This window comes from Nocardioides daeguensis, from assembly GCF_019192965.1.
Lineage (GTDB): Bacteria > Actinomycetota > Actinomycetes > Propionibacteriales > Nocardioidaceae > Nocardioides > Nocardioides daeguensis.
Map to the genome: position 1 here is coordinate 1 of NZ_JAHTKU010000011.1, position 230,686 is coordinate 230,686.

General features: G+C 72.4%; 204 protein-coding genes, 2 tRNA genes, 4 pseudogenes and 1 riboswitch (1 of these 211 cut by a window edge). Of the genes and pseudogenes, 148 read left to right on the forward strand and 62 right to left on the reverse strand.

The features are described 5' to 3' along the window. Positions 1–128: 128 nt before the first annotated feature. A complete protein-coding gene (gene cofC / locus KU893_RS09395; RefSeq protein WP_218234099.1) occupies positions 129–773 on the reverse strand; it encodes a 2-phospho-L-lactate guanylyltransferase in 645 nt (214 codons plus the stop codon). Positions 774–844: 71 nt separating this feature from the next. Between cofC and KU893_RS09400 the strand changes: the two genes are divergently transcribed. Both KU893_RS09400 and KU893_RS09405 read left to right on the forward strand, forming a co-directional pair. Further along, positions 845–1,597, forward strand: a complete 753-nt coding sequence (locus KU893_RS09400; RefSeq protein WP_218234100.1) for a lysophospholipid acyltransferase family protein — start codon at positions 845–847, stop codon at positions 1,595–1,597. Further along, positions 1,597–2,601, forward strand: a complete 1,005-nt coding sequence (locus KU893_RS09405) for an NAD(P)H-dependent glycerol-3-phosphate dehydrogenase (protein ID WP_218234101.1) — start codon at positions 1,597–1,599, stop codon at positions 2,599–2,601. Before KU893_RS09400 ends, KU893_RS09405 begins: the two co-directional genes overlap by 1 nt. Before the next feature lie 159 nt (positions 2,602–2,760). Here the strand turns inward: KU893_RS09405 and KU893_RS09410 are convergent, their stop codons facing one another. After that, complete coding sequence (locus KU893_RS09410; RefSeq protein ID WP_218234102.1) at positions 2,761–3,855, reverse strand: trans-sulfuration enzyme family protein; 1,095 nt, start codon at positions 3,853–3,855, stop codon at positions 2,761–2,763. Positions 3,856–3,879: 24 nt separating this feature from the next. Here KU893_RS09410 and KU893_RS09415 point away from each other — a divergent pair, with 24 nt between their 5' ends. Then, a complete protein-coding gene (locus KU893_RS09415; protein WP_218234103.1) occupies positions 3,880–5,022 on the forward strand; it encodes a D-alanine--D-alanine ligase family protein in 1,143 nt (380 codons plus the stop codon). A gap of 45 nt (positions 5,023–5,067) precedes the next feature. Here KU893_RS09415 and KU893_RS09420 read toward each other — a convergent pair whose 3' ends face one another. Further along, positions 5,068–5,562 (reverse strand): DUF3515 family protein, encoded by a 495-nt coding sequence (locus KU893_RS09420; protein WP_218234104.1) that lies wholly within the window; start codon positions 5,560–5,562, stop codon positions 5,068–5,070. Position 5,563: 1 nt separating this feature from the next. After that, a complete protein-coding gene (locus KU893_RS09425; protein ID WP_179724814.1) occupies positions 5,564–5,800 on the reverse strand; it encodes an Lrp/AsnC family transcriptional regulator in 237 nt (78 codons plus the stop codon). Positions 5,801–5,916: 116 nt separating this feature from the next. On the opposite strand from KU893_RS09425, the gene KU893_RS09430 reads away from it, so the two are divergent. Further along, positions 5,917–6,888, forward strand: a complete 972-nt coding sequence (locus KU893_RS09430) for a thiamine-phosphate kinase (protein ID WP_218234105.1) — start codon at positions 5,917–5,919, stop codon at positions 6,886–6,888. A gap of 108 nt (positions 6,889–6,996) precedes the next feature. Here the strand turns inward: KU893_RS09430 and rpmB are convergent, their stop codons facing one another. Further along, positions 6,997–7,182, reverse strand: a complete 186-nt coding sequence (rpmB, locus tag KU893_RS09435; protein WP_179724818.1) for a 50S ribosomal protein L28 — start codon at positions 7,180–7,182, stop codon at positions 6,997–6,999. Positions 7,183–7,339: 157 nt separating this feature from the next. On the opposite strand from rpmB, the gene KU893_RS09440 reads away from it, so the two are divergent. From KU893_RS09440 to mutM, 8 genes are all read left to right on the forward strand, one after another. Then, positions 7,340–9,067, forward strand: coding sequence for a DAK2 domain-containing protein (locus KU893_RS09440; protein WP_218234106.1), 1,728 nt, complete (start codon positions 7,340–7,342; stop codon positions 9,065–9,067). 10 nt (positions 9,068–9,077) lie between these two features. Continuing rightward, positions 9,078–11,327: an ATP-dependent DNA helicase RecG gene (locus KU893_RS09445; protein WP_218234107.1), complete on the forward strand. Its 2,250-nt coding sequence runs from the start codon at positions 9,078–9,080 to the stop codon at positions 11,325–11,327. A gap of 50 nt (positions 11,328–11,377) precedes the next feature. Further along, the gene (gene rsmD / locus KU893_RS09450; RefSeq protein ID WP_218234108.1) at positions 11,378–11,971 is read left to right on the forward strand and encodes a 16S rRNA (guanine(966)-N(2))-methyltransferase RsmD; all 594 of its coding nucleotides are present in this window, start codon (positions 11,378–11,380) and stop codon (positions 11,969–11,971) included. Then, positions 11,968–12,450, forward strand: coding sequence for a pantetheine-phosphate adenylyltransferase (gene coaD, locus KU893_RS09455; RefSeq protein ID WP_218234109.1), 483 nt, complete (start codon positions 11,968–11,970; stop codon positions 12,448–12,450). Before rsmD ends, coaD begins: the two co-directional genes overlap by 4 nt. A gap of 114 nt (positions 12,451–12,564) precedes the next feature. Then, entirely contained in the window at positions 12,565–13,104 is a 540-nt protein-coding gene (locus tag KU893_RS09460) for a YceD family protein (RefSeq protein WP_257441630.1), read from the forward strand. A gap of 42 nt (positions 13,105–13,146) precedes the next feature. Further along, complete coding sequence (gene rpmF / locus KU893_RS09465; protein ID WP_038680298.1) at positions 13,147–13,332, forward strand: 50S ribosomal protein L32; 186 nt, start codon at positions 13,147–13,149, stop codon at positions 13,330–13,332. A gap of 113 nt (positions 13,333–13,445) precedes the next feature. Next, entirely contained in the window at positions 13,446–14,099 is a 654-nt protein-coding gene (gene rnc, locus KU893_RS09470; RefSeq protein ID WP_246592387.1) for a ribonuclease III, read from the forward strand. Positions 14,100–14,118: 19 nt separating this feature from the next. Then, positions 14,119–14,985, forward strand: a complete 867-nt coding sequence (mutM, locus tag KU893_RS09475; RefSeq protein WP_218234110.1) for a bifunctional DNA-formamidopyrimidine glycosylase/DNA-(apurinic or apyrimidinic site) lyase — start codon at positions 14,119–14,121, stop codon at positions 14,983–14,985. On the opposite strand, the gene KU893_RS09480 is transcribed toward mutM, so the two are convergent. After that, a complete protein-coding gene (locus tag KU893_RS09480; RefSeq protein ID WP_218234111.1) occupies positions 14,915–16,222 on the reverse strand; it encodes a hypothetical protein in 1,308 nt (435 codons plus the stop codon). The two genes, mutM and KU893_RS09480, sit on opposite strands and share 71 nt — an antisense overlap. Beyond that, the gene (locus KU893_RS09485; protein WP_218234112.1) at positions 16,219–16,866 is read right to left on the reverse strand and encodes an RNA polymerase sigma factor; all 648 of its coding nucleotides are present in this window, start codon (positions 16,864–16,866) and stop codon (positions 16,219–16,221) included. The genes KU893_RS09480 and KU893_RS09485 overlap by 4 nt, the downstream gene beginning before the upstream one ends. Before the next feature lie 146 nt (positions 16,867–17,012). Between KU893_RS09485 and KU893_RS23205 the strand changes: the two genes are divergently transcribed. The 31 genes and pseudogenes from KU893_RS23205 (at position 17,013) to KU893_RS09635 (ending at position 48,547) form a co-directional block, all read left to right on the forward strand. After that, positions 17,013–17,942, forward strand: coding sequence for a calcium-binding protein (locus KU893_RS23205; RefSeq protein WP_218234113.1), 930 nt, complete (start codon positions 17,013–17,015; stop codon positions 17,940–17,942). A 221-nt stretch (positions 17,943–18,163) separates the two neighbouring features. Next, the gene (locus tag KU893_RS09495; protein WP_218234114.1) at positions 18,164–18,358 is read left to right on the forward strand and encodes a hypothetical protein; all 195 of its coding nucleotides are present in this window, start codon (positions 18,164–18,166) and stop codon (positions 18,356–18,358) included. Between the two features lie 238 nt (positions 18,359–18,596). After that, the gene (locus KU893_RS09500) at positions 18,597–19,883 is read left to right on the forward strand and encodes an MFS transporter (RefSeq protein WP_218234115.1); all 1,287 of its coding nucleotides are present in this window, start codon (positions 18,597–18,599) and stop codon (positions 19,881–19,883) included. A gap of 60 nt (positions 19,884–19,943) precedes the next feature. Next, entirely contained in the window at positions 19,944–23,525 is a 3,582-nt protein-coding gene (gene smc, locus KU893_RS09505) for a chromosome segregation protein SMC (RefSeq protein WP_218234116.1), read from the forward strand. Next, positions 23,522–23,995 (forward strand): acyl-CoA thioesterase, encoded by a 474-nt coding sequence (locus KU893_RS09510; RefSeq protein WP_218234117.1) that lies wholly within the window; start codon positions 23,522–23,524, stop codon positions 23,993–23,995. The genes smc and KU893_RS09510 overlap by 4 nt, the downstream gene beginning before the upstream one ends. A gap of 103 nt (positions 23,996–24,098) precedes the next feature. Continuing rightward, positions 24,099–24,287: a hypothetical protein gene (locus tag KU893_RS09515; protein WP_218234118.1), complete on the forward strand. Its 189-nt coding sequence runs from the start codon at positions 24,099–24,101 to the stop codon at positions 24,285–24,287. A 67-nt stretch (positions 24,288–24,354) separates the two neighbouring features. Beyond that, positions 24,355–25,503: a signal recognition particle-docking protein FtsY gene (gene ftsY / locus KU893_RS09520; RefSeq protein WP_218234119.1), complete on the forward strand. Its 1,149-nt coding sequence runs from the start codon at positions 24,355–24,357 to the stop codon at positions 25,501–25,503. A 156-nt stretch (positions 25,504–25,659) separates the two neighbouring features. Further along, on the forward strand, positions 25,660–27,000 hold the full coding sequence (locus tag KU893_RS09525; protein WP_218234120.1) for an ammonium transporter: 1,341 nt from the start codon (positions 25,660–25,662) through the stop codon (positions 26,998–27,000). Beyond that, complete coding sequence (locus tag KU893_RS09530; protein WP_141799615.1) at positions 26,997–27,335, forward strand: P-II family nitrogen regulator; 339 nt, start codon at positions 26,997–26,999, stop codon at positions 27,333–27,335. The genes KU893_RS09525 and KU893_RS09530 overlap by 4 nt, the downstream gene beginning before the upstream one ends. 159 nt (positions 27,336–27,494) lie before the next feature. Further along, positions 27,495–28,793 carry an ammonium transporter gene (locus KU893_RS09535; protein WP_257441631.1) on the forward strand — a complete coding sequence of 433 codons (1,299 nt, stop codon included), beginning with the start codon at positions 27,495–27,497 and terminating at the stop codon, positions 28,791–28,793. Further along, positions 28,790–31,015, forward strand: a complete 2,226-nt coding sequence (locus KU893_RS09540; protein WP_218234121.1) for a [protein-PII] uridylyltransferase — start codon at positions 28,790–28,792, stop codon at positions 31,013–31,015. The genes KU893_RS09535 and KU893_RS09540 overlap by 4 nt, the downstream gene beginning before the upstream one ends. A gap of 241 nt (positions 31,016–31,256) precedes the next feature. Beyond that, positions 31,257–32,834: a signal recognition particle protein gene (ffh, locus tag KU893_RS09545; protein WP_218234122.1), complete on the forward strand. Its 1,578-nt coding sequence runs from the start codon at positions 31,257–31,259 to the stop codon at positions 32,832–32,834. A gap of 61 nt (positions 32,835–32,895) precedes the next feature. Next, positions 32,896–33,288: an NYN domain-containing protein gene (locus tag KU893_RS09550; protein ID WP_218234123.1), complete on the forward strand. Its 393-nt coding sequence runs from the start codon at positions 32,896–32,898 to the stop codon at positions 33,286–33,288. An 85-nt stretch (positions 33,289–33,373) separates the two neighbouring features. Beyond that, positions 33,374–34,456: an amidohydrolase family protein gene (locus tag KU893_RS09555; RefSeq protein ID WP_218234124.1), complete on the forward strand. Its 1,083-nt coding sequence runs from the start codon at positions 33,374–33,376 to the stop codon at positions 34,454–34,456. A 198-nt stretch (positions 34,457–34,654) separates the two neighbouring features. Beyond that, entirely contained in the window at positions 34,655–35,140 is a 486-nt protein-coding gene (gene rpsP / locus KU893_RS09560) for a 30S ribosomal protein S16 (protein WP_218234125.1), read from the forward strand. Positions 35,141–35,144: 4 nt separating this feature from the next. Next, positions 35,145–35,384, forward strand: coding sequence for an RNA-binding protein (locus tag KU893_RS09565; RefSeq protein ID WP_218234126.1), 240 nt, complete (start codon positions 35,145–35,147; stop codon positions 35,382–35,384). An 83-nt stretch (positions 35,385–35,467) separates the two neighbouring features. Continuing rightward, on the forward strand, positions 35,468–36,040 hold the full coding sequence (rimM, locus tag KU893_RS09570; protein ID WP_218234127.1) for a ribosome maturation factor RimM: 573 nt from the start codon (positions 35,468–35,470) through the stop codon (positions 36,038–36,040). Beyond that, positions 36,037–36,708: pseudogene (gene trmD / locus KU893_RS22705) on the forward strand (tRNA (guanosine(37)-N1)-methyltransferase TrmD); the annotation flags it as partial. The gene rimM and the pseudogene trmD, both read left to right, overlap by 4 nt. A gap of 117 nt (positions 36,709–36,825) precedes the next feature. Continuing rightward, a complete protein-coding gene (locus KU893_RS22710) occupies positions 36,826–37,188 on the forward strand; it encodes a GNAT family N-acetyltransferase (protein WP_246592415.1) in 363 nt (120 codons plus the stop codon). Positions 37,189–37,339: 151 nt separating this feature from the next. Continuing rightward, complete coding sequence (gene rplS / locus KU893_RS09580) at positions 37,340–37,702, forward strand: 50S ribosomal protein L19 (RefSeq protein WP_218234129.1); 363 nt, start codon at positions 37,340–37,342, stop codon at positions 37,700–37,702. A gap of 92 nt (positions 37,703–37,794) precedes the next feature. After that, complete coding sequence (gene lepB, locus KU893_RS09585; protein WP_257441634.1) at positions 37,795–38,670, forward strand: signal peptidase I; 876 nt, start codon at positions 37,795–37,797, stop codon at positions 38,668–38,670. 12 nt (positions 38,671–38,682) lie between these two features. Then, positions 38,683–39,357 (forward strand): ribonuclease HII, encoded by a 675-nt coding sequence (locus KU893_RS09590; protein WP_218234130.1) that lies wholly within the window; start codon positions 38,683–38,685, stop codon positions 39,355–39,357. A gap of 22 nt (positions 39,358–39,379) precedes the next feature. After that, positions 39,380–39,688 carry a DUF2469 domain-containing protein gene (locus tag KU893_RS09595; RefSeq protein WP_141799600.1) on the forward strand — a complete coding sequence of 103 codons (309 nt, stop codon included), beginning with the start codon at positions 39,380–39,382 and terminating at the stop codon, positions 39,686–39,688. Between the two features lie 126 nt (positions 39,689–39,814). Further along, positions 39,815–41,590 (forward strand): Tad domain-containing protein, encoded by a 1,776-nt coding sequence (locus tag KU893_RS09600; protein WP_218234131.1) that lies wholly within the window; start codon positions 39,815–39,817, stop codon positions 41,588–41,590. A gap of 190 nt (positions 41,591–41,780) precedes the next feature. Further along, positions 41,781–42,227, forward strand: coding sequence for a TadE/TadG family type IV pilus assembly protein (locus KU893_RS09605; RefSeq protein ID WP_218234132.1), 447 nt, complete (start codon positions 41,781–41,783; stop codon positions 42,225–42,227). 7 nt (positions 42,228–42,234) lie between these two features. Beyond that, positions 42,235–43,881, forward strand: coding sequence for a pilus assembly protein TadG-related protein (locus KU893_RS09610; protein ID WP_218234133.1), 1,647 nt, complete (start codon positions 42,235–42,237; stop codon positions 43,879–43,881). Between the two features lie 130 nt (positions 43,882–44,011). Next, entirely contained in the window at positions 44,012–44,377 is a 366-nt protein-coding gene (locus KU893_RS09615; RefSeq protein ID WP_218234134.1) for a YraN family protein, read from the forward strand. Beyond that, entirely contained in the window at positions 44,377–46,011 is a 1,635-nt protein-coding gene (locus KU893_RS09620; RefSeq protein WP_218234135.1) for a YifB family Mg chelatase-like AAA ATPase, read from the forward strand. The genes KU893_RS09615 and KU893_RS09620 overlap by 1 nt, the downstream gene beginning before the upstream one ends. After that, a complete protein-coding gene (gene dprA, locus KU893_RS09625; protein WP_218234136.1) occupies positions 46,008–47,141 on the forward strand; it encodes a DNA-processing protein DprA in 1,134 nt (377 codons plus the stop codon). Before KU893_RS09620 ends, dprA begins: the two co-directional genes overlap by 4 nt. 82 nt (positions 47,142–47,223) lie before the next feature. Beyond that, positions 47,224–48,174, forward strand: coding sequence for a tyrosine recombinase XerC (locus KU893_RS09630; protein ID WP_218234137.1), 951 nt, complete (start codon positions 47,224–47,226; stop codon positions 48,172–48,174). 190 nt (positions 48,175–48,364) lie between these two features. Continuing rightward, the gene (locus KU893_RS09635) at positions 48,365–48,547 is read left to right on the forward strand and encodes a hypothetical protein (protein ID WP_218234138.1); all 183 of its coding nucleotides are present in this window, start codon (positions 48,365–48,367) and stop codon (positions 48,545–48,547) included. A gap of 108 nt (positions 48,548–48,655) precedes the next feature. On the opposite strand, the gene KU893_RS09640 is transcribed toward KU893_RS09635, so the two are convergent. Next, a complete protein-coding gene (locus KU893_RS09640) occupies positions 48,656–49,249 on the reverse strand; it encodes a M23 family metallopeptidase (protein ID WP_218234139.1) in 594 nt (197 codons plus the stop codon). A 307-nt stretch (positions 49,250–49,556) separates the two neighbouring features. Here KU893_RS09640 and rpsB point away from each other — a divergent pair, with 307 nt between their 5' ends. The 8 genes from rpsB to KU893_RS09680 all read left to right on the forward strand — a co-directional run bounded on the left by rpsB (position 49,557) and on the right by KU893_RS09680 (position 56,538). Further along, entirely contained in the window at positions 49,557–50,450 is an 894-nt protein-coding gene (rpsB, locus tag KU893_RS09645) for a 30S ribosomal protein S2 (RefSeq protein WP_218234140.1), read from the forward strand. A 41-nt stretch (positions 50,451–50,491) separates the two neighbouring features. Beyond that, on the forward strand, positions 50,492–51,301 hold the full coding sequence (gene tsf, locus KU893_RS09650) for a translation elongation factor Ts (protein WP_218234141.1): 810 nt from the start codon (positions 50,492–50,494) through the stop codon (positions 51,299–51,301). Positions 51,302–51,490: 189 nt separating this feature from the next. After that, complete coding sequence (locus tag KU893_RS09655; protein ID WP_218234142.1) at positions 51,491–52,690, forward strand: SPFH domain-containing protein; 1,200 nt, start codon at positions 51,491–51,493, stop codon at positions 52,688–52,690. A gap of 1 nt (position 52,691) precedes the next feature. Beyond that, positions 52,692–53,948: a TFIIB-type zinc ribbon-containing protein gene (locus KU893_RS09660; RefSeq protein WP_218234143.1), complete on the forward strand. Its 1,257-nt coding sequence runs from the start codon at positions 52,692–52,694 to the stop codon at positions 53,946–53,948. A 67-nt stretch (positions 53,949–54,015) separates the two neighbouring features. Beyond that, complete coding sequence (locus tag KU893_RS09665; protein ID WP_218234144.1) at positions 54,016–54,300, forward strand: hypothetical protein; 285 nt, start codon at positions 54,016–54,018, stop codon at positions 54,298–54,300. A 34-nt stretch (positions 54,301–54,334) separates the two neighbouring features. Further along, the gene (pyrH, locus tag KU893_RS09670; RefSeq protein WP_218234145.1) at positions 54,335–55,048 is read left to right on the forward strand and encodes a UMP kinase; all 714 of its coding nucleotides are present in this window, start codon (positions 54,335–54,337) and stop codon (positions 55,046–55,048) included. A gap of 27 nt (positions 55,049–55,075) precedes the next feature. Further along, positions 55,076–55,630 (forward strand): ribosome recycling factor, encoded by a 555-nt coding sequence (gene frr, locus KU893_RS09675; RefSeq protein WP_218234358.1) that lies wholly within the window; start codon positions 55,076–55,078, stop codon positions 55,628–55,630. A gap of 20 nt (positions 55,631–55,650) precedes the next feature. Further along, the gene (locus tag KU893_RS09680; protein WP_218234146.1) at positions 55,651–56,538 is read left to right on the forward strand and encodes a phosphatidate cytidylyltransferase; all 888 of its coding nucleotides are present in this window, start codon (positions 55,651–55,653) and stop codon (positions 56,536–56,538) included. Between the two features lies 1 nt (position 56,539). On the opposite strand, the gene KU893_RS09685 is transcribed toward KU893_RS09680, so the two are convergent. Next, positions 56,540–57,667 (reverse strand): hypothetical protein, encoded by a 1,128-nt coding sequence (locus KU893_RS09685; protein ID WP_218234147.1) that lies wholly within the window; start codon positions 57,665–57,667, stop codon positions 56,540–56,542. Then, positions 57,664–58,455 carry a tryptophan 2,3-dioxygenase gene (locus KU893_RS09690; protein ID WP_218234148.1) on the reverse strand — a complete coding sequence of 264 codons (792 nt, stop codon included), beginning with the start codon at positions 58,453–58,455 and terminating at the stop codon, positions 57,664–57,666. Before KU893_RS09690 ends, KU893_RS09685 begins: the two co-directional genes overlap by 4 nt. A 177-nt stretch (positions 58,456–58,632) precedes the next feature. Here KU893_RS09690 and KU893_RS09695 point away from each other — a divergent pair, with 177 nt between their 5' ends. Further along, on the forward strand, positions 58,633–59,004 hold the full coding sequence (locus KU893_RS09695) for a hypothetical protein (RefSeq protein ID WP_218234149.1): 372 nt from the start codon (positions 58,633–58,635) through the stop codon (positions 59,002–59,004). 62 nt (positions 59,005–59,066) lie between these two features. Further along, entirely contained in the window at positions 59,067–60,206 is a 1,140-nt protein-coding gene (rlmN, locus tag KU893_RS09700) for a dual-specificity RNA methyltransferase RlmN (RefSeq protein WP_218234150.1), read from the forward strand. 263 nt (positions 60,207–60,469) lie between these two features. Here rlmN and KU893_RS09705 read toward each other — a convergent pair whose 3' ends face one another. After that, positions 60,470–62,191 (reverse strand): TIGR03767 family metallophosphoesterase, encoded by a 1,722-nt coding sequence (locus KU893_RS09705; protein ID WP_218234151.1) that lies wholly within the window; start codon positions 62,189–62,191, stop codon positions 60,470–60,472. A gap of 151 nt (positions 62,192–62,342) precedes the next feature. Between KU893_RS09705 and KU893_RS09710 the strand changes: the two genes are divergently transcribed. Then, the gene (locus KU893_RS09710; protein WP_246592391.1) at positions 62,343–63,497 is read left to right on the forward strand and encodes a glycosyltransferase family 4 protein; all 1,155 of its coding nucleotides are present in this window, start codon (positions 62,343–62,345) and stop codon (positions 63,495–63,497) included. Here the strand turns inward: KU893_RS09710 and KU893_RS09715 are convergent. Beyond that, the gene (locus KU893_RS09715; RefSeq protein WP_218234152.1) at positions 63,478–64,434 is read right to left on the reverse strand and encodes an LOG family protein; all 957 of its coding nucleotides are present in this window, start codon (positions 64,432–64,434) and stop codon (positions 63,478–63,480) included. The two genes, KU893_RS09710 and KU893_RS09715, sit on opposite strands and share 20 nt — an antisense overlap. Before the next feature lie 130 nt (positions 64,435–64,564). Here KU893_RS09715 and KU893_RS09720 point away from each other — a divergent pair, with 130 nt between their 5' ends. The 4 genes from KU893_RS09720 (at position 64,565) to KU893_RS09735 (ending at position 68,825) form a co-directional block, all read left to right on the forward strand. Then, positions 64,565–65,851, forward strand: coding sequence for an O-acetylhomoserine aminocarboxypropyltransferase/cysteine synthase family protein (locus KU893_RS09720; protein ID WP_218234153.1), 1,287 nt, complete (start codon positions 64,565–64,567; stop codon positions 65,849–65,851). A gap of 22 nt (positions 65,852–65,873) precedes the next feature. Beyond that, a complete protein-coding gene (gene metX / locus KU893_RS09725) occupies positions 65,874–66,968 on the forward strand; it encodes a homoserine O-acetyltransferase MetX (RefSeq protein ID WP_218234154.1) in 1,095 nt (364 codons plus the stop codon). 21 nt (positions 66,969–66,989) lie between these two features. Next, complete coding sequence (locus KU893_RS09730) at positions 66,990–68,033, forward strand: maleylacetate reductase (RefSeq protein WP_218234155.1); 1,044 nt, start codon at positions 66,990–66,992, stop codon at positions 68,031–68,033. A gap of 162 nt (positions 68,034–68,195) precedes the next feature. Next, positions 68,196–68,825: a TetR/AcrR family transcriptional regulator gene (locus KU893_RS09735; protein ID WP_218234156.1), complete on the forward strand. Its 630-nt coding sequence runs from the start codon at positions 68,196–68,198 to the stop codon at positions 68,823–68,825. Between the two features lie 147 nt (positions 68,826–68,972). Here KU893_RS09735 and KU893_RS09740 read toward each other — a convergent pair whose 3' ends face one another. Further along, entirely contained in the window at positions 68,973–69,860 is an 888-nt protein-coding gene (locus KU893_RS09740) for a serine protein kinase RIO (RefSeq protein WP_218234157.1), read from the reverse strand. Positions 69,861–70,041: 181 nt separating this feature from the next. On the opposite strand from KU893_RS09740, the gene KU893_RS09745 reads away from it, so the two are divergent. The 5 genes from KU893_RS09745 (at position 70,042) to KU893_RS09765 (ending at position 74,157) form a co-directional block, all read left to right on the forward strand. Next, on the forward strand, positions 70,042–71,517 hold the full coding sequence (locus tag KU893_RS09745; RefSeq protein ID WP_218234158.1) for a M1 family metallopeptidase: 1,476 nt from the start codon (positions 70,042–70,044) through the stop codon (positions 71,515–71,517). A 108-nt stretch (positions 71,518–71,625) separates the two neighbouring features. After that, complete coding sequence (locus KU893_RS09750; protein ID WP_218234159.1) at positions 71,626–71,796, forward strand: hypothetical protein; 171 nt, start codon at positions 71,626–71,628, stop codon at positions 71,794–71,796. Between the two features lie 16 nt (positions 71,797–71,812). Next, positions 71,813–72,355: a PH domain-containing protein gene (locus KU893_RS09755; protein WP_218234160.1), complete on the forward strand. Its 543-nt coding sequence runs from the start codon at positions 71,813–71,815 to the stop codon at positions 72,353–72,355. A 75-nt stretch (positions 72,356–72,430) separates the two neighbouring features. After that, a complete protein-coding gene (locus tag KU893_RS09760) occupies positions 72,431–73,399 on the forward strand; it encodes a co-chaperone YbbN (protein WP_218234161.1) in 969 nt (322 codons plus the stop codon). A 14-nt stretch (positions 73,400–73,413) separates the two neighbouring features. Then, positions 73,414–74,157, forward strand: a complete 744-nt coding sequence (locus tag KU893_RS09765; RefSeq protein ID WP_218234162.1) for an EI24 domain-containing protein — start codon at positions 73,414–73,416, stop codon at positions 74,155–74,157. Here the strand turns inward: KU893_RS09765 and KU893_RS09770 are convergent. Further along, positions 74,144–75,043, reverse strand: coding sequence for a LysR family transcriptional regulator (locus KU893_RS09770; RefSeq protein WP_218234163.1), 900 nt, complete (start codon positions 75,041–75,043; stop codon positions 74,144–74,146). The two genes, KU893_RS09765 and KU893_RS09770, sit on opposite strands and share 14 nt — an antisense overlap. Before the next feature lie 73 nt (positions 75,044–75,116). On the opposite strand from KU893_RS09770, the gene KU893_RS09775 reads away from it, so the two are divergent. Continuing rightward, positions 75,117–76,097, forward strand: a complete 981-nt coding sequence (locus tag KU893_RS09775; protein WP_257441635.1) for an EamA family transporter — start codon at positions 75,117–75,119, stop codon at positions 76,095–76,097. On the opposite strand, the gene KU893_RS09780 is transcribed toward KU893_RS09775, so the two are convergent. Continuing rightward, positions 76,021–76,803, reverse strand: coding sequence for an NUDIX domain-containing protein (locus KU893_RS09780; protein WP_218234165.1), 783 nt, complete (start codon positions 76,801–76,803; stop codon positions 76,021–76,023). The genes KU893_RS09775 and KU893_RS09780 overlap by 77 nt on opposite strands. Before the next feature lie 4 nt (positions 76,804–76,807). Continuing rightward, positions 76,808–78,688 carry a 1,4-alpha-glucan branching protein GlgB gene (gene glgB / locus KU893_RS09785; RefSeq protein ID WP_372449688.1) on the reverse strand — a complete coding sequence of 627 codons (1,881 nt, stop codon included), beginning with the start codon at positions 78,686–78,688 and terminating at the stop codon, positions 76,808–76,810. 92 nt (positions 78,689–78,780) lie between these two features. On the opposite strand from glgB, the gene KU893_RS09790 reads away from it, so the two are divergent. Continuing rightward, positions 78,781–80,034, forward strand: a complete 1,254-nt coding sequence (locus tag KU893_RS09790; protein WP_218234167.1) for a multidrug effflux MFS transporter — start codon at positions 78,781–78,783, stop codon at positions 80,032–80,034. A gap of 239 nt (positions 80,035–80,273) precedes the next feature. On the opposite strand, the gene KU893_RS09795 is transcribed toward KU893_RS09790, so the two are convergent. Next, a complete protein-coding gene (locus KU893_RS09795) occupies positions 80,274–80,792 on the reverse strand; it encodes a pyridoxamine 5'-phosphate oxidase family protein (protein WP_218234168.1) in 519 nt (172 codons plus the stop codon). A 39-nt stretch (positions 80,793–80,831) separates the two neighbouring features. Between KU893_RS09795 and KU893_RS09800 the strand changes: the two are divergent. After that, positions 80,832–81,521 (forward strand): annotated as a pseudogene (locus tag KU893_RS09800) (N-acetylmuramoyl-L-alanine amidase family protein); the annotation flags it as partial. On the opposite strand, the gene KU893_RS23565 reads toward KU893_RS09800, so the two are convergent. From KU893_RS23565 to KU893_RS09820, 4 genes are read right to left on the reverse strand one after another with little or no spacing between them, the layout of a single operon-like run. Continuing rightward, the gene (locus tag KU893_RS23565; protein ID WP_308167217.1) at positions 81,454–82,929 is read right to left on the reverse strand and encodes a maltokinase N-terminal cap-like domain-containing protein; all 1,476 of its coding nucleotides are present in this window, start codon (positions 82,927–82,929) and stop codon (positions 81,454–81,456) included. The pseudogene KU893_RS09800 and the gene KU893_RS23565 overlap by 68 nt on opposite strands. Beyond that, on the reverse strand, positions 82,926–84,623 hold the full coding sequence (gene treS / locus KU893_RS09810; protein ID WP_218234169.1) for a maltose alpha-D-glucosyltransferase: 1,698 nt from the start codon (positions 84,621–84,623) through the stop codon (positions 82,926–82,928). The genes KU893_RS23565 and treS overlap by 4 nt, the downstream gene beginning before the upstream one ends. Beyond that, entirely contained in the window at positions 84,620–86,647 is a 2,028-nt protein-coding gene (locus tag KU893_RS09815; protein WP_218234170.1) for an alpha-1,4-glucan--maltose-1-phosphate maltosyltransferase, read from the reverse strand. The genes treS and KU893_RS09815 overlap by 4 nt, the downstream gene beginning before the upstream one ends. A gap of 34 nt (positions 86,648–86,681) precedes the next feature. Next, the gene (locus KU893_RS09820; RefSeq protein ID WP_218234171.1) at positions 86,682–87,920 is read right to left on the reverse strand and encodes a molybdopterin molybdotransferase MoeA; all 1,239 of its coding nucleotides are present in this window, start codon (positions 87,918–87,920) and stop codon (positions 86,682–86,684) included. A 455-nt stretch (positions 87,921–88,375) separates the two neighbouring features. On the opposite strand from KU893_RS09820, the gene glgP reads away from it, so the two are divergent. Beyond that, entirely contained in the window at positions 88,376–90,961 is a 2,586-nt protein-coding gene (glgP, locus tag KU893_RS09825) for an alpha-glucan family phosphorylase (RefSeq protein ID WP_218234172.1), read from the forward strand. Positions 90,962–91,256: 295 nt separating this feature from the next. Here the strand turns inward: glgP and glgX are convergent, their stop codons facing one another. Next, positions 91,257–93,365, reverse strand: coding sequence for a glycogen debranching protein GlgX (gene glgX, locus KU893_RS09830; protein WP_218234173.1), 2,109 nt, complete (start codon positions 93,363–93,365; stop codon positions 91,257–91,259). A gap of 142 nt (positions 93,366–93,507) precedes the next feature. Here glgX and KU893_RS09835 point away from each other — a divergent pair, with 142 nt between their 5' ends. The 13 genes from KU893_RS09835 to KU893_RS09895 all read left to right on the forward strand — a co-directional run bounded on the left by KU893_RS09835 (position 93,508) and on the right by KU893_RS09895 (position 103,683). Continuing rightward, positions 93,508–94,293 (forward strand): enoyl-CoA hydratase/isomerase family protein, encoded by a 786-nt coding sequence (locus KU893_RS09835; protein ID WP_218234174.1) that lies wholly within the window; start codon positions 93,508–93,510, stop codon positions 94,291–94,293. A gap of 5 nt (positions 94,294–94,298) precedes the next feature. Continuing rightward, positions 94,299–94,685, forward strand: a complete 387-nt coding sequence (locus KU893_RS09840) for a hypothetical protein (RefSeq protein WP_246592393.1) — start codon at positions 94,299–94,301, stop codon at positions 94,683–94,685. Positions 94,686–94,867: 182 nt separating this feature from the next. Next, positions 94,868–95,641 (forward strand): electron transfer flavoprotein subunit beta/FixA family protein, encoded by a 774-nt coding sequence (locus KU893_RS09845; RefSeq protein WP_425575337.1) that lies wholly within the window; start codon positions 94,868–94,870, stop codon positions 95,639–95,641. Between the two features lie 12 nt (positions 95,642–95,653). After that, complete coding sequence (locus KU893_RS09850) at positions 95,654–96,616, forward strand: electron transfer flavoprotein subunit alpha/FixB family protein (RefSeq protein ID WP_218234176.1); 963 nt, start codon at positions 95,654–95,656, stop codon at positions 96,614–96,616. A 279-nt stretch (positions 96,617–96,895) separates the two neighbouring features. Beyond that, a complete protein-coding gene (locus tag KU893_RS09855) occupies positions 96,896–98,125 on the forward strand; it encodes a phospholipase D-like domain-containing protein (protein ID WP_218234177.1) in 1,230 nt (409 codons plus the stop codon). Positions 98,126–98,144: 19 nt separating this feature from the next. After that, a complete protein-coding gene (locus KU893_RS09860) occupies positions 98,145–99,416 on the forward strand; it encodes a glutamate-5-semialdehyde dehydrogenase (RefSeq protein ID WP_218234178.1) in 1,272 nt (423 codons plus the stop codon). 842 nt (positions 99,417–100,258) lie between these two features. Next, entirely contained in the window at positions 100,259–100,921 is a 663-nt protein-coding gene (locus tag KU893_RS09865; RefSeq protein ID WP_218234179.1) for a CDP-alcohol phosphatidyltransferase family protein, read from the forward strand. Next, positions 100,918–101,379: a VTT domain-containing protein gene (locus tag KU893_RS09870; protein ID WP_218234180.1), complete on the forward strand. Its 462-nt coding sequence runs from the start codon at positions 100,918–100,920 to the stop codon at positions 101,377–101,379. Before KU893_RS09865 ends, KU893_RS09870 begins: the two co-directional genes overlap by 4 nt. A gap of 42 nt (positions 101,380–101,421) precedes the next feature. Continuing rightward, a complete protein-coding gene (locus KU893_RS09875) occupies positions 101,422–101,586 on the forward strand; it encodes a hypothetical protein (protein ID WP_218234181.1) in 165 nt (54 codons plus the stop codon). Between the two features lie 25 nt (positions 101,587–101,611). Continuing rightward, a complete protein-coding gene (gene nadD, locus KU893_RS09880; RefSeq protein ID WP_257441637.1) occupies positions 101,612–102,298 on the forward strand; it encodes a nicotinate-nucleotide adenylyltransferase in 687 nt (228 codons plus the stop codon). Continuing rightward, the gene (gene rsfS / locus KU893_RS09885) at positions 102,295–102,681 is read left to right on the forward strand and encodes a ribosome silencing factor (protein ID WP_218234182.1); all 387 of its coding nucleotides are present in this window, start codon (positions 102,295–102,297) and stop codon (positions 102,679–102,681) included. Before nadD ends, rsfS begins: the two co-directional genes overlap by 4 nt. Position 102,682: 1 nt before the next feature. Then, on the forward strand, positions 102,683–103,303 hold the full coding sequence (locus KU893_RS09890; protein ID WP_218234183.1) for a histidine phosphatase family protein: 621 nt from the start codon (positions 102,683–102,685) through the stop codon (positions 103,301–103,303). 307 nt (positions 103,304–103,610) lie between these two features. Further along, positions 103,611–103,683, forward strand: a tRNA-Ala gene (locus tag KU893_RS09895). Positions 103,684–104,637: 954 nt separating this feature from the next. Here the strand turns inward: KU893_RS09895 and KU893_RS09900 are convergent. Then, positions 104,638–105,714, reverse strand: coding sequence for a hypothetical protein (locus KU893_RS09900; RefSeq protein ID WP_218234184.1), 1,077 nt, complete (start codon positions 105,712–105,714; stop codon positions 104,638–104,640). Positions 105,715–106,086: 372 nt separating this feature from the next. Between KU893_RS09900 and KU893_RS09905 the strand changes: the two genes are divergently transcribed. From KU893_RS09905 to KU893_RS09910, 3 genes and pseudogenes are all read left to right on the forward strand, one after another. Continuing rightward, positions 106,087–106,434, forward strand: a complete 348-nt coding sequence (locus KU893_RS09905) for a hypothetical protein (protein WP_218234185.1) — start codon at positions 106,087–106,089, stop codon at positions 106,432–106,434. Positions 106,435–106,491: 57 nt separating this feature from the next. Continuing rightward, positions 106,492–106,674, forward strand: a pseudogene (locus KU893_RS23775) (ATP-binding protein); the annotation flags it as partial. A gap of 288 nt (positions 106,675–106,962) precedes the next feature. Then, positions 106,963–109,077 (forward strand): helix-turn-helix transcriptional regulator, encoded by a 2,115-nt coding sequence (locus KU893_RS09910; RefSeq protein WP_257441638.1) that lies wholly within the window; start codon positions 106,963–106,965, stop codon positions 109,075–109,077. 381 nt (positions 109,078–109,458) lie between these two features. Here the strand turns inward: KU893_RS09910 and KU893_RS09915 are convergent, their stop codons facing one another. From KU893_RS09915 to KU893_RS22725, 3 genes are all read right to left on the reverse strand, one after another. Beyond that, positions 109,459–110,037, reverse strand: a complete 579-nt coding sequence (locus KU893_RS09915) for a hypothetical protein (RefSeq protein ID WP_246592396.1) — start codon at positions 110,035–110,037, stop codon at positions 109,459–109,461. 140 nt (positions 110,038–110,177) lie between these two features. Beyond that, entirely contained in the window at positions 110,178–111,821 is a 1,644-nt protein-coding gene (locus KU893_RS09920) for a SulP family inorganic anion transporter (RefSeq protein ID WP_257441639.1), read from the reverse strand. Next, complete coding sequence (locus tag KU893_RS22725) at positions 111,800–112,405, reverse strand: Rv1733c family protein (protein WP_246592397.1); 606 nt, start codon at positions 112,403–112,405, stop codon at positions 111,800–111,802. Before KU893_RS22725 ends, KU893_RS09920 begins: the two co-directional genes overlap by 22 nt. A gap of 168 nt (positions 112,406–112,573) precedes the next feature. Here KU893_RS22725 and KU893_RS09925 point away from each other — a divergent pair, with 168 nt between their 5' ends. Beyond that, complete coding sequence (locus tag KU893_RS09925; RefSeq protein ID WP_218234188.1) at positions 112,574–113,968, forward strand: NAD(P)/FAD-dependent oxidoreductase; 1,395 nt, start codon at positions 112,574–112,576, stop codon at positions 113,966–113,968. Here the strand turns inward: KU893_RS09925 and KU893_RS09930 are convergent. Then, a complete protein-coding gene (locus KU893_RS09930; protein WP_218234189.1) occupies positions 113,955–114,551 on the reverse strand; it encodes a 1-acyl-sn-glycerol-3-phosphate acyltransferase in 597 nt (198 codons plus the stop codon). The two genes, KU893_RS09925 and KU893_RS09930, sit on opposite strands and share 14 nt — an antisense overlap. Positions 114,552–114,639: 88 nt before the next feature. On the opposite strand from KU893_RS09930, the gene KU893_RS09935 reads away from it, so the two are divergent. Next, a complete protein-coding gene (locus KU893_RS09935; protein WP_218234190.1) occupies positions 114,640–115,155 on the forward strand; it encodes a flavin reductase family protein in 516 nt (171 codons plus the stop codon). 45 nt (positions 115,156–115,200) lie between these two features. On the opposite strand, the gene KU893_RS09940 is transcribed toward KU893_RS09935, so the two are convergent. Next, positions 115,201–115,401, reverse strand: a complete 201-nt coding sequence (locus KU893_RS09940) for a hypothetical protein (RefSeq protein WP_218234191.1) — start codon at positions 115,399–115,401, stop codon at positions 115,201–115,203. Between the two features lie 78 nt (positions 115,402–115,479). Between KU893_RS09940 and KU893_RS09945 the strand changes: the two genes are divergently transcribed. The 4 genes from KU893_RS09945 (at position 115,480) to KU893_RS09960 (ending at position 119,004) form a co-directional block, all read left to right on the forward strand. Further along, on the forward strand, positions 115,480–115,923 hold the full coding sequence (locus tag KU893_RS09945; RefSeq protein ID WP_281426676.1) for a Fur family transcriptional regulator: 444 nt from the start codon (positions 115,480–115,482) through the stop codon (positions 115,921–115,923). 10 nt (positions 115,924–115,933) lie between these two features. Then, positions 115,934–118,141, forward strand: a complete 2,208-nt coding sequence (katG, locus tag KU893_RS09950; RefSeq protein ID WP_218234192.1) for a catalase/peroxidase HPI — start codon at positions 115,934–115,936, stop codon at positions 118,139–118,141. Between the two features lie 90 nt (positions 118,142–118,231). Further along, complete coding sequence (locus KU893_RS09955; RefSeq protein WP_246592398.1) at positions 118,232–118,543, forward strand: GNAT family N-acetyltransferase; 312 nt, start codon at positions 118,232–118,234, stop codon at positions 118,541–118,543. Continuing rightward, positions 118,540–119,004, forward strand: coding sequence for a carboxymuconolactone decarboxylase family protein (locus KU893_RS09960; RefSeq protein ID WP_218234194.1), 465 nt, complete (start codon positions 118,540–118,542; stop codon positions 119,002–119,004). The genes KU893_RS09955 and KU893_RS09960 overlap by 4 nt, the downstream gene beginning before the upstream one ends. Before the next feature lie 8 nt (positions 119,005–119,012). Here KU893_RS09960 and KU893_RS09965 read toward each other — a convergent pair whose 3' ends face one another. Then, positions 119,013–119,774: an SDR family NAD(P)-dependent oxidoreductase gene (locus KU893_RS09965; protein WP_218234195.1), complete on the reverse strand. Its 762-nt coding sequence runs from the start codon at positions 119,772–119,774 to the stop codon at positions 119,013–119,015. A gap of 103 nt (positions 119,775–119,877) precedes the next feature. On the opposite strand from KU893_RS09965, the gene leuS reads away from it, so the two are divergent. The 3 genes from leuS to KU893_RS09980 all read left to right on the forward strand — a co-directional run bounded on the left by leuS (position 119,878) and on the right by KU893_RS09980 (position 124,421). Then, positions 119,878–122,364, forward strand: coding sequence for a leucine--tRNA ligase (gene leuS, locus KU893_RS09970; RefSeq protein ID WP_218234196.1), 2,487 nt, complete (start codon positions 119,878–119,880; stop codon positions 122,362–122,364). Positions 122,365–122,425: 61 nt separating this feature from the next. Next, positions 122,426–123,292: a DegV family protein gene (locus KU893_RS09975; RefSeq protein ID WP_218234197.1), complete on the forward strand. Its 867-nt coding sequence runs from the start codon at positions 122,426–122,428 to the stop codon at positions 123,290–123,292. A gap of 136 nt (positions 123,293–123,428) precedes the next feature. After that, a complete protein-coding gene (locus KU893_RS09980; RefSeq protein ID WP_218234198.1) occupies positions 123,429–124,421 on the forward strand; it encodes a ComEA family DNA-binding protein in 993 nt (330 codons plus the stop codon). A gap of 24 nt (positions 124,422–124,445) precedes the next feature. Here KU893_RS09980 and KU893_RS09985 read toward each other — a convergent pair whose 3' ends face one another. Beyond that, on the reverse strand, positions 124,446–125,483 hold the full coding sequence (locus KU893_RS09985; protein WP_218234199.1) for an HPP family protein: 1,038 nt from the start codon (positions 125,481–125,483) through the stop codon (positions 124,446–124,448). Positions 125,484–125,519: 36 nt separating this feature from the next. Here KU893_RS09985 and KU893_RS09990 point away from each other — a divergent pair, with 36 nt between their 5' ends. Further along, the gene (locus tag KU893_RS09990; RefSeq protein WP_218234200.1) at positions 125,520–127,823 is read left to right on the forward strand and encodes a ComEC/Rec2 family competence protein; all 2,304 of its coding nucleotides are present in this window, start codon (positions 125,520–125,522) and stop codon (positions 127,821–127,823) included. A 61-nt stretch (positions 127,824–127,884) separates the two neighbouring features. After that, complete coding sequence (gene holA, locus KU893_RS09995; RefSeq protein ID WP_218234201.1) at positions 127,885–128,856, forward strand: DNA polymerase III subunit delta; 972 nt, start codon at positions 127,885–127,887, stop codon at positions 128,854–128,856. Between the two features lie 203 nt (positions 128,857–129,059). Here holA and rpsT read toward each other — a convergent pair whose 3' ends face one another. From rpsT to KU893_RS10010, 3 genes are all read right to left on the reverse strand, one after another. Then, the gene (gene rpsT / locus KU893_RS10000) at positions 129,060–129,320 is read right to left on the reverse strand and encodes a 30S ribosomal protein S20 (RefSeq protein WP_141799468.1); all 261 of its coding nucleotides are present in this window, start codon (positions 129,318–129,320) and stop codon (positions 129,060–129,062) included. A gap of 290 nt (positions 129,321–129,610) precedes the next feature. Further along, positions 129,611–130,537: a phosphotransferase family protein gene (locus tag KU893_RS10005; protein WP_257441640.1), complete on the reverse strand. Its 927-nt coding sequence runs from the start codon at positions 130,535–130,537 to the stop codon at positions 129,611–129,613. A 34-nt stretch (positions 130,538–130,571) separates the two neighbouring features. After that, complete coding sequence (locus KU893_RS10010; protein ID WP_218234202.1) at positions 130,572–132,161, reverse strand: alkaline phosphatase D family protein; 1,590 nt, start codon at positions 132,159–132,161, stop codon at positions 130,572–130,574. Positions 132,162–132,274: 113 nt separating this feature from the next. On the opposite strand from KU893_RS10010, the gene lepA reads away from it, so the two are divergent. From lepA to KU893_RS10030, 4 genes are all read left to right on the forward strand, one after another. Then, a complete protein-coding gene (gene lepA / locus KU893_RS10015; protein WP_218234203.1) occupies positions 132,275–134,146 on the forward strand; it encodes a translation elongation factor 4 in 1,872 nt (623 codons plus the stop codon). 5 nt (positions 134,147–134,151) lie between these two features. After that, positions 134,152–134,967: an aminoglycoside phosphotransferase family protein gene (locus KU893_RS10020; RefSeq protein ID WP_218234204.1), complete on the forward strand. Its 816-nt coding sequence runs from the start codon at positions 134,152–134,154 to the stop codon at positions 134,965–134,967. A gap of 232 nt (positions 134,968–135,199) precedes the next feature. After that, positions 135,200–135,889: an MOSC domain-containing protein gene (locus KU893_RS10025; RefSeq protein ID WP_218234205.1), complete on the forward strand. Its 690-nt coding sequence runs from the start codon at positions 135,200–135,202 to the stop codon at positions 135,887–135,889. A gap of 47 nt (positions 135,890–135,936) precedes the next feature. Further along, positions 135,937–137,766: an AMP-dependent synthetase/ligase gene (locus KU893_RS10030; protein ID WP_218234206.1), complete on the forward strand. Its 1,830-nt coding sequence runs from the start codon at positions 135,937–135,939 to the stop codon at positions 137,764–137,766. Between the two features lie 28 nt (positions 137,767–137,794). On the opposite strand, the gene KU893_RS10035 is transcribed toward KU893_RS10030, so the two are convergent. After that, positions 137,795–139,486: a hypothetical protein gene (locus tag KU893_RS10035; RefSeq protein ID WP_218234207.1), complete on the reverse strand. Its 1,692-nt coding sequence runs from the start codon at positions 139,484–139,486 to the stop codon at positions 137,795–137,797. 161 nt (positions 139,487–139,647) lie between these two features. Here KU893_RS10035 and KU893_RS10040 point away from each other — a divergent pair, with 161 nt between their 5' ends. The 5 genes from KU893_RS10040 to KU893_RS10060 are packed head-to-tail and all read left to right on the forward strand — an operon-like array spanning position 139,648 to position 144,025. After that, a complete protein-coding gene (locus KU893_RS10040; protein ID WP_218234208.1) occupies positions 139,648–140,520 on the forward strand; it encodes a dioxygenase family protein in 873 nt (290 codons plus the stop codon). 24 nt (positions 140,521–140,544) lie between these two features. Next, a complete protein-coding gene (gene hemW / locus KU893_RS10045) occupies positions 140,545–141,768 on the forward strand; it encodes a radical SAM family heme chaperone HemW (RefSeq protein ID WP_218234209.1) in 1,224 nt (407 codons plus the stop codon). A gap of 33 nt (positions 141,769–141,801) precedes the next feature. Beyond that, positions 141,802–142,254: an FAD synthase family protein gene (locus tag KU893_RS10050; protein WP_218234210.1), complete on the forward strand. Its 453-nt coding sequence runs from the start codon at positions 141,802–141,804 to the stop codon at positions 142,252–142,254. After that, positions 142,251–143,795, forward strand: a complete 1,545-nt coding sequence (locus KU893_RS10055; RefSeq protein WP_218234211.1) for a class I SAM-dependent methyltransferase — start codon at positions 142,251–142,253, stop codon at positions 143,793–143,795. Before KU893_RS10050 ends, KU893_RS10055 begins: the two co-directional genes overlap by 4 nt. Continuing rightward, positions 143,792–144,025: a DUF6752 domain-containing protein gene (locus tag KU893_RS10060; protein ID WP_218234381.1), complete on the forward strand. Its 234-nt coding sequence runs from the start codon at positions 143,792–143,794 to the stop codon at positions 144,023–144,025. Before KU893_RS10055 ends, KU893_RS10060 begins: the two co-directional genes overlap by 4 nt. 72 nt (positions 144,026–144,097) lie before the next feature. Here KU893_RS10060 and KU893_RS10065 read toward each other — a convergent pair whose 3' ends face one another. Together KU893_RS10065 and KU893_RS10070 are read right to left on the reverse strand one after the other, a co-directional pair. After that, entirely contained in the window at positions 144,098–144,940 is an 843-nt protein-coding gene (locus KU893_RS10065) for a DUF3097 domain-containing protein (RefSeq protein WP_257441641.1), read from the reverse strand. Between the two features lie 207 nt (positions 144,941–145,147). Continuing rightward, positions 145,148–145,924 (reverse strand): MBL fold metallo-hydrolase, encoded by a 777-nt coding sequence (locus KU893_RS10070; RefSeq protein ID WP_218234212.1) that lies wholly within the window; start codon positions 145,922–145,924, stop codon positions 145,148–145,150. A 197-nt stretch (positions 145,925–146,121) separates the two neighbouring features. Between KU893_RS10070 and hrcA the strand changes: the two genes are divergently transcribed. From hrcA to KU893_RS10085, 3 genes are read left to right on the forward strand one after another with little or no spacing between them, the layout of a single operon-like run. Then, on the forward strand, positions 146,122–147,153 hold the full coding sequence (hrcA, locus tag KU893_RS10075; RefSeq protein ID WP_218234213.1) for a heat-inducible transcriptional repressor HrcA: 1,032 nt from the start codon (positions 146,122–146,124) through the stop codon (positions 147,151–147,153). An 11-nt stretch (positions 147,154–147,164) separates the two neighbouring features. Then, the gene (gene dnaJ, locus KU893_RS10080) at positions 147,165–148,328 is read left to right on the forward strand and encodes a molecular chaperone DnaJ (RefSeq protein ID WP_218234214.1); all 1,164 of its coding nucleotides are present in this window, start codon (positions 147,165–147,167) and stop codon (positions 148,326–148,328) included. A gap of 18 nt (positions 148,329–148,346) precedes the next feature. Continuing rightward, entirely contained in the window at positions 148,347–149,099 is a 753-nt protein-coding gene (locus tag KU893_RS10085; RefSeq protein WP_218234215.1) for a 16S rRNA (uracil(1498)-N(3))-methyltransferase, read from the forward strand. 65 nt (positions 149,100–149,164) lie between these two features. Here KU893_RS10085 and KU893_RS10090 read toward each other — a convergent pair whose 3' ends face one another. Both KU893_RS10090 and KU893_RS10095 read right to left on the reverse strand, forming a co-directional pair. Beyond that, positions 149,165–150,217, reverse strand: coding sequence for a winged helix DNA-binding domain-containing protein (locus KU893_RS10090; protein WP_218234216.1), 1,053 nt, complete (start codon positions 150,215–150,217; stop codon positions 149,165–149,167). Beyond that, positions 150,214–151,110, reverse strand: coding sequence for a Gmad2 immunoglobulin-like domain-containing protein (locus KU893_RS10095; protein WP_218234217.1), 897 nt, complete (start codon positions 151,108–151,110; stop codon positions 150,214–150,216). Before KU893_RS10095 ends, KU893_RS10090 begins: the two co-directional genes overlap by 4 nt. 80 nt (positions 151,111–151,190) lie before the next feature. On the opposite strand from KU893_RS10095, the gene KU893_RS10100 reads away from it, so the two are divergent. The 4 genes from KU893_RS10100 (at position 151,191) to KU893_RS10115 (ending at position 154,486) form a co-directional block, all read left to right on the forward strand. After that, positions 151,191–151,535: an HIT domain-containing protein gene (locus tag KU893_RS10100; protein WP_257441642.1), complete on the forward strand. Its 345-nt coding sequence runs from the start codon at positions 151,191–151,193 to the stop codon at positions 151,533–151,535. A gap of 127 nt (positions 151,536–151,662) precedes the next feature. Then, entirely contained in the window at positions 151,663–152,727 is a 1,065-nt protein-coding gene (locus tag KU893_RS10105) for a PhoH family protein (RefSeq protein ID WP_218234219.1), read from the forward strand. Beyond that, positions 152,724–153,182 (forward strand): rRNA maturation RNase YbeY, encoded by a 459-nt coding sequence (gene ybeY / locus KU893_RS10110; RefSeq protein WP_203046342.1) that lies wholly within the window; start codon positions 152,724–152,726, stop codon positions 153,180–153,182. Before KU893_RS10105 ends, ybeY begins: the two co-directional genes overlap by 4 nt. Further along, positions 153,179–154,486, forward strand: coding sequence for a hemolysin family protein (locus KU893_RS10115; protein WP_218234220.1), 1,308 nt, complete (start codon positions 153,179–153,181; stop codon positions 154,484–154,486). Before ybeY ends, KU893_RS10115 begins: the two co-directional genes overlap by 4 nt. A gap of 107 nt (positions 154,487–154,593) precedes the next feature. Here the strand turns inward: KU893_RS10115 and KU893_RS10120 are convergent, their stop codons facing one another. Both KU893_RS10120 and KU893_RS10125 read right to left on the reverse strand, forming a co-directional pair. Then, positions 154,594–155,538 carry an MBL fold metallo-hydrolase gene (locus KU893_RS10120; protein WP_218234221.1) on the reverse strand — a complete coding sequence of 315 codons (945 nt, stop codon included), beginning with the start codon at positions 155,536–155,538 and terminating at the stop codon, positions 154,594–154,596. A gap of 1 nt (position 155,539) precedes the next feature. Continuing rightward, a complete protein-coding gene (locus KU893_RS10125) occupies positions 155,540–155,827 on the reverse strand; it encodes a DUF1330 domain-containing protein (RefSeq protein ID WP_218234222.1) in 288 nt (95 codons plus the stop codon). Positions 155,828–155,949: 122 nt separating this feature from the next. On the opposite strand from KU893_RS10125, the gene KU893_RS10130 reads away from it, so the two are divergent. The 11 genes from KU893_RS10130 to era all read left to right on the forward strand — a co-directional run bounded on the left by KU893_RS10130 (position 155,950) and on the right by era (position 169,609). After that, positions 155,950–156,294, forward strand: a complete 345-nt coding sequence (locus tag KU893_RS10130; protein ID WP_246592399.1) for a cytidine deaminase-like protein — start codon at positions 155,950–155,952, stop codon at positions 156,292–156,294. 212 nt (positions 156,295–156,506) lie between these two features. Next, positions 156,507–157,871 (forward strand): FAD-binding oxidoreductase, encoded by a 1,365-nt coding sequence (locus KU893_RS10135; RefSeq protein WP_218234224.1) that lies wholly within the window; start codon positions 156,507–156,509, stop codon positions 157,869–157,871. Next, positions 157,868–159,166, forward strand: coding sequence for an SAM-dependent methyltransferase (locus KU893_RS10140; RefSeq protein WP_218234225.1), 1,299 nt, complete (start codon positions 157,868–157,870; stop codon positions 159,164–159,166). Before KU893_RS10135 ends, KU893_RS10140 begins: the two co-directional genes overlap by 4 nt. Before the next feature lie 148 nt (positions 159,167–159,314). After that, the gene (locus KU893_RS10145) at positions 159,315–164,867 is read left to right on the forward strand and encodes an Ig-like domain-containing protein (RefSeq protein ID WP_218234226.1); all 5,553 of its coding nucleotides are present in this window, start codon (positions 159,315–159,317) and stop codon (positions 164,865–164,867) included. A gap of 34 nt (positions 164,868–164,901) precedes the next feature. Next, a complete protein-coding gene (locus KU893_RS10150) occupies positions 164,902–165,402 on the forward strand; it encodes a phage tail protein (RefSeq protein WP_218234227.1) in 501 nt (166 codons plus the stop codon). 9 nt (positions 165,403–165,411) lie between these two features. Continuing rightward, complete coding sequence (locus KU893_RS10155; RefSeq protein WP_218234228.1) at positions 165,412–165,933, forward strand: phage tail protein; 522 nt, start codon at positions 165,412–165,414, stop codon at positions 165,931–165,933. Between the two features lie 9 nt (positions 165,934–165,942). After that, positions 165,943–166,464 carry a phage tail protein gene (locus KU893_RS10160; RefSeq protein ID WP_218234229.1) on the forward strand — a complete coding sequence of 174 codons (522 nt, stop codon included), beginning with the start codon at positions 165,943–165,945 and terminating at the stop codon, positions 166,462–166,464. 32 nt (positions 166,465–166,496) lie between these two features. Next, positions 166,497–167,279: a GNAT family N-acetyltransferase gene (locus KU893_RS23840; protein WP_218234230.1), complete on the forward strand. Its 783-nt coding sequence runs from the start codon at positions 166,497–166,499 to the stop codon at positions 167,277–167,279. Continuing rightward, positions 167,276–167,701 (forward strand): DUF6916 family protein, encoded by a 426-nt coding sequence (locus KU893_RS10170; RefSeq protein WP_218234231.1) that lies wholly within the window; start codon positions 167,276–167,278, stop codon positions 167,699–167,701. Before KU893_RS23840 ends, KU893_RS10170 begins: the two co-directional genes overlap by 4 nt. A 37-nt stretch (positions 167,702–167,738) precedes the next feature. Then, entirely contained in the window at positions 167,739–168,515 is a 777-nt protein-coding gene (locus KU893_RS10175; protein WP_218234232.1) for a siderophore-interacting protein, read from the forward strand. Further along, a complete protein-coding gene (gene era, locus KU893_RS10180) occupies positions 168,512–169,609 on the forward strand; it encodes a GTPase Era (protein ID WP_218234233.1) in 1,098 nt (365 codons plus the stop codon). Before KU893_RS10175 ends, era begins: the two co-directional genes overlap by 4 nt. 21 nt (positions 169,610–169,630) lie before the next feature. Here era and KU893_RS10185 read toward each other — a convergent pair whose 3' ends face one another. The 4 genes from KU893_RS10185 to KU893_RS10200 are packed head-to-tail and all read right to left on the reverse strand — an operon-like array spanning position 169,631 to position 174,122. Then, positions 169,631–170,473, reverse strand: coding sequence for a septum formation family protein (locus KU893_RS10185; RefSeq protein WP_218234234.1), 843 nt, complete (start codon positions 170,471–170,473; stop codon positions 169,631–169,633). Between the two features lie 4 nt (positions 170,474–170,477). Further along, complete coding sequence (locus KU893_RS10190; protein WP_257441335.1) at positions 170,478–171,281, reverse strand: septum formation family protein; 804 nt, start codon at positions 171,279–171,281, stop codon at positions 170,478–170,480. A gap of 22 nt (positions 171,282–171,303) precedes the next feature. After that, positions 171,304–171,804 carry a flavodoxin family protein gene (locus KU893_RS10195; protein ID WP_218234236.1) on the reverse strand — a complete coding sequence of 167 codons (501 nt, stop codon included), beginning with the start codon at positions 171,802–171,804 and terminating at the stop codon, positions 171,304–171,306. A gap of 29 nt (positions 171,805–171,833) precedes the next feature. After that, positions 171,834–174,122: a catalase gene (locus tag KU893_RS10200; RefSeq protein WP_218234237.1), complete on the reverse strand. Its 2,289-nt coding sequence runs from the start codon at positions 174,120–174,122 to the stop codon at positions 171,834–171,836. A gap of 196 nt (positions 174,123–174,318) precedes the next feature. Between KU893_RS10200 and leuA the strand changes: the two genes are divergently transcribed. The 4 genes from leuA to KU893_RS10220 all read left to right on the forward strand — a co-directional run bounded on the left by leuA (position 174,319) and on the right by KU893_RS10220 (position 178,810). Next, positions 174,319–176,079 carry a 2-isopropylmalate synthase gene (gene leuA / locus KU893_RS10205; RefSeq protein ID WP_246592400.1) on the forward strand — a complete coding sequence of 587 codons (1,761 nt, stop codon included), beginning with the start codon at positions 174,319–174,321 and terminating at the stop codon, positions 176,077–176,079. Positions 176,080–176,084: 5 nt separating this feature from the next. Further along, positions 176,085–176,978, forward strand: a complete 894-nt coding sequence (locus tag KU893_RS10210) for an alpha/beta fold hydrolase (protein ID WP_218234238.1) — start codon at positions 176,085–176,087, stop codon at positions 176,976–176,978. 110 nt (positions 176,979–177,088) lie between these two features. After that, positions 177,089–177,841 carry a DNA repair protein RecO gene (gene recO, locus KU893_RS10215; RefSeq protein ID WP_218234239.1) on the forward strand — a complete coding sequence of 251 codons (753 nt, stop codon included), beginning with the start codon at positions 177,089–177,091 and terminating at the stop codon, positions 177,839–177,841. Between the two features lie 141 nt (positions 177,842–177,982). Further along, positions 177,983–178,810, forward strand: a complete 828-nt coding sequence (locus KU893_RS10220; RefSeq protein WP_257441334.1) for an isoprenyl transferase — start codon at positions 177,983–177,985, stop codon at positions 178,808–178,810. Positions 178,811–178,932: 122 nt separating this feature from the next. Here KU893_RS10220 and KU893_RS10225 read toward each other — a convergent pair whose 3' ends face one another. Genes KU893_RS10225 through KU893_RS10235 form a run of 3 tightly spaced genes read right to left on the reverse strand, consistent with a single transcriptional unit; the run spans position 178,933 to position 181,690 of the window. Beyond that, on the reverse strand, positions 178,933–179,940 hold the full coding sequence (locus KU893_RS10225) for a metal ABC transporter permease (RefSeq protein WP_257441333.1): 1,008 nt from the start codon (positions 179,938–179,940) through the stop codon (positions 178,933–178,935). After that, complete coding sequence (locus KU893_RS10230) at positions 179,937–180,740, reverse strand: metal ABC transporter ATP-binding protein (RefSeq protein WP_218234241.1); 804 nt, start codon at positions 180,738–180,740, stop codon at positions 179,937–179,939. The genes KU893_RS10225 and KU893_RS10230 overlap by 4 nt, the downstream gene beginning before the upstream one ends. After that, positions 180,737–181,690, reverse strand: a complete 954-nt coding sequence (locus KU893_RS10235; protein WP_218234242.1) for a metal ABC transporter substrate-binding protein — start codon at positions 181,688–181,690, stop codon at positions 180,737–180,739. The genes KU893_RS10230 and KU893_RS10235 overlap by 4 nt, the downstream gene beginning before the upstream one ends. Positions 181,691–181,795: 105 nt before the next feature. Between KU893_RS10235 and KU893_RS10240 the strand changes: the two genes are divergently transcribed. From KU893_RS10240 to KU893_RS10265, 6 genes are all read left to right on the forward strand, one after another. Then, positions 181,796–182,110 (forward strand): antibiotic biosynthesis monooxygenase family protein, encoded by a 315-nt coding sequence (locus KU893_RS10240; RefSeq protein ID WP_218234243.1) that lies wholly within the window; start codon positions 181,796–181,798, stop codon positions 182,108–182,110. An 82-nt stretch (positions 182,111–182,192) separates the two neighbouring features. Next, complete coding sequence (locus tag KU893_RS10245) at positions 182,193–183,590, forward strand: glycine--tRNA ligase (RefSeq protein ID WP_218234244.1); 1,398 nt, start codon at positions 182,193–182,195, stop codon at positions 183,588–183,590. Beyond that, positions 183,584–184,330 (forward strand): hypothetical protein, encoded by a 747-nt coding sequence (locus tag KU893_RS10250; RefSeq protein ID WP_218234245.1) that lies wholly within the window; start codon positions 183,584–183,586, stop codon positions 184,328–184,330. The genes KU893_RS10245 and KU893_RS10250 overlap by 7 nt, the downstream gene beginning before the upstream one ends. Positions 184,331–184,383: 53 nt before the next feature. After that, positions 184,384–185,469, forward strand: coding sequence for a tRNA dihydrouridine synthase DusB (gene dusB / locus KU893_RS10255; protein WP_246592450.1), 1,086 nt, complete (start codon positions 184,384–184,386; stop codon positions 185,467–185,469). 140 nt (positions 185,470–185,609) lie between these two features. Beyond that, positions 185,610–186,464 (forward strand): VldE C-terminal domain-containing protein, encoded by an 855-nt coding sequence (locus KU893_RS10260; RefSeq protein WP_218234247.1) that lies wholly within the window; start codon positions 185,610–185,612, stop codon positions 186,462–186,464. 37 nt (positions 186,465–186,501) lie between these two features. Then, a complete protein-coding gene (locus KU893_RS10265) occupies positions 186,502–187,725 on the forward strand; it encodes a deoxyguanosinetriphosphate triphosphohydrolase (RefSeq protein WP_218234248.1) in 1,224 nt (407 codons plus the stop codon). Positions 187,726–187,746: 21 nt separating this feature from the next. Here KU893_RS10265 and KU893_RS10270 read toward each other — a convergent pair whose 3' ends face one another. After that, a complete protein-coding gene (locus KU893_RS10270) occupies positions 187,747–188,934 on the reverse strand; it encodes a PucR family transcriptional regulator (protein WP_218234249.1) in 1,188 nt (395 codons plus the stop codon). A 136-nt stretch (positions 188,935–189,070) separates the two neighbouring features. Between KU893_RS10270 and KU893_RS10275 the strand changes: the two genes are divergently transcribed. Continuing rightward, positions 189,071–190,111, forward strand: a complete 1,041-nt coding sequence (locus KU893_RS10275; protein WP_218234250.1) for an alpha/beta fold hydrolase — start codon at positions 189,071–189,073, stop codon at positions 190,109–190,111. A 274-nt stretch (positions 190,112–190,385) separates the two neighbouring features. Here KU893_RS10275 and aceE read toward each other — a convergent pair whose 3' ends face one another. After that, a complete protein-coding gene (gene aceE, locus KU893_RS10280) occupies positions 190,386–193,202 on the reverse strand; it encodes a pyruvate dehydrogenase (acetyl-transferring), homodimeric type (RefSeq protein WP_372449680.1) in 2,817 nt (938 codons plus the stop codon). Positions 193,203–193,373: 171 nt separating this feature from the next. On the opposite strand from aceE, the gene KU893_RS10285 reads away from it, so the two are divergent. From KU893_RS10285 to KU893_RS10315, 7 genes are all read left to right on the forward strand, one after another. Further along, complete coding sequence (locus tag KU893_RS10285) at positions 193,374–193,811, forward strand: DUF3052 domain-containing protein (RefSeq protein ID WP_425575338.1); 438 nt, start codon at positions 193,374–193,376, stop codon at positions 193,809–193,811. 22 nt (positions 193,812–193,833) lie between these two features. Further along, positions 193,834–195,486 carry an AMP-binding protein gene (locus tag KU893_RS10290; RefSeq protein ID WP_218234252.1) on the forward strand — a complete coding sequence of 551 codons (1,653 nt, stop codon included), beginning with the start codon at positions 193,834–193,836 and terminating at the stop codon, positions 195,484–195,486. An 8-nt stretch (positions 195,487–195,494) separates the two neighbouring features. Next, positions 195,495–195,983, forward strand: a complete 489-nt coding sequence (locus tag KU893_RS10295) for a peroxiredoxin (RefSeq protein ID WP_218234253.1) — start codon at positions 195,495–195,497, stop codon at positions 195,981–195,983. Between the two features lie 218 nt (positions 195,984–196,201). Further along, positions 196,202–196,273 (forward strand) — tRNA-Val (locus KU893_RS10300). A 55-nt stretch (positions 196,274–196,328) separates the two neighbouring features. Continuing rightward, entirely contained in the window at positions 196,329–196,940 is a 612-nt protein-coding gene (locus tag KU893_RS10305) for a hypothetical protein (RefSeq protein ID WP_218234254.1), read from the forward strand. 131 nt (positions 196,941–197,071) lie between these two features. Next, complete coding sequence (locus tag KU893_RS10310; protein WP_218234255.1) at positions 197,072–197,476, forward strand: hypothetical protein; 405 nt, start codon at positions 197,072–197,074, stop codon at positions 197,474–197,476. 3 nt (positions 197,477–197,479) lie between these two features. After that, a complete protein-coding gene (locus KU893_RS10315) occupies positions 197,480–198,358 on the forward strand; it encodes a serine/threonine-protein kinase (RefSeq protein ID WP_218234256.1) in 879 nt (292 codons plus the stop codon). Between the two features lie 19 nt (positions 198,359–198,377). Here the strand turns inward: KU893_RS10315 and KU893_RS10320 are convergent, their stop codons facing one another. From KU893_RS10320 to KU893_RS10330, 3 genes are read right to left on the reverse strand one after another with little or no spacing between them, the layout of a single operon-like run. Next, complete coding sequence (locus KU893_RS10320; RefSeq protein WP_218234257.1) at positions 198,378–199,055, reverse strand: response regulator transcription factor; 678 nt, start codon at positions 199,053–199,055, stop codon at positions 198,378–198,380. After that, complete coding sequence (locus tag KU893_RS10325) at positions 199,040–200,584, reverse strand: sensor histidine kinase (protein ID WP_218234258.1); 1,545 nt, start codon at positions 200,582–200,584, stop codon at positions 199,040–199,042. The genes KU893_RS10320 and KU893_RS10325 overlap by 16 nt, the downstream gene beginning before the upstream one ends. Further along, complete coding sequence (locus KU893_RS10330) at positions 200,574–200,924, reverse strand: hypothetical protein (RefSeq protein WP_218234259.1); 351 nt, start codon at positions 200,922–200,924, stop codon at positions 200,574–200,576. Before KU893_RS10330 ends, KU893_RS10325 begins: the two co-directional genes overlap by 11 nt. Before the next feature lie 171 nt (positions 200,925–201,095). Here KU893_RS10330 and KU893_RS10335 point away from each other — a divergent pair, with 171 nt between their 5' ends. Continuing rightward, positions 201,096–202,649 carry an AMP-binding protein gene (locus KU893_RS10335; RefSeq protein ID WP_218234260.1) on the forward strand — a complete coding sequence of 518 codons (1,554 nt, stop codon included), beginning with the start codon at positions 201,096–201,098 and terminating at the stop codon, positions 202,647–202,649. On the opposite strand, the gene KU893_RS10340 is transcribed toward KU893_RS10335, so the two are convergent. After that, entirely contained in the window at positions 202,628–203,158 is a 531-nt protein-coding gene (locus KU893_RS10340) for a hypothetical protein (RefSeq protein ID WP_218234261.1), read from the reverse strand. The two genes, KU893_RS10335 and KU893_RS10340, sit on opposite strands and share 22 nt — an antisense overlap. Positions 203,159–203,174: 16 nt before the next feature. Further along, a riboswitch (cobalamin riboswitch) is annotated at positions 203,175–203,295 on the forward strand. A gap of 36 nt (positions 203,296–203,331) precedes the next feature. Between KU893_RS10340 and cobN the strand changes: the two genes are divergently transcribed. The 5 genes from cobN to KU893_RS10365 all read left to right on the forward strand — a co-directional run bounded on the left by cobN (position 203,332) and on the right by KU893_RS10365 (position 210,392). Further along, complete coding sequence (gene cobN / locus KU893_RS10345) at positions 203,332–206,952, forward strand: cobaltochelatase subunit CobN (RefSeq protein ID WP_246592401.1); 3,621 nt, start codon at positions 203,332–203,334, stop codon at positions 206,950–206,952. Positions 206,953–207,049: 97 nt separating this feature from the next. After that, complete coding sequence (locus tag KU893_RS10350) at positions 207,050–207,799, forward strand: SAM-dependent methyltransferase (protein WP_257441332.1); 750 nt, start codon at positions 207,050–207,052, stop codon at positions 207,797–207,799. After that, positions 207,786–208,148 carry a hypothetical protein gene (locus KU893_RS10355; RefSeq protein ID WP_218234263.1) on the forward strand — a complete coding sequence of 121 codons (363 nt, stop codon included), beginning with the start codon at positions 207,786–207,788 and terminating at the stop codon, positions 208,146–208,148. The genes KU893_RS10350 and KU893_RS10355 overlap by 14 nt, the downstream gene beginning before the upstream one ends. Positions 208,149–208,272: 124 nt before the next feature. Further along, a complete protein-coding gene (locus KU893_RS10360; protein ID WP_218234264.1) occupies positions 208,273–209,664 on the forward strand; it encodes a cobyric acid synthase in 1,392 nt (463 codons plus the stop codon). Further along, positions 209,661–210,392, forward strand: coding sequence for a cobalt-precorrin-6A reductase (locus KU893_RS10365; protein ID WP_218234265.1), 732 nt, complete (start codon positions 209,661–209,663; stop codon positions 210,390–210,392). The genes KU893_RS10360 and KU893_RS10365 overlap by 4 nt, the downstream gene beginning before the upstream one ends. Positions 210,393–210,431: 39 nt before the next feature. Here the strand turns inward: KU893_RS10365 and KU893_RS10370 are convergent, their stop codons facing one another. Further along, on the reverse strand, positions 210,432–210,869 hold the full coding sequence (locus KU893_RS10370) for a hypothetical protein (protein WP_218234266.1): 438 nt from the start codon (positions 210,867–210,869) through the stop codon (positions 210,432–210,434). Positions 210,870–210,914: 45 nt separating this feature from the next. Then, positions 210,915–211,763 (reverse strand): SDR family oxidoreductase, encoded by an 849-nt coding sequence (locus tag KU893_RS10375; protein ID WP_218234267.1) that lies wholly within the window; start codon positions 211,761–211,763, stop codon positions 210,915–210,917. Between the two features lie 112 nt (positions 211,764–211,875). On the opposite strand from KU893_RS10375, the gene KU893_RS10380 reads away from it, so the two are divergent. Beyond that, positions 211,876–212,283, forward strand: a complete 408-nt coding sequence (locus KU893_RS10380; RefSeq protein ID WP_257441331.1) for a winged helix-turn-helix transcriptional regulator — start codon at positions 211,876–211,878, stop codon at positions 212,281–212,283. On the opposite strand, the gene KU893_RS10385 is transcribed toward KU893_RS10380, so the two are convergent. The 3 genes from KU893_RS10385 to KU893_RS10395 are packed head-to-tail and all read right to left on the reverse strand — an operon-like array spanning position 212,228 to position 214,249. After that, entirely contained in the window at positions 212,228–213,184 is a 957-nt protein-coding gene (locus KU893_RS10385) for a cobalamin biosynthesis protein (RefSeq protein ID WP_218234268.1), read from the reverse strand. The genes KU893_RS10380 and KU893_RS10385 overlap by 56 nt on opposite strands. Beyond that, the gene (locus KU893_RS10390; RefSeq protein WP_218234269.1) at positions 213,181–213,999 is read right to left on the reverse strand and encodes a CbtA family protein; all 819 of its coding nucleotides are present in this window, start codon (positions 213,997–213,999) and stop codon (positions 213,181–213,183) included. The genes KU893_RS10385 and KU893_RS10390 overlap by 4 nt, the downstream gene beginning before the upstream one ends. Before the next feature lie 13 nt (positions 214,000–214,012). After that, the gene (locus KU893_RS10395; protein ID WP_218234270.1) at positions 214,013–214,249 is read right to left on the reverse strand and encodes a CbtB-domain containing protein; all 237 of its coding nucleotides are present in this window, start codon (positions 214,247–214,249) and stop codon (positions 214,013–214,015) included. A gap of 488 nt (positions 214,250–214,737) precedes the next feature. Between KU893_RS10395 and KU893_RS10400 the strand changes: the two genes are divergently transcribed. Together KU893_RS10400 and KU893_RS23210 are read left to right on the forward strand one after the other, a co-directional pair. Continuing rightward, positions 214,738–215,226, forward strand: a complete 489-nt coding sequence (locus KU893_RS10400) for a hypothetical protein (protein WP_218234271.1) — start codon at positions 214,738–214,740, stop codon at positions 215,224–215,226. Beyond that, the gene (locus KU893_RS23210; protein ID WP_218234272.1) at positions 215,226–226,385 is read left to right on the forward strand and encodes a carboxypeptidase regulatory-like domain-containing protein; all 11,160 of its coding nucleotides are present in this window, start codon (positions 215,226–215,228) and stop codon (positions 226,383–226,385) included. Before KU893_RS10400 ends, KU893_RS23210 begins: the two co-directional genes overlap by 1 nt. Here KU893_RS23210 and cobBC read toward each other — a convergent pair. The 4 genes and pseudogenes from cobBC to KU893_RS10430 form a co-directional block, all read right to left on the reverse strand. Beyond that, a pseudogene (gene cobBC / locus KU893_RS22740) lies at positions 226,378–228,844 on the reverse strand (bifunctional hydrogenobyrinic acid a,c-diamide synthase/histidinol phosphate aminotransferase CobBC). The gene KU893_RS23210 and the pseudogene cobBC sit on opposite strands and share 8 nt — an antisense overlap. A 6-nt stretch (positions 228,845–228,850) precedes the next feature. Further along, positions 228,851–229,432 (reverse strand): cob(I)yrinic acid a,c-diamide adenosyltransferase, encoded by a 582-nt coding sequence (gene cobO / locus KU893_RS10420; protein WP_218234275.1) that lies wholly within the window; start codon positions 229,430–229,432, stop codon positions 228,851–228,853. Then, positions 229,425–230,087 (reverse strand): 5,6-dimethylbenzimidazole synthase, encoded by a 663-nt coding sequence (bluB, locus tag KU893_RS10425; RefSeq protein WP_218234276.1) that lies wholly within the window; start codon positions 230,085–230,087, stop codon positions 229,425–229,427. The genes cobO and bluB overlap by 8 nt, the downstream gene beginning before the upstream one ends. Beyond that, positions 230,084–230,686, reverse strand: partial view of a VWA domain-containing protein gene (locus tag KU893_RS10430; RefSeq protein ID WP_246592402.1) — the 3' portion only. 1,371 nt of this gene lie beyond the right edge of the window; the window shows 603 of its 1,974 coding nt (coding positions 1,372–1,974); its start codon lies off the right edge, out of view; the stop codon is at positions 230,084–230,086. The genes bluB and KU893_RS10430 overlap by 4 nt, the downstream gene beginning before the upstream one ends.

Genomic DNA, 230,686 nt, shown 5'->3' on the forward strand with positions numbered 1-230,686 from the left:
CGGCGGCGCAACCAAGGACCGAAGTGGAAGAGCCGGTGCAGGCCGGCAGGTCAGCCACGCCAACGGCCTGGCTCCCACAACGATCTAGTGAAATCACCGATCAAGAATCAACGGCGGTGGATCAGGGGTCAGTGGGGGAGCAGGCCGATCGCCCGCAGTACCGCAGCCGACGACTCGCCGACACCGAGGGCGATGGCGTCCGCCAGGCTGTCGACGTCGTCGACGTCGCGGCGCAGCGTCGGCAGGTCTCCGGCCAGCGCACGTGCGCCGGATCCCGCATGGGCAGCGGCCGATCCCGCGCCGAAGTGTGGGTCGAAGCGGTCGTACGTCGCCGAGTAGAGCGTCGTCCCCGTCCCGTCGGCGTCGCGCACGAAGCAGGGCCCGGCGCCCGAGGCGGCATCGCCCAGCGCAGCAGCGAGGTCGCCGGCCACGAGTGAGGGCAGGTCGGCGCAGAGCGCAACCGGCCGCAGGTCCGGCCGCAGACGGTGCAGGTACGCGGCCGCATGGCGAAGCGCGGCGTTGAGGCCGCCACCCGGATCCGCACACGTGGCCGCACCCCGGGCGCCCAGGGTGGCGGCGAACCCGGCGTCGTCGCTGACCACCAGAACGCCCGCCAGGCCGTCGGTTCGCAGGCAGGCGTCGACGACGTCGGTCGCGAACGCGGCCGCCAGCCGAGCGCGCTCGGCGTCGCGCAGGGTGGAGAGCCGGGACTTGCCGTTTCCCGGGGACTTCACCGGGAGCAGCACGGCGAAGGAGCCCGGACGCGTGAACACCCCTGAATCCTGACAGGCCGGTTGGTCGTGCCCCGGACCGGCAGGCGCACCGACCGGTAACCTGCATTCTCGTGAGCGTGCGGAAGCTGCAGGAGAAGCGGGGTTGGGCCTTCAACATCGCCGTGCCCATCGTCAAGCCCACGCTCCTGGCGACCACCCGCCGCGAGTGGATCGGCGGCGAGAACATCCCGGAGAGCGGCGGCTTCATCATCGCCCTCAACCACATCTCCCACGTCGACCCGTTGACCGCGGCGCACCTCGTCTACGACCACGGCTACAAGCCGCGTTACCTCGCGAAGTCCGGTCTCTTCGACAATGTGGCGCTCGGCTTCTTCCTGCGCGGCGCCGGCCAGATCCCGGTGAAGCGGGACACGAAGGACGCCGTCGGCGCGTACGCCGCCGCGGTCGACGCCGTGCGCAACGGCCAGTGCGTCGTGATCTACCCGGAGGCCACGATCACCCGGGACCCCGACATGTGGCCGATGAAGGGCAAGTCCGGCGCCGCCCGGATCGCCCTCGAGACCGGCTGTCCGGTGATCCCGGTCGGACAGTGGGGCGCCCACGAGATCCTGGCGCCGTACACCAAGCGCCCGCACCTCGTGCCGCGCCACCAGGTGGTGATGCGCGTCGGGCCGCCGGTCGAGCTCGACGACCTGCGGGCCCAGGAGCGGACGAACGAGGTCGTCAACCAGGCGACCGCCCGCATCATGGCCGCGATCACCCACGAGCTCGAGCTGGTGCGCGGTGAGACCGCGCCGGCCGAGCGATACGACATGGCCGTGCACGGCGACCGGTTCAAGAGGAACAAGAAGGCGGCGGGTTGATGGGCAACAAGGTCGCAGTGCTCGGCGCCGGCTCCTGGGGGACGGCGTTCTCGATCGTGCTGGCCGACGCCGGGAACGACGTGTGCGTGTGGGCCCGGCGCGAGGAGGTCGCCGTCTCCATCAACGAGCGCCACGAGAACGTCGACTACCTCTCCGGCATCGAGCTGCCCCGTCGGATCACTGCCACCCACGACGCCGAGAAGGCGCTCGCCGGCGCGGACGTCGTCGTCCTGGCCGTGCCGTCGCAGTCGCTGCGCGAGAACCTGCCGTCCTTCTTGCCGTACGTCGAGAGCGACGCCGTCCTCGTCTCACTGATGAAGGGCGTCGAGCTCGGCACGCTCAAGCGGATGTCGGAGGTGATCGCGGAGGTCGGTGACATCGGTGCCCACCGGATCGCCGTCGTCAGCGGCCCCAACCTGGCTCGAGAGATCGCCCGCCGTGAGCCGGCCGCCTCGGTCGTCGCGTGTGCCGACGAGGACGTCGCCAACATGCTGCAGGGCCGGCTCCACTCGCCGGCGTTCCGCCCCTACACCAGCATCGACGTCCTCGGCTGCGAGTTCGGCGGCGCCTACAAGAACGTCGTCGCGCTCTGCGTCGGCATGGCCGTCGGCCTGGGCTTCGGCGACAACACCACCGCCTCGCTGATCACCCGCGGACTCGCCGAGACCGCCCGCCTCGCCATGCACCTCGGCGCCAACCCGCTCACGCTGATGGGGCTTGCCGGCCTCGGCGACCTCGTCGCCACCTGCTCCTCGCCGCTCTCGCGCAACCGCACCTTCGGCGAGAAGCTCGGCCAGGGCATGACCGTCGAGGAGATCTACGCCTCGACCCGCCAGGTCGCCGAGGGCGCCAAGTCCTGCTCCTCGCTGCGTGTCCTCGCGGGCCGCACCGGCGTCGAGGCGCCCATCGTCGACGCCGTCGACGAGGTCGTGCAGGGTCGCCTCACCACGTCGCAGCTGATGGAGGCGTTCATCAGCCGGGACACGAAGGCCGAGCTGAGCTGAGAGCGCGGCGCTGCATGGATCCCCGGATGTCCGGGGATCCATGCGCTTGTCAGGGGTTGCAACGCCTGACCAGCGCATGAATCGCCTCCCCGCCGTGGCGGCTGGGGCTGGTGTGGCGTGCACGTCCGTGCGGCGGCCGGTCCGCGGCCACCGAACGCCTCAGGCAGAGATCCGGTCGAGCGCCTGCTCCAGGTCCGCCCACAGGTCCTCGACGTCCTCGATGCCGACCGAGAGCCGGACCAGGCCCTCGGGGATGGTCGCCGGCTCCAGCTTCCAGCGGCGCCGCCGCTCGAAGGTCGACTCGACGCCGCCGAGCGAGGTGGTGTGCACCCACAGCGAGGTGGCGCGGACGAGGAAGTCGGCGGCGTCGGCTCCGCCGCTCAGCACGGGCGCGACGATGGCGCCGAAGCCGGGGTAGCGGACCTCCTCGACGGCCGGGTGGTCGGCGAGGCGGCGGGCGAGGTCGGCGGCGTTGGCGGCAGCGCGCTCCAGGCGCACGGGCAGGGTGCGCAGGCCGCGCAGGGCGAGCCAGGTCTCGAACGGCCCCGGTACGGCGCCCGCGAGGTCGCGTCGTCCCTTGAGGGCGCCGTGCACCTCGTCGTCGGCGACGACGATCGCGCCCATGAGGACGTCGCTGTGGCCGGCGATGTACTTCGTGGCCGAGTGCACGACGATGTCGGCGCCCAGCGACAGCGGCTGCTGCAGCAGGGGCGTGGCGAAGGTGTTGTCGACGACGACCCGGATCCCGAGCTCGTGCGCGGCCGCCGTCAGCGCGGGGATGTCGGCGACCTCCAGGGCGGGGTTGGTGGGGGACTCCAGCCAGAGCAGCGCGCAGTCCTCGTCGGCCTGCAGGGCCGCGATCACGGCCTCGGTGTCGGTGGTGTCGACCAGCGTGGCCCGCAGCCGACCGCGGGACTCGGCGTCCGCCAGGGCGGTCAGGGAGCCGTTGTAGGCATGCCGCGGCGCGATCACGCTCCCGCCGTTGCCGACGAGGTCGAGGATCGTGGTGACGGCGGCCATGCCCGACGCGAACGCCAGGGCCCGGCCGCCCTCCAGTTCGCCGAGGGCCTCCTCGAACGCCGACCAGGTGGGGTTGCCGAACCGGCCGTACTCCAGCTCGCCCGTCGCGCCGTACGTCGAGGTCAGCACGACCGGCACGTTCATGGGCTGGTCGGGCCCGTGGGGCGGGCGTCCTGCCGTGACGGCGATCGTGGCGGGACGGAGCGGTCGGGGTGCGGACTCGGGACCGGGCATGTCACAAAGGTAGGGTCATCGGCGATGAACGCTCCTACCGGCCGCCGTGTCCGCGTCGCTGTCGTCTTCGGCGGCCGCTCCAGTGAGCACGCCATCTCGTGCGTCACCGCGGGGAGCGTGCTCCAGGCGATCGACCGCGAGAAGTACGACGTCGTCCCGATCGGCATCGCGACCGACGGTCGCTGGGTGCTGGAGTCCGACGACCCGCAGCGGCACCGGATCACCGGACCGGACCGGCTGCCGTCGGTCGACGGCGACCGCGCCCCGGTCGCGCTCGCGCCCACGAGCGACGGCACCGGCCTGGTGGTCAGTGAGCCCACCAGCGGTTCGGCGACCTCGCGGGCCCTCGCCGCGACCTTGGGTGTCGACGTCGTCTTCCCGCTGCTGCACGGACCGTGGGGCGAGGACGGCACCATCCAGGGACTCTTCGAGATGTCGGACGTGCGCTACGTCGGCTCCGGGGTGCTCGCGTCCGCGGTCAGCATGGACAAGGCGTTCATGAAGGTCGTGCTCAAGGACGCCGGCCTGCCGGTGATGCCGAGCGAGACCGTCACCGCCCGGGAGTGGAAGGCCGACGCAGCGGCCGTGCGCGAGCGGGTCGAGGCCCTCGGCTACCCGCTGTTCGTGAAGCCGGCGCGCGGCGGCTCCAGCATCGGGATCGCCAAGGCCCACCAGCCCGACGAGCTCGACGCGGCCATCGAGGGCGCGCTCGCCCACGACCCGAAGATCCTCGTCGAGGTGTCCGCCGAGGGTGCCCGCGAGATCGAGTGCGGCGTGCTCGAGTCCCTCGACGGGGGCGTCGAGACCAGCCTGCCTGCCGAGATCCGGATCACCGGGGAGCACGAGTTCTACGACTTCGAGGCGAAGTACCTCCCCGAGGAGCACACCGAGCTCGACGTGCCCGCGGTCCTGCCCGATGGTGTCGAGGAGCGGATGCGCGCCATGGCGGCCGCGGCGTTCACGGCGGTCGGCTGCGAGGGCCTGGCCCGCGTCGACTTCTTCCTCCTGCCCGACGGCTCGCTGGTCGTCAACGAGCTCAACACGATGCCGGGCTTCACCCCGCTGTCGATGTTCCCGCAGATGTGGGCCGCCACCGGCCTGGAGTACGGCGCGCTGGTCGACCGGTTGCTCACGCTGGCCCTGCAGCGCGACACCGGTCTGCGCTGAGGCCGCTGCTCCGGGGCCCGATAGCGCCGGAGAGCCTCCCGCGCCTCAGTCGCAGTCGTCGACCAGCGTCAGGTGCTTCGTGACCAGCGGCGCCAGCACGGCCATCGCGGCCGGGCCGGCGTTCGGCCGGTAGCGCGCGGGGATCGTGACCTCGACGCGCGGGGTGTAGCCGGCGGCCGTGATGGTGAGGTCGAGCCCCTGGTCGTCGTACTGCTCCTCGGGGATGTAGTAGCCCACCCCGTTGACGGACTCGCAGGACGCGGTCAGGTCGAAGCCCTTCGGCTTCGCGACACCGCAGCGCACCACGATCGCCGGGTCGCCGTACGCCGCCGCGGGCGCGTCCTCCGGCTCGATGTCGACGCGCTCCTCCTCGGCGAGGGTGCCGGGCAGGTCGGCCGCGAGCGCCGCGCACGCGGCGCGGTCGGCGTCGGAGAGCTCGGGGACGTCGACCTCGACCGGCCCGCCGCACGCGGCGAGGGCGAGCGGCAGCGCGAGGGCGACCGTGAGCGACCGCAGCCGCCCGCGGGCAGTGCGGGACACCTCAGATGTGGACGACGGGGCAGGTGAGGGTCCGGGTGATGCCCTCGAGGTTCTGCACCTTGGAGACCACGAGCTTGCCCAGCTCGTCGACGTTGCGGGCCTCGGCGCGCACGATCACGTCGTAGGGGCCGGTGACGTCCTCCGCCAACGTGACGCCGGCGATCTCGCCGACCTCGCGGGCGACCTCGGCCGCCTTGCCGACATCGGTCTGGATCAGGATGTAGGCCTGCACCGTCATGGTCACGCTCCCGCCGGATTGGTTGGTGGAACGCCTCAACCTACCGCGCCGCCGCCGTCCGGCAGAACTCGCGAGCCGCTCGATCTACCGACGGGTACGTCTGGTGGGATGGGGGCATGGCTGACGCTATCGACGGGAACACCACGCTGGCGGACCTGGGCGAGTTCGGGCTGATCGCCCGGATCGGCGAGCTGGTCGCCGCCACCGCGCCCGGCGAGGACGTGCTCCTGGGACCCGGTGACGACGCCGCCGTGCTGCGGGTCCGCAAGGGACACGTCGTGGTGTCCACCGACGTGCTGGTCGAGGGCCGCCACTTCCGACGTGACTGGGTCGACGCCTACGACGTCGGGCGCCGCGCCGCCGCGCAGAACCTCTCCGACATCAACGCCATGGGCGGCCGGGCGCAGTGGCTCACCGTCGGCCTGGCCGCGCCTGCCGACCTCCCCGCGCAGTGGGCGCTCGACTTCACCCGCGGGTTCGCGGAGGAGTGCGCGCTGGTCGGCGCCGGTCTGGTCGGCGGCGACGTCACGCGCGCCGACCAGCTGGTCATCGCGGTGACCGCCCTCGGCGCCTGCACGGTCTCCCCGGTGCGGCGTTCCGGCGCCGCGCCCGGCGACGTCCTGGCCCTGTGCGGCCGCCAGGGCTGGTCGGCCGGCGGGCTCGCCGTCCTCGGCCGCGGCTTCCGCTCGCCCCGGGTCCTGGTCGAGGCCTACCGCCGCCCCGAGCCGCCGTACGACGCCGGGCCGATCGCCGCCGAGGCCGGCGCCACCGCGATGATCGACGTGTCCGACGGCTTGCTCGCCGAGGCGGGCCACCTCGCCGACGACTCGGGCGTGAGCATCGACGTGGAGACCGCTGCCTTCGAGGTCCCCGAGCCGTTGCTGGCCGTCGGCCAGGCGACCGGTGCCGACCCGCTCCAGTTCATCCTCGGCGGAGGAGAGGACCACCCGCTGCTCGCGACCTTCCCGCCCACGGTCGCCCTGCCCGACGGCTGGACCCGGATCGGCTCGGTCGGCGCCCGTGGCGACCTCCCGGTCACCGTCGACGGCGCGGCGTACGACGGCCCCACGGGCTGGACCCACTTCTGAGGCGCCGGTTCGCGGCGGTTCGCGACGGCGCTCCGACGGCGGGGCACGGCGCCCAAAAACACACCGACCCGCCGCGGAGTGCGGCGGGTCGGTGAGAAGAACGTCAGGTCAGCGGGAGACCTTGCCGGCCTTCAGGCAGCCGGTGCACACGTTCATGCGCTTCGGGGTGCCGTTGACGACGGCGCGGACGCGCTGGATGTTGGGGTTGAAGCGGCGCTTGGTGATCTTGCGCGACCACGGCCGGTTGTTGCCGAACGTCGGCTTCTTGTCGCAGATGTCGCACACGGCGGCCATGGTTGTCACTCCTGGGAGATCGCGGATCAAATCTAAGTTCACGTCAGCCCGCGCGGCCCCGTGGTCCACTCGACCAGGGTGCTTCGGGCAACCGGAAGAGAATAGCCGACCGGGGCGCACCGGCAGAAATCGGCGGGCTTCCTCTAGGGTGACCCCGATGGACGAGCGGACGGCGCCCGGGGAGGGCCGGAGCGGGATTGCGCTCTCGTCCGTGGTCCGTTTCGTCGACATCGCGGTGGACGCCTTGGCGGGTGCCCGCGAGGAGGTCGACGCCCTCAACGTCTACCCGGTGCCCGACGGCGACACCGGAACGAACATGTACCTCACCGTCGTCGCCGCGCGTGACGCGATCCGCACGGCCCTCGGTGAGCACGTCGACCACCCCGACGAGGCCGATGACCTCGACGCGCCGCTCGCCGCGCTGGCCCGCGGCGCGCTGCTCGGTGCCCGCGGCAACTCGGGGGTGATCCTGAGCGAGATGCTCGGCGCCGCCGCGCGGCGGATCGCCGCCGCGCGTCCCGAGGAGCGCAACGCCGTCGTGATGGCCGAGGCGCTCCAGCAGGCGTCGACGGCGAGCTACGCGGCCGTGGGGGATCCGGTCGAGGGGACCATGCTGACCGTCATGCGTGCCGCGGCCGAGGCCGGTACGACGTCCGCCGCCGACCCGGCCGCGCGCAGCAGCGACGTGCTGACCGCGGCCGCCGCCGCCGCGCGGGAGGCCCTGGGGCACACCCCCGAGCAGCTCGAGGTGCTCGCGCAGGCGGGCGTGGTCGATGCCGGCGGGCGGGGGGTGTCGGTGATCCTCGACGCGGCCGAGACCGTGCTGACCGGGCGCCGACCGATCCCGGTGACCGCGCCGCTGGGCAGCCACCTCATCCCGGTGCCCCACGTGGAGCCCGCGGCCGACGAGCTGAGCGCGGACGGCCCGGCGTACGAGGTGATGTACCTCCTCGACACCGACGACGACCGGGCGGCGCAGCTGAGGGAGCGGCTCGGCGGGCTCGGTGACTCGGTCGTGGTGGTCGGCCGTGACGGCCTCTGGAACGTGCACGTCCACACCGACGACGTCGGTGCGGCGATCGAGGTCGGGCTCGAGGTGGGCCGCCCGCACCGGATCCGGATCACCCACTTCGCCGAGCAGATCGCTGCCCAGACCGCCGGGCAGATCGCCGGGCAGGCCGCCGACCACACGCCCGAGCTGCCCGCCCCCCTCGCCGGGCGCCGGGTGGTGGCGGTCGCCGCCGGGCCCGGCCTGGCCGCGCTGTTCGCCGAGGCCGGTGCCGAGGTCGTCCGCGGCGGTCCGGGCCATCGTCCCTCGACCGGCGACCTCCTCGAGGCGATCACCGCCTGCGGTGCCCGCGAGGTGGTCGTGCTCCCCAACGACGAGCCGACCATCCGGGCCGCGCTGGCGGCGGCGAGCACCGCGGAGGCAGACCACGGCAGCCGCGGCCTGCGGGTCGCGGTGATCCCGACCCACACGCAGGTGCAGGGGCTGGCCGCGGTCGCGGTCCACGAGCCCGGCCGCGCCTTCGACCAGGACGTCACCGAGATGACGGCGACCGCCCGCCACGTCCGCCACGGCGCGGTCACGATCGCCGCCCGGCAGGCGATGACGATGGCCGGGCCGTGCGAGCCCGGCGACGCGCTCGGCGTCATCGCCGGCGACTTCGCCGTGGTCGGCGACGACCTCGGGGCGGTCGCGCTCGTCGTCCTCGACCGCCTGCTCGCAGCCGGCGGCGAGCTCGTCACGATCGTGAGCGGCGTCGACGGCGAAGGCCTCGCCGAGCGGGCGACCGCCTGGGTCGAGGAGCTCCACCCCCATGTCGACGTCGTGGTGTACGACGGTGGCCAGGAGCGCTACCCGCTCCTGATGTCCGTCGAATGAAAGCGAGCCCGTGGCGATCACCCTCGACTCCCCGCTGACCGCCGTCCTCGGCGATGCGAAGCCCGCGCAGCGCAAGAAGTTCACCGACGGGCTGGGTCTGCGCACGGTCGGCGACCTGTTGCGCCACTTCCCGCGCCGCTACCTCGAGACCGGGTCGCTGACCCGCGTCTCCCAGCTGCGCATCGGCCAGCTGCTGTGCGTGGTGGGGGAGATCGAAGAGGCGAAGACGATCACCTACACCGACCGTCGCACCGGGCGTGCGTCGTACCGCGTCGAGGCGACCCTGCGCACCGGTGGCCCGAGCCTGCGGATGACCTTCTTCGCCAAGAGCCAGCACATGGCGGCCTGGCACGAGCGTCGGGTCGCCGTGGGCAGCCGTGGCGTGTTCCTGGGCAAGGCCGACCGGTTCCGCGACCAGTGGCAGCTGACCAACCCGCAGCTGAGCATCTTCGGCATGGGGGACGCCGACGACGAGGACAGTGCGGTGCGGGAGGTGCTCGAGTTCGGAGCGCTGTACCCGATCTACCCGTTGACGAAGGGCCTGCAGACCTGGGACGTGGCACGGGCGGTGAAGTTCGCACGGTCCGTGGTCGAGGAGCTCCCCGAGGTGCTGCCTGCCGCCCTGCGCGAGGAGTACGACGTCCTCGACATCGACCGGGCCTACGAGTGGGTGCACCGACCGGAGACCCGCGACCAGGTCGCGCTGGCCCACCACCGGTTCCGGTTCGAGGAGGCGTTGGTCACCCAGCTGGTGCTCGGTCGTCGTCGGCGTGCCCGCCGGGCCGAGGGCGCGACGGCGCGGAGCGGGGGAGCGGGTCGTCTGCTCGCGGCGTTCGACGACCGGCTGCCGTTCGAGCTCACCGCCGGCCAGGCCTCGGTCGGCAGGGAGATCGAGCACGACCTCGCGCAGCCGCACCCGATGAACCGCCTGCTCCAGGGCGAGGTCGGCTCCGGCAAGACCCTCGTCGCGCTGCGCGCGATGCTCCGCGTCGTCGACTCCGGCGGCCAGGCCGCGCTGCTCGCGCCGACCGAGGTGCTCGCCCAGCAGCACTACCGCTCGATCGCCGCGATGCTCGGCGACCTCGGTGAGGGCGGCACCATCTTCGGATCGGGGGAGGGCACCCGGGTCGAGCTGCTCACCGGCTCGATGAACAAGACCCAGCGCACCGGTCCGCTGTCCCGGATCGCCAGCGGCGAGGCGGGGATCGTCATCGGCACCCACGCATTGCTGCAGGACAACGTGTTCTTCGCCGACCTCGGCCTCGTCGTGGTCGACGAGCAGCACCGCTTCGGCGTCGAGCAGCGCGCCGCTCTCACCGACAAGGCCTCCGCGCCGCCGCACCTGCTGGTGATGACCGCGACGCCGATCCCGCGGACCGTCGCGATGACCGTCTTCGGCGACCTCGAGACGTCCACGCTGACCGAGCTGCCCGCCGGTCGGGCGCCGATCCAGACCAATGTCGTCCCCCTGGCCGAGCAGCCGGGCTGGATCGGCAGGGTGTGGGAGCGCGTGCGCGAGGAGGTCGGCAAGGGCCACCAGGTCTACGTCGTCTGCCCGCGCATCTCTGGCGACGAGGCGGAGGCCGGTCAGGTCGACGCCGTCGACCTGACCGACGACGACGCGCCCGTCGAGGAGAGGCCCCGCCCGCCTGCCGCGGCCGTCGAGGAGGTCGTCGGCCGACTGTCCGGGGGGCCGTTGGCGGGCCTGCGCGTCACCGGCCTGCACGGCCGGCTCCCGGCGGACGAGAAGGACGCCACCATGCGGGCCTTCGCCGCGGGCGAGGTCGACGTGCTCGTCTCCACGACGGTGATCGAGGTCGGTGTCGACGTCGCCAACGCCACGGCGATGGTCATCCTCGACGCCGACCGGTTCGGCATCTCCCAGCTCCACCAGCTGCGCGGCCGGGTCGGCCGTGGCGGCCTGCCCGGCCTGTGCCTGCTGGTCAGCCACGCCGAGGCCGAGTCGCCGTCGCGCGAGCGGCTCGACGCCGTCGCGTCCACCACCGACGGCTTCGTGCTGAGCCGGGTCGACCTGGAGATGCGGCGCGAGGGCGACGTCCTCGGCGCCTCGCAGGCCGGTGGCCGCTCCAGCCTCGAGACCCTCCGCGTGCTGCGCGACGAGGACACCATCCTCGCCGCCCGTGAGGCCGCCGAGGGCCTGCTCGACGCCGATCCGCAGCTCGACCGGGTGCCCGAGCTCGGGGTCGCCGTACGCGCCCTCGAGCAGTCGCAGCGGGCCGACTTCGTCGACAAGTCCTGAGCCTCGCTCGCTACGGTGCCCCTCCATGGATCGAGGCTGAGGAACCAGAAATGACCCGCATCATCGCCGGCCGCGCAGGCGGGCGCCGGCTGCAGACTCCCCAGGGCGACCGGACCCGCCCCACGAGCGACCGCGTGCGCGAGGCGCTGTTCTCCGCGCTCGAGGCCTGGGCCGGCTCGCTCCACGACCTGCGCTTCCTCGACCTGTACGCCGGTTCCGGCGCGATCGGCCTCGAGGCCTGGTCCCGTGGGGCCGCCGCCGTCACCCTCGTCGAGGCCGACCGGCGCACCGCCGACCTGATCCGCGCCAACGCCAGTTCGATCGACTGCGACATCGCCGAGGTGGTCGCCCGCTCGGTCGCCGCCGTGCTCGCCGAGCCGGCCCGGGCGCCGTACGATCTGGTGTTCGCCGACCCGCCCTACCCGCTCTCCGACGAGGCCGTCACCACCGACCTCGCCCTGCTCGCCGAGCACGCTTGGCTCGCCGACGGCGCCCTCGTCGTCGTCGAGCGCTCCCGGCGCAGCCCCGAGCCCGCCTGGCCGGCCGGCCTGGAGCCCCTCGCCGGCAAGCGCCGCCTCAAGAAGTACGGCGAGACCAACCTGTGGCTCGCAGAGGCGAGCGCCACCGATAGCCTCGCCCCATGACCCGCGCGGTGTGCCCCGGCTCCTTCGACCCGGTGACGTACGGCCACCTCGACATCTTCCGCCGTACGGCCGGACTGTTCGACGAGCTCGTCGTCGCGACCGGCACCAACCCCTCCAAGTCGCGGCTCTTCGACCCCGAGGAGCGGCTCGAGATGCTTCGCGAGGCGTGTACCGACCTGCCGAACGTCACCGTGATGGGCTTCACCGGCCTGATCGTCGACTTCTGCCGCGAGATCGGCGCCCAGGCCATCGTCAAGGGCCTGCGGGGCGGCAACGACTACGAGTACGAGCTGCCGATGGCGCAGATGAACGCCCACCTCACCGGGATCGAGACGATCTTCGTCCCGACGACCGCCAGCCTGGGCTACGTGTCGTCCAGCCTGGTCAAGGAGGTCGCCTCCCTCGGTGGCGACGTCTCCGAGTTCGTGACCCCCACGGTGCACGAGCGGCTGACCGCGAAGATCGCCGCCCGCCGGTGACCAGCGCGGGGGTGATTTGGTCGCGCTGCCGACGCCCCACTAACATCGACCTGATCTGTTGTGCCCGGACCTGGAAGTGAACCCCTGAACCACCTGGACCCGAGAGCGCCGCTCGTGCTCGACACTCGCGAGCTCGGCCGCCGCCCGGGGTCCCAGCGTCAGGTGTCGCGGACAGTTCCGGCCCCAGCAGATCTGGGTATCGAAGTCCTCTCCGTCCCCGAGGGCGCGCCGGTCGAGCTCGACCTGCGCCTGGAGGCGGTCATGGAAGGCGTGCTCGTCACCGGGACGGCCTCGGCCGTCCTGGAGGGTGAGTGCGTGCGGTGCCTGGAGCCGATCCACGACGACCTCGAGGTGACGTTCCAGGAGTTGTTCGTCTACGACGACATCCGTGACTCCGAGGGAGCAGAAGAGGACGACGAGATCAGCATGCTCCAGGACGACCTGCTCGACCTGGAGACCGTGCTGCGGGACGCGGTGGTGCTCGCACTGCCGTTCCAGCCCTTGTGCCAGGACGACTGTCCCGGGTTGTGCACCGAGTGCGGGGCACGACTGGCGGACGAGCCGGACCACACGCACGAGGCTGCGATCGACCCGCGGTGGGCAGCACTCACGGAGCTGACCAGCGAAACCCAGCAAGACCACCCCACGGACTGAAGAGGCGCTCGACGTGAGCGCACCCGAACCAAGGAGAAGACAGTGGCTGTTCCGAAGCGGAAGATGTCGCGCAGCAACACGCGGCACCGTCGCTCGCAGTGGAAGGCTGTCGCCCCGTCGCTGGTGACCTGCGCCAACCCGGCCTGCGGTGCCAAGCACCTCCCGCACCGCGCCTGCGGCACCTGCGGCCAGTACGGCGCGCGCGCCGAGCGTCGCCAGGTCCTCTGACCAACCCGGTCGATCCAGGCCCGTCGAGTCAGGCCAGCGGCATCACCAACTACGTCGAGCTGCGTCGAGCGCTCGGGGATCCGACACTGGACCCCGAGCTGCTCGAACGCGCCATGACGCACCGCTCCTTCGCCTACGAGAACGGTGGTCTTCCGACCAACGAGAGGCTGGAGTTCCTCGGCGACTCGGTGCTGGGCGTGGTGGTGACCGAGACGCTCTACCTGGCACACCCGGACCTCTCCGAGGGTCGGCTCGCCAAGCTGCGCGCAGCCGTCGTCAACGCCCGGGCGCTCGCCGGGGTCGCCCGTGACATCGGGCTCGGCGCCCACATCAAGCTCGGTCGCGGCGAGGAGGCCACGGGCGGTCGCGACAAGGCCTCGATCCTGTCCGACACGGTCGAGGCCGTCATCGGCGCGATCCACCTCAGCGGCGGCATCGACGTCTCCTCGATCGTCGTGCACCGGCTGTTCGACCCGCTCATCGAGGCGGCCTCCGCCCTCGGGGCGGGCCTCGACTGGAAGACGTCGCTCCAGGAGTTGGCGGCCGACCAGTCGCTCGGCGTGCCCGAGTACGTCATCGAGGACGACGGTCCTGACCACATGAAGACCTTCACCGCGCAGGTCCGGGTCGGCGACAAGCTCTACGGCAACGGCACCGGCCGCTCCAAGAAGGAGGCCGAGCAGGGCGCCGCCGAGACGGCGTACGGCGAGATCGCCGCCGCCCTCGGCCTCGACGCCAACGGCCGCCCGATCGCTTCCGGCAGCTGACCTCCCCGCGAGCAGCCCGATGCCCGAGCTCCCCGAGGTCGAGGTCGTCCGCGCCGGCCTCGAGCGCCACGTCACCGGTGCCACCATCGCCGCGGTCGACGTCCTCCACGACCGCCCCGTGCGGCGCCACCCGTCCGGCGCCTCCGGCTTCGCGGCTGCGCTGACCGGCCGCCGGATCGAGGGCGCCCGGCGCCGCGGCAAGTACCTGTGGCTGCCGCTCGACGACGGGAACGCCGTGCTCGGTCACCTCGGCATGAGCGGCCAGATGCTGGTCCAGCCAGTCGACGCGCCGGCCGAGCGGCACCTGCGGGTGCGGTTCGCGCTCACCGGCACCGACCACGGTCGCGAGCTGCGGTTCGTCGACCAGCGCATGTTCGGTGGCCTGTCGGTCTCGATCGGCGGCGCCGAGCTGCCGCCCGAGATCGCCCACATCGCCCGCGACCCCCTCGACCCCGAGTTCGACGACGACGCCTTCGTCGCCCGGCTGCGCAAGCGCACGTCTGGCGTGAAGCGGCTGCTCCTCGACCAGGGTCTGATCTCCGGGGTCGGCAACATCTACGCCGACGAGTCGCTGTGGCGCGCGCGCGTGCACGGCGAGCGTCCCGGCAACCGCCTCAGCCGCGCCCAGGCGGTCGAGCTGCTCGGCCACGCCCGCGACGTGATGAACGAGGCGTTGGCCCAGGGCGGCACGTCCTTCGACGCGCTCTACGTCAACGTCAACGGCGAGTCGGGCTACTTCGACCGCTCGCTGCACGCCTACGGGCGCGAGGACGAGCCCTGCGACCGCTGCGGTACGGCGATCCGCCGGGTCGCGTTCATGAACCGGTCGTCGTACTACTGCCCGCGCTGCCAGTCGGCTCCGCGGTCGGCGAGGCCGAAGGGGTAGGCGTCCCGGATGCCGGCGGCTCGCCGGGCACCCGGACGGTGATCCACCGCTTGACCGCCGTGTGGGTGGAGGTGCGTAGCACCCGGACCTGCACCCGCACCCGGCCGGTGAGGCCCGACAGGTCGTAGCTCGCGTCGCCGGCCTCGTCGAGGCGGCGGATGCCCAGGCGCACCAGGCTCCCGTCGGCGGTGCGGCGGCTCACGGTGACGGCGTCACCGGGGCTCGCGCCGACGGTGTGCACACCGACGACGGCTCCCGTCGCGCTGAGCGTGAGCAGCGGCTGGACCGCGATCCGGCGGGGGCGCGACAGCAGCACCCGGTCGGGCTCGCCGTCGTCGTCGGTGTCGACCTCGACCCGGACCCGGAACGAGGTGGTCTCGACGAGGGGACCGGTGGCGAAGATGGCGGAGCCGTCCTGCCCGGTCACCGCGGAGGCGGTGGCGGCCCAGGCGAGCGTGCCGTGCCGCTGGAGGAGCCACACCTGAGCGCCCTCGACCGGGAGGCCGTGGTCGCGGACCAGGCCGGTGACGCTCGCGCGAGCGCCCGTGACGACCCGGCGCACGGAGGTCGTGGCGCCGACGCGGCTCGCCGACACCGCGGGCACGCCCGGCGTGGTCGTCGGGGCGCCCGGGCTCGTCGGGCCGGCCGGGCCACCCGTCGACGACGCCGCGCCGGACGGGCTGGCGGAGGTCGAGCCCGTGGCCGTCGTACCGGTGGCGGGAGAGGTGGTGTCCGGTGCGCCCGGGGCGCTCTCGGTGCTGGACGGGGCGTCCTCCCCGGGCCGGGGGGACCCGGCGGCGTCGGAGGAGGGGCGGTCCCCGGGGCGTGCGCTTCCGCCGGGGCTCGCGGCCGGGCCGTCGGGCGGCGTGGCCCGCGGCGTGGGGGCCGGGGGAGTTCGGGGGCGCGCGGGCGGAACGCCGACGCCTCCGAAGGCGTCGTGGGCGAGAACCTGCACGGGGTGCGGAAGGCGCTGCGTGTAGGCGGCCGCGGCCATCCCGCCGGTCAGCGTGACGGTGGCCAGCAGTGCAGCACTGCCGACACCGATCCGGCCGACGACGCGGCCGGTCCGGCCGCCGCGGACGGCGGGGGAGAGCGGCCGCTGCGCGTCGCGGAAGGCGGCGACGAAGCGCGCCTCGCCGGCCAGCTCCTCGGGCGTCCCGGGCGCGCGCAGGGCGCGCACGAGTGGGGAGTCCTCGAACTCCTCCAGGCCGTCGCGTCCCTCGCGGTCCGTGCTCATCTGCTCACCCCCCTTGTCGTGCGGTCCTCATGTGTCCTGGCCAGCTTCTTCAACGCTCGATGGACGCCCACGGCGACGGTGCCGGGCTTCTTCCCGACGATCGCCGCGACCTCGGCCACCGACAGTCCCGCCACGACCCGCAGCATCACCATCTCCGCCTGGGCCGGTGGCAAGGTGGCCACCAGGCGGACGGCCGCCTCGGTGTCGACCCGTTCCAGTGCAGCCGCCTCGGCGCTGGGCGCCGTACCGATGTCGATCACCTCGGCCGTCGGGATGCTCGGGCGTGCGGCCCGGGCTCGGCCGGCGTCGATCGCCCGGTGCCGCCCGAGCGTGAAGACCCACGCACGGAACTCCGCCGGGCCGCCCGTGAACCGGTGCAGGTCGCGGACGACGTGCAGCCAGGTCTCGGCCGCGATGTCGTCGGCCGCGTCCCGCTCGCGCACCCGCAGGTAGCGCAGCAGGGGCGGGTGGAGCAGGCGCCAGACCTCGCTGAACGCGTCCTCGTCCCCGTCGAGGGCCCGTGCCAGCGGCTCGCCGAGAGGATCGACGGAGCGCGGGGGCGCGGGCGGGCTCAGGACGTCTCCTCGCTCGATGGTCAGGGCACGGACGGCAGGAGGTCCCGGGAGGTCGCCGAGCTCGCCCACCGCCATCGATCCTGACACACCATCCTGAGCGTCGCGGGGAGCCGATTCGTTACCGCCCGGTCCGCGCGCCGCCGGTCTGTAATGCCCGGCGCGGTCCATCCGCTGTGGCAGGTGTCATGTTCGACGACAGCCAAGGAGTACGAACCATGCACACGAACCTCCGGCGTACGGCCGGCGCCCTCGCCCTCGTAACGGGCGGCGCCCTGTGCGCCACCACCTTCGTCCCCGGGACGGCGTACGCCGTCGACCCGCCCCTGTGCAACGGCAAGGCGGCGACGATCGTCGGCACCGACAGCGACGACGCGCTCACCGGCACCGCCGGTGACGACGTGGTCTTCCTCGGCAAGGGCAACGACACGTTCGACGGCGGCGCGGGCAACGACACGATCTGCGGCGGCGAGGGCAACGACACCCTCGACGGCGCCGCGGGCGACGACTGGATCGACGCCGGCCTCGGCGACGACAAGGTCAGCGTCCTGGCCGGCCACGACGTCGTCTACGGCAACGACGGCGACGACACCCTCACCGTCAGCGTCCCCGTGTCCGACGTCAAGGGCGGCGCGGGCGACGACATCGCGTACGTGTCGTTCCTGACCAGCACCTTGAAGATGAACGCCGGTGACGACACGGTCGTCTTCGACCGCACCTCGGGCGAGCTGCGCGGCGGCAAGGGCGAGGACGCCTTCCTCGTCGCGACCCCGAAGCCGCCCGCGGGCGAGCCGATGCCGGGCCTCAACACCGCCACCACCTCGCTGCTCAAGGGCGGCTCGGGCGTCGACACCGTCACCTTCGCCCCGCTGACCACCCCGGTCCGGGTCGACGTCGCGGCGGGTAGCGCCACCTGGGAGGGCGTCAACAGCGCCCGGCTGAGGGGCCTCCAGATCTACTTCGGCGGTGCGGGCAACGACACGCTCCTCGGCAGCGACCGCCCCGAGACCATCCGCGGCAAGGCCGGCGACGACGTGATCCGTGGCCGTGGCGGCAACGACACCCTCCGCGGTGGCCCCGGCATCGACGTCGTGTACGGCGGCGCCGGACGCGACAGCTGCACCGGTGAGGTCAAGCACGGCTGCTGACCGGTCGACCAGGTGCTCGGCCCCGAGCACCCCCTGAGCGTGCCGGGAGGGCCCGGGTCTCCGGGCCTTCCCCGTTGCGGTGACCCGCGGCCTTCCCGGCACTCCCCGTCGACCACGCCCGCGTCCGCCCTGGCAGGTTTGACCGGGCCGTCTCGAAGTGGGACTCTTGGAGACGGCCCCCCAACGGGCTGACAACCTGTCGAACCGGAAGGCTCAACTTCATGGCCAAGGCGCTGATCGGTCACCTGAACAGCGACCTCCGCGACCCCCGGATGGCGCTCGAGAACGCTCGACTGCGCAACCGGGTCGCTGAGCTGGAGTCCCTCGTCCTCCGTCTCTCCGAGGAGAACGACAAGCTGATGTCGGCGCGCGCGGCCGAGATCCTGACCGGCGACGCGGAGATGCAGCCGGCCTGACCAGGACTCCGACGACGGCCTCCGTCGTCGCCCAGGTGAAACGAACCACGGACCACCCCCGCCGTCCGGCGCAGGGTGGTCCGAGTGCGTTGTCGCCCGGCAGCCTCGCCCGAGGAACGAGGGCGTGGCGTGGGTCGGGCGAGGTTGAGCGAGCGTCACGACCGGGCCTGCGAGGTCGGGGCAGCGCGTCGAAACCCACTCGCACGACCACCAGCTCGCCCCGTACTGTCCCGTCCTTGTGAACCGGGTGATCGAGGCCGTCGCGCCTGCCCGTCTCGGGCCGGGCTTCCGTCGGCTGATGGTCTCGGCCTGGGTGAGCAACCTCGGCGACGGCATCGCCCTCGCGGCCGGCCCGCTCCTGGTCGCCTCCCAGACCCGGTCGCCGGCACTCGTGTCGCTGGCGATGCTGCTGGTCGGACTGCCGTGGCTGTTGTTCGGCCTGTTCGCCGGCGCGGTCGCCGACCGGGTCGACCGCTTGCGGATGGTGGTCGTCGCCAACCTGCTGCGCGCCGTCGTCCTGGTCGCGCTCTGCGTCACGATCCTCACCGGCGCCGTCAGCATCGCGGTCGCGCTGGGCGCCCTGTTCCTGCTCGGCGCGGCGGAGGTCTTCGCCGACACCGCCTACCGCACCTTCTTGCCGATGCTCGTCGACAAGGCGGACCTCGGCATCGCCAACGCCCGGCTCCAGGCCGGGTTCATCACCCTCAACCAGTTCGCGGGGGCGCCCGTCGGCGCGGCCCTGTTCGCGGTGGGGATGGCGGTGCCGTTCGGGGCCCAGGTCGGCTGCGTACTGCTGGGTGTCGTCCTCGTCGGGCGGATCGCGCTCCCGCCCGGACCGGTGCGCGGCGAGGTGGACACCCATGTGCTGCGCGACATCGCCGACGGCGTGCGCTGGCTGGTGGGCCACCCGCCGGTGCGGACCCTGGCGCTGGTCATCGTCACGTTCAACATCACCTGGGCCGCTGCCTGGTCGGTGCTGGTGCTGTACTCCCTCGACGTCTTGCACATGGGCCCCGTCGGCTACGGCCTGCTCACCACCGCGGCGGCGGCCGGCGGCCTGGTCGGCACCTTCCTCTACGGCTGGCTGGAGCGGCACGTGCCGCTCGCGACGCTGATGCGCGCCTGCCTGACCCTCGAGGTGCTCATGCACCTCGGGTTCGCGCTGACCCGGGTCCCGTGGCTCGCCGTCCTGATCATGTTCGGCTTCGGCGTCTACGCCTTCGCCTGGGGTGCGCTGTCGCAGGCGGTGCGCCAACGGGCGGTCCCCACTGCCTACCAGGGCCGGGTCGGCTCGGTGTACAGCGTCGCGATCTACGGCGGCACCGTGATCGGGAGCGGCGTGGGCGGCCTGGTCGCCGAGCGCGGCGGCATCCTGGCGCCGTTCTGGTTCGCCTTCGTCGGCTCCGGGATCACCCTCGCACTGGTCTGGCGGCAGCTCGGCCACATCGCGCACGCCGACGACGCTCCCGAAGACGTTCCCGGTGACGCTCCCGGGGTGCCGCGATCCGCCGGGCCCGCGGGGTAGCCTGAGGCCTGCCGAGCTTCCCCCGCGTCGGACCACTGCCCGACCCCGAAGGGAGACTGCGTGTATCTGAAGAGCCTGACCCTCAAGGGGTTCAAGTCCTTCGCGTCCGCGACGACCCTCCAGCTCGAACCCGGCATCACCTGCATCGTCGGACCCAACGGCTCCGGCAAGTCCAACGTCGTCGACGCCCTCGCGTGGGTGATGGGCGAGGCGAGCGCCAAGAGCCTGCGCGGCGGCAAGATGGACGACGTCATCTTCGCCGGTACGTCGGGCCGCCCGCCGCTCGGCCGGGCCGAGGTCGTGCTGACCATCGACAACTCCGACGGGGCGTTGCCGATCGACTACTCCGAGGTGACGATCAGCCGGACCATGTTCCGCACCGGCGGCTCGGAGTACGCCATCAACGGCACCACCTGCCGGCTGCTCGACGTGCAGGAGCTGCTCAGCGACTCCGGCATCGGCCGCGAGATGCACGTGATCGTCGGCCAGGGGCAGCTCGACCAGATCCTGCACGCGACCCCCGAGGACCGCCGCGGGTTCATCGAAGAGGCCGCCGGCGTCCTCAAGCACCGCAAGCGCAAGGAGAAGGCGCTGCGGAAGCTGGACTCGACCGAGGGCAACCTCAACAGACTCAACGACCTGCTCAGCGAGATCCGGCGCCAGCTCAAGCCGCTCGGCCGCCAGGCCGAAGTCGCCCGCCGGGCAGCGACCGTCCAGGCCGACGTCCGCGACGCCCGGGCCCGGCTGCTCGCCGACGACCTGGTGACGGCGCGGACCGCGCTCGAGCAGGAGCTCGCCGACGAGAGCGTGCTGCTGGCCCGGCGCGAGGAGGTCGAGACCGGCATCGCCACCGCGCGTGAGCAGGAGGCCGTCCTCGAGGCGGCGCTCCGTGAGGACCTGCCGGCCCTCTCCGCCGCCCAGGAGACGCTGTCGGCGCTGACCGCCCTGCGTGAGCGCTTCCGCGGCACCCAGAGCCTGGCCGCCGAGCGGGTCCGCAACGCCGCGGGCGCGGCGGCCGAGAGCGAGCAGGCCGGTGGTCGGGACCCCGACGAGATCGAGGCCGAGGCCACCCGGCTCGCCGCCCAGGAGGCGGAGATCACCGCCCAGGTCACCGAGCAGCAGACCGCGCTCGAGCAGGCCGTCGCCGCCCGCCGCGGCGCCGAGGAGGCCGCCGCCAACGAGGAGCGGCGCGTCGCCGGGCTGCTCCGGGCCGCCGCCGACCGGCGTGAGGGCCTGGCCCGGCTGCACGGCCAGGTCAACACGCTGCGCTCCCGGGCCCACGCGGCGCAGGAGGAGATCGGTCGCCTCGAGGCCGCCCGGGCCGACGCGCTCGCCCGCGCCGAGCGCTCCCAGCGCGACTTCACCGCCCTCGAGACCCGGGTCGCCGGCCTCGACGCCGGCGAGGAGGGCCTCGACGCCGAGCACGAGGCTGCGGTCGCCTCGCTCGACGACATCGAGGAGCGCCTGGTCAAGGTCCGCGAGGAGGCCCAGCAGGCCGACCGCGAGAAGGCCGGCCTGAGCGCCCGCAAGGAGGCGCTCGAGATCGGCCTGGCCCGCAAGGACGGTGCCGGCGCGCTGCTCGCCGCCTCCGACACCCTCTCCGGACTGCTCGGCTCGGTCGCCGCGCTGGTCACGGTGCGAGGCGGCTACGAGGGCGCCGTCGCCGCCGCGCTGGGTGCGGCCGCCGACGCGGTCGCGGTCGCCGACGCCGACACCGCCGTCGCCGCCATCGACCACCTCAAGAACGACGACCTCGGTCGCGCCGGGCTGTTGCTCGGCGGGGGAGAGGCCGAGACCACGGCCGCCTGGCCGGCGCTCCCGCCCGGGACGTCGTACGCCGTCGACGTGGTCGAGTGCCCGGCCCAGGTCCGGCCCGCGCTCAACCGGCTGCTGCGCAAGGTCGCCGTGGTCGACGACCTCGGCGCCGCCCGCTCGCTGGTGGCCGACCTCGCCGACGTGGTCGCGGTCACCCGCGACGGCGACCTGCTCGGCGCGCACTTCGCCTCGGGCGGCTCCCACGCCACCCAGAGCCTGATCGAGATCCAGGCAGCCGTCGACGAGGCCGCCGAGGCGCTGGTCGGGGCCGTCGCGGCCGCCGAGCGGCTCGGCTTCGACCTCGCCCGGCTCGAGGCCGAGCGCCTCGAGGCCCGCCAGCGGGTCGACGTCGCGCTGGCCCGGCTCCACGAGTCCGACGCCACCCTCGCCGCTGTCGCCGAGGAGCTGGGCCAGCACGGCTCGCTCGCCCGCGCCGCCCGCGCCGAGGCCGAGCGGATGACCGAGGCGATCGCCCAGGCCGAGACGTCCCGAGAGCAGGCCCTGGTCGGCCTCGCCGAGCTCGAGCAGCGCCTCGCGAGCGCCGAGCAGGACACCGACGAGGAGCCGGACACCACCGAGCAGGAGCGCCTCGTCGAGGCCACCCGCGCGGCCCGGCAGAGCGAGATGGAGGCCCGCCTCGCGCTGCGCACCTCCGAGGAGCGCGCCCGCGCCCTGCACGGCCGGGTCGAGGCGATGCGCAAGGCCGCCGAGGCCGAGCGCCAGGCCCGCGCCCGCGCCGCCGAGCGCCGGGCGCGGCTGCTCTCCGAGGGTCGCGCCGGCCAGGCCGTCGCCACCGCCGTGACCTTCGTGCTCGACCGGCTGGAGCGCTCGATCGAGGCGGCCACCGCGCGCCGCCAGTCCGTCGAGGACTCCCGTCGCGGCCGCGAGCAGGAGCTGATGGTGGTGCGGCAGACGCTGCGCGACCTCGGCAAGGAGCACCAGGACCTGGTCAGCTCGGTGCACCGCGACGAGTTGGCCCGCGCCCAGCAGCGGATGCGGATCGAGCAGATCGAGACCAAGGCGCTCGAGGAGCTCGGCCTCGAGCCCGACGCCCTGGTCGCCGACTACGGCCCGGACCAGCCGGTGCCCGTCCTCGAGCCGCCCGCCGAGGGCGAGGCGGCCGCGGCCGAGGGCGAGGACGCGCCCGAGCCCCGGACGGTGCCCTACGTCCGCGAGGAGCAGGTCAAGCGCCTCAAGACCGCGCAGAAGGCGCTCGGCATGCTCGGCCGGGTCAACCCGCTCGCGCTCGAGGAGTTCAGCGCGATGGAGGAGCGCCACCAGTTCCTCTCCGAGCAGCTCGAGGACCTGCGGGCCACCCGCAAGGACCTGCTCGACATCGTCAAGGACGTCGACGCCCGGGTCGAGCAGGTCTTCACCGAGGCGTACGCCGACGTGACCAAGGCCTTCGACCAGACCTTCGCGCGCCTGTTCCCCGGTGGCGAGGGCCGCCTGGTCCTCACCGACCCCTCCGACATGCTCGCCACCGGCGTCGAGGTCGAGGCCCGGCCGCCCGGCAAGAAGGTCAAGCGACTCTCGCTGCTCTCCGGCGGCGAGCGCTCACTGGTCGCGGTCGCCTTCCTGGTCGCCCTGTTCAAGGCCCGGCCCTCGCCGTTCTACATCCTCGACGAGGTCGAGGCCGCGCTCGACGACACCAACCTCGGCCGCCTGCTGGAGATCTACGAGGAGCTGCGCGAGAACTCCCAGCTGCTCGTCATCACCCACCAGAAGCGGACCATGGAGGTCGGCGACGCGCTCTACGGCGTCACCATGCGCGGCGACGGCGTCTCGGCGGTGATCAGCCAGCGGCTGCGGGACGAGTCCGCGTGAGCGAACCGGCCACGGGCACCCCCGACCGCACCCGACCCGACCGGTCGGCGTACCGCGCCTGGCGCACGGCGACGACGCGCTGGTCCGACGACGACGTCTACGGGCACCTCAACAACGCCCGCTACTTCGACCTCATCGACACCGCGGTCAACGCCCACCTGCACGAGGCGACCGGCACCGACATCCGCACACTGCCCGCGATCGGGGTGGTGGCCGAGGTGTCGTGCCGCTATTTCGCCGAGATGGGCTACCCACGCCCGATCGAGCTCGGCCTGGCGGTCGAGCGGCTCGGGACCTCGTCGGTGATCTACCGCGTCGGGCTGTTCCAGGGCGACCCGGAGGGGGAGGGGGCGCTGGCGTCCGCGGAGGGCCGCTTCGTGCACGTCTACGTCGACAACACCGACCCCGCACGTCCCCCGACGCCGATCCCCGAGGTGATCCGGACCGCCGTCGCGCCGCTGGTGGTGTGACCTGTGCCGCCTCTGCGCCGTGGCCCGCGGCGGCGATGCCGTGCCGGTTGGCGCAGGGGTGCAGGATGGAGGGCACAGCGATCCCTACTCGGAGGAGTCGAAGATGCTGTTCGTCGCGCTGGCCGTCGCGCTGAGCCTCGCCGTCTCCGCCGTCGTCGCCCTCTACGTCGCCTACCCGCACCGGGGCGAGCAGATGCCCGTCGTGCCGTGGCTCGGTGACGCGCTCGGTCGTGCGGTCGACTCCGCGCCCGTGCTCGCCGACGACGAGCGGGACCTGCAACGCCTCGGCTGAACCCCCGGCGGGCCTGAGCGGCGCCACCCGATTCTGACTCGGGCGGGCGGCGTGATGGGATGACCGCATGGAGTGGCTCTACCTCGTCATCGGGATCGCCGCCGTCGGCGTCCTCGCGATCGCCGGCCTCGTCACGACCCGGGTCCGGCGTACGCCGCGGGTGCCGGAGGCGCCCGCGGACGTCCTCGCCCCGCCGACCACCCCGGTCGGGACCGAGGCACCCGCTGCCGAGGACGTCGCCGTCGAGGCGGGCGTGGTCGAGGCTCCCGCGGAACCGGCCGCTCCCGCGCTCGAGACCCCGGAGAAGCCGGCCTCGCGCCTGGTCCGGCTGCGCCAGCGGCTTGCCGGCTCCAACGCGCTGGGCCGCGGCCTGCTCGGCCTGCTCAGCCGCGACAAGCTCGACGAGGACACCTGGGAGGCGATCGAGGACCTGCTCCTCGCCGCCGACATCGGCGTCGCGCCCACCCAGGAGCTCGTCGAGAGGCTGCGCACCCGGCTGCGCGTCGAGGGCGGCCAGGCGCCGGACGCGCGTGCCGTGCTCCGCGAGGAGCTGATCAACCTCGTCGACCCGACCATGGACCGCGCGCTCAAGGTGAGCGGTGAGGGCGACGCCCCCGGCGTGGTGCTCGTCGTCGGCGTCAACGGCACCGGCAAGACCACCACGGTCGGCAAGCTGGCCCGGATCCTGGTCGCCGACGACCGGACGGCGCTCCTCGCCGCCGCCGACACCTTCCGCGCCGCCGCGACCGAGCAGCTCGCCACCTGGGGCGAGCGGGTCGGGGTCGAGGTCGTCCGGGGCCCCGAGGCCGGCGACCCGGCCAGCGTCGCGTTCGACGCGGTCAAGCAGGGGGTCGACCGCGGCGTGGACACCGTCGTCGTGGACACCGCGGGCCGGCTGCAGAACAAGCAGGGCCTGATGGACGAGCTCGGCAAGGTCAAGCGGGTCATCGAGAAGCAGGCGCCGGTCACCGAGGTGCTGCTCGTCCTCGACGCCACCACCGGCCAGAACGGCCTGATCCAGGCCAAGGTGTTCTCCGAGGTCGTCGACGTCACCGGCATCGTGCTCACCAAGCTCGACGGCTCCGCGAAGGGCGGCATCGTGATCGCGGTGCAGCGCCAGCTCGGCGTGCCGGTGAAGCTGGTCGGCCTGGGTGAGGGCCCCGACGACCTGGCGCCGTTCGACGCCGCCGCGTTCGTCGACGCGCTGCTCGGCTGAGCCCTCGGCCCGCACCCCGGCGGGTGCCGCCGGCCGCTGTGGTCCGCCTCACGCTGCGGAGGGGTTCATCGGGACGTAACGGCTGTGCGCGACCCGTTACCCGCCCGAAACATCCGGTCGCGTGAGCCGAAACCTCCGCAGCCGAATGTTCGGAGCATGGAAAACGGCTACTACACCTGGATGTTGGTGTCGGCCTCGCTCGTCCTCTTGATGACCGCCCCTGGCTTGGCGCTCTTCTACGGCGGCATGAGCCGGACCAAGTCAGTGCTCAACATGATGATGATGTCCTTCAGCGCCTTGGGCGTGGTGGGCATCGTCTACGCCCTGTGGGGCTGGTCGATGTCGTACAGCACGACGTTCGCCACCTCCAGCGGTGCGACGGGCAAGGAGATCGGCAAGCTCTTCTCGAACCCCTTCACGCAGTTCGGTCTCGAGAGCACGGACCCCGCGAACTACGTCTTCGTCGCCTTCCAGCTGACCTTCGCGGTGATCACCGCGGCGTTGATCAGCGGCGCGGTGGCGGACCGGATGAAGTTCTCCGCGTGGCTGGTGTTCCTGCCGATCTGGGTGACGCTGTCGTACTTCCCCCTCGCGCACATGGTGTGGGGCGGCGGGTTCCTCAGTGGTGTGGAGAACGGTCTCGCCGACCTGGTCTTCCCCGGTGACGGTGGCGCCGAGGTGGCGCCGATCGACTACGCCGGCGGCACGGTCGTCCACATCAACGCCGGTGTCGCGGGCCTGGTCCTCGCGCTCCTGCTCGGCCGGCGCCTCGGCTTCGGCAAGGAGCCGATGAAGCCGCACAACCTGACCCTGACCATGATCGGCGCGGGCCTGCTGTGGTTCGGCTGGTTCGGCTTCAACGTCGGCTCGATCGTCAACCTCGACGCCTACACGACCGAGACCGGCCTGGTCTGGCTCAACACCACGCTGGCCACCTGCGCGGCGATGATGGGCTGGCTGCTCGTGGAGAAGATCCGCGACGGCCACGCGACCTCTCTCGGTGCCGCCTCCGGCGTCGTCGCCGGTCTGGTCGCGATCACCCCGGCCTGCGGCAACCTGGTGCCCTGGAGCTCGATCGTGCTCGGCCTCGTCGCCGGTGGCGTCTGCGCCCTCGCGGTCGGCCTGAAGTACCGCTTCGGGTACGACGACTCTCTCGACGTCGTGGGTGTCCACCTCGTCGGCGGCCTGATCGGTACCGTCGGGGTCGGCTTCCTCGCCTCGAACGAGGGCGGCCTGCTCACCGGTGGTGGCGCCAAGCAGCTCGTCATCCAGGTCCTGGTCGCGGCGTTCGCGATGGTCTGGTCGGCGATCGCGACCCTGGTCGTGGGCCTCGGCATCAAGGCCGTGATGGGCCTGCGGCTCCCGGAGGAGGACGAGGTCGACGGAATCGACTTCGCCGAGCACGGTGAGGCGGCCTACGATCTCACCACCGGCGGCGGCGCTGCTCGCCGTACCTCGCTCCTGAGCACGTCCACCCCTTCGGAGGTAAGCGCATGAAGCTGGTCACCGCGGTCATCAAGCCGCACAAGTGGGAGGACGTCCGGGAGGCGCTCGAGGCCTTCGGCGTCACCGGGATGACGGTCAGCGAGGTCAGCGGCTACGGCCGGCAGAAGGGCCACACCGAGGTCTACCGCGGCGCGGAGTACGACATCGCGCTGGTCCCCAAGATCCGGATCGAGATCGTCGTCGACGACGCCGACGCGGCCGACATCGTCGGGATCATCACCAAGACGGCCCACACCGGCCGGATCGGTGACGGCAAGGTCTGGGTCAGCCCGGTCGAGTCGGTGGTGCGGGTCCGCACCGGCGACACGGACACCGCGGCGCTCTGACTCTCGTTCGCCGCACCCCATACGAATCGGTCCTCTGATCGCTCAGATCACGACCAATACGTATGGGGTGCGGCAACGCTCCGGCCGGCTTCACCGTCGTGTAACCGATGCCGGGAGACGCGTTACACCAGCGAAACAATCGGACCGCACAGTGTCCGAGTGCCCGATCTGCTCCTCCTCACCGCTGCCGCAGCCCCCGCCTCGGCGGCCGGTGACACCGCCTGGCTCCTCGCCGCGGCCGCCCTGGTCCTGCTGATGGCGCCGGGCCTGGCGTTCTTCTACGGCGGCATGGTGCGCTCCAAGAGCGTCCTCAACATGATGATGATGGTCTTCGGAGCCCTCGCCGTGGTCATGGTCGTGTGGGTCGTCGTCGGCTACTCGCTGGCCTTCGGCGACGACCTCGGGGGCGGGCTCATCGGCGACCCGACGCAGTTCCTCGGCTTCCGGGGGATGCTCGAGGCGGATCCCGACGCGTCGTACCCGATCACGTTGTTCGCGGCCTTCCAGGGCCTGTTCGCGGTGATCACCGTCGGCCTGATCGCGGGTGCGATCGCCGACCGCACCCGGTTCGGGACCTGGCTGCTGTTCGCGGCGCTGTGGACGCTGCTGGTCTACGCCCCGGTCGCGCACTGGATCTTCGGCGGCGGCTGGATGATGGGCAAGCTCGGCGCCCTCGACTTCGCCGGCGGTACGGCGGTCGAGATCAACTCCGGTGCCGCCGGACTGGCCGCGGCGCTCGTGCTCGGCCGCCGGGTCGGCTTCGGGCGCGACCCGATGAAGCCGCACAACCTGACCCTGGTCATGGTCGGTGCCGGCCTGCTGTGGTTCGGCTGGTTCGGGTTCAACGCCGGCTCGGCGCTCGCGGCGAACAACACCGCCGCGATCGTCTTCGTCAACACGCTGCTCGCCGGCTGCACCGGCCTGCTGGCCTGGCTCGCGGTCGAGCGCTACCGCGACGGCCACGCCACCTCCTTCGGTGCCGCGTCCGGCGTGGTCGCCGGCCTGGTCGCGATCACCCCGTCCTGCGGCGCGGTCACCCCGATCGGCGCGATGTTGGTCGGTGTCGCGGCCGGCGCGATCTGCGCGCTGGCGGTCGGCCTCAAGTACACCTTCAGGTACGACGACTCGCTCGACGTGGTCGGCGTCCACCTCGTCGGCGGCCTGGTCGGCACGATCGTCATCGGCCTGCTGGCGTCGTCCTCGGTGACCGGCGTCGACGGCCTGTTCTACGGCGGGGGAACGCAGCAGCTCGGCAAGCAGCTGGTTGCGGCCGGCGTCACGCTCGTGTTCTCGTTCAGCATGACCGCGCTGCTGGTGTGGATGCTGGAGCGGACCGTCGGCTTCCGGGTGGAGCCGGAGCACGAGGTCGCCGGCGTCGACCTGGTCATCCACGCCGAGACCGCCTACGACCTGCACCTCGCCACCGGCGGTCCGCGACCGCACTTCGGCCAGGGATGACCGCAGCCGAGCGGGCCGCGCGGACGGAGGCGGCCGACGCCCTGTGCCTGGGGGCGTACGACGCCGCGGCCGGCCCCGACTCCGGGGTCGCCCTGGTGGCGGTCGGCGGCTACGGGCGGGGCGAGCTGGCGCCGTACTCCGACCTCGACGTGGTGCTGGTGGCCGACGAGGGCGTCGACGAGCAGCGGTGGCACGAGCTCGCCAGCCAGGTCTGGTACCCGCTGTGGGACTCCGGCGCCAAGCTCGACCATGCTGTGCGCACCCTGCCGGAGATGCTGTCGGCCGCCGAGGCCGACGTGCGGGTCGCGTCCGGGCTGCTCGACGCGCGACACGTCGCGGGGGACCACAGCATCGCGCTGCGGCTGCGGACCACGACGCTGGCGCTGTGGCGCCGGCAGGCTCGCGAGCGGCTGCCCGAGCTGCGGGAGCTGGTCCGCAGCCGGCACCGCCTGGTCGGCGAGCTGGCCCACCTCTCCTTGCCCGACCTCAAGGAGGCCGAGGGAGGCCTGCGCGACGCGACGGTCCTCAAGAGCCTCACCGCTACCTGGCTGGTCGACGTGCCGGCCGCCGACCTCGAGCGGTGCCGCCAGCAGCTGCTCGACGTGCGCGACCTGCTGCACGCCGCCGCCGGGCGCGGCTCGGACCGGATCGCTCCCGAGCACTGGGAGCCGTTGGCCGAGGGGCTCGGCCTGCCCGACGAGGCGGCCGCGCAGCGCTACGTCCGTGAGCTCGGGCGCCGGGTCACCCACCTGTCGCGGCTGGCCTGGCGCCGCACCGACGACGCGCTCCGCCGTACGCCGGCCGCCCGACCCCGGCGCCCCGAGCTGGAGCGGGTGGCTCCCGGGATCGCGCTCTCGCGCGGCGAGATCGTCCTCCAGGCCGGGGTGAAGCCCGCATCCGACTCGGTCCTGCTGCTCCGGGCAGCGGCCGAGGCGGCCACGCGCGACGTGGTGCTCGCGCCGCCGACCGCGGCGCGGCTGGTCCGGGAGTGCCCGCCGCTGCCCGATCCGTGGCCCGACGAGGCTCGTCAACAGCTGGTGCGGCTGCTCGCCGCCGGTCCCGGCCTGTTGCCGGTCTGGGAGACCCTCGACGAGACCGGTGCGCTCGACCGGATCCTGCCCGAGTGGGAGCGGATCCGGCTGCTCCCGCACGCGTCGGTGATCCACCGGTTCACGGTCGACCGCCACGTCGTCGAGACCTGTGTCGAGGCGGCGGCGCTGATCCGTGACGTGTCGCGCCCCGACGTCCTCGTGGTGGCGGCGCTGCTGCACGACATCGGCAAGGGCGAGCTGACCGAGCACAGCGTCGCCGGAGCGCCGATCGCACGGGCGATCGCGACCCGGATGGGCTTCGGGCCGCGCGAGGTCGACCTGATCGGCCAGCTGGTGCGCTGGCACCTGCTGCTCGCCGACATCGCCACCACGCGCGACCCCGACGACCCCGCCACCATCGACGCGCTCCTCGAGCACGTCGACAGCCTCGACGCGCTGGCCCTGCTGACCGCGCTGAGCGAGGCCGACGCGAAGGCCGTCTCGCCCAAGGCCTGGTCGTCGTGGCGCGCGGGTCTGGTGCTCGACCTGTCCCGGCGGGCGCGGGCCGCGCTGGAGCGAGGCAGCGTGCCACCGGCCTTCACCGCCGAGGAGATCCCGATCCCGGCCGGTGTCGCCGGGGGGGAGGTCTCGATCGTCGTGGAGCCGGTCGCGGACGGCTCGCGGGTCACCGTCGTGGCCCTCGACCGGGTCGGCCTGCTCGCCGACGTGGCCGCGGTGCTCGCGCTGCGCCGGGTCACCGTGCGCGCGGCCCGGCTCTGGTCGCAGGGGGAGCACGGCGTCTCGGTGTGGGACGTCGCCGAGCCCGACCTCGACGCCCGGGCCCTGAACGACCAGCTGGACGCGATCACGTCGCGGCGCGTCGACCCCGCGGCCCGGCTCGCCGCGCGACCCGTCGCAGGCGACCTCGACCCGGCGGTCGTCGTACGGCCGGAGGCGAGCGACCACGCGACGGTGATCGAGATCCGGGCGGCCGACCGCCTCGGGGTGGTGTACCTCGTGAGCGCGGCGCTGGCGGGACTCGACATGACGGTGCGCTCGGCCCACATCTCGACGCTGGGCCCGCAGGCCGTGGACGTCTTCTACGTCCAGGAGGCCGCGGCGGGTGCGTTGTCGGAGACGCGGGCGGCCGAGGCCGTGCGCGTCGTCCGGAAGGCGATCAGCGCCGGCTGACCACGCGGCGCAGCAGTGGGCGCCGCTGCGGAGGACGCGGTTGCCTGCTGCCACGAGCGGCACGCGACCCGTGCCGCCGAACACCGGCCGGGGCCACTCCCGACCACCGCGCTGGGTGGACGGCACGCGCGCAGTACTCTCGGACGTCCACCGCAGACGTCGGGCCCCGCGGGTCCGGCGGTTACGATCGGTGTTCGAAGAACCCACCTCCACCGACGAATCCGACGAGGACGCAACGCTCTTGTTCGCCACACTTTCCGATCGCCTCAATGCGACCTTCAAGAACCTGCGCGGCAAGGGACGGCTCTCCGAGGCCGACATCGACGCGACCGCCCGGGAGATCCGGATCGCCCTGCTCGAGGCCGACGTCGCGCTGCCCGTCGTCAAGGAGTTCGTCGCCGCGGTCAAGGAGCGGGCCCGGGGCGAGGAGGTCAGCGGCGCGCTGAACCCGGCCCAGCAGGTCGTCAAGATCGTCAACGACGAGCTCGTCGAGATCCTCGGCGGCGAGACCCGCCGGCTGCGGTACGCCAAGACCGGCCCGACCGTGATCATGCTTGCCGGCCTCCAGGGTGCCGGCAAGACCACGCTCGCGGCCAAGCTCGCGCTGTACCTCAAGGACCAGGGCAAGACCCCGATCCTGGTGGCCTGCGACCTGCAGCGTCCCAACGCCGTCCAGCAGCTCCAGGTCAACGGCGAGAAGGTCGGCGTCCCCGTCTACGCCCCTGAGCCGGGCAACGGCGTCGGCGACCCGGTCTCCGTCGCGAAGGCGTCGATCGAGGAGGCGAAGCGCAGGCTGCACGACGTCGTCATCGTCGACACCGCGGGCCGCCTCGGCGTCGACGCCGAGATGATGGGCCAGGCCGCGGCGATCCGCGACGCCGTCCAGCCCGACGAGGTCCTCTTCGTCGTCGACGCGATGATCGGTCAGGACGCCCTCGTCACGGCGCAGGCGTTCCTCGACGGCGTCGGGTACGACGGCGTCGTGCTCACCAAGCTCGACGGCGACGCGCGCGGTGGTGCCGCGCTGTCGATCCGTCAGGTCACCGGCAAGCCGGTCATGTTCGCCTCGTCGGGCGAGAAGATGACCGACTTCGACGTCTTCCACCCCGACCGGATGGCCTCGCGCATCCTCGACATGGGCGACGTCCTCACCCTGATCGAGCAGGCCGAGAAGGCGTTCGACCAGGAGGAGGCCCTCAAGGCCGCGGAGAAGCTCACCCAGGGTGACTTCACGCTCGACGACTTCCTCGCGCAGATGCAGCAGCTGAAGAAGCTCGGCTCGATGCAGAAGATCCTCGGGATGCTGCCCGGCATGGGTCAGATCCGCGAGCAGCTCGAGAACTTCGACGAGCGTGAGATCGACCGGGTCGAGGCGATCATCCGCTCGATGACGCCGGCCGAGCGCGCCAACCCCAAGCTGATCGACGGCTCGCGCCGGGCCCGCATCGCCAAGGGCTCGGGCCGCGCCGTCTCCGATGTCAACAACCTCGTCGACCGCTTCTTCGAGGCACGCAAGATGATGATGCAGATGGCCCGTGGTGGCGGCATGCCCGGCATGCCGGGCATGCCCGGGATCCCCGGCATGGGTGGCCCCGGCGGCGGCAAGCGCGCCAGCGCCAAGCAGAAGGCGAAGCAGACCAAGGGCAAGGGTGCACGCCGCTCCGGCAACCCCGCCAAGGCCGCGCAGGACGCTGCCGCGGCAAGGGCGAAGGCCGCCGAGGCCAAGCCGAACCCGTTCGGCATCGGCCAGGACGTCGACTACGAGGCGGCCGCCGAGAACCTGCAGCTTCCGAAGGACTTCTCCAAGTTCCTGCGCTGACCGCGAGCGCAGCGAGCCTGGTCAGGGCAGAGGGAAGAGCGTCCGAGCGAAGCGAGGTCCGATGGCGAGCGCAGCGAGCCAGTCGCCGAAGGCGACCATCATCGTCGACGGCGCCAACGTCGTCGGCGCGCGCCCGGACGGCTGGTGGAAGGACCGCGCCGGCGCGGCCACCCGCCTCCACGAGCAGCTCCTGGTCGCCGACATCGAGTACGACGTCGTCGTCCTCGTGCTCGAGGGCCAGGCCAAGGGCGGGGTCCGCGCGGGCCGGGACGCGCACGTGCGGACCGTGCACGCCCCGAAGGACGGCGACACCACGATCGTGGCCGAAGCCCGCAAGGCCGCCGAGAAGGGCGGCCGGGTCGTGGTCGTCACCGCCGACCGCGCGCTGGACGCCCGCGTCCACGGTGTCGGCGCGACGACGGTCTCGCCGACCTGGCTGTTGGCGCACCTGTGACACCGGCGCCGGCCCCGGGCCGGCGCGGCTCGTGCCTCCTTCGGGGGGTGCAGGCGGGGCAGCCCGCGTTGGTAGCGTCGGCCGCGTGAGTGCGCTGCGGTTCTCCGGTCCTGTCCTGCCCGACGGCGAGGTGCGGGAGGTGTACGTCGTCGACGGCCGGATCACCTACGAGCGCCCGGCCGGCCTGGCCGGGGCCGAGAGCGCCGGCGAGGGCTGGATCGTGCCGGGCCTGGTCGACGCGCACAACCACCTCGGCCTCGAGGACGGGGGAGCGGTCGACGAGGCCGAGATCGAGCGGACCGCCATCGCCGACCGCGACAACGGCGTGCTGCTGACCCGCGACTGCGGCTCCCCGGCCGACACCCGCTGGGTGCACGAGCGGGAGGACCTGCCGCGCCTGATCCGCTGCGGCCGCCACATCGCCCGGACCCGCCGCTACCTGCGCAACTACGGTGTCGAGGTCGAGCCCGACGGCCTCCTCGACACCGTCACCGAGCAGGCGCTCGACGGCGACGGCTGGGTGAAGCTGGTCGGCGACTGGATCTCCCGTGAGGAGGGCGACCTGACGCCGTCCTTCCCGGCCGACGCCGTCACCGCCGCGATCGAGGCGGCCCACGCCCAGGGCGCCAAGGTGACCGCCCACTGCTTCGGCGAGGCCTCCATCAGCCCGCTCCTCGACGCCGGCATCGACTGCATCGAGCACGGCACCGGCCTCACCGCCGCGCACCTCGAGCAGATGGTGGCCCGCGGCGTCGCGCTGGTCCCCACGGTGCTGCAGACCAGCAAGTTCCCCGAGTTCGTCTCGGCGGCGCGCGACAAGTTCCCGACGTACAGCGCGACCATGGAGTCGCTGTACGCCGGGCGCCGCGAGGTCCTGATGAACGCCTACGACGCCGGCGTGGCGCTCTACGTCGGCAGCGACGGCGGCGGCTCGGCCCGCCACGGTGTGCTCCACGAGGAGATCCTCGCGATGGCGGCGATGGGCCTGCCGAACGAGTACGTCCTCGGCGCCGCCTCGTGGCGCGGCCGCTCCTGGCTCGGCTGGAACCCCGGCCTCGACGAGGGCGACCCGGCCGACTTCGTGGTCTACCCGCGCAACCCGGTCGAGGACCTGTCGGTGCTCGCCGAGCCCTCCCGCGTGGTGCTGCGGGGCAAGGTCGTCGCCTGACCCAGGGTGCACGGAGCGGCGGGGGCAGGCCGGATTCGTCCGGGACGTCGGGCGTCTGGCAGACTGTTCGACTGAGTTCTGCGACGTCCGGTCCCTCTCAACCGGTGGTGGCAGAACCCGTCCGAGTCCGGGCGCCGGTGTCCCCACCTGGCGGTCCCTGCCTCACCCCACCACGAGTTCCAAGGAGACACCACAAACGTGGCCGTCAAGATCCGTCTGAAGCGCCTGGGCAAGGTCCGGGTTCCGCAGTACCGCATCGTCATCGTCGACTCGCGCAAGAAGCGCGACGGCGCGGTGATCGAGGAGATCGGCAAGTACCACCCCAAGGAGGACCCGTCGTACATCGACGTCGTCTCCGAGCGGGCCCAGTACTGGCTCGGCGTCGGCGCGCAGCCGTCCGAGGCCGTCGAGGCGATCCTCAAGGTCACCGGTGACTGGCAGAAGTTCAAGGGCATCGACGGCGCCGAGGGCACCCTCAAGGTCAAGGAGCCCAAGCGCGACAAGCTCGAGATCTTCAACGAGGCCCTCAAGGACGCCGCCAACGAGCCCAAGGGCGCCGCGGTGACGGCCAAGAAGACCGAGAAGAAGGCCAAGGCCGAGGAGAAGGTCGAGGAGGCGCCGGCCGAGGCCGCCGCCGACGAGGCCCCCGCCGAGACCCCGGCCGACGAGAACGCCGAGGCCTGAGCCGATGCTGGCTGACGCGCTGGAGCACCTCGTCCGCGGAGTGGTCGACCACCCCGACGACGTCGTCGTGCGCGACAAGCAGCTGCGCCGCGGCGCCGTGCTCGAGGTCCGGGTCCACCCCGACGACCTCGGCAAGGTGATCGGCCGGAGCGGTCGCACCGCGACCGCCTTCCGCACCGTGATCTCCGCGATCGCCGGCAACGGCGGCACCCGGATCGACTTCGTCGACACCGACCGCCGCTGAGCTGAACCGTCCGAACGGGCGTCTCCCCTCCGGGGGAGGCGCCCGTTCGCCGTTCCCGGGCGCGCACCTCTAACCTCGGGGACGTGGAGAGCATCGAGGTCGTCGTGGGCCGGATCGGCAAGCCGCACGGCATCCGGGGCGAGGTGACCGTCGACGTCCGTACGGACGAGCCCGAGCGCCGGTACGCCGACGGGGCGGTGCTCCTGGTCGAGGCGCCCCGCGGCTCGGCGTTCGCCTCGCGCACCCTCACCGTGAGCCGTACCCGCTGGCACCAGGGCGTGCTGCTGGCCAGCTTCGCCGAGCTGCCCGACCGCACGGCGGCGGAGTCGGCTCGCGGTGTGGTCCTGCGCGCCGTCGTACCCGCGGACGAGACGCCGGAGGACCCCGACGAGTTCTACGACCACCAGCTGGTCGGCCTCGCGGCCTACGACCTCGAGGGCGTGCACCTCGGCGAGGTCGTCGGCCTGACCCACGGCGCCCAGGACCTGCTCCGGATCCGGACCCTGGACCGCCGCGAGGCCCTCGTCCCGTTCGTGAGCGCGCTGGTGCCCGAGGTCGACGTCGCCGGCGGCCGCGTCGTGATCGCCGACCGGCCCGGCCTGGTCACCCCGTTCCCCGGCGGCGAGGAGGACGCGGACGGGGGAGCCGAGGCGTGAGGCTCGACTACGTCTCGATCTTCCCCGACTTCTTCACGCCCCTCGAGCTCTCCTTGCCGGGCAAGGCCGCCGACAAGGGCCTGCTCGCGTTCGGCGTCCACGACCTGCGGCAGTGGACCCACGACCGGCACCGCACCGTCGACGACACGCCCTATGGCGGCGGCGCCGGCATGGTGATGAAGCCCGAGCCGTGGGGTGAGGCGTTCGACGAGCTGCTCACCCCCGCCACGACCGTCGTCTTCACCACTCCGTCGGGCGAGCCGTTCGACCAGCGCCTCGCCGAGGAGCTCGCGACCCGCGAGCACCTCGTCTTCGCGTGCGGCCGCTACGAGGGCATCGACCAGCGGGTGATCGACCACGCCCGCGGGGTCGCGGAGGTCCGCGAGGTCAGCCTCGGCGACTATGTCCTCAACGGCGGCGAGGTCGCCGCGCTGGCCATCACCGAGGCCGTGGTCCGGCTGCTGCCGGGGTTCATGGGCAACGCCGCGTCGCTCGTCGAGGAGTCGCACGCGGAGGGCGGTCTGCTGGAGTACCCCGTCTACACCAAACCGCCGGCCTGGCGCGGCCACGAGGTGCCCGCCGTGCTCCGCTCCGGCGACCACGGCAAGGTCGCCGCCTGGCGCCACGAGCAGGCCGTACGACGCACCGCCGAACGTCGTCCCGACCTGCTCGCGCCGTCCGTGCTCGACGACGGCACGCCCATCGTCCGGGCCACTCCCGGCGACGCCGGCGAGCTGCTCACCCTGCAGCGCGCCTGCTGGGTGCAGGAGGCGCTGGCCAACGACATGCTCGACATCCCGGCCCTGCATGAGTCGCTCGACGACGTCCGCGCGTGGCTGGGGGAGTGGGACACCTGGGTCGTGCGCCGTGCCGGCCGGCTGGTCGGCGCCGTCCGCGGGCGTCTCGAGGGCGAGCACACCTGGGACATCGGCCGGATCATGGTCGCGCCCGACCTCCAGGGCAGCGGTCTGGGCCGGGTCCTGCTCGAGCACATCCAGGCGGTCGCGCCGGCCGGGGTGACGTCGTACGTCCTGTTCACGGGGGCGGCCAGCGCCCGCAACCAGCAGATGTACAAGCGGGCCGGGTTCCGGCTGCGCCGGGACCTGGCGTCGCCGCCGGGCGCCGTGGTCCTGACCAAGCGTCGCTGAGCGTCGCTGATTTCCGGCCCCGACCCCGGTGTGGGAGGATCGCTGGTCGGTGTCGCGGACGCTTCTGCCACAGGGGAACCGCCGACCGTGACGCCTGATTCCGAGACCACCACCAACCGCGGCTGACCTGTGTGCACTCGCGAGGAGAATCATGAGCAACCCGAGCCCCGCCCTGGTCACCGACCTCGGCAACGCCGCCAAGCGCGACGACGTCCCCGCCTTCCGTGCCGGCGACACCATCAAGGTCCACGTCAAGGTCATCGAGGGCAGCCGCTCCCGTGTCCAGGTGTTCCAGGGCGTCGTGATCCGCGTCCACGGTTCCGGCATCGGCCGTACCTTCACCGTCCGCAAGGTCTCCTTCGGCGTCGGTGTCGAGCGGACCTTCCCGCTCCACTCGCCGATCTTCGAGTCCATCGAGGTCGTCACCCGCGGTGACGTGCGTCGCGCGAAGCTCTACTACCTGCGCAACCTCACGGGCAAGAAGGCCAAGATCAAGGAGCGTCGCGAGATCTGATCCTCGCTCCGACCGCGTGATCACGAAGGCCCGACCGGCATGGTCGGGCCTTCGTGCTGTCCGGCTGGGAGGTGCTCCTAGACTCCTACCTCGTGACGACCGACGACTCCGCTCCGGACTCCGCCGCCGAGCTTTCCGACCCGAAGGCGGCCGACGGTGCGGGCTCCCGGTCCTCCTCCGCACAGCGCAAGCACCTGCCGGTCTGGCAGGAGAGCATCCTGCTGCTCGCGGTGGCGCTGGGCCTGGCGGTGGTGATCAAGGCGCTGTTCGTGCAGGCCTTCTACATCCCCTCGGAGTCCATGGAGCCGGGTCTGGTCAAGAACGACCGGATCCTGGTCCAGAAGGTCTCCTACTGGTTCGGCCGCACGCCCCAGCGCGGCGACGTCATCGTCTTCGAGGACCCGGGCCAGTGGCTCGGCCCGACCGACAGTCAGGGGCCCACCGGCTTCGCCAACGTGCTCTCCAAGGTCGGGCTCTACCCGACCGGCGGGCACCTCGTGAAGCGCGTCATCGGCACCGAGGGCGACGTCGTCGAGTGCTGCGACGCCGAGGGCCGGATCAAGGTCAACGGCAAGGCGATCGACGAGTCCGACTATCTCGGCGCCCGCGACGGCGCGGCCTGCAACGCCGAGATCAGCGACTGGTTCAGTGAGCGCGAGACCGCCCTGTCCCGCCCGTGCGACTGGGTGATCGGGCCGATCCCCGAGGGCAAGCTGCTCGTCCTCGGCGACAACCGCAACCACTCCGCCGACTCGCGCGCACATCTGTGCAGTCCCGACGAGGACCCCTGCACGGAGAGTCCGTGGGTCGACACCGACCTCGTCGTCGGCAAGGTCTTCACCCTGATCTGGCCCCGCGACCGGTGGCGCTGGATCAGCCGCCCCGAGGTGTTCGAGGGCGTCCCCGACAGTCCGTCGGCCGAGCTGCTGGAGAAGGCGAAGAAGGCCGACGCCGTCCCCGGCACGTAGGGGGCGAGGGGCATGTCCACGCTGCCCAGGGGAGCGACGGTACGCCGCGACGCCGGCCTCTACGGCTACGAGCGGGCGCTGCGTCGCCACGGGTTCGAGCCGGTCGCGGGCGTCGACGAGGCCGGGCGGGGCGCCTGCGCCGGTCCGCTCGTCGCAGGCGCGGCGATCCTGCCCGCCGGCCGGGCCGGGATCATCCCGGGCCTCGCCGACTCCAAGCTGCTGACCGCCGCCGCGCGCGAGCGCTGCTACGACCAGGTCGTGCGCCGGGCGCTCGCGTGGTCCGTCGTGGTGATCTCGCACGACGAGTGCGACCGTCTCGGGATGCACGTCGCCAACGTCGAGGCGCTGCGCCGGGCCGTGGCGAAGCTGGACCTTCCGGCGTCGTACGTGCTGACCGACGGGTTCCCGGTCGACGGGCTCGGCGTCCCCGGCCTCGCGGTCTGGAAGGGCGACCGCGTCGCGGCATGCGTCGCCGCGGCCTCGGTGCTGGCCAAGGTCACCCGGGACCGGATCATGGTCGACCTCGACGAGCAGTGGCCGGCGTACGACTTCAAGACGCACAAGGGCTACATCACCGCCACCCACACCGCGGCGCTGGAGGAGCACGGTCCTTCGCCGGTCCATCGGATGCGGTTCGTCAACGTGCGACGCGCGGCCGGACTCGAGCCGCTGCCCGGCGATCCGTAGCAGCGGGGGCTAGGGTGGTCGCGTGAGTGCCGAGGAGCTCGAGAAGTACGAGACCGAGCAGGAGCTGAACCTCTACCGGGAGTACCGCGACGTCGTCGGCATCTTCAAGTACGTCGTCGAGACCGACCGCCGCTTCTACCTGTGCAACTCGGTCGACGTGAAGGCCCGCTCCGAGGGCGGTGACGTCTTCTTCGAGGTCACCATCGCCGACGCCTGGGTGTGGGACATGTACCGCCCGGCGCGCTTCGCCAAGAACGTCAAGGTGCTCACCTTCAAGGACGTCAACGTCGAGGAGCTCGCGACGTCCGACCTGGAGCTGCCGAAGCCGTAGCCCGGGGCTAGGACCTAGGTCCTGATTACCGTCGTTCCCCTCCATCCGCGACCGTTTCGGCCGTATCCATGGGATGGAGGGTTGAGCAGCGGCCCTCTTGCGTGACAGCGCACGGGGGAGGACGCCATGCGGCTGCAGCCATGGCAGCGGTTCCGGGAGCGGTCGGACGAGCGGGGAGCGGTGACGCTGCTGGCTGCCCTCATGATCGTCGTGCTGATGGTCAGCGGCGCGTTCGCGGTCGACCTGGGCATGACTCGCGTCGCCCGCGCGGACGTCCAGGCGCTGGCTGACGTGGTGGCGCTCGACCTCGCCCGGAACATCGACGGGCGTACCGCGCAGGAGCTCGAGCCCGTCCTCGACGCGGCGCTGGCGGCCAGTGTCGCCCGCAACAAGACCGTGCTGGGCGACGGCGATCCCGACGTCCGCTACGAGCTGGGCACCATGACGGGCGGCCGGTTCGCGCCGGTCACCAGCGCCACCGCGGTCCCCTCGACCGTGGAGGTCGAGGCCCACGCGAGCGTCAGCTACGGCTTCGCACGGGTCTTCAGCTCCGAGGAGCACGGCGACGCGACGCAGACCGCGGACGCTCAGAGCTCCTCGACCGCCTGCTTCAAGCTCGGCACGTTCGTGGCCGCGGTCCGCTCCGGCGACAGCACCGTCCTCGCGCCGCTCGACGACCTGTTCGGGGTCAACCTGGACCTGGTCAGCTACCAGGGGCTCGCGAACGCCGACCTGCGCCTCGAGCAGCTCGCCGCCGTCGCCAGCATCGGCAGCCCCGAGCACCTGCTGACCAGCACCATCACCTACGCGGACCTGCTCCAGGCGATGGCCGAGGCGTTGACCAGGGAGAACAACGGCAGCAACACCGTCGCGCTCCAGGCGCTCGACAAGCTGATCAGCTCCAGTACCACGGCCTCGGTGGGCCTGATCAGGCTCGGCGACGTGCTCCACGTCTCGCCGACCGACGTCGCCGCGCTCCAGGCCGAGCTGAACGTCCTCGACATCATCGGCACCGCACGGCTGGCCGACGGCGACTACTTCCTCGGTGTGCCCAACATCCAGGGCCAGGTGCCCGGGGTCGGCTTCCAGTTCTCCGGGGGCATCTACCTCGTGGCCGCGGCGCGGATGGCCTGTGGCGCGCCGAACACGGTCGACGCCAAGGCCAAGACCGCGCAGCTGGACGGCTCGGTGCACATCGACTTCACGAACCTGCCCTCCCTCAACGTCGCCGGCCTGGGCACCTTGCAGACCCCGAAGGGGGATGGCTCGATCACCGTCGTCGGTGGCGGCGGCGAGGGGCAGCTGATCGCGCCGCCGGCCGTGCACTGCGGGGCCAACACGGTCGCCGACCCCACCACCTTCAGCGTCCGGGTCGCGACCCAGCTGGCGGCGTACAAGATGGCGGCGAACGTCACGATCGCCGCCGACGTGAAGGTCAGCGACCTGCTCGGTCAGGTCGGACTCGGCGCGTTGACGAACCTGCTCGGTGCCCTGCTGCCGCTGAAGGCGACCTTGGAGGTCAAGGTCGCGCTGAACGTCGGCACGCAGAGCTCCCCGCCCGCCACCACCGTCGGCCTGAAGATCCCGCCGAACGACCAGACCCCCGTCAGCACGGGCGGCTCGATGTACCTCGACCCGAGCAGCGTCGTCCCGGCGGTCACGAGCATCACCATCAACGGAAAGGTGCTGGCGCTGGCTGACGGGGCCAACATCGTGAACCTCGTCGTCCAGGCCCTGCTCGACCCGAGCAAGGGCTTCATCGACAAGTCCCTGACGCCGCTGATCAACAACATCAACCAGGAGTTCATCGGTCCCGTCGCCCGGATGATCGGGCTGCGGCTCGCGGGCGCCGACGTCTACGCCGTCAAGGCGCGGTGCGGTGCTCCGCGCCTCGTCGGGTGACCGCACGGCGGGTACCCGGGGGTGACTAGTCCGAAGGGACTAGGCCTCGTCGTTCGTCCGAGCCGAATGCGCCGGGATTCGTTCCCAGGCAGATCAGGCACCACTACTGTGGGCGCAACGCCGCTCGGGGGCGTCATGGGAGCGAGGCGGGGGAGGCCGGCCGATGGGGCGTTGTGTGCTGTGGACAGGTGTGTCGTCGCGCCCTGAACGGGGAGCGGCCGCCGTCGAGTTCGCGCTGATCCTCCCGATCCTGATGCTCATCGTGATGGGCATCATCAACTACGGCGACATGCTGAGCGTGCGCCAGTCGGTGAGCCAGGCGGCGTCCGAGGGCGCGCGCGCCGCCGCCGTCGAGATCGACGCGACCAAGCGCGACGCGGCGGCCGCGTCCGCCCGGGACGCCGCGCTCAAGGCGCAGAACCAGGCGTGCAACGCGAACTGCAAGGTCGTCGTGGACGACTGCGCCGACGCCACCGGCCTGGCGTCGGGCGCCCTGCCGCCGGGGACCAACTCGGCCGCCGACACGGTCGACTGCGTGTGGGTCAAGGTCGAGATCAACTACCGGGGGCTGGTCCCGGGGTTCGGTGTCGTGCTCCCCGACAAGCTGCGGTACACCGCCGTGGCGCGGGTGAGCTGAGGTGCGGGTGCGTCGGCGCACCCGGCGCCCGGACGAGCGCGGCGCGACGTCGGTCCTGGTCGCCGTACTGATGTCCGGGGTGCTGCTGCTGTCCGCCGCCTTCGCTGTGGACCTCGGCCAGCAGCGCGTCGTCCGCCGCGACATGCAGGCCGTCGCGGACGTGGTGGCCCTCGACCTCGCGCGCCAGCTCGACGGGCGCACCAAGCAGCAGCTGACCTCGTCCGGCGTCGTCGCGGATGCGGCGCGGGCCTCGGTCGCCCGCAACGCCAGCTCCTTCGGTGACAAGCCCACCGTGACGTGGCGTCTGGGCACGATCGCCGACGACGGCGCCTTCGTCGAGGTCGCGGACGACAAGGTCCCGACCGCGGTCGAGGTGAGCGCCCATTCCTCCACCGGCCTCGCCTTCGCCCCGGCCGGCGGCGCCGGTAGTCGTGGCGAAGCGACCAGGAGAGCGGTCGCCCGGGCCGATGCGGGCGCGTGCTTCGCCGTCGGCACGTACGCCGCCCGGGTCAGGCTGGGCGACAGCACCATCCTCGGTCCGCTGGTCAAGGCCCTCGGGACCGATGTCGGCCTCACCGTGCTGGACTGGCAGGGCCTGGCCGGAGCCGACATCAAGCTCCTCGACCTCGTCGACACCGATCTCACGGCCGGTGGCTTCGACGAGCTCCTCGGCTCGAACGTGAAGCTCGGCGACCTCTACCTGGCCGCCGCCGACGTGCTGCAGAAGCAGGGCGGCCACGCTGCCCAGGTGGCCGTGCTGCAGCGTCTGGCCACGGTCGCGGCCAAGGACGTGATCATCAAGGTCTCCGACCTCGTCGCGCTCGACTCGACCAACGAGGCGGGGCTGGACGCGGCGGTGAACCTGTTCGACCTGGTCAGCACCGCGGCCTTCGTCGCCAACGGCACCAACGCGATCTCGGTGCCCGACCTGGACGTCAACGTCCTCGGGCTCAGCAAGCTCAACGCCAACGTGAAGATCGGCCAGAAGCCCATCCGCTACTGCGGACGGCCGAGGTCGCCGTCGACGACCGGGCACTCCAACCAGGTCGAGATCAACCTCAAGGGCAACCTGGCGAACCTCGACCTCGGCCTGGTGTCCATCTCGGCGCCGATCACGCTGACCCTCAAGTTGGCGCCGGCCGACGTCCTCCTCGACGCCGTCGCCTGCGTCCCGGGCGAGAAGCGGCTCGACTTCCTCGTCACCAGCGGCCTGGTCAGCCTCGAGATCACCATCGGGGACCCCGCCAACCGCAACAGCCTGTCGGTCAAGGCGCTGCTGGGGCTGCTCCCGCTCGTCGACGGCTACATCCGGCTCTACTCCTCGCCGGCACCGGTGCAGACCGAGGCGAAGTCGCTGAGCGTCGCCGACGAGGACTACGACGGCACCGCTCCGCTCGAGTTCGGGCAGAACTCGCTCGGCGTGCCCTTCCTGAACCAGGACAGCCATCTCAACGTGCTCGGGATCCTGCCGGTCGGTGGCCTGCTCGGAGCGGTCATCACCCCGTTGCTGACCATCGTGGTCAACCCGCTGGTGTCGGTGCTGGACACCGTCCTGCTCACGCCGCTGCTGCGCGCGCTCGGCATCAACGTGGCGGGCGCGGACGTGTACGCCAAGGCGAAGGCCGACTGTGGCATCCCTTCACTCGTCGGCTGAGCGTCACTCCCGCCCCACCCGTCACCGCACAGGCCGTCAGTCGTCCACACCTCGCCCCTGAGGGCGCGGTCGTGCACAGCCCACCTCGCCGCCGGCGCCCTGGGTCGCTCCCGCCGACCACCATCGGCCCATGACGACAGCACAGGCTCGCCGGGCGATCGGCGCCTACGGCGAAGACGTGGCGGCCCGCCACCTGACCGGCCTCGGGATGGTCATCCTCGAGCGCAACTGGCGGTGCTCCGAGGGCGAGGTCGACATCGTGTTGCGCGACGGGGCGACGCTCGTCGTGTGCGAGGTGAAGACCCGTACGTCGCTCGAGGCCGGGACCCCGCACGAGGCGATCACCGACGCCAAGCTCGACCGGCTCCGGCGGCTGGGTGAGCGGTGGGTGCTCGAGCGGGGCATCCGGCCCGACGGCATCCGCGTCGACCTCGTCGCCGTGCTGCGTCCCCCGCGCGGCGCGGCGGTCGTCGACCACGTGCCGGGGTTGTGCTGATGCCGTTCGCCACCGCCTGCTGCGTGGCGCTCAACGGCGCGCTGGGCCACCTGATCGACGTACAGACCGACGTGTCGGCGGGCCAGGCGACGGTGGTCGTCGTCGGTCGGGCCGACCCGGCGCTGCGCGAGGGTGTCGACCGGGTCCGGATGGCGATCCTCAACAGCGATCTCCTCTGGCCGGCCGCCAAGCGCAGCACCTTCCTGCTCTCGCCCGCCGACCTGCGCAAGAGCGGCACCCATTTCGACCTCGCGATGGCCGTGAGCCTGCTCGCTGCCGACGGGCAGCTCGAGCCGGCCCAGGTCGCCGGCACCGTCTTCCTCGGCGAGCTCACCCTCGCCGGCGGACTGCGCCCGGCTCTCGGTGTGCTCCCGATGACCCTTGCTGCCGCCGCGGGCGGCGTCCGCCGGATCTACGTCCCCGAGCCCCAGGCCGCCGAGGCCGCGATGGTGCCCGACATGGAGGTGATCGGGGTGCGCTCGCTCGCCCAGGTGGTGGCCGTCCTGCGCGGCCTCGAACCGCCCGACGCGCCCCCGGTGGCAGCCGCCACCGGGCGACCGCTGATCAGCTGGCGCGGCGACGAGCGGCTCGACGAGGTCGACCTCGCCGACCTCCACGGGCTGGTCGAGGAGAAGTACGCCGTCGAGGTCGCTGCCGCCGGCGGCCATGCCGTGCTGCTCTCGGGGGCCAAGGGCTGCGGCAAGACCAGCCTGGCCGAGCGGATCCCGACGATCCTGCCCGACCTGACGCCCGAGGAGTCGCTCGAGCTGACCGCCCTGTACTCCCTGGCCGGCGTCCTCGACCCGGGGGAGGGGATGGTGCTCCGCCCGCCCTTCGTCGCCCCGCACCACGATGCGAGCAAGGCGAGCGTGATCGGCGGTGGCAGCGGCCGGGTGCAACCGGGCGAGATCAGCCGGGCTCACTGCGGCGTCCTGCTGATGGACGAGTTCCCGCTCTTCCGTGCCGACGTCATCGAGGCGCTGCGCCAGCCGCTCGAGAGCAGGGAGATCACCATCGCCCGGCGTGACGAGTCCGTCACGCTGCCGGCGGGCGGGATGCTCGTGCTCGCCTCCAACCCGTGCCCCTGCGGCGGCTGGACCCGGTCGGCCCGGGCCAACCGCTGCACCTGCGCCGAGACCGTCCGCCGCGCCTACCAGGCGCGCATCTCCGGCCCGATCGCGGACCGGATCGACATCGTCCGCAACGTCCAGCCCGCCTCGCCGTCCAGCCGTGACCCGTTCGTGGCGACGGAAACCTCGCGCGAGGTCCGCGCCCGGATCGCCGCCGCTCGCCAGCGTCAGCACGACCGGTACGCCGGCCGGGGTTGGCGCCTCAACGCCCACGTCCCCGGGCCTCGCCTCAAGGACACCTGGCCGCTCCCGGCGGCCGCACAGCAGCTGATCGACGCCGAGATGCTGGCCGGACGCCTCAGCGCGCGCGGCGCCGTCCGCGTCCAGCGCCTCGCCTGGACCGTGGCTGACCTGCGCTCGGTGCGCTCCGGGCGCGACCTCACCCCCGGCACCGACGAGACCCGGACCGCCCTGCGCCTACGCACCGGGCTCGCCCTCGACCTCGCGATGGTCCGCGCTGTCCCGGACACCCAGCCGGGCTCCGCGACGGAAGGAGCGGCATGAGCGTGACCGACGAGGAGCGCCTCGCCCGCGCCACCATCAGCCTGGTCACCGAGCCGGGCGACGTCCGCTGTCTCGGCCTGACCCGCGAGCTGGGCGGCGTGCAGTTCCTCGAGGTGCTGCGCGACCACGCCGACCTCCGCGCCGAGCTGACCGCGGCGGCCGGGCGGCTGGCCGGGGTGCAGCCCGAACGCATCCTCGAGCGGGCCCACCGCCAGGGCATCCGGTTCGTGGTCCCCGGCGACGACGAGTGGCCGTCCTCGCTCGACGACCTCGGCGGCGCGGGTGCCCTCCAGGCGCGGGGCGAGGTCCCGGTCGGCCTGTGGGTGCGCGGCCCGCTCCGCCTCGACCGGCTGGCGCCCTCGCTCGCCGTCGTCGGCTCCCGCTCCTCCACGACCTACGGCGACCAGCTCGCCGGCGACGTCGCCGCGGTCGTCGGCCGAGCCGGGCGCCCGGTGGTGTCCGGCGCGGCCTACGGCATCGACTACGCCGCGCACCGGGGCGCGCTGAGCGCCGATGCTCCGACGCTCGCCGTCCTGGCCTGCGGTGTCGACCGGGTCTACCCGGAGGCGCACCGCCGCCTCCTCGAACACCTCGCCACCCACCACGCCGTCGTGTCGGAGTCCCCGCCAGGTGCGGCTCCCTTCCGGATCCGGTTCCTCGCCCGCAACCGGCTCATCGCGGCCCTGTCCCGCGGGACGGTCGTCGTCGAGGCGGCCCTGCGCAGCGGCGCCCTCCACACCGCGGCCTGGGCCGACCGCCTCCACCGGGTCGTGATGGGGACGCCCGGCCTCGTCACCAGTGCCGCCTCCGAGGGCGTCCACGAGCTGCTCCGCTCCGGTGGCGCGACGCTCGTCACCCGGGGAGAGGACGTCCTCGAGCTGCTCGGACATTCCGGCGAGCACCTCAGCGAGCCGGCCCGCGGCCCGGAGGGCCCGCGCGACCGGCTCACCGTTCGGGCCCGCCAGGTCCTCGACGCGGTCCCGGCCGCCTCGCCCGCGCCGAGCAGCTCCGTGGCCCTCGTGGCCGGGCTCGGGGTGTCCGAGGTCGACCGGCTGCTCCACGGCCTGGCCGCGGACGGCTTCGTCGAGCGGTACCCCGCCGGCTGGCGACTCGGCGAGCGTGCCCGGTGAGGCGGGCCACCCGGCCGTGCTCGCCCCCTGCCCTGCGGCGCGCCCGCGTCGCCTGCGGTGGCCGGCTGCCTACGATCGGTCGGTGAGCACGAACGCCGGGGCCGACGGGCGCGACGAGGCGCTGCCGGAGGCGTTCGCGCGGACCTTGGGCGACTACGAACGCCACCTGGTGGCCGAACGCGACCTGACCCCGCACAGCGTGCGGGCCTACCTCGGCGACATCGCCGGGCTGCTCGACCACGCCGGGCGACTCGGGCTCCACGACGTCGCGGAGCTCGACCTGCGGACCCTGCGCAGCTGGTTGGCCAAGCAGCAGACCCTCGGCCTGTCCCGGACAACGCTGGCCCGGCGGGCGACGGCCGCGCGCGTGTTCACCGGATGGTTGGCCCGGACCGGTCGGACGCCGAACGACGTCGGTTCCGCTCTCGGCTCGCCCCGCCCGCACCGCACCCTGCCCGACGTCCTCCGGGTCGAGGAGGCCACCCGGCTGATCGGCGCTGCCGCCGAGATCGCCGACGACGGCAGTCCGGTGGGGTTGCGCGACGTCGCCATGCTCGAGCTGCTGTACGCGACCGGGATGCGCGTCGGCGAGCTCTGCGGCCTCGATGTCGACGATGTCGACCGCGACCGCAACGTCGTGCGCGTCTTCGGCAAGGGGCGCAAGGAGCGCACCGTGCCGTTCGGCCAGCCGGCCGCGACCGCCCTCGACCGGTGGCTCGGCCAGGGCCGGTCGGCGCTGGCCCGCCCGGGGTCGGGACCAGCCCTGTTCCTCGGCGCCCGCGGCGGCCGCATCGACCAACGGGCGGTCCGCACCCTGGTGCACCGACGGCTCGCCGACGTCCCGGGCGCGCCCGACCTCGGTCCGCACGGGCTGCGGCACACCGCCGCGACCCACCTCCTCGAGGGCGGGGCCGACCTGCGGTCCGTCCAGGAGCTGCTGGGGCACGCGTCCCTGGCGACCACCCAGCGCTACACCCACGTCACCACCGACCGGCTGCGGCGGGCCTACCAGCAGGCACACCCCAGAGCCTGAGCATCGGCCCGACCCACGGCCCGACCCGGGGAGCGGGCTGGGGAGTGCCGGAGCAAGGCGCGGTGTCCTCGTCGTCACCGGCGAGGGCCATCTGGCACACTCGATCAGCAACGCAGCCGCCGAGGGCAAGTACATCGAGTTCCGTGAGGTCTTCGACCAACCTCACTCACGGGAAGACTGAGAGTTGCCGATGTCGATTCACCTGACGAAGGCCGAGGTCATGGCCCTTGCCGGGATGTGGGTGGCGATCCTCGTCACAGCAACGGCCGTGATCGATACGCCGCCCGTTCGTGCCTGGATGTTCGTCATCGCGGCCTTGGTGACCGCCACGGCGGTCGGTCGCGGGGGCGACGCCAGCCGGAAGCGTCGCTGAGCCCCGAGACGCGCCCACCGCGTCAACGTCGGTGCCCGGGACGCATGCGTCCGGAAGGACTCGGCCAGCGCGGGTCCGGATCGTCGGACGCTCAGCGCTAGACCCACGTCACCACCGACCCGCTGCGGCGGGCCTACCAGCAAGCACACCCCAGGGCCTGAGCAGCGGCCCGACCCACGGCCCGACCCGGGGAACGGGCCGGGACCTCCACAGCGGCAGCAGACGGACCGGGGCGGCTGCGACCAGGCGCAGCGGGTCGAGATAGGTCTCCCCGCGGATCCAGCCCCAGTGCAGGCAGGCGCGTGGGAAGCAGTGGGAGCCGGCCAGCTCGAGCGTCCCGACCACGGCTCCGGCGGCGAGGGTGGTGCCGACGGTGACCGAGGCCGTGACCGGTTCGTAGGTCGTCCGGGTGGTGCCGTGCCCGACGACCACGACGCCGCGCCCGGCGAGCCGCCCGGCGAAGACCACCGTCCCGGCGAGGGCGGTGTGAACCGGCGCTCCGACGTGGCCGGCGAGATCCACGCCCCGGTGCCCGGAGCCGTAGGGAGACTCCGGTGGGTCGAAGGACCGCACGACCTCCGGCACCGGCTGGAGGGGCCACACGCCGACCGGGTCGGGGTCCGCTCGCGCCGCGGACGGCACCAGGAGCAGCGCAAGGAGCAGGGGGAGCAGGAGGGCCAGGCGCGGGCACGGTCGGCGCATGGGACGAGGGTGGGGGAGGGGGCCGACGGGGCGCGGGGAGGGGCAGTGGGGCTGTGGAGGAGGGCTGGGGAGAACGGGGGGTGTGGAGAGTCCAGGTCACGGATTGGTACGACGACCGCCCGACGCCGTAGGCTTGCAGGAACCGGTCCGCCCTGGGCCGGAATTCGCTCGTCCGCAGACCACGACGGCTCCGCTCCGGAGCCGATCGCCCGTGGGCGTCGATCCTCAGTCCGCCAGACCTTCCGGTCGGGCGGTCGGATCGCGTGCAGACGACAGGACCAACTGAAACAAGCACATAGGAGAAATCATGGCTGTCGTGACCATGCGCCAGCTCCTCGAGAGCGGCGTCCACTTCGGACACCAGACCCGTCGTTGGAATCCGAAGATGAAGCGGTTCATCCTCACCGACCGCAACGGCATCTACATCATCGACCTGCAGCAGTCGCTGGCCTACATCGACCGCAGCTACGCCTTCGTCAAGGAGACGGTGGCCAAGGGCGGGACGATCATGTTCATCGGCACCAAGAAGCAGGCGCAGGAGTCGATCGCCGAGCAGGCGACCCGGGTCGGCATGCCCTACGTCAACCAGCGCTGGCTGGGTGGCATGCTCACCAACTTCGCGACCATGAACCAGCGGATCAACCGGCTCAAGGAGCTCGACGACGTCGACTTCGACGACGTGGCCGGCTCGAACCGCACCAAGAAGGAGCTCCTGCAGATGAAGCGGGAGCACACGAAGCTGGAGAAGACCCTGGGCGGCATCCGCGAGATGTCCCGGGTCCCGTCGGCGGTGTGGATCGTCGACACCAACAAGGAGCACCTCGCCGTCGAGGAGGCGCGCAAGCTGCGCATCCCGATCATCGCGATCCTCGACTCCAACTGCGACCCGGACGACGTCGACTTCCCGATCCCGGGCAACGACGACGCCATCCGCGCGGTGGGCCTGCTGACCCGCGTCATCGCGGACGCCGCCGCCGACGGCCTCATGTCCCGCTCGGGTGCCGGCTCGGCCGCCACCCCCGCCGCCGAGGAGCCCCTCGCCGCGTGGGAGCGCGAGCTCCTCGAGGGTGACGCTGCCGCGCCGGCCGCCGCCACGGAGGCGCCCGCCGAGGCCGCCACCGAGGCGCCCGCCGAGGAGGCCCCGGTCGCCGAGGCTGCTGCCGAGGAGACCCCCGCGGCCGACGCTCCGGCCGAGGCCTGAGTCTCTTCCCGTCCACCCCTTCGAGAAACCAACGAGGATCCATGGCATTCACTGCTGCTGACGTCAAGAAGCTCCGCGAGCTGACCAGCGCCGGCATGATGGACTGCAAGAAGGCGCTCGACGAGACCGACGGCGACTTCGACAAGGCCGTCGAGCTGCTCCGCGTCAAGGGTGCCGCCAAGGCGGCCGCCCGCGGCGCCGAGCGTGAGGCCTCGGCCGGCCTGGTGGCCAACGCCGGTGGCGCGCTCGTCGAGCTGAAGTCGGAGACCGACTTCGTCGCGAAGAACGAGGAGTTCATCAAGGCCGCCCAGCAGATCGCCGAGGCGATCGACGCGGGCAAGGCCACCGACACCGAGTCGGCCAAGGCGCTGCCGCTGGGCGACAGCACCGTCGGTGCGGTCGTCGAGGGTCTCGCCATCACCATCGGCGAGAAGATCGAGCTCGGCAACGTCGCGTACTTCGACGGTCCGGTCGCGGTCTACCTGCACAAGCGTGCGGCCGACCTCCCGCCGGCTGTCGGCGTCATCGTCGAGTACGAGGGTGACGAGGCGGCCGCCCGCGGCGCCGCCATGCAGGTGGCGGCCCTCAAGGCCCAGTACCTCACCCGCGACGAGGTCCCCGCCGACATCGTCGAGGCCGAGAAGGACGTCCTGACCAAGAAGACGATCGAGGAGGGCAAGCCGGAGGCTGCCGTCGCGAAGATCGTCGAGGGTCGCCTGGGCGGCTTCTTCAAGGAGCTCGTGCTCCTCGAGCAGGAGTCGGTCTCGGAGTCGAAGAAGACGGTCAAGGCCGTCCTCGACGCCGCCGGCACCACCGTCAAGCGTTTCGCCCGCTTCGAGGTCGGCGCCTGACCTGACGGTCAGGAACCCTGATCGCACCGACGGCCGGGGGGGCCCCGCGGGGGGCCCCCCGCCCGCTGCGTTTTCGGCGGGGCCGCCCGGGGGCCCCGGGTAGGTTGGTGACCCCCGGCCATCGGACATGTGTCGGACCTGCGCGCCCGCACTCACGGGCGCACTTCGGTTCCAGAAGGAGAGCGTCAAGTGGGACTCATCCAGGCTGCAGTCGGTGCGATCGGCGGGACCCTCGCCGACCAGTGGGTCGACTTCTACGGCGTCCCGGACGGCGTCGGCTCGACGGTCGCGGTCTTCCCGGCCGTCGCCAAGGGCCAGAACGCCGGCCGCGGCAGCAACACGCAGGGCTCCGAGGGCGTCATCACCAACGGGTCCAAGATCATCGTGCCCGAGGGCTACGGCCTGGTCCTGATGGAGGACGGCGCCTTCACCGGGTTCGCCGCCGAGCCCGGCGCCTACATCTGGAACTCCGACGACCCGGCCTCGCAGTCGATCTTCACCGGCGGCGGCCTCGTCGACTCGCTCATCAAGCAGAGCTGGGAGCGCTTCAAGTTCGGCGGTCGTCCCTCCGCGCAGCAGTCCGCGATCTTCGTGACGCTCAAGGAGCTGCCCAACAACAAGTTCGGCACCCAGTCGGAGATCTACTGGGACGACGCGTTCCTCAACACCCAGGTCGGCGCGATCACCCGCGGCACCTACACGCTGAAGATCACCGACCCGCTGACCTTCATCCGCAACTTCGTGCCGGCCGAGGTCATCACCGGCCGCCGCACCTTCGACTTCACCGACATGGACAACCCCGCCGGGGAGCAGCTGTTCAACGAGGTCGTCGGCTCGCTCGCGCCGGCGTTCTCGATGTACACCAACGACCCGGCCAAGGGGAACCGGATCTCGCGCCTCCAGCAGGACTCGATCGGATTCGCCCAGTCGCTGTCCGCGGCGGTCGAGCAGAACTACCAGTGGCGCACCGACCGCGGCCTCGAGATCGTCAAGACCGCGATCATCTCGATCGAGTACGACGCCAACACCCGTGAGCTTCTCAAGAACGTCCAGCGGGCCGATGCCCTGTCCGGGTCGCGCGGCAACTCCAACCTCCAGGCGTCGGTGGCGGCCGGCATCGAGGCGGCGGGCGAGAACGCCGGCCCGGGTGGCCTGATCGGGATGGGCATGGCGACCGGTGGCATGGGTCTGGGCGGCCTGCAGCAGCCCGTCGCGCCCGCCGCCCCGGCTCCGGCAGCCCCTGCCGCCCCTGCGGCCCCTGCGGCTCCGGCTGCCCCCGCCGCCGAGGACCCGATGGCGGTCCTCAAGCGTGCCAAGGAGATGCTCGACGCCGGGCTGATCACCCAGGCCGACTACGACGCGGCGAAGGCGAAGGCGCTCGGTCTCTGAGATGACCCAGGAATCCCCGGAGCCGCAGCAGCCCACCTTCGACGGGCCACCCCTGTCGCTGGAGGAGGAGCTGGCCGCGGCCAAGGCCGAGCCCGAGCCCGGCCCCAGCATCGAGACCGTCAACGAGTCGCTCAAGGACGGGCTCAACCGCTGCCCGAGGTGCGGCTCGACCGACGTCCAGCTGCGGGCGTCGACAGGCATGCTCGTGTGCCTGTTCTGCCGCCACGAGTGGCAGGAGGCGCGGGTCGAGGAGGAGTTCGGGCTCGGCGAGGGCATCGACCAGCTCGAGGGCACGGTCATCGCCAGCGGCGCGGGGGACATCGCGGCCGACGCGGCCGACCAGCTCACCTTCAAGTGCGAGGCCTGCGGTGCCGAGGTGGTCGTCGACACGGCCCACGCGCTCAACGCGCGCTGCCACTGGTGCCGGCACACGCTCAACGTCAACCAGCAGATCCCCAACGGCGCCGTCCCCGACGCCGTGCTGCCGTTCCGGCTGACCCAGCAGGAGGCGGTCGCGAAGATCCGCGAGTTCGCCTCCAAGCGCCGGCTCTTCGCGCACAAGCGCTTCAAGAAGGAGTTCGTGCCGGAGAACGTCCTCGGGGTCTACCTGCCCTACCTGGTCATCGACGCCCGAGCGGAGTCGCAGTACTGGGGCAAGGGCGAGATCCAGACCCGGCGGTGGACGGAGAAGCAGGGCGACAACAACGTCACCTACTACGCCGCCGACGTCTACCAGGTGGCCCGGCAGGTGTCGTTCACGGTGGACGACCTGACCGTCGAGGGTTCCTCCGAGCGTGCCCAGATCGGACCGGCGAACACCAACAACATCATCAACACGATCCTGCCGTTCGACACGAAGAACGCGGTCAAGTGGAACGCCAACTACCTGGTCGGCTTCACCAGCGAGAAGCGGGACCTCAACGTGGAGGCGGTCCGCCCCCTCCTCGAGGACCAGCTGCTCTCGATCGGCCGTTCGCAGGTGCGCGCGTCGCTGGGACGGTTCGACCGCGGTGTGCGGTGGGAGCAGGAGAAGCTCGACGTCGGCGGATCGCGCTGGGTGTCGATGTACCTCCCGGTGTGGCTCTACAGCTACCGCCAGGAGAGCAACGGCCTGCTCCACTACATCGCGGTCAACGCCCGCACGGGGGAGACCATGGGCAGCATCCCGGTCTCCCAGCCCAAGCTGCTCCTCGCGGCATTCACGGTCGGCACCTTCCTCGAGGGCATCGCCGGCGCGATCCTGGTGGCGATGGCATGATCCGCCCCACTCGCATCTTCGCCGCTCCGCTTCGCTACTGCGCGAACAGACGATCGGGGACCCCGCAATGACACTCGACCTGATCACGGCGCTCATCCCGCTGGCCTCCGACGACGGTGCGGTCTGGCTGCTCGCGGCCGGACCCGCGGGCGGCGTCGCGACGTACTGGGCCTTCTACCGCTATTACCGCAACACGGACAAGTCCCACCAGTTCGAACGAGACACGATCATCGAGGCGCAGCCCGTCCAGGGCGGTGAGGAGAAGGTCGGCCACATCTCCAGGACGCGCGACTCCGACATCGACGGTGACAACAGCGACAAGTACCGCCAGCGGGTGCAGCGGGTGCAATGAGGAGGTGTCGCGCCGACCCCGGTAAGGTCGCCCCGTGCCCGGTTACAAGCGCGTCCTCCTGAAGCTGTCCGGTGAGGTGTTCGGTGGTGGCAAGGTCGGGATCGACCCCGACGTCGTGCAGGCCATCGCCCACGAGGTGAAGGCCGTCGTGGACGCCGGCGTCCAGATCGCCGTCGTCACCGGCGGTGGCAACTTCTTCCGCGGCGCCGAGCTCCAGACCCGAGGCATGGACCGCGTCCGGGCCGACTACATGGGCATGCTCGGCATCGTCATGAACTGCCTCGCGCTCCAGGACTTCTTGGAGAAGCAGGGCGTCGAGACCCGCGTGCAGACCGCCATCACCATGGGTCAGGTCGCCGAGCCCTACATCCCGCGGCGGGCGATCCGCCACATGGAGAAGGGGCGCGTGGTCATCTTCGGTGCCGGCATGGGCATGCCGTACTTCTCGACCGACACCGTCGCCGTCCAGCGCGCGCTGGAGAGCAAGTGCGACGTCGTGCTGGTCGCGAAGAGCGGTGTCGACGGCGTCTACAGCGCCGACCCGAACCTCGACCCGACCGCCACGAAGTACGACGAGCTGACCTACGACGACGCGATCGCCCAGGGCCTGCGGATCATGGACCAGACGGCCTTCGCCCTGTGCGGCGAGAACAAGCTTCCGATGATCGTCTTCGGCATGGAGCCCGAGGGCAACATCCTGCGGGTCGTGCAGGGTGAGAAGATCGGCACGCGGGTCAGCGCAGGCTGAGCAGAAGGCAACGAAGGAGAACCGGTGATCAACGACACCCTCAACGAGGCCGACCAGAAGATGGGCAAGTCGGTCGACGCGACCCGTGAGGAGTTCGCGGCGATCCGCGCCGGGCGTGCGCACCCGAGCATGTTCAGCAAGATCCTGGTCGACTACTACGGCACCCCGACGCCGCTCCAGCAGCTGGCGTCGTTCGCCTCGCCCGAGGCGCGGATCATCATCGTTTCGCCCTACGACGTGGGCGCGCTCAACAACGTCGAGAAGGCGATCCGGGACTCCGACCTGGGTGTGAACCCGTCCAGCGACGGCAAGCAGCTGCGCTGCGTCTTCCCCGAGCTCACCGAGGAGCGCCGCAAGGAGTTCATCAAGCTCGCCAAGGAGAAGGCCGAGGGCGGCAAGGTCGCCGTGCGCCAGGTGCGGCAGAAGGCCAAGCAGAGCCTGGAGAAGCTCGAGAAGGACGGCGAGGTCGGCAAGGACGACGTCACCGGCGCCGAGAAGCGTCTCGACGGTCTCACCAAGAAGCACACCGACGCGATCGACGAGCTGCTCAAGAACAAGGAAGCCGAGCTGCTCGAGGTCTGACCTCGAACGCGCTCCCACCCATGTCCTCGACGTCGACCCCGTCCTCGAACGGCGCTGCCCCGAAGAAGGACCACGGCCGCGCCGGCCGGGACCTCAAGGCGGCGGTCGGGTCCGCGGTCGTGCTGCTCAGCGCGATCGCGGCCTCGCTGCTGTTCTGGAAGCCGGCATTCATGGTGATCGTCGCGATCGCCGTGGTCGTCGCGGTGTGGGAGCTGCGCAAGGGGCTGCTCGCCAAGGACATCGACCTGCCCGAGCAGCCGCTGATGATCGGCGGCGTCGTGATGGTCGTCGTCGCGTACCTCTGGGGCTCCGCGGCCCTGGTCACGGCGACGGCCGTCAGCGCGCTGGTGATCATGCTGTGGCTGCTGCGCCGCGGCATCGACGGCTACGTCAAGAACGCGACCGCGTCGGTGTTCGCGCTGGTCTACGTGCCCTTCCTGGGCTCGTTCGTCGCGCTGATGCTCGCCGAGGGCGGTCGTGACGGTGGTGGCCTCGACGACCCGGGCGTGAAGGGCATCATCACCTTCATCCTGGTGACGATCGCCTCCGACATCGGCGGGTACGTCGCCGGCGTGCTCTTCGGCAAGCACCCCATGGCGCCGGTCATCTCGCCCAAGAAGTCCTGGGAGGGCTTCGCCGGCTCCACCCTGGCCACCGTCGGCGCCGGGGTGGCGCTCGTGGTCTATCTCCTCGACGGCGAGTGGTGGATCGGTGTCGCGCTCGGCGTGATCGCCGTGGTCATGGCCACCCTCGGCGACCTGTGCGAGTCGGTCATCAAGCGCGACCTCGGCATCAAGGACATGAGCCAGGTCATCCCGGGCCACGGCGGCCTGATGGATCGCCTCGACTCGCTGCTCGCCACGATCGCCCCGATCTGGCTGCTGCTGCACTACGGCATCTTCACCTGAGTCACCGCACCGAGGCCGCGGCCTCTCCGAGCAGTCCCATCGCCTCGGTGAGCTGCTCGTCGGTGAGGTACGGCGCCGGCCCCAGCCGCAGGTGCTGCCCGCGATGGTCCGCGTGCACGCCGCGCTCGGCCAACCCGTCGCGCAGCCGCGCCGCTTGCGGTGAGGCGAGCGCGAGGAAGCCCCCGAACGCCTCGGCCGGGGTGTCCCGGTCACGCGTGACGAGCTCGTCGGGCAGGCCGAGTGCGTCGAACTCACGGGCCAGCAGACCGCGCTGGTGCAGCGAGATCTCGCGCAGCCGCGGGGGAGTCAGGTCCTGCTCGACGAAGAAGTTCAGGACCCGGGCCGCGCGGTAGTGGCTGGTCGGGTCGTACGTCGACCCGGCGAACCGGTCTCCGCCGTGGGCGAACCAGCCGGTGACCACCGGCTCGGCGCCGCGGGCGTGCGGCGGGACCCGCAGGAAGCAGTTGCCCTCACCGAGCTGGAGGTACTTGTAGCCGCCGCCGACGACCCAGGCCTCGGCGAGTCCCGCCGCTCCCACGGACCAGGGCACGACGCCGAGCTGGTGGTAGGCGTCGACGAGCAGCTCGGCGCCGGTGCGCTCGCAGGCCTCGGCCACCGCCGCGAGGCCCGGCACGATCCGGGAGGTCTCGAACAGGACGGACGAGACCACGACGGCGGCGGTGCGGGTGTCGACGAGAGCGGCCACCCGCTCGGCCAGGGTCCCCAGAGGCGCGGTCGGCACCCGCACCAGCTCGATCCCGGCGTCGGCGAGCCGGTCGAGCTGGCGCCGCGCCGAGTCGAACTCGCCGTCGGTGGTGACCACCCGCGGGCGGGACCGCAGGGGGAGGGCGGACAAGAAGCGCACCAGCAGCTCGTGCGCGCTGGCGCCGAGGGCCACCTCGGCGACGGGATCGTCGAGGAGCATCCGTACGCCGGCGCGCAGCCGCTCCGCGCGGACCTCGGCCCGAGCCCACTTGCCCTCCACGGCGAGAGCGGCGTCGTCGTACGCCTCGATCACGCCGTCCCGGGCGACGTCGGGCCAGGCCTGGTGGGAGTGGCCGGTGAGCAGCAGCCGGTCGGCGACGCGGAACCGGGTGTAGTGCTCGGCCAGTTCGGCGGCGGGGCTCACATCTCGCTCCGGATCGCCCACAGGTCGGGGAACAGCGAGCGGGTGACGGTGCCCCACAGATAGCTCGCACCGGAGGAACCACCCGTGCCAGGCTTCGCGCCGATGGTGCGCTCGACCATCTTCACGTGCCGGTAGCGCCACTCCTGGAGTCCCTCGTCGAGGTCGACCAGCCGCTCGGCGACCTGGGCGGCGCCGCCGTCGTCGTCGTAGGCCGCGAGCAGCAGGCGCTGCACCTCGCGCGAGGGCTCCCACGGGGTGGTGAGGTCGCGGTCGAGGGCGGCCGCCGGGACGGCGTAGCCCTGGGTGAGGAGGTAGCGCAGGAACGAGTCGAACACCGACCGGCGTGACATCGCCGCCGAGATCCGGGCCCGGTCGTCGCTGCCCTCGGGGTAGTGCTCGAAGACGCGCGGATCGCGGCGACCGAGGGTGGCCTCGAGCTCGCGGAACTGGGCGGACTGGAAGCCGCTGGACGCGTCGAGGCGGCCGCGGAAGCTGGTGAACTGGCGCGGGGTCATCGTCTCCAGCACGTCGACCTGGGCGACGGTGACCTTGAGGATGCTGCGCACCCGGCCGAGGGTGTGCAGTGCGCGCGGGGTGTCGCCGTCCTCGAGCCGCTGCTGGAGCCCGGTGATCTCGTGCAGCAGCTGCTTGAACCACAGCTCGTAGACCTGGTGGATCACGATGAAGAGGAGCTCGTCGTGCTCGTCGGAGCGCGGGTGTTGCGCGGACAGGACGTCGTGGAGAGCGAGGTAGTCGCTGTAGGTGAGCGACGGGTATGGATCGGTCACCTCCCCACTCTCACAGAGCGGCCGTCCTGGCTGCCACAACGACGCGTCCGGACCGGCGGCTCCCGCTCCGCCCGGGAGGCCGACGACGTCCCCCGGGCGGGCGGCGGCCCGCTTTCGGTCGTGTCGGATCCGGCAGATGCCGGAACCTTCGGGTGCGGCCGCTACGATCGCCCGGACATGAGTGAGGCAGGCAGCGACCGCGTGGGCGGTGAGGTGGAGGCAGCGGACGAGAAGTCCCGGCGCCCCGACTGGTTCCACCGCGGGCACCCTGTGTTCTTCCCGCTCGCCGGGTTCTTCGCCGGCATGGTCGCGGTCATCGTCGTCCCCGGTCTGTACGCCGCCATCGTCAAGTGGGTCGCCGGCTACAAGCGGGCCGAGGAGCTGTTCCCGTTCGTGCTGCTCATGTTCGTCGTGCCGATCGGGTTGCTGGTGCCCCAGCACACCCGCCGGTTCGGGCGCTACATGCTGCTCGGGATGGTCTCCACGGTGGTGGTGGTCGTGAGCGTGGGCGGCGCGGTCGCCTGGTTCCTGCTCAACAAGGACGCCTGAGCCTCCTCCGGCGCCGGCCAGGGGATTGGGTCCCCGCGCTCCCGGGTGGGAGAATCGTCGGGATGTCCGACCAGTTCGACGCGCAGCCGCGCCCGCTTCCCCTCGTCTTCGCCGAACCCCGGGGGCGCAAGAAGCCACCCCGGCACCTGGCGGACCTGACCGAGGCGGAGCGCAAGGACCTGCTGGTCGAGATGGGACTCCCCGGCTTCCGGGCCAAGCAGCTCGGCATGCACTACTTCGGCCGGCTGGTCCACGACCCCGCCGAGATGACCGACCTGCCGGCCGCGCAGCGTGCCGACCTGGTCGGTGCCCTCCTGCCGGACCTGATGGACCCGATCCGGCAGCAGAGCGCGGACAAGGGCAAGACCGTCAAGACGCTGTGGAAGCTCTTCGACGGCTCCCTGGTCGAGTCGGTGCTGATGCGCTACAAGGACCGCGCCACGATCTGCATCTCGAGCCAGGCCGGTTGCGGCATGGCCTGCCCGTTCTGTGCGACCGGACAAGGTGGCCTGCAGCGCAACATGTCGACCGCCGAGATCGTCCACCAGGTCGTCGTCGGCGCCCGAGCCATGGCCAACGGCGACGTCGCCGGCGGACCCGGTCGGCTCTCGAACGTCGTCTTCATGGGGATGGGCGAGCCGCTCGCCAACTACAAGGCGACGCTGGGCGCCGTACGCCGTCTCACCGAGCCGGCGCCGTCCGGGCTCGGCCTGTCGGCGCGCCACGTGACGGTCTCGACCGTCGGTCTCGTGCCCCGGATCAAGCAGCTCGCCGACGAGGGCATCCCCGTCACGCTCGCGCTGTCGCTGCACGCCCCCGACGACGAGCTGCGCAACGACCTGGTGCCGATCAACACGCGCTTCTCCGTCGCAGAGACGGTGGACGCGGCGTACGAGTACTTCGCGAAGACCGGTCGGCGGGTATCGATCGAGTACGCCCTGATGCGCGACATCAACGACCAGGGCTGGCGCGCCGACCTGCTCGCCGACGTGCTGTCCGCCGACGGCCGCGGCACGGGCTGGGTCCACATCAACCCGATCCCGCTCAACGAGGTGAAGGGTTCCCGCTTCACCCGCTCGCGCGAGGAGGACATGGACGAGTTCGTCCGCCGCCTCGAGGCCAAGGGGATCGCGACGACGATGCGCGACACCCGGGGCAGCGAGATCGACGCGGCCTGCGGCCAGCTGGCGGCCGCCGAGTAGCGCCTTGCGGGCTCCTTCTCGGCTTGTAACTAAGTGTTACAGCGCGGATGGGCGTGCAACAGCGCCCGGGTAGGTGTCACAGCACCCTGGCAGCTGCCCGGCCTGCCGGGCCTGCCCGGCAGGCCGGGTCCGATGTCGGTACGGAATCCCCTACCGCTGACGGCGTAGCCCCTGGGAGCGTCTACCTCGGCGTTGTGACACCTACCCGGGTGCTGTGGCAGCGCTTTTTGCGTTGCAACACTTAGTTACAAGCGACCGACCCCTCAGCCCAGCGGGTTGGTGACGAGCAGCTCGACGTTGCGGTCCTCGGCGGTGCCGAGCCCGGCGCCGTGGTCGTGCCAGTCGTTGGCGGCGAGCTCGCGGGCCAGGCCGGCGAGGCGCTCGGCGCTCTCGGTGCCGGCGCCGGCGGAGACGGGGCCGGCGTGGTCGACCATGGTGGTGAAGATCGACAGGGTGCCGTCGCGGTTGTCGGCGACCTCGATGATCCGGGCCTGCTGCGGCCAGTCGATGTGGGAGGCGGTGGTGATCTCCCAGAGGCCACCGCCGCCGGTGCGCGGGCGCGGGGTGATCTTGTTGCGGTGGGTGTGGCCGTTGACCCAGGCGACGACCGACGGCGTCGCGAGGAGGGCGTCGAGGACCTTGGCGCCGGTGACCCGGGTCTCCAGGGACCCGCCGGTGGCGATGAGCGGGTTGCCCATCGTGTCGGAGGTGTGGTGGCTGAAGACGAGCACCACCTTGTCGGAGGACTGCGCGAGCAAGGCGGTGAGCCAGGCGAACTGGGTCTGGTCGAGCGAGCCGTCGGCGTACCCGTTGGGGTTGACGGTGTCGAGCACGATGAAGCGGACCTGGCCCTGGTCGAAGGAGTAGTACGCCGTGCCCTGCTGCCGGTTCGTGCTCGTGAAGCCGTGGCCGAAGGGGGCACCGCCGAGCAGGAAGTGCTGCTCCACGACCTGCTTGCGGGTGAGCAGCCGGCGGTTGAGGTCGGGGGTCACGGCGCGGACGCCGGCATTGGTGACGCCGCTGAGCAGGCCGGTCAGGACGTCGCCGGGGTCCGTGGTGAGGTCCTGGAGCAGCTGGCCCGGGTCGAGGCCGATCGGGGGCGAGATGATCTTGAGCGCGCCGAGGGCGATCAGGTTCAGCTGCAACGTGGACGCGGGGAAGTTGCCCTGGGCGAGTCCGTCGTGGTTGCCGAAGACGGAGTACCAGGGGATGGTCAGGCCCTCCGCGGTGAACGGACGACGGGCGGCGTCGAGCAGCCCGGGGACGACGGGGAAGCCGTACTCCGAGCGGGGGCGGTCGACCGGCTTGCCGAGCGGGTTGCCCTCGGGGTGCCAGTACGCCGCGTCGTACGTCGCCCGGGTGCTGTCGGCCACGCCCTCCCAGGTGCCGAGGTTGCCGGAGTCGACGCGCACCGGGCCGCCGTTGAGGAGGTTGATGTTCCAGCGGACCTCGTTGAGCTGCGAGTTGTCGGAGTTGTCGCCGGTCTGGATCGCGAGCGCGAACGGCTTGCCGGTGACCGGGCCGCTGCCGATCCGGTTGATCGCCTTGACCATCGAGTCGGCGACCTGGCCGGTGAGCATCTCCTGGGGCCGGTACGACGAGGTGAACAGCCCGGTCGAGGGGAGCGGGCTCGGGTCGTCGAGCCGGTCGGTCCACTCCAGGCGCAGTGGAGACTGGGCGTCGACGACGTGGATGTCGCTGAGCTGGACGAAGGAGATCAGCCCCTGGCGGCGGGTCGCGCGGCCGGCGTCGCTGAGCACGCCGAGCGCGGTGCGCGCCTGGTGCGGCTCGCCGGAGGCGGCGATCACGGTGCGGTAGCCGCTCGCGCCGGCAGGGCCGGTCGCGTAGGTCCGGCCGAGGGTGGCGGGCGGGAGCGGGTCCGCCGAGGCGGCGGAGCGGAGCACGCCCGGGAGCGTGGTGGCCGCGGCGGCGAGACCGCCGGCGGCGACGGCGTTGCGGATCAGGTTTCGGCGAGAGATCTCCACGAGGGATGCAACGAGGCGAGGGTGAGCGGGGTCACGTGCCCGCAGCGATCCGCGCCCGCGCGGCGCCGTACGCCTGTCGTTCACGAACGGGTCGCCGGACACTCGCGCAAACCTGCCTTGCCGTTGACGCGCGCTGCCTAGCGTCCCTGCCATGAACGAGCTCATGGGGGAGACGGAGAGCAGGCTCCGCGTCCTGGTGGTCGCCGAGTCCTTCCTCCCGCAGATCAACGGAGTGACCAACTCGGTGCGCCGGGTGCTCGAGCACCTCGCCGCCCAGGGACACCACGCCGAGCTCGTGGCGCCGACCGGCCCGGACACCTACGCCGGCTTCCGGGTCCGTCGCGCCCGCGGCGCCAACCTGCCGTTCTACCCGGACTTCCGGCTCGGCCTGGAGACCCGTCGGCGCCTGCGTCAGCGGATGCTCGAGTTCCGGCCGGATGTCGTCCACATCGCCTCGCCCGCGACACTCGGCTACCAGGCCGCGCGGGCGGCCGCGGAGCTCGGCATCCCGACGGTCGCGATCTACCAGACGGACCTGGTCGGCTTCGCGGAGCGGTACGACGTCCCGGGCGGTGCCCGCGCGGCGGCGGGCCTCACCCGGCGGATCCACCAGCACGTCGACCGCACGCTCGCCCCGTCGACGGCCAGCATCGAGCAGCTCCGGGCGCTCGGCGTCCCCGAGGTGCACCGCTGGGGCCGGGGCGTCGACCTGGTCGCCTTCCACCCGCGGCACCGCGACGAGGCGCTGCGGCAGCGGCTCGCCCCGGACGGTCGCCTCCTCGTCGGGTACGTCGGCCGGCTGGCCGCCGAGAAGGAGCTGGACCTGCTGACGCACCTGGCCGGCGACCCGCGCTACGCGCTCGTGCTCGTGGGTGGCGGGCCCGAGGAGCAGCGCCTGCGCGGGCTGTTCGGTGCCCGCGCGAGCTTCCTCGGCCTGTTGCACGGCGACGAGCTGAGCCGGGCGTACGCCTCGCTCGACCTCTTCGTCCACACCGGCCGCTACGAGACCTACTGCCAGTCGGCGCAGGAGGCGCTCGCCTCCGGTGTGCCGGTGGTCGCTCCCGCCGCCGGTGGCCCGGTCGACGTCGTCGCGCACGGCGCCTCGGGCCTGCTCTACCGGCCCGGGGACGGTGTCGACCTGGCCGCCTGCGTCGACCGGCTCGCCCGAAGTCCCGAGCTGCGGGGCCGGATGGCAGCGACCGCGGTCCGGGCCGTGCAGGAGCGGTCCTGGTACGCGATCAACGAGCAGCTCGTCGCCCACTACCGAGCGGCGGTCGGCGGCGAGATCAGCGCGCGGGCTGCCTGACGAACAGCGCGGCGGCCTCCTCGACCGTGTCGACGAGATGGACGTGTTGCTCCATCGCGCGATCGCGGGCCAGGGCCTGCAGCAGCGGCCAGGCCGGCAGGTCCTCGGTCCAGTACTGCCGGCCGACGAGCACCATCGGCGCGACGGCGTCGTCGCTCGCGTAGTAGTTCTCGCACGCGTCCTGGAAGATCTCCTGGACGGTGCCGCCGGCGCCGGGCAGGAACACGATGCCGGCGTCGCACGCCAGGAGCAGGATCGCCTCGCGCAGCGCGTTGCGGAAGTACTTCGCGATCGCGGTCGCGAACAGGTTCGGCGGCTCGTGGCCGTAGTGCCAGGTCGGCACGCCGAGCGAGGGGCTCGGGTCAGCGGCGAGGGAGAGGGCGTCACGGGCCGCGGCGACCCAGTCGTCGACCGAGGGCTGGAAGGACGGTACGGCGGCCAGCCGGCGCAGCGCCTCGGCCAGCGCCTCCGGGGCGGTCGTCGCCATCCGGCAGCCGAGGTTGGCCGCCTCCATCGCGCCTGGCCCGCCGCCGGTGGCGACGACGTGGTCGCGACCGAGCAGGGCGCCGAGGCGGGCCGCGTCGGCGTACCCGGCGGTGCCGCGGTGGGCGGCGTGCCCGCCCATCACGCCGACCAGGCCGCGGTCGAGCCCGGCGACCCAGGTGCCGAGCGCGTTGTCGATGGCCTGGTCGTGCAGCACCTCGGCCAGTGCCTCGGCGGGCCCCGAGGTCGCGAGCGCCCAGCGGTAGGCCTGGCCGTCGAGGGAGTCGGAGTAGCGCGGGGCGTCGTAGAGCTCGTCGGGGGTGTAGAGGCGGGTGCGGGTGATGTCGAGGGCAGCGACGTGGCTGCCGGCGGCGAGTCTCGCCCCGGCCTCGAGGGCGTGATCGGCGTCGGTGCGGCACTGGACGACGACGCTGCGGGTGCGGGGTCTCCTCACCTCGGCGACGCTACTCCCGCCCCCGGAGGGGTGTCTGATCCGTGGGACGGCCTTTGTGTAGCAACTAACTTGACTTTAATCTTGGTGAGATCCCGCCCCGCTCCGCCGGGGCCGTCGACAGGAGCCCCCGATGACCTACCGTCCCGAGACCCTCGCCGTCCACGCCGGCCAGGAGCAGGCCGACCCCGCCACCAACGCGCGGGCCGTGCCGATCTACCAGACGACCTCGTACGTCTTCAACGACACCGAGCACGCCGCCAACCTGTTCGCGCTGGCGGAGCCGGGCAACATCTACACCCGGATCATGAACCCGACCCAGTCGGTCTTCGAGGACCGGATGACCCAGCTCGAGGGCGGAGTCGGCGCCCTCGCGACGGCCTCCGGGTCGGCCGCGGTCACCTACTCCGTGCTCAACCTGACCTACGCCGGCGACAACATCGTCGCGCTCTCGACGCTGTACGGCGGCACCTACGCGCTGTTCGCGCACACGCTGCCCCAGTTCGGCATCGAGGTCCGCTTCGTCGACCCGGAGAAGCCCGAGGACCTCGCCCGGTACGTCGACGACAAGACCAAGCTGGTCTTCGCCGAGACCGTCGGCAACCCGAAGATCAACGTGGTCGACATCCGCGCCTGGGCCGACGCCGCCCACGCGCAGGGCCTGCCGCTGATCGTCGACAACACCGCGGCGACGCCGTACCTCGCCCGCGTCTTCGACCAGGGCGCCGACGTCGCGGTGCACGCGGCGACCAAGTACATCGGCGGCCACGGGACCTCCATCGGCGGCATCATCGTCGACTCGGGCAACTTCGACTGGGCCGCCCACTCCGAGCGCTTCCCCGGGCTCACCCAGCCCGACGGCGCCTACCACGGTGTGGTGTGGACCGAGGCGGTCGGCAACCTCGCCTACATCATCCGGGCTCGCACGGTGCTGCTGCGCAACACCGGCGCGGCCGTCGCGCCGCTCAACTCGTGGCTCTTCCTCCAGGGCCTGGAGACCCTCCACCTGCGCATGGAGCGGCACAGCGCCAACGCGCTCGCGGTCGCGGAGTTCCTGCAGGGGCACGACGCCGTGTCCTGGGTCAGCTACCCCGGCCTGGCCGACAGCCCCTACAAGGCCGTCGCCGACCGCACCTTCACCGGCAAGGGGTACGGCGGCCTGGTCAGCTTCGGCGTGAAGACCGGCCGCGACGGCGGCAAGCGCTTCGTCGAGGCGCTCGAGCTGTTCAGCCACCTGGCCAACATCGGCGACGCCAAGTCGCTGGCGATCCACAACGCGACCACGACGCACTCGCAGCTGACCCCCGACGAGCTCGACGCGGCCGGCGTGCCCGAGGACATGGTTCGGCTCTCCATCGGCATCGAGAACGTCGAGGACATCATCGCCGACCTCGAGCAGGCGCTCGCGGCATCGAAGTGAGGAGCCGGTAGGTTCCTCGCCCGTGGGCACGATCGGATACGTCGAGACCCAGCGGGTCGTGCTCGCCACCGAGTGCGACCCGCTGGTCCTGACCAGTGGGGCGGTGCTGGAGCACGTCGAGGTCGCCTACGAGACCTACGGCGTGCTCAACGAGGCCCGCGACAACGCCGTCATGGTGTGCCATGCGCTCACCGGTGACGCGCACGCCGCGGGCCTGCACCTGGGGGCGAAGAAGCGCGGCTGGTGGGACAACCTGATCGGCCCCGGCAAGGCCGTGGACACCGACCGGTTCTTCGTCGTCAGCGCCAACCTGCTCGGCGGCTGCTCCGGCACCACCGGGCCGGCCTCGATCGACCCCGCGACCGGACGCGTCCACGGCCCCGACTTCCCGCTGCTGGACATGGCCGACTTCGTCGCCGTGCACCGGCGGCTGCTCGACCACCTCGGCATCGGTCGGTTGCACGCGGCGGTCGGGGGATCGCTGGGCGGCATGCAGGTGCTGGAGTGGGCGCTGGAGGAGCCGGACCGGATCGACCGCGCAGTCGTCGTCGCCGCGAGCTCCCGGCTGACCACCGAGAACATCGCCTTCTCCGCGGTCGCCCGGGCCGCGATCCTGGAGGACCCCGACTTCCACGGCGGCCGGTACGCCGAGCACGGCGTCGCGCCGCGCCACGGGCTCAAGGTCGCCCGGATGATGGCCCACGTCACCTACGTGTCCGGCCAGTCGCTCGCCGAGAAGTTCGGCCACGCCCGGGACACGTCCGGGACCGGGAAGCGGCTGGCCGCCGACTTCGAGGTCGAGCACTACCTCCAGCACCAGGGGGAGAGCTTCCTGCAGCGCTTCGACGCGCTGTCCTACCTCCACCTCACCCGCCCGATGGACTACTTCGACCCCTTCGCCGCCCATCCCGACGTGGTGCCCTCGACCCGGTTCCGGCTGGTCTCCTTCGACTCCGACTGGCGGTTCCCGACCGCCCACTCGCTGCGGATCCGCGACCAGCTGCTCGCCCGCGGCGTCGCCGTGGACCACACCGAGGTGGTCTCGCCGTGGGGACACGACTCGTTCCTGCTCGAGCCGCCCGGCTACCACGACCTGGTGCGCTCCTTCCTCGGCTGAGCCTTCGGGCACACTGGGCCCGTGTTCGTCCATGACGCCCTGCCGATGCGGGTGGTGTTCGGCCCGGGGGCCCTCGACCGCGTGGCCGAGGAGGTCGACCTGCTCGGCCTGCACCGGGTGCTCGTGCTCTCCACGCCCCGGCAGGGTGCGCTCGCCGCACGGGTGACGGCGCTGCTCGGCGAGCGGGCCGCCGGAACCTTCGACGGCGCCCGGATGCACGTCCCGTCGGCCACGGTGGCCGCCGCGGAGGACGTCGCCGCCTCGGTCCGCGCCGACGGGTGCCTCGCCATCGGCGGCGGGTCGACGATCGGGCTGGCCAAGGCACTCTCGCTGCGGCAGGGGCTGCCGTCGGTGGTCGTGCCGACGACCTACGCCGGCTCCGAGATGACCCCGGTCTGGGGCCTGACCGAGGACGGCCGGAAGACCACCGGTCGCGACCCCGTCGTGCTGCCGCGCTCGGTGGTCTACGACCCCGACCTCACCCACGCCCTGCCCGCCGCGGTGTCCGGGCCCAGCGGGCTGAACGCGATCGCCCACGCCGTCGAGGCGCTGTACGCGCCGAACGCGACCCCGGTGATCAGCGCGATGGCCGAGCGCGGGGTCCGCGACCTCGCGGCCGCGCTGCCGCTGGTCGTCGCCGACGGCTCGGACGGCGCCGCACGGAGCCTCGCGCTGGAGGGGGCCTGGCTGTGCGGCGCCTGCCTCGGCGCGACCACGATGGGCCTGCACCACAAGCTGTGCCACGTCCTCGGCGGCATGCTCGACCTCCCGCACGCCGAGACCCATGCGATCGTGCTGCCGCACGTCGCCGCGTTCAACCTGCCGGCCGCGCCCGAGGCCGATGCCGTGCTGCGCCGCGCCCTCGGCACCGACGACGTCCCCGCCGCGCTGCGTGACCTGGCCACCACGCTCGGGGTGCCCGACGGGCTGCGGGCCCTGGGCGTCGCGCACGCGGACCTGGCCCGCGTTGCGGACGAGGTGCTCGCGGCGCCGTACAGCAACCCGGTCGCGGCCACGCGCGCCGACATCGAGGCGATCGTGGAGGCGGCCTGGCGGTCCCGGTGACCGGATCCGGTCGGGACATGCGTGCCCCTGGCCGAGTCTGGTCCGGTACACGCTCGGCGTCGGCGGTAGCCTGCTGGAGCGTTCATGGGTCGACGGATCGGGATGCCGGATGCCGGCGTCCGGTCACCTGAGCGTGACGACCGAGAGCACCAGGAGGGACGCGTGCCGCGAATCGCCGTGGCCCGGCAGCCCGCCGAGCCCACCTCTGCGGAGCAGAAGGACCGCCACCGACGGATCCTGCGCGCCGCCAGCAGGCTCGGGGCCGAGCACGGCATGGAGCGGATGCAGATGAACGACGTGGCCAAGGAGGCCGGCGTCGCGATCGCCACGCTCTACCGCTACTTCCCCTCCAAGACCGACCTCTTCGTCGGCGTCCTGCACAGCCAGATCCAGCGGCTCAGCGACGCCGCCGCTGACCAGGCGCCCCCGGCCGCGCCCGGCCAGCGGGCCGCGGCGGTGGCCGACGTCCTCATCGGCGCCGGCCGCGAGATGCTCGCGCGCCCGCAGCTGGCCACCGCCATGTTGCAGGCCAACAACGCCGCCCAGCTCCAGGGCGGCCGGGAGCTCGCCGAGGCCAACGCGGTCTTCCACCGTGTCCTGCTCCGCGCCCTCGGCGTCGCCGAGCCCGGCGACGAGGACCTCCGGATGGTCCGCATCGTCGAGCAGACCTGGTACGGCGTGCTCGTGTCGGTCCTCCACGGCGTGATCACCCTCGACCAGGCCGACGCCGACATCCGGCTGGCGACGAAGCTGCTCCTCGGCCCCCGGTACGACGACGCGACGGCCTCGTGAGCGGGTGGTCGGCGCCGCCGAAAAGACCGTTTCACCGGCCGGCCGGTGAAACTCACGCTGGGACGAGGAAACTTCCTCGTCCCAGCGTGAGTTTCGTCGTTCAACCCCCGACAGTTTCACCGGCCGGCCGGTGAAACTGTCGCGCCCTCAGAACGCGTGGGCCATCAGGTCGCCGAACAGGTCCTGCGAATCGACCTCGAGCCCTCGCCGCTGGAACCACGTGCACACGTTGGTGCAGTCACGCAGCAGGAAGTCGAAGCCCTGGACGTTGCCGACCAGGTCGACGAGCTGGGGCAGGTCGATGACCACGAGCCGCTCGCCCGCCGCCAGGATGTTGTACGGCGACAGGTCGCCGTGCACCAGCCCGGACCGGACCAGCGTGAGCATGGCCTCCCTCAGCTGCTCGAAGTACGACGCCAGCAGCGCCGGCTCGGGCCGCGTCTGCGCCAGCCGGGGCGCGGTCTGCGTCCCGTCGGCCCCGTCGACGCTGATCCACTCCATCAGGATCTCGGTGCCGTCGATCTGTACCGGGTAGGGGACGGGCAGGCCGAGCGACCAGCAGCGGTTGAGCGCCGACCACTCCGAGTTCGCCCACTCGCCGGCGGCGACCTCGCGGCCGAACGTGCTCTTGCGCTTGAGCGCGCGCTCGTCGCGGGAGCGCTTCATGCTGCGACCCTCGGTGTAGGTGGCCGAGCGGTGGAAGCTGCGGTGGTCGGGGGAGCGGTACCGCTTCGCCGCCATCACGACGCTCTGCTCCGGGTCGTGCGGGTCGGTGCGGTCGAGCAGGAAGACGTCGGCCTCCTTGCCGGTCTTCAAGATGCCGAGGTCGGTGTCGATCGCGCCCTGGGACGTGACGACCCAGTCGGGGCGCGGCTCGGGGCCGCGGGACAGCGGCTCGACGTCGAGCCAGGTGGACCAGCGCTGGCCCGCGTCGAGGTCGTCGTACGCCTCGAACTCGAAGACGAAGCGTGGGTCGATGTCGGAGGTGGTGACGTCGGTGCGGACGTCAGGGGTGGAGGTGTTCTCCTGGTGCAAGGTGGTTCCTCGAGGTCGAGAGGGTGCGGACTGAGGGCAGGCCGACGACAACGATCGACATGTCACGCTCCTCTCGACGGGTCCGCGGGGCGCCGCGGACGGATGGACCCCACTGTGGCGGGCGGGCGCGGGGTGCGGCAACTCATTTATCGCCTCGACCGGCGCCGCGTAGATTGACCGGGTGCGCCGACTCGTAGCCCCCCTGGGCCTCCTGCTCGCCCTCCTGCTGTGCCTGCCCGGCGTGCCTGGGCTCTCCGTCGCGGGCCCCAGTCCCGCCGCGGCGAGCGAGGCGGGCGAGGCGGGCGACGTCGGCGACGGCTCCGCGCAGGGCACCGACCCGTACTGGCCGCTCGACGGCAACGGCGGCACCGACGCGCAGCACTACGACGTCCGGGTGCGCTACGACTTCGCCAGCGGGAAGCTGTGGGGGCGCACCGCGATCGCGATGACGGCGACCGCCGACCTGCGCAGCTTCTCCCTCGACCTGCTCCTGCCGGCCACCGCGGTCCGGGTCGACGGCCGCAAGGCCCGCTTCCGCAGGGCCGGCAAGCACGAGCTGCGGGTGGTGCCGAAGGCGCCGATCGCCGCGGGGACGTCGTTCCGTGTCGTCGTGCGGTACGCCGGGAAGCCGGGTTCGTACCGCTATGCCGGCGAGCGCAACTGGCTCGCCAGCGGTACCGAGGTGGTCGCCATGAACCAGCCGCACATGGCGCCGTGGTGGTTCCCGTCCAACGACCACCCCAGCGACAAGGCGACCTTCGACGTGCGGGTCACCGTGCCGCGGGGCAAGCAGGTGGTCGGCAACGGCGTCCGCGTGGGCCGCAAGGTCCGCGGTGGGCTCGCCACCACCCACTGGCGGATGAGCGACCCGATGGCGACCTACCTGGCGTTCTTCGCCGCGGGGCGCTACGCGATCGACCGGGGCACCACCGCCGCCGGGATCCCGTACTACAACGCGGTCTCGCGCGGCCTCGAGCCGCGACTGCGCAGCTACGTGCGCAACGTGCTGAACCGCACCGGCGCGATCACCGACTGGCTGCAGGCGACGCTCGGCAGCTACCCGTTCGCCACCACCGGCGGCCTGGTCACCGGCCTCGACGTCGGGTTCGCGCTGGAGAACCAGACCCGGCCGACGTACGGCGCCTGGATCTACCCGGGGGTGATCGTGCACGAGCTCGCCCACCAGTGGTTCGGTGACAGCGTCGCCGTCCAGCGCTGGCGCGACATCTGGCTCAACGAGGGCTTCGCGACCTACCTGGAGGCCGCGTACGCCGCCGAGCACGGCGGGCCGGCGGTCCCGGTCTACCTGGAGCGGATGTACGACAAGACCTGCGCTGACCCGACGTCGGCCTTCTGGCGGCTGAACATCGCCGACCCCGGCGCCGCCCGTGTCTTCGACGAGGCGGTCTACGACCGCGGCGCGATGACGCTTGCCGCCCTGCGCAACCGGATCGGCGCCGGCCCGTTCGCGGCGCTGCTGCGCCGGTGGGTCGCCGAGCACCACGACGGCAACGTCACGGTCGAGCAGTTCCAGGCGCTCGCGGAGACGGTCTCCGGTGACAGCGACCTGGACGGCTTCTTCGACACCTGGCTGCGCAGCGGCACCGTCCCGGCGCCGACACCGGCCAACGGCCTGAGGGACGTGACCTGCGGCTGATCCGGGGCGGGGCCGGGCGCGCCTCCCGTGGGACACGTGGTGCCTTTGGTACCAATGGGGGATCTGCGCCTCGGGAGCGCACCTGCACACGGATGGAGAAGCCCGCACATGGACACCAAGAAGCTGATCGCGCTCGTGGTGATCGTGTTCCTCGGGTTCTGGATGTTCACCGACCCGGCCGGCCTCGCGGACACCTCGAAGTCCGCGGCCAGCAGCGGGTGGGACCTGACGACCCAGGCGTTCAGCGGGGTCATCGACTTCGTCGGCGCGATGGACTGACCCGCGCGGCCGCGCCATGGTGCTGTCCTTCGTCTCCGGCGTGGTCACCCGGCTCGGTGACCCGAACATCGGCAAGCACCTGCTGCGCGACGAGGGCGAGGTCGTCGTCGACGAGGTGACCCACCACTGGTTCGCCTACGTCCGCCCGCTGGTCGAGACCGCGCTGGCGCTGGCGCTCCTCGTCGGCAGCTGGTTCGTGTCCGTCCACGTCGCCTGGGCGCTGATCATCGCCGCGGTGGTGCTGATGGTCCGTGCCGGCTGGATGGCGCTCGGCGTCGTCCGCGACCGGTTCGTGGTGACCAACATGCGCGTCTTCCGGGTCCACGGTGTGCTCTCCCAGAGCCTGGCGACCATGCCGTTGAGCCGGATCCTCGACATCTCGGTGCAAAAGCCGCTCCACGGCCGGCTGCTCGGCTTCGGCCACTTCTGCTTCGAGTCCGCGGCCCAGGAGCAGGGCCTGCGTGACATCCGGTACGTCGGTCGCCCCGACGACCGTGACCTCGCCATCCAGCGCGTGGTCCAGCGGGCGGGCCTGCGGGGACCGCGCGTCCCGAACTGAGTCGAGTCGGGTGGGTGAGGGTGACCTATCGACCACTCTCACCCACCCGACTCGGGTGTTCGTAGGATTGCGCCCATGACGCAGCAGCCGTTCTCCCGTCCCGGTGCGATCGACCTGTCCGCGCTGAGGCGCACCCCGCCGGCCGGTGCCGGTGCCGGTGCGGCTGGCGCGCCCGCGGGTGGCGGCGGCGCGGGCGGCGGGTCGACGTCGGCGTACTCCGTCGCGGTGGACGAGGCGAACTTCCAGGCGGTGCTCGAGGCGTCGATGACGGCGCCGGTCGTGCTCGTCTTCTCCTCGCCCTCCCAGTCGCCGGAGAGCGCCCAGCTCGCGCTCGACGTGGCCACCGTCGCCGACGAGTACGACGGCCGGTTCCTCGCCGCGACGATCGACGTCGACGCAGTGCCGCAGATCGCGCAGGCGATGCAGATCCCGCAGGTCCCGCTGATGCTGGTGCTGCTCGACGGTCGTCCGGCGACGCAGCCGATCCCCGGCGCCGCGCCGATCGACGACATCCGCGCGCTGTTCAACCAGCTCGCCCAGCAGCTCACCGCGCAGGGCATCGCCGGGCGCCACCAGCCCAACGCCTTCGGGACCGCGGGCGGCGGGCTCGCCGAGGGCGAGGAGCCGGAGATCGACCCGCGCTACGTCCCCGCGCAGGACGCGCTGGCGGCCGGCGACATCGACGCCGCGGTCGCGGAGTACCAGAAGCTCGTCGACGCCAACCCCGCCGACCACGAGGCCGCGGCCGGGCTGGCGATGGCGAAGGTGCTGCAGCGCACCCAGGGCGTCGACCTCAACGCCGCCCGGGCTGCGGCCGCCGCCCACCCCGACGACGTCGACGCGCAGACCATGGTCGCCGACATGGACATGCTCGGTGGCCACGTCGAGGACGCCTTCGCGCGGCTCGTCGAGCTGGTCCGGCGTACGTCGGGCAAGGAGCGCGACCAGGCCCGCGAGCACCTCGTCGGCCTGTTCGGTGCCGTCGGCAACGACGACCCGCGGGTCCTCAAGGGCCGCCAGGCGCTCGCTTCCGCGCTGTTCTGACGCGGGCTCCTGGCATGGGTTTCGGGCGCGGCGCCGGGTATCTCCTGCGCGGGCTGCGCCTGTGGCGCGAGCGTCCCGCGCTGATGCTGCTGGGCATCGTCCCCGCCGTGATCGTGGCGGCCCTCGTGGCGGCGCTGTTCGTCGTCCTCGTGCTGTACGTCGACGACGTGGTCGGCTGGGCGACGCCGTTCGCCGACGGCTGGGACGAGACGGTCCGTGGCCTGTTCCGTGCCGCGCTCTACGTGCTGGTCCTCGCGGGCGCCGGGATGCTCGCGATCGTCACCTACACCGGCCTGACCCTGGCCGTGGGCGATCCCTTCTACGAGAAGATCTGGAAGGAGGTCGAGCTCTCGCTCGGCGGTGACGTCCCCGACCGGGGGGTCGGCTGGGTCCGCGGCGCGACCGACGGGCTGGCGCTCGTCGTGCTCGGCCTGGCCACGGCGATCGGCGTCTTCCTGATCGGGCTGCTGCCCGTCGTCGGCACGGTGGTCGGCGCCGTGCTCGGGCTCGCCGTCTCCGGCCGGCTGCTCGCCGGCGAGCTCGTCTCCCGACCGCTCGAGGCTCGGGGCATGGACCGCGCCGCCCGGGCGGCGCTGATGCGCCGGCACCGCGGCGCGATGCTCGGCTTCGGCGTGTGCGTCCAGGCCTGCTTCCTGGTGCCCTTCGGCGGCATCCTGGTCATGCCGGCGGCGGTCGCCGGCGCGACCTACCTGGCCCGGGAGGCGCTGGAGCCCGGCGCCGGGCTCAGCCCGCGCTGACCCCGTCGAACGCCGCCAGCACCGCCCGGACCGCCGGCGAGTCGGCCATCGTGCGCCGGTGCAGCGCGTCGATGAGCCGGACCGGCTCGGGATCGGCCACCGGTACGGCGACCAGGTCGGCGCCGAGCGCCGCGCGCCCCATACGGGGGACCAGCGCGACGCCGAGCCCGGCTCGCACCAGGGCGAGGTGGGACTCGAACTCCGCGGAGACGTGGGCGATGCGGGGAGGACGGCCGGTGCCGTCGTACATCCGGGAGAGCCACTGGCGACAGATCGTGCCCTCGGGGGTGGCGATCCAGCCGACGTCGACCAGGTCGTGCGGCGTGACCCGGGTGCGGGTGGCGAGCGGGTCCTCGCGGTGCACGATCAGGTCGGCGACGTCGCCGTGCAGGGGAGTGGCGGCGACGTGGTCGGGGACGGCGAGCGGGACGCCGCCCCAGCGATGCACGATCCCGAGCTCGACCTGACCGCTCGCGACCAGCTCGACGACGTCCCACGGCTCGGCCTCGCGCAGCGTGAGGGTGAGGCCGGGGTGGGCGTCGCGCAGGCTGCGGGCGATCGGTGCCACCAGGCCACGCATGGCGGTGGAGAAGGCGGCGAGCCGGATCCGACCGGCCACGACGCCGGCGCGCTGCTGCAAGGTGGCCTCGAGCTGCTCGAGGTCCGCGAGGACCTGCTCGCCGGCGTCGACGAGGTGCTGGCCGTGGCTGGTCAGCATCACCCCGCGACCGACCCGCTCGAGCAGGGGGACGCCGGTCTGCTTCTCCAGGCGCTTGACCTGCTGGGAGATGGCGCTCGGGGTGTACCCGGTCGCGGTGGCCGCGCCGACCACCGAGCCGTGGGTGGCGACGGCGCGGAGGCCGGCGAGCGCGTCCAGATCGATCATGCAGCAACGCTACATCGTTCGCCGCAGTTCTGTTTGCTGGTGCTTCAACGTCGGGCCCGGGATGCTGGACGACGTGAGCCGCCGTGACCAGTCCCTCGCCGCCCTCGTCGCCGCGATCTGGGGCTTCAACTTCGTCGTCATCGACTGGGGCATGGGCGAGGTGCCGCCGCTGCTGTTCCTCGCCGCCCGTTTCCTCGCCGTCGTCGTCCCGGCGGTCTTCCTGCTCGACCCGCCGCCGGTGCCGTGGCGCACCGTCGCCGCGGTCGGCACCTTCATGTCGCTGGGCCAGTTCGCGTTCCTCTACGTCGCCATGGACGCCGGGATGCCGCCCGGGCTCGCCGGGCTGGTGCTCCAGGCGCAGGTGGTGCTCACCATCGTGCTGGCCGCCGCGGTGCTGCGCGAGCGGCCGACCGGCCCGCAGGTGGCCGGTGTCGTGCTCGGCGTCCTCGGGCTCGTGGTCGTCGGCCTCGGCCGCGGCGGCCACGTCCCCGCGGTGGCCCTGCTGCTGTGCCTGACGGCCGCCCTCATGTGGGCGATCGGCAACGTCGTCTCGCGCGCCTCGGGCGCCACCGGCGGGCTGTCGCTGACCGTGTGGTCCGCGCTCGTCGTACCGGTGCCGCTCGTGCTGCTCTCCCTCGTGGTCGACGGCCCGGCGGCGGTGGTCGACGGGATCGGCGCCTTCGGGTGGCGGGCGGCGGTCTCGACGCTCTACACCGCCGGCCTCGCCTCGCTGGTGGGCTACGGGATCTTCAACACCCTGCTCTCGCGCAACCCGTCGGCCGCGGTGGTGCCGTGGATCCTGCTCGTGCCGCCCGTCGCCATCGGCTCGGCGTGGGCGCTGCTCGACGAGGTGCCCTCGACCGGGGAGCTGGTCGGGGGAGCGGTGCTGGTGCTCGGGGTGGCCGTGTCGGCGCGCCCCATGCGGTTCGGTCGTGGCCAGGCGGAATCGGCGACCAGAACGGATGGGGTGCGGGAGGTCAGCGACCAGACTCCGTGTACGCCGGCCCCGTCCCGGCCAGGCTCGCCAGGGCGGCCCGCACCCGCCGGGCGGTGAAGTCGGCCGCCCGCTCGTCGATCTCGGCGAGGGTGAGGAAGTCGGCCGTCTTGATCTCCCTGGCCTGCGGGACGATCTGTTGCACGATCGACGCCGGGTGCACGCCGCCGTCGAACACCAGGCACAGGGCGTCGTCCCAGCCGCCCCACGGCGGCAGCCAGTCGGTGAGGAGCAGCCGGCCCGCCTCGATGGTGAGGTCGAGCTCCTCCTCGACCTCGCGGGAGACCGCGACCCGGGGCGACTCACCGACCTCGACCACGCCGCCGGGCAGGTCCCAGTCGGCCTTGTAGGTCAGGTTGCACAGGAGCACCCGTGGCTCGGACCCGTCGGCCCCGTCGGAGTCGCGCACCAGCATCTGGCCGATCCCGCGCTTGCGCGGCAGGAAGGAGTTGAGCAGCGCCCGGAACCCGCCCGGCTCGTGCACCGGGACGTCGTCGACCAGCCGCGCGTAGACCACCACGTCGCCCGCCCGGCCCCGCTGGACGCCCTCGCGCCGCAGCCCCGACCAGGTCGCGATCCGCTGCGCCTCCGCGTCGTCGATGGCGACCTTCACCTCGACCCGATCGTGGTCGGTGAGGGCGGCGGCCACCTGGTGGCGCACGACATCGACGGCGGCCTGCCAGCCGCGCTCGGTCAGGTCCGAGGTCCAGGTCAGCCGGGCGATCCCGTCATCGACGGTCCAGTGGCTGATCTCGGGCTCGGACACGGGGTCACCCTACGGGTGAGCGCAACCAGAGCGTGGCGAGAGGGGGCACCACGAGGTCGGCGTACGCCGGGCTGCCGCCGGGCGCGCCCGACTCGAGCGGACCGGCCGCCCGCGCCTGCACCACGCCGAGGTTGCCGACCCCGCTGCCGCCGTACGCCGTGGCGTCGGAGTTGAGCAGCTCGGTCCACTCGCCGGCGACCGGGAGGCCGAGCCGGTAGTCGTGGGGGACGGCGGCGAAGTTGGTGACGCAGACCAGGTCCGGTGAGCCGGCGTCACCGGCGCGGCGTACGAACGAGAAGACGTTGTGGCCGGCGTCCTGCGCGTCGATCCAGGCGAACCCGGCCGGGTCGTTGTCGAGGCGCCACAGCGCGGGCTCCTCGCGGTAGCGGGCGTTGAGGTCGCGCACGAAGTCACGCACGCCGGCGTGGTCGGGCTTCTGCAGCAGCCACCAGTCGAGCTCGCGTGCCTCGGCCCACTCGGTCTCCTGCGCGAGCTCGGTGCCCATCATCACCAGCTGCTTGCCGGGGTGCGCCCACATGTAGGCGAGGTAGGCGCGCAGCGTCGCGAGCTGCTGCCACCGGTCGCCGGGCATCTTGCGCACCAGCGAACCCTTGCCGTGGACCACCTCGTCGTGGCTGAGCGGCAGCACGTAGTTCTCCGAGAACGCATAGACGAGCGAGAACGCCATCTCGCCGTGGTGGTACGAGCGGTGCACCGGGTCGTGCGCGAGGTAGCGCAGGCTGTCGTGCATCCAGCCCATGTTCCACTTGAACCCGAACCCCAGCCCGCCGCCCGACGTCGCCCCCGTCACGCCCGGCCACGCGGTGGACTCCTCGGCGATCGTGACGATCCCCGGCACCCGCTTGTAGGCCGTCGCGTTCAGCTCCTGCAGGAACTGCACGGCCTCGAGGTGCTCGTGACCGCCGTACCGGTTGGGGGTCCACGCGCCGTCCTTGCGGCCGTAGTCGAGGTAGAGCATCGAGGCGACGCCGTCGACCCGCAGGCCGTCGACGTGGAACTCCTCGAGCCAGTACAGCGCGTTGGCGACCAGGAAGTTGCGGACCTCGGGCCGGCCGAAGTCGAAGATGTAGGAGCCCCACTCGGGATGCCAGCCGCGCTGCGGGTCGGGGTGCTCGTAGAGCGGCGTCCCGTCGAAGCGGACCAGCGCCCAGTCGTCGGTCGCGAAGTGGCCGGGCACCCAGTCGAGGATCACCGCGATGCCGGCCTGGTGCAGGGCGTCGACGAGGCGCCGGAAGCCGTCGGGGTCGCCGAACCGGGCGTCGGGGGCGAAGTAGCCGGTCACGTGGTAGCCCCAGGAGCCGCCGAACGGGTGCTGCATGACCGGCATCAGCTCGACGTGGGTGAACCCCAGGTCGGCGAGGTAGCCGGGCAGGTCGGCGGCGAGCTCGTCGTACGACCAGAAGGAGCCGTCGGGGTGGCGCTTCCACGAGCCGAGGTGGAGCTCGTACGTCGCCATCGGCTCGTTGACCGGTTGCCTGGTCGCGCGCGCGGCGAGCCAGGCGTCGTCCTGCCAGGTGTGGGCGCTGGAGAAGACGCGCGACGCCGTCGCCGGCGGGGCCTCCGCGTGGAACGCCATCGGGTCGGCCTTGTGGCGCCAGATGCCGTCGGCGCCCTCGACGACGTACTTGTAGGAGGCGCCGGACCCGACGCCCGGTACGAAGACCTCCCAGAGGCCGGAGCCGATCGTGGTCAGCCGGTGGGCGTTGCCGTCCCAGCCGTTGAAGTCGCCGACGACGCTGACGTTGCGGGCGTTGGGGGCCCAGACGACGAAGCTGGTCCCTGGTTCGGGCTCGGCGCGGACGTGGGCACCGAGGACGTGCCACAGCTGCTCGTGCCGACCCTCGCCGACGAGGTGGAGGTCCATCTCGCCGAGGAAGGACGCTGCGGTTGCGGATGGGGTGCTGCGCTCAGTGGGCGGCATCTCGTTGAGTCTAGCCCGTGGGGAATGATGCGCGGGTGAGCGAACGCATCGGCTGGAGATACACGGTCCTCGTCCCCGCCGTGTTGGCGCTGCTCTCGATGATCGGGCCCTTCAGCATCGACACGCCGTTCCCGGCGTTCCCGGAGATGGGCCGCGACCTCGGCGTCGACACCGGTGCGCTGCAGCTGATCGTCACCGTCTACCTCGGCTCGTTCGCGCTGATGAGCGTCTTCCACGGCCCGCTGTCGGACGCCGTCGGTCGGCGCCCGGTCATGGTCGGCGGGGTCGCGGTCTACGTCCTCGCGTCCCTGGGCTGCATGGTCGCGGGCAGCCTGCCGGTCCTGCTGGCGTTCCGCGCCCTGCAGGGGCTGAGCGCCGGCGGGGCGACGATCGTCAGCCGGACCGTGATCCGCGACCTGTTCGACGGTCCGCAGGCCCAGAAGCTGATGAGCCGGGTCGCGGTCATCTTCGGTCTCGCGCCGGCGATCGGTCCGATCCTCGGCGGCGCGCTGCTCCAGCTCGGCCCGTGGGAGCTGATCTTCGGCTTCCAGGCCGGCCTCGGCGTGCTGCTGATCCTGGCCGTGGTCTTCCTCCTGCCCGAGACACACCCGCGCGAGCGGCGGGTCCCCCTACGGGTCGGCGCCGTCCTCGGCGGCCTGGTCGAGGTCGGCCGGGTCGGCGCCTTCCACCGCCTCGGCTGGGCGACCGCACTGGTCTTCGGCGCCCAGTTCCTCTACATCGGCGGCGCCGCGATCTTCGTCGTCGACGTGCTCGGCGAGGGCGAGCTCGACTTCTGGAAGCTCTTCGTCCCCATGATCGGCTCGATGATGCTCGGCTCCTGGCTCTGCGGTCGCGCCGCCGGGCGGATCTCCGCCCGCCGCCTCGTCTCCTGGGGCTGCACGACGTCCTTCGCCGGCGGTGTGATCGGCGTGGTCGTCGCGGCGCTCGGCGCCGGTGACGAGCTGCCCTGGGCCGTCGTCGGCGTCTCCCTCATCGCCCTCGGCAACGGCGTCACCTACCCGACCCTGCAGCTGATGATGCTCGACCGCTTCCCGCTCCGCCGCGGCGCCGTGGTCTCGCTGGCCACCTTCGTCGCCCTTCTGCTCAACGCCGTGACGGCCGTGGCCGTCGTCCCCGTGATCGGTGGCTCGGGCCTCGGCTTCGCCGTCGCCGCACTGATCGGCGTCGGCGCCGGCCAGCTGTGCTGGAGCTGGCACTGCGCCGTCGAGGACCGGGACTGCGCGGTGTCCGGGGACGTGGGTGAGCGGGAGCCGGTCGAGCTGCTGTAGGCGGCTGCATGGATCCCCGGACGTCCGGGGATCCATGCGCTTGTCAGGGGTTGCAACGCCTGACAGGCGCATGGATTGCGTCTCCGTGGTGACGCCTGGGGCTGGTGGGAGCTCGACGCTGCCGAGGTCGCGCGCCCTGGACGCTCGCGCCGAGCCTGCGCAACCGCTGGAGCGCTGTGCTGCGGGGACCTTCAGGACATGGGTCAGCGCGAGCCGGTCGAGCTGCGGTCGACGCAGAATCAGTCCCCGCGTCGCCAGGTCTGCCGTGGCGCGTAGCCGCCGCGCCGCAGCCAGTGCTCGGTGTACACGATCCGGTCCGGCGTGATCACGGTCAGCGGATCCGAGGGTGGCTCGGACAGCGAGCGCCCGCGCTCGACGTGGTCGGCCTGCCAGCGCACCGCCTCCCAGTAGCCGTCGGCATCGGGGTGATCGCGCTCGAGGGTGCGTGCGGTGCCGAACAGCTGGACGCCGCGGCTGCTGGCCTGGCCGACGAGCGGGGCCACGATCCCGGCCGAGACCCGCGGGTCGCGGGCCAGGTTGCGCGACTTCGGCGACGCGTTCCAGCTGGTGTAGAAGATCTCGAGCCCCAGGCTGAAGAAGCGGACCGGCGTGGCTGCGGGGGAGCCGTCGGCGTTGACGGTGGCGATCACCGCGGTGTTCTGGCTCGAGAGCAGGTTGAGGATCCGTTCCTCGAGCTGGTCGCGGGGGAGCGCGGCGTCGGGGGACGGGCCGGCGAGCCAGGGGTTGGTGACGGGCATGCCCGATCCTCTCGCGGCCGGATGGACCATCATGCGGGTATGGCCCGTCTCGTGGTGCTCGCCGTCCTCGCCGCCCTGCTCACGCCCGCCACTCCAGCACCGGCGCAACCGTCGGCGGCGACCCGCGCCGAGCTGCCGCTCGCCGGACGGGTGGTCGTCATCGACCCGGGCCACCAGCTCGGCAACTCCCGGCACCGCGCCGAGATCAACCAGCCCGTCGACGCCGGCAACGGCCAGCGCAAGCCCTGCAACACCACGGGTACGGCGACCAACGGCGGCTTCCCCGAGGCGACGTTCGTCTGGCGCGTGGCCCGCGCGCTCACCCGGCGGCTGCGCGCGCTCGGCGCCGAGGTCGTGCTCACCCGCACCACCAACAGCCGCGACGACTGGGGCCCGTGCGTCGACGTCCGCGGCCGGCTCGGCAACGCGGGCTTCCGCGGCTGGGACCGGCCGGCCGACCTCAAGCTCAGCATCCACGGCGACGGCTCGCTGAGCGGCGGCCACGGGTTCCACGTCATCGTCGCGGCCAAGCCGGACGGTCGCGCCGCCTCGACGTCCTTCGGCCGCACCGTCCGCGGCGCCCTCCACGACCGCGGATTCCGCGACGCCACCTACACGGCCGGCGGCCGTGGCTTCACCTACCGCTCCGACCTCGCCACGCTCAACCTGTCCGAGGTCCCGACCGCGATGGTCGAGCTCGGCAACATGCGCAGCGCCGCCGACGCCCGGGTGATGGCCTCGGCGAAGGGGCAGCGGAGGTACGCCGCGGCGCTCGCCGCAGCCGTCCGCCGCCACCTGCGCTGAGTCGCGCCACCCCCGCGAGCGGGATCGGCAGCCAGGTGGGGCGGTTGCGCGCCTCGTAGACGCACTCGTAGACCGCCTTGTCGACGACGTAGGCGGTGAGCAGGGCCCGGCCGGTCGGGGAGAGCCCCGCCTCGCCGCAGTACGCCGCCAGGAACGCCTTGCGGTTGCGCCGCGCCCACTCGTCGGCGCGGACGCCGCGCTGGTGCAGCACGTCCGGATCCTCCTCGGGCATCGCCTCCGCGACCGCGTGCGGGGCGTAGTCGAAGGAGCGGAGCATGCCGGCGACGTCGCGCCAGGGGGAGTCGGGGAGCACCCGCTCGGCCAGCGGCTTGGCGGGCTCACCCTCGAAGTCGACCAGCTTCCAGCCGAGCACGGTGCGCAGGGTCTGGCCGAGGTGGAGATCGCCGTGCACCCGCTGGACGGGTACGGCGCCCAGGTCGGCCACCGCCGCGAAGACGCGCTGCGCGGCGGAGGCGTGTTCCGCGAGCTGGGGAACCACCTCGACGGAGGCCGCCAGCCGGGTGCGCATCGCCGCGGCCAGGTCGGCGCCGTCGACGGAGGAGACCGGGAACGACGTCGCCAGCTGCGCGTGCACCTCGGCGAGCGCGGTGCCGAGCCGGGCGGCCTCGCTGGCGAAGTCGCCGCCGACCTCCTCGGCGTGCAGGTCGGCCTCGGCGAACAGGTCACGGACGCTGGCCAGGGCCAGGTCCCAGCCGTCGCTGGCGGTGCGCAGGAACTGTTGGAGCATCCCGAGCTGGAGGTCCTCGACCTCGATCCAGCCGTAGAGCTGGGCGACGTGGGTCGACCCGGCCTCGGTCAGCACCCGGTGGGTGGTGATGTCCGGGTTCTCGCCGGGCGTCACCTTCCGGAACAGCTTGAGCACCGAGTCCTCGCCGAACAGCACCGACGAGTTCGACTGCTCGCCGCTGAACAGGCTGCCGGGCGCGTCGAGGTCGAGGTCGTGCCCCGAGAGTCGCACGAAGCCGGGACGTTCACCGAAGGCCCGCAGCAGGTGCGCCATCGCGGCCCGGTCAGCCGGGGCGTCGTACGCCGGCCGGCCGGTCCCGTCGTCGGGCCAGTGCCCGACCAGGGCGTGCTCCAGACGCTCCTGCGGCTCGTCGTACAGCGCGAGGGGGACCTGGTAGAGCTCACGCTGGTCCTCGGCCTGACCGGAGCCCGTCGACGGGTAGGTGACCTCGACCAGGAGCAGCACCACCTCCGGCGCGGCGCCCAGGCGCAGCAGTTCGCGGGTGCCCGTGACGGTGAACGCGCGCCCCTTGCCGCCGAACCAGCGGCTGCGCTCGAGGAACGGGGCGAGGAACGAGTCGGTCACAGCACCGGCCTTCCGGTCGTCTCCGGATCCGTCAACCGGAACCAGTAGAAGCCGTGCCCGCTCAGCGTCAGGAGATACGGGAGCTCGCCGATCCGGGGGAACGGGACGCCGCCGAGCAGCTCGACCGGGACCCGGCCCTCGAAGCGGCGCAGGTCGAGCTCCACCGGCTGCGGGAAGCGGGAGAGGTTGTTGACGCAGAGGATCACGTCGTCCTCCGCGTGCTCGCGGACGTAGGACAGCACCGTCGGGTTCGAGCCGCCGAGGTCGGCGAACGTGCCGAGCCCGAACGCGTCGTGCTGCCGGCGGATGTGGATCATCCGCCGGGTCCAGTGCAGCAGCGAGGAGGGGTTCTCCAGCTGCGCCTCGACATTGACGCTCTGGTAGCCGTAGACCGGGTCCTGGATCGCTGGCAGGTGCAGCTTGCCGGGGGTGGCCGAGGAGAAGCCGGCGTTGCGGTCGGGGGTCCACTGCATCGGCGTGCGGACGCCGTCGCGGTCACCGAGCCAGATGTTGTCGCCCATCCCGATCTCGTCGCCGTAGTAGAGGACGGGCGAGCCCGGCAGCGAGAGCAGCAGCGCGGTGAACAGCTCGATCTGGTTGGTGTCGTTGTCGAGCAGCGGCGCCAGCCGGCGGCGGATGCCGATGTTGGCCTTCATCCGGGGGTCCTTGGCGTACTCGCCCCACATGTAGTCGCGGTCCTCGTCGGCGACCATCTCCAGGGTCAGCTCGTCGTGGTTGCGCAAGAAGATGCCCCACTGACAGCCGGACGGGATGTCCGGTGTCTGGTCCATGATCTCCGAGATCGGGAAGCGGGACTCGCGCCGCACCGCCATGAAGATGCGAGGCATCACCGGGAAGTGGAAGGCCATGTGGCACTCGTCGCCGCCGACGGCCGGGTCGCCGAAGTACTCGACGACGTCGGTCGGCCACTGGTTGGCCTCGCACAGCAGCACCCGGCCCGGGTAGTTGTCGTCGACGAACCTGCGGACCTTGCGCAGGAACTCGTGGGTCTCGGGGAGGTTCTCGCCGTTGGTCCCCGGTCGCTCGTAGAGGTACGGCACCGCGTCGAGCCGGAACCCGTCGAGGCCCATGTCGAGCCAGAACGCCATCGCCTCCAGCATCGCGTCGTGGACCTTGGGGTTGTCGAAGTTGAGGTCGGGCTGGTGGTGGAAGAACCGGTGCCAGTAGTACTGGCCGCGGGTCTGGTCCCAGGTCCAGTTCGACGGCTCGGTGTCGACGAAGATGATCCGCGCGTCCTGGTAGAGCTCATCGGTGTCGGACCAGACGTAGAAGTCGCCGTACGGGCCGTCGGGGTCGGTGCGCGAGGCCTGGAACCACGGGTGCGCGTCACTGGTGTGGTTCATCACGAAGTCGATGATCACCCGGATCCCGCGCTCGTGCGCGGCGTCGAGGAAGGCGTGGAAGTCCTCGACCGTGCCGCACTCGGGGAGGATGTTCGTGTAGTCGGCGACGTCGTACCCGCCGTCACGCAGCGGCGAGGTGAAGAACGGCGGCACCCACAGGCAGTCGACGCCCAGCCACTGCAGGTAGTCGAGCTTCTCGGTCAGTCCCCGGAAGTCACCCGTGCCGTCGGCGTTGGAGTCGCGGAACGAGCGGACCAGCACCTCGTAGAAGACGGCGGTGCGGAACCACTCGGGCTCCTCGTTGAGGACGATCGACTCGGCCCTGGTCATGAGTGCCCCTTCACGGTCAGGATGTGCGCCGGCTGCGCAGGATCGAGCCGGACGTAGTTGTGCTCGCCCCAGGTCCACGAAGCTCCGGTGAGCTCGTCGTGGACCGTGAACGAGGTCCCGGGCTCGAGGCCGAGCGCGGCGAGGTCGAGGTGGACCATCGACTCGCGGACCTGGTGCGGGTCGAGGCTGAGCACCACGACCACCGTGTCGTTCCCCGCCCGCTTCGACCAGGCCACGACGTGGTCGTCCTCGGCCTGGTGCAGGCGCAGGTTGCGCAGGAGCTGCAGCGCCGGGTGGGCCCGCCGGATCGCGTTGAGCCGGGTGACGTACGACGTCAGGCCGCTGCCGTCCGTCGTGCCGCTGGTGGCGGACGCCCAGTCCCGGACCCGGATCTGGTACTTCTCCGAGTCGAGGTACTCCTCGCTGCCCGGTCTGACCGCGACGTGCTCGCCGAGCTCGTAGCCGGCGTACATGCCCCAGCTGGGCGAGGACATCGCCGCCAGCACGGCGCGGATCCGGAAGGCGGCCGGGCCGCCGTACTGCAGGAACTCGTGGAGGATGTCGGGGGTGTTGACGAAGAAGTTCGGCCGGATCCGGTGCGCCGACTCCTGCGACACCTCGCGCAGGTAGTCCTCGACGTCGACCTTCTCGGTGCGCCAGGTGAAGTACGTGTAGGACTGGTGGAACCCGATCGCTCCGAGGGTCTGCAGCATCGGCGGCTTGGTGAACGCCTCGGCGAGGAAGAGCACGTCGGGGTCGGTACGACGGACCTCGGCCAGCAGCCACTGCCAGAACGCGACCGGCTTGGTGTGGGGGTTGTCGACGCGGAAGATCCGCACGCCGTGGTCCATCCAGTGCCGGACGACGCGCAGCACCTCGGCGGCGATGCCGGCGGGGTCGTTGTCGAAGTTGACCGGGTAGATGTCCTGGTACTTCTTCGGCGGGTTCTCGGCGTAGGCGATCGTCCCGTCGGCACGGGTGGTGAACCACTCCGGGTGCGCGGCGACCCACGGATGGTCGGGTGCGCACTGCAGGGCGAGGTCGAGCGCGACCTCCAGGTCGAGCTCCTTGGCCGCCGCGACGAAGGCGTCGAAGTCCGTGATCGTGCCGAGGTCGGGGTGGACGGCGTCGTGACCGCCGTCCTTGCTGCCGATCGCCCAGGGCGAGCCCTTCCAGTCCGGGGGAGTGGGCTCGCCGTCGGGCAGCACGGTGTTGTTGGGGCCCTTGCGGTTGACCTCGCCGATCGGGTGGATCGGCGGCAGGTAGACGACGTCGAAGCCCATCGCGGCGACCGCGGGAAGCCGCTCGGCGGCCGTGCGGAAGGTGCCGCTGGTGACCTCGCCCGTCGCCGGGTCGTAGGTCGCGCCCTCGGAGCGCGGGAACAGCTCGTACCAGCTGCCGAACAGGGCGCGGGAGCGGTCGACGAAGACCGGGTACGGCCCCTCGACGGTGAGCAGGTCGCGCAGCGGGTGGGCCTCGAGGGTGGTGACCACCTCGGGCGACTCGAGCTGCGCGAGGCGGGCCTCGACCGGCCTCGTGTCGTCGCCGGCCGCGGCGATCGCGGCGCGCACGGTCTTCCCCTCGGCCTTCGTGAGACCGCCGCCGGCGAGAACCCGCTCGAACAGCAGCCGGCCCTCGGCGAACATCAGCTCCACGTCGACCCCGGCGCGGATCTTGATGCCGGCGTCGTGGAACCAGGTGCCGAGCGGGCTCGACCAGGCGTGGATCTCGAAGGACCACGCGCCCTCGGCATCGGCGCTGACCCAGGCCTCGTACCGGTCCACGCTGAACCGGTCGCGCACCGGCAGGGCGTGCATCCGCACCGGCGGTCGTCGTACGCCGTCGGGGCCGACGAGCACCACCTCGGCCCCGAGGCGGTCGTGTCCCTCGCGGAACACGGTCGCCCGCACCGGGAAGGGCTCGCCCAGGCTGGCCTTGACGGGCAGGCGGCCGTTCTCGGGGGGATTGCTGGTTCCGGCCTCGAGGACCGGCGCGACGTCGATCACGGGGATGCGTCCGACCATGACTCGAACCTATCGAGTCCGTGATGGGGTGCGTCTAGCCGGACGTCAGGTCCCACACCTCCACGGCGTCGCCGGCGGCGAGCGGAGCGCCGTCGGCGGGGAGGTCGATGAGCGCGTCGGCGCCGGCGAACCAGCCGAGGAAGCCCGAGCCCGGCGGGCCCCAGGGGGCGACCGTCCCGGTGGTGCGGTCCAGGCGGGCGCGGCGCAGCTGGCGCTTGCCCCTCAGCGGCTGCAGCGGCTCGGTGAGCGTGGCGCGCACGACGGTGCGCTGCGGGCGCGGGTGCCCGAACGCCCGCCGCAGCGCGGGGCGGACGAACACCTCCCACGACGTCAGCGCGCTGACCGGGTTGCCGGGCAGGCAGACGACCGGTGTGTTGTCGACGAGGCCCGAGCCCTGGGGCATCCCGGGCTGCATCGCGACCTTCACGAACTCGACCCCGCGGGGCCCGAGGCCGTCCTTGACCACCTCGTAGGCCCCCGCGCTGACGCCGCCGCTCGTGATGACGAGGTCGATGTCGCCGGCGGCCAGCTCGCCGTCGAGCAGGGCGAGGAAGGTCGGCACGTCGTCCTCGACCCACAGCTTGCGCACCGCGACCCCGCCGGCCTCCTCGACGGCCGCCGCGAGCAGGACGCCGTTGGCGTCGCGGATCTGACCGGAGCCCGGGGCGGGGTCCTCGGCCAGCTCGGAGCCGGTCGAGACGACCAGCACCCGCGGCCGGCGTCGTACGACGACCTCGCGGACGCCGAACGCCGCCAGCACGCCCAGCTGGGCCGGTCCCAGCGTCACGCCCGCGGGGAGGACCTCCTGGCCCTGCGCGACGTCGGAGCCGGCAGTGCGCACGAAGCTGCCCGTGGGTCGAGCCGCACGGATCTCGACCGTCTCGGTGCCGCCGTCGGTCACCTCCACCTCGACCACCGCGTCGGCGCCCCGGGGCACGGCGGCGCCGGTCATGATCCGCCGCACCGTGCCCGGGGCCAGCTCGCCCACCGGTGCCCCGGCGGGGATGTCCTCCCCGACGCTCAACCGGACAGGGGAGTCCGCAGTGGCGGTCGCGACGTCGACCGCGCGGACGGCGTACCCGTCCATCCCGGAGTTGTCGAACGCCGGCAGCGGCTCCGGCGCCGTCACCGGCTCGACGAGGACCCGCCCGCGCGCCTGGTCCAGCGCGACCGTCTCGGTCGGCCACGGCCGGTCCGGTCCGTGGCCCGCGGCGAGGAGGGCGGCGACGTGGCGCTGGTGCTCGGGGACCGGGCGCAGGGGTGCGGTAGTCATCGGCGCCAGCCTAGGGCGCGGTCCGAGGTCGTCGCGTCGCCCGAGCCCGGGCCTTGAGTCCGTCGAGTAGCCCGAGGCGCTAGCCGAGGGCGTATCGAGACGCGGTGACGTGCTGCAGCAAACCGCCCTGCGCGACGAGATGGATCTCGATACGGCGGTCGCAGCGCCTCGCAAGCTCGGCGCTGCGCGCCTACTCGATCTCCCTGCCTGATCCGGTGCGGCGCGAGCGCGCGAGCCCCGCCCCCCCGCCCCGCCCGGGGGCGCGGCGCGCCCCCCCCCCCCCCACCGGGACAGTGAACGACGGGCGAGGCGGCCCCCATGACTCCACCCCGCCCGTCGGTACCACCCCAACGGCCTGGGGCGGGTCCGCGTTACGCGGAACCCCGTGTCGCATCTAACCCCGCGTTCACGGACACGTATTGGATCGTTCAAGTCAGATTGGTTACCGTCGGTCCATGCGTGCGATCCGGAGGTTCACGGTCCGCCCCGTCCTGCCCGACGCGCTCGCCTCGCTGGGCGAGCTCGCGGCCAACCTGCGCTGGTCCTGGCACCCGCCGACCCAGGCGCTGTTCGCCGACATCGATCCCGAGCTGTGGCGCGCCGCCGGGCACGACCCGCTGCGGATGCTCGGCGAGGTCAGCGCGCAGCGGTGGGACGAGCTGGTCGGCGACGAGGACTACGTCCGACGGGTGGGGGAGGTGCGGGCCGACCTGGCGTCGTACCTCGCCGAGGACCGCTGGTACCAGCGCGCCCGGTCGGCCGAGCCCGACCGGACCTGGCCGGCGTCGATCGCCTACTTCTCGCCGGAGTACGGGATCACCGCCGTGCTGCCCCAGTACTCCGGCGGCCTCGGCATCCTCGCCGGTGACCACCTCAAGGCGGCCAGCGACCTGGGTGTGCCGATCGTCGGGGTCGGGCTGCTCTACCGGCACGGCTACTTCAAGCAGGCGCTCTCGCGTGACGGCTGGCAGCAGGAGAGCTACCCGGTCCTCGACCCCGACGAGCTGCCGCTGTCGCTGCTCCACGAGCACGACGGCAGCCGGACGACGATCGCGATCCGGATGCCCGACGGCCCGGACCTGCTCGCGCGGGTGTTCGTGGCCAGTGTCGGCCGGGTGCCGCTGCTGCTGCTCGACACCGACGTCGAGGAGAACCCCGAGGCCTACCGCCTGGTCACCGACCGGCTCTACGGCGGCAACACCGAGCACCGCCTGCGTCAGGAGCTGCTGCTCGGGGTGGGCGGGGTCCGCGCGCTCCGGGCGTACTCCCGGATCACCGGTGCCCCGGCGCCGGAGGTGTTCCACACCAACGAGGGCCACGCCGGGTTCCTCGGCGTGGAGCGGATCCGCGAGCTGAGCGCCGAGAGCGACGTCGACTTCGCCACTGCGCTGGAGGCGGGGCGCGCGTCGACCGTCTTCACCACGCACACCCCGGTTCCGGCGGGCATCGACCGGTTCCCGCGCACCCTCGTCGAGCAGTACCTCGGCGAGCACGGCGCCACCCCGGGCGTGCCCGTCGACCAGGTGCTGGCGCTCGGCGCCGAGGACTACGAGGGCGGCGACCCCGGCGTGTTCAACATGGCGGTCATGGGATTCCGGCTCGCGCAGCGCGCCAACGGCGTCTCCCAGCTGCACGGCCACGTCAGCCGCGGCATGTTCAACGGCCTGTGGCCGGCCTTCGACGAGGCCGAGGTGCCGATCACCTCGATCACCAACGGCGTGCACGCGCCGACCTGGGTCGCGCCCGAGGTCGCCGCGCTCGCCGAGGCGCAGGGCGCCGACTACCACGGTGACGATGCGGCCGCGTTCTGGGCGGCCTTCGACAAGGTGCCTGGCACCGAGGTGTGGCGCACCAAGCGGCTGCTGCGCCAGCGGCTCGTCGACGACGCCCGCCGTCGGTTGCGCAAGTCGTGGGAGAAGCGCGGCGCCTCGCCCGCCGAGCTCGGCTGGATCGACGACGCGCTCGACCCCGACGTGCTGACGATCGGCTTCGCGCGCCGGGTGCCGTCGTACAAGCGGCTGACGCTGATGCTGCGCGACCCCGACCGCCTCAAGGCGCTGCTGCTGCACCCCGAGCGCCCGGTCCAGCTGGTCGTCGCTGGCAAGGCGCACCCCGCCGACGACGGCGGCAAGCGGCTGATCCAGGAGCTGGTCCGCTTCGCCGACGCCGAGGACGTGCGGCACCGGATCGTGTTCCTGCCCAACTACGACATCGCGCTCGCGCAGCCGCTCTACCCGGGCTGCGACGTGTGGCTCAACAACCCGCTGCGCCCCTACGAGGCCTGCGGCACCTCGGGCATGAAGGCGGCGCTCAACGGCGGCCTCAACCTGTCGATCCTCGACGGTTGGTGGGACGAGTGGTACGAGCCGGAGTTCGGCTGGCCGATCCCGTCCGCCGACGGCCTGGAGGACTACTCCGACCAGCGCGACGACCTCGAGGCGGCCGCCCTCTACGACCTGATCGAGAACGAGGTCACGCCGCGGTTCTACGACCACGACCACGAGGGTGTGCCCGCCGGCTGGGTCGAGATGCTGCGCCACACCTGGGCGAACCTCGGTCCCAAGGTGCTGGCCACCCGGATGGTCCGCGACTACGTCGAGCAGCTCTACGCGCCCGCCGCCCACAACGCCCGGGCGCTCGCGGCGGTCGAGAACGGCGCCCGCGACCTCGCCGCCTGGAAGGCCCACGTGCGCGACGCCTGGGACGGCGTCCGCGTCGAGCACGTCGAGGCCGAGGGCATCGGCGACGTCGCCGAGGTCGGCGCCGTGCTCCACGTCCGCTCCTACGTCGCCCTCGGCGACCTGGCGCCGCACGACGTCGAGGTCCAGCTGGTCCACGGCCGGGTCGACGCCGAGGACGACATCGTCGCCGCGTCCGTCGTCCCGCTCCGCCTGGTCGAGTCGTACGACGGCGGCCGGCACCGCTTCGACGGCGACGTCGAGCTCGGCCGCTCCGGCCCGTTCGGCTACACCGTCCGGGTGCTCCCGGCGAACCCGCTGCTCGTCGCGCCCGCCGAGTTGGGGGTCGTCGCCCTCGCCTGACTCCGTCGGTGGCCGAGGTGCGAGGCCGCCCGCGGTCGAGTGCGCTGCCGGTGGTTGAGGTGCGAGGCCGCCCGCGGCCGAGTGCGCTGCCGGTGGTTGAGGTGCGAGGCCGCCCGCGGCCGAGCCTCGAAACCGCCGGACCGACCTCGCGAACCCGCCTGCGGTGGGCTCGTCGGATCGGGTGGTTTCGAGGCTCCTCGCTGGCGCTCGTCGCACCTCAACCACCGGAGTGCTGGGGCTCGTCGCGCCTCAACCACCGGAGGGCTGGCACTGGTCGCGCCTCGACCACCGGATCTCAGGCGTCGCTCTCCTGCATGACCACCACGCTGCGCGCACCGATCGACACCAGCGCGCCGACGGCGACCCGGGTGCCCTCGGGCAGCCCCGGGTCGGTCGAGAGCACGACGGAGCCCGCGTGCACCCAGTCGTTGTCGGGCAGGTGCACCTCGACCGCATCCGGGCCGGCGTGGAACCAGATCAGGAAGGACGTGTCGATCTGCTGCTCGCCACGCGGGCCGGGCTCGCGCAGCGGCCTGCCGGACACGAACATCCCGATCGTGTGCAGCGTGGAGTCGTGCCAGTCCTCGTCGGTCATCTCGCGGCCCGACGGGTGCAGCCAGGCGAGGTCCTTGGGGCCGCCGACGATGGCTGGACGCCCCTCGAACCAGTGCCGCTGGCGCAGCGCGGGGTGCTCGCGGCGCAGCCGCAGGGCGGCCCGCGTCACCTCGTAGACGTCGAGCCACGCGCCGGGCTCGCCGTCGGCGCGCCACTCGAGCCACGAGATCTCGTTGTCCTGGCAGTAGGCGTTGTTGTTGCCGCGCTGGGTGCGGCCGCGCTCGTCGCCGGCGGTGAGCATCGGGACACCGTTGGACAGACACAGGGTGGCCATCAGGTTTGCGGCCTGGCGCCGCCGCAGCGCGACCACGGCAGGGTCCGAGGTCTCGCCCTCGACCCCGTGGTTCCAGGACCGGTTGTTGTCGGTGCCGTCGCGGTTGTCCTCGCCGTTGGCCTCGTTGTGCTTGGCGTCGTAGGACACCAGGTCGCGCACGGTGAACCCGTCGTGGGCGGTCACGAAGTTGACCGAGTTGTACGCCGAGCGGCCGTCGTCGGCGTACAGGTCCGAGGAACCGGCGAGCCGGGTGGCGACGGCGTGGGTGCCGTCGGAGCGGCCGCGCCAGAAGTCGCGGATGGTGTCGCGGTACTGGTCGTTCCACTCCACCCACGGCGGCGGCATCCCGCCGACCAGGTATCCGTCCATCGAGGTGTCCCACGGCTCGGCGATCAGCTTCACGTGCCGCAGCACCGGGTCCTGGCCGATCGCGATCAGGAGCTTGCACGCCATGTCGACCGGGATCCCGTCGGTCCCCGCAGTGCGGGTGAGGGCGGACATCAAGTCGAAGCGGAAGCCGTCGACGTGCATCTCGGTGACCCAGTACCGCAGCGAGTCGAGGATCAGCCGCAGCGCCAGCGGGTCCTCGGTGTTGACCGTGTTGCCGCACCCGGTGACGTCCCAGTAGGTGTCGTCGTACCCGTCGGCCGAGGGCATCCGGCGGTAGAAGCCGCGGTCGTCCAGTCCCCGGAAGGAGTACGTCGGACCGTCGGCCCCGGCCTCGGCGGTGTGGTTGTAGACGACGTCGAGGATCACCTCGAGCCCCGCGGCGTGCAGCGAGCGCACCATCTGCTTGAACTCGGTGACCTGGCCGCCCCGGTCGCCGGAGGAGGAGTACGACGCGTCGGGGGCGAAGTAGCCGATCGGGTTGTAGCCCCAGTAGTTCACCGTCCCGCGCTCCAGCAGCGCCGGCTCCGAGAAGAACTGCTGCACCGGCAACAGCTCGACCGCGGTGACCCCGAGGTCTTGGAGGTACTGGGTCACCACCGGGTGGCCCAGCCCGGCGTAGGTGCCCCTCAGCTCGGGAGGGATCCGGTCGTGCAGCCTCGTGAACCCCTTGACGTGCAGCTCGTAGATCACGGTGTCGCGCCAGCGTCGCCGCATCGGGGCGTCGTCGCCCCAGTCGAACGCCGGGTCCACCACCACGCTCTGCGCGTCGTCCTGGGTGCCGGCGACCGCGAGGCCGTAGGGGTCGAGGAGCAGCGTGTCCGGGTCGAAGCGCAGGCCCTCGTCGGGCTGCCACGGTCCCTCGACCCGGAAGCCGTAGCGCGTGCCGGGCGCGACGTCGGGCACGGCGCCGTGCCAGATGCCCAGGGACTGCTCGGTCAGGGGGAGCCGCCGCTCGCCGGGCTCGCCGGGCTCGTCGTCGTACAGGCACAGCCACACGGCGGTGGCGGCGGGGGAGTGGACGGCGAAGTTGGTCGCCTCCGGCGACCAGGTCGCCCCCAGCGGCCAGTTGCGGCCGGGCCACACCGGTGCATGCTCTCCGAGGGTGCGCCAGAGGCCGAGGGTCACCCGGCCATTGTGCCCGGGCACGGTGACGGCGTGCCCAAAGGGCGGGTTCAGGTGACCGCAGCGGTCCGGGCGCGGCAGAATGCGGCAGGGGACGGGGTCCCCACCTCACCTTGAGGGACCGGTACGTGACGAGAGGGAGCAGATGACTGCGGAGTTCGTGCGCCTGGAGGTTGCCGACGGGGTCGGGACGATCCGGCTCGACCGGGCCAAGGCGATGAACGCGATCAGCATCCAGGTCCAAGACGAGCTGGCGCTCGCCGCGGCCGAGGCCACCGACCGCAGCGACGTCCGCGCGGTGGTCGTGTGGGGCGGCGAGAAGGTCTTCGCCGCCGGCAACGACGTCAAGGAGATGGCCGACATGTCCTACACGGACATGGTCGACCGCGTGCAGAAGCTGCAGGACGCCGTCAACGCGGTGGCGCGGATCCCGAAGCCGGTGGTCGCGGCCGTCAACGGCTACGCCCTCGGTGGCGGCTGCGAGCTCGCGCTGGCCGCCGACGTGCGCTTCGCCGCCGACAATGCGGTGCTCGGCCAGCCCGAGGTCCTGCTCGGCATCATCCCCGGCGCCGGGGGTACCCAGCGGCTGCCCCGGCTCGTCGGCCCCAGCAAGGCCAAGGACCTGCTCTACACCGGTCGCTTCGTGAAGGCCGAGGAGGCGCTCGCGATCGGCCTGGTCGACCGCGTGGTCCCCGCTGCCGACGTGTACGCCGAGGCGGTGGCCTGGGCCTCGAAGTTCGCCACCGCGGCGCCGTACGCGCTGCGGGCGATCAAGGAGACCGTCGACCGCGGCCTCGAGGTCGACATCGAGACCGGCCTGCAGGTCGAGCGGCACAGCTTCGCGGCGATCTTCGCGACCGGCGACAGCCGCACCGGCATGCAGTCGTTCATCGAGAACGGGCCGGGCAAGGCCACCTTCGAGGGGCGGTGACTGCGATGAGCTCCAGCGACGAGCCGAAGACCGCGGCCGGCGAGGCCGCCGGCCGCGATGCCCCGGCACCGCCGGTCAGCCGTTCGCTGAGCGCCGCGCGGATGCGCGACAACGTCGCCCGCGTCGTGTGGATCGTCTGCATGAGCCTCGCCCTGGTGCTCGCCGTCGCGGCGTTCACGTACGCCCTGGAGGCCAACGAGGACAACGGTCTGGTCAAGCTGGTGCGTGACCTCGCCGACGTCTTCGACCTCAGCTTCTTCGACCTCGACAACCCGGTGAAGGCGTTCGAGGGCAAGAACGCCGGGGTCAAGACCGCGTTGTTCAACTACGGCCTCGCCTCGGTGGTCTACCTCGTGATCGGACGGGCGCTCGAGCGCGTCATCCGCCCGTGAGGTCCCTGTGGCGGACGCCACGTGGACCAGGGTCCCGCCGCTGGTGACCGGGCGGTAGCCTGCGAGACGCTGTCCTCAGCGGACCAGAGCTGTTCCCTGCCCGATCACGCGGCAGGGCTCACGTTGCACAGGAAGGGGCCGGTCCGGCCACAACCATGACTCTCTCCAACATTGTCGTTCTTGTGAAGTACGTCCCCGACGCCACGGGTGACCGGAAGTTCGAGGCGGACAACACTGTCGACCGCGTCGGTGTCGACGGTCTCCTCTCCGAGCTCGACGAGTACGCGGTCGAGCAGGCCCTCCAGATCAAGGAGAAGCGCGCCGACGAGGAGATCACCGTCACCGCGCTGACCGTGGGCCCGGCCGAGGCCGAGGCCGCGGTCCGCAAGGCGCTGCAGATGGGTGCCGACAAGGCGGTCCACGTGCAGGACGACGCGATCGCCGGCTCGGACGCCGTCGCGACCTCGCTCGTGCTCGCCAAGGCGATCGAGAAGATCGGTGTCCCGGAGCTCGTCGTCGGCGGCCTCGCGTCCACCGACGGTGGCCTGAGCGTCGTTCCCGCGATGCTCGCCGAGCGCCTCGGCCTGCCGCAGGTCACCCTCGCGGCCGTCGTCGAGACCCAGGGCGACCAGGTCCGCATCAAGCGTGACGGCGACACCGCCACCGAGGTCATCGGCGGCACCCTGCCGCTCGTCCTCTCGGTCACCGACCAGTCGGGCGAGGCGCGCTACCCCTCCTTCAAGGGCATCATGGCCGCGAAGAAGAAGCCGCTGGAGTCGCTCACCCTCGCCGACATCGGCGTGGACGCCTCCGAGGTCGGCCTCGACGCCGCGTGGACGAAGGTCGAGTCCGTGACCGCCCGTCCCGCGCGCACCGCCGGCGAGATCGTCAAGGACGAGGACGGCTCGGGCGCCACGGCGCTGGTCGACTTCCTCGCGTCGAAGAAGTTCATCTGAGGAGCCTGATCCATGTCTGAAGTTCTCGTTCTGGTCGACCACGTCGACGGCGCGGTCCGCAAGCCCACCTACGAGCTGCTCGCGATCGCCAAGCGCATCGGTTCCCCCTCGGCCGTCTTCATCGGCGGTGCCGACAAGGCCGCTGCCGCCGCCGACGCGGTCAAGGCCTACGGCGCCGACAAGGTCTACGTCGTCGACGACGCCGAGATCAAGGGCTACCTCGTGGCCCCCAAGGCCGAGGTGCTCCAGCAGCTCGCCGAGAAGACCTCGCCGGCCGCGATCCTGCTCCCGGCCTCGGCCGAAGGCAAGGAGATCGCCGGCCGCCTCGCGATCAAGCTCTCCTCGGGCCTGATCACCGACGCCGTCGACGTCCAGGTGAACGGTGGCGAGATCGTCACCACCCAGTCGGTCTTCGCCGGCAACTTCACCGTCGACGCCAAGGTCGTCAAGGGCACGCCGATCATCGCGGTCAAGCCCAACGCCGCCGCTCCCGAGGAGGGTGCGGGCGCCGGTGCCGTCGAGCAGTTCGCCGCCGCGATCTCCGACGCTGCCAAGACCGCCCAGATCGTGGCCTCGCAGCCGCGCCAGGCCACCGGTCGTCCCGAGCTCACCGAGGCCGCGATCGTGGTCTCCGGCGGTCGTGGCACCGGCGGTGACTTCACCGCGGTCGAGGGCCTCGCCGACGCGCTCGGTGCCGCGGTCGGCGCCTCGCGTGCCGCGGTCGACTCCGGCTGGAAGCCGCACACCTTCCAGGTCGGCCAGACCGGCAAGGTCGTCTCGCCGCAGCTGTACGTCGCCAACGGCATCTCCGGTGCGATCCAGCACCGCGCCGGCATGCAGACCTCGAAGACCATCGTGGCCGTCAACAAGGACGAGGAGGCCCCGATCTTCGAGCTCGTCGACTTCGGCGTCGTGGGCGACCTCCACACCGTCCTCCCGGCCGCGACCGCGGAGATCGAGAAGCGCAAGGGCTGAGCCGCCCGCTCACCCGGCCGCGGGACGTCGTACTCCGGTACGGCGTCCCGCGCTGCATTTCGCCCGGCCGGCACGTGCGGCGGTGCGCTGTAACACGCTGTCCACCCGACTACCTCGCGGTTCTCAGCGGCGACACGCCGTAGGGAGGCCTACTTCTCGCCGACAACCGCCGACCAGACAGGTGGACAGCGTGTTACATGACGCCGCCGCACCCGCCGCCAGCGCGCCCATCGCCCGCACGGTTTCGTCCATTAAATGCAGTCGTTTAGTGTTCTTCGAGTGAAAAACCTCGCCGCTGCGCTCCTGGTGCTGACCGCCCTGCTGCTCGGACTCGTCGCCCCCGCCCCGGCCGCGCGGGCCGACGACACCTGGCTGCCCACGACGGGGCCGACCTTCAACGACCCGACGGGCGGGTTCAAGGCGCGCACCAAGGTGGTCAGGCGGGTGCACGAGGCGATCCGGCACACCCCGCCCGGCGCCACGATCCGGATCGCGACGTACAACATCGACCGCTCCGACACCGCACGGCTGCTGGTGGCGGCCCACCGGCGCGGCGTCCACGTGCAGATCGTCGTGAACGACAACATCGTCGGCCGGGTGATCCGCGGCCTGCGCAGCCGGTTGGGCGACGACCGCAGGGCGCAGAGCTTCCTCCACGTCTGCACCAGCGCCTGCCGCAACGGCTCGCGCACCGGCAACCTGCACATGAAGGTCTACTCCTTCAGCCAGACCGGCGCCGCGCGCTCGGTCGTGATCAGCAGCTCGAGCAACCTCGGGTACGGCGCCGCGGCCGGCCAGTGGAACGACGCGCTGACCGTCAGCGGCGACGACGCGCTCTTCGCCGCGTGGACCACCGTCTTCGGTCAGCTCAAGCGCGACCGGACGGCGAAGCCACGGCACCTGGAGTACGACGGCGAGACCGTCGGCGCGGACTTCCAGCGGGTCCTGCTCCGGCGGGCGACGGGCGACCCGCAGCTCCAGCGGCTGCGCCGGGTCGACTGCGCCGCCCCGGCCGGGTTCGGCGACGGCCAGGGGCACAGCGTGGTCCGGGTCAACATGTACGCCTGGTACGCCGGCCGCGGGGAGGCGCTGGCCCGCGAGCTGGCCTCGATGCGGGCCGAGGGCTGCGACATCGCGGTCGTCGGCTCGGTGGTGAGCGGGCCGGTGGTCCGGATCCTGCAGAAGGCCGGGATCCCGGTCCGGATCGCCGACTGGGACTGGGGCGAGAAGCTGTCGACCGCCGGCGACGAGATCGTCTTCGGCGCCCGCTGCTACTCGCACCTGAAGTACGTCACGGTCGACGGGACCTTCCGCGGAGCCGGCACCCACGTGGTGTGGACCGGCTCGGAGAACTGGTCGCCGCCCGGCCTGAGCAGCGACGAGGTCACCTTCGAGGTGCACGACCCCGCCGTCGTGGCGGCGTACGACGCCCAGTGGCACAAGATGTTCGCCAGCACCCGGATCACCCACAAGCCCGGCATCCAGCCCAAGAGCCGCCCCTGTGCCTGACGCTCCTATCCTTGGTGTCATGACTGCCGAGGTCGAGGTCCGCCAGGTCGCCCAGCGTGCCAGGGTCGCCAGCCGCTCGCTGGCGTTGGCGACGCGCGCCCAGAAGGACGCCACGCTGCACGCCATGGCCGACGCCCTGCTGGCGCGTGCCGACGAGATCCTCGCCGGCAACGCCGAGGACGTGGCCCGCGCAGAGGCCCCTTCGACAGGCTCAGGACAAGCGCCGCTAGCGGCCAACATCATCGACCGGCTCCGGCTGACCACCGAACGGCTCGAGGGCATGGCCCAGGGCCTGCGCGAGGTCGCCGGCCTGGCCGACCCGGTCGGCGAGGTGGTCCGCGGCAGCCTGCTGGCCAACGGCCTCGAGCTGCGCCAGGTGCGGGTCCCGTTCGGCGTCGTCGGCATGATCTACGAGGCCCGGCCCAACGTGACCGCCGACGCCGCCGGCATCTGCCTCAAGTCCGGCAACGCCGTGCTGCTGCGCGGCAGCTCGTCCGCGCGCTCCAGCAACGCCGCCATCGTCGCGGTGCTCCGCGACGCGATCACCGAGTCCGGCCTCGAGGCGGACGTCGTCCAGCTCGTCCCCGGCGAGACCCATGACAGCGTCAAGGCCCTGATGCGTGCCCGCGGCCAGGTCGACGTGCTGATCCCGCGCGGGGGAGCGGGCCTGATCCAGTCGGTCGTCAACGAGTCCACGGTCCCCGTGATCGAGACCGGCGTCGGCAACTGCCACGTGTACGTCGACCGCGCCGCCGACCTCGACAAGGCGCTGGCCATCGTGCTCAACGCCAAGACCCACCGCACCAGCGTCTGCAACGCCGCCGAGTCGCTGCTCGTGCACGCGGAGGTGGCCGACGCGTTCCTGCCGCGCGTGGTGGCGGCGCTGCAGGGCGAGGGCGTCACCATCCACGGCGACGCCACCTTCGGCGCCCACGACGGGGTCGTCGCGGCCACCGATGACGACTGGGCGACCGAGTATCTCTCGCTCGACATCGCCGCTCGCGTCGTACCGGACCTCGACGGGGCGCTCGAGCACATCCGCACCTGGTCGAGTGGTCACTCCGACGCGATCGTCACCGAGGACCTCGCCGCCTCGCGGCGCTTCGTGGCCGAGGTCGACTCAGCCGCGGTGCTGGTCAACGCCTCGACCCGGTTCACCGACGGCGGCGAGTTCGGCTTCGGCGCCGAGATCGGGATCAGCACCCAGAAGCTGCACGCCCGCGGCCCGATGGGCCTGCCCGAGATGACCTCGACCAAGTACGTCGTCATCGGCGACGGCCACGTCCGCTGACGCCAGGCGCCACAGTCCCCAGCCCATCGCGGCCAGGGCGAGCACCGACACCGCGGTCGACGCCGGCGTGCGGTGCGGCACCTCGCCGAGCACGAGGTGCGCGAAGGCGAGAGTGAGCAGGCAGTTCACGACGTTGAGCACGGGCATCGACGCCGACAGCCGGGCGGCCCGGTAGGCGAGCTGGTTGACCACCACCCCGCCGACGCCGCAGGCCGCGAGCGCGACGTACAGCCGGTCGGCCTCGACCAGCACGGACATCAGCGCGAACAGGATCCCCGAGGCGCTGCCGAGCAGGAACGCCCGCCCGGCCGGCTGCGGCACGCCGCTCGCCACCGCGATCAGCAGCGCCGCCACCGCTGCGCAGGCGCCGACCGCGACGACCAGCTGCCCCGTGTCCACCGGCGTGGCGCTCTCGCGGGCGTCGGTGGCCAGCAGCAGCGCGGCGATCGCGAGCCCCGTGACTCCGACGGCGGCCACCTCGGTCCGTGCGGGGCGGGCCCGGGCCAGGGCCGCCCGGAGCGGTACGGCGAGCACGATGCCCAGGATCGCGATCGGCTGCACCAGTCCGATCGGGCCGTGGTCGAGCGCCAGTACGTGGAAGGTGAATCCCACCGGTCCGAGCACCGCTGCCAGGAGCAGCGCCACCAGTGGTGCACGAGTCGCGGCGAGGTGCTGCGTCGACGTCGACACCGCCGTCGTCAGCGCGCTCGCGAGCGCGAACGCCACGGCCAGCCAGATCACGTAGCGAGGCTACGAGCGCCAGGTGGACGGCCGGTGAATGCCTGCGGGTCGTGGGGGGTCTGGCGTCCGGACGGTTCCGGCAACCGGGTAGGTTTCGCGACATGGCAGGCTCCCCGGACCGGATCTACGCCGACCCGTCGGTCGAGCGACTCTTCACCGGGGCGACCGTCATCACGTTCGTGCGCACCGTCATCACGCTCGCGATCGCGGTGTGGGCGGCGTACGAGGGCAGCCTGACCCTGATCGTGGTCGGCCTGGTCACGTACTGGGTCGGCGACAGCATCGACGGCGAGTGGGCGCGCTGGCGCGACTGCGAGACCCGGATGGGCGCGGTCGTCGACATGATGTGCGACCGGCTCAGCTGCGGCGCGCTGTACGTAGGGCTCGTGTGGCTGCAGCCCGGAGGCTGGATCAGCGACGAGCCGATGACCTGGATCGGCATCCCGATCGGGATCTACCTCTTCGAGTTCATGGTCATCGACATGTACCTGTCGCTGGCCTTCCTCGCCTGGCCGATCCGCAGCCCCAACTACTTCCACGTGATCGACCGCAGGATCTACCTGTGGAACTGGTCGCGGATCGGCAAGGCCGCCAACTCCGGAGCCTTCGCCGTCATCCTGCTCGTCAGCGGCTGGGTCTGGCTCGGCACGCTGATCGCGATCGGGCTGCTCGTCCTCAAGTGCGTCTCGCTGCGCTGGCTGCTCCGGCTCGGCCTGCCGGTGCCGACGCGCGAGGTCAGCCCCGAAGGAGCCCCGGCGGCATGATCCTGTGGCTGACGACGTTCGCCTTCAGCATCGCGTCCGCCCTGCTTCCGTTCCTGCCGATCGAGGTCTACATCCTCGGCGCCGGTGCCACCGAGGCCGGTACGGCGGCCGCGATCTCCCTCGGCATCGCCGCCGGTGCGGGCGCCACCATCGGCAAGATCATCTGGTACGAGCTGGCCCGCCGCGGTGCGGAGTCCGCCTGGGCGCAGAAGAAGCTGTCGCAGCCCAAGGTCAAGGCGTCGTACGAGAAGTGGGTCGCCCGGATGCACGGCAGGCCCTGGTACGCCGCCGGGATCATGTTCGTCGCCGCCTCCGCCGGGGTCCCGCCGCTGCTCGCGATGGCGGCCGTCGGCGGGCTGCTCAAGATGCCGATGTGGGTGTTCGTCCCCACCGTCTTCCTCGGCCGCAGTCTCCGGTTCTCGCTGCTCTTCTTGGGGGTCGACTTCGCGCTGCACTGAGCCGAGGCGAGGATCCGGCCGCCGGTTGGATACGATGCCGCCATGCTCAGCCAGATCAGCCAGGTCGCCCTCCTTGTCGCCCGCGCCGCGGAGGAGCACGGCGAGCCCGCCGTGAACCCGTGGTTCATCGGTGGGGGCGTGCTGACCTTCCTCCTGTTCCTGCTCGTCGGCCTCGTCTGGTTCGGCGGCGGCCGCGACCACAGCTGATCCCGGTCGAGACAGTGGTGGACCGGTGACGGGGGCGCCCCGCCGTACCCGGATCGGGGTGATGGGCGGCACCTTCGACCCCATCCACCACGGTCACCTCGTGGCCGCCTCGGAGGTCCAGGGCTGGTTCGGCCTCGACGAGGTCGTCTTCGTGCCGACCGGTCGGCCCTGGCAGAAGGCCGATCGCCAGGTCGCCCCCGCCGAGCACCGGTACCTGATGACCGTGATCGCCACCGCGGCCAACCCGCGGTTCACGGTCAGCCGGGTCGACATCGACCGGGACGGGCCGACGTACACCATCGACACGCTGCGCGACCTGCGCGCCCTGCGGCCCGAGGCGGACCTCTACTTCATCACGGGCGCCGACGCGCTCACCGAGATCTTCAGCTGGCGCGACGCCGACGAGCTCTTCGAGCTGGCGCACTTCGTCGGCTGCACCCGGCCCGGTTCGGAGATGGACCCGGCCACCCTGGCCCGGATCCCGCACGACCGGGTCACCATGGTCGAGATCCCCGCGCTGGCGATCTCGTCCACCGACTGCCGTGAGCGACAGCGGGCCGGTCAGCCGGTCTGGTACCTCGTTCCCGACGGCGTCGTCCAGTACATCACCAAGCACGGCCTCTACCCGGCCGCCCTCGCCCCGGAGGTCGAGGAGGTTGCCCAGCAGCCCTCACGACATCCCGGAGCCTCCACCGGAACGGAAACACCATGACCGCCACCGACCACGCCGTCCGGCTCGTCCAGGCCGCCGCCCTCGCGGCCGCCGACAAGCTCGCGACCGACCAGCTGGCCTTCGACGTCAGCGAGCAGCTCGCCATCACCGACGCCTTCCTCCTCGCGACCGGTGCCAACGACCGTCAGGTCCGCGCCATCGTCGACGAGATCGAGGACAAGCTCCGCGAGCTGGACGCCAAGCCGATCCGCCGCGAGGGCCACCGCGACGGCCGCTGGGTGCTGCTCGACTACGGCGACGTCGTCATCCACGTCCAGCACGCCGAGGAGCGCGAGTTCTACGCCCTCGAGCGTCTGTGGCGCGACTGCCCGACCATCGACCTCCCCGCCGAGGTCCACGGTCCGACGCCCACCGACGGCTGAGGTGCGCGCCTCGACGCCGGTGACCGGGCGCCGCATCGTCCTGCTCCGCCACGGTCGGACCGCCTGGAACGCCGAGCGCCGGATCCAGGGCCAGCTCGACGTCGAGCTCGACGCCACCGGCGTGGAGCAGGCCCGCGTCGTCGCTCCGCTCATCGCGGCCCTCGAGCCCGTGCTGGTCTGGTCCAGCGACCTGGCCCGCGCCCGGCAGACCGCCGAGATCGTCGCCAAGGAGGCCGGGCTGGTTCCGGCGTACGACGAGCGGCTGCGCGAGTTCCGCCTCGGCGACTACCAGGGCCTGACCCACGCCGAGCTCGACGCCCGCGACCCCGCGGCGTTCGCGCGCTTCCAACGAGGCGAGTGGGACGCCATCCCCGGCGCCGAGGCTCCCCGCGACGTGTCGGCCCGGTTCGCCGCCGTCGTCACCGACCTGGCCGCCACGCTCGCGCCCGGTGAGACCGGTGTCGCCGTGTCCCACGGCGCGGCCACCCGCTCGGGCCTGGTGAGCTTCCTGGGCTGGCCCCTCGAGCTCGCGCACGACCTGCGCGCCCTCGGCAACTGCGGCCGCGTGGTGCTCGAGGAGCGCTCGACGGGGCAGTGGGCGCTGGCCGCGTACAACCTCTGAGCGAGCGCCGGCGAGCGGCCGCGGTGGTTGAGGTGCGAGCGCCAGCGAGCGGTCGCGGTGGTTGAGGTGCGAGCGCCAGCGAGCGGTCGCGGTGGTTGAGGTGCGAGCGCCAGCGAGCGGCCGCGGTGGTTGAGGTGCGAGCGCCAGCGAGCGGCCGCGGTGGTTGAGGTGCGAGCGCCAGCGAGCGGCCGCGGTGGTTGAGGTGCGAGCGCCAGCGAGCCTCGAAACCCACCCCGATTTCACCTTCGCCGGAGGCTGTGGCTAGTATTTCCGTCGTTGCCCCGCCTCCGGGTGGAGCACAGACCCCGGGGGTGTGGCGCAGCTGGTAGCGCACCTGCATGGCATGCAGGGGGTCAGGGGTTCGAGTCCCCTCACCTCCACCGGAGAGAGTCGGCGGTCGACCTGCGGGAACGCGGGGAGGCCGCCGATTCGCATTTGGCCTCGTGACGGCAAGTGCCACGATGTCGACCACGGGCCACGCGTGGTGAGCCTCGTTCCACGCGTGAACGCTCCCGCCCGGCCTGCCTCGCCGCGAGAGTGGCACCCTGCCGAGCGGACCTGCCAGGGAGGTCGAGATCGACGGGTTGCACGGTCGGCACCGGGTCCGCACCTTCCCGTGACGGCCGGTGGCGGGCAGGGGTCAGGACCGTCGCCCGAGGGACCGGTACAGCTGCAGCTCATCACGCAGTCTCGGAGGCAGCGGTGCCCCGGAGCGTGCAACCGCTGCGGCATAGCTCTCCAAGGACGCCAACAAGCGGTCGCGAAGCTGATCAGGGTGCTGCCGGTCTCCACGGCGTCGAGCCTCCACGACGAGCTCTCGTGCCGAGGTCACTTCCGCCAAGCCGGCGGCCAGTGCGGCGCGCTCGTTGCTCTGGCTGCGACGTGCAGGATCCATCATGTCAAGCCCCCGACCGCCTCGCCGACATTCCGCGCGCGATGCACAGGTGCGGCAAGGTCCAGCAGCCACACTAGATGCTCGCGTCCGAGTTCCGTACGTCTGAGTCCGACGCGGCTTCGAGAAGGGCGCGGTCGTCGGATGGCGGCCTGCGTCGTGGTGCTCGCCCGGATCTACGAACCCGTCTCGGTCTCGCCTCTCCCCAGGAGCAGAACGTGCGGCGCGGGCCCTTGTGTTCTTCCTCCTGGCCGCGTCCGGCTTGCAGAGCAGGGCGGCACCACCACCCGAGGCTGGTTGCCGAGTCCCTGGCGGCCCGCCTGCTCGGTGGCCGTCGCATCGCTGGACCCGCGGCCGGGGTGTGGCCCCGGGGGAGAACGCACGCGGCAACGTGGTGCTGGCCGTGCCTCGCCGGCGTCGCAGGCGAGGCATGGCCAACTGGTCACCTGACGGAGAAGACCGCCTTGCCGCCGTGTCCGCTCGTGACACCGATCGCGGTGACCCGCCACTTCCCGCGGGCGGCGCCCTTGAGCCTCAAGTTCGTCTTGATGGATCCAGCCGCGTTGGCGTACACGACCTTGTTGAACGACCGGGCGCCGCGGCCCTTGCCGCCGCGAGCCTTGATGATGACAGCCTCGCCCGGCGCGAAGCCGGCACCGCCGAGCTTGAGCTTCTTGCCCGAGCGGATCTTCTTGGCCGCGACCTTGAGCGTGGCGACGTGGTCGACGGCGCCGCTCTGCGCGTTTGGATGCCAGGTCGAGGGGTCGTTGACGTCGACACCTCCGGCTCCGCCCCCGGCTGGGGAGACGGAGAGCAGTGCGCTGGCGGACCTCGGGCCGTTGGCGACCCGAACCTCGACGGTGCCGGCGAGGCCCGCCGGCACGACCACCGTGCCCTGGACGCTGCCGGAGTCGTCGACCTCGACGGTCCCGACCGCCCTGCCGCCGATGGTGACGCTGGCGGTGGCCCGGGGGTTCGCCGGCGCGGCCGCCAGCAGGTTCATGCCGGTGAAGCCGACGCCCTCACCGACCTGGGCCGTTGTCCGGTCGAGGACGAGCTCGGGGGTCGCGGACAGGTCGTAGACGGCAGTCGTCAGGATCGGTTGCGGGTTGACGACCTGATCGCACTCGTAGGAGTACTCGACGAAGTCTCCGTTGCCGTCCTTGCCGGTGAAGAGCAGCTCGATGCTCTTGACCTTGTGGTGGTAGATGCCGGGGTCCACATAGTCGGTGTCGTACTCCAGGGCCGGGAACACGAGAGCGCTGTCCTTGTCGAAGGACGCCAGGTAGAACTGGTCATAGAGCCGCAGCGGGTTCCAGTGCTCGCTGGTGATCTCCAGGTTCCAGACCGAGACCCATACGTCGGTCATGTCCTCAGGCAGCGTCTGAGCCGGCAACGCCCCGAGCTGTGCGTCGACCGTGATGGTGTCGTGAGCGGCGATGGGTGTCGGCATGGCGAAGGTGAGGGACGGGCTCCACGCCGTTTCGGCGCCGACCTGCGTGTTCGTCGTGTACGGCATGTGCCGCACCTCGCATCCCGAGAAGGCAACAGTCGTGGTGACCTGCGCGGCATCGGCGGCCGGCGAGACGGGGGACAGTGCGGAGGAGAGGCCGAGCGCGAGAAGTGCGCCGCACCGGCTGAGATGACGTGCTGATGGTCTCATGGGCCGCGAGCGTGGCAGCGGCTGGAGCGATGGGCGATAGGTAGGACCTACTCACTGCGGGACAGCAGCCGTCGCGACACCGCCCTCGGGCGGCCACCAGGCCGACCGGGCGACCGACCAGGCTCGGGCACTGGGTAGTTCCTACTCAGTGCAGGGGCTGCCGGGGTCGACCAGGCTCGTGCCATGCCGATGTCACGTCGCTCAGCCCTGCTGCTCCGAAGGACTCCCGTGCGCCCGATCGCGGCGTGTGCCCTCGTCCTGTCCGTCACGGCGCTGGGCGCCTGCGGTGACGGGGCGGCCGATCGGGTCGACGGCGAGGTGGAGAAGGTGACGAGGGACAGGGACGTCGATCTGAAGGGGAACTCGCCGCTTGACGCCATCGGATACGCGATCGTGGCGACACAGAGTTCGAAGTACCGCGACTACGAGATCGACGGCGAGACGGTCCGGCTTCTGGTGCACGACGGGGTCGAGCTCGCTGGGAGCGAATGCCTCATCATCGACGCGGCGACCAGCGCGGACCACCCCGACGCGTTCTTCGTCATCGTTACCGACGGGGAGGAGATCGCCTGCTGATCACCGGCTTGCCGATTCCGGCTCTCTCGCCGCTCGATGCTCGCTACATTGGCGGGCATGGACTGGCCGATCCTCGACCGACCAGCCCTGCTCGATGACGTGCAGCATCACCTCGCGAGGCGGCCGTTCGGAGCAGTGCTCCTCACCGGGCCCTCCGGGGTGGGCAAGACGACCATCGCTCGGTGCGTCGCTGAGCGCCAGCGGGATTCCGGGCTCCGAATCCTCGAGATCGTCGGGATGGCCGAGCTGGGCCACGCCCCCTTGGCGGCGTTCGCGCGGCATAGTGCTGATCTGGGGCTGCGGTCGGACGACTCGGCCCGAGCGCTGATCGCTGCCATCGGAGAGCTCGCGTCGTCGGCACTGCTCGTCGTCGACGACGCCCCGTTGCTCGACCCTGCCTCGGCTGCGGTCGTCTACCAGCTGGTCCGCGTGCTCGGCGTCCCGGCGGTGCTCACGGCGCGTACCGACCACGACCTGGTGGGTCCTGTCGAGCGACTTCTCCACGAGCAGGTCGCAAGCACGATCGAGGTGCCCGCGCTGCTCGGGGCGGAGATCGAACGACTGCTGCGGCTGCGGTTCGGTGCTCCGCCGCGGCCGGACGACGTGGCTCGTCTGACGCGCCAGACGTCCGGGAACGCCCTGCTGCTGCGCGATGTGGTGGTCCGCACGGAACGCTGGGGCGGGGTGCATCGCGTCGAGGCAGGCATCGAACTCGATCCGATCGACATCCCGGCTGACGCTGCTGCCTCCGCGGGTTCCCGGGTGGCCGAGCTCGAACCCGCCCAGCTGTACGTCGTCGCCCGCGCGGCGCTCGGCGCGGGCGCACCTGCTGCCACCGTGCTGGCGGGTCCGGAGCACCGCATCGCCTCGCGGTTGGTCGACGACGGCGTCTTGGCTCGTGAAGGAGACGTGGTCCGGCCGATGCATCCCCTCGTGGGCGAGGCAGCGTTGCGGCGGCTGACCGACGACGAGCACGGTGCTTTGGTCGATGAGGTCGCGGACCGCCTCACCGGCACCGGTGTCGCGGGGCTCCGGTTCGCTGCGCTCGTGCTCCGGACCGCCGCAGGGCGGCCCGTTGCCGGCGACGAGCTCGGCTGGGCAGTCGGACACGCCTACGGGCAGGGTGAGTACCTGGTGGCTGTTGACCTGCACGACCGTCTGCGGGCCGGACTCTGCGACGACGGGCCGAGCGGCTCACGCGCGGCGGCGTGGTTGGTCCAGGGGGCGAGTGCTCTGTCCTGGCTGGGGCGTCTGGAGGCCGCTGACGAAGCCTTCGAGAGAGCCCGCGAACAGATCACCTCGGCCAGCGAGCTGGCGCTGCTCGCGTCGTGCTGGGGTGCACACCTGGCCTACCGGCGTTTCGACGTAGAAGCGGCCTTGGCGACCGCGGCGGAGATCGGCCCGCTGCTCGGCCCGGCGGAAGAGGCGCTGCTCGCTCCTGAGATACGTACCTGGCGCACCCTCGCTGGGCAGATCGCCCGCACCGAGAGCCCGTCCGACGGCCGTCGGACCAGCCAGGCGTCCGGAGCGCCTGCGGTCGCCGTGCGCGGCGCCATCGCCGACGTCATGCTGCACGCCATGGCGGGACGGGCCGACGGCGAGGCGGCCGGAATGCTCGTCGACCTCGAACGCCGGCACGGGGTGCTCGAGCCGCACGCGTCCGCGATGGTCCAGCTGCAGGCCTACTTCACCCTCCTCGGCCGGGGCCGGGGCGAGGACGCGCGGCAGCTCGTCGAGGCTCAGCGCGTCACGTCGAGTGTCGACGCCGCAGGTATCTGGAGCTACACGCTGGCCATCCACCTCATGTACGGCGGTCGCTTGGGCCGTGCCGCGGCCCTGGCCACGCTCGCGGTCGACCAGCTGGGCTGGCGTGACCCGATCGGTCTGATGGGTGCGGCGCGGGCTTTGGAGGCGGTGATCGCGGTCCAGCGCGGCGACGCAGCGGGCGCTCGGTCGAGGCTGGACTCGATCCCGGAGTCGCACCGTGGTGATCCGAAGGCGGCGGTGCTCCTCGCCGAGGCCGAGGCGTTGCTGCTTGTTGCCGCTGGGGAGGTCACGGCCGCCGCAGAGAGACTCGAGCAGGCGGCCGAGCAGGCACACGCCCACGGGTTCAGCCTGGTCGCGGCGATCTCGCTGGGCACCTGTCTGCGCATGGGCGTTCCGGAACGTGCTGGTGCCCTGCTCCGCGAGATGGCCTCAGGCGTCTCGTCAGAGCTCGGCCTCTACCACGCCCTGTGCGATGCCGCCACCGGGCTGGCCGACCGTGACCCAGCCCGGGTCCTGGCCGCTGCCTGCGTGCTGGATGCGGCCGGGATGACCGTCGCCGCGATCGATGTGCTCCGTCAGGCCGAGCCCATGGCACCACCCCGGGGCGCGGGAGAGCTGCGGCGGCGCCTGCAGGAGGCACGCTTCCGGATGCAGGCGACGTGCGAGGCCGTCCCTCTTCACGGACCTGGGCGGGACGGGCTCAGTGACCGCGAGTGGGAGGTCGCCGGCCTCGCGTGTGCTCGGCGGACCAGCCGAGAGATCGCCGCCGAGCTGGGCATCTCGGTGCGTACGGTCGACAACCACCTGCACAACATCTATCGCACGCTCGGCGTCGCCGGGCGGGCCGGCCTGCGTAGTGCCCTGGGCGCCGAGTGAGTACTTGAGGGGCGGTGACGGAACCCGCGAGCCTCGGCGTAGCCACCGGCGAGTGACCCACAGCCCCGGCCTCCGCTCTCGCCGTGGTGTGGTGGCCGGTGGCGGTCATCTTCTCGCTCTCCGGCGTCGGCTGCGGCGTCCTGCGCGCGAATGGTTCCGGCCGGGCCGGCCATGATGGGACGCGGCGCTGTCGGGCGGGCCACGCCTGCCGGTGCAGACCATGCCAAGCCGGCCGAGAAGCAGCAGGCGAGGACGTCAGCGCAGGAAGTCGGGGGTTCGATCCCCCTCGCCTCCATCGAACCATGAGGGCCGGATCCGAGACGGATCCGGCCCTCTGCTTCGTTCGGTCTGCTCGGCTCGCGGTGGTCGAGCGACGCTCGTTCAGCGCAGGACGGGGAAGCGGCGCACCAGCGCCGACTGCGACCACAGGTGGCCCAGACCCCAGGTCGCACCGGCGCCGGTGAGGCCGAGGACGACCATGCTCGCCGCGCCGAGCAGGTGCTCGTCGAGGACCGGGTTGTTCTCCGGGGGCAGGACGACGGTCCACATCAGGACGTACATCACGAACCCGGCCACGGTGCCGGCGCGCATCGCGATGCCGAAGGTGAGGGAGACGCCGATCGCCAGCAGGCCGAGCATGAACGCCCAGTCGATGACGGCGACGCCGCCGAGGTTGTTCCAGAAGTCCTTGAACGGGCCGTCGGCGCCGAACTTCAAGAAGCCCTCCGTGGGGCTGCCGCCGTTGATCCAGGCGGCCGGTCCGAAGCGGTCCAGCGTGCCGTCCTGGGCGTAGCCGGTGTGGTAGCCGAGGGCGAGCAGCTTGTCGAAGAACGCCCAGAGGAAGGTCAGGCCGAAGCCGATCCTGAGGGCTGCCAGCGCGCGGCGCGCTGCGTGGTCGGCAACGGCCGACTCCTCGTCGTGCTCGACGATGTGGTGGAGGTGGGCGGAGATCGTGGCCATGGTCTTTTCCTCTCGTGGTAGTAGCTCGATTCCACCAGTGCCGGGGCGGGCCCAGCAGGGCCGCAGGTCGCCGCAGTGCAGGGCAGAAGGTCCTGCTGGTGTCGGGAGGCGGGTCAGGCGGCCGGGTCACGCGGGATGGGTCAGGCGGGATGGGCGCGCTCGAAGGCCTCGACCGCGGTGGGCAGCGTGGGGAAGACGTGCTCCTCGCCGACGCGCTCGAGGAAGCCGGATGGTTCGAGGAGCTCGTGCAACTCGTGCTTGAGCCTCGCCAGTCCGAGCACGATCCCGCGGTCGGACAGCTCGCGGCGGACCGCCTCGAGGGCACCCAGCGCCGTGAAGTCGATGTCGGTGAAGGCCTCGGCGTTGATCACGAACCAGGCGACCGGATGCTCGGCTTCCGCGACGGCGGCCAGGGCGCGGGTGCGGAAGTCCTCGGCGTTCGCGAAGCACAGGGGCGAGTCGTAGCGGTAGACGACCAGGCCGGGGACCACGCGCACCTCGGGGTAGTCGGCCGTGTCGTGCATCCCGGCCAGCCCGTCGACGTACCCGAGGACGGCGTCGTGGGGGCGCGCGACCCGGCGCAACAGGTCGAGGATGGACAGGGCGATAGCGACCACGATCGCCTCGAGGACGCCGATGACGACCACCGACGCGGTGGTCGCGAGGGCGATGGCGAGCTCCGAGTGCCGGAACCGGTACAGGCGCCGGAACCCGTCGAGGTCCACCAGCCGCACGGCGGCGTACACGACGACGGCGCCGAGCGCCGCGGACGGGAACGCCTCGAGCAGCGGACGGGCGGCGAGCAGCGCGGCGGCAGTGACAGCCAGGGTGAACCAGCCGGCGAAGCGGGTGCGGGCGCCCACCGCCGAGGCGATGGCGGTGCGGCTGCCGCTGCTGCTGACGGGGAAGCCGTGCAGGACCGCGGAGCCGAGGTTGGCCATCCCGAGCCCGATCATCTCGCGGTGCGGGTCGATCCGGTGGTCGCCCCGGTGCGCGAACGCGCGCGCGGTGAGCACGTTGTCGGTGAACCCGACGAACGCGATCCCGAGCGCCGGGACGAGGGCGGCCCGCAGGAGCTCCGGGTCGAGGGAAGGAAGTCCGGGGCTGGGCAGCGCGGCCGGGATCTCGCCCACCAGCGCGACGCCGTGGTCGGGCAGGGAGAGTAGGGCCGAGGCCGCGGTGGCGCCGAGCATGCCCAGCAGTGCCACGGGGGCGTGCGGCCACCGTCGGGAGCCGAGCAGCATGGCGACCAGGGTCAGCGTGCTGAGAGCGAGCGTGGCCGGTTGCACCTCGCCGAGGTGGCGCAGCGTGTTGGCCGCCCGGTGCAGGGTGTCGCCGTCGCCGACGTCGAGGCCACCGAGTCGGCCGAGCTGGGAGACGACCATCGTGACCGCGATGCCGGCCATGTAGCCCACCAGGACCGGCCGCGAGAGGAGCTCGGCCACCACGCTGAGGCGGGTCGCCCAGCCGATCGCGCACATCAGCGCGACGACGAGGGCCAGGGTCGCGGCGAAGCTCGCCGCCTCGTGGTGCGCGACTCCCGCGGCGCCGATGGCGGTGGCCGTCATCAGGGCGGTGCTCGACTCCGGGCCGACCGAGAGCACGGGGGAGGAGCCGACGAGGGCGTAGAGCGCCAGTGCGCCCAGCGCGGCCCAGAGCCCGGTCGCCGGTGGCAGCCCGGCGAGCTCGGCGTACGCCATGACCTGCGGGACGAGGTACGCCGTGACCGTGACACCGGCCAACGCGTCGCCACGCCAACGGCTCAGGGCGTGTGACCGGTCCACGATGCGCCGACGATACGCCACTCCCGCTCCCAGTCGGCCAGGCGGCGGTGCTCCATCCCGGTGCGGACCGCGCCGACGACCGCCGCCACGAGGATCCAGCCCAGGATCAGCGCCAGGAACGCGGTGGTGACCGCGACCAGGACGTCGTCGGTGGGGCTCGCCGGGGCCGGGTGCGCCCGGCCCTCGTCGTCGATCCACACCCGAGCTCGCCCGTCCGCCCCGACGTCTGCGCCTGGGGGCAACACTCCCGAGTGGGCGCGGCCGGCGTCGTCGAGCCAGGCCGCCGAAGTGATCGGGCGGGTGAGCACACCACTCGGTGCGGCCAGGTGGTCGCCGATGACCGTCGCGGTGACGACGTGGAGGCTGTCGCGCTCCTCCGCGGCCCGCTGGACGGCGGTGGCATGGACACTCGTCCCGATCGCGCACGCGACCGGGACGAGCAGCAGCGCGACGACCATCGCGGCCAGCAGCAGGATCGACTCCGCGTGATCGGTCCGCCGACGCAGCGGATTCCGGTCCAGTCCGAGCAGGCGGAGCAGTCGGTGCGTGCGGAACGTCGCCGCGGGGTGGTCGGGGTCGTCCACGATCTGCTCCCTTCGCGCCGGACCTGTCCATCGTCGGACCGGGCCCGACGACGGGAGCAGGGGCCGCAGCCCTGCCTTGCCGGGTCCTTGGACCCTGCCGTCGTCCGGCGGCACGGCTCCTCGGTCGGTGGCGTCGACCGGGGTGCCGCAGCCCCCTAGGCTCCTCGCATGACGCCGGAGTCCGCCGCGAGCGCACGTCGCTCCGGAGGGGTGTCCTACTGGTGGTCCGAGCTCGGCATCCCGGAGCCGCAGGACCCGCTGACCGGGGACGCCGAGGCCGACGTCGTCATCGTCGGCGCGGGCTACACCGGGCTGTGGACGGCGTACTACCTCGCGGAGATCCGCCCGGACCTCGACGTCCGGGTGGTCGAGCAGCGGTTCGCGGGCTACGGGGCGTCGGGCCGCAACGGCGGCTGGCTGTCGGCATCGGTGACCGGTGGGCTCGACGGGTATGCGCGCACCCACCCGCGCGCGGACGTGGCCCGCTTCCAGCTGGCCATGATCGACGCCGTCGACGAGGTGATCCGGGTCGCGGAGCGGCACGCCATCGACGCCGAGGTACGCCGGGGCGGGACCCTGCTGGTCGCCCGGAACGCCGCGCAGGCCGGGCGGGCGCGCCAGGCCGCCGTGAGCGCCGAACGGTGGCCGGAGACCGGCGCGCGGCTGCTGAGCGCCGCCGAGGCGGACGCCCGGATCCGCGTGGCCGGGACCCGGGCGGCCCTCTGGGAGCCGCACTGCGCGCGGATCAACCCGGCGCGGCTGGCCCAGGGCCTGACCCGGGTGGTGCGCGAGCGCGGGGTGCGGATCCACGAGGCCACCACCGTCCGGTCGATCGCCCCCGGCCGCGTCGAGACCGACCGGGGCACGGTCCGGGCCCGGCACGTCATCCGCGCGACCGAGGGCTTCACGGCCGGGCTCGCCGGCGAGCGTCGTACCTGGGTCCCGATGAACTCCTCGATGATCGTCACCGAGCCGCTGCCCGAGGCGACCTGGGCCGGGATCGGTTGGGAGCACCACGACACGCTCGAGGACCTCGCCCACGTCTACTCCTATGCCCAGCGCACCCCGGACGGCCGGATCGCGATCGGTGGGCGCGGCAACCCGTACCGCTTCGGATCGCGCACCGACCTCGACGGCGACATCCCCGACCGCACCGTCCAGCACCTGCGGGCCGTGCTCTGCGCGTGGTTCCCGCAGCTGCGTGAGGTCGAGCTCGCCCACGCGTGGAGCGGTGTGCTCGGCGTGCCCCGCAACTGGCGCGCCACGGTCGCGTACGACGCCGCGAGCGGCCAGGGCTGGGCCGGCGGGTACGTCGGCACCGGGGTCACCGCCACCAACCTGGCCGGACGCACCCTGGCCGACCTGGTGGCGGGGGAGCGGACCGACCGCACCACGCTGCCCTGGGTCGACCAGCGCGCGCGGGCGTGGGAGCCCGAGCCGTTGCGGTGGCTCGGCATCCACGGCCTGTACCGCGCCTACGGACTGGCCGACCGGCTGGAGGCGCGTGGCGGGCGTCGTACGTCGCGCATCGCGACCCTCGCCAACCGGGTCAGCGGTCGGTAGGACCCTCGGCGCTCTCCTCGCGCAACCGCGGCTCGGTGCGGTTCTCCGGCTTGATGCCGAGCTTGTCGGCGTAGAAGGCGCGCACCAGGTCCATGTCGGCGACCACGTCGCCGGTCGGGTGGAAGGTCGGGCCCATGCCGAGCGTGCGGGTCGGGCCGTCGACGAACCCGAGCGTGATGGGGAGGCCGGTCTGCTGGGAGATCCGGTAGAAGCCCGGCTTCCAGTACTCGCCCTTGCTGCGGGTGCCCTCCGGGGCGATGACCAGCTGGAAGGCGTCGTCCCCCTCGGCGGCCTGCAGCAGCGACCGGATGGTCGCGCCGGGGCTGGAGCGGTCGAGCGGGATGCCGCCGGTGCGACGCAACACCCAGCCGACGACGCCCTTGAAGTAGTGGGCGGCGACGAGCACCCGCGGGCGGGCGCCGTTGGCCCAGGCGATCATGAGCATCGCCACCCAGTCCCACTGGGAGGTGTGCGGGGCGCCGACCAGGATCCCGGCCTCGGGAACGTCGCCGACGAGGCGCCACCGCGAGAGCCTGAGCGCGCCGCGGGCGAACGTACGACGGACCCGCATCCTGTGTGCCATGACGCGACGGTAGCGCGTGACCGGCCTCGTGTGACGTCCGCCATCATCGGTGGACCTCAAGTAGCGTTGAGGTTCTAGCCTCTGTTCCGTGACCGGATCGCTCGCAGACCAGCTCAAGGCCGGCTTCCGCCGGCATGCCGCCGGCGTCGCGCTCGTCGTCGGGGACGCCTCGACCGGGCTCGTCGGCGCCACCGTGTCGAGCCTCGCCTCCGTGAGCGTCGACCCACCGCTGCTCTCCTTCTCGCTGGCGCGCACGAGCAGCGTGGGACCGCAGCTGGTCGGCTGCGACGAGCTGTCCGTGTTCGTGCTCGCTGCGACGCAGGTCGAGCTCGCCGCGGCGTACGCAGACCGGGATGCGGAGCGGTTCACCCAGGAGCAGGGCTGGGTGCGTGAGGGCGGCAGATTGCTGCTGCCGGAAGCGGTGACCACCTTTCGCGGTCGCCCCGCCCACGTGATCCCCGCCGGAGGCTCCTGGCTGGTGCTGCTCGAGGTCGACCGGGTCGAGCTCGGGCCGTCGGCTGCGCCGCTGGTCCACCATGACCGCGCCTACCGGGTCCCGGCCGAGCTGCCGCGGAGCCGGGTGCTGCGCGTGGCCGAGGGCTGAGAGGGGCCGAGCGCCGCGCGAGCGCACGCCTCCGGGGAGTGGGGGTCAGGCGTCGCCCGCCGGGCCGCGGTGGCGGTGATCCACGTCGAAGCGGTCGGCGGGGTCAGCAGGCTGGTCGAAGCGCTCGGGGTCGTGGGCGACCTCCTCGTTGCGCCGTCGGTCTGCGACGAAGGCCCACACGAGCCCCAGCACGATGAAGGCGGCGACGACGACGCCGAGGATGAGCCAGGCGGGTGAGATGTCCATGGCGCGTCGGTACCCCGGCGCGTCCCCGGCAGTCCCGACACGCCAGTGCAGAGTCTTGACTCGTTCAAGAAAAGTGGCATGCTGGGTCCCATGACGGCGCCCGACTTCCAGCAGCAGCTGCGGGACGTCGAGCTCCGGGTCACCCGGCCCCGGCTCGCGGTCCTCGAGGCGGTGCACGCGCACCCCCATGCGGACACCGAGTCGATCATCTCCGCGGCACGTTCGCTGCTGCCGGAGGTGTCCCACCAGGCGGTGTACGACTCGCTGCACACGCTGACCCACGCCGGCCTGGTGCGCAGCATCAAGCCGGCCGGGTCGGTCGCTCGTTACGAGACGCGCACCGGCGACAACCACCACCACGTCGTGTGCCGGTCCTGCGGGTCCATCGCCGACGTGGACTGCGCGGTCGGCGACGTGCCGTGCCTGACCGCGTCCGACTCCCACGGATTCGTCATCGACGAAGCCGAGGTCATCTATTGGGGCCTCTGCCCCGAGTGCACATCCGCCCCCAGTCGGTCCTGAAAGGATCCTGATGTCTGACAGCAACCAGCACACCGAGCCCCTCGTGACGGAGGAGCCGCAGGACGCGGAGCAGTCGGCCGGCAAGTGCCCGGTCATGCACGGTCTGACCCACCCGACCCAGGGTTCGCCCAACCAGCAGTGGTGGCCCAACAAGCTCAACCTGAAGGTCCTGGCCAAGAACCCGGCCGTGGCCGACCCCTACGGCAGCGACTTCGACTACAAGTCCGCCTTCCTCGGTCTGGACCTCGCCGCGGTCAAGGCCGACATCGCCGCCACGCTGACCGACTCCAAGGACTTCTGGCCGGCCGACTTCGGCAACTACGGCCCGCTCTACGTCCGGATGGCCTGGCACTCGGCCGGCACCTACCGCGCCCAGGACGGCCGCGGCGGCGGTGGGCACGGCCAGCAGCGCTTCGCCCCGATCAACTCCTGGCCGGACAACGGCAACCTCGACAAGGCCCGCCGCCTGCTGTGGCCGGTCAAGAAGAAGTACGGCCGCGCGCTGTCGTGGGGCGACCTGATGATCCTGGCCGGCAACGTCGCACTCGAGGAGATGGGCTTCCCGACCTTCGGCTTCGGCGGCGGCCGTCCCGACGTCTGGGAGGCCGACGACGACGTCTACTGGGGTCCGGAGTCGGAGTGGCTCGACGACCAGCGCTACACCGGTGAGCGCGACCTCGAGGACCCGCTCGCCGCGGTCCAGATGGGCCTGATCTACGTCAACCCCGAGGGCCCCAACGGCAACCCCGACCCGCTGGCGTCGGCCGTCGACATCAAGGACACCTTCACCCGGATGGGCATGACGGTCGAGGAGACCGTCGCGCTGATCGCCGGTGGCCACACCTTCGGCAAGACCCACGGTGCCGGTGACGCCGCGAACGTCGGTCCGGAGCCCGAGGCCGCCCCGATCGAGGAGCAGGGCCTGGGCTGGCGCTCGTCGTACAAGTCCGGCAAGGGCATCGACGCCATCACCTCCGGTCTCGAGGTCACCTGGACCTACCACCCGACCCGCTGGGACAACGAGTTCTTCCACATCCTCTTCGCCTACGAGTGGGAGCTGTTCACCTCGCCCGCCGGTGCCCACCAGTGGCGTCCGAAGAACAACGGCGGCGCTGACCTGGTGCCCGAGTCGTTCGGCGACGCCAAGCGCGAGCCCCGGATGCTGACCTCGGACCTCGCGCTGCGCGAGGACCCGGAGATGCGGGAGATCTCGCTGCGGTTCAAGGACGACCAGGACGCCTTCACCGACGCCTTCGCCCGCGCCTGGTTCAAGCTGACCCACCGCGACATGGGCCCGAAGTCGCGCTACCTCGGCGCCGAGGTCCCGGCGGAGGACTTCGTCTGGCAGGACCCGATCCCGGCCGGCACGCCGCTGACCGACGCGCAGGTCGCCGACCTCAAGGCCGCGATCGCCGGCGCGGGCCTGTCGGTGTCGCAGCTCGTCTCGACGGCGTGGGCCTCGGCGTCGACGTACCGCAGCTCCGACAAGCGGGGCGGCGCCAACGGTGCCCGGATCGCCCTCGAGCCGCAGAAGTCGTGGGCGATCAACCGTCCGGCCGAGCTGGCCGTCGTGCTCGCGAAACTCCAGGAGATCGCCACCGCGCAGGGTGCCTCGCTCGCGGACACGATCGTCGTCGCCGGTTCGGTGGGCGTCGAGCAGGCGGCCAAGGCCGCCGGTGTCGACGTGACCGTCACGACCACCACCGGTCGCGGCGATGCCACCCAGGAGCAGACCGACATCGAGCTGACCAGCTTCCTCGAGCCCAAGGCCGACGGCTTCCGCAACTACCTCGCGAAGTCGAGCAAGTTCCCGGCCGAGTTCACCCTGGTCGACCGCGCCAACCTGCTCGGCGTCAGCGCCCCGGAGCTCACCGCCCTCGTCGGCGGCCTCCGCGTGCTCGGCACCAACTGGGACGGCTCGGACCTCGGTGTGTTCACCGATACCCCCGGTGTGCTGACGAACGACTTCTTCGTCAACCTGCTGGAGCTCGGCACGACCTGGACCGCGACGGACGACTCGGAGGAGGTCTTCGCGGGCACCACCGCCGACGGCCGCACCTGGACCGGCTCCCGCAACGACCTGGTGTTCGGCTCGAACTCCGAGCTGCGGGCCCTCGCCGAGGTCTACGCCAGCGACGACGCCAAGGAGAAGTTCGTCCACGACTTCGTCGCCGCCTGGACCAAGGTCATGGACGCGGACCGCTGGGACCTGCGCTGAGCGCATGACCCGCTGAGGCGCTGAGCGGAGGCCGCCCCCCCGGGGGGCGGCCTCCGTGGCGTTTTCCGGCGCTACGGCAGGATGTGCGCCATGACCGACGCTCCGGACAACAGCGGCATCGCCTACGTCCACGCCCCCGACAAGCACCGCTACGAGATCCGCGACGGCGAGACCCTCGCCGGGTTCACGCAGTACCGCCTGCCCGACGACGTGCACGTCGACTTCGTCCACACCGAGGTCGACGACGCGTACGGCGGCCGCGGCCTCGCGGGCGAGCTGGTGGCCGCGGCGCTGGCCGACGTCCGCTCGCAGGGCAAGCGGATCATCGCGCACTGCCCCTACGTCGCCCGGTGGCTGACCAAGCACCACGACTACGACGACATCACCGACCCGGCGTCATGAGCCCGGCCGAGCGGCGCCGCAACGTCTACCTCGACAAGTCGCACCCGGCGTCGTACCAGGCCGCGGCGGCGCTCGCCCTCGAGGTCGGGGCGGCGGCGGAGGCGGCCGGGCTCGACCGGGTGCTCGTCGAGCTGGTCAACATGCGGGTCTCCCAGATCAATGGGTGCGCCTACTGCCTCGACCTCCACCGGCGTCGTGCCGTGGAGGCGGGGGAGTCGGAGCGCCGGCTGATCGTGCTCGACGCCTGGGCCGAGACCGGGCTGTTCACCGAGCAGGAGCGGGCCGCACTGCAGCTCGCCGAGTCGATCACCCGCCTGCCCGAGCCCGACGAGCGCAGGTACGCCGAGGACGAGGCCCGGGCCGTGCTCGGGGATGCTGCCTACAGCGCGGTCGCGTGGGTCGCGATCACGATGAACGCCTTCAACCGGATCTCGATCACCAGCCACCACCCGGTGAGGTAGGCCGGCGCTCAGGTGATGGTCAGGCCGCCGTCGACCGCCAGGGTCTGGCCGGTGACGTAGCCGGCCGCGTCGGAGGCGAGGAAGACCACGGTGGCGGCGAGCTCGCGCGGGTCGCCCTTGCGGCCGGCGGGGATCCGCGCCTGCTGCGCCTCGAGGTAGCCGGGCGGGTAGCTGTCGGTCATCTCGGAGGCGAAGAAGCCCGGCGCGATCGCGTTGACCCGGATGCCCTTGCGCCCCGTCCACTGCTGGGCGAGGTCGCGGGTCATCCCGATGACACCGGCCTTCGACGCCGCGTACGCCGCCTGGGGGAGCCCGGCGGTGGTGATGCCGAGCACCGAGGAGATGTTGATGATGCTCGAGCCCGGCTGCATCACGCGGCCGCAGGCCTGCGCCATCCAGTAGCTGCCGTTGAGGTTGATGTCGATCACCTGGGTGAACTGCTCGGGCGTCTCCCGGGTCGCGGGTACGGCGGTGCCGACGCCGGCGTTGTTGACGAGGATGTCGACCCGGCCGAACGCGTCCATCGCGGCGTCGACCAGCGCCTGGCAGGACGCCGGGTCGGCGACGTCGGTCGCGACGCTGAGCGCCCGGCGGCCGGCGGCCTCGACGAGCGCGGCGGTGTCGGCGAGCCGGTCGACGCGACGCGCGCCCATGGCGACGTCCGCGCCTGCCTCGGCCAGCGCCTTGGCGAAGTCGACGCCCAGTCCGGAGCTGGCGCCGGTGACGACGGCGACCTTGCCGTCGAGTCGGAAGAGATCGGTGACGGTCATGACCGCACGGTAGCGGGCCGCGACCCGGGGGCGCGGGGTCGGGCGGGTCCGACCCGGTGAGGCCGTGGCCCGACCGGCGCGCGGCGACGACTATCCTTGGGCCGTGAGTGAAACGGTCGCATCCTCCGAGGTCCGCTACGACGCCCATGCCGTCGAGGAGAAGTGGCTTCCGGTCTGGGAGCGCCTCGATGCCTTCCGCGCCGACGACGCGTCCGTGGTGGCAGGGGAGAAGCCCAAGTTCTACGGGCTGACGATGTTCCCGTACCCGAGCGGTGACCTGCACATGGGCCACGCCGAGGTCATGGCGCTGCACGACGTGCTGTGCCGCTACAAGAAGTTCCGCGGGTTCGAGGTCCTCAACCCGATGGGCTGGGACTCCTTCGGCCTGCCCGCCGAGAACGCCGCGATCAAGAACGACGAGCACCCGGCGACCTACACCTACGCCAACATCGAGACCCAGTTCGCCTCGTTCAAGAAGTACGGCCTGAGCTTCGACTGGTCGCGCCGCCTGCACACCTCGGACCCCGAGTACTACCACTGGACGCAGTGGCTGTTCCTCAAGCTGCGCGAGCAGGGCCTGGCCTACCGGAAGAACTCGCCGGTCAACTGGTGCCCCAACGACCAGACCGTGTTGGCCAACGAGCAGGTGCTGGCCGACGGCACCTGCGAGCGCTGCGGCGCCGAGGTCACCAAGAAGGAGCTGACGCAGTGGTACTTCAAGACCACCGCGTACGCCCAGGAGCTCTACGACTCGCTCGACGACCTGCAGGACACCTGGATCCCCAAGGTCGTCAACGCGCAGCGCAACTGGATCGGCCGCTCCGAGGGCGCCCACGTCACCTTCGACATCGAGGGCCATGACCCGGTCGCCGTGTTCACGACCCGCCCCGACACGCTCTGGGGCGCGACCTTCATGGTCGTCGCCGCCGACGCGAAGCTGGCCGCCGAGCTGGTCTCCGACGAGCAGCGGCAGGCGCTCGAGGACTACCTGGTCGACGTACGCAAGGCCTCCGACATCGACCGGCTGTCGACCGAGCGGCCCAAGACCGGCGTGTTCCTGGGCGTCCACGCGACCAACCCGGTCAACGGCGAGCGCATCCCGGTCTGGGCCTCCGACTACGTGCTGGCCGACTACGGCACCGGCGCGATCATGGCGGTGCCCGCCCACGACCAGCGCGACCTCGACTTCGCGCGCGTGATGGACCTGCCCGTGCGCCGGGTGGTCGACACCGGGGAGGAGAACCCCGAGGAGTCGGGCGTCGCGACCAACGGCAACGGCAGCTACGTCAACTCCGGTCCGCTCGACGGCCTCACGGACAAGACCGAGGGCATCCGCCGGGCCATCGAGCTGCTGGAGGCCGACGGTCACGGCACCGGCACGGTCAACTTCCGGCTGCGTGACTGGCTGCTGTCGCGGCAGCGCTACTGGGGCGCGCCCATCCCGGTCATCCACTGCCCGGTCGACGGCGAGGTCGCGGTCCCCGAGGACCAGCTGCCCGTCGAGCTGCCCGAGCTGCGCGGCGCCGACCTCAAGCCCAAGGGCACCTCGCCGTTGGGTGCGGCGAGCGAGTGGGTCAACGTCAGCTGCCCGACCTGTGGCGGACCCGCGACGCGCGACACCGACACCATGGACACCTTCGTCGACTCGTCATGGTACTTCTTCCGCTACCTCTCGCCCCACGACGGCACGCAGGCCTTCGACCCCGCGCTGGCCAAGGCATGGGGGCCGGTCGACTTCTACCTCGGCGGCTCGGAGCACGCCGTGCTCCACCTGCTCTACGCGCGGTTCTTCACCAAGGCGATGCGCGACATGGGGCTGATCGACTGGGACGAGCCGTTCTCGGCGTACCTGTCGCAGGGCACGGTCATCAACAACGGCCACAAGATGAGCAAGTCGCTCGGCAACGGCGTCGCGCTCGGGGCCCAGCTCGACGAGTACGGCGTCGACGCCGTCCGGCTCACGCTGGTCTTCGCCAGCCCGCCCGAGGACAACATCGACTGGGCCGACGTCTCGCCGGCCGGGTCGGCGAAGTTCCTGCAGCGTGCCTGGCGTCTGGCCGGCGACGTGACCTCGGCCCCCGGTACCGACGCCGCCGGGGGTGACGTCGCGCTGCGCAAGGTCACCCACAAGACGGTGCACGAGGCGGCACAGCTGCTGGACACCTACCGGTTCAACGTGGTGGTGGCGCGCACCATGGAGCTCGTCAACGCGACTCGCAAGGCCATCGACTCGGGCTGCGGCCCCGAGGACCCGGCGGTCCGTGAGGCCGCCGAGACCGTCGCGATCCTGCTGTCCCTGGTCGCGCCGTACACCGCTGAGGAGATGTGGGAGCGGCTCGGTCACCAGCCGTCCGTCGCCCAGGCCGCCTGGCCCACGGTCGACCCGGCGCTGCTGGTCGAGGACGCGGTCACCGCCGTCGTCCAGATCCAGGGCAAGGTCCGCGGCCGGCTGGAGGTCTCGCCCGACATCAGCGAGGCCGACCTCGAGTCGGTGGCCCTCGCCGACCCGGCGGTCGTGAAGGCGATCGACGGCCGCCCGGTCCGCAAGGTGATCGTGCGGGCGCCGAAGCTGGTCAACATCGTCGTCTGAGCACCCTCGCCGCCGTCGGGCGCGGGACGGGGACCCGACGGCTACCGATAGCCTTCAGCGCATGTCGATCGTCGTGGTCACCGACTCCACCTCGACCGTCCCGGCCGAGGTCGCGGAGGCCAGCGGGGTGCACGTCGTCCCGTTGCAGGTGGTCATCGACGACGACGTCTACGACGAGGGCGCCGAGGAGGTCACCCCCGAGCGGCTCGCGGTCGCGCTGAAGGAGAAGCGCGCCGTGAGCACCTCCCGGGCCTCGCCCGCGGTGTTCGCGGACCTGTACGAGCGCCTCGCCGCGGAGGGCGCGACCGAGATCGTCTCGATCCACCTCTCCGCGGAGGTGAGCGGCACCTTCGAGTCGGCCCTCGTCGCGTCCCGGCAGGCGCCGGTCCCGGTCATCTGCGTCGACACCCGGCAGGTCGGCGTCGCGAGCGGGTACGCGGTCGAGTCGGCCCTCGACGTCATCGCCGCCGGCGGTACGGCGGCCGAGGCGGCCGAGGCGGCGCGCGACCGCGCCGCCGGCGCGACCTCCCTGTTCTACGTCAACAACCTCGAGTACCTCCGCCGCGGGGGGCGGGTCGGCGCGGCCGCCGCCGTCTTCGGCGGGGCGCTCGCGGTCAAGCCGCTGCTCGGCATCGTCGACGGCGTGATCTCACCGCAGGCCAAGGTCCGCACCGCCGCCAAGGCGATCGCCCGCCTCGAGGCGCTCGCCGTCGAGGCGGCCGCGGACCGGCGGGTGGAGGTCTGTGTCGCCCACCTGGCGGCCGAGGAGCGGGCCATGGCGATGGCGCAGCGGCTGGCCGAGGAGCTGGGCGAGCAGCTGGTGCCGGCGCGCTCCGGCGAGCCGGTGCGGTGCGTCGAGCTCGGCGGCGTGCTCGGCGCGCATGTCGGCCCGGGCATGCTGGCGATCTGCGTGGCGCCGGTTCTCTGAGCTCTCCAGGTCTCCTGCGTCCCTCTGGTCACGGACGGGTGCGTCGGCCGTCCACAGACGGGTTCTCGACGGTGGTGGTCCCCAGGCGGGTCGGCGCCGGCAGCCGGTGGGCCGGAGGCGGGCCTAGCGTGCCGCCATGTCCGTTCGCCGCTCCGCCGCCCGCCCCGACTCGCCCGGTGCCGACGCCGCGGCGCGCCGCCTCGCGCTGATCGCGGCCGACCTCGGCGTCACCCCCGCCACTGACGCGGATCCCGAGCCCTGGTGGGCCGACCACACCCGGGTCGCCGACGCCCCCGGGCCCGAGCGGGTGGGCCCCGGGGCACCGGCCGCGGTGACCCCGCTCCCGGTCGAGCGGGAGGCGCCGGCACTGCCGGTGCCGGGCCGGCACGCGTCCCGCCGACGACGCCCCCGTCCCGATCCCCGCGACGCCCTCGCTCCGCTCGCCGGCCGGTTGCCCGCCCTCGGCCTGCCGCAGGTCGCGGTCGTCGCGCTCGCGGTGGCCCTCGGGCTCGCCGTCACCACCTGGTGGGTGCTCCGCGACCGCACCGAGCCGCTCGCGCCCGTGTCCGCCGGCGCAGCCGCGCCCCTCGTCGCCACCGCCCCGTCCGCCTCCCTGTCCATCGCCCCGTCCGTCTCCCCGTCCACCTCCCGGCAGCCCACCCCCGGTTCCGCGGACCCGTCGAGCGGCTCGGCCACCGTCACCGTCGACGTCGCGGGGAAGGTGCGCCGTCCGGGGATCGTGGTCCTCAGCGCGGGGGCGAGGGTCACCGACGCCCTCGCGGCCGCCGGCGGCGCCCGCAGGGGCGTCGACCTGACCCCGCTCAACCTGGCCCGGGTGCTCGTCGACGGCGAGCAGATCGTGGTCGGCGCTCGGTCTCCCGGTGGGGCGGTCGCGCCGACCGGGGGGAGCGGTGCGGGCGCGAGTGGGCCGGCCGGGCCGCTGGTCAACCTCAACACCGCTGGTCAGGCCGAGCTGGAGGGCCTGCCCGAGGTGGGGCCGGTCACCGCGCAGTCGATCATCGCCTGGCGCGAGGCCCACGGCGGGTTCACCAGCATCGACGAGCTGCTCGAGGTCGACGGGATCGGGCCCAGGACGCTCGAGCAGATCACCCCGCACGTGACGGTGTGAGTCGCAACGATGTCGACGGACGGGTCAGGTGGCGCCGAGGAGCGCACGGTGCAGCACCGCGATCAGCTCGCCACGGGTGATCATGCCGACGAGCCGCCCCGCGTCGTCGACGACGGGGAGGTTCTTGTAGCCCTCGGCGGTCATGAGCGGCACCAGCTCGGCCACCGGGGTGCCGGCCGCGATCGTGGTGACGTCGGTCCGCATGATCGACTCGACCGGCTCGAGCTCGACGATGTCGCGGGTGAACAGGTCGATGATCGACACCACCCCGACCACCCGCCGCTCGTCGTCGACGACGGGGAGCGTCTTGACCTGGCGCTGGACGAGCAGGGTCCGCGCCCGGTAGATCGACTCGAACGGGTGCACCACGACGACGTCGGTGCTCATGATCCCCGAGACGGGGATCGCGCCCAGGCGCCGGTCGAGGGCGTGGGTCTCGGCGTCCCGCACGATCGAGACGATGTCGGCCGGCAGTACGTCGAGCCGGTCGGCGATCCGGTTCATCGCCTGCTCGACGTCGGGCGTCGTGATGCCGAGGGCGGCGGCCGCGGGGGAGGTGTCCGCCGGCAGGGCGGGCCGGTGCGGGTACCTCCGGCCGGTCAGGTTGTTGACGACGACCGCGACCAGCAGCAGCACCACCGTGTTGACCGCGACCGGCGTGAGCACGAAGAGCGGGCCCTGCTCGGCGATGGCCGGGGTCGCGGTCGCGGCCAGCAGCGCGCAGGCGCCGCCGGGCGGGTGCAGGCAGCCGAGCAGCATCATGGCGCCGATCGCGGTGCCCACGCCGACGGCGGCGGCGAGGAGGACGTCGTCGACGATCCAGTGCGCCGTCAGGCCGATCGCCGTCGAGACCAGGTTGCCGCCGAGAACCGGCCACGGCTGGGCGAGCGGACTGGCCGGCACCGCGAAGAGCAGGACCGCACAGGCGCCCATCGGTGCGACGATGAACGGCAGCAGCTCGGGACCACCCGGGACGGCCCGCGCGGTCGCGCCGGCGACGGCGATCCCGAGCAGCGCGCCGAGCGCGCCGCGGGCGAGCTCGGCGGAGGTGTAGCGGGTCACCTGCCCGACCCTAGGGCAACCCGCCCCGACCTGCGGATGCCCGTGCTGGGTGCCGCGGCCTGGGTCGGCGGCATCACTGCCCGGCAGGGCGGGAACGTCGCGTACGCCGGCCTGCTGGGTCTCGCCGGCCTGCTCTGGGCGACCGCACCCCGACTCCCGCCGGGCCTGGTCCGGCTGCTGCTCGCCGCTCTGCTGGTCGCCGCCGCGGCCGTCACCGGGACCGTGCTGCGCCACGACGCGGTCCGCGGGTCGCCGCTCCACGACCTCGCCGCCGAGCGGGCGACCGCGGACCTGGTCGGCACGGTCGTGTCCGATCCGCGGGTGATCGTGGGGCGGGCCGGTCCGCAGGTCGTGGTCCGGCTGCGGGTGCAGGAGGTGACGTCGCGCGGCCGCCGGTTGCGCACGGGCGGCAGCGTCGTCGTCATCGGCTCCCCGGCCTGGTCGGCCTCGGGGCTGGGCGAGCGGGTGGTGGCCGAGGGCCGGCTCGCGGAGTCCGACGAACCGGGCACGGCAGCGTTGCTCACCGGCGCCCGCGACCCCGTCCGGGTCCGCGGCGCCGACCCGTGGTGGCGGGCCTCCGCCGCGGTCCGTGCCTCGATCCGGCACGCTGTCGCGCACCGGCCGCCCGACCAGGCCGGACTCGTCCCGGCGCTGGTCGATGGTGACGACGCCAGCCTGCCGGACGACCTCGAACGCGACTTCCGGACGACCGGACTGACCCACCTGACCGCGGTGAGCGGCACCAACCTGACCCTGGTCGTCGGCTCGCTGCTGCTGGTCGCCCGGGCTGCGGGGGTGCGCCGCCGCTGGCTCGCGGTGGTCGGCCTGGCCGGGATCGTCGGGTTCGTGCTGCTCGCCCGGACCGAGCCGAGTGTGCTCCGCGCGGCGGTGATGGGCGTCGTCGGCCTGTTCGCCTTCGGCCCCGACGGCCGCCGCCGCGGGCTGCGCGCCCTCGGCGTGGCGGTCGCCGCGCTGGTCCTGGTCCAGCCCGACCTCGCCGTCGCGGCGGGGTTCGCGCTGTCGGTGCTCGCGACCGCCGGGATCGTGCTGCTGGGCCCGCCGCTGGCCACGGCGCTGGCGCGATGGCTGCCGCGCCCGGTGGCCGAGGCGATCGCGGTCCCGACCGCGGCCCAGCTGGCCTGCACGCCCGTGATCGCCGGCCTGTCCGGCGAGGTGAGCCTGGTGGCGATCGGCGCCAACCTGCTCGCGGGGCCGGCGGTCGGCCCGGCCACCGTGCTGGGCCTGGCCGGCGGCCTGGTCGGGCTGGTCTGGCCGTGGGCCGGGCGGCTGTGCGGCACGCTCGCGGGCTGGAGCGTGGGCTGGATCATCGCCGTCGCCGAGCACGCCGCCGCCCTGCCCGGGGCCGCCGTCGGCTGGGGGAGCGGCGCGTTCGCCCTCGGCGGGCTCGTCGTGCTCTGCCTGCTGGCCGGCCTCGTCCTGCCGCGGCTGGTACGCCACCGCGCCGCCGGCGCGGTCCTCGCCGTGCTGCTCCTGCTCGTCGTGCTCGGGGTGCCGGGCCGGCTGTGGTCGGCGGCGTCGGGCGGGTGGCCGCCGCCGGGATGGGTCCTGGTCGCCTGTGACGTCGGCCAGGGCGACGCGCTCGCGCTCGCGGTCGGCAGTGGAGCGGCGATCGTGATCGACGCCGGGCCGGACCCGCGGGCCGTCGACGGGTGCCTCGACCGGCTGGGCGTCGAGCAGGTGCCGCTGGTCGTGATCACCCACTTCCACGCCGACCACGTCGACGGGCTCGAGGGGGTTCTCGACGGACGCAGCGTGGGCGGGATCGAGACGACGCCACTGGCCGACCCGCCGGGCGGGGTGGACCGGGTCCGGCGGGCGGCGCAGGCGGCGGGCGTGCCGGTCGCGCCGGTGTCGTACGGCGGGACGAGGCGGGTGGGCGCTGCCACGCTGCAGGTGCTCCATCCCGACCTGGCCCGGGCCGGCGACGGCCCGGTCGAGGGACCGGGGGACGGCAGCACCGCCAACGACGCTAGCGTGGTGCTGCTGGTCGTGGTGGCCGGAGTACGGCTGCTGCTGACCGGCGACGTCGAGCCTCCTGGCCAGGCCCAGGTGGCCCGGCTGGTGGGCGACCTCGACGTCGACGTGCTCAAGGTGCCCCACCACGGCAGCCGCCACCAGGACCTCGACTGGTTGACCTCGCTGCGTCCGGAGGTGGCGCTGGTGTCGGTGGGCGCCGACAACGACTACGGCCACCCGTCCGCCGCGGTGCTCCGCGGCCTGCAGGGCGCGGGGGCGCGGGTGCTGCGGACCGACCGAGACGGCGACGTGGCCGTGGTCGCGGACGGCTCGGGTGTCGTCCGGACGGTCAGCCGGGAGTGAGGCCCCGTGTTGTCGGCGACGTGCCGCGTGCCGTGTCGGGGGCGTGTGGGAGGGTGGGCGCATGCGGGCCGAGGACGTGCTGGGCCGGGTCATCCTGGTCACCGGCAAGGAGGAGTTCCTCGGTGCCCGGACCGTCGACGACGTCAAGGCGGCGGTGCGCGCCCACGACGCCGAGGCCGAGTTCGCCGACAGCTCGGCGTCCGACCTGACCCTGGCCACGCTGGGGGAGATGGCGGCGCCGTCGCTGTTCTCCGCGGTGCGTTGCGTCGTGGTCCGCGGCCTGGAGAACCTGCCCGACGAGTCGGTCGAGGGCCTGCTGGGGTACGCCGCGGCGCCGGTCGAGGACGTCGCCCTGGTGCTCGTCCACGGCGGCGGCCAGAAGGGCAGCGGCGTGCTCACCAAGCTCCGCAAGCTGAAGACCGTCACCGAGCACAAGTCCGAGGAGCTCAAGGCCTCGGACTACCCGGGCTTCGTGGCCAACGAGGTCCGCCGCCACGGCGCGGGGATCGACCGCGAGGCGGCCGACGTGCTGATCGAGGCGGTCGGCCGCGACCTGCGCTCCCTCGCCGGCGCCGCCCACCAGCTCACCAGCGACTTCCCCGGCGAGCGGATCAGCGAGGACCAGGTCCGCCGCTACTTCGGCGGCCGGGCCGAGGCGAAGTCCTTCGCCGTCGCCGACGCCGCCTTCGCCGGTCGCGACCGGGTCGCGCTGGAGGAGCTGCGCTGGGCCCTCGACGCCGGCACCGCGGCCGTCCTGATCACCTCCGCGTTCGCCGGCAGCGCCCGCGGCCTGGCCCGGCTGGTCAGCGCCCCCCGCGGCATGCGCGACGCCGACCTGGCCCGCGAGGTCGGCGTCCCGCCGTGGAAGCTGCGCTCGCTGCGCGACCAGGCCCGCGGCTGGACCGACGCCGGCCTGGCCCGCGCCATCCGGGCCGTCGCCCACGCCGACGCCGACATCAAGGGCGCGGCCAGCGACTCGTCGTACGCCCTCGAGCGGCTGGTCCTCACCGTGACCTCCCTGCGCCAGCGTTGAGTTGCCACTTTCTCACCGTTGAGTTGCCCCTTCCTCGCCGTCGAGATGCGTTCGCCGGCCGCACCCGACCGCCGTTCCCGACAACTCAACGGTGAGAAAGTGGCAACTCAACGCCACGGGCCGGTGAGAAATCACGAAGGGAGCCCCCGCGAGCGGGGACTCCCTTGACGTGATGGCTCAGGACCGGAGCCAGCAGGGTGGTCTCAGAGAGAGGCGGCCTGCTTCGCGATCGACGACTTGCGGTTCGCGGCCTGGTTCTTGTGGATGACGCCCTTGGAGGCGGCCTTGTCGAGCTTCTTGGTGGCCTCACGGCCGAGCGCGACGGCAGCGTCCTTGTCGCCGGCCTCGGCGGCCTCGCGGAACTTGCGGATCGCGGTCTTCAGGCCGGACTTGACGGCCTTGTTGCGCTCGTGACGCTTCTCGTTCTGCTTGTTGCGCTTGATCTGGCTCTTGATGTTCGCCACGGGTTACTCGCCTCTGTAGTCAGGTGGAATGCTGGTTCTGGTCCGGAGCGCGGCTCGGTCACCGTTTCGGCCCACCCCGACGGCTGTCGGAGGGCGGGCGGCAGGGAACGCGTAGTCGCGACCAGCAAGGCTAACAGTGGGTCGATCCGCCTCCCAAATCGGGCAGACCGGGGCCCGCGCGTGAGCTCTCGCGGCCGGCGTTCCCGCCCGGCGTCCCGTTGATCGTGCCGACCATCTCGTCCGGGCTCCGGGGCGATCGGCCGCGGCTGGGGGCCACGGGGGCCACGAGGTCAGTCCACCCAGCCGCGCCGCTCGGCCAGCCAGTGGTCGACGACGTCGCGCTGCCAGGCCTGTGCCGCACGCAGGTGGGGCGAGGTGGCGGGGACCGGCTGGTCGGCGCTGGCGGCGAAGTAGCCGAGGACCAGCGCCAAGAAGACGTCGATGTGCTCGGCGGGCACGCTGGCGAGCAGCGGGTGGCCGGCGATGTGGGCCTCGACGTCGAGACCGTCGCCGCGCGGTCCGATGAGGAGGAGCAGGGAGTCGAGCCAGCGAGCGCCGACGGTGGGCCAGTTCCAGTCGCACAGCAGGGCCGTGCCGTCGGGACGGAGGAGGATGTTGTCGTCGCGGATGTCGGTGTGCACGAGGGTGTCGCCGGCCACGACCTCGGCGTACCGGTCAGCCAGGGCGCGCAGGTCGGTACGGCGCGGGTGGGCGACCCGGTCCCACAGGGCCGGCCATGACGCGAAGTCGTCGACCGCGCTGTCCAGCGCGATGCCCGGCGCCGGGGTCAGCGCCTCGGCGATGGCGAGCGTCATCGCCGACGCCGCGGCCAGGTCGTCGGCCGACCAGGGGCGGTGCGGTGCGCGGGCCTCGACGTGCTCGGTGGCGAGGAGGAACCAGTCGGCGACGTCGTCGGTCCACAGCAACCTCGGTGCAGGTACGGCGGCCGGCAGCCCGGCGAGCTTGCGGGCCTCCTCGCGGTAGGCATCGGCGAAGACCCGCTGCGCCTTGGTGGAGGCCGCCTTCACGAAGGTGCGGGTCCCGTCCGCGCAGGTCAGCACCGAGGCGAAGCCGGGGGTGAACCCGCTGTCCTGCGAGACCGCGTCCACGACCGGCGAGCCGAGCCGCTGCTCGACGGCGCGCCGGACGAGCGGGGGCAGGTGCACCCAGGAGAGCCGCCGGGCGGTCCGGCCGTGGGGGATGACGGTGGGGAACACGCGGCCCATCATGACCGAGGACCCCGCGACGCGCTCAGCGCGCGGCGGGGTCCAGGGTCCTGGTGTAGATCGCCGCGCCGGCGACGTCGCGCAGGGTCACCGTCAGCTGTCCGGTGTGCCCCTCGACCTCGACCTCACCGAAGAACTGGAAGCCCTGGGCCGGCGAGGCGTTGGCGGTCGGCGGCGCCGCGACGAAGTCGGCGACCGGTCCGAACGTGGCGTCGAGGGCGTTCGGCCCGAAGCCGCCCGCGTTGAGCGGACCGGAGACGAACTCCCAGAACGGGTCGAAGTCCTGGTACGCCGCCCGGTCGGGCGAGTAGTGGTGGGCAGCGGTGTAGTGAACGTCGGCGGTGAGCCACACGTGGTTGCGGATCCCGGCGCGCTGCAGTGCGGTGAGGACCCGCGCGATGTCGATCTCGCGGCCCAGCGGCGCGCCGGGGTCGCCCTGGGCGAGGCCCTCCTGCGCGGCAGCCCCGTCGGGTACGACGAGCCCGAGCGGCAGGTCGTTGGCGATCACCTTCCAGGTGGCCTTCGAGCGCTGCAGCTCGCGGATCAGCCACGCGGTCTGCTCCGCGCCGAGCACGCCGCCGTCGCCGGCTGTCTCGCGGTTGCCGGTGTTGGGGTCCTTGTGGGTGCGCATGTCCAGCACGAACAGGTCGAGGTGGCGGCCGTACCGGATCACCCGGTACACGCGGCCCTCGGTATCGGGGGAGATCGGCGCCACGGGGACGTACTCGTGGAAGGCCTGGTGCGCGCGGGCCGCCAGGACGTCGATCCGCTTCTCGGTGTAGCGCGCGTCCTCGAGGACCTGGCCGGGGAACCAGTTGTTGCGCACCTCGTGGTCGTCCCACTGGGAGACCTGCGCGGTCTCGGCGAGGAAGGCGCGCCAGTTGTCGGCCATCAGGTTGTAGCGGTATTGCCCGCGGTACTCGTCGAGCGTCTCGGCGACCTTGGTCTTCTCCGGGATCACCAGGTTGGTCCAGACCTCGCCGCCGGGCAGCGTCACCGACGCCTGGAGCGGGCCGTCGGCGTACACGTTGTCGCCGCTGCACAAGAAGAAGTCGGCGTTGCGCGACCGCATCGCGTCGGCGATCCGGAAGCCGCCGTACGCCGGGTTGACGCCCCAGCCCTGGCCGGCGATGTCGCCCGACCACAAGAAGCGGACGTCGTCGCGGCGCCCCGGCGCGGTCCGCAGTCGGCCGACGGTCGGGGCACTGGCCGCTCGGTGGTCGCGGAGGTCGACGGCGCGGATCCGGTAGTGGAGGTCGGCGCCCGGCGGCAGGTCGCCGAGGCGCAGCATGCCGGTGAGGTCGGTCTCGGGAGTGACGACGGGGCCGCGGACCGTGCGCGCCTTGCGGAAGGAGGGGTCACGGCTGATCTCGGCGACCAGCCGTGAGGGCCGGTCGGCCTTCGCCCAGAGCACGGCGGAGCCCGGCCGGACGTCGCCGGACTGGACCCCGAGCGGGAGCGCCGGCCGGTCGCCGCGGACGAGGAGGGGGGCAGCGGAGGCGCGACCGGGGAGGCGGCCGGTGACCAGGCCCGTGGTGGCGGCGGTACCGGCGACGAGGGCAGCACCCCGCAGGAGGGCGCGGCGGGAGGCGGGGGCGGGAATGTCCGAGGGCATGGCGCCAGCCCACCGTTCGCGAGCGAACGGCGCGGGGTCGGCCGGGGGAGCCGGGGGTGAACCGCGGACGGCGAATTCCTGAACCCGTCCGGCTTTGGGAGGATGGAGCCACCATGTCTGCCGCCGCCCCGCAGCCGGGTCACACCGACCCCGCGATCATCCGCAACTTCTGCATCATCGCGCACATCGACCACGGCAAGTCGACGCTCGCCGACCGGATGCTGCAGCTCACCGGCGTCGTCGGCGAGCGCGAGGCGAAGGCGCAGTACCTCGACCGGATGGACATCGAGCGCGAGCGCGGCATCACGATCAAGAGCCAGGCCGTCCGGATGCCGTGGACGGTGGCCGCCGACAACGAGGCGGGCGCCGAGCCGGGCACCTACATCCTCAACATGATCGACACCCCGGGCCACGTCGACTTCACCTACGAGGTGTCCCGCTCGCTGCAGGCATGCGAGGCCGCGATCCTGCTGGTCGACGCGGCCCAGGGCATCGAGGCGCAGACGCTGGCGAACCTCTACCTCGCGATGGGCGCCGACCTCCACATCATCCCGGTGCTCAACAAGATCGACCTGCCGAGCGCCAACGTCGAGAAGTACGCCGCCGAGCTGGCCAACCTGGTCGGCTGCGAGCCCGAGGACGTGCTCCTCACCTCGGCCAAGACCGGCGTCGGCGTCGAGGCGCTGCTCAACGAGATCGTGAAGTCGGTCCCGGCGCCGGTCGGCGATGCCGACGCCCCGGCCCGCGCGCTGATCTTCGACTCGGTCTACGACACCTACCGCGGCGTGGTCACCTACGTCCGGGTCTTCGACGGCGAGCTGTCCCACCGCGACAAGATCAAGATGATGTCGACCGGCGCGCTGCACGAGATGCTCGAGGTTGGCGTGATCAGCCCCGAGCCGATGAAGGCCGGCAAGCTGGGCGTCGGCGAGACCGGCTACCTGATCACCGGCGTGAAGGACGTGCGCCAGTCCCGGGTCGGCGACACCGTGACCGTGAGCTCGCGACCCGCCGCCGAGCCGCTCGGCGGCTACGAGCACCCGAACCCGATGGTCTTCGCGGGGCTGTACCCGATCGACGGCGACGACTACCCGACGCTGCGCGACGCGCTCGAGAAGCTGCAGCTCAACGACGCCGCCCTCACCTTCGAGCCGGAGACGTCCGGCGCGCTGGGCTTCGGCTTCCGTTGCGGCTTCCTGGGTCTGCTCCACATGGAGATCACCCGCGAGCGGCTGGAGCGCGAGTTCAACCTCGACCTGATCTCGACCGCGCCCAACGTGGTCTACGAGGTGGTCATGGAGGACGGCACCAAGCTCACGGTCACCAACCCGAGCGAGTACCCCGACGGCAAGATCGCCGAGGTCCGTGAGCCGATCGTCGACGCCACCGTCCTCGCGCCGGCCGACTACATCGGCACGATCATGGAGCTGTGCCAGCAGAAGCGTGGCAACCTGCAGGGCATGGACTACCTGTCCGAGGACCGGGTCGAGATGCGCTACACGCTGCCGATGGGCGAGATCGCCTTCGACTTCTTCGACCAGCTCAAGTCCAAGACCAAGGGCTACGCCTCGCTCAACTACGAGTTCTCCGGCGACCAGGCCTCCGACCTGGTGAAGGTCGACATCCTGCTCCAGGGCGAGCCGGTCGACGCGTTCTCGGCGATCGTCCACAAGGACGCCGCCTACTCCTACGGCGTGATGATGGCCGGCAAGCTCAAGGAGCTCATCCCCCGGCAGCAGTTCGAGGTGCCGATCCAGGCCGCGATCGGCGCCCGGGTGATCGCGCGCGAGAACATCCGCGCCATCCGCAAGGACGTCCTCGCCAAGTGCTACGGCGGTGACATCACCCGCAAGCGCAAGCTGTTGGAGAAGCAGAAGGAAGGCAAGAAGCGGATGAAGATGGTCGGCCGCGTCGAGGTGCCCCAGGAGGCCTTCGTCGCCGCGCTGTCCACCACCGGGCCGGCCGGGGACAAGCCCAAGAAGTAGCGACCGTGCCTGCCGCCACGCCGGCCCTGCTCGAGGAGTGGGGGCTCACGCCCGACGGCGAGGCATGGCGCGGCTCGCGCTCGCTCGTCGTGCCGGTCAGGACGGCCGACGGCACGCCGGCGGCGCTCAAGACCGCGCTGCCCGACGGCGGCTCCGCGCACGAGCACCTCGCCCTCCAGCACTGGCACGGGCGCGGTGCGGTGCGTCTGCTGCGGGCCGATCCCGCCCGGCACGCGCTGCTCCTGGAGCGGTTGCCCGGTCCTGACCTCGCCGAGCACTGGGACGTCGAGGCGTGCGAGGTCGTCGCAGGCCTGTACCGCGACCTGCACCGGCCGGCCTTCCCGCAGCTGCCCCTCCTGTCCCGGTACGCCGGCGAGGTGGCCCGGGCGCTCGCGGACCTGCCGCGCGACGTGCCGCTGCCGCCGCGGCTGGTCGTCCAGGCGCGTCACCTGGCCGAGCGGTTCGCGGCGGACCCCGCGACGGACGGCACGGTGGTGCACACCGACCTCCACTACGGCAACGTGCTCGCGGGCGACCGGGCGCCCTGGCTCGCCATCGCCCCGAAGGCGCTGAGCGGCGACCCGCACTACGAGGTCGCGCCCCTGCTCTGGACGAGGTACGACGAGCTCGCCGGCCGGGTGCGAGACGGCCTCCGCGCCCGCTTCCACGCCGCGGTCGACACCGCAGGGCTCGACGAGCACCGAGCCCGCGACTGGGTGGTCGTCCGAGCGCTGGACCTGGCCCGTCAGCGCCTCGCCGACCGCTCGGGGCCGGCGTTCCTCACGATGTGCGTGTCGATCGCGAAGGCGGTCCAGGACTAGGGCGTGTCTCCCAAGTGAGCGCCGTCGCGAGCGGCGTTTGCGGCCGATCTGGCAAGGCGGCGGAGCGAAGTCGTGCCGGATCGCCCTTCGAGCGACGCCAACGCCGTCAGCCCGGTGCCGGCACCGCGCAGGTCCGGGCAGAGCACGCCGCGGAACCGGGTGGCACCCGAGTGCCCGCGCCAGCCACGAAAACCCGGGGAGCCGAGCCATGCCCCACCGGTAGCCTCGCGCCATGGCGTTCGTGCGGAGCATCAGTGTCGGGCAACCACAGGACAGGGACTGGGCGGGGATCGGCCGCACCTCGATCGACAAGCGCCCCGTGGGCGGCCCGGTCGCCGTCCACGAGCTCGGCGTCGCGGGTGACTCCGTCTCCGACACCCGGCACCACGGTGGCCCCGACCAGGCCGTCTACGCCTACGCCCGCGAGGACCTGGACTTCTGGGAAGCCGAGCTCGGCAGGCCCGTCCGTGACGGCCAGTTCGGCGAGAACCTGACCACCGAGGGCATCGACCTCAACGCGTTGGAGGTCGGGACCCGGCTGCGGATCGGGGAGCCCGGCGTCGGCGTCGTGCTGGAGGCGGTCTACGTCCGCACGCCCTGCAACGACTTCAAGGGCTGGATGGGGGAGAGCGGCTTCGACCCGCGCGCCTGGGTCAAGAGGTTCACCGCCGCGGCCCGGCCCGGCCCCTACCTGCGGGTGCTCGAGACCGGGACGATCGCTCCCGGCGACGCGATCGCCGTGGTCCACCGCCCGGGGCACGGGGTGACGATCAGGGACATGTTCGTGGCGCTCAACACCGACCGCAGCCGGCTCCCGGAGCTGCTGGTCATCGAGGACCTGCTGCCCAAGGTGCGCGCGAAAGCGGAGGAAATAGTCTCGCGGACGGCCCGTCCGCTACCCCCCGCGGAGCCTGTGGCCTAGGTTACTGCCCAGTCACCCCGTCTCGGACGAGCACCACAGGGAGCGTCATGCCCGTCAACCACGACACCGATTTCCTCGAGCACATGCCGACGAACTGCGCGGTGCAGTTCCTCGACCGCGTCGAGAAGAGCGCCGACCGGGAGGCCTTCCGCTTCCCACGGGGTGAGGCAGAGGCATGGGAGTCGGTGACCTGGCGCCAGGCCGGCGATCGGGTACGCCGCCTCGCTGCCGGTCTGCTCTCGCTCGGGCTCGAGCAGGAGGATCGTGTCGCCATCGCCTCGTCCACCCGCTACGAGTGGATCGCGGCCGACCTGGCGGTCATGTGTGCCGGCGGCGCGACCACGACGGTCTACCCGACGACCGGCAGCGACGACACCGCCTACATCATCGGCGACTCCGGCAGCCGGGTGGTCTTCGCCGAGGACGCCGACCAGGTCGCCAAGCTGCAGGAGCATCGCGCCGAGCTGCCCGAGGTCATGAAGGTGGTCGTCTTCGACCCCGCGGTCGCGGACGGCGAGTGGATCATCTCCCTCGACGACCTCGCCGCGCTCGGCGAGGCCCTGCTCGCTGAGCGGCCCACCGCCGTGGACGAGGTCGCCCGCTCCATCGAGCCCGACCACCTGGCCACGCTGATCTACACCTCGGGGACGACCGGTCGGCCCAAGGGGGTGCGCACCCTGCACCGCGGCTGGGTCTTCGAGGGCGAGGCGATCAAGGCCCAGAACATCCTCGACGAGACCGACCTGCAGTTCCTGTGGCTGCCGATGGCGCACGCCTTCGGCAAGGTGCTGCTGTCCACCCAGCTCGCGTGCGGCTTCGCCACGGCGATCGACGGCCGGGTCGACAAGATCGTCGACAACCTCGCGGTCGTGCGGCCGACCTTCATGGGCGCCGCGCCCCGCATCTTCGAGAAGGCGCACGCCCGGATCGTCACCATGCAGTCCGCCGAGGGCGGGCTGAAGGAGAAGATCTTCCTCAAGGCGTTCGAGGTCGGCCGCAAGGTCGACGCGCTGCGCCTCGCCGGCCGGTCCGTGCCGCTGCCGTTGAGGCTCCAGCACGCGCTGTTCGACAAGCTGGTCTTCAGCAAGGTCCGCGAGCGCTTCGGTGGTCGGGTCCGCTTCTTCATCTCCGGGTCGGCCGCGCTCAACGCCGACATCGCCACCTGGTTCCACGCGGCCGGCGTCCTCATCCTCGAGGGCTACGGCATGACGGAGAACTCCGCGGGCGCGACGGTCAACCACCCGGACGCCTACAAGATCGGCACCGTCGGTCAGCCGTTCCCCGGCACCGAGGTCCGCATCGGCGAGGGCGGCGAGGTCCAGCTCAAGGGCCCGCACGTCATGGCCGGCTACCACAACCGTCCGGAGGCGACCGCCGAGGCGATCACCGCCGACGGCTGGCTGCGCACGGGCGACAAGGGCTCGCTCGACGCCGACGGCTTCCTCACCATCACCGGCCGGATCAAGGAGCTCTTCAAGACCTCCGGCGGCAAGTACATCGCGCCGCCGGCGATCGAGGCCAAGTTCAAGGCGATCTGCCCGTACGTCAGCCAGTTCATGGTGTTCGGCGCGGAGCGCAACTTCGTCTCGGCGCTGATCACCCTGGACCCCGACGCGATGGCCGGCTGGGCCGTCGAGAACGGCAAGGAGGGCAAGGACTACACCGCCCTCGTCAACGACGACGCCGTCCAGGCGATGGTCCAGGAGTACGTCGAGGAGCTCAACGCCCAGCTCAACCGCTGGGAGACGATCAAGAAGTGGAAGCTGCTCGACCACGACCTGACGATCGAGTCCGGTGAGCTCACCCCCTCGCTGAAGGTGAAGCGCAACGTGGTCGAGAGCAACAACGCCGACCTGATCGCCTCCTTCTACTCCTGACCTTCGCCTGACGGGCCGGCGGTCCGGGTCACCTGCGCGGGACCCGGACCGTCCGCACCGCCGGCAGGGTTCCGGCGTCCCCGGACCAGCTGACGACGTACGACGTGGCGCGGGCGCGCTGCTTGCGGAGCACGACCACGGCTCGTCCGGACGCGTCCACGGTGGCCGTCGCGAGGACCTTGGTCCCGCGGGTCACCACGACGGTCCCGCTGGACGCGGTCGCGCCGACCTGGACGGCGAGGCGCACCTTCCGCTTGCGCGCCTTGCCGGCCGGCCGGGTCTTCGAGGTCGTGACGACCAGGTCGGCGGTGGCCCGCGCGACCGGTGGGGTGGCGCCGCTCGTCGTGGTCAGCGGCTCGTAGCCGGTGCTGGTCAGCACCACCCGGACCCGGATCGCGCGGCCCGCCTGTGCCGGGCCCAACAGCAGGCTCGGCTGGGTGGCGCCGGGGATCGCGACGTCGTCGGCCAGCCACTGGTAGCCGGCCTCGACGCCCTCGGGCAGGGCCGGGAGGCCCGCGGTGAGGCGCTGTCCGACCACGGGCTGCCCGGTCACGGCTGCGCTGACGTCGAGGTCACGGACCGCGGCGCGGACCGGAGTGCTCGGCTCGGACGCGGGCCACCGGGTCGCGTAGCCGGCCCGTTGCAGGGTCGCCTCCGCCACGAGGCGCTTCCCGGCGTCGGCCGGCTGGATGACGTACGTCGCACCGGTCCCGCGGACCTCTCCGTCGACCTTCCAGCTCCACGCGGTCCCGTACGGCTGCGGGGTCACGTCGATGCTCGCGGTGACGGTGCCGCCGACCACCAGGTCGCCGGTGATGACCGGTGTGGAGTAGGTCGGCGCGTTGAGGCCGACGTAGCTGGCTGCAGAGGTGGTGACGACGTCCGCGTAGCCGGCGCGGGACGAGGTCGCCCGGACCGAGAGCCGGGTGAGGGTGTCGGCTGCGGAGGTCTGGTACGTCGCGCCGGTGGCGCCCGGGATGGGAGTGCCGTCGCGCAGCCACTGGTAGGACACGGAGGTCGCGGCGGGGGTCGTGCGCGGCGGCGTGACCTCGGCGAGGTCGTCGGTCTGGAGGTTGCCGGTGACCCGGGGAGGCTCCTGGACGGTGAAGTCGCCGGTGACCACCTCGTAGGTGGCGGTGGTCGTGCTCGTCCGGCCGGCGCGGTCGGTGGCGGTCACCTCGACGTGGTGGGTGCCCGGCTGCGAGGTGTCGACGGCGGTGCCGCTCGGTGCGGGGCCGGAGCATGACGCGATGCCGGAGACGGCGTCGGCGCAGGTGTAGGTGAGCGCGACGTCGCTGTGCTGGACGACGCGGGCGCCGTCGAGAGGCGCGCTGATCGTCACGGTCGGGGCACCTCGGTCGACGCCGAACCACGCGATCCGGCTGGCCTCGTTGTCCGCGCGGTCGATGGCGGTGACGGTCACCTCGGTGACCCCCTCGGTGCCGAGCGTGATCGTGCCGCCGCTGCGACCGAGCGGCGCGCTGGACTCCTGGGCGCCGGTCAGCTGGTAGTCGGCGGACGACACCGATCCACCCGGGTCGGACACGGCCGCGTTGAGCGTGACGGTGTCCTGGAACCACTGGTTGCCGGCGGGGTCGAACGCGATGAGCGGCGCCTGGAAGTCGTCGCCGGGGTCGATCTCGGCGTGGGCGGGGGCGGTTCCGAGCAGCAGCGCGGCGGCGGTCAGTGCGCCGGCGGCGGTCGGGAGGGTGGCTCGCACAGGGCTCTCCTGGGGGTCGGGACAGGTGCCCCGGTCGGGGACACATGAGGCCTGTGCCGGCGAGGAGGTCGATCGGTTCGCCGACCTGCGGCCGGCGACCTCCTCCGGTCCCGACAGCGAGCCGACAGCAGGCGCACAGGCAGGCTCGCGAGACTCGCGGCATGAGCCACCACCGCCACGCGGCCGACCAGACCGAGAAGACCGAGGAGCACGACCTCGGGCTCGCCCACGACCTGCCGAGGATCATGGCCCGGCGCGGGCTGCTCGGCCTGCTGGGTGGCGTCGGCGCCGCCGCGGCGCTGACCGCCTGCGGTGCCGACGACACGTCCGGTACGACGGGCCGGGGCCAGCCGCCCAACGGCGCGCCGCCCGGCGGCATGGACGGGGACAGCAGCGTCGAGGTCGCCGAGGGGGAGATCCCCGAGGAGACCGCCGGCCCGTACCCGGGCGACGGCAGCAACGGTCCCGACGTGCTGGGCGAGTCGGGTGTCGTGCGCAGCGACATCACCTCGAGCTTCGGCTCCGGCACCGGGGTCGCCGAGGGGATCGCGACGACCGTGAGGCTCAAGGTCTACGACCTCGACGGTGACGAGGTGACCCCGCTGGCCGGGGCCGCGGTCTACCTGTGGCACTGCGACCGCGAGGGCCGCTACTCGATGTACGACGACGAGATCGCCGAGGAGAACTACCTGCGCGGCGTCCAGGCGGCCGACGCCGACGGTGCCATCACCTTCACCACGATCTTCCCGGCCTGCTACGCCGGCCGCTGGCCGCACATGCACTTCGAGGTCTACGAGAGCCTCGACGCCGCCACCGGCGCGGCCGACAAGCTGCGTACCTCCCAGCTGGCGCTGCCCGAGGACGTGTGCCGCGACGTCTACGCGAGCGAGGGCTACGAGCAGAGCGTGCAGAACCTGGCGCAGCTGAGCCTCGAGACCGACGGCGTCTTCAGCGACGGGTACTCCCTCCAGCTCGCCAAGGTCACCGGCTCGGTCGAGGACGGCTACACGGTGAGCCTCAACGTGCCGGTCTGAGGTCCGGGCTGGGAGACTGGCTCCGTGCCGTCCGCCCTCCCCGAAGGTGACCCCGTCCCGACCGACGGGTCGCTCCCGCCCGAGGCGCTGGCCGAGGCCGGCACCCGCCCGTTCGCGTTCTACGTGCACGTCCCGTTCTGTCGGGTGCGCTGCGGCTACTGCGACTTCAACACCTACACCGCCGAGGAGCTCGGCCCCGGCGTCTCGCGGGCGTCGTACGCCGACCAGGTGGTCGCCGAGGTCCGGCTGGCCCGGCGCGTGCTGGGCGAGCGTGACCTGCCGGTCGACACGGTCTTCCTGGGCGGCGGCACCCCGACGCTGCTGCCGCCGGAGGACCTCGGTCGGGTGCTGCGCGCGATCGACGACGAGTTCGGCCTGGCGCCGCACGCCGAGGTGACCACCGAGGCCAACCCCGACTCGGTCGACCTGTCCTCCCTCGAGCGGCTGCGGGAGGCGGGCTACACGCGCGTCTCCTTCGGCGTGCAGTCCGCCGTGCCGCACGTGCTGGCCGTGCTCGACCGCACCCACGACCCGCTGCGGGTCCCCCGCATGGTCGAGGCGGCGCGGGCGGCCGGGTTCGAACAGGTGAGCCTGGACCTGATCTACGGGACGCCGGGGGAGAGCAACGACGACTGGGAGGAGACGCTGGAGGCGGCGCTCGCGTGCGCGCCGGACCACGTGTCGGCGTACTCCCTCATCGTCGAGGACGGCACCGCGCTGGCCCGCCGGGTGCGGCGCGGCGAGCTGCCGATGCCGGACGACGACGACCTGGCGGACAAGTACGTCCAGGCCGACGAGCGGCTCGCCGCGGCCGGGCTCGGCTGGTACGAGGTCTCGAACTGGGCGCGCGACGACGCCGCCCGCTGTCGGCACAACCTCGGCTACTGGGCGGGCGCGGACTGGTGGGGGATCGGCCCGGGTGCCCACTCCCACGTGGGCGGGGTGCGCTGGTGGAACGTCAAGCACCCGGTGGCGTACGCCGGCCGGCTGGCCGAGGGCGTGACGCCCGCCCACGCACGGGAGGTCCTCGACCCGCAGACCCGCCGCGTGGAGCGGGTGCTGCTGGAGGTCCGGCTGCGGACCGGCCTGCCGGTCGACGTCCTCGACGGCCTCGGCGACGGCACGGCGCGAGCCGTGCTGCCGGGCCTGGTCGCCGACGGACTGGTCGAGGACCGGGCCGACCGCGTGGTGCTCACGCTGCGCGGCCGGCTGCTCGCGGACGGGGTCGTGCACCGGCTCCTGGCATGAACTTGTATTAAATATAGTGTTACACTCGACTTTATGAAGAAGTCGGGTGATGTCGTCGGCCCCGTGATCGGGTACGTCCCGGGTGCCTTCGACCTGTTCCACGTCGGGCACCTCAACGCGCTGCGCCAGGCGCGGCAGTGGTGCGACGTGCTGGTGGCCGGCGTCGTCGCCGACGAGGTGTGCGTCGCGACCAAGGGCGTGCTCCCGACCGTCCCGCTCGCCGAGCGGCTCGAGATCGTCGAGGCGATCGGCATCGTCGACGCCGTCTACGCCGAGAACAGCGCCGACAAGACCGACTCGTGGCGCGACGTCGGCTTCCACCGGATCTTCAAGGGCGACGACTGGCAGGGGACCGCCAAGGGGCAGCGGCTCGAGGCGCAGATGGCCGCGCTCGGCGTCGAGGTCACCTACTTCCCCTACACGCTGCAGACCTCCTCCACCGCGCTGCGCAAGGCGCTCGCCCACCGCGGGGCCTCCTCGGCATGACGGTCGCCGTTTCCGACGACGGCCTGCTCGTCCCGCCCGGCGGCGCGCCGCTCGTGGTCGAGATCGACGGTCACTACGTCTGGTCGCTGACCCCGCTGCGCGACGGCCGACCCTCCGGCGGGGGTTTCCTGGTGCCGTGGCCCGGTGTGCTCCGTCCCCACCTCAGCGGTCGGGGCCGGGTCCGGGTGACCGACGCCTCCGGCGCGGCCGTCCTGTACGACGACGAGGTCGGCCTCGGCACCGGAGAGGGCCCGCTCGCCGTCGTCGACCGGGCCGGCCACCGGCTCAGCGTCGACAAGGTCGGCCACCTGGCCCGCTCCTTCGCCGCCACCGACGCGGCCGTCCGCGACGAGATCCTCGCCGGCACCCGCCGCGCGATCGACGACCTGCGCGAGCACGCCGGCGTCGCGGCGTACCTCAACTACGGGGCGCTGCTCGGCGCCGTACGCGAGGGGCGGATGCTCGCGCACGACTCCGACACCGACCTGTGCTACCTGTCGGCCCACACCTCGCCCGCGGACATCGCCACCGAGTCCTACCGGATCACCCGCGCGATGCGGGCCCGCGGCTGGCGGGTGCTGCGGATGTCGGGCGGCGACGTGAAGCTGCTGCTGCCGCTCTCCGACGGCCGGGTCTGCCACATCGACGTGTTCTCCGCCTTCCACGTCGGGGACACCTTCTACCAGTTCGGCAACCGCAGCGGCCGCCTGCCGCGGGAGGCGATCGTGCCGTTCTCGACGATCACCCTGCACGGCCACGCGTTCCCGGCGCCGCGCGACCCCGAGGCGATGCTCGCCTTCCTCTACGGTCCGCACTGGCGCCGCCCGGACCCGTCCTTCAAGTACGCCGACCCACCCGCCGGCGTCCGCCGCCTCGACGGGTGGCTGCGCGGCTTCCGCACCGAGATGGGCCGCTGGACCGAGTTCCACAACGGTCCACGAAGAGCCGCGGTGCCGAAGCAGCCCTCGGCGTTCGCCCAGTGGGTCGCGCCCCAGCTCGGCGCCCTGCCGGTGGCCGACCTCGGCACCGGCACCGGGCGGGACGCGCTCTGGTTCGCCTCGTCGGGGCGCCGGGTCGCGGCGCTCGACTTCTCCCGCGCCAGCATCGGCGTCGTGCGCCGCCGCGCCCGCCACCGCGGCCTCTCCCTCGAGGTGGACCAGCTGATCCTCGGCGAGCTCCGCTCCACCCTGCTGCACGGCACCCGCCTGGCCCGCGACCCCCACCACCTCCACGCCCGCCACCTCGTCGGCTGCCTCGACCCCGCCGCCCTCGACCAGCTCTGGCTGCTCGCCCGGATGGCGCTGCGCCCCGGCGGCGGCCGGCTGTTCCTCGAGTTCGCCGTCGGCGAGCCGGGCCCCGACGACGGCCTGGTCCGTCGTACCCCGGTCGAGGTGGTGCGCCGCGGCATCGAGGCCTCCGGCGGGGTCGTCGAGCGCCTCACCACCGGCCCCGGCGACGACATGTTCGACCTGCCCGACCCGGCCGTGTGCCGGATCCGCGCCGCCTGGCCGGCGCCCGCTGCCCCGAAGGAGACCCGATGACCACCACCGACCTCGCCCACCGCGCCCGCCAGGCCCGGCGCCGGCTCCGCGCGCACGCCGGTCTGCGCGAGCGGGTCCGCGTCCTCGAGGCGGAGGTGCAGGAGAACCGTCAGCTGAACCGGCGCATCGCCGAGCTCACCGACGTCGTCACCGAGCTGCTGATCCCGCTCGAGGCCCGGGACCAGCGACGGGTGGACGAGGTGCTCGCGAGGTTCCGCTCTGGGCTGTGACTGCTGCGGTTTGGTCCCAAACCGCGGCATTTCGGCCCCGATCGTTGCGGTTTGGGACCAAACCGCAACTGGTCAGACCAGCGTGACGAAGTCGATCAGCTCCTCGACCCGCCCCAGCAGCGCCGGGTCGAGGTCCTGGAACCCGCGCACGCCGCCGAGGATGTGCTTCCACGCCCGGGCGATGTCGGCCTGGTCGCGGTGCGGCCAGCCGAGCTGCTGGCAGGTGCCCGTCTTCCAGTCGATGCCCTTGGGGACCTTCGGCCAGGCCGCGAAGCCGAGCCGCTCGGGCTTCACCGCCTGCCAGATGTCGATGAACGGGTGGCCGACGATGAGGACGTCCTTGCCGACCGGTGACTTCATGATGTTCTGCGCGATCCGGCTCTCCTTGGAGCCCGCGACCAGGTGGTCGACCAGGACGCCGACGCGCCGCTGGGGGCCGGGCTTGAAGTCGCGCAGGTGGTCGGCGAGGTCGTCGACGCCGCCGAGGTACTCCACGACGACGCCCTCGATGCGCAGGTCGTCGCCCCACACCTTCTCGACGAGTTCGGCGTCGTGTCGGCCCTCGACGAAGATCCGGCTCGCCCGCGCGACCCGCGCCTTGGCGTCGTGCACGGCGATCGAGCCGCTCGCCGTGCGGGTCGGCTTCACCGGGCCGGCCTTGGTGATCGGCGCGGTCAGGATGACCGGCTTGCCCTCGAGGAGGAATCCGGTGCCGAGGGGGAAGGTACGACGCTTGCCGTGCCGGTCCTCGAGCGTGACGGTGTCCAGGTCGCGGTCGACGGCGACGATCTCGCCGCACCAGTCGGTGGTGACCTCCTCGACCACGAGCCCCGGGTCGGCCGGCGTCTCCACCGCCCGGCCCCGCTTGGGGACCTTCCAGTCACCCGCCAGCACGTCGGTCCCGTAGCGATCCACGACGGACCACCTTAGGCCGAACCGCCGCGACTCCCGGGGCGAACACGCGGCAGCGTCAGGGTTGTGACGGGTCCTTCAGTGCTGCCCGGATCGCCGCGCCACCGCGTCCGGGTGGACCCGGGTCATGACGAGGAGATCGTCGTCCTGCCGGAAGCCGAGCGTGTTGGCCAGCGCGTTGCCGACGCCGAGCACGCTGGACGCGAGAACTCAGGCCAGGGGCAGCTGGCGGCGCGCCCGGGGGACCTGTGCGTAGCCGCGCGGGATCGCGTGGTGCAGGGCCTCGACGGGGAAGGGCCAGGTGGCGGAGCCGAGCGCCTCGGCCTCCGGGACGCCACGGGTGGCGAGGTCGCGGATGGTCTCGGCGACGGCACGCAGGTCGTCGCACTGGTCCTCGACGAAGCGGCGGTCGACCACGCCGCCGTGGCCGGGGACGACGACGGTCGAGGGCGTGGTGAGGCCGAGGACCAGGTCGAGTGTCTGCGGCCAGTCGAGCGGCCACGAGTCGCTGCCCAGGGACGGCGGCGCGGCCTCCTCGACCAGGTCGCCGGCCAGCAGCACGTCGGCGTCGGGCACCCGGACGACGAGGTCGCCCGCGGTGTGGCCGCGGCCGGGATGGACCAGCTCGACCTGGCGGTCGCCGAGGTCGATGACCGAGGCGCTGGAGAAGGTGTGGTCGGCGGGCGGCGCCGCGGGATCGGTGCGGGCGGCCGCCTCCTCGGTCGCGTGGACCGGCGGGTCGTCGTACCGTTCCTTGAAGGCGGCGTTGCCGAGCACGTGGTCGAAGTGGTCGTGGGTGTTGACCACGGCGACGACCGGGCCGGCGCGCAGGTCGCCGATCGCCGCGATCGCGGCGCGGGCCTCCGCGGCCGTGGCGAGGGTGTCGACGACGACCAGGCCGCGCTCGCCCCCCACGACGACCAGGTTGACGTCGTACGACGCAACACGGCGGACCCAGACCCGGTCCGCGACCTCGGTGAACGGCATCGGTCCACCGTAGCGACCGGCCGATCGGGGGCGAGCGCCCTGTCCGCTCCCTGCCGGTCGTGACCGCGAGACGAGGTGGGCGACCTCATGGATCGGCCAGGCGTCGGGAGGGCACGTCCCGTGGGTCCGTGCATTCGAGCGGGTCCGGGCTAGGATTGGCACTCCCGATGGTGGAGTGCCAAGTTCAGGAGGTGGGCATGCAGGAGGAGCGCAGGCTCGCCGTGCTGCGTGCGATCGTCGAGGACTACGTCTCGACGGAGGAGCCCGTCGGCTCCAAGGCGCTCGTCGAGCGCCACCACCTCAACGTCTCGCCGGCCACGATCCGCAACGACATGGCCGCGCTGGAGGACGAGGGCTACCTCCACCAGCCCCACACGAGTGCCGGCCGGGTGCCGACCGACAAGGGCTACCGGCTCTTCGTCGACCGGCTCTCCACGGTCAAGCCGACCACCCAGGCCGAGCGTCGCGCCATCGCGGGCTTCCTCGAGGGCGCGGTCGACCTCGACGACGTCGTGCACCGCTCGGTGCGGCTGCTCGCGCAGCTGACCCGCCAGGTCGCCGTCGTCCAGTACCCCACGCTCTCGCGTTCCACCGTGCGCCACATCGAGGTCGTCGCCCTGACGCCGATGCGTCTGCTGCTGGTGCTCATCCTCAGCTCCGGACGGGTCGAGCAGCGCCTCGTCGAGCTCGACGCCGACATCAGCGACGACGAGCTCGCGACCCTGCGCACCCGGATCAACCTCGCGGCCACCGGCGAGGTCATCGCCGACGCCGCCGCCGCGCTCCACGCGCTGGTCCGCGGCAGCGGCGAGGAGGACGCCCCCATCGCCTCGCCCGCGACCGTCGCCGTCGTCGACACCCTGGTCGAGGCGATGAGCGACCACCGCTCCGACGAGCGCGTCGTCGTCGGCGGTACGGCGAACCTGGCCCGGTTCGGCGACAGCTTCGAGACCTCGGTCCGCCCGCTGCTCGAGGCGCTCGAGGAGCAGGTCGTGCTCCTCAAGCTGCTCGGCGAGGCGACGACCGGCGGCGCGGTGACGGTCCGGATCGGCGCCGAGGGCCCGATCCAGGAGCTCGCCTCGACCAGTGTCGTGGCCACCGGCTACGGCCCCGACGACGCGCTCGCCGCGCTCGGGATCGTCGGCCCCACCCGCATGGACTACCCCGGAACGATGGCGGCGGTGCGCGCCGTGGCGCGCTACGTCTCCCGCATCCTCGACGAGAGCTGAGAAGAAGAGAAGTGAGCCAAGACCCGTACGAGCTGCTGGGCGTCGAGCGTGACGCCGACGCCGACACCATCAAGAAGGCCTACCGCAAGCTCGCCCGCCAGCTGCACCCCGACGTCAACCCCGACCCGGAGAGCCAGGAGCGGTTCAAGCAGGTCACCGCCGCCTACGAGGTCCTGTCCGACCCGCAGAAGCGCGCGGCCTACGACCGCGGCGGCGACCCGTTCGGCGGCGGCTTCGGCGGCCAGGGCGCGGGCTTCTCGTTCACCGACATCATGGACGCGTTCTTCGGCGGCAGTCCCGGTGGTGGGGGCGGCGGCCGCGGCCCGCGGCCGCGGGTGCGCCGCGGCCAGGACGCGCTGATCCGGATCGAGGTCGAGCTGGCCGATGCGGCCTTCGGCGTCTCCCGCGAGCTCAAGGTCGACACCGCCGTGCGCTGCACCACCTGCGACGGCGAGGGCGCCGCCCCCGGCAGCCACCCGGTGCCGTGCGAGACCTGCCGCGGCGCCGGCGAGGTCGCCCACGTCCAGCGCTCCTTCCTCGGCGAGATCCGCACGCTGCGTCCGTGCGCGGCCTGCCGCGGGTTCGGCACCGTTATCCCCGACCCGTGCCGCGAGTGCGCGGGCGACGGCCGGGTCCGCTCGCGCCGTACCCTCACCGTCAAGATCCCCGCCGGCGTCGACAACGGCACCCGGGTCCAGCTCAGCGAGCAGGGCGAGGTCGGCCCCGGCGGCGGCCCCGCCGGCGACCTGTACGTCGAGATCCACGTCGCCCCCCACGAGGTCTTCGAGCGTCACGGCAACGACCTGCACTGCACCGTGTCGGTGCCGATGACCGCCGCCGCGCTCGGGACGACGATCACGCTGCCCACCCTGGAGGCCGACCTCGAGCACGAGGAGGACGCGGGGGTCGAGACCTCCTTCGAGCTGCAGGTCCCGGCCGGCACGCAGTCCGGGCACCAGGTCCTGCTGCGCGGGCGCGGTGTCCCCGGGCTGCGTGGCGGCCGCGGCGACCTCGCGGTCACCGTCGCCGTCGAGACCCCGACCCGGCTCGACCCCCGCCAGGAGGAGCTGCTGCGCGAGCTGGCGGCGATCCGGGGCGAGGAGCAGCCCACCGGCGACGTCCGGCCGGCGCACAAGTCCGTGTTCGGTCGGCTCCGCGACGCGTTCACCCACTGAGCCGCCGGGCCACCGAGCATGACCCTGCCCCAGCACCTGGTGCCGACGCTCGACGGCGTCCGCCCCGGTGACCCCGTGACCGTCGAGGGCGACGAGGCGCACCACGCGGTCGTCGTACGCCGGCTCCGGGTGGGGGAGCGGCTGCTGCTCGCCGACGGGCTGGGCCGGGTCGCGACCGGCGAGGTGAGCGCCACCACCAAGCGTTCGTTCACGGTGGCGGTCACCGACATCGCGGACCACCCCGAGCCGCGGCCCTCGGTCACCGTCGTCCAGGCGCTGCCCAAGGGCGAGCGCGGCGAGCTCGCGGTCGAGGTGCTCACCGAGATCGGCGTCGCGCGGATCGTGCCGTGGGCCGCCGCGCGCAGCGTCGCGGTCTGGAAGGGTGAGCGTGCCACGAAGTCCCACGCGAAGTGGCAGGCCACGGCCCGCGAGGCCGCCAAGCAGGCCCGCCGCGCCTGGCATCCCGAGGTGCTGCCGCTCGCCACGAGCGACGACGTGGCCGACCTGATCGCCTCGGCCGACGTCGCGATCGTGCTGCACGAGGACGCCACCGAGCCCCTCGGCGCCCTCGCCCTGCCGGCCGACGGCCACCTGGTCGTCGTCGTGGGCCCCGAGGGCGGGCTCACCGACGACGAGGTCGCCCGGTTCGTTGCGCACGGCGCGGTCGCCGTACGCCTCGGGGCCGAGGTGCTGCGTACCTCCACCGCCGGCGTCGCCGCCGTCGCCGCCCTGCTCGCGCGCACCCCGCGCTGGGGTGGTCTGACCAGCTGACGATTGGGCACAAACCGCACGTCAGCGGCCCCGAATCGCACGGTTTGGTCCCAAACCGCATCACCTCAGTGGGCCAGCAGGGTCTCCACGCGCGCGATCTCCTCGTCCAGCCCGGCCCGCTCGGTCCGGGTCAGGTCGCGGACCATCTCCACGACCGTGACCCGCCCGTCCTCGACCCGCCACAGACCGGCGAGCCAGCCGTCGACGTAGATCGACAGCGCCTGCGCGCCGTTGGCGCCCATCCACAGCCGGCGGTGCTCCGGTGCGGTGACCCGGTCCCGGCCCGCGTGGGAGAGCCAGACGTTGTCGTAGTTGCCGAGCAGGCGCACTGGCGCCGGTGCGTCCTCGTCGGCGACCGGGGCGCCGGGGACGTCGTAGAGGACCTTGCCGTCCTCGTCCTCGTGGACCTCGAGGTCCGCCATCGCCTTCACGACCGGTCCCAGGCGGGTGATCCCGGACCACGCCGTCATGTCGGCGGCGGTGCTGGGGCCGAACGCCGCCAGGTAGCGACGCACGATCGCGGGCACGTCGGGCTCGGTCAGCGAGAGACCGGTCCATCGCTCCGCGTGGTCGTAGGCGACGGCGGTCGACCCGGTCGGCTTCCAGCAGCCGCGCGGGGGCAGCTGGACGAGCACCTCGGCGATCCGGGCCACCTGCCCGAGCTGGGTGGCGGTGTACGCCGGGAAGCGTTCGGCCAGGGCGGCCCCGAGCCGGCGCTGGGGGAGCGGGCCGTCGGCGAGGACGTCGTGGACCGCCGTCGAGAACGCCGACCGGTCGACCTCGCGCGCCGTCCCGATCGTCTGGCTGACCTTCATCTCCCGCTCGCGCACCGGCGCCGCCCAGACCGGGAGCGTCACGGCATCGGCGGGCAGGTGCAGGTGGACGGTGTCGCGCAGGCTGAGGACCCGCACCAGTGAGCGGTCCTCGATCGCCGCGCTCACCGCGACCGGGTCGAGGTCGGTGAGCCGGGCCGCCAGGGAGAGGTACGGCGACAGCGGCTCCTGGGCCTGCAGCCCGACCAGGTGTCCGATCATGTCGGTCGGGTCCATCGCGACCCGCTCGAGGAGGTGCTGGCGCAGCAGCAGGGTCCGGTTGAGCCGGAGCCGGCTGAACCTCACCGGACCGTGATCCGCTTGGTGTCCTCGGTCGGCCCGCCGCCCTCGCCGCCCGACGGGTCGTCGGTGCGGGCGACGAACGTGTACGTGCCGGCCGGCAGCTCGCTCACGTCGACCTCGCTGGTCCACGGGTAGAGCTTGTCGATCCAGCCCTCGGCGGTGGCGAAGCCGTCGAGGACGACCTTGCCGGAGGAGTCCTGGACCTCCCACGGGACCGTGGCCTCGAACGAGCTGGCCCGTCCGGTCGCGGTGAAGGTGTCCCCGACGGCGGTGCCCTCGGCGGGCTCGGTGACGTTGACGCCGGCGAGCACGTCGAGCTCCGGCTGGGCGGCGGCACCGCTCGGGACGCCGAGGTAGGAGACCTCCTTGCCGTCGAGGTAGAAGTCGACGGGCGCCGCGGTCCGCACCGGTTCCGCGGATCCCTCGGGCAGCGGTGAGCTCTGCACTGTCCACACCAGCTGCTGGACAGCCAGCTCCGCGTCCTTGGCGCTCATCCCGTCGGGCCGCTCGGTCCAGGACGCGTCGGTGAGCTCGACGCTGAAGGAGCCGTCCTCTCCGGTGCCGTCGAAATGGACCTTCGGCAGGAGGCTCCCGGGAGGCACCAGCGTCCGGTAGTCGGGGTCGGCCGGCGCCTGCTGCAGCACCGTGGCGGAATCGCCGACCGCGGGCACGACGTGCACCTCGGCGTACAGGGCGGCGCCGTGAGGCGTGTCGCCGACGAAGTACGCCCAAACGGTCTGTTCCGGGGCAGGTTCCTCGGAGGGCGACGGGGTGGCTGCCGTCGACGGGGCGGGCGACGGCGTTTCCTGCGTGGTGCGCTCGTCGTCGCCGCAGCCGGCCAGCGCGCCCAGGGCGAGGACGGCGCCGACGGCGGAGAGGGTGCGGGGGAGGCTCATGCCACGATCCTCCCCGATGCCGTCGACACTGGATGGAGGGCAGGACGGCCGCGCGTGTCGGTGCGACTAGGGTCGGTCCCGTGACGGATCCCGACTGCCTGTTCTGCAAGATCGTGGCCGGTGACATCCCGGCCGAGGTCGTCCACACCGGCGAGCGAACGGTCGCCTTCCGCGACATCAACCCGCAGGCGCCGCTGCACGTGCTCGTCGTGCCCCGCGACCACGAGCCGAACGCCGCCGCCTCCGCCGACGCCGACGCCTCCATGTTCGCCGAGATCGCCACCACGGCGCGTGCGGTCGCCACCGGGGAGGGGTACGACGACTACCGCCTCGTCTTCAACACCGGCTCCGGCGTCGGGCAGACCGTGTTCCACACCCACTGCCACGTGCTCGCCGGCCGCCCGATGGGCTGGCCGCCGGGCTGAGCCTGCTCCGGCCGACGGCCCGAGCGTTGGTGGGGGTCCGGCAAACGAGTGGGCGCGACACGGCCCTGCCACGTACGATGGTGGGGCCGAACCGTCGTCCCTGAAAGGCCGCCCGTCCCGGGCATCCATGACCGACTCATCCACCTCCGTCACCGCAACCTCCTCGGCTGCTTCCGCCCGCCACACCGTCGTCGTGCCCAACAGCATCGACATGGTGACCCTGTTCGGTCCGGGCGACGAGCACCTCGGCATCATCGAGAGGAAGTTCGGCGTCACCCTCCATGTCCGGGGCAACCGGATCACGCTCAGCGGTGACGTCCTCGAGGTCGAGCTCGCCGAGAAGCTGATCGACGAGCTCGTCGCGATCCTGCGCACCGGCCAGGGCATCACCACCGAGGTCGTCGAGCGCGTCGAGGCGATGCTGCGGGTCCAGACCGCCACCTCCGAGCGGCCCGCCGACATCCTCTCCCTCAACATCCTCAGCAACCGCGGCCGCTCCATCCGGCCCAAGACGCTCAACCAGAAGCGCTACGTCGAGACCATCGACAAGCACACGGTCACCTTCGGCATCGGCCCGGCCGGCACCGGCAAGACCTACCTCGCCATGGCCAAGGCCGTGCAGGCGCTGCAGGCCAAGCAGGTCAACCGGATCATCCTCACCCGCCCGGCGGTCGAGGCGGGCGAGCGGCTCGGCTACCTGCCGGGCACGCTGAGCGAGAAGATCGACCCCTACCTGCGCCCGCTCTACGACGCGCTGCACGACATGCTCGACCCCGAGTCGATCCCCAAGCTGCTCGCGGCCGGCACGATCGAGGTCGCGCCGCTGGCCTACATGCGCGGCCGCTCGCTCAACGACTCCTTCATCATCCTCGACGAGGCGCAGAACACGACGCCCGAGCAGATGAAGATGTTCCTCACCCGGCTCGGGTTCGGCTCCAAGATCGTGGTGACCGGTGACGTCACCCAGGTCGACCTGCCCTCGGGCACCACCTCGGGCCTGCGGATCGTGGAGAAGATCCTCGACGGCGTCGAGGACCTCGCGTTCGTGCGACTGACCAGCCACGACGTCGTGCGCCACCAGCTGGTGGCGCGGATCGTGGCGGCGTACGACGACTTCGACGCCAAGTTGGAATCGCAGAAGGAATCGCAGAAGGTGGCCAGGAAGGCCGTCAAGAAGGGCGAGCAGGAGTGAGCATCGAGATCCTCGACGAGTCCGGCAGCGGGCTCGACGTGAAGCACTTCTCCCAGCTGGCGCGGTTCGTGATGGACCAGATGCGCGTCCACCCGCTCGCCGAGCTGTGCATCAAGGCGGTCGACGAGGACACCATCGCCGAGCTCAACGAGCGGTGGATGGAGAAGGAGGGCCCGACCGACGTGCTGGCCTTCCCCATGGACGAGCTGCGTCCCGGCCTGGTCAACGAGGAGCCCGAGGAGGGCGTCCTCGGTGACCTCGTGCTGTGCCCGGCCGTCGCCGAGCGTCAGGGCGAGGCCGCCGGCCACGGCACCCTCGCCGAGCTCGAGCTGCTGACCACCCACGGGATCTTGCACCTGCTCGGCTACGACCACGCCGAGCCGGAGGAGCACAAGGTGATGTTCGGTCTGCAGGACCAGCTGCTGGCCCAGTGGCGGGCGCAGCCGGCCACATGATCGCCGACAGTCTCTGGCCGCTGGGTGCAGCGGCCGTCCTGGTGGTGCTTGCCGGGCTGTTCGCGGCAGCGGACGCGGCCCTCGCGGGGTTCTCGCGCGCCCGCGCTCAGGAGATGGTGGGCGAGGGAAGGGCCGGCGCCGGGCGTCTCGTCGCCGTCCTCGAGGACGCCCCGCGGCACCTCAACACCGCGCTGCTGCTGCAGCTGCTGTGCGAGATCGCGGCCATCGTCGTCGTCACGCTGTACGTCGACGACCGGCTCGACTCCTCCTGGTGGGCCCGTGCCGGCGTGGCCCTCGCGATCATGCTGGTCGTGTCGTTCGTCGTCGTCGGCGTCGCGCCGCGCACCGTCGGCAGGCAGCACGCCGAGACGGTCGCGTTGTGGTGCGCGTGGCCGCTGTCGGCGCTGACCACGGTGCTCGGCCCGCTCCCGCGGCTGCTCATCCTGGTCGGCAACGCGATCACGCCGGGCCGTGGGTTCCGTGAAGGCCCGTTCCAGACCGAGACCGAGCTGCGCGAGCTGGTCGACATCGCCGAGGCCTCCGAGCTGATCGAGGCCGACGAGCGCAAGATGATCCACTCCGTCTTCGAGCTCGGCGACACCACCGTGCGCGAGGTGATGGTCCCGCGCGGCGACGTGGTCTACATCGAGAGCCACAAGAACCTGCGCCAGACCATGTCGCTGTTCCTGCGCTCGGGCTTCTCCCGGGTGCCCGTCGTGGGGGAGAACCTCGACGACGTCCGCGGCATGGCCTACCTCAAGGACGTCGTGCGCCGCGACTTCGAGGCGCCCGACGTCGAGCTCACCCAGAAGGTCGAGGAGGTCATGCGCCCGGCTGTCTGGGTGCCCGAGTCGAAGCCGGTCGACGACCTGCTGCGCGAGATGCAGCTGCGCCGCCTCCACGTGGCGATCGTCGTCGACGAGTACGGCGGTACCGCCGGCCTGATCACGATCGAGGACCTGCTCGAGGAGATCGTCGGCGAGATCACCGACGAGTACGACGAGGCGGAGATCGAGGTCGAGCACCTCGGCGACGGCGGCGACGACCCGAACGCGAAGGTCCGGGTCTCCTCGCGCTACCCCGTCGACGACCTCGACGAGCTGTTCGGCTTCTCCATCGAGGAGGAGGACGTCGACTCGGTCGGCGGCCTGCTCGCCAAGCACCTGGGCCGGGTCCCGATCCCCGGCTCGGTCGTCGAGGCACACGGCCTGCGCTTCGAGGCCGAGCATGCCGCCGGACGCCGCAACAAGATCGGCACCGTGCTCATCTCCCGGGTTCTCGACGAGGACCCCGAGGACGACTGAGACCACCCGGCCTCCGGGGGTGCCGTGTTCGGTTCACCTACCAGAACTGTCGTCGGTTCGCCGCGGAGGCGACGAGTCCGGTAGGTGAACCGTCGGAGCGGGCCCGGTCAGTCAGGCAGCAGCGCCCACGGGTCCTCGGGGCGCCACACTGTCGGGAAGTGCAGACCGACACCCTGCCGGTCCGCCAGGCGGGTCAGGACCGCCATCGTCGCGTCGAGGTCGTCGCCGAGGTAGGGGAGAGCACGCAGCGGCCGGTCGAGCGGGCGGAAGAAGTCGTCCCAGTGGATCAGCACGACCTCCCGGGCGCCCACCGCGCCGACCGTCTCGGCCCAGTACTGCTCGATGTACCCGGTGTCCTGGACGCCGAGCTGGCCGATGCCGAGGTACGCGACGTCGGCATGCCGGCCGGCGAGGGCACCCGGCCGGAACCCGGCACTGCCCTGGACCAGGGCCGTGCGGCCGCTGGCGTGCTCCACGAGGATCGACCAGGCCTCGCCGCACCGGTAGGCGTCGGTCCGAGTGGGCGGTACGACGGGCGCGGTGATCGCTCCGGGATACCGGTCCGGCGGGCAGTGCTCGCCCTCCACCCAGGTCAGCCGGAACCCGCCGACCGTCACTGCCTCGCCCGGCACCACGACCCCGATCCGCTCGTCGGGCAGCCCGCCGCCGCGACCGATCTGCGCGACCGACGTACCCCCGAGGAGTCGGGCGCCGGTCCGCTGCGCGACGACGGCGGAGTCCATCGCGTGGTCGAAGTGGGTGTGCACCGGCGCGACCACCGCGACCCGCTCGATCCCGGCGCGGGCCAAGGTCGCGTCGATCCGCGCCTCGTCCGGCGCGATCCTCCCGAGCGCGACGCGGGGGAGGGAGGGGCGGGAGAAGAACCCGTCGGTGAGCACGGCCGTCGTACCGTCCTGGATCAGCAGGCTGGCCACGCCGAGGAAGGTCACCGTGACGCCGGCCGTCCCGGTCGTGGCCTGCGGGAGCCCGAACCGGTCGGCGTACCGCCCGATCTCGGGGCGCCCCAGCCGCAGCCGCAGGCTCAGCCCCATCTCAGGCCCCCGGGACGATCCGGATGTCGCGGTCGGCGCCGTCGCCTAGGGCGGCCAGCGCCTCCTGGTAGGCCGGGGTGAGGTACGCCGCCCGTGCGGCCTCGACGCTGTCGAACTCGATGAGCACCGTGCGCTCCTGCAGCCCGGCCTCGTAGACCTGCTCCGGCAGGCCGCGGGCCAGGAACCGGCCGCCGGCCGCGGTCAGGGCGGGAACGGAGAGGGCTGCGTAGGCGGCCATCTTCTCGGCGTCGTTGATGGCGCGGTAGGCGCCGATCCAGTAGGCAGGCATGGCGTCATCCTGCCGCAGCTCGGGAGGCGCAGCTCGGGAGGCGCCGCGCGCCGGTGATGCGCCCGGTGGTCGGGGGAGGCCTGGGCGGAGCGGGGAGGTCGGGCTCTGGGATCATGGTCCCCATGCCCGACCTCTCCGCCGAGGACCAGAAACTCGTCACCCTCGCCCGCGCCACCCGGGCCCGCATCCGGGCCGCGGAGGGCGCCGCGGTGCGCGACACCGACGGCCGCACGTACGCCGCCGCGACGATCGACCTGCCCTCCCTTCACCTGACCGCGGTCCAGGCCGTCGTCGCGATGGCCGTCGCCTCGGGCTCCACGGGCGTCGAGGCGTGCGTCGTCCTGGGCGACGCGCAGGACCTCACCGAGCCAGACGCCGCCGTCCTCTCGGACTTCGCCGGCGCCGACGGCGTCGTCGTCCACCTCGGCGACGCCCGCGGCACCATCGCCGCCACCGTCCGTGCCTGAGCGGCTGACATAAGGCGAACCTGGACGACGAAACTGGCGCTGGGACGAGGAAGTTTCCTCGTCCCAGCGCCAGTTTCACCGGCCGGCCGGTGAAACTCCCTCATCGTCGGGAACGGATGGCCCCGAAATCCACTTGGCCAAGGACACGACAACTGGTTGAGTGAGGTCAACCACCGGAGACTCGTCGTCCCCGACAGGAGTAGTTTCGAACCATGGCCATCCGCTCTTGGGAGGATCACGAGCGCGCCGTGCGCCGGCTCGGCGACTCCTACGCCGCCATCCCCGCCGGCCAGCCCGTGCGCCTCGCGAAGCGGACGACCAACCTGTTCCGGGCCCGTGCCGCCACCCGTGCGCCGGGTCTCGACGTCAGTGGCCTGGCCGGCGTGATCGAGGTGCGCCCGGACGGCCCGGACGGCCCGGTCGCCGAGGTCCAGGGCATGTGCACCTACGAGGACCTGGTCGACGCGACCCTGCCCCACGGTCTCGTCCCCTACGTCGTCCCCCAGCTGCGCACGATCACCCTGGGCGGTGCGGTGAGCGGTCTCGGCATCGAGTCGACCAGCTTCCGTCTCGGCCTGCCCCACGAGTCGGTGCTGGAGATGGACGTCTTCACCGGCAGCGGACAGGTCGTCACGACGCGTCCCGGCGACGACCTCTTCGACGCCTTCCCCAACTCCTACGGCTCGCTCGGCTACGCCACCCGGCTGCGGATCAAGCTGGCCCCGGTGCCGCCGTACGTCGCCCTGCGCCACGTCCGCATCGACGACGCCGACCTGCTGGCCAAGACGATCGCCGAGGTCGCCGCCACCCGCGAGTACGACGGCGAGCCGGTCCACGGCCTCGACGGCGTCTCCTTCGGCCCGGGGGAGCACGTCTTGACTCTCGCGCGCTGGACCGACGAGCCGGGCCCGACGTCGGACTACACCGGGCAGCAGGTCTTCTACCGCTCGCTGCAGACCTGCGACCGCGATCGGCTGACCTTCCACGACTACCTGTGGCGCTGGGACACCGACTGGTTCTGGTGCTCGGGCGCCTTCGGCGCGCAGAACCCGCGGATCCGCCGGTTCTGGCCGCGCCGCTACCGCCGCTCCGACGTCTACATGCGCCTGCTTCACCTCGACCGTCGCTTCGGCATCGCCGACCGGCTCGACCGCCGCGCCGGACGGCCGCTGCGCGAGCGGGTGGTGCAGGACATCGAGGTGCCCGTCGAACGGCTGGGGGAGTTCCTCACCTGGTTCGACGAGGAGGTCGGCATGCGCCCGGTGTGGCTGTGCCCGCTCGCCACGACCCGGTCCTGGCCGCTCTACCCCCTCGACGCCGGCAAGGTCTACGTCAACGTCGGCTTCTGGGGCACCGTCCACGTCGGCCCCGAGGCCGTCGACGGCCCGCGCAACCGGGCGATCGAGGCCAAGGTCCACGAGCTCGGCGGCCACAAGTCGCTCTACTCCGACGCTTTCTACGACAAGGCCACCTTCGACGCGCTCTACAACACCGCCCGGCTCGAGGCGGTCAAGCGCATCCACGATCCCGACGACCGACTGACGACCCTCTACGACAAGGCGGTGAGGAGCCGATGACGACGGCACATTCCGGCAAGGGCATCGCGCCCACGATCACGTCCCTGTTCGCCGGCGGTCTGCCGGTGTGGTTCAAGGCGTACGACGGCTCGTCCGCCGGGGATCTCGACCTGCCCTACGGCATCGAGCTGGTCAACGAGCGCGGCCTGGCCTACCTGATGAGTGCGCCCGGCGACCTCGGCCTGGCTCGTGCCTACGTGGCCGGCGACCTGGTCCTGCACGGCGCCCACCCCGGGGACCCGTACCCCGCCTTCTCGCTGCTCAAGGACCACACCGATTTCGGCATCCCCGGTCCGCGCGAGCTGGTCGGCGTCCTGCGCTCGCTGGGCCTGAGCCACCTGGTCCCGCCGCCGCCCCCGCCGCAGGAGCACCTGCCGGCCTGGCGCACCCGGCTGGAGGGTCTGCGTTCGCTCAGCTGGTGGGGCCGCCACTCGCACGAGCGCGATGCCGACGCGATCCGCCACCACTACGACGTCTCGAACACCTTCTACGAGCACGTGCTCGGCCCGTCGATGACCTACACCTGCGCGGTGTTCCCCACGCCGGACGCCACCCTCGAGGAAGCGCAGGAGCACAAGTACGACCTGGTCTGCCGCAAGCTCGGGCTGCAGCCGGGCCAGCGGCTGCTCGACATCGGCTGCGGCTGGGGCGGCATGGTCCGCCACGCCGCCCAGCACTACGGCGTCCAGGTGCTGGGCGTGACGCTGTCGCGCGAGCAAGCCACCTGGGCGCAGGAGGAGATCAAGAGGCAGGGCCTCGACGACCTCGCCGAGGTCCGCCACTCCGACTACCGACTGGTCGAGGAGGGCGACTTCGACGCGGTCAGCTCGATCGGCCTGACCGAGCACATCGGCATCGCCAACTACCCTGCCTACTTCTCCTTCATCCACGACAAGCTCAAGCCCCAGGGCCGGCTGCTCAACCACTGCATCACCCGCCACGACAACGTCGATCGTCGGACCGGCGCGTTCATCGACCGCTACGTGTTCCCCGACGGTGAGCTCGCCGGCTCGGGCACCATCGTCGAGGCGGTCGAGAACGCCGGGCTCGAGGTCCAGCACCACGAGAACCTCCGTGTCCACTACGCGAAGACCCTCGCCGGGTGGTGCCAGAACCTGGCCGACAACTGGGACGCCTGCGTCGCCGAGACCGACGAGGGCACGGCCCGGGTCTGGGGCCTCTACATGGCGGGCTCCCGGATCGCGTTCGAGCGCAACGAGATCCAGCTCCACCACGTGCTGGCCACCCGCACCGACGACGGGGTCAGCGGCTACCCGCTGCGGCACGACTTCTGAGCCGGAGCTCCGCGACAGGTGAGGACCGGGGACTTTGGTCCCGGGTCCTCACCTTTCGCCTCGCCCGACGCCCGAGCCTGCAAGACTCTGTCCTCGGGGGCGGTGCTGCGCTGTGCGCACCGGAGTGCCGACACAGCTTGGGGACGTCATGACGATCGGTCGCGGGATCACGCGCGCAGCCAAGGTGACGAGCTGGGGCGGGGCGGGGGTGCTCCTGCTCGCCACCGCGCTGCCGGCCACGGCAGTGGCGCCCTCGGCGCCGGCGCGCAGCTCTTGCACCATCGCCGGCACCCCCGGCCCCGACGTGCTCGTCGGCACGCCGGGTCGCGACGTGATCTGCGGGCGCGGCGGTGACGACCGGATCACGGGCGGGGCAGGCGACGACGTGATCAGCGGCGGTCCCGGCGACGACGTCATCGACGGCGGGGCCGGCGACGACGTGCTGTGGGGCAGCGCAGGCGACGACGTGCTGCGCGGGGGGAGCGGGGCCGACCAGCTCCGCGGCGGAGCGGGCGACGACGCCCTGCGCGGCCAGGCCGGCGACGACGAGCTCCGCGGCGGTGCGGGCAGCGACGACCTGCAGGGCGGCCGCGGCGATGACAGCCTGTACGCCGGCCGCGGGGACGACCGGCTCGCCGGTGGCCCGGGCGCCGACGACCTCGGCTGCGGCCGCGGCACCGACACCACCGTCGGCTCGGCCGGCGACCACCTCGCGCGCAGCTGCGACGACCACGGGACCCCGCCGACGCCACCCACGCCGCCGCGGCAGCCGGGTGCGCCGGTGGCCGTCGACGACACGGTCAGCGGCGACGAGGACGCCGTCCTGGAGCTGCCCGTGGGCGGGGCCGGGAGCCCGGTCGCCAACGACTCCGACCCGGACGGCGATCCGCTCACGGTGACCGCGGTCGCCGACGCGCTCGGCGGCACCGTCAGCATCGTGGGAGCGGTCATCCGGTTCACCCCGACGCCCGACCGCTGCGGCAGCGGGGCCGGCCGGTTCGACTACACCGTCGGTGACGGGACGGGGCGCACCGACGTCGGTCGCGTCACCGTCGACCTCGGCTGCCTGCCCGACGACCCGACGGCTGCTGACGACGTCGCGACGCTCGCCGAGGACGCGCCGGCCACGGCGATCCCGGTCCTCGCCAACGACGCCGACGTCGACGCGGACCCGCTCGTCATCGGGTCCGTGACCCAGCCGGGGCACGGCACGGTCGTCGTCACCGGGGCAGGGACGGGCCTGACCTACCAGCCCGATCCCGACTTCTGCACCACGCCGCCCGGGACCACGCCGGACACCTTCACCTACACCCTGACGCCCGGCGGCGTGACCGCCTCCGTGGCCGTCGAGGTGACCTGTGTCGACGACGCTCCGGCCGCGATCGACGACGTCGCGACCGTGGCCGAGGACGCCCCGGCCAGCGCGATCGACGTCCTGGCCAACGACACCGACGTCGACGGCGGCCCCAAGAGCGTCGTGTCGGTGACCCAGCCCGACCACGGCACGGTGGCGATCACCGGTGGGGGGACGGGGCTGACCTACGAGCCGGCCGACGACTACTGCAACACCCAGGCCGGTGGCACCCCGGACACGTTCGGCTACACCCTCACCCCCGGCGCCGACGAGGCCACGGTGAGCGTCACCGTGACCTGCGTGGACGACGCTCCGGCCGCGATCGACGACGTCGCGACCGTGGCCGAGGACGCCCCGGCCAGCGCGATCGACGTCCTGGCCAACGACGCCGACGTCGACGGCGACCCCTTCGCCATCGGCTCCGTCACGCAGCCCGCGAACGGCACGGTGGTGATCACCGGTGGCGGGACCGGCCTGACCTATGCCCCGGCGGCGAACTACTGCAACGCGCCGCCGGCGACGTCGCTCGACACCTTCACCTACACGCTGTCCCCGGGGGGCGATGTCGCGACCGTGAGCGTCACCGTCACCTGCGTCGGCGACGCCCCGGTGGCGGTGAACGACAGCGCGACGGTCCTCGAGGACGCGTCCGCGAGCGCGGTCGCGGTGCTGGCCAACGACCTGGACCCTGACGCCGGCGGGGTGCAGGTCACCTCGCTCACCCAGCCCGCGAACGGCACTGCCGCGATCACCGGCGGCGGCACCGGCGTGACCTACACCCCGGCGGCCAACTACTGCAACGCCCCGCCGGGCACGATCCTGGACACGTTCACCTACACGATCACCGGCGGCTCGACCGCGACGGTGACGATGACCGTCACCTGTGTCGACGACCCGTCGACGGCCGTCGCCGACCAGGTCACCATCGACGAGGACACCGGCGGTCCGATCACGGTGCTGGCCAACGACCAGGTCGGTGACACCCCGCCCTCCGTCACCTCCGTGACCCAGCCCGCGCACGGCGTCGCGACGACCAACGGCGCGACGGTGAGCTACACCCCGGCGGCGAACTACTGCAACGCGCCTCCCGGCACGGCCCTCGACACGTTCACCTACACGATCACGGGCGGCTCGACGGCCACCGTCACCGTCACCGTCACCTGCGTCAACGACGCACCGATCGCCGCCTCCCTGACCCTCCCGGCCGGCTCGGGCGCCATCGGCAACACCCTCCTGGTGGTCGACGACCCCACCGACGGTGCGCCGAGCGCCACCGGCCCCCGCAAGAGCGTGACCGCCGACCTGCTCGCCGGTGCGAGCGACATCGAGACGAACGCCGACGTCGCCGTCGTCGCCGCCACCGTCACGACCGCGCAGGGCGGCTCGGCCACGCTCCAGGCCGACGGGGACTTCACCTACAGCCCGCCGGCGGGGTGCGCAGTCGCCAGCGACAGCTTCATGTACACCGTCACCGACCAGGATCCCGCCGGTGCCGTCACCAGCACGGCGACCGTGACCGTCCCGGTCAGCGGCTGCGTCTGGTACGTCGCCAACGACGCCGCCGGCAACAGCGGCACCTCGTCCGCGCCGTTCGACACCCTCGCCCAGGCCGCGAGCGCCTCGAGCGCCGGACAGACCATCTACGTCGACGCCGGTGACGGCACCAGCACCGGCTACGACGCCGGCATCGTCCTCAAGTCCGGCCAGCGGCTGGTCGGCGAGGCGCAGGACCTGGTCGTCGGGGGCGTCACGCTCGCCGCGGGCGTCGCGGGCCAGCGTCCGCTGCTGACGGCGACCGGCGCCGACGTGGTCACGATGGCCGCGGCCAACGACGTGACCGGTGTGCGGATCGACCCCTCGGGCGCGGGAGGCGGTATCGCCGCCGGCGCCGGGGACGGCGGCACGATCGACGACGTCCGGATCATCGACACCGGCAACGCCGGCACCCAGCCGGCGCTGGAGGTCGACGGACTCACCACGGGGATCGCGGTCAGCGACCTGGTCGTCGACACGTCGGCCGCGACCGGCCAGGCGAGCACCTCGATCGGGGTCCGGCTCAACGCCGCCGGCACGGTGACGTTCGACCCGGCGAGCACGATCCAGGTCACCACCAAGGGTGCGCGGGCGCTGTCCGCCACGAGCACCGGGCTCGGCACCAGCGTCTTCGACGCGATCACGGTGACCGGCTCGGGCAGCGGCGCCGTCGAGCTGGTGTCGACCACCGGCACCACTACCTTCGGCGACCTGTCCCTGACCACCACGGGCAGCACCGTTGCCGCCTTCCGGCTGCAGTCCGCGGGCTCGGTGACGGTTCCCGCCGGCGCGGCGGCCGACATCTCGGCCGGCGGCGGTCCCGCCGTCGACGTCAGCGCGACGACCGCCCCGCAGCTCGCCTTCGACACGGTGACCTCGACGTCCAGCACCACCACGGGCCTCAACCTCGACGGGCTCGGGGCCGGCTCGTTCACCGCCACCGGCGGCACGATCGGCGGCGCCCAGGGCACCGCCGTGGACGTCAACGGGGGCAGCGGGACGATCACCTACCCCGGCGCGATCACCGACGGCACCGGCGGCACCCTCGAGGTCACCGCCCGCTCCGGCGGCACCGTGACCCTCAGCGGGTCCCTCACCGACGGTCCCGACAACGGCGGCGGGATCGTGCTGACCGGCAACACCGGCGGCTCGACCGTGGTCAGCGGAGCGACCAAGACGTTCAGCACCGGAACCAGCGCTGCCCTCACGATGAACGGCAGCGACGGTCACACCCTGAACGTCACCGGGGGCAACCTCGCGCTGACCACCACCAGCGGCGAGGGCCTCAAGGCCACGACGAGCGGCTCGCTCACCGTGACCGGCTCCGGCAACACGATCGCCTCGGGCACGGGTCGTGCGCTGTGGGTGAGCGACACCGACATCGGCGCCGCGGGGCTCACCCTCGCGCGGGTCGACGCGGCCGGCGGCGTCGGCGGCATCTTGGTGTCCAACACGGGCAGCGCCGGTTCGCTCACCGTCACCGGGACCGGCGGCACCTGCACCGCGGCCACCACCAGTGGCTGCACCGGCGGTGTCATCAGCGGCACCACCGGGGCCGACAGCTCGAGCACGACGCCGGACGGCGCGGGCATCGTCCTCGCGAGCACCAAGGCGCCGTCGCTGACCCGGATGTGGATCCACGACCACGCCAACTACGGCATCCGGGGGTCCGGCGTCGCCGGGCTCACGATCGCCAACAGCGTGGTGAACGGCAGCAACGGCACCACCGAAGCCTCGCCGTACGACGACTCCAGCATCCGGCTCGACAGCGCGAGCGGAGCGGTGTCGGTCTCCGACAGCCACGTCAGCGGCGGCTACGAGGACAACCTGCGGGTCACCGGCACCGGTGGGGCGCTCGACGTGAGCGTCACCAACGTCACGTTCGGCGCCAACGGCAGCCGGCCCAACAACGACGCGCTCGCGATCGAGAGCACCCTCACGGCCGGCTCCCTGCACACCACCATCACCGGCAACACGTTCAGCAGCGCCGCGGGCGACCTGCTGTCGGTCTACCACTCGGGCAGCGGCGCCGGCGACGTCGCCGTCACCGGCAACACCTTCGCCAACACCCACCCGGCGATCGCGACCGGGGGCGGCGGCGTGACGATCTACCAGGACGGTCTCGCCGGCGGGACGACGATGGACGTGTCCGGCAACTCCTTCCGCGGTGCGGTGGGTCCGGGGGTCCTCGTGGCCAAGGGCCAGGGGGCGGCGCGGCAGAAGGGCACCTTCGCCAACAACACCATCGGTGTCTCCGGCGTCCCCAACTCGGGATCCGCCGAGGGGTCGGGGCTCAAGCTCCAGCAGGTCGGCGCAGGGTCGACCGAGTGGGCCGTCACCGGCAACCAGATCCGTGGCTACAACAACTTCGGCATCGAGGTCGTCGCCGGTGGCGGGGCCTCCGCCCAGGGCGGCATCGTCAGCACCGTCGTGACCGGCAACACGATCGCGGAGCCCGGCACCACCGCCGGCACGCTGAGCTTCCCGAAGCAGGGTGTCCACTACAACGTCGGGACGTTCCCGGGTGACACCTTCGACGTGTGTGCCGACGTGCGCGCCAACACCCTGGCGGCGAGCGGTGCCGACGCCGTCCCGTCGGCCGCCTACGACTACGACGTCCGGCTGCGCCAGCGCCAGTCCACGACGATCCGGGTCCCGGGCTACGCCGGCGCGAACAACAACGACGCGGCCGTCCAGGCGTTCGTCGCGGCACAGAACCCCGCGGGATCGCCCACGGTGATCACGTCCAACACCGTCGGCACCGGGGGAGGCGGGTTCGTCGGGACCGCCTGCCCGGTGCTGCCCGCACCCTGACGCATGACCATGACCCCGACGCCCAGGAGCCACCGTGGCTGAACCGTACCTTGCCGAGATCCGGCTGATGTCCTTCGTCTTTCCCCCCAAGGGCTGGGCGCTCTGCAACGGACAGTTCCTGCCGATCAACCAGAACCAGGCGCTCTTCTCCCTGCTCGGCACCACCTACGGCGGAAACGGCCAGACCAACTTCGCCCTGCCCGACCTGCGGGGCCGCGTGCCGATCCACGAGGGTGCCGGCTTCGTCCTCGGCGAGCGCGGCGGCCAGGAGGCGCACACGCTCACCCAGCCCGAGCTGCCGATCCACACCCACCCGGTCGCCGTCTCTGCGACGGCCACCGGCGGCACCGCCAGCCCCAACGGTGCCTTCCTCGGCGGCGGCAACAATGCGTACCGCGCCGGGCCGGGGTCGACCACGTTCCACCCGGGGAGCGTCACCTCCGTCGGCGGCAACCAGGCCCACGAGAACCGGCAGCCCTTCCTCACCCTCAGCTTCTGCATCGCGCTGCAGGGCATCTACCCGAGCCAGAGCTAGGAGCGCACCGTGGGACAGCCCTATGTCGGCGAGATCCGCATGTTCGCCGGAAACTTCGCACCCTCCGGCTGGATGTTCTGCCAGGGACAGACCCTGGCGATCAGCGAGAACGACACCCTGTTCAACCTGATCGGGACCACCTACGGCGGCGACGGACAGGAGACCTTCCGCCTGCCCGACCTGCAAGGACGCATCCCGATCCACCAGGGCACCGGGGGCTCGGGGACGACCTACACGATAGGGGAGAACGGCGGTGTCGAGACCGTGACGCTCAGCAGCCAGCAGATCCCCGTGCACTCCCACCCGCTCACCGCGGTGGCCGGGCAGCCGGGCAACCAGGTCAGCCCCGCGGGCAACCTGCCGGCGATGTCCCTCAACGTCGTGCCCTACGTCAACGAGGCACCGACGGGGAACTTCGCGGCGTCCGCGATCGGGCCGGTCGGCGGCAACCAGCCGCACGAGAACATGCAGCCCTATCTGTGCGTCAGCTTCATCATCTCCCTGTTCGGCATCTACCCGAGCCAGACCTAGGACCACCCCATGGCCGACCAGTTCCTCGCGGAGATCCGCGTGTTCCCCTTCAACTTCGCGCCCGCCGGGTGGGCGTTCTGCAACGGGCAGCTGATGCCGATCTCGCAGAACACCGCACTGTTCTCCCTGCTCGGCACGACCTACGGCGGCGACGGGAAGTCGACCTTCGCCCTGCCGAACCTGCAGGGCCAGGCGCCGCTCCAGCACGGCCAGGGGCCGGGGCTCAGCGACCGTTTCCTCGGCGAGTCCTCGGGCTCCTCGACCGTCACGCTGCTGCAGTCCGAGATGCCCGTCCACAGCCACACGCTGCGGGGCGACCTGGTCGACCCGGCCGACACGAGCACCCCCAACCCGAACGCGTCGTACGGCCTGTCGGCCGGCGGCACGCTCTACCAGGCGTCCTCGAACGCGCAGCTGGACCCGGCGGCCCTGGTGCCGGCCGGCGGCTCCCTGCCGCACAACAACATGCAGCCCTACCTGACCCTGCACTTCTGCATCGCCCTGCAGGGCATCTTCCCGGCGCGACCGTGACGAGCGCCGCCGGCGAGCCGACCCTCCGTCCGGTGCGGCCGGAGGACGCCCCGTTCCTGCTGGAGCTGTACGGCGCCAGCCGGGCCGACGAGCTGGACCAGGTGACCTGGGCACCGGGCCAGCGGGAGGCGTTCTTGCGGATGCAGCACGACATCCAGACCGCCCAGTACCGCGCGGCGTACCCCGACGGTGCGTTCTGGGTGGTGGAGGTGGCGGGCCGCGCGGCCGGTCGGCTCACCCTCGCCCGCTGGCCGGACCGGATCCACGTGGTCGACCTCGCCCTGCTGCCCGAGGTCCGCGGCCAGGGGATCGGCAGCACCCTGCTCCGCGACGTCCTCGACGAGGCGGCGGCCACCGGCCGCGGCGTCAGCCTGCACGTGGAGGTGACCAACCTGCGGGCAGCACGCCTCTACGAACGGCTCGGCTTCACCGACGCGGGGCAGCGCGGGATCCACCGGCTCCTCGAGTGGCGCCCGACGTCAGGCGAAGGCGGCCTCGTAGCGCGGCCCGTCGCTGCCGGTGCCGAGCGGCACGAGGAAGAGCGCGAGGGTGCCGAGGCCGGCATGGCTCAGCTCGCGGGTGCCCTGGCCGAGCGCGGGCTCTCGTGGGCCGGTGAAGACCAGGGAGAACTGGTGGCGGGACGTGCCGTCGGGGGCGGTGCCGCCGAGCTGCCCGCCCAGGGTCGCCTCGGAGAGCACGAGGGGCACCTCCGCGCCGTCCGGCAGCACCAGCACGAACGGGTCGCCCACGAGCCCGGAGAAGTCGTCGAAGTCCCACCACGCAGTCACGTCCCCAGCCTAGGAGAGCGCCGATGACCGAGCTGACCCGCCGTACCGTGCTCGGTGCGACCGCCACCGGCGTGGCCGTTGCCGCCGTCGGTGTACCCGCACCCCGCGTGGCCGCCGCGCCCCTCGGCGCGGTACCGGCCGCGGCGCCGAGGTTCACCGCGAACCGCAAGCTCTACCGCCGCAAGCGGTTCAAGGCCCACCGTGGGTCGCGCTTCACGGTGAGCGGCCCCGGGATGCGGATGCGGATGAAGCTGGTGAAGGTCACCAACCTGCCGGCCGCCGAGAAGGGCTCCGAGCGCAGCTTCGCCCTCACCTTCACCGCGCCACGGCCCGGGCCCGACCAGGGCACCTTCCAGCTGCGCCGGCGCCGGTTCAAGGCGACGTCGCTGTTCCTGGTGGCCACCGACGACACCCGACGGACCTACCGGGCGGTGGTCAACAACCGGTGAGTGGGTGTGCGGGCGCTCGCCCCACTAGCCTGGGCCGGTGAGCACCCGGGCCCAGCAGTATGACGCCACGGTCCTCGGCCGTGAGCAGGTGACGCCGCACCTCGTGCGGCTGACGCTCGACGTACCGGGCTTCGCCTCGACCGGAATCGCCGACGAGTGGGTCGGGCTGGTCGTGCCCGGTCAGTTCCAGAGCCGCTACTACACGGTGCGCTCCTTCGACGCGGGCCGGATGGTGCTCGACGTCGTCGTGCACGACGTCGGGCTCGTGACCGAGTGGGCGTCCGGCGATCCCGTGGGCCAGCAGGTCGTGCTCACCGAGGCCAAGGGCTCGTTCCTGCCGCCCGACGACGCGCAGTGGCTGCTGCTGGTCGGCGACCTCACCGCGCTGCCCGCCATGGCTCGGATCGCGGCCGAGCACGGCGAGCGGCTGCCGGTCCGGATCCACGCCGAGGTTCCTGCCGACTCCCGGATCGAGGGCTACTTCCCGGCCGGCGCCGAGGTCAGCTGGCTCCCGCTCGGTCCCGAGAGCCGGCTCGCCGAGGTCGTCGAGGAGATCGACTGGCCCGCGGGCGAGGGCTACTTCTGGATGGCCGGGGAGTCCGCCCAGATGCGGGCGATCCGCAAGCACCTGATGCGCGAGCGCAAGCTCCCGAGCACCCACTACGACGTCATGGGCTACTGGCGCTCGGTCGCGAAGCGCCAGCCGCGTGCCGTGGACCCGGGCCCGATCTGGCGAGCCGGCAAGGCCGCCGGGAAGTCCGACGAGGAGATCTGGGCCGACTACGACGCAGCGCAGGCAGGGGTGGAGCAGTGAACGACCAGCACGAGGCCGACCAGCACGAGGCGGAGCAGCACGAGGCAGCCGAGCTCGACGAGCTCGACGAGCTCGACGAGCTCGAGGACGACGAGGACTTCGACGAGGACGAGTTCGACGAGGACTTCGGCGCCCTGCCGCCGCCGGCCGCGCCGGTGTTCGGCACCGGCGACGTGCCGGACGGCTACCGCAGCGGCTTCGCCTGCTTCGTCGGGCGCCCCAACGTCGGCAAGTCGACGCTGACCAACGCCCTGGTCGGCCAGAAGATCGTGATCACCTCCGACAAGCCGCAGACGACCCGCACCGTCGTGCGCGGCATCGTGCACCGCCCCGACGGCCAGCTGGTCCTGGTCGACACCCCCGGCCTGCACCGGCCCCGCACCCTGCTCGGCGAACGCCTCAACGACCTGGTCAAGACCACCTGGGCCGAGGTCGACGTCGTCGCGGTCTGCTTCCCGGCCGACGAGAAGATCGGTCCCGGCGACAAGTTCCTGGTCAACGAGCTGGCCAAGGTCCGGCGTACGACGAAGATCGCCGTCGCCACCAAGACCGACCTCGTCACCGCCGAGCGGATCGGCGAGCACCTGCTCGACATCGCCGAGCTCGGCCGCGAGACCGGCACCGACTGGGCCGAGATCGTCCCCGTCTCCTCGGTCGGCGGCGACCAGATCGACCTGCTCGGCGACCTGCTGGTCGGCCTGATGCCCGAGGGCCCGCCGCTGTACCCCGACGGCGACCTCACCGACGCGCCCGAGGAGATCCTCGCCGCCGAGCTGATCCGCGAGGCGGCCCTCGACGGCGTGCGTGACGAGCTCCCGCACTCCATCGCCGTCGTCGTCGAGGAGATGGGCCTGCGCGAGGGCCGCCCCGACGACAAGCCGCTCCTCGACATCCACGCCAACCTGTACGTCGAGCGCGACTCCCAGAAGGGCATCGTGATCGGCAGGAAGGGCGCGCGGCTGCGCGAGGTCGGCACCGCCGCCCGCAAGCAGATCGAGGCGCTGCTCGGCACGCCGGTCTACCTCGACCTGCACGTCAAGATCGCCAAGGACTGGCAGCGCGACCCGCGCCAGCTGCGCAAGCTCGGCTTCTGAGCCGGCGGTCTCCTCGGCGGACTACTCGGCGGTCCAGCAGCGGCCGAACCGCTGGCCCATCGCCCACTGCTCCTTCGTGGGCCACTCGTAGCCCCACTTGAACGTCAGCGGGTCCTCGGCGACGCCGGCGGCGGCGTCCTCGCACTTCGTCCGGCCGGCAGCCTGGACCACCTTGGCGCCGGGGTAGTCGGTCTCGTCGAAGGCGACGACGTCGATCGCGCGCCACGAGTGCTTGGCCGAGCAGCGGACCCGCTCGAAGGCAGGGGCGTCGGGCGCGGCGGTGCCGCACATGGCGTACTGGTCGGGCACGGTCTTGCCGCCGAGCACGCCCGAGAGATCGCCGTCGAGCTCGGCGAGCTTCGAGGCGCCGTCGAGGAGGACGGCGTCGCAGCGGTACCAGCTGGCGCCGGCGTCGGACTGCTCGACGGTGGGGGTGAACCAGATCGAGCGGATCATGCTCAGCCGCAGGTGGGTGAGGGTGCCGCCGACGTAGGTGAGCAGCTGGGCGGGGCAGGCCGTCGAGACCTGCGCCTGCACCCGCTCGGAGTCGACCGCGAGCAGGTGACCGTCGAGGACCGCGTCGATGGTGCCGACCGCGAAGGTGACGCTGGTGTGCGGCTGGCCGCAGTCGACGGCGGCGGCCGTGGAGGTCGGGGCGAGCGCGGCGTCGTACGGCAGCGAGTAGCAGGCGTCGGTGGCGGGCCCGGGGTCGGGCGCGGCCGCCGTGGTCTGCGTCGTCGGCTCCTGCTTCGGCGCCGTGCTGTCGTCGTCGCCACCGTTGCTGCAGGCGGCGAGCCCGGTCAGCGCGAGGAGGGCAGCGGCGATGGTGCCGGTACGGCGCAGGAGGGGTGTCCGGTTGCTCATCGGGTCACTCACTCGTCCTCGCCCAGCACACCGAGCGGCGGATCCCGGCGTCCCACTCGGCCTGGTGGAAGAAGGTGTAGCCGTACTCGAACTCGGACGGGTAGTTCAGCCAGGCCTTGACCGACCCCGAGCAGAACGACTCGGTGCGGCTCTCCATCACCCGGTCGCCGGGATAGGGGTCCTCCGGCTGCCCGAGCTTCACGGTCGTCACCGCGCGCCAGTCGTGCTTCTGCGAGCACGGCACCTTCTCGCCCTCACCCACCGACGGGCCGCGGGCGCAGCTGAGCCACACGTCCGGCGGGCGGCCGGCGAGCATGCCCTTGGCCGTCTCCGGGAGAGGGCGGTACGACGTGCTCGCGGTGCTCCCGCCCAGCACGTCGCAGCGGTACCAGCGCGCGCCCTTGCCCCATGCCTTCTCCGAGGGCCGGAACCAGGCCCAGCTCAGCGTGGTGCGCAGCGCCAGGCTCTCGTCGGCCGCGACGAACTCGGCGAACGCGGCCGAGCAGGTCCGGTAGGCGAACCGGCCGAGCTCCTTGTCGTCGTACGTCGCGTCGTCGAACTCCTCGGGCAGCTCTCCGGTGGCGAAGGTCTCGGCCGTGTGCTCCTTCGAGCAGGCGACGGTCCGGGTCGCGTTCGCGGGCAGGGCGACGTCGTCGGGCGTCAGCGAGCGGCACACGCCGTTCGCGGGGACCTCGAGCGAGTCGACCTGGTCGTCGTCGGTGTTGCTGCCCTGGTCCTGCGTGCCGCATGCGGCGAGGACAGGAGCCAGCAGGGCGAGGGCGAGCAGCACGACCACTCGGTGCAGCACGCGGTCCAGCCCCTCTCGGTGGTCAGTCGGCCAGGAGTGCCGCGATCGTAGCGCCCAACGCATAGGCCGCCGCCAACGCCGTGTCGTCGACGTCACCGAGGACGCCGAGCACGTCGTACCCCTGCCGCCAGCCGAGCGCGCCCACGATCGAGTGCACCGACCGCTCGGCGCCGGTGAGGTCGTAGCGTCCGTGCAACCACAGCCCGTAGGGCCGCCCCGCGGTCGCACCGGCTCCGTCGGCCGGCGCCCCCGTCGGGTCGAGGGCGCCGCCGACGGCGAGGAAGGTCGAGTCGAAGAAGTGCTTGAGGGCCCCGCTCATGTAGCCGAAGTTGGCGGTGGTGCCGAGGACGTAGCCGTCGGCCGTCGAGACGTCGTCGGCCGTGGCCTCCAGCGCCGGCCGGACGACGACCTCCACCGCCGCGGTCGCCTGGACGTCCTCGTCGTGGGCCCCGGCCACGACCTGCTTGAGCAGCGCCCGCATCGAGCGGGTGGGGGAGTGGTGGACGATCAGGAGCCGGGGCACCCCGTCAGGCTAGACCGACGTGCCCCGGCCTACCCGACCGTCACGAACCGCTCCCAGGCCCGGTGCGTCCCTGCCAGGGCGAGGACCTCGTCCAGCACGCCGATACCCGCGCTGCCGGTGACGACACCGGAGACGTCCTCGGGAACGCCCGAGACGGTCAGCGCGCGGACACCGTCGCCCCACGCGCCGATGACCTTCGCGTGGCGGTAGGCCTCCTCCACCAGCAGCACCACCCGGGGGTCGAGCGTCGAGGTGGGCGCGGCGCCAGCCTTGGCGTCGCGCGCGGGCAGCGCGTCCGGGGCGGCCACCGGGGAGCCGGCGAGGAGCACCGCGTCGAGCTCGACGGAACGCACCGTCGCGAAGGTCCGTTGCACGGCCAGCTCGTCCACGGTTCCGCCGTGCGGCGCGATCACCAGGGGCACCATGCCGGCCGCCAGGATCGCGGAGCGCACCTCGGACACGTCCGTGAGGTCGCCGTCGGGGTCGACGACGATCCCGACGACCCGACCGTCGCCCGGCCAGGGTCCGCCGGAGAGCTGGGAGAGCGCGGGGCTGGGCGTCACCACGGCCAGCTCGCCGGTGGGCTTCGGCGCGGGGAGGCCCAGCGCGGTCGCGACCTCGGCGCAGAGTCGGGGATCGATGTTGGCCAGGGCCTGGAGCTGTCGTTCCTTGACGGCCCGCTCGAAGCACTTGCCCAGCTCGAAGCTGTAGGCCCGGATGATGTGCTCCTGCTCGACCGGGCTCATGCTCTGCCAGAACAGCCGCGGCTGGGTGAAGTGGTCGTCGAAGGTCGCCGGTCGGGTGCGCACCTTCGGACCGGCCACGTTGTGGGCCGCGTCCACGAACGCGCGGGTCTGGTCGTCGGACAGGTCGCCTCCTGCCGTGAACGGGCAGCCACCGTCGAGCGAGTTCGGCCGGTACGGCGCGACCCCGGAATGCACCGCGTGCTGGTGGAACCCGTCGCGGAGCATGTCGTTCACGGGTGCGTGGGTGCGGTTGACCGGGATCTGGTTGAAGTTCGGGCCGCCGAGGCGGGTGAGCTGCGTGTCGACGTACGAGAACAGCCGGGCCTGGACCAGCGGGTCGTCGGTCACGTCGATGCCCGGCACGAGGTGCCCGACGTGGAAGGCGACCTGCTCGGTCTCGGCGAAGAAGTTGGTGGGGTTGCGATCGAGAACCATCCGCCCGATCGGCTGGACCGGCGCGAACTCCTCGGGCACCAGCTTGGTGGGATCGAGCAGGTCGATGCCCTCGAAGAGCTGGTCGTCGGTGTCCTCGAAGACCTGGATCCCGAGCTCCCACTCCGGGTGGGCTCCCGTCTCGATGGCGTCGGCCAGGTCCCGGCGGTGGAAGTCCGGGTCCAGCCCGCCGATCAGCTGCGCCTCCTCCCAGGTCAGGGAGTGGATGCCGAGCCGCGGCTTCCAGTGGAACTTCACCAGCGAGGTCTCGCCCGCCGCGTTGATCATCCGGAAGGTGTGGACCCCGAACCCCTCCATCATCCGGTAGGAGCGCGGGATGCCGCGGTCGGACATGTTCCACAGGGCGTGGTGCTGGGCCTCGGTGTGCAGCGACACGAAGTCCCAGAAGGTGTCGTGGGCGCTCTGGGCCTGGGGGATCTCGCGGTCGGGGTGCGGCTTGCCGGCGTGGATGATGTCGGGGAACTTGATGCCGTCCTGGATGAAGAACACCGGCATGTTGTTGCCGACGAGGTCCCAGACCCCCTCGTCGGTGTAGAACTTCGTCGCGAACCCGCGGGTGTCACGCACCGTGTCAGCCGACCCGCGCGAGCCGAGCACGGTCGAGAACCGCACGAACACCGGTGTTCGCTTGCCCGCCGCGAACAGGCCGGCGACGGTCACGGACGCGGCGGTGCCGTAGCCCTCGAAGTAGCCATGGGCGCCCGCGCCGCGGGCGTGCACCACACGCTCGGGGATCCGCTCGTGGTCGAAGTGGGTGACCTTCTCGCGCAGGTGGTGGTCCTGCAGCAGCGTGGGACCGCGTTCTCCGGCCTTGAGCGAGTGGTCGGTGTCGCGCAACCGGGTGCCGGTCGACGTCGTCAGCCACCGTCCCTGCTGCCCGGCGGACCGCGGGTCTTCGCTCGCGGGGGCTCCGGTCGGCGTCCGGGTGTCGGGCGTCGCCTGGTCCGGCTTCGACGGCAGCGGATCGACCGGCTCGGTCGGCTCGGCGAGGCTCGGCGGCGCGGCTGCGGGAGCGCCCGGGATCTCCGGGTCTTCCGCGGCGAGCGCCTTGTCGGCGACACGCTCGGCGGCGTCGGCCACCTTGTCGAGGGCGTCCTTGGCGACCTGCTTCGGGTCCATGGGGGGTTCCTTCCGGTCGGGGTCCCCGCGTGGTACCCGCGGCTCCCGGCCGGAGACCGGGTGCTGCTACCCTGGATCCATCATGACGCGAGCCCTCCTTCTTAGCGGCCGCAGCGAGGTCTGAAAGCCGGACCCCTCGTTGCGGAGTGAGTCGCGCGCCCGGCGCCCCTCTCGAAACTCACAACCCGAGGAAGTCATGACCATCAACCCGCGCCCGAGCGTCACCGTCCCGCAGCAGCAGCCCAGCGGGATGCCGTACCACCGCTACACGGCCTTCGAGCCCGTCACCGTGCCCGACCGCACCTGGCCGGACCAGAAGATCACCCGCGCGCCCCGGTGGCTGTCCACCGACCTGCGCGACGGCAACCAGGCGCTGATCGACCCGATGAGCCCGTCGCGCAAGATGAAGATGTTCGAGCTCCTGGTGAAGATGGGCTACAAGGAGATCGAGATCGGGTTCCCGGCCGCGAGCCAGACCGACTTCGACTTCGTGCGCCAGCTCGTCGAGGAGGACCGGATCCCCGACGACGTCCGCATCTCCGTGCTGACCCAGGCCCGCGAGGACCTGATCGCCCGGACCGTCGAGTCGCTGCAGGGCGCCGACAAGGCGACCGTCCACCTCTACAACGCCACCGCGCCGCTGTTCCGGCGCGTGGTGTTCGGGGTGAGCGAGGCCGAGTGCATCGCGATCGCGATCCGCGGCACCGAGTGGGTGATGAAGTACGCCGACCAGATGCTCGAGGGCACCGACTTCGGCTACCAGTACAGCCCGGAGATCTTCACCCAGACCCCGACCGACTTCGCCCTCGAGGTCTGCGAGCGCGTCTCCGACGTGTGGCAGCCGGAGGCCGGGCGCGAGATCATCCTCAACCTGCCGGCGACCGTCGAGATGTCGACGCCCAACACCTACGCCGACCAGATCGAGTACTTCTCACGCAACCTGACCCGCCGCGCCCACTCGGTGATCAGCCTGCACCCCCACAACGACCGGGGCACCGCGGTCGCCGCGACCGAGCTCGGCCTGATGGCCGGCGCCGACCGCGTCGAGGGCTGCCTGTTCGGCCACGGCGAGCGCACCGGCAACGTCGACCTGGTCACCTTGGCGATGAACCTGTTCAGCCAGGGCGTCGACCCGCAGGTCGACCTGTCCGACATCGACGAGGTCCGCCGCACGGTCGAGTACTGCACGCAGCTGCCGGTCCACCCGCGCCACCCCTACGCCGGCGACCTCGTGTACACGGCCTTCTCCGGCTCCCACCAGGACGCGATCAAGAAGGGTCTGGAGGACCTGGAGCGGATCGCGGCCGAGCAGGGCAAGCCGGTCGGCGAGATCCCGTGGGAGGCGCCGTACCTGCCGATCGACCCGAAGGACGTCGGCCGGACCTACGAGGCGGTCATCCGGGTCAACAGCCAGTCCGGCAAGGGCGGTGTCGCCTACGTCCTCAAGGCCGAGCACAGCCTCGACCTGCCGCGCCGCGCGCAGATCGAGTTCAGCCGGGTGATCCAGCAGCACACCGACAGCCAGGGCGGGGAGGTCACGCCGGAGGCGATCTGGGCGATCTTCCGCGAGGAGTACCTCGACCGCGAGACGCCGTACAGCCTGGTCTCCTTCTCCTCGATGACCGACGAGGACGGCGACGACCGCCAGGAGGTGCACCTCGTCGTCCGTGGCGAGCAGCAGACGTTCACCGGGATGGGCAACGGTCCGGTCGCGGCGTTCGTCGACGGCATGCGCCAGGCGGGCGCCGACATCCGGGTGCTCGACTACGCCGAGCACGCGCTCTCCTCGGGTGGTGACGCCGTGGCCGCGGCGTACGTCGAGTGCGAGATCGCCGGCGAGATCGTCTGGGGCATCGGGATCCACCACAACATCGTCACCGCCTCGCTGCGTGCGGTGGTCTGCGCCGCCAACCGCGCGCAGGCGATCACGATCCCCTCGTCGCCGGCGGGAAGCTGACCTCGGTGGTCGAGGAGCGCGCGCGGCGGGCCCCGCGGCCCGCCGCGCTGGCCTCCGAGCAGGTCGGACAGGTCTTCGTCGAGGGCCGGCGCGGTCGCGACCGGCTCGAGTACACCGAGTACGGCGCCGGCGAGGCCTGGTTCGTGCTGGTCCCGCCGCTGCTCGTGCCGCGGCGGGTGCACGACCGGACGGCGCGGATGCTCGCGTCCAACGGCCTGCACGTCGTGGTGCTCGACCCGCTCGGTCACGGCCGCTCGGACCGGCCCGCCGACCCGTTGTCCTACTCGGTGACGGCGTTCGCCGACCAGGTGATCGCGCTGCTCGACCACGTCGGTGCGGCGCGGGCGGTGGTCGGCGGCAGCTCGATCGGCGCCAACGTCGCCCTCGAGGTCGCCGTCCGGGCCCCCGAGCGGGTGGCCGGCCTGCTGCTCGACGGCCCGGTGCTCGAGAACGCGCTCGGCGCGCAGCTCTCGGTGCTCACCCCGGTCCTCGCGACCACCCGGTTCGCGCCCTTCGCCCTGAGCGCGCTGCGCCTGGTCACCCGCCCGCTCCCGCGCCGGCTGGCGCCGGAGTGGGTCCGGCTGGTGCTCGAGACCCTCGACGCGCGTCCGGGTCCGGTGGCTGCCGTCGTGCACGGCGTGCTGTTCGGCGGACTGGCGCCGTCCGCTGCCGCGCGGGCGGCGCTCACGGTGCCCACCCTGGTGCTCGCCCGCACCGCCGACCCGTTCCACCCGGTCGGCGACGCCGAGACGGCGGCCGCCGAGATCTCGGGTTCCGTGCTCGAGCGGGCCGCGGCGCCGCTGGAGTGGCGGCGGCGTCCCGAGCGGCTCGACCTGGTCGTCACCCGGTTCGCCCTCGAGTGCACCCGTCCGGCACGGCGCGGGCGGCGTACCTCATGACCGCACCCCATGCGTTCTGGTTGTGATCTTGCCGGATCAGCGACCAAATCGTACGGGGCGACGTGGCGGGGCGGCGGGCCTCGTGACGCCCGAGGCCGCACAATGGACTCGTGCCCCTCTACCGTGACGAGGCGATCGTCCTGCGCACCCGCAAGCTGGGTGAGGCGGACCGCATCGTCACGCTGCTGACCCGCGAGCACGGCGTGGTCCGTGCGGTCGCCAAGGGCGTGCGCCGGACGACGTCGCGGTGGGGCTCCCGCCTCGAGCCGTTCACCCACGTCGACCTGCAGCTCGCCGAGGGCCGCAACCTCGACACGATCACCCAGGCCGAGACTCGCGCCGCGTACGCCGCCCCGCTGGGGGCCGACTACGACCGCTACACCGCCGGGACCGCGATGCTCGAGACCGCCGAGCGGCTCGTCGTCGAGGAGCGCGAGCCCGCGCGCCAGCAGTTCACGCTGCTGCTCGGCGGGCTCAACGCGATGGCGGCGGGGACCCGCCACCAGTGCCACGTGCTCGACTCCTACCTGCTGCGCGCGCTGGCCATCGCCGGGTATGCGCCGGCGTTCGTCGACTGCGCCCACTGCGGCCGCCCGCCGGTCACCGCGACCGGCGAGCTCGGTCACCACCGCTGGTTCAACCCGTCGATGGGCGGCGTGCTCTGCTCGACCTGCCGCATCCCCGGCTCCGCCACCCCCGCCCCCGAGACGCTCACCCTGCTGGGCGGCCTGCTCTCCGGCGACTGGTCGGTCATCGAGGCCGCCGACCCGCGCCACGTCCGCGAGGCGAGCGGCCTGGTCGCCGCGTTCGTGCAATGGCAGCTGGAGCGGGGGCTCCGGTCGCTGGCGTACGTCGAGCGCTGAGGGAGCTGCATGAATCCCCGGACATCCGGGGATTCATGCGCTGGTCAGGTGTTGCAACACCTGACCAGCGCATGAGCTGCCTCTCCGCGTCGACGCGTGGGACTGATGGGACCGCGCCCGCCGCCTGACAGACTGCTCCCCGTGACCCGCTCGACCCGTCGTACCCGTGCCGCCGCGGCGGCTGCCGCCGCCCGAGGCCCGGTCCGCCCGCCCACGCCGCACCCCTCGGGCGCCCGCCCGCCCGCCGTACCCGCCGAGCTGGTCCCGCACCACGTCGCGGTCGTGATGGACGGCAACGGCCGCTGGGCCCAGGAGCGGGGGCTGCCGCGCACGAAGGGCCACGAGGAGGGGGAGTCGAGCCTGTTCGACGTGGTCGAGGGCGCGATCGAGATCGGCGTGAAGGCGATCTCGGCGTACGCCTTCTCCACCGAGAACTGGTCCCGCAGCCCCGAGGAGGTCAAGTTCCTCATGGGCTTCAACCGCGACGTGATCCGCCGCCGCCGCGACGAGATGCACGAGCTCGGGGTCCGGGTCCGCTGGGCCGGCCGCGCGCCGCGGCTGTGGAAGTCGGTGATCACCGAGCTCCAGGTCGCCGAGGAGATGACGAAGCACAACGACGTGCTGACCCTCACCATGTGCGTCAACTACGGCGGCCGCGCCGAGCTCGGCGACGCCGCCAAGGCGCTGGCGCGCGACGTCGCCGCCGGCAGGATCAACCCCGAGAGGGTCGACGAGCGCACCCTCGGCCGCTACCTCTACGTCCCCGAGCTGCCCGACGCCGACCTGATCTGGCGCACGTCGGGCGAGCAGCGGCTCTCCAACTTCATGCTCTACCAGGCGGCGTACGCCGAGTTCGTCTTCTCCGACGTGCTCTGGCCCGACGTCGACCGGCGCCACCTGTGGGCGGCCATCGACGAGTACGCCCGGCGCGACCGGCGCTACGGCGGCGCGGAGCCGAATCCGGTCTGACCCGTCACCGAGTCTTTCCGCGAGCCGACCGTGTTGCCGCCAGGCGAAGCCTGCTTCTACGGATGTCGACCGCGGGCCGGCAGCGTGGCGGAGCGAAGCGACGACACGCTCGGCCGATCAGGCTAGTGCTCGTCGTAGTGCGCGCCGTGGACGGCGTGGCGGTGCCCGTCGTGCACGTAGTCGACGTGGTCGTCGTGGGGTACGGCGAGGTGGCCGCAGCCGGGGCCGTGGGCGTGCGGGTGCTCGCCACAGGCGTCGTGGGACACGGCGGCCTCGCCGGGCGCGAACGGCTCGAGCAGCCGGGCGCGCCGGCGCTGCCAGATGCCGATCGGCCAGGCGACGGTGTAGCAGGCGAGGGCGAGCAGGACGATGGTCGGGCCGGGCGCGACGTTGACCTGGTACGACGCGAAGGTGGCCGTGACGAGACCGCCGACGGAGGCGAGGGTGCCGAGCACCATGGCGGCACCGATGGTGGTGCGGAACGACCGGGTCAACTGCTGGGCGGTGGCGACGGGGACGACCATGAGCGCGGAGACCAGGAGCAGACCGACGGTGCGCATCGCGACGGTGACCGACACGGCGGCGAGCACGGCGACGAGCACGTTGTAGGCGCGGACCCGCAGCCCGGCGACCCGGGCGAACTCCTGGTCCTGGGCGACCGCGAACAGCTGTGGGGCGAGCCCGACGCACAGCGTGACGACGGTGATCGCGAGCCCCATCGTGATCAGCACGTCCCCGGAGGAGATGGTGGTCAGCGAGCCGAACAGGAAGCGGTTGAGTGCCGCCGCGCTCTGTCCGGCCAGTCCGCTGACGAAGACACCGCCGGCGAGGCCGCCGTAGAACAGCAGCGCCAGCGCGACGTCGCCGTTGGTCTGGCCGCGCTCGCGGATCACCTCGATCAGCACCGCGCCGAGGACGGCGACCAGGACCGCGGTCCACAACGGGGAGGCGCCGGTGGCGAGGCCGAGCGCGACACCGGTCACGGCGACGTGGCCGATCCCGTCGCCCATCAGTGCGAGCCGGCGCTGGACGAGGAAGGTGCCGATCGCGGGGGCGGCGAGTCCGGTGAGCAGCGCGGCGATGAGCGCGCGCTGCATGAACGGTTCGCCGAACAGCTCGAGCGGGGTCACGAGAGGTCTCCCGGCAGGTGAGGGTCGGCGCCGAGCGGGGCCGACGGGTGGGGGACGTGGTCGTGATGGTGATGGTGCGTGTGCGGCTCGGCGAACCAGGGCTGGTGCACCTCGTGGTCGCGCAGGGCGGCGCCGTCGTAGGCCACCCGGCCGTCGCGGAGCACGACGGCCCGGTCGACGAGGGGCGCGAGCGGCCCCAGCTCGTGGGCGACGAGCACGATGGTCGCGCCGCGCTCCTTGAGCCGGCGCAGGGTGTCGGCGAGCACCTGCTGGTTGGGCAGGTCGACGCCGGCAGTGGGCTCGTCGAGGAAGAACAGCTCCGGCTCGCCGGCGAGCGCGCGGGCGATGAGGACGCGCTGCTGCTGGCCGCCGGACAGGTTGGTCACGGCCTCGCGGCGCCGGTCGGTCAGCCCGACCACCTCGAGCGCCTCGTCGATGGCCGCGCGGTCCGCGGTGGACAGCGGCCGCAGCAGCCGGCGCCGGGTGAGCCGCCCGGCCGCGACGACCTCCCAGACCGAGGCGGGGATGCCCGACCCGGCGGTGGCGCGCTGGGGGACGTAGCCGATCCGGCTCCACGCGTCGTACTCGTCGAGCGGGGTCCCGAACAGCCGCACCTCGCCGTCGACGAGCGGTCGGAGCCCGACCATCGCGCGCACCAGCGTGGACTTGCCGGATCCGTTGGCGCCCATCAGTGCCACGAAGTCACCGGGTACGACGGCCAGGTCGATGCCGCGCAGCACTGGCCGCCCGCCCAGGGCGACGCTCGCGTTGCGGACCTCGACGGCGGGGGTGGCGCTCATCGGCAGTCGTTCGCGGTGCGCAAGGTGGCGAGGTTGGTCTTCATCAGCGAGAGGTAGTCCTCCTCGGCGGTGGCGTCGGTGAGTCCCTCGACCGGGTCGAGCACCCCGTTGGTCAGGCCGAGGTCGTGGGCGAAGCTCTCGCCGAGCGCCGGCTTGAGCGGCTCGCTGAACACCGTGGTGATGCCTTCCGTCCGGATGAGCTCCTGCAGCTCCCCGAGGACCGCGCCGGTCGGCTCGGCGTCGGGGGAGAGGCCCACGATCGAGGCGACGTGCAGGCCGTACTTCTCCAGGTAGCCGAACGCGTCGTGGGACACCACGATGGTGTCACGCGCGCAGTCGGCGAGGCCAGCGGCGTAGTCCTCGTCGAGGGCGGTCAGCTCGGCCCGCAGCGCCTGCGCGTTGGTGCGGTAGCGCTCGGCGTGGGCGTCGTCGACGTCGGCGAGCCGGTCCGCGACGGCGTCGGCGAGGTCCGCCATCCGGAGCGGGTCCTGCCAGAAGTGCGGGTCGAGGTCGCCGTGGTCGTGGTGCTCGCCCTCCTCCGAGCCCTCGTCGGCGTGCTCCGCGTGGTCGTCGGCCCGCTCCTCCAGCGCGATGGGGTCGACGACCTTGGTGGCGTCGAGCGTCGCGCCGGACGCGTTCTGCTCGACCGCGTCGTCGACGGCGGGCTGGAACCCCGACTCGTAGACGACGAGGTCGGCGTCGGAGAGCTCGGCGGTCTCCTTGATCGTGAGCTCGAGGTCGTGCGGCTCGGTACCGGGCTGGGTGAGCAGGTCGACCTGGGTGCCGGTGCCGTCGACCACCTGCTCGGCGACGTAGGCCAGCGGGTAGAACGCCGCCGCGACACTCACCTGGCCGTCGCCGGTGTCGTCGCTGAATGCCGAGCAGCCCGCGAGGAACGGGGCGGTGAGGGCGAGGGCGGACAGCGTGACGAGACCGGAAGACAAGCGCATGAGAATCATTCTCAACAACGCGAGGCCTGCGGTCAAGTCGACGCGACCCCGCCCCGAGCGCACCGGTCCGGGGAGGGGGCGCCCGGACCTGCGTAGAGTGCCGCCGTGCTCGTCGTGAACCGCTTCCGCGCCGGGGGGGACCCGGCCGCGCTCCGGGCCGACCTCGAGCTCGTGCACGGGCTGCTCGCCGCCCAGGTCGGGTACGTCGAGGGCTGGGTCGGTCGCAACGTCGACGACCCGGACCTGTGGACGCTGACCACCCGCTGGGCCAACGTCGGCGCCTACCGGCGGGCCCTGTCGGCCTACGAGCTCAAGCTGCATGGCGTCCCGGTGCTCAGCCGTGCTCTCGACGAGCCCGGTGCCTACGAGGTCGTGGAGCCCGGCGGAGTGCTCAACGTCGCGGGGTCTCGCGTAACCTAGGGCCTTCGCCGACGGCTCGCTCCGCGAGCAGTTCACACACCCGCCCGACAGCCAGCCGGGCTCGTCCCACAAGGAATCCAACGTGGCCAAGCCGCCCCCGTCCACCGTCGACCAGGTCGTCTCCCTCGCGAAGCGCCGAGGCTTCGTCTACCCCTGTGGCGAGATCTACGGAGGCACCCGCTCGGCGTGGGACTACGGCCCGCTGGGCGTCGAGCTCAAGGAGAACATCAAGCGCCAGTGGTGGCGCTCGATGGTGCAGAGCCGCGACGACGTCGTCGGCCTCGACTCCAGCGTGATCCTCCCGCGCCAGACCTGGGAGGCCTCCGGCCACGTCGCGACGTTCACCGACCCGCTGACCGAGTGCCAGTCGTGCCACAAGCGGTTCCGCGCCGACCACCTGCAGGAGGCGTACGCCGAGAAGAAGGGCATCGATGACCCCGACACGGTCCCGATGTCCGACATCGCCTGCCCCAACTGCGGCAGCCGCGGCGCGTGGACCGAGCCGCGCCAGTTCTCCGGTCTGCTCAAGACCTACCTCGGTGTCATCGAGGACGAGTCGGGCCTGCACTACCTGCGCCCCGAGACCGCGCAGGGCATCTTCCTCAACTTCGCCAACGTGGTGACCTCGCAGCGGATGAAGCCCCCGTTCGGCATCGCGCAGATCGGCAAGAGCTTCCGCAACGAGATCACGCCGGGCAACTTCATCTTCCGCACCCGTGAGTTCGAGCAGATGGAGATGGAGTTCTTCGTCAAGCCGGGTGAGGACGAGGAGTGGCACCAGTACTGGATCGACACCCGCACGAAGTGGTACACCGACCTCGGCATCAACCCCGACAACCTGCGCCACTACGAGCACGCCAAGGAGAAGCTCTCCCACTACTCCAAGCGCACCGTCGACATCGAGTACCGCTTCAACTTCGCCGGCTCCGAGTGGGGTGAGCTCGAGGGCATCGCCAACCGCACCGACTTCGACCTGTCGACCCACGCCGAGGCCTCGGGCAAGGACCTGTCGTACTTCGACCAGGCCTCCAACACCCGCTACGTCCCCTACGTCATCGAGCCCGCAGCCGGTCTCTCGCGCAGCCTGATGACCTTCCTCGTCGACGCCTACGCCGAGGACGAGGCGCCCAACACCAAGGGCGGCGTCGACAAGCGGACCGTGCTGCGCCTCGACCCGCGCCTGGCCCCGACCAAGGTCGCGGTGCTGCCGCTGAGCCGCAACGAGGACCTCACGCCCAAGGCCAAGGCCGTCGCCACCGAGCTGCGCGCCCTGTGGAACGTCGACTTCGACGACGCCGGCGCGATCGGCAAGCGCTACCGCCGCCAGGACGAGATCGGTACGCCGTACTGCGTCACGGTCGACTTCGACACCCTCGAGGACCAGGCCGTGACCGTCCGCGATCGCGACACCATGTCCCAGGAGCGGGTCTCGCTGACCAAGCTGAGCGCGTACTTCGCCGAGCGGCTCGTCGGGTGCTGACGATCCGGTCCGTCGCCGTGCCGGTGGCCGCCCTCGTGGCGGCCGCCGGCCTCGCGGGCTGCGGATCGGACGACCCGAAGGGCGCCAAGTCGGCGAAGCCGAGCGCCACGGCGACCTCGACCGCGCCGGCCAGCTACCTGCCGGTGCCCGACGGCGTCACCCTCACCGCGCCGGGCACGCAGCTCGGGCTCGGCGAGGAGGGCGTCGTGGCGTTCGAGCGGCGCCAGGGCGAGGTCGGCGTGCTCGCGGTCGACGTCCAGCGGATCGAGCGCACGTCGTTCCAGAAGTCGTTCGCGGGCTGGAACGTCGACGCGGCGACGGCCGCGCGCACGCCGTACTTCGTCCGGGTCAAGGTCACCAACGTCGGCGACGTCGACCTCGGTGGGCTGCGGCTCGACAGCGTGCTGTGGGGCGACGACGGCACGACGCTCGAGGCGCCCAACTACTACAAGCCCCGCCAGCTCCCGGTCTGCAGCGGCGAGCCGCTGCCGACCCCGTTCGCCGCCGACGCGACCGCCGAGCTGTGCCAGGTCTACTTCATCGCCCCGAGCCGGAGCCTGGAGAACGTGTCCTTCCCGCCGTTCGGCGGACTCGACCCGGTCACCTGGAGCGGTGAGCTGAGCCCGGTCCTCAAGCCCGGCAAGAAGGACAAGTCGGCCAAGCCGGGCCAGCAGGCGTCGGAGTCGACGTCGTCGTCGGCCACCGCGTCGCCGTCCGGCACCGCCGACGGGTCGTCGTGACCGGCCTGCGCCTGGGCTCGCTCGAGGTGCCGACCCCGGTGGTGCTGGCGCCGATGGCGGGCATCACCAACGCCGCCTACCGCACGCTGTGCGCCGAGCACGGCGCCGGACTCTACGTCTGCGAGATGATCACCAGCCGCGGGCTGGTCGAGGGCGACGAGACCACCCGCCGGATGCTCGTCTTCGACGACTCCGAGGAGGTGCGCTCGGTCCAGCTCTACGGCACCGACCCGACCTACGTCGGCCAGGCGACCAAGATCCTGTGCGAGGAGTACGGCGTCGCCCACGTCGACCTCAACTTCGGCTGCCCCGTCCCCAAGGTGACCCGCAAGGGTGGCGGCGGGGCGCTGCCGTGGAAGCGCAACCTGCTGGGCCGGATCCTCGAGGAGGCGGTGGCGGCCGCGGCGCCGTACGACGTCCCGGTGACCATGAAGACCCGCAAGGGCCTCGACGACGACCACCTGACCTACCTCGACGCGGGCCGGATCGCCCAGGACGCCGGGTGCGCCGCGATCGCCCTGCACGGCCGGACCGTCGCGCAGGCCTACTCCGGCCAGGCCGACTGGGCCGCGATCGCCGAGCTGGTCGCGCACGTCGACATCCCGGTGCTCGGCAACGGTGACATCTGGGAGGCCGCCGACGCGCTGCGGATGGTCGAGGAGACCGGTGCCGCCGGCGTCGTCGTCGGCCGCGGCTGCCTCGGTCGGCCCTGGCTGTTCCGCGACCTGGCCGTGGCGTTCTCGGAGCAGACCCCCGGGGCGACGGTGCTGCCGAACCTCGGCGAGGTGGCCGCGATGATGCGCCGGCACGCCGAGCTGCTCAGCCAGCACATGGGGGAGGAGCGGGGCTGCAAGGAGTTCCGCAAGCACGTCACCTGGTACCTCAAGGGCTTCCGTGCCGGTGGCGAGCTGCGCCGCTCGCTCGGCCTCGTCGACTCGCTGGCCGCCCTGGACCGGCTGCTCGCCGAGCTCGACCCGGCCGAGCCGTTCCCGGCCTCCGAGCTGGGCGCGCCGCGCGGCCGGCAGGGTGCTCCGCGCCACAAGGTGGTCCTCCCGGAGGGCTGGTTGGACGACACCGACGGGCTCGGCGAGGGCGGTTGCGGGGTGCTCGAGGACGTCAACGAGACGACCGGCGGCTGAGCCGCGGGTGAGGGGACTCACCTCTGGAGCGGTCTCACCAATTGGTTGACGTCTTGATCACTGTGCTCTACTCGCACGATGCTCTGGCGAAGGTCAGGGTTCTCGGGATGCCTCTGTAAGCGACAGCAAAGGATCAGCGCGTGGCCACCAGCCACAAGCGGGAAACCGCGCGACGTACGCCCCGAGCCGCCGTCCTGGCCGGCTCCCTCGCCGCCCTCGCGACCACCGCGGTCGTCACGGGAGGCGTCCTCAACTCCTCGGCCCCCGAGGCCGACCTCGTGGCGGTCGACCGCTCGAAGGCCGCCGCCGGCTCGATCGGCGACACCGGGACCCGGCTCCCGCTGCTGTCGCGCAGCACGGACCGCTCCGCCGACGCGATCGGCACCGAGCTCGACGCCCTGCTCGCCGACGACGCGACCGCCCAGGCGCTCGCCGGGGCGACGAAGCGCCGCTGGACCGATGCCGTCCTCAACTTGTGGAACCGCCCCGACCAGCGGGCCAAGCAGCTCGGCGAGGTCGAGGAGGGCGAGAAGGTCCTCCTCACCGGCCGCACGTACGGCGACCGCGCCGAGATCGTCCTCGACGGCAAGGCGCGCTGGGTCACCGCGGGCCACTTCACCGACGAGAAGCCCCCCACGCTCGGCGGCGCCTGCACCAACGGCACCACCGTCCCGGGTGGCGTCAGCGCGAGCATCAAGAAGGTCCACGAGGCCGTCTGCGCCAACTTCCCCGACGTCAGCGTCTACGGCACGCTGCGCGGCGGCGGCGGTGACCACCCGCGCGGCAAGGCCGTCGACATCATGATCTCGGGCCCCGAGGGCTGGCGGATCGCCGAGTTCGTGCGCGCCAACTACTCGGCCCTCGGCGTCGCCTACGTTATCTACGCGCAGAAGATCTGGTCGGTGGAGCGCTCCGGCGAGGGCTGGCGGGGCATGCCGAACCGCGGCTCGGCCACCGCCAACCACTTCGACCACGTGCACGTGTCGGTCTACTGATCCCTCGCGGTGCCGGCGGCGCCGCTAGGGTCGCAGCGTGGACCCCGTCGAGCAGCGGTACGACGCGCACGCCCGCGAGCGGATCGTGCCCGAGCCGCCCAAGCGGGTCGAGGCGCCGGAGCGGTTGCCGTTCGAGCGCGACCGGGCGCGGGTGGTGCACGCGGCGTCCTTCCGGCGGCTGGCGGCCAAGACCCAGGTGGTCGGGCCGCAGAGCGACGACTTCGTCCGCAACCGGCTGACCCACAGCCTGGAGGTCGCCCAGATCGCGCGGGACCTGTCGCGCGCGTTGGGCACCCATCCCGACATCACCGAGACGGCGGCGCTGGCGCATGACCTCGGCCACCCGCCGTTCGGTCACAACGGCGAGCGGGCGCTGGCCGAGCTCGCCGCCGGCTGCGGCGGGTTCGAGGGCAACGCCCAGACGCTGCGGCTGCTGACCCGGCTCGAGGCCAAGACGCCCGGCGCCGGGCTCAACCTGACCCGGGCGACGCTCGACGCCTGCACGAAGTACCCCTGGGGCCGCTCGGCGGCCGCGGACCACGCCGGCAAGTTCGGGGTGTACGACGACGACCTGCCCGCGTTCGCGTGGCTGCGGGCCGGGGCGCCGGCGGGCGCGCGCTGCCTCGAGGCGCAGGTGATGGATCTCGCCGACGACGTCGCCTACTCGGTCCACGACGTCGAGGACGGCACCGTCGCCGGCAAGGTCGACCTCGCCCGCCTCGACACCGCCGCCCTGTGGGACACGGTCCGGGTCTGGTACCGCCCCGACGCGACCGACGCCGAGCTCGACGCCGTCCTCGACCGGCTGCGTGCGGTCGGCAGCTGGCCCCGGGCGCCGTACGACGGCGGGCGGGCCGGTCTCGCCGCGCTGAAGAACCTGACCAGCGACCTGATCGGCCGGTTCTGCGGCGCGGTCCAGCAGGCCACCTTCGCCGCGGCCGAGGGACCGTTCGTGCGTTACGCCGGCGACCTCGTGATCCCGGCCGACACGTGGGCCGAGATCACCGTGCTCAAGGGGATCGCGGCGTACTACGTCATGGAGGCCGCGGACCGGGTGGCCCTGCAGGTCCGGCAGCGCGAGCTGCTGGCGGCCCTGGTCGAGGTGCTGGTCGACCGTGCCCCGGACGCCCTCGACGACACCTACGCCGCCGACTGGAAGGCGGCCGGCGACGACGCGGCCCGCACCCGGGTCGTCATCGACCAGGTCGCGTCGCTCACCGACGCCAGCGCCGTCGCCTGGCACCAGCGGCTGCTGGGCTGACGCCTGCCTGCCGGAGGGAGCCTAGGAGCCTGCTGACTGCCGCCCCAGCACCAGCGCGAGCTGCAGGGTCAGGGCGTCGCGGGGGACCGACGGCGTGAGGCCGGTCAGGTCGGCGATCTGGCCGAGGCGGTAGCGCACGGTGTTGGCGTGGACGAAGAGTGCCCGGGCGGTGGCCTCGATGCCGGCGCCGTTGGCGAAGTACGCCACCAGCGTCTCGACCAGCTCGCCCCGCGACTCGGCCAGGGGGCGGTAGAGGTCGTCGATCGCCTCCCGGCGGGCGAGGTCGTCGCCGGCGAGGATCCGCTCCGGGAGCAGGTCGTGGGCCGAGACCGGACGGGGGGCGTCGGGCCAGCCGACGGCCGCGCGCAGGGCGTCGAGGGCGACCTGCGCCGAGACGTGGGCGTGGGCGAGGTCGGTGGCGGACGGCCCGACGACGACGGCGCCCTCGCCGAAGAGGTGGACGACGGTGCTCGCGTCCTTCTCGAGCTCCTTGACGCCGCCGAGGATCACCACGAGCAGGTGACCCTGGACGGCACTGAGCGCGTCGAGCCCGCCCACGCGCGCCGCCCGGCGGACCTCCTCGAACACGCCCGTCTGGGGGCCGGAGGCCTCCGGCGGGGCGGTGCCGACGACGACGGCGACCTCACCGCGCGAGGACCAGCCGACCGCGCTGGCGCGGGAGAGCACGGCCTCGTCGGTCTCGGCGCGCAGCACCGCGTCGACCGCGAGCGCCTCGAGCCGGGCGTCCCAGCGGCCCCGGACCTCGGCCGCGCGCGCGTAGACCTCGGCGGTCGCGAAGGCGACCTCGCGGCCGTAGCGCAGGACGGCCCCGTGCACGTCCGGCAGCACCTCGGGGTCGAGCAGTCGCTCGATGTTGGCCTCGACCTCGTCGATGGTGAGCTTGATCAGGTCCACGGTCTGGTGGAGGTCGACCGTGCCGGCCATCGCCCGCGGCGCCGCGCCGAAGACCTGGCCGACCAGTGCGTGGTCCTGCAGGTCGGAGCCGCCGCCGTCGGCGAACCAGTCGACGAAGCCCTTCACGCCGGCCTGGACGATCATCGCGACGTACGAGCGCTCCTCGGCGCTCAGGTCGCGGAACCACGGCAGGTCGCTGTCCATCCGCGACGTCGCGGCGGTGCTCAGCGAGCCGGTCGCGGCGCGCAGCTGCCGGGTGGCCTCGGCTCGCTGTGCCGAACCGGTGGGGGACATGACGCCAGCCTAGGGGGCGAGCCCCTGCCCGGGATGCGGAGGTGGGGTGTCCGCCGACCGGCTCCCCGTGGTTGAATCGTGCACCATTGCTAGCAGAAGTAAGCGTTTGCTAGCCCAGCGCGGAGGGAGCGCAGCGATGTCGGTGGGGGTCGACGTGCAGCACGAGGTCCAGCAGGGCGTCCAGCCGGGCCAGCCGGGCCAGCAGGACGTCGAGTACGTCACGCTGCACGGCAAGCGCCGCGCGTACGTCAAGAAGGGCGCCGGTCCGGCACTGCTGCTGCTCCACGGCCTGGCCTGCGACCACACCACGTGGTCGCACGTCGTCGACGACCTGGCCGAGCGCTACACCGTGATCGCCCCCGACCTGCTCGGGCATGGGCTGTCCGACAAGCCGCGGGCCGACTACACGCTCGGCGGCTACGCCAACGGCATGCGCGACCTGCTCACCGTGCTCGGCATCGACAAGGTGACCGTCGTCGGCCACAGCTTCGGCGGCGGCGTCGCGATGCAGTTCGCCTACCAGTTCCCCGAGCGCACCCAGCGGGTGATGCTCGTCTCGACCGGCGGTCTCGGACCCGAGGTGTCGCCGATGATCCGCCTGATCCAGGCGCCCGGCTGGTTCCGCACCATCGGGCTGCTCACCCTGCCGGGCATCCGGCACGTGGAGACCGCCGCGTTGCGGGCCGCGTCCGGACACCTCACCTTCGGGCCGCTGCGCAAGTACACCCGCGACCTCGACGAGGTCGCCGACATCGTCGAGTCCTGGAAGGACCGTCGCACCCGGTTCGCCATCCGCCACCTGGTCCGCGCGGTGATCGACTGGCGCGGCCAGATCGTCACCATGGCGGACCGCGCCTACCTCAGCGAGGCCATGCCGATGGCCGTGCTGTGGGGCGCGGAGGACCAGGTGATCCCGGTCGCGCACGCGGAGAACGCGCGGGCGCTGGCTCCCGACGTCCGGGTCGACGTGCTGGCCGACGCCGGGCACTTCCCGCACAAGGACCACCCCGAGGAGTTCGTCCGCCTGCTCGACGACTTCATCTCCACCACCGAGCCGGCGGCCTACAACCGCGCCCGGTTCCGGCGGATGCTCAAGGCCGGTGCCTCCGCTCCGCTCGGCCCGCTCGCGGCGGCTGCCGCCGCCGAGGCGCGCGACGAGACGGTCACCTCCGCCTGAGCCGGGCCTGCCCGTCCCCGCCGCCTTCGGCCGGCCCGACGTCTCGCCAGCTCGACGTCGGGGCCCTCGGGTTTCGATACGCCAGTCGTTGCCGCTCGCAGGCTCGCGCCAACGTGGCTACTCAACCTTCGGGCCCGATCCGACGTCTCGCCAGCTCGACGTCGGGGCCCTCGGGTTTCGATACGCCAGTCGTTGCCGCTCGCAGGCTCGCGCCAACGTGGCTACTCAACCTTCGGGCCCGATCCGACGTCTCGCAAGCTCGACGTCGGGGCCCTCACGCGTCGCCGCCCTCCTGGAGGACGCCGGCGACCGCGGTCGGGTCGTCGATCCGGTAGCGCTCGACGGCCTCCTTGACCCGGGCCGGGTCGATCTCGCCGGCGTCGGCCAGCGCGGCGAGCGCCTGCACCACGACGGACTGGGCGTCGACCTGGAAGAACCGGCGGGCAGCAGGACGGGTGTCGGCGAAGCCGAAGCCGTCGGCGCCGAGCACGTGGTAGTCGGCGGGCACCCACTGCGCGATCTGCAGCGGCACGGCGGTCATGTAGTCGGAGACCGCGACGACCGGCGCGGCCGCGGCCGGGCCCTCGCCCAGCGCCCGGGTGACGTACGGCGTCCGGTGCGCCTCGTCGGGGTGCAGGAGGTTCCACTTGCCGGTCTCGATGCCGTCGCGGGCCAGCTCGTTCCAGGAGGTGACCGACCAGGTCTCGGCCCGGACGCCCCACTCCTCGGCGAGGATCCGCTTGGCCTCCTCGATCCAGGGGAAGCCGACGCCGGAGGCGAGCAGCCGGACCGTCGGGCCCTCCGCGGCGCCGTCGAGCCCGGAGACCCGGTAGATGCCCTTGAGCAGGCCGGCCACGTCGAGGTCCGCGGGCTCCGCGGGCTGGGCGACCGGCTCGTTGTAGACGGTGAGGTAGTAGATGACGTTCTCGCCGCGCGGGTGGTCCGCGCTGGCGCCGTACATCCGCTCCAGACCGGCGCGCATGATGTGCCCGACCTCGTAGCCGAAAGCGGGGTCGTAGTGGACCACCGCGGGGTTGGTGGCGGCGAGCAGCGGCGAGTGGCCGTCGGCGTGCTGCAGGCCCTCGCCGGTGAGCGTCGTACGCCCGGCGGTGGCGCCGATGAGGAAGCCGCGGGCGAGCTGGTCGGCCATCGCCCAGATCGAGTCGCCGGTGCGCTGGAAGCCGAACATCGAGTAGAAGATGTAGAACGGGATCATCGGCTCGCCGTGGGTGGCGTAGGACGAGCCCGCGGCGATCGCCGACGCCATCGCGCCGGCCTCGGAGATGCCCTCGTGGAGCATCTGGCCGCTCGTCGACATCTTGTACTGCAGCAGCATGTTGCGGTCGACGGACTCGAACTGCTGGCCGTGCGGGTCGTAGACCTTGGCCGAGGGGAACATCGCGTCCATGCCGAAGGTGCGGTACTCGTCGGGTGCGATCGGGACGATCCGCTGCCCGATGCCCGGGTCCTTCATCCAGTCCTTGAGCAGCCGGACCGCGGCCATCGTGGTGGCCACCTTGTGGGCGCCGGCACCCTTCTTCAGCTCGGCGTAGACGCTGTCGCCGGGCAGGGTGAGCATGGCCGAGCGGTCGACGCGCTGGGGGAGCGAGCCGCCGAGCTGGCGGCGCCGCTCGAGCATGTACTCGATCTCGGGGGAGTCCGCGCCCGGGTGGAAGAAGGGAGCGGCGCCGGTGGCCTCGTAGGCCGTCTCGAGGTCCCGGTCGCTGATCGGCAGGTAGAGCCGGTCGCGGAACTTCTTGAGGTCGTCCTGGGTCAGCTTCTTCATCTGGTGGGTGGCGTTGCGGCCCTCCAGGGCGTCGATCGTCCAGCCCTTGACCGTGTGGGCCAGGATCACCGTCGGCTGGCCGACGTGCTTGGTGGCGGCGTCGAAGGCGGCGTACACCTTCCGGTAGTCGTGGCCGCCGCGCGGCAGCTTCTCGATCTGCCGGTCGGTCATGTGCTCGACCATCGCGCGCAGCCGCGGGTCGGGGCCGAAGAAGTACTCACGGTTGTAGGCGCCGGACTCGACCGAGAACGTCTGGAAGGCGCCGTCGGGCGTGGAGTTCATCTTGTTGACCAGCACGCCGTCGACGTCACGCGCGAGCATGGCGTCCCACTCGCGTCCCCACACGACCTTGATCACGTTCCAGCCGGCGCCACGGAAGTTGGCCTCGAGCTCCTGGATGATCTTGCCGTTGCCCGTCACCGGGCCGTCGAGCTGCTGCAGGTTGCAGTTGACGACCCAGGTGAGGTTGTCGAGCTCCTCGCGGGCAGCGGTCCGGATCGCGCCCAGCGACTCGGGCTCGGCCATCTCGCCGTCGCCGAGGAAGGCCCAGACGTGCTGCTGGCTGGTGTCCTTGATGCCGCGGTTGTGCAGGTAGCGGTTGAACCGCGCCTGGTAGATCGAGTTGATGCCGGTCAGGCCCATGGAGACCGTCGGGAACTCCCAGAACTCCGGCATCAGCCGCGGGTGCGGGTACGACGACAGGCCGGCGCCCTTGCCGTGCTGGACCTCCTGGCGGAACCGGAACAGCTGCTCCTCCGACAACCGGCCCTCGAGGAACGCGCGGGCGTAGATGCCGGGGGAGGCGTGGCCCTGGATGAAGACCTGGTCACCGCCGCCCGGGTGGTCCTTGCCGCGGAAGAAGTGGTTGAAGCCGACCTCGTAGAGGCTGGCGCTCGACTGGTAGGTCGCGATGTGGCCGCCGACCTCGAGGCCCTTGCGGTTGGCGCTGGACACCATGACCGCGGCGTTCCACCGGATGAACGCCCGGATCCGGCGCTCCACGTCCTCGTCGCCGGGGAACCAGGGCTCCCGCTCCGGGGGGATGGTGTTGATGTAGTCGGTGCTGCGCAGCGCGGGCACGCCGACCTGGGCCTCGCGGGCGCGTTCGAGCAGGCGCAGCATGACGTACCGGGCCCGCTCACGCCCGCGCTCGTCGACGAGCGCGTTGAACGAGTCGATCCAGTCCTGGGTCTCGTCGGGGTCGATGTCGGGCAGCTGGGTCGGCAGGCCCTCGTGGATGACCGAGGGGGTCGACGCCGCGCGCACGGCCGGGGTGGTGCCGTCGGGGTTCGTGTCGGAGGTCACGTCGCCCATCGTTGCACCTCTCCCGAAGGCAGAAAATCTACCCATGAGTATCGACTTCGGGACCGTTGTGCAGGCGTGAGGGTTGCGCCGCGGGCCCTGACTCCGCTGGACTACTCCTCGACCCGCACCCCGCGGGACGTTCGTCGTACCCGAACCACTGGAGGACTCACCGTGACTTCGACCGCCACTGGCGGCACCAGCGCATCCGGCCCGACCGGACCCGCCGAGAGGATGGGACTCAAGCAGGGGCAGGTGGTCCAGGAGCTCGGCTGGGACAACGACACCGACGACCAGCTGAGGGTCGCGATCGAGGACGCCATCGACGGCGACATGGTCGACGGCGACTACGGCAACGTGGTCGACGCCGTCCTGCTGTGGTGGCGCAACGACGACGGCGACCTCGTCGACGGCCTCGTCGACGCCCTCACCGACCTCGTCGGCGGCGGCGTGATCTGGCTGCTGACGCCCAAGATCGGGCGTCCGGGAGCGGTCGACGCCGCAGACATCGCGGAGGCGGCCCCCATCGCCGGCCTGTCGCAGACGAGCGCCGCCGCGGTCAGCAAGGACTGGGCCGCGACCCGGCTGGTGGCACCCAAGTCCGTCGCCTGACGGCGTGGGCTTGAATAGGGGTATGGGGAAGCTCGCGCATCTGGTCGCCGACCGGGTCAAGGACACCGGAACAAGCCTCAAGATCCTGACCGAGTCGGGGATCGTGCGCCCCTACTCGCCGCTCGTGATCGCCGGGATGGCGAACGCCCTGCGCCGCTGGAGCACCACGCCCGCGGGCGGGTTCAAGAGCATCGCGCTGCGCATGCCCCAGCAGGTCGCGATCATCGACGAGCGCGGCTCGCTCACCTTCGGTGAGCTCCAGGAGCGCACCAACGCGCTCGCCCACGGGCTGCGCGCCCGCGGCGTGAAGCCCGGCGACGGCGTCGCCGTCATGTGCCGCAACCACCGCGGCTTCATCGAGGCGTCCATCGCGATCAGCAAGCTCGGCGCCGACGTCCTCTACCTCAACACCGCCTTCGCCGGCCCGCAGCTGGCCGAGGTCATCGGGCGGGAGAAGCCGCGCGTCGTCGTCCACGACGAGGAGTTCACCGGACTGCTCGCCGGCGCCGACATCGCCGACCGCGTGCTCGGCTGGACCGACGGCGAGGCGGGCGACGACAGCCTCGAGGGCATGATCTCCGCCGGCCTCGCGGCCGGCCGTACCGCGGACCTCGCGCCCCCGGGCACCAAGGGCCGGACCATCATCCTGACGTCCGGCACCACGGGCACGCCGAAGGGCGCGCCGCGCCCCCAGGGCGGCCTGCCGGCGGCGATCTCGCTGCTGTCGCGGATGCCGCTCAAGAGCGGCTGGAAGTGCCACGTGGCCGCGCCGCTGTTCCACACCTGGGGTTTTGCCCACTACCAGCTCGCGATGATGCTCGGCACCACGCTCGTGCTCACCCGCAGGTTCGACCCCGCTGACGCGCTGCGCATCCTCCACGAGGAGGAGTGCGACTCGTTCGCGGTGATCCCGGTCATGCTGCAGCGGATCCTCGCGTTGCCGCAGGAGACCCTCGACCGCTACCCGCTGCCGCACCTCAAGGCCGTCGCGTCCTCCGGCTCCGCCCTGCCCGGCGACCTGCCGACGCAGTGGATGGACCGGTTCGGCGACAACCTGTACTCGGTCTACGGCTCCACCGAGGTCGCCTGGGCCTCGATCGCCTCCCCGCAGGACCTGCGCGAGGCGCCGGGCTGCGCCGGGCGGCTGCCGCACCAGACCGTCGTCCGGATCCTCGACGCCGAGGGCCGTGAGCTGCCGGTGGGGCAGTCGGGCCGGATCTTCGTCGGCAACAGCCTGCAGATCGACGGCTACACCGGCGGCGGCGGCAAGGAGATGGTCGACGGCCTGATGTCCTCCGGCGACGTCGGCCGCTTCGACCACGAGGGTCGGCTCTACGTCGAGGGTCGCGACGACGAGATGATCGTCTCCGGTGGCGAGAACGTCTTCCCCAAGGAGGTCGAGGACTGCCTCGCCGCCGACGACCGGGTCGCGGAGGTCGCCGCCATCGGCGTGGAGGACCCCGACTTCGGCAAGCGGCTGCGCGCCTTCGTGGTCCGCGTCCCCGACGGGGAGCCGGTCTCGGCCGACGAGCTCAAGGACCTGGTCAAGCAGAACCTGGCCCGGTACAAGGTGCCGCGCGAGATCGTCTTCCTCGACGAGCTGCCCCGCAACGCCACTGGCAAGGTCCTCAAGCGCGAGCTGGCCGCCATCGCCCCGACGGACACCGCCCCGTGAGGCCGGACGTGGCAGGGCCGCCCAGCGCCGCGACCGGCATCGAGCTCGGGGGACTCGCCCCCGACTTCACGCTGCGCGACCAGTTCGGCCAGGACACCACCCTGTCGTCGTACCGCGGGGTCAAGGCGGTCGCGCTCGTGTTCTACCCGTTCGCGTTCAGCGGCGTGTGCAGCGGTGAGATGCACGGCATCCGCACCCGCCTCGACGAGTTCCTCACCTTCGACACCGAGGTGCTGGCGATCTCCTGCGACCCGGTCTACGCGCTGCGGGCGTTCAGCGACGCCGACGGCCTGAACTTCGGCCTGCTCAGCGACTTCTGGCCGCACGGCGAGGTCGCGCGGGCCTACGGCGTGTTCGACGAGCGTGGAGGCAGCGCCGAGCGGTCGTCGTACGTCGTCGACAAGGCGGGCCGGCTGACCTGGTCGGTGCACAACCCCAAGCCCGCTGCCCGCAGCGCCGACGAGCTGCTCGCCGCCCTGCGTGCGGCCGCTGTCTAGACGTTCGACCGGGCGGCATAGTCCATTTGAGTCATTTTTCAACCAATTTTGCGCGACCGGTTGGAGCGACGGCGGCTGGCCGCTATTGTTCTACTCGTTGAACCGCTGGTGACCCGAGACGCCGGCGGTTCAACTCATTTTTGCCGCGTGCTGCAGGTCGGCGGCACTGGGCGTTTCGGTCCTGTGGTGCGCTCTTCGGTACGCTGTCCCGGCTTTCCGGGCGTATAGCTCAGCGGTAGAGCCCCTCGCTTACAACGAGGTGGTCGGGGGTTCGATCCCCTCTGCGCCCACCGGCCCAAGCGGTTTTGGTGACGAGTCATCGACAACTGTGCGAGGGTGAGCGCCATGTCGATCTCGATGACGCGGGCCGTTCCCGCCGTCCTGCTGTCCGTCCTCCTCTCCGGGAGCACGCTCGCGCTCGCCGCGCCGGCACACGCCGACCGGTGGACGTACGACGACGCCGCGGGCGACGTGACCCGCACCGTCGAGACCGACACCTCGATCTCGCTCGAGACGCTGCCGGAGCAGGCGAACGGCGACATCACCCAGGTCGTCGTGGAGCATCGCCGGACGAAGGTGGTCCTCGAGCTGCGGACCCGCGCCCGGGTCACCGGGTTCTTCGGCGTCAGCGCGGTGCTGCGCACGCCCGGTCATCCCTTCATGATGATGTCGATGCGGGCGCCCGGGTTGGGTGGGACGGACCTGATGGACTTCAGCCCGCACAGCAAGGACGGCACGGTCCGGTGCCCCGGACTGAAGCGCAAGTTGCTGGCCGGACACACGACCATCCGGTTCGCGATCCCGCGCTCGTGCCTCGGTCACCCGCGCTGGGTCCGGGTCGGGGTGTCGATGGTGGCGGGCAGCATGTTCTCCGCGGAGATCAACGAGGACGACGGCCTGCGCACCGCGATGACGCTGAGTGGCATGCCCGCGATGTCGCCGAAGATCAGGCGCTGACCAGCTCGACGGCCATGGCCGCACCCTAGGAGATGAGAACCCTCTCATCGCGGACTCATGCCTGCCTCACCCCGGTTCGGGAGGGTGGCTGCGTCGACGGACGTCGACGTCCACCGATCGAGGAGGTACCCATGCACAAGCCCCTGATGGTCGCGATCAGCAGCCTGGCCGGCGTCACGGCGGCCGGCGTCGCCGTGAGCGTGCTCGCCTGGCCGGCCCAGGCCAGCGGCGACGACACGCAGCTGGCGTTCAAGCGCGAGCAGGACACGCCCGACGTCGTCCTCGTCGACGACGACGACCCGGACGACGACCCCACCGGCGCCGACACCGGCACCCGTACCCGCACCGGCACCAGCACCGGCGCGGTCACCAACACCCGCGGCGACGACAGCCGCACCGGCGCCCGCAGCGGCCGGGACGACAGCCGCACCGGCCGGGCGGTGCGGGACTGGACCAACGACGGGCCTGGCCCGAAGGTGCGGGACTGGACCCGGAACCACACCAACGACAACAGCCGCCACAACACGCGCGGCTGAGCGATGAGCACCCCGCTGTCCTCCTGGGGCTTCGCCGAGGGTGACGCGATCACCCCCGAGCTGACCGCGCTGCGGTCGCTCGGGGGTGGCTCGGCGTACGAGGCCGTCCTCGCCTTCGACGAGGTCACCTACGGACCCGTCGTCGTCAAGGTGGTCCGCCCCGCCGAGGTCGACGACGAGCACACCCTGGCCGGCCTGCTGCGGGAGGCGACGGCGCTCGACGTGGCGCACCACCCGGTCACGGTGCGATGCCTGCGGCACGACGTCGCCGGGCCGCGACCGCACCTGGTGCTCGAGCACGTGGAGGGCCCCAGCCTGTCCCGGCTGATCCGCCGGCACCGACGGCTCTCGCCGCAGCAGTACCTGCCGCTCGCGGTCGACCTCGCCTCCGCGCTGCACTTCTTCCGGCACGCCGACGTGTGCCACCTCGACGTCAAGCCCAGCAACGTGATCATGGGCGCGCCCGCCCGGCTGATCGACTTCTCGGTCGCGCGCCAGGCCGCCCACGCCGCCGAGCTGACCGGGCACATCGGCACCGATGCCTACATGGCGCCCGAGCAGGCCGCTCCCGGAGGCGCGTACGGCGTGCCCGGCCACGCGAGCGACGTCTGGGGTCTCGGGACGACCCTGTTCCACGCGATCGCCGGCTACCGCCCGTTCCGCGACGGCGTCCCGAACGCCGCCGAGCCCGCCGACCGGTTCCCGCAGCTCGTGGACCCGCCGGCGGAGCTGCCGGGCGACGTACCCGCGGCCGTGGCGAAGCTCGTGCACGCGTTGCTGGAGCCCGACCCCACCGACCGGCCGCTGCCGCGCGAGGTCGCCGAGGCGCTCGAACCCGAGCTCGCCGCCCTGCCCGCGCCGCGCCTGCACTGGAAGGGTTGAGCTTCCCGTTCCTGGCAGGTCAACGTTCGAAGCGGTAGCCCATCCCGCGCACCGTGGTGATCGAGCGGGCGCCGAGCTTGCGGCGCAGGTAGCCGACGTACACGTCGACGACGTTGGAGCCGGGGTCGAAGTCCAGGCCCCAGACGTGGTCGAGGAGCTGCTCGCGGGAGAGGACCTGGCCGGCGTTGCTCAAGAAGATCTCGGCGAGCGCGAACTCCCGTGCCGAGAGCTCCACCTCGCGCCCGGACACGGTGGCCCGGCGGGTGCGCAGGTCGAGCTCGACACCACCGGAGACCAGCGGCTCGGCCGCGCCGTTCGACGCGGTCGCCCGGGTCGCGGCCTGCCGCAGCCGCAGGCGGACCCGGGCGCTCAGCTCGGCGAACCGGAACGGCTTGGGCATGTAGTCGTCCGCGCCGCCCTCGAGCGCGGAGACCGTGTCGGTGACCGAGTCGCGGGCGGTGAGCACGATGACCGGGATCCGCGAGCCCTGCGAGCGCAGCTGGTCGAGCAGCTCGAAGCCGTCGATGCCGGGCAGGCCGATGTCGAGGACCACGAGGTCGACGTCCCCGGCCAGGGCGTGGTCGAGGCCGGTCGTGCCGTCGGCGGCGACGGTGGTGCGGTGCCCCTCCGCGCGCAGGCCCTTGGCCACGAACGAGGCGATCCGCTCCTCGTCCTCGACGATCAGGATGTGGGCCACGTCAGCACCTGGGTCTGCTCGGCATCGCCGGGGGGCGCGCCGGGGGAGGCCGGCGGGACGGGGGTCGGGAGGACCGCGGGTACGTCGAGCACGAACCGCGCGCCGGACCGCGCGTCGGACCCGGCGCCGCTGCGGTCGACGTACACGGTGCCGCCGTGGGCCTGCGCGATCGCGTTGACGATGGACAGCCCGAGCCCGAAGCCCTCGTCGCCGTCCGGGACCGCGGCGCGGCCGAACCGCCCGAAGATCCGGGCCTCGTCGCCGGGCGCCACACCGGCCCCGTCGTCGTGCACCCAGCAGCGCAGGGTGGAGCCGACGACGGCCGCGCCGATCGCGATCCGGCCGCGCGGCGCGGTGTGCTTGACCGCGTTGTCGGCGAGCGCGAGCAGCGCCTGGGTGATCCGCTGGCCGTCGAGGACCAGCTCGGCCGGCAGCTGCGGCGACGCCTCGAGGACCCAGGTCCGCTCGCCGAGGGCGCTGGCCTTGGTGAGGACGGCGGCGAGCAGCGCGGACGGGTCGGTGGGGCTGGGGGCGAGGAAGTCGGGCCGGTCGCTCTTGGCGAGCACGATCAGGTCGCCGACCAGGCGCGCCATCCGGTCGACCTCGTCGAGCAGCAGCGCCCGGGTCTCGGCGACCTCCTGCGGATCGCCGGTGTCGAGCAGCTCGAGGTGGCCGCGCAGCACGGTGAGCGGGGTCCGCAGCTCGTGGCCGGCGTCGTCGAGGAACTGCCGCTGGCCGGCGAAGGCGTGCTCGAGACGGTCCAGCATCCCGTTGACCGTGCGGGTGAGGGCCGTGATGTCGTCGTTGCCGCGTTCCGGCAGCCGCCGCGCCAGGTCGGTCGCGGTGATCGAGTCCGCAGCGAGGTGCAGGGTGCGCAGCGGCCGCAGCAGCCGCCCCGAGACCCAGGCCGCGGTCGCGGTGACCAGCACGGCGGAGAGCAGGGCGACCACCAGGTAGGTCCGCATGGTCTGGCCGAGCTCGCTGCGGTCCTCGGCGAGGTAGGTGACCACGAGCAGCGCGCCGCGCTGGCTGCCCTGCGCGACCGGCTGCCCGGTGATCCGGACCTCGCCGCGGTCGGTGTCGAGGTAGGTCGTCCCGCCGTCGACGACCACGGGCGCCACCGCCTCGCGGAAGGCGGGGTCGTCGACCAGGTCGTCCGCCGGGAACTGCACGAGCGTCCCGTCGCCCACCCAGCCGACGAGGAGCTCGTCGTCGTCGGGCACGTTGCGGGTCAAGAAGCCCTCGAGCAGGTCGCGGACGGTGGCGAAGTCGCCGGTGCGCTGCAGGGCGACGAACTCGTCGAGCTCCTGCTCGACCTCGCGCTGCATGGTGTCGGCGAGTGCGTGGCCCTCGACCCAGTAGACGATCAGGCCGGCGCCCGCGAGGGCAGCGGTGACCAGGACCGCGACGGCCGCGGTGATCCGGGTCCGGACGGACAGGCCGGCCCGGCCCGGTGGGTCGGTCGCGGGACCAGGCGCGGGACCAGGCGCGGGACCAGGCGCGGGAACGGTCGGCGGATCAGTCGTCATCGTGGCCGCGGTCGCCCCGGTCGTCGTCGCCGTCGTCCCCGCTGTGACCGCGCCGGTCGTCGCCGTCCTCGTCGCGGCCGTCGTCATCGTCGTCGTCGTCGAGGTCCGGCTGGGGCGTGATCACCTCGGCCTGCGGGGTGGTCGGCTGCTCCGCCGGCGTCGGGGGCGCCGCGGGTGTGGTGGGGGTCGTCGCTGTCTCGCCGGGGGGCACCGAGCCGAGTTCGATGGGCGCCCGCGCGGGCGGCTCCTCGGCACCCGCGCCGACCACGGCACCGGCCGCGAAGCCGGCCAGCACCATCAGCGCTGCGACCGGCAGCAGGATCTTCCACGCGCGACTCATGACCGGATCATCCTGCCCGATCGTGGACGCTGCGTGAGAGGTGGATGAGAGTCCTCTCATCCGGGCGACCCCCTCTTTCGAAGGGGGCGCGAGGAGGGACGGGGGCCTAGGGTGGTGACAGTCACATCCGGGTCACTCGCTGACCCGCGTCCGAGCCCTGGGAGGCCCCGCGTGTTCGTCCCGTTCAGCGTCAACGACTTCCTTGCCCGAGCCGTCCAGGTGTACGGCGAGCGGGTGGGTGTCGTCGACGAGCCGACCCAGCCCGCCCCGAGCCAGGGCGAGCTCACCTATGCGCAGATCGGCGAGCTCGCCCGCCGCCAGGCCGCGAAGCTCGACGAGCTCGGCATCGGCGTGGGGGAGCGGGTCGCGATCGTCAGCCACAACAGCAGCCGCCTGTTGACCTCGTTCTTCGGCGTCAGCGGCTGGGGCCGGGTCCTGGTGCCGGTGAACTTCCGGCTCAGCCCCGAGGAGGTGCAGTACATCGTCGACCAGTCCGGGTCCCGGGTGCTGTACGTCGACCCCGAGATCGCCGAGCACCTCGCGGGCGTCACCTGCGAGCACAAGTTCCTCCTCGGCGACGACGAGGACCTCTACGCGGCCCCGGGTGCCGAGCCGCGGGCGTGGGAGCACGACGAGACGGCGACCGCCACGATCAACTACACCTCGGGTACGACCGCCCGACCCAAGGGCGTGCAGATCACGCACCGCAACATCTGGACCAACGCGCTGACCTTCGGTCTGCACGCGCAGGCCAACGACCGTGACGTCTACCTGCACACCCTGCCGATGTTCCACGCGAACGGGTGGGGCTGGCCGTTCATCGCCACCGGTGTCGGCGCCAAGCACGTGGTGATCCGCAAGATCGACGGCGCCGAGATCCTGCGCCGGGTGCGCGACCACGGCGTGACCGTGATGTGTGCGGCGCCCGCGGTCGCCGCGGCGGTCCTCGAGGCCGCGCAGACCTGGGAGGGCGAGATCCCCGGCCGGGACCGGGTGCGGATCATCATGGCCGGCGCCCCGCCGCCGACGAAGACCGTGATCCGGGTCCAGGAGGAGCTCGGCTGGGAGTTCATCCAGATCTACGGCCTCACCGAGACCTCGCCGCTGCTCACCTTCAACCGCACCCGCGCCGAGTGGGACGACCTGAGCGCCGAGGACCGAGCCGGGAAGCTGACCCGCGCGGGGGCGCCGGCGATCGGCGTCACCCTGCGCATCGACGAGTCCGAGGAGGGTGCCGGCGAGGTGCTGGCCCGCTCGAACGTGATCCTCGAGGGCTACTGGGAGAAGCCGGAGGAGACCGACGCCGCGCTGTCCGGCGGCTGGTTCCACACCGGCGACGGTGGCGTGCTCGGTGACGACGGCTACCTCACCATCGCCGACCGCAAGAAGGACGTCATCATCACCGGCGGCGAGAACGTCACCTCGATCGAGGTGGAGGACACGCTCTTCTCCCACCCGGCGGTGGCCGAGGTCGCCGTCATCGGCGTCCCGAGCGAGAAGTGGGGCGAGACCATCAAGGCGCTCGTCGTGCTCACCGCCGAGTCGAGCGCCGACGCGGAGATGGAGGCCGAGCTGATCCGCTGGTGCAAGGACCGGCTCGCCGGCTACAAGTCACCGACGTCGATCGAGTTCCGCACCGAGCTGGCCCGCACCGCGACCGGCAAGCTGCAGAAGTTCAAGCTGCGTGCGCCCTACTGGGAGGGCTACAGCCGCCAGGTGAACTGATCGGCGGCGACCAGCGTGGCGGCCCAGCCTGCGGCCTGCCACGCGGTCGCCGTCGCCTCCGCCCAGCCGGGGGCCGTCGACGCGACGACGTCGACCGCGGTGTCTGCCGGCGCAGATGGGGGCGCGGCCAGCGGCCGCCCGCTGATCGGGTCGACGAGGTCGGCTGCGCCGTCGACGCAGGTCACCCGGCGCAGGCCGATGCCGAGGCGCCGCTGGTGCTGGGCCAGGCTGAGCGCCGCGATCCCGGCGGCGCCGTACCCGACGACGGAGAGCTGGTCCGGCGGGTGCACCGCCGATCCCCGGGCGTAGCGCACGGAGCGGAGCAGGTCGCGCCCGTCCTCCCACGTCGGTACGACGACCCGGATCCCGCTGCGGGTGGCGATCCGGCTCGCCAGCGCGCCGACGGCGTCGGCGTCCGTGCGGACCGCCGGGTGCCACAGGAGGAGGGTGTCCAGGTTGGGGTGACCGTGCACGGCCACGGGGAGGCCGGGCGCCTGCTGATCCTGCATGCCACCACCGTAGGCTGAGCCTCCACAGGTCCGCGGCCCAGGAACCCGGTGTGAGACCGGGGCGGTTCCGCCACTGTGATCCCTGCCGCGACCAGCGGTGGGGAGAGCCAGACACTGGCCGCGGACGACACCTACCGATGAGGGGCGCGAACCCCGAGGAGGCCTTGAGCGTCATGGCGCGCATCGCACTGCTGTCCACGTCCGACACCGACCTGCTGTCCGCGCGCACGAGTGGTGCCGACTACCGCTGGGCCAACCCGAGTCGTACGGACCGCGACGGCCTCGTCGCCCTGGCCACGGACGCCGACCTGGTGCTCGTCCGGCTGCTGGGCTCCCCGCAGCAGTACGACGCCGAGCTGGCCGCGCTGCGCGGCACCGGCCGTCCGCTCGTGGTGCTCGGCGGCGAGCTGACGCCCAGCGCCGAGCTGATGGAGGCCTCGAGCGTGCCGGTCGGGATCGCCGCGCAGGCGCACCGCTACCTGGCCGAGGGAGGTCCGCGCAACCTCGCCGAGCTGCACCGGTTCCTGTCCGACACCGTGCTGTTGACCGGCGAGGGCTTCGAGGCGCCCGAGGTGATCCCGGCGTGGGGGATCGTGGAGCGGGAGCGTCTCGATACGCCGTCGCTCGTTCCTCACGACGGCTACTCGACGAGCTCGGGTACGGCGAAGGTCGGCGTGCTGTTCTACCGGGCCCACCAGGCCAGCGGGAACACGGCCTTCGTGCACGCGCTGTGCGACGCGATCGACGCGACCGGCGAGGCCGTCGGCGTGCCGATCTTCGCCGGCTCCCTGCGTTCCGCGCCCGACGAGCTGTTCACTGCGCTCGGCGACCTCGACGCGCTGGTCGTGACCGTGCTGGCCGCCGGGGGCTCGACGCCCGCCTCGGTCAGCGCCGGCGGAGAGGACGAGACCTGGGACGTGGAGCGGATCGCCGCGCTCGACATCCCGGTGCTGCAGGGCCTGTGCCTGACCAGCAGCCGCGCGGAGTGGGAGGAGTCGGACGACGGCGTCACGCCGCTCGACTACGCCAACCAGGTGGCGATCCCCGAGTTCGACGGGCGGATCAGCACGGCGCCGTTCTCGTTCAAGGAGATCGACCCCCGTGATCCCGCCGGGCTGCCGTCGTACGTCGCCGACCCCGAGCGCGCGGCGCGCGTCGCCGGGCTCGCGGTCGGCTACGCCCGGCTGCGGAAGGTGCCGAACGCCGAGAAGCGGATCGCGCTGATGCTCTCGGCGTACCCGACCAAGCACTCCCGGATCGGCAACGCCGTCGGCCTCGACACCCCGGTCTCCGCGGTGCGGATGCTGCGCCGGCTGCGCGATGCCGGGTACGACGTCGGCGACGGCTTCGGCGTGCTGGACCTCGACGACGACACCGTCGCCGGCGACACCCTGATCCACGCACTGATCGCCGCCGGCGGCCAGGACGAGGAGTGGCTGACGTCGGTGCAGCTCACGGACGCGCACGTGCGGATCTCGGCCGAGGACTACGCGACCTGGACCGCCGACCTGCCCGACGACCTGCGCGACGCGATGGTCGAGGCGTGGGGGCCCGCGCCGGGCCGGCTGTTCGTCAACGACAGCGACGAGATCGTGCTCGCCACCCTGCAGGCCGGCAACGTCGTGCTGATGATCCAGCCGCCCCGGGGCTTCGGGGAGAACCCGGTCGCGATCTACCACGACCCCGACCTGGCGCCCTCGCACCACTACCTGGCGGCGTACCGCTGGGTGGAGCACGGCTTCGGCGCCCACGCGGTCGTGCATCTCGGCAAGCACGGCTCGATGGAGTGGCTGCCCGGCAAGAACGCCGCCCTGTCGGCGTCGTGTGCCACCGACGCGGCGATCGGCAGCATGCCGTTGATCTACCCGTTCCTCGTCAACGACCCCGGTGAGGGCGCGCAGGCCAAGCGCCGCGCGCATGCGACGATCATCGACCACCTGGTGCCGCCGATGGCGCGCGCGGAGGCGTACGGCGACATCGCGCGCCTCGAGGGCCTGCTCGAGGAGTACGACAAGATCTCCGCGATGGACCCGGCCAAGCTCGCCGCGATCCGCGGTGAGATCTGGCAGCTGATGCACGCCGCCGAGCTGCACCGCGACCTCGGTCTGGACGAGCAGCCCGAGGACGACGACTTCGACGACTTCCTGCTCCACGTCGACGGCTGGCTGTGCGAGATCAAGGACGTCCAGATCCGCGACGGGCTGCACGTCCTCGGCCAGGCGCCGGAGGGGGAGGCGCGGGTCAACCTGGTGCTCGCCATCCTGCGGGCAGCGCAGGTGTGGGGCGGGCAGGCGCAGGCCGTGCCGGGCCTGCGCACCGCGCTGGGACTGGCGCCGGACGCCCCGACCGTCGAGGTCGACCGGGTCGAGGCCGAGGCGCGGGCCCTGGTCGAGGCGATGGAGAAGTCCGGCTGGGACCCGGCCCGTGTCGCGGACCTGCACCAGGATGCCGACGTACGGCGGGTGCTGGCCTTCGCCGCCACCGAGGTGGTGCCGCGGCTGTCGCGGACCACCGACGAGCTCGACCACACGCTGCACGCGCTGGCCGGCGGCTTCGTGCCCGCCGGCCCGTCGGGCTCGCCGCTGCGTGGCCTGGTCAACGTGCTGCCGACCGGACGGAACTTCTACACGGTCGACCCGCGTGCGGTGCCCTCGCGCCTCGCGTGGCAGACGGGCCAGGCGATGGCCGACTCCCTGCTCGAGCGCTACGTGTCGGACGAGGGCGCCTACCCCGAGTCGGTGGGCCTCTCGGTGTGGGGAACCTCGGCGATGCGTACCTCCGGTGACGACGTGGCCGAGGTGCTTGCGCTGCTCGGCGTGCGCCCCGAGTGGGACGAGGCCTCCAAGCGGGTGCACGCGCTGAGCGTCGTACCTCTCGAGGAGCTCGGCCGGCCGCGGATCGACGTGACGGTGCGGATCTCCGGCTTCTTCCGCGACGCCTTCCCGCACGTGGTGGCGATGCTCGACGACGCAGTCCGGATGGTCGCCGAGCTCGACGAGCCGCTCGAGGCCAACTTCGTGCGCGCCCACGCGCAGGCCGACCTGGCCGAGCACGGCGACGCCCGGCGCGCCACCACCCGGATCTTCGGCTCCAAGCCGGGCTCCTACGGCGCCGGCATCCTGCAGGCCGTCGAGTCCGGCTCCTGGCGCGACGACGCCGACCTCGCCGAGGTCTACACCGCCTGGGGCGGCTTCGCCTACGGACGCGGCCTCGACGGCGTACCCGCCTCCGACGACATGCGGGCCAACTACCGCCGGATCAAGGTCGCCGCCAAGAACATCGACACCCGCGAGCACGACATCGCCGACAGTGACGACTACTTCCAGTACCACGGCGGCATGGTCGCCACGATCCGCGCGCTGACCGGCACTGCCCCCCGCGCCTACGTGGGGGACTCCACGACGCCGGACGCCGTGCGCACCCGGACCCTGCAGGAGGAGACCAACCGGGTCTTCCGCGCCCGCGTCGTCAACCCGCGCTGGATCGGCGCGATGCAGCGCCACGGCTACAAGGGCGCCTTCGAGCTGGCCGCGACCGTCGACTACCTGTTCGGCTTCGACGCCACCGCCGGGGTCGTGCACGACTGGATGTACGAGTCGCTGGCCAAGGAGTACGTGCTCGACGAGACCAACCAGGAGTTCCTGCGCCGGTCGAACCCGTGGGCGCTGCGCAGCATCGTCGAGCGGCTGCACGAGGCGAAGGACCGTGGGCTGTGGGCGGCTCCTGATCCCGACGTGCTGGCCGCCCTCCAGGCGGCGTACCTCGAGGTCGAGGGCGACCTGGAGGACCGATGAGTGCCGCTCGGGATGTTGCGGTTTGGGACCAAACCGCAACGACACGCCGTACGAGGCTGCGGTTTGTGCCCAATCGGCGCCTTGCCGGAGCAGCCCGGTGACCGCCGCCGAGGTCCGCATCGTCGGCTTCGGGATGGGGCCGCAGCACGTCACGCCGGAGGCCGCCGCGGCCCTGGCGGGCTGCGACTACGCGCTGGCCGTGGCCAAGAGCGCCGCGGATCCGCTGCTGGCCGTCCGGCGGGCGGTGGCGTCCGAGCACGGGCTGGAGCTGGTCGTCGTACCGGACCCGGAGCGGGACCGCTCCCCGGGCCTGGACCGCGCGGGGTATCAGGGCGCCGTCGCCGACTGGTACGCCGCCCGGCTGGCCGCCTACCGCGACGTGCTGTCGGCGCGGGGCGGCGTGTGCGCCTTCCTGGTGTGGGGCGACCCGTCGCTGTACGACGGTGCGATCCGGGTCTTCCAGGAGCTCGGCGTCGCGTACGACGTGCTGCCCGGGATCAGCGCGCCGCAGGTGCTGGCCGCCCGGCACGGCATCGTGCTGCACGAGGTCGGACAGCCGGTGCACGTCACGACCGCGCGCCGGCTGCGGTCCGACGTCGCTTCGGGGCAGCGCAACCTGGTCGTCATGCTGACCGCGGGGGTCGACCTCGACGGCTTCGAGGACTGGACGATCTGGTGGGGCGCCAACCTGGGCGGCGTGGGGGAGCGGCTCGTGTCCGGTCGGGTCGGCGCGGTGGTCGCGGAGATCGAGGCGGCGCGGGCCGCGGCGAAGGCCGAGGCCGGCTGGGTGATGGACCTGTTCCTGCTGCGGGCGCCGGCGACCGGGGGCGACGATGGCGCTGCCTGAGCGTGACGTGCTGCTGTGCCGCGACTGCTGCTGCGGCACCACGAAGAAGCACCCGGACGCCGACCACCGCGGCCAGCGCGACGAGATCGAGGCGCTCGACGACCCGGCCGGGCGGCGGGGGCCGCGGGTGCGGGTGCGGGTGGTCGACTGCCTCGACGAGTGCGACCGGTCGAACGTCGTCCTCGTCCGGGACTTCACCTGGTTCCCCGGTGGCCGGCGGCCGAAGGACACCTGGCTCGGCGGCGTGCTGTCGCCGTCGGCCACGGATGCGGTCGTCGACTGGGTGCGCGAGGGTGGGCCGGTGCCGACCACGCTGCAGCGCCACGTCTTCCGGGGGAAGCGCGGATGAGTCCCACGGGCCCCACGCGTCACCGCCGGGATGCGATTCCTGCGCTTGTCAGGTGTTGCAACCCCCGACAAGCGCATGAATCCCCGGATGTCCGGGGATCCATGCAGCTCCCCGGGAGCGCGCGATGAGCGGCCGCGCACTCCTCGTCGCGGGGATGACCTCCGACGCGGGCAAGAGCGTGCTGACGACCGGGCTGTGCCGGGCGTTCGCGCGGCGGGGGATCCGGGTCGCGCCGTACAAGGCGCAGAACATGTCGAACAACTCGATGGTGGTCCGCGGGCCCGGCGGTGAGGCCGGCGAGATCGGGCGCGCCCAGTGGGCGCAGGCGATCGCGGCCGGGGCCGAGCCCGAGGTCGCGATGAACCCGGTCCTGCTCAAGCCGGGCAGCGACCGGCGCAGCCACGTCGTGCTGATGGGGCAGCCCGACGGCGAGGTGTCGGCGCGCAACTGGCACGACGGCCGGGCGCGGCTGGCCGCCACCGCCTTCGAGGCGTTCGACGACCTGCGCTCCCGCTACGACCTCGTCGTGGCCGAGGGCGCCGGCAGCCCGGCGGAGATCAACCTGCGCGCCACCGACTACGTCAACATGGGTCTGGCGCGGCACGGCGACGTGCCGACGATCGTGGTCGGCGACATCGACCGCGGCGGCTGGTTCGCCGCGGCCTACGGCACGCTGATGCTGCTCGACCCGGAGGACCGGGCGCTGATCAGGGGGTACGTCGTCAACAAGTTCCGCGGCGACGTCGACCTGCTCCGGCCGGGTCTCGCCGACCTCGAGCAGCGCACCGGCCGGCCGACGTACGGCGTGCTGCCGTGGCACCCCGACCTGTGGCTGGACTCCGAGGACGCGCTCGACCTTGCCGGCCGCCGGGCCGAGGTGGGGGCCGGCGTGCGGAGGGTCGCGGTGGTGCGGCTGCCGCGGATCAGCAACTTCACCGACGTCGACGCGCTGGGGCTGGAGCCGGCGCTGGACGTCGAGTTCGTCTCCGACCCGGCGCGGCTCGCCGACGCCGACCTGGTCGTGCTGCCGGGGTCGCGTGCGACGCTCGCCGACCTGGCGTGGGTCCGCGAGCGCGGGCTCGACGCCGCGATCCTGCGTCACGCCCGGGCCGGCCGCCCGGTGCTGGGGATCTGCGGGGGCTGCCAGATGTTGGGCCGGCGGATCGAGGACCCCGACGGCATCGAGGGCACGGCCGGCGCCGGCGCCGACGGGCTCGGCCTGCTGGACCTGACCACGCGGTTCGGTGCGGAGAAGCGGCTGGTGCTGCACGAGCCGGCGGGCTACGAGATCCACCACGGCCGGATCAGCGGCGAGACCACGGCGGGAGCGGTGACCGGGACGATGGTGCACGGCAGCCTGGAGGACGACGCCACCCGGGCGGCGTACCTCGCCCAGAGCCTCGGTGTCGCGAGCGGCGCCTCCTTCCCGGCGGCGCGCGCGGCCCGCCTGGACCTGCTCGGTGACCTCGTCGAGGAGCACCTCGACCTCGACGCGATCGTGGAGCTGACCCGGTGAGCGGGCCGCGGGTGCTGCTGCTGGGCGGCACGGGGGAGGCCCGTGAACTCGCCACGCGGCTGGTCGACGCCGGCGTCCCCGTCGTGTCGTCGCTGGCCGGCCGGGTCGCCCGGCCCCGGCTGCCCCTCGGTGAGGTCCGGATCGGCGGCTTCGGTGGCGTCGCCGGCCTGCAGGCGGCGCTGGCCGACTTCGACCTGGTCGTCGACGCCACCCACCCGTTCGCGGCCGGCATCTCGCGCAACGCCGCGGCCGCCTGCGCCGCGTCGGGAAAGCCGCTGATCCGGCTGCAGCGGCCGGGCTGGGCCGACCGCGCCACCCCGTCCTGGATCTGGGTCCACACCCACGAGCAGGCTGCGACCGTCGCCGGCGAGCTCGGCAGCCGCCCGTTCCTCACCGTCGGGCGCCAGGAGCTCGCCCGGTTCGTGCCGGCGCTCGCCGAGCGCCAGGTGCTCGCCCGGGTCGTCGACCCGCCCGACGTCGAGATCCCGCCCGCGTGGGAGCTGCTGACCTCACGCGGGCCCTACACGCTCGCGCGCGAGCTGGACCTGATGGCCGACCGGGACGTCCTCGTCACGAAGGACTCCGGCGGCGAGCACACGTGGCCCAAGATGGAGGCCGCCGCCGAGCTGGGCATCCCCGTGGTCGTCGTACGCCGGCCGGCCGCGCCGGAGGGCGTCAGGACGGTGCCCGACGTCGACGCGGCGATGGCCTGGCTCGTCGAGGTGTAGCCGGAGGTTTCGAGGCTCGGCGCTGGCGCGCCTCGCACCTCAACCACCGGCAGCGTCGGGCCTGCGCTCGTGGCCGGGCCGGCCGTGGGTACGCCGGTCCTCCTTCATCTCAGCTTCGTAGAGGTGCCGGCGGCCCGCGACGAGCGCGTCGCGGGCCTCCTGCTCGAGCTGCTTGAAGTCGGCGTAGTAGCCGTCGTCGTACTCCTCGACGACCTGGAAGGTCCACCGGCCGTGCAGCACGTTGCGGCCGACGAGCGCGGTCTGCAGCCGGTCGGCGAGCTCGGTGTGGCCGGCCTCCCGGAGCTGGTCGACACCCTTGCCGAGGGTGAGGTCGGCGGTGCCGCTCATCCGGTGGAACGCGTAGAGGTGCCCGCGGGCGACCTCGACGGCCTCCAGCGCCTCGGAGATGTTGCCGAGCGCCTCGACCGTCAGGTCGTCGACGCCGTCGGGACGGACGTGCTCCTCATCGATCGCCATGCATCGGTGATGCCCGCGACCGAGGAGGAGCACACGCCCAGGATCTCAGCGGGCTGCGCGCAACGCCTCGGCGAGCGAGGTCGCCGGGCGGCCGAGCAGCTCCGCGAGGTCGGTGGGCTCGACGTACAGCTCGCCCCGGCCCAGGCCCAGGTCGGCGTCGGCGAGGGTGGCGGCGAAGGGCTCCGGCAGGCCGGCGGCGACCAGGACCTTCGTCAGCTCGGCGGCCGGGAGGTCGGTGTAGGTGACGTCCTTGCCGAGGACCTCGCCGAGCGTCGCGGCGAGCTCCTTGAGGCTGAACGCGGCGCCGCCGAGCTCGTAGACCTCCTTCGGCTGCTCGAGCAGCAGCGCTGCGGCCGCCGCCTCGGCGAGGTCGGCGCGCGTGGCGGCGCTGACCTGACCGTCGCCGGCGGCCCCGAGGACGGTGCCGTGCTCGGCGTACGTCGCGAGCTGGTCGGTGTAGTTCTCGAGGTACCAGCTGTTGCGCAGGAAGGTGTGCGGCAGCCCCGAGGCGAGGATCGCCTCCTCGGTCGCCCGATGCTCGGCGGCGAGCGCGAGGCCGCTGGTGTCGGCGTGCGGGATGCTCGTGTAGGCGAGCAGGCCGACGCCGGCGGCCTGCGCCGCGTCGATGACGTTCTGGTGCTGGGGCAGACGGTGGCCGACCTCGCTGCCGGAGATCAGCAGCACGCGGTCGGCGCCCTCGAACGCGGCGGCGAGGGCGGCGGTGTCCGCGTAGTCGACCTTGCGGGTGGTGACGCCGAGCGCGGCGAGACCGGCGAGGCGCTCCTCGTCGCGGCCCAGCGCGACGACCTGGTCGGCCGGGACGCCCTTGGCGAGGAGGGACGCGACGACGTGGCGGCCGAGCTGGCCGGTGGCTCCGGTGACGACGAGGGACATGGTGGGGTTCCTTCCGGGAACGGGGTGGGGTCGTGCTTGTCGACGTCCTCAACGGGCCGTTCGGGAAGTTACTTCCCATTGGTTAGTACGCACTTTGAAGTAAGGTACTACCGTGGCGGAAAGTACCGAGACGATCTTCGAGCAGGTCCCCGGCGGCGTGTTCCCGGCCGCCTGCTCGAGCCGGGTGCTGCTCGACCACGTGATGAGCAAGTGGGGCGTGCTGGTGCTCGTCTCGCTCACCGACGGGCCGCAGCGCTGGAGCGACCTGCGCCGCCGGGCGCAGGGGATCAGCGAGAAGATGCTGGCCCAGACCCTGAGGACCCTCGAGGCCGACGGCCTGGTCCACCGCGAGCAGCAGCCGGTGATGCCGCCGCGGGTCGACTACAGCCTGACCCCGCTCGGCGAGGAGCTGGCCGAGGTGCTGGTCCCGCTGCTGCGCTGGGTGGGCCGCAACGCCGAGGCGATCATCGACGGCCCCGCAGGGACGCCGGGGCCGGTCGCCCCGGCCGACGCCGGCTGAGGAGCGCTGCCACCACGACCGCCGCGGCGCCGACCCGCCGGGCCAGCACGCGGGCCCGCTCCAGGTCGGCCCGGTCGGGCGCCGGTCCGCTGCCCAGCACCGCACGGTGCTCGATCCGGCCGGCGTAGTCGTTGGTGCCGCCGAGCCGGACACCCAACGAGCCGGCGAAGGCGGCCTCGACCGGCCCGGCGTTGGGGCTCGGGTGGGCCGCGGCGTCACGACGCCAGGCCCGAAGCGCGCCGCGCCGGTCGGGGCCCAGGACCGTGGCGAGCGCGGCCGCCAGTCGCGAGCCGGGCAGGTTGAGCAGGTCGTCGAGGCGCGCCGCCGCCCAGCCGAAGCGCTCGTAGCGGGCGCTGCGGTGCCCGACCATGGCGTCGAGGGTGTTGGCGGCGCGGTAGCCGAGCAGGCCCGGTAGGCCGGCGACAGCACCCCACACCAGCGGCGCCACCACCGCGTCGGAGGTGTTCTCGGCCAGCGACTCGAGGGTCGCCCGGACGACCTCCGACTCGTCGAGCTCCCGGGTGTCGCGGCCGACCAGGTGGGTGAGCTGCACCCGCGCCTGTGGCAGGTGGCCGGCCGCGAGCAGGCGGGAGACCTCCGCGGCCTCCCGGTCCAGGGAGGTGCCGCCGAGCACCGCCCAGGTCGCGACGGCTGTACCGAACGTGCGGGGAAGCGGCCCCGGGAGGGCCCGCTGCGCCGCGACGCCGAGGACGACGGCACCGCCGACCAGGACGCCGACGTGGACGACTCCCGCGGAGCGGGCGTCGCGCCACAGGCGTCTCTCCAACGCCGACGCCAGGTGGCCGAAGCCCGCCACCGGATGACCCCGCCGCGGATCGGCGAGGAGCCGATCCGCGGCGTATCCGAGCAGGAGACCCGCAGCCCTCGCGCCGGCCCTCACAGGCTGGCGGCGAGCTCGCGCCGGGCGAGGTCCGCCGCCGCACGGTCGTGCATCCGGCCGACCAGGACGGTCAGGCCGACGCCGATGCTCGCCCACAGCGCGGCCAGCGTGACCAGCGAGGAGCGGCGGAAGTACCAGAGCGTGTCGGCCGGGAAGTCGCCGAGCTCGTTGACCGTCGGCAGCAGGAGGCCGGTGCCGGTCACGACCACCAGGTAGACCCCGGCGCCCACGAAGGCGGCCGTCCAGCCGTCGTACCGGGCCCGGAGCCGGTTGGCCAGCACGACCACCGCGATCGCGGCGAGCACGGAGACCAGCAGCAGGGCGAAGTACGACGCCGTGCGGCCGCCGATCGTCTCGCCGCTGCCGACCGCGGGCGGCGTGGCGGGGTACTTCGTGAACGGCACGAGGGTGACCGCCACGAACCCGACCAGCGCCACCAGCGCGGTGGATCCGCGTGCCGACAGACCGAGCCGGCCGAGCACGGCGGCCGCGGCCAGCGCGGCCAGGCCGCCGAGGGCCGCACCGATGGCGAGGGTGCCGGTCAGCAGCCCCCAGCTCTTCTGGTTCTCGCGCGAGATCTCGACCATGCCGTCCTGGCCGGCCGGCTCCTGCGCTTCCTCGGCGTGCTCGGGGTGCTCGGCGGGCGGCTGCGCGGCCGCCGCCTCCTCGAGCGCGATGGCGTCGTCGACGTACGGCTCACCGAGGGCGAACGCCACGACGAAGGCGATCAGGCCGGCCGCCAGCCCCACCGCGAGCCCGCGGAGGAGGAAGGCAGCCGGGCTGAGGACAGACCTGTCCCTGGGAACGGTGCCCACGAGGGGATCCGGCTCAGTGGCAGGGGTAGCCGAGCAGGTGCCGCGCGTCGTGGACCCACTCGTGCACCGCGTTGCCGGCGAACAGCGAGAGGGCGCCCTGGTCGGCGCTCACGAAGAAGATCGCCAGCATGGCGAGCAGGCCGAAGAAGACGACCCAGGTGCCGAGCTGCAGCAGCGGGACGGCCGGGACCTGGATGGCCGGGACCTGGATGGCCGGCGCGGCGAGAGGGGTGGCAGAGGACTGCGACATTGTTGCCTCCTCAGGGATTCAGCGTCCCTGGTCAATGGGTGTGAGGTGTGTGCAGACACTCGTTCCTGACTTCACCGCACCCGATCCCTGCTGTGGTTGCTGGGGGCGGAGGCGGTGTCACAGTAGCGCGACTGTGCCGGAGTCTCACCGGCTTCCTCGTGCCTGCTCGAAGGACTCTAGGGCATCGCGCGTCCTCGTGGCGGGAGTGACCGGATCGCGTCGGGGTCCACGTGTTCGCGGGAGGTGTCCTCCCAAAGGACTATTGCGGTCGCGGAGACGCCTCTGGGATCGTCTGACCGGCACTTGCCGGACACCATGGGGGACAACACAACATGCGTGCGTGGGGACTCATCTGTGTGCTTTCGATCGGCCTGTCCTTGGGTGTGTTGTCCGGCTGCGGCGAGGGCGAACCGGACCCCGACCGGCCGACGGCGGCGACCGCCTCGGACGGAAGTGATGCCGGAGCCCCTGTCCCTGAGACGCCGGATGTGAGCGCGTCGGACGCGGGCACACCAGGCGCCGAGGACCCCGTGCCCGACGAGATCCGGCTTCGGGCCAGTCCCGAGGCACGGGTGGTCCAGGAATGGGCGGCGGCGTACGCCGAGATCGTCAACGCGGGCGACGGGACGCAGTCGGCGGCCAAGAAGGTCATGACGCGCGAGGGCCTGGAGCGGATGAGGTTCTACACCCAGCAGGACTGGGGTCGGTACTTCCCGGGGCCGCTTCCCATCACCGTGACCAAGATCGGCAAGCCGTCGGGCGACGGGGTGACCTGGGTCCAGGCCTGCGCCTGGATGCGGGGGTGGTCGCAGAGGTCCGCGACCGACCCGCAACGCGACGAGCGCGAGATCACGCCGGTCAGGCTGGGCCTGAAGCGGAAGGGCGACGCCTGGCTCGTCGACGGCATGAGCAATGGCAAGGCGGGCACGTGCGCGGGCGTGCGGGTCGAGGGTCGGGCCGAAGAACAGGCAGGGTGATGACGCCCACGTCGGTCGTCCGCCGCCTCAGGTGGGTCCTCGCTCTCGCGCTGGTGGCCGGCGTGCTGGCCATCAGCCCCGGCGCGCTCGCCGCGGACGGCGACGGTGTCGTCTCTGGGACGGTGACCGAGGCCGGGGCGGGAACCCCCGTCGGCGGGGTCCGGGTGACCCTGGAGTGCGAGTACGTCGAGGACGCCGGCACCGAGTACGAGTACTCCTACTGGGGCTGGTGCGAGGACGCGTCAGGAGAGCCGGCCGGCCAGACCACGACCGGTCCCGACGGCAGCTACTCGCTGACGGTCGTGCCCGGGACCTACCGCCTGTGGTTCGACACGGACGAGGTCGACGACGAGGGCGACTCCACCAACGGTCCGTACGCCAGCCACGAGAGCGGGACCGTCACCGTCACGGCGGGAGGCACGACGTCGGGGGTCGACGCCGCGCTGACCAGACGAGGCTCTCTCTCCGGCACGGTCCAGGCGGCGGGCGGGGCACCGCTCGGCGGCGTCCTGGTGTGCGCCTACCTCCACGACAGCGACGACGACTGGTACTGCGAGGCATCGACGCGGACGAGTCCCACCGGGGCGTACCGCCTCTACGTCGCCCCGGGGGAGTACCGGGTCCGCTTCTCGCACGACGCCTGGAAGACCAGGTTCTACGACGGCGCCGACACCCTGGCGCAGGCGCAGACCCTCACCGTCGCGGGCTCCGCGGGCCTCACCGGGATCGACGCCACGCTCAGCCTGCGCGGCTCGATCCGCGGCCACGTGCAGGCCGCGGGCGGCACGCCTCTCGAGGGCGTCGAGGTGCGGGCCTACCGGCGCTACGTCGAGGAGTACGACGGCGAGACCTACTCCTACTGGGACTACGACGGCAACGTGGTCACCGACGACCAGGGCGACTACACCCTCGGCGTCGACGCCGGTGAGTGGCGGGTCGGGTTCTTCGACCCCGCCTGGAAGCCCGAGTACTACGACGACGCGACGACGGTGGAGGACGGCCAGACCCTGACCGTCGCGGACGGTGTCGCGACCTCGGCCATCGACGCCACGCTCGCGCCACGAGGGGCGATCGAGGGATCCGTCACGAACGTCGAGGGCCAGCAGTTGGAGGACATCCTCGTCCGCGCCTACGGGGACGAGGACTCCGAGTGGGAGAGCTCGTTCTCCACCTACACCGACAGCGACGGGAACTATCGGCTGCCCGTCGACGACGGCACGTGGCGCGTGGGCTTCTCCGACGACGACGGCACCCATGCCACGGAGTTCTACGACGACGCGGCGATCCTCGACGAGGGCGCCGACCTCACCGTCGCGGATGCGGCCACGGTCCCCGGCATCGATGCCGTGCTGGGGCCGGCAGCGCGGATCAGCGGCACGGTGACGGACCACGACGGCACGGCGGTCCGGTGGGCCGACGTCGCGGTCTACCAGCTCAGGCCAGACGGAGCCTGGAACTGGGTCACGGACGACTCCACGGACGCCGCCGGGGCCTACGCGGTCGGTGGCCTCGCCCCCGGCACGTATCGAGTGCGGTTCTCCGACTACGACACCAATCCGGAGCGGATCCGCTGGTTCGGCGGCGGTTCGACCCTCGAGTCCGCCACCGACATCGTGCTCGAGGCGGGCGAGGCGTTCACGGCCGACCAGGCCTTCACGCTGGGCACCGGGATCGCGGGCACGGTCACGGGCGCTGACGGGTCCCCGCTCAGCGGTGTGGACGTCACCCTCTACTACCGCTACACCAGCGGGTCCTACTCCTACTGGGCGTACACGGACTCGCGGACGACGGGTGCCGACGGCAGGTACGCCTTCGGCAACCTCGCCGCAGGCACCCCCTACCGGCTGCAGTACCAGCCGCAGGGCGCCGGCGACACCGTCTCCGAGTACTACGACGACGCGGCGAGCCAGGACACGGCGACGACCATCGTCCCGGTCCTGGACGAGGTCACCACCGCCGACGCCGTGCTCGACACCGGCGGATCGATCACCGGCACCGTCACCGGCGCCGACGGCCAGGCGCTCAGCGGCGTCTACGTCACCGCCTACCGGTTCGGGGCGAACGAGTCGTGGACCACCGAGCGGTCGGCGACCACCGACGAGTCCGGCGGCTACACGGTGCGTGGCCTGCGCGCGGGCTCCTACCGCCTCTACTTCCAGCCGCAGGGCGGCGTCCACCACGACACCTACTTCGGCGGCACCACCGACTTCTACGAGTCGGGGACCCTGAGCGTGGTGGTCGGGCAGTCCACATCGGCCGACCAGCAGCTGGCGCTCGCGGGGTCGATCTCCGGGACGATCACCGCTGCCGACGGCACGCCACTGAGCGACGTGATCGCCCATGCCTCTCCGGTCGAGTCGGGGACCGGCCGGAGCGCGTACACCGACGCAGCGGGCCACTACACGATCGACGGACTCGCCCCGGGCGACTACCGGCTCCAGTTCACGCCGCCCTACGACACGGCCTACCTCGATGAGTACTACGACAACGTCCGGTCCTGGGAGGACGCCGCCACGCTCACCGTGACGTCGGGGGGAAGCACCACGGCCGACGCCGCTCTCGGGACCGGCGGCACGATCTCGGGCACGGTCACCGACGGCGACGGCAACCCGGCCTCGGACGCCTGGATCTCGGTGTACGACGAAAGCGGGGCGCAGGTCGCGAACGCGTATGTCCTCAACGACGGGACCTACTCCGTCAACGTGCTGCCCGGCACCTATCGCGTCGGCTTCAACGGGTACGTCGACGGGGTCCACCTGGACGAGTACCACCCGGCAGCCACGACCCTGGCCGACGCGACCCCTGTCGAGGTCGCGGACGGCGCGACGGTGACCATCGACCACCAGCTGGGGGTCCCCGGCACGATCTCGGGTCTGGTGACGAGTGCCGGAGGCGAGCCCCTGGCCGATGTCCGGGTCCTCGTGGGCACGGGTTCGTCGGACGACTACCGCTCGTTCCTGGTGACGACCGGCACCGACGGGCGCTACTCCGTCTCGCTGGCTCCCGGCACCTACTGGCTGACCTTCGAGTCCACCGACGGACGCTACGAGGACGGCACCGCCGACGCCGTCGCAGTGACGGCGGGCACCACGGTCACCGTCGACAACGCGCTGACCATGCAGTACGGCCGGATCACCGGCACCCTCACGGGTCTCGACGACGGACCGGTCGCCAACGTGTGGGTGTACGCCTACCGCCAGACCGGCGCCGACAGTTGGACCTACGCGACGGCGACCAGCACCGACAGCGGTGGAGCGTACGTCCTCGGCAAGCTGGCGGCCGGTAGCTACCGGGTCAGGTTCGACACCTCCAACGAGGACTTCCACACCGGCGAGTACTTCGACGACACCCAGGACGCGGCCAGCGCCTCCCCGATCACCGTCGCCGTCGGCGACTCGGCCACCGCCGACGCCGCACTCGCCGCGACCGGTGGCGTCGTCGCCGGCACCATCACGTTGCCCGGATCGCAGGCCTCGACCGGCACCTACGGATACGCCTACCTCTACCGGGAAATGGGCGACGGAGAGTGGAGCCATGCCCACACGGCGTCGTTCTACCGATCCACCGGCCAGACCACCGCGAGCTACCGCTTCCGGCACGTCGAGCCGGGCAGCTACCGGCTGCACGTCGTCCCGGACGACGGCACCCACGTCGAGCGCTACTACCCGGCGAGCAGCACGCTCGCCGACGGGTCGGACGTCGAGGTCACGATCGGTCACGTCACGACGGCCGACGTCACGACACCGGTCGGCGCGTCCATCAGCGGGTCGGTGACCGGCACCGACGGTGCTCCGGCGGTCAGCCTGTACGCCCACGTCCACCGGGTGGACCCGCTGACCGGGATCGACACGTACGTCGGCGGCGACTACACGGACGCCCAGGGCAGCTACCGGGTGGGCGGTCTCCCGGCAGGAATGTACGTCGTCCAGTTCAGCTCGACCTCCGTGCACGTCGGCGAGTACTTCGACGACGCTGCCACGCAAGCGGAGGCACACCGATTCAGCCTGACCCTCGGCGACTCGGTGACCGCGGACGCCGAGCTCGATCTCCAGCTCGCCAACACCTCAGCGCCGACCATCACCGGCGAGCTGCGTGTCGGCGAGGAGCTGAGCGCCGACCCGGGGACCTGGACGTATCCGGACGCGACGTTCACGTATCGGTGGATCCGCGGCTCCAGCTACATCTGGGGAGCCACCTCCCCGACATACGCGACCGTCGCGGCCGACCTGAACCAGCAGATCCGCGTCGAGGTGACGGCCTCGAGGCTGCGACACAACGACCGGGCCGCCCAGTCGGCAGCCGTCGGTCCGATCGACTACGGTGTCATCGCCAACCCGACCCCGCCGGCGATCTCGGGAACGGCGCGGGTGGGCGAGACGCTCTCCGTCAGCGCGGGCACCTGGAAGCCGTCGTCCCCGTCGCTGACCTACCAGTGGCTGCGTGACGGCGAGCCGATCGAGGGCGCCACCGCGACGACGTACCGCCTCGGCGCAGCCGACCTGGACGGACGCATCTCGGTCCGCGTCGACGCAGCCCAGACCGGCTACCACCCGACGACCGTCACGACGACGCCGACCGACCAGGTCGGGCTCGGCGTCATCGACAACCTGAGCCCACCGACCATCGAGGGCACTCCCCGGGCGGGCGAGACCCTCACCGCGAGCAGTGACCGGTGGCTGGCCGCCGGCTTCACCGAGCAGCAGTCCCAGGTGGACGTCGCCTACCAGTGGCTGCGCGACGGCACCCCCATCGCCGGCGCGACCGGGCAGACCCATCAGCTCACCGTCGACGACGCGACCCACCGCATCTCGGTGGTGGCCACGGCGACGAAGGCCGGGTACGCCCCGACCGAGGCGATTTCCGGGGCGAGCGAGAAGGTCACCTACGGCCTGGTCGCCAACACGGCGGCCGCGACGGTGAAGGGAACGCCGCAGGTCGGGAAGGCGCTCAGCGTCGACCTGGGCGACTGGAACACGACAGGCATCGACTTCTGGTACACCTGGCTCCGCGACGACGGGACGACGCTGGGCTCGGGCGCCACCTACACGCCGGGGCCCGACGACATCGACCACCTGGTGTCGGTGCGCGTGCGGGGCACGAAGCCCGACTGGGACCCGGGGGAGACGACCACCGGACAGGTCGGTCCGGTGCTCGTCGGTCAGTTCGACAACCGGACCGCACCCAGCATCGCGGGCACCTCGCAGGTCGGAGTCGCGCTCGAGGTGTCCACGGGTGACTGGGAGCCGAGCCCGGCGGACACGACCTATCGGTGGCTCAGCGACGGGGAGCCGATCGCCGACGCGACCACCAGCCGGTTCACGCCGGGGGCCGAGCACGTCGGTACGACGATCTCGGTCGAGATGACGCTGTCGCGCAGCGGGTACGAGTCGACGACGGCCACGGCCGCGACGTCGGCCCCCGTGGCGCCGGGCGTGATCGTGAACGAGCAGCGTCCGGTGATCTCGGGCCCCACCCGCGTCGGTGAGACCCTGACGACCGACGGCGGCTCCTGGGACCTCGACGACGTGGACCTCGGCTACCAGTGGCGACGCGACGGGGAGGCCATCGCCGACGCCACCGGCCCGAGCTACGTCCTGGTCCCCGCCGACGCACAGGCGGCGATCTCCGTGGTCGTGACGGCTGCGAAGGCCGGGTACGCGCCCACGTCCCGCGCCTCCGTGGCGACCGATCCGATCACCTACGACGTCGTCCACAACGTCACCCCACCCACCGTCAGCGGCGACGCCACGGTGGGGGAGACCCTGGTGGCCACCGCGGGCGAGTGGGACCAGGACGACGTTGCCGTGACCTGGCAGTGGCTCCGTGACGGCGAGGTCGTCGCCGGAGCCACCGGGCCCTCCCGCACCCTGGTCGCCGCCGATCTCGGCACGCGGATCAGCGTGCGGGCCACGGCGGCCAAGGCGACCTACGACTCCGGCAGCGCCGACTCCGGCGAGACGGACGCCGTCGTCGAGGGCTACCTCGCCAACACCGCGCTCCCGGCCGTGTCGGGATCCGTGCGGGTCGGCGAGACGCTGAGCGCGACGCGCGGCGGCTGGAGCCCGGAGCCGACCGCGTTCGGCTACGAGTGGCTCCGCGACGGGACGCCCGTCGACGGGGCGACGTCCTCGACGTACACCCTGACCGAGAGCGACCTCGGCGCCCGGCTCTCCGTCACGGTCACGGCCAGCAGCGACGGCTATCACCCGGCCACCGCGACTTCGGAGCCCACGGGCGCCGTCGCCGGGCCCAACCACGCCCCCGTGCTGACGGTCGACATCTCGCCCACGACGACGGGGGCCGCACCCTTCGACGTCGGTCTGCTGTTCGGCGCGACCGACGACGACGGGGACACCCTGTCCTACAAGGTCGAGTACGGCGACGGCTCGCCCGTCATGACCGGCTCGCAGCCGCCGGTCACGCCGCTGCCCCACACCTACGGCCAGCCCGGCACGTACCAGCTGAAGGTGTCGGTTACCGACGGCATCCGGACCGTCGCCAGGACGACCACCATCTCCGCCGTGCTCCCCGAGCCGGTGGCCGCCAACGCCGGAGATGACCAGGTCGCCGTCGAGGGCGAGGCGGTCGCGTTCGACGGCTCCGGGTCACGGCCGGTCGGCATGATCGCGTCGTACCACTGGGACTTCGGGGACGGCACCACCGGCTCCGGCCCCCGGCCCAGCCACACCTACGGTGCGCCGGGCGACTACGTGGTGACGTTGACCGCCGAGGTCGCGGGCGAGTCGAGCACCGACGAGGCGGCGGTGTCGGTCACCGCCGAGCCGCCGTTCGAGGGCATCGTCGCCACGGTCACCGGCGCCGGCGCGGTCCCGTTGGCCAGCGCGACGGTCCTCCTGATCAACGGTGACGGGTCCCGGCTCACGGCGCGGTCGGACGCCGACGGCGAAGCACGGCTGCGCGGCCTCGACGACGGCCAGTACACCGTGTTCGCGGTCGCTGACGGCTTCCGTCCCGGCCAGGCGGTCGCCGAGGTCTCCGGGGGGAGCGCCGAGGTGACGATCGAGCTGGAGGAGGGGCCGGCCGCCACGGCCGAGGTGAGCACCGAGCGGATGACGCCCGAGCAGATCGAGGCCGTGGGCATCGACCCCGCCGACCCGGCCAACCAGAACGTCGTGGAGTTCGAGATCCACCTGCCGTTCCGGCCGACCGGCGAGGCACCGCCTCCGGTCACCGGTGTCGCCAACTCCTCGGGCTTCATCGGCTGCCCCGCCATCGACGGCATCCAGGTGACCTGCGGTGGCGGCTGGGGCGGCGGCGGTGGCGGCGGTGGCGCGTGCACCTGCACCGGGTCGTTCTCGGCCGGTGGGTACGACTACGAGTTCTGGGGCACCAGCGAGTACCTCGTGTGGCTGGTCATCCCCGGCCGCGCGTCGTGGCTGAAGGAGTTCTTCGACGTCTCGCTCATGGTGACGAACCTCAGCGAGGGCGCGGACTTCGTGCTGACCGACGGTGCCGCCAGCCTGGAGCTGCCGAGCGGCCTGGCCCTCGCGCCGACGTCCTTCGCGCAGTCGACGACCGCCGACTTCCCCGACATCCCCGCAGGGGAGAGCCGCACGATCCACTGGTACGTGCGCGGTGACGTCGAGGGTGAGTACCCGATCAAGGCGTCGTACGCCGGCTTCCTCCAGCCCTTCGACCTGCCGATCAACATCACGGCGCTCGCCAAGAACCCGATCAAGGTGTGGGGCGGGTCGGCGTTCAAACTCAAGGTGCACGCCGACAAGTACGTCACCAGAGACCACCCGTACCACGTCCGCGTCGGCATCGAGAACGTCGCCGACGTGCCGATGTACAACGTCACCTTGGAGCTGCTGACCGGCGGTGCCCAGCTCAACTACATCTACCAGCCACGTGAGCAGCTGGCCCACACCAAGGCGGTGGTCGCCGCCGGCGAGACGCTGGAGTACGACTACATCCTGGTGCCCCGGATCACCGGGACCCTCGTGCTCGACAAGGCCTTCGTCGCCTACACGACCGGCCTCGAGCTCGACAGCGCCGTGATCACCCAGAACGACGTCGAGCGCGATCGGCCCGACATCGAGCCGGCGGCGCTGAACCACAAGGTCGGGCTGATCTTCGAGAACGTGCCGGGGTCCTCGGACCTCCAGGTGTTCAGCACGCCCGACGAGGCCACCGAGTTCCCCGCGGAGTCGGAGGGCGTCACCTGGGTGCGCGACACGGCCGACGGACGCAAGCGCGGGTTCGTGTCCGACGTCGATCCTGCCGACGAGAGGTACTTCGCGGTCAGCCCGATCGTGGCGGCGAAGCCCGAGATGAGCCATGCCATGGTGCTGGCGCGCTCGAACTCGCTCCCGTCGTCCGTCATCGCCGGCGCGAGCTACTCGACGAAGAGCGGGCAGCCCCACTCCTGCGGCGAGACCGGGCCCTTCGCGGCCACGGTCAGCGCCTCGGACGACTTCGGGCTGGAGTGGGTGGAGTACGAGGTCACCGACGCGACCGGCACGCACCCCGTCGAGCGCGTGGTCGTCCCGGCGGATGCCGACGACACCGCGTTCGCGAAGGAGATCTCCGTCGAGCTGGTCGACGGCTCGACCGTCTCGATCAGGGTGCGGGCGAAGAACCTCGCCGGTGACGTCGGTGAGTGGACCGGGCCGATCACCCTCGACCAGCTGTGTCCCGTGCACCGGGCCGTGGTCCTCGCCGCCGGCCTCACCTCCTCGCTTGACGACAACTCCTCGGTGGTCACCGGCTCCGACTGCGCCCTCGACGGCGACGAGCGGGACGGTTGGAACAAGACCTGGGCGGCAAACGCCTGCGACGAGTCGGGCAGCAAGGGCTACGGCCCGGGCGCGGGCGTGAAGGGCAACGTCCTGGCCCAGCTGGAGGACGCCGGCTACGACCCCGGCCAGGCCCGAGGCTCCTTCTTCCGTGACGTGCTGGAGTTCTCCTACACGGGCGCCATCAGCGACGGGCAGAACGGGCAGTGCTGGTTCATCCCGCAGGACTACGCCGCCTGGAACACCGTCGTCGAGCTCACCGAGGTGGGGACCCGGATGACGGAGGCGGCCAACGAGTTCTACGACGAGCTGGTCAAGTACAGCAACTGCTGGCGTGAGCAGCGCGGCGAGATCCTCGACTTCGCCTTTGTCGGACACTCGGAGGGCGGCTACGAGTCGTTGGCCCTGGCGAGGATCGCGGCAGGCAAGGCGCAGAACGACGACCCCACGGACGACGTCCGGGTGTCCGGCGTCCTCACGGTCGACGGGGCCGTCCACGGGGCGACCATCCTCACCCAGTTCGCGCTCCAGGACTGCGCGCTGCCGCTCGTCGGGATCCCCCGTGACGTCATCAAGGCGTCGATGGCGGTCAACAGCGTCACGGTCCCCACGGTCGTGGCGGCAGCCACCCGTGGCCAGACCCTGCAGCTGATGCTCGCCGACCAGCTCGCGGCAGCGGCGGATATCGCGACCATCCGGGCCAACGGGACCTACGTCATGAACGTGACCAACGCCTACGACGGCTGCCTGAAGTCGCAGGCCACGATCAGCGGCGCCGCCAGCGACAGTCACATCTACGAGGTCTGGGGCGACGGCTGGAGCGGCATCAACGCGCATGGGGCCCTCAACAAGCAGCGGGTGGACCCGGCCGGGCCGGATGCCGGCTACCCGCTGGTCGAGGTCGTCGGTGGAGTCTCGCCCGCGCCGCTCCCACGCATCCTGGGCCATGGCCCTGATCTGCTCGGCGCCGACGGACGTCCGCTCCCGCCGGAGCCGACCGCGCGCAGCGGCGGATCGGCTCGCTCCCGGGCCGCCGCCCCGGAGACCGCCACCGCTCCGGCCGGAGTGGGCGCGAGCCTGCGAGTGCTCGTCGGTGACGACACCGGCCAGCCGCTGCCGCACACGCAGGCGGCCCTCGTGGACGCTCTCGGGAACGTCCGGAGCATCGCCGTGTCCGACGACGCGGGGTGGCTGGAGCTGGCTGCCGACCCCGGTGACTACGCCCTGGTGACGGCCGCGGACGGGTACCAGGGTGGCGAGCGGCAAATCACCCTGGACGAGGGCGCCAACGTCGACGTGACGGTGTCCCTCGCGCCGGGCGCGGTGATCACCTCGGTCCTGAAGGACGCCGCGGGTGCCCCGAAGCCGAACGCCATCGCGGCCCTGTACGACGGCAACACGCTGGTGGCTGCCACGTTCACCGACGGGAGCGGCCGGGCCGTGTTCGTCGTTCCGCCCGACAAGTACGGGCTGCGCTACTTCGACCCGGTGCAGGACGACGAGGTCGGCCCGGGGGCGCTCCCGGTGACGCCCGAGATCGGCAACCCCGCCGCGGGTGAGATCACCTACTTGGTCGGCTCGCCGCTGCCTCCGACGATCACCTCCGGGGCGCCGCCTGCGACGGCGACGGTCGGGACGCCGTACGCCTTCCAGGTCACGGCCACCGGCTCACCGCAGCTGTCGGTCGTCGGCGACCTGCCGCCGGGGCTCTCCCTCTCGGCCGCCGGCCTGCTGGGTGGCACCCCGAGCGCGGCAGGGGTCTTCGAGTTCAAGATCCGGGCGACCAATGCCGGTGGCGCGGTGGACTCCTCGACCTACGCCGTGACCGTGGCGGAGGGGCCGGACGGCGGCACTCCCGCGCCGACGATCACCTCCGCGGCCCCACCCGCGACGGCACAGTGCGGCGTTCCCTACACGTTCCAGGTGACAGGGACCGGCGACCCGACGTACTCGGTCCAGGGCAGCCTGCCGCCGGGACTGACCCTGTCCCCGAACGGTCTGCTGAGCGGCTCGCCGACCAGCGCCGGCACCTACGACTTCGGGGTGCGCGCGGCCAACGCAGGCGGACACGTGGACTCGCCGGCCTACCGGATCGTCGTCTCCGCGCCGCCGGGGAGCCCGGGCCCGAAGCAGTTCACGACCACGGTCCTGCCGAGGCTCAAGGGCAAGGCGCGGGTCGGGGCGAAGCTGCGGGTCACCCACCCGGCGGGGCTGCCGGCCGGGTGGACGGCGACCTACGTCTGGCTGCGGAACGGGAAGACCATCAAGGGGGCCAAGAAGGCGGCCTACAAGGTCTCCCGGTCGGACCGGGGGAAGCAGCTGTCGGTGCGGATCGTCTACACCGCGTCGGCGTACCTGCCGTGGACGGTGACGACGGCGGGGTCGAAGAAGGTCAGGTAGCCAGTCGCCGACGGGGGTGGACGGCGGCGAGTGCGGCCAGCAACTGGTCCGTCGTCTCCGGTGGCCGGACCGCGACCCGCACCCAGCTGCCGTCGAGGCCGGGGAAGGTGTCGGCCCGGCGGACCGCGATGCCGCGCTCCCGCAGCCGGGCGTGCACGCCGTCGCCGACCCGGGCGAGCACGAACGACGCCGCCGACGGCAGGTGGGGGATGCCGAGGTCGGCGAGGCCCTTCTCGAGGTTCTCGCGCCAGTCCCGGATCTGCTCGGCCCTGCGGCGCGCCTCCTGCGCGGCCTCGGCGCCGGTGCAGGCGACGACGGCCGCCGAGGCGGTGGTGCCGACCGACCACGGGGTCTGCGCCTGCGCCAGGCCGGCCACGACGCGCGGGTCGCCGACGACGTAGCCGGCGCGGATGCCGGGGATTCCCCAGTGCTTGGTGAGGGAGCGCAGCACCACCAGTCCGTCGAGGGGTACGCCGGCCAGCGACTCCGGCTCACCCGGGACGCAGTCCATGAACGCCTCGTCGACCACCACCAGCCGCCCGGGCCGGCGCAGCGCCGCCAGGACGGCGGCGGGGTGCAGGACGCCCGTCGGGTTGGTGGGGTTGCCCACGACCACCAGATCGGCGTCCGCCGGGACCAGGGCCGGGTCGAGGGTGAACGGCTCGCGCAGCACGACCGGGGTCACGTCTTGGCCGGCCTGCTCCAGCGCGGCGTGCGGCTCGGTGAACTGCGGGTGCACGACCACCGGGCGCCGCCACGGTCGCAGCCGCGCGACCAGGGTGAATGCCTCCGCCGCGCCCGCGGTCACGAGCACCTCGTCCTCGGCGCGCCCGTGGTGGGCGGCGACGGCCGTGGTCGCCGCGGTCGGGTCCGGGTAGGCGCCAACCGCGTCCAGGGAGGCGCGCAGGGCTGCGTCGAGCCAGGGCGGTCGCGGGCCGTCGTACACGTTGACGGCGAGGTCGATCATCCCGCGGGCCTCGACGTCGCCGTGGTGGCGCAGCGGGTCAGCCACGGTGCACCGCGTCCGCGAAGCGCGCGGCCAGCTGGGGGTGGCCGGCCCAGTGCGTGTGGAGGTACGACGCGTGCAGGGTCTCCGACGCGAAGCCGACCGGGTCGCCGTCGATCTCCCAGGCGGGGGTGCCGGTGAGGGCAGGGGTGACGGTGGTGCGGTGGAACTCGTGCCCGGTCACCTCCTCGCCGGCGCGCGTCAGCAGGGTGTCGGCGGGCGCGGTGGCGACGGGGTAGCGCAGCGTGAGCCGCTGGGTCATCGTGGCGTCGGCGGCGAGGACCCCGGCCATGGGGGCGCCGTCGAGGGTGCGGCACAGGTAGAGCAGGCCCGCGCACTCGGCGACCGTGGGCAGCCCGTCGAGGACGGCCTCCCTGACCTGGCCGAGCAGGGCGGTGTTGGCGGCCAGGTCGGCGGCGTGCACCTCCGGGAAGCCGCCGCCGAGGTACAGGCCGGCCGTGCCCGCCGGCAGGGCGGGATCCACTGCTGGGTCGAACGGCACGACGTCGCAGCCGTGCGCGGCGAGGAGCTCGGCGGTCTCGGCGTAGCGGAAGGTGAAGGCGCGGCCGGCCGCGACGGCCACTCTGCGCCGGGTCGGCGGGATCGCGGAGTCCCCGAGCTCGTCGAGTAGCTCCGTCGCGAGGAACGAGCGACGGGGCGTATCGAGACGTGGTGAGGCGCCTCGATACGCCCCCTCCGCTCGTTCCTCGCTCCGGCGGCTACTCGACGAGCTCGACGGACCGGGCGACCACGGGTGGGCGTCGAGTGCGGGAGCCGACCGGGCGATCGCCAGCACCGCGTCGAGGTCGACGTGCTCCGCCACGACCGAGGCCAGCCGCGCGACGACCGCCTCGGACTCGCCGCGCTCGGCGGCGGTGACCAGGCCGAGGTGCCGCGAGGGGGTGGCGATGGACGCGTCGCGGGGGATCACGCCCAGCACGGGCAGGGCGATGGACGAGCGGACCTCCTCGGCGTGCCGTGCCGACCCGGCCTGGTTGAGGATCACGCCCGCCACCGTCACGGTCGGGTCCCAGGTCGCCATCCCGTGCACGACCGCGCCGATCGAGCGCGAGGCGCGGGAGATGTCGACCACGAGCACGACCGGGGTGCGGGTCAGCGCCGCGACGTGCGCGGTGGAGGAGAACCCGTGGCCGCCGATCCGGCCGTCGTAGAGGCCCATCACGCCCTCGACGACAGCGACGTCCGCGCCCCGCGCGCCGTGCAGCAGCAGCGGGGCGACCAGCGACTCGCCGACCAGGTGCGGGTCCAGGTTGCGGCCCGGGCGCCCGCAGGCGAGCGCGTGGTAGCCGGGGTCGATGTAGTCGGGACCGACCTTGTGCCCGCTCACCGCGTGCCCCGCGGCCGCCAGCGCGGCCATCAGTCCGGTGGCGACGGTGGTCTTGCCCTGCCCGGTGGCGGGCGCGGCGACGACGACCCGGGGGAGGTCACCCATGAGCGCTCACCACTCGATGCCTTTCTGGCCCTTCTGCCCGACGTCCATCGGGTGCTTGACCTTGGTCATCTCGGTGACGAGGTCGGCGAGCTCGACCAGCTTGGGGTCCGCGCGACGCCCGGTGATGACCACGTGCTGGTGTCCCGGGCGGTTCGCGAGGGTCTCGACGACGTCGTCGACGTCGACCCAGCCCCAGTTGATCGGGTACGTGAACTCATCGAGCAGGTACAGGTCGTGCTGCTCGGCCGCGATCCGCCGCTTGATCTCCGCCCAGCCCTCGGCGGCGTCGGCGGCGTGGTCCTCCTCGGACCCGGCCTTGCGCGACCACGACCAGCCGGAGCCCATCTTGTGCCACTCGATGCCGAGCTTCTCGAACGCGGTCTGCTCGCCGAGGCGCCACTTCGCGGACTTCACGAACTGGAACACCCCGATGTCCCAGCCCTGGTTCCAGCCGCGCAGCGCCAGCCCGAAGGCCGCGGTCGACTTCCCCTTGCCGTCGCCGGTGTGCACCATCACGAGGGGGCGGTTGCGACGCTGGCGGGTGGTGAGCCCGTCGTCCGGTACGACGAGCGGCTGGCCCTCAGGCACGGTTGGTCTCCTTCATCTGCCAGGTGTCCTGGTGGACGGCGTCGGCGAGCGGACGGCGTGAGCGCCAGCCGTGCCGCTCCAGGTCGGGCACGGTCTCCAGGTGGCTGACGGTGCCGAGGCACAGCCAGGCGACGGGCCGCACGTCGGTGGGGATCCCCAGCAGCTGCTGGAGGAAGTCCTCGTGGTAGAAGGAGACCCAGCCCAGGCCGAGCCCCTCCGCGGTGGCGGCCAGCCAGAGGTTCTGGATCGCCAGCACGGTGGAGTAGAGGCCGGCGTCGGCGATCGCGTGCCGGCCGAGCACGTGGGTGCCGCCGCGGGACTGGCTGTGGGTGACCACGACGCCGAGCGACGACTCGCAGATCCCCTCGACCTTGATCCGGTCGAAGGTCGTGCGCCGCTCGGGTGGGAGCGAGGCCGCGAAGGTGTCCCGTTCGGTGGCGACGTGGTCGCGGAAGGCGCGCCGCAGCGCGGGGTCGCGTACCAGCACGAAGTCCCACGGCTGGCTCATCCCGACGCTCGGGGCGCGGTGCGCGGCCTCGAGCACGCGGTGCAGCACGTCGTCGGGAACGGGGGAGCCGGTGAACTCGGCCCGAACGTCGCGGCGGCGCGCGATGACGTCGTACAGGCCGGCGGCGACGGTGGACGTGGTGCTCATGCGGCCCTCCGGGTCACGTCGACCAGCGCCTCGGCGCTGACCTCGCCGATCGGGACGTGCTCGGCGCCGAGGTGCGCGGCCAGCGTGGCGGCCAGGCCCATCCGCATCGGGCCGGACTCGCAGTCGACGACGACGCTGGCGATGCCGGCCTCGGCCAGCAGGCCCGCGGCCAGCCGGGAGCGGACCACCGCGTCGGCCCCCGCGGTCGCGCGGCCGTCGGTGACCACGACGAGCAGGGCTCGGCGCTGGGGGTCCCGGGTGCGCTCGACGGCGAGCAGGTGGGCGGCCTCCAGGAGTCCCTCGGCGAGCGGCGTCCGGCCGCCGGACGGCAGGTCCTCGAGCCGCTGGGCCGCCGCGTCGACGGAGTGCGTCGGCGGCAGCGCCACCTCGGCGCCGGTGCCGCGGAAGGTGACCAGCCCGACCTTGTCGCGGCGCTGGTAGGCGTCGAGCAGCAGGCTCAGCACGGCGGTCTTCACCTGCTCCATCCGCCGCCGCGCAGCCATCGACCCGGAGGCGTCGACGCAGAAGAGGACCAGGTTCGACTCCCGGCCCTCCCGTACGGCGACCCGCAGGTCGGCCGGCTCCAGCAGCAGCCGGCC

Coding starts and splice junctions, on each gene's coding strand:
- KU893_RS10145 (WP_218234226.1), top strand. CDS start 159,315: ATGACGATCGGTCGCGGGATCACGCGCGCAGCCAAGGTGACGAGCTGG.
- KU893_RS09835 (WP_218234174.1), top strand. CDS start 93,508: ATGACTGCGGAGTTCGTGCGCCTGGAGGTTGCCGACGGGGTCGGGACG.
- KU893_RS10330 (WP_218234259.1), bottom strand. CDS start 200,924: ATGAGTCGCGCGTGGAAGATCCTGCTGCCGGTCGCAGCGCTGATGGTG.
- KU893_RS10105 (WP_218234219.1), top strand. CDS start 151,663: ATGACCGACTCATCCACCTCCGTCACCGCAACCTCCTCGGCTGCTTCC.
- KU893_RS09525 (WP_218234120.1), top strand. CDS start 25,660: ATGGAAAACGGCTACTACACCTGGATGTTGGTGTCGGCCTCGCTCGTC.
- KU893_RS09870 (WP_218234180.1), top strand. CDS start 100,918: ATGATCCTGTGGCTGACGACGTTCGCCTTCAGCATCGCGTCCGCCCTG.
- KU893_RS09930 (WP_218234189.1), bottom strand. CDS start 114,551: ATGGCACACAGGATGCGGGTCCGTCGTACGTTCGCCCGCGGCGCGCTC.
- KU893_RS10040 (WP_218234208.1), top strand. CDS start 139,648: ATGAGCCACCACCGCCACGCGGCCGACCAGACCGAGAAGACCGAGGAG.
- KU893_RS09710 (WP_246592391.1), top strand. CDS start 62,343: ATGAACGAGCTCATGGGGGAGACGGAGAGCAGGCTCCGCGTCCTGGTG.
- KU893_RS10085 (WP_218234215.1), top strand. CDS start 148,347: ATGACCCTGCCCCAGCACCTGGTGCCGACGCTCGACGGCGTCCGCCCC.
- KU893_RS09945 (WP_281426676.1), top strand. CDS start 115,480: ATGCTGGGTCCCATGACGGCGCCCGACTTCCAGCAGCAGCTGCGGGAC.
- KU893_RS10370 (WP_218234266.1), bottom strand. CDS start 210,869: ATGGCGATCGATGAGGAGCACGTCCGTCCCGACGGCGTCGACGACCTG.
- KU893_RS09820 (WP_218234171.1), bottom strand. CDS start 87,920: ATGACTACCGCACCCCTGCGCCCGGTCCCCGAGCACCAGCGCCACGTC.
- KU893_RS09550 (WP_218234123.1), top strand. CDS start 32,896: ATGGCGAGCGCAGCGAGCCAGTCGCCGAAGGCGACCATCATCGTCGAC.
- rpsB (WP_218234140.1), top strand. CDS start 49,557: ATGGCTGTCGTGACCATGCGCCAGCTCCTCGAGAGCGGCGTCCACTTC.
- rpmB (WP_179724818.1), bottom strand. CDS start 7,182: ATGGCCGCCGTGTGCGACATCTGCGACAAGAAGCCGACGTTCGGCAAC.
- coaD (WP_218234109.1), top strand. CDS start 11,968: ATGACCCGCGCGGTGTGCCCCGGCTCCTTCGACCCGGTGACGTACGGC.
- KU893_RS10140 (WP_218234225.1), top strand. CDS start 157,868: ATGACGACGGCACATTCCGGCAAGGGCATCGCGCCCACGATCACGTCC.
- leuA (WP_246592400.1), top strand. CDS start 174,319: ATGACCATCAACCCGCGCCCGAGCGTCACCGTCCCGCAGCAGCAGCCC.
- KU893_RS10160 (WP_218234229.1), top strand. CDS start 165,943: ATGGCCGACCAGTTCCTCGCGGAGATCCGCGTGTTCCCCTTCAACTTC.
- KU893_RS10115 (WP_218234220.1), top strand. CDS start 153,179: ATGATCGCCGACAGTCTCTGGCCGCTGGGTGCAGCGGCCGTCCTGGTG.
- KU893_RS10130 (WP_246592399.1), top strand. CDS start 155,950: ATGCCCGACCTCTCCGCCGAGGACCAGAAACTCGTCACCCTCGCCCGC.
- KU893_RS10185 (WP_218234234.1), bottom strand. CDS start 170,473: ATGAGCAACCGGACACCCCTCCTGCGCCGTACCGGCACCATCGCCGCT.
- hrcA (WP_218234213.1), top strand. CDS start 146,122: ATGCAGGAGGAGCGCAGGCTCGCCGTGCTGCGTGCGATCGTCGAGGAC.
- KU893_RS09755 (WP_218234160.1), top strand. CDS start 71,813: ATGGTGCTGTCCTTCGTCTCCGGCGTGGTCACCCGGCTCGGTGACCCG.
- KU893_RS10270 (WP_218234249.1), bottom strand. CDS start 188,934: ATGTCCCCCACCGGTTCGGCACAGCGAGCCGAGGCCACCCGGCAGCTG.
- KU893_RS09495 (WP_218234114.1), top strand. CDS start 18,164: ATGGCCAAGGCGCTGATCGGTCACCTGAACAGCGACCTCCGCGACCCC.
- KU893_RS23210 (WP_218234272.1), top strand. CDS start 215,226: ATGACGCCCACGTCGGTCGTCCGCCGCCTCAGGTGGGTCCTCGCTCTC.
- KU893_RS09695 (WP_218234149.1), top strand. CDS start 58,633: ATGAGTGAGGCAGGCAGCGACCGCGTGGGCGGTGAGGTGGAGGCAGCG.
- KU893_RS09620 (WP_218234135.1), top strand. CDS start 44,377: ATGCCGTTCGCCACCGCCTGCTGCGTGGCGCTCAACGGCGCGCTGGGC.
- KU893_RS09770 (WP_218234163.1), bottom strand. CDS start 75,043: ATGATCGATCTGGACGCGCTCGCCGGCCTCCGCGCCGTCGCCACCCAC.
- KU893_RS10030 (WP_218234206.1), top strand. CDS start 135,937: ATGCCCGTCAACCACGACACCGATTTCCTCGAGCACATGCCGACGAAC.
- KU893_RS09440 (WP_218234106.1), top strand. CDS start 7,340: ATGGACGAGCGGACGGCGCCCGGGGAGGGCCGGAGCGGGATTGCGCTC.
- KU893_RS09615 (WP_218234134.1), top strand. CDS start 44,012: ATGACGACAGCACAGGCTCGCCGGGCGATCGGCGCCTACGGCGAAGAC.
- KU893_RS09990 (WP_218234200.1), top strand. CDS start 125,520: ATGCCCGTGCTGGGTGCCGCGGCCTGGGTCGGCGGCATCACTGCCCGG.
- holA (WP_218234201.1), top strand. CDS start 127,885: ATGCGGGCCGAGGACGTGCTGGGCCGGGTCATCCTGGTCACCGGCAAG.
- KU893_RS10025 (WP_218234205.1), top strand. CDS start 135,200: ATGGCGTTCGTGCGGAGCATCAGTGTCGGGCAACCACAGGACAGGGAC.
- KU893_RS10375 (WP_218234267.1), bottom strand. CDS start 211,763: ATGTCCCTCGTCGTCACCGGAGCCACCGGCCAGCTCGGCCGCCACGTC.
- KU893_RS09900 (WP_218234184.1), bottom strand. CDS start 105,714: ATGCCGTACACGACGAACACGCAGGTCGGCGCCGAAACGGCGTGGAGC.
- KU893_RS09875 (WP_218234181.1), top strand. CDS start 101,422: ATGCTCAGCCAGATCAGCCAGGTCGCCCTCCTTGTCGCCCGCGCCGCG.
- tsf (WP_218234141.1), top strand. CDS start 50,492: ATGGCATTCACTGCTGCTGACGTCAAGAAGCTCCGCGAGCTGACCAGC.
- rsfS (WP_218234182.1), top strand. CDS start 102,295: ATGACCGCCACCGACCACGCCGTCCGGCTCGTCCAGGCCGCCGCCCTC.
- KU893_RS10290 (WP_218234252.1), top strand. CDS start 193,834: ATGGGGAAGCTCGCGCATCTGGTCGCCGACCGGGTCAAGGACACCGGA.
- KU893_RS09925 (WP_218234188.1), top strand. CDS start 112,574: ATGACGCCGGAGTCCGCCGCGAGCGCACGTCGCTCCGGAGGGGTGTCC.
- KU893_RS09955 (WP_246592398.1), top strand. CDS start 118,232: ATGACCGACGCTCCGGACAACAGCGGCATCGCCTACGTCCACGCCCCC.
- KU893_RS09850 (WP_218234176.1), top strand. CDS start 95,654: ATGTCTGAAGTTCTCGTTCTGGTCGACCACGTCGACGGCGCGGTCCGC.
- mutM (WP_218234110.1), top strand. CDS start 14,119: ATGCCCGAGCTCCCCGAGGTCGAGGTCGTCCGCGCCGGCCTCGAGCGC.
- KU893_RS10310 (WP_218234255.1), top strand. CDS start 197,072: ATGCACAAGCCCCTGATGGTCGCGATCAGCAGCCTGGCCGGCGTCACG.
- KU893_RS10120 (WP_218234221.1), bottom strand. CDS start 155,538: ATGGGGCTGAGCCTGCGGCTGCGGCTGGGGCGCCCCGAGATCGGGCGG.
- KU893_RS09815 (WP_218234170.1), bottom strand. CDS start 86,647: ATGGTCGGACGCATCCCCGTGATCGACGTCGCGCCGGTCCTCGAGGCC.
- KU893_RS09975 (WP_218234197.1), top strand. CDS start 122,426: ATGTCGATCGTCGTGGTCACCGACTCCACCTCGACCGTCCCGGCCGAG.
- rnc (WP_246592387.1), top strand. CDS start 13,446: ATGACGCACCGCTCCTTCGCCTACGAGAACGGTGGTCTTCCGACCAAC.
- dprA (WP_218234136.1), top strand. CDS start 46,008: ATGAGCGTGACCGACGAGGAGCGCCTCGCCCGCGCCACCATCAGCCTG.
- KU893_RS10305 (WP_218234254.1), top strand. CDS start 196,329: ATGTCGATCTCGATGACGCGGGCCGTTCCCGCCGTCCTGCTGTCCGTC.
- KU893_RS09590 (WP_218234130.1), top strand. CDS start 38,683: ATGTCCACGCTGCCCAGGGGAGCGACGGTACGCCGCGACGCCGGCCTC.
- KU893_RS09635 (WP_218234138.1), top strand. CDS start 48,365: ATGTCGATTCACCTGACGAAGGCCGAGGTCATGGCCCTTGCCGGGATG.
- KU893_RS09565 (WP_218234126.1), top strand. CDS start 35,145: ATGCTGGCTGACGCGCTGGAGCACCTCGTCCGCGGAGTGGTCGACCAC.
- KU893_RS09960 (WP_218234194.1), top strand. CDS start 118,540: ATGAGCCCGGCCGAGCGGCGCCGCAACGTCTACCTCGACAAGTCGCAC.
- KU893_RS10395 (WP_218234270.1), bottom strand. CDS start 214,249: ATGTCGCAGTCCTCTGCCACCCCTCTCGCCGCGCCGGCCATCCAGGTC.
- KU893_RS09965 (WP_218234195.1), bottom strand. CDS start 119,774: ATGACCGTCACCGATCTCTTCCGACTCGACGGCAAGGTCGCCGTCGTC.
- KU893_RS22710 (WP_246592415.1), top strand. CDS start 36,826: ATGCTCGACATCCCGGCCCTGCATGAGTCGCTCGACGACGTCCGCGCG.
- KU893_RS09640 (WP_218234139.1), bottom strand. CDS start 49,249: ATGCGCCGACCGTGCCCGCGCCTGGCCCTCCTGCTCCCCCTGCTCCTT.
- glgB (WP_372449688.1), bottom strand. CDS start 78,688: ATGGACCTCCACCTCGTCGGCGAGGGTCGGCACGAGCAGCTGTGGCAC.
- KU893_RS09940 (WP_218234191.1), bottom strand. CDS start 115,401: ATGGACATCTCACCCGCCTGGCTCATCCTCGGCGTCGTCGTCGCCGCC.
- KU893_RS09795 (WP_218234168.1), bottom strand. CDS start 80,792: ATGCCCGTCACCAACCCCTGGCTCGCCGGCCCGTCCCCCGACGCCGCG.
- KU893_RS10010 (WP_218234202.1), bottom strand. CDS start 132,161: ATGCCCTCGGACATTCCCGCCCCCGCCTCCCGCCGCGCCCTCCTGCGG.
- KU893_RS09840 (WP_246592393.1), top strand. CDS start 94,299: ATGAGCTCCAGCGACGAGCCGAAGACCGCGGCCGGCGAGGCCGCCGGC.
- KU893_RS09760 (WP_218234161.1), top strand. CDS start 72,431: ATGACGCAGCAGCCGTTCTCCCGTCCCGGTGCGATCGACCTGTCCGCG.
- KU893_RS09425 (WP_179724814.1), bottom strand. CDS start 5,800: ATGACGGTGCAGGCCTACATCCTGATCCAGACCGATGTCGGCAAGGCG.
- KU893_RS10275 (WP_218234250.1), top strand. CDS start 189,071: ATGTCGGTGGGGGTCGACGTGCAGCACGAGGTCCAGCAGGGCGTCCAG.
- dusB (WP_246592450.1), top strand. CDS start 184,384: ATGGCGGGCATCACCAACGCCGCCTACCGCACGCTGTGCGCCGAGCAC.
- KU893_RS10340 (WP_218234261.1), bottom strand. CDS start 203,158: ATGCAGGATCAGCAGGCGCCCGGCCTCCCCGTGGCCGTGCACGGTCAC.
- KU893_RS09480 (WP_218234111.1), bottom strand. CDS start 16,222: ATGAGCACGGACCGCGAGGGACGCGACGGCCTGGAGGAGTTCGAGGAC.
- KU893_RS10050 (WP_218234210.1), top strand. CDS start 141,802: ATGAAGAAGTCGGGTGATGTCGTCGGCCCCGTGATCGGGTACGTCCCG.
- KU893_RS09430 (WP_218234105.1), top strand. CDS start 5,917: ATGGCTGACGCTATCGACGGGAACACCACGCTGGCGGACCTGGGCGAG.
- KU893_RS10070 (WP_218234212.1), bottom strand. CDS start 145,924: ATGCCGTTCACCGAGGTCGCGGACCGGGTCTGGGTCCGCCGTGTTGCG.
- rplS (WP_218234129.1), top strand. CDS start 37,340: ATGAGCAACCCGAGCCCCGCCCTGGTCACCGACCTCGGCAACGCCGCC.
- KU893_RS10095 (WP_218234217.1), bottom strand. CDS start 151,110: ATGAGCCTCCCCCGCACCCTCTCCGCCGTCGGCGCCGTCCTCGCCCTG.
- KU893_RS10170 (WP_218234231.1), top strand. CDS start 167,276: ATGACCGAGCTGACCCGCCGTACCGTGCTCGGTGCGACCGCCACCGGC.
- lepA (WP_218234203.1), top strand. CDS start 132,275: ATGTCTGCCGCCGCCCCGCAGCCGGGTCACACCGACCCCGCGATCATC.
- KU893_RS10360 (WP_218234264.1), top strand. CDS start 208,273: ATGAGCGGCCGCGCACTCCTCGTCGCGGGGATGACCTCCGACGCGGGC.
- KU893_RS09765 (WP_218234162.1), top strand. CDS start 73,414: ATGGGTTTCGGGCGCGGCGCCGGGTATCTCCTGCGCGGGCTGCGCCTG.
- KU893_RS09750 (WP_218234159.1), top strand. CDS start 71,626: ATGGACACCAAGAAGCTGATCGCGCTCGTGGTGATCGTGTTCCTCGGG.
- KU893_RS09720 (WP_218234153.1), top strand. CDS start 64,565: ATGACCTACCGTCCCGAGACCCTCGCCGTCCACGCCGGCCAGGAGCAG.
- KU893_RS09860 (WP_218234178.1), top strand. CDS start 98,145: ATGACTGCCGAGGTCGAGGTCCGCCAGGTCGCCCAGCGTGCCAGGGTC.
- KU893_RS09405 (WP_218234101.1), top strand. CDS start 1,597: ATGGGCAACAAGGTCGCAGTGCTCGGCGCCGGCTCCTGGGGGACGGCG.
- katG (WP_218234192.1), top strand. CDS start 115,934: ATGTCTGACAGCAACCAGCACACCGAGCCCCTCGTGACGGAGGAGCCG.
- bluB (WP_218234276.1), bottom strand. CDS start 230,087: ATGAGCACCACGTCCACCGTCGCCGCCGGCCTGTACGACGTCATCGCG.
- KU893_RS23205 (WP_218234113.1), top strand. CDS start 17,013: ATGCACACGAACCTCCGGCGTACGGCCGGCGCCCTCGCCCTCGTAACG.
- KU893_RS10135 (WP_218234224.1), top strand. CDS start 156,507: ATGGCCATCCGCTCTTGGGAGGATCACGAGCGCGCCGTGCGCCGGCTC.
- rsmD (WP_218234108.1), top strand. CDS start 11,378: ATGACCCGCATCATCGCCGGCCGCGCAGGCGGGCGCCGGCTGCAGACT.
- ftsY (WP_218234119.1), top strand. CDS start 24,355: ATGGAGTGGCTCTACCTCGTCATCGGGATCGCCGCCGTCGGCGTCCTC.
- KU893_RS10060 (WP_218234381.1), top strand. CDS start 143,792: ATGACCACCACCGACCTCGCCCACCGCGCCCGCCAGGCCCGGCGCCGG.
- KU893_RS09410 (WP_218234102.1), bottom strand. CDS start 3,855: ATGCCCGGTCCCGAGTCCGCACCCCGACCGCTCCGTCCCGCCACGATC.
- KU893_RS10125 (WP_218234222.1), bottom strand. CDS start 155,827: ATGCCTGCCTACTGGATCGGCGCCTACCGCGCCATCAACGACGCCGAG.
- KU893_RS09865 (WP_218234179.1), top strand. CDS start 100,259: ATGGCAGGCTCCCCGGACCGGATCTACGCCGACCCGTCGGTCGAGCGA.
- KU893_RS09980 (WP_218234198.1), top strand. CDS start 123,429: ATGTCCGTTCGCCGCTCCGCCGCCCGCCCCGACTCGCCCGGTGCCGAC.
- KU893_RS09665 (WP_218234144.1), top strand. CDS start 54,016: ATGACACTCGACCTGATCACGGCGCTCATCCCGCTGGCCTCCGACGAC.
- KU893_RS09540 (WP_218234121.1), top strand. CDS start 28,790: ATGACCGCAGCCGAGCGGGCCGCGCGGACGGAGGCGGCCGACGCCCTG.
- KU893_RS10200 (WP_218234237.1), bottom strand. CDS start 174,122: ATGGACCCGAAGCAGGTCGCCAAGGACGCCCTCGACAAGGTGGCCGAC.
- KU893_RS09660 (WP_218234143.1), top strand. CDS start 52,692: ATGACCCAGGAATCCCCGGAGCCGCAGCAGCCCACCTTCGACGGGCCA.
- KU893_RS09600 (WP_218234131.1), top strand. CDS start 39,815: ATGCGGCTGCAGCCATGGCAGCGGTTCCGGGAGCGGTCGGACGAGCGG.
- KU893_RS10230 (WP_218234241.1), bottom strand. CDS start 180,740: ATGAGCGCCACCCCCGCCGTCGAGGTCCGCAACGCGAGCGTCGCCCTG.
- glgP (WP_218234172.1), top strand. CDS start 88,376: ATGCGTGCGATCCGGAGGTTCACGGTCCGCCCCGTCCTGCCCGACGCG.
- rlmN (WP_218234150.1), top strand. CDS start 59,067: ATGTCCGACCAGTTCGACGCGCAGCCGCGCCCGCTTCCCCTCGTCTTC.
- KU893_RS09515 (WP_218234118.1), top strand. CDS start 24,099: ATGCTGTTCGTCGCGCTGGCCGTCGCGCTGAGCCTCGCCGTCTCCGCC.
- KU893_RS09915 (WP_246592396.1), bottom strand. CDS start 110,037: ATGGCCACGATCTCCGCCCACCTCCACCACATCGTCGAGCACGACGAG.
- KU893_RS09415 (WP_218234103.1), top strand. CDS start 3,880: ATGAACGCTCCTACCGGCCGCCGTGTCCGCGTCGCTGTCGTCTTCGGC.
- KU893_RS10315 (WP_218234256.1), top strand. CDS start 197,480: ATGAGCACCCCGCTGTCCTCCTGGGGCTTCGCCGAGGGTGACGCGATC.
- KU893_RS09530 (WP_141799615.1), top strand. CDS start 26,997: ATGAAGCTGGTCACCGCGGTCATCAAGCCGCACAAGTGGGAGGACGTC.
- KU893_RS10355 (WP_218234263.1), top strand. CDS start 207,786: ATGGCGCTGCCTGAGCGTGACGTGCTGCTGTGCCGCGACTGCTGCTGC.
- KU893_RS10055 (WP_218234211.1), top strand. CDS start 142,251: ATGACGGTCGCCGTTTCCGACGACGGCCTGCTCGTCCCGCCCGGCGGC.
- treS (WP_218234169.1), bottom strand. CDS start 84,623: ATGACCAGGGCCGAGTCGATCGTCCTCAACGAGGAGCCCGAGTGGTTC.
- KU893_RS10325 (WP_218234258.1), bottom strand. CDS start 200,584: ATGACGACTGATCCGCCGACCGTTCCCGCGCCTGGTCCCGCGCCTGGT.
- cobN (WP_246592401.1), top strand. CDS start 203,332: ATGGCGCGCATCGCACTGCTGTCCACGTCCGACACCGACCTGCTGTCC.
- KU893_RS10235 (WP_218234242.1), bottom strand. CDS start 181,690: ATGCGCTTGTCTTCCGGTCTCGTCACGCTGTCCGCCCTCGCCCTCACC.
- KU893_RS09680 (WP_218234146.1), top strand. CDS start 55,651: ATGTCCTCGACGTCGACCCCGTCCTCGAACGGCGCTGCCCCGAAGAAG.